Annotated in this window: 197 protein-coding genes, 7 tRNA genes, 3 rRNA genes, 1 pseudogene and 1 riboswitch (2 of these 209 running past the window's edge); of the genes and pseudogenes, 100 read left to right on the top strand and 108 right to left on the bottom strand. The window is 60.8% G+C overall.

Annotated elements, in window-relative coordinates; genetic code table 11:
- The 25 genes from tuf to tyrS form a co-directional block, all read right to left on the bottom strand.
- Positions 1-909, bottom strand: partial view of an elongation factor Tu gene (gene tuf / locus C5F70_RS27765; protein WP_017848801.1) — the 5' portion only. Its footprint begins 285 nt before the window's first position; only the first 909 of its 1,194 coding nucleotides appear in the window; it begins with the start codon at positions 907-909; its stop codon lies beyond the left edge, outside the window.
- A gap of 30 nt (positions 910-939) precedes the next feature.
- The gene (fusA, locus tag C5F70_RS27760; RefSeq protein ID WP_017848800.1) at positions 940-3,045 is read right to left on the bottom strand and encodes an elongation factor G; all 2,106 of its coding nucleotides are present in this window, start codon (positions 3,043-3,045) and stop codon (positions 940-942) included.
- A 30-nt stretch (positions 3,046-3,075) separates the two neighbouring features.
- Positions 3,076-3,546 carry a 30S ribosomal protein S7 gene (rpsG, locus tag C5F70_RS27755; protein ID WP_002555493.1) on the bottom strand — a complete coding sequence of 157 codons (471 nt, stop codon included), beginning with the start codon at positions 3,544-3,546 and terminating at the stop codon, positions 3,076-3,078.
- Positions 3,547-3,664: 118 nt separating this feature from the next.
- A complete protein-coding gene (gene rpsL / locus C5F70_RS27750; protein ID WP_002555494.1) occupies positions 3,665-4,036 on the bottom strand; it encodes a 30S ribosomal protein S12 in 372 nt (123 codons plus the stop codon).
- 217 nt (positions 4,037-4,253) lie between these two features.
- Positions 4,254-8,453, bottom strand: coding sequence for a DNA-directed RNA polymerase subunit beta' (gene rpoC, locus C5F70_RS27745; RefSeq protein WP_017848799.1), 4,200 nt, complete (start codon positions 8,451-8,453; stop codon positions 4,254-4,256).
- Positions 8,454-8,517: 64 nt separating this feature from the next.
- Entirely contained in the window at positions 8,518-12,591 is a 4,074-nt protein-coding gene (rpoB, locus tag C5F70_RS27740) for a DNA-directed RNA polymerase subunit beta (RefSeq protein ID WP_017848798.1), read from the bottom strand.
- 219 nt (positions 12,592-12,810) lie between these two features.
- Complete coding sequence (gene rplL / locus C5F70_RS27735) at positions 12,811-13,176, bottom strand: 50S ribosomal protein L7/L12 (protein ID WP_046486495.1); 366 nt, start codon at positions 13,174-13,176, stop codon at positions 12,811-12,813.
- A 78-nt stretch (positions 13,177-13,254) separates the two neighbouring features.
- Entirely contained in the window at positions 13,255-13,755 is a 501-nt protein-coding gene (gene rplJ, locus C5F70_RS27730; RefSeq protein WP_016969477.1) for a 50S ribosomal protein L10, read from the bottom strand.
- 199 nt (positions 13,756-13,954) lie between these two features.
- Positions 13,955-14,650: a 50S ribosomal protein L1 gene (gene rplA / locus C5F70_RS27725; protein WP_003232403.1), complete on the bottom strand. Its 696-nt coding sequence runs from the start codon at positions 14,648-14,650 to the stop codon at positions 13,955-13,957.
- Positions 14,650-15,081, bottom strand: coding sequence for a 50S ribosomal protein L11 (rplK, locus tag C5F70_RS27720; protein WP_003176435.1), 432 nt, complete (start codon positions 15,079-15,081; stop codon positions 14,650-14,652). Before rplK ends, rplA begins: the two co-directional genes overlap by 1 nt.
- Positions 15,082-15,197: 116 nt before the next feature.
- The gene (gene nusG / locus C5F70_RS27715; RefSeq protein ID WP_003176436.1) at positions 15,198-15,731 is read right to left on the bottom strand and encodes a transcription termination/antitermination protein NusG; all 534 of its coding nucleotides are present in this window, start codon (positions 15,729-15,731) and stop codon (positions 15,198-15,200) included.
- Between the two features lie 9 nt (positions 15,732-15,740).
- A complete protein-coding gene (gene secE, locus C5F70_RS27710) occupies positions 15,741-16,109 on the bottom strand; it encodes a preprotein translocase subunit SecE (protein ID WP_046486494.1) in 369 nt (122 codons plus the stop codon).
- 45 nt (positions 16,110-16,154) lie between these two features.
- A tRNA-Trp gene (locus C5F70_RS27705) sits at positions 16,155-16,230 on the bottom strand.
- A gap of 161 nt (positions 16,231-16,391) precedes the next feature.
- Positions 16,392-16,467: transfer RNA gene (locus C5F70_RS27700), tRNA-Thr, on the bottom strand.
- 26 nt (positions 16,468-16,493) lie between these two features.
- Positions 16,494-16,567 (bottom strand) — tRNA-Gly (locus C5F70_RS27695).
- 24 nt (positions 16,568-16,591) lie between these two features.
- Positions 16,592-16,676: transfer RNA gene (locus C5F70_RS27690), tRNA-Tyr, on the bottom strand.
- Between the two features lie 142 nt (positions 16,677-16,818).
- Positions 16,819-17,265, bottom strand: coding sequence for a hypothetical protein (locus C5F70_RS27685; protein ID WP_104904364.1), 447 nt, complete (start codon positions 17,263-17,265; stop codon positions 16,819-16,821).
- Positions 17,266-17,272: 7 nt separating this feature from the next.
- The gene (locus C5F70_RS27680) at positions 17,273-18,022 is read right to left on the bottom strand and encodes a pantothenate kinase (RefSeq protein WP_057005468.1); all 750 of its coding nucleotides are present in this window, start codon (positions 18,020-18,022) and stop codon (positions 17,273-17,275) included.
- The gene (gene birA / locus C5F70_RS27675; RefSeq protein WP_104904363.1) at positions 18,012-18,971 is read right to left on the bottom strand and encodes a bifunctional biotin--[acetyl-CoA-carboxylase] ligase/biotin operon repressor BirA; all 960 of its coding nucleotides are present in this window, start codon (positions 18,969-18,971) and stop codon (positions 18,012-18,014) included. The genes C5F70_RS27680 and birA overlap by 11 nt, the downstream gene beginning before the upstream one ends.
- 168 nt (positions 18,972-19,139) lie before the next feature.
- A 5S ribosomal RNA gene (gene rrf, locus C5F70_RS27670) occupies positions 19,140-19,255 on the bottom strand.
- Between the two features lie 156 nt (positions 19,256-19,411).
- Positions 19,412-22,303: ribosomal RNA gene (locus tag C5F70_RS27665) — 23S ribosomal RNA — on the bottom strand.
- A gap of 247 nt (positions 22,304-22,550) precedes the next feature.
- Positions 22,551-22,626: transfer RNA gene (locus C5F70_RS27660), tRNA-Ala, on the bottom strand.
- 27 nt (positions 22,627-22,653) lie between these two features.
- A tRNA-Ile gene (locus C5F70_RS27655) sits at positions 22,654-22,730 on the bottom strand.
- 83 nt (positions 22,731-22,813) lie between these two features.
- A 16S ribosomal RNA gene (locus C5F70_RS27650) occupies positions 22,814-24,350 on the bottom strand.
- The 16S, 23S and 5S rRNA genes sit together here with 2 tRNA genes alongside, the layout of an rRNA operon.
- A gap of 552 nt (positions 24,351-24,902) precedes the next feature.
- Positions 24,903-26,102: a tyrosine--tRNA ligase gene (tyrS, locus tag C5F70_RS27640; protein ID WP_017847777.1), complete on the bottom strand. Its 1,200-nt coding sequence runs from the start codon at positions 26,100-26,102 to the stop codon at positions 24,903-24,905.
- Between the two features lie 209 nt (positions 26,103-26,311).
- Between tyrS and C5F70_RS27635 the strand changes: the two genes are divergently transcribed.
- Positions 26,312-27,730 (top strand): peptidoglycan DD-metalloendopeptidase family protein, encoded by a 1,419-nt coding sequence (locus C5F70_RS27635; RefSeq protein WP_104904362.1) that lies wholly within the window; start codon positions 26,312-26,314, stop codon positions 27,728-27,730.
- Positions 27,731-27,733: 3 nt separating this feature from the next.
- Complete coding sequence (locus tag C5F70_RS27630) at positions 27,734-28,825, top strand: anhydro-N-acetylmuramic acid kinase (RefSeq protein ID WP_104904361.1); 1,092 nt, start codon at positions 27,734-27,736, stop codon at positions 28,823-28,825.
- Between the two features lie 78 nt (positions 28,826-28,903).
- Here the strand turns inward: C5F70_RS27630 and erpA are convergent, their stop codons facing one another.
- Positions 28,904-29,254, bottom strand: coding sequence for an iron-sulfur cluster insertion protein ErpA (erpA, locus tag C5F70_RS27625; protein WP_007906865.1), 351 nt, complete (start codon positions 29,252-29,254; stop codon positions 28,904-28,906).
- Between the two features lie 165 nt (positions 29,255-29,419).
- Positions 29,420-30,454: an N-acetyl-gamma-glutamyl-phosphate reductase gene (gene argC, locus C5F70_RS27620; RefSeq protein ID WP_017847781.1), complete on the bottom strand. Its 1,035-nt coding sequence runs from the start codon at positions 30,452-30,454 to the stop codon at positions 29,420-29,422.
- Positions 30,455-30,590: 136 nt separating this feature from the next.
- On the opposite strand from argC, the gene hemJ reads away from it, so the two are divergent.
- From hemJ to coq7, 6 genes are all read left to right on the top strand, one after another.
- Complete coding sequence (gene hemJ / locus C5F70_RS27615; RefSeq protein WP_017847782.1) at positions 30,591-31,019, top strand: protoporphyrinogen oxidase HemJ; 429 nt, start codon at positions 30,591-30,593, stop codon at positions 31,017-31,019.
- Between the two features lie 24 nt (positions 31,020-31,043).
- On the top strand, positions 31,044-32,006 hold the full coding sequence (locus C5F70_RS27610) for a nitronate monooxygenase family protein (protein ID WP_017847783.1): 963 nt from the start codon (positions 31,044-31,046) through the stop codon (positions 32,004-32,006).
- A gap of 68 nt (positions 32,007-32,074) precedes the next feature.
- Positions 32,075-33,025: a DUF805 domain-containing protein gene (locus C5F70_RS27605; protein WP_017847784.1), complete on the top strand. Its 951-nt coding sequence runs from the start codon at positions 32,075-32,077 to the stop codon at positions 33,023-33,025.
- 63 nt (positions 33,026-33,088) lie between these two features.
- On the top strand, positions 33,089-33,877 hold the full coding sequence (locus C5F70_RS27600; protein WP_017847785.1) for an SDR family oxidoreductase: 789 nt from the start codon (positions 33,089-33,091) through the stop codon (positions 33,875-33,877).
- 46 nt (positions 33,878-33,923) lie between these two features.
- Complete coding sequence (locus tag C5F70_RS27595) at positions 33,924-34,262, top strand: histidine triad nucleotide-binding protein (protein ID WP_017847786.1); 339 nt, start codon at positions 33,924-33,926, stop codon at positions 34,260-34,262.
- A 118-nt stretch (positions 34,263-34,380) separates the two neighbouring features.
- The gene (coq7, locus tag C5F70_RS27590; protein ID WP_017847787.1) at positions 34,381-35,028 is read left to right on the top strand and encodes a 2-polyprenyl-3-methyl-6-methoxy-1,4-benzoquinone monooxygenase; all 648 of its coding nucleotides are present in this window, start codon (positions 34,381-34,383) and stop codon (positions 35,026-35,028) included.
- A 57-nt stretch (positions 35,029-35,085) separates the two neighbouring features.
- On the opposite strand, the gene C5F70_RS27585 is transcribed toward coq7, so the two are convergent.
- Positions 35,086-35,508 (bottom strand): OsmC family protein, encoded by a 423-nt coding sequence (locus C5F70_RS27585; RefSeq protein ID WP_005792019.1) that lies wholly within the window; start codon positions 35,506-35,508, stop codon positions 35,086-35,088.
- A gap of 248 nt (positions 35,509-35,756) precedes the next feature.
- On the opposite strand from C5F70_RS27585, the gene crp reads away from it, so the two are divergent.
- Positions 35,757-36,401: a cAMP-activated global transcriptional regulator CRP gene (gene crp / locus C5F70_RS27580; RefSeq protein WP_017847788.1), complete on the top strand. Its 645-nt coding sequence runs from the start codon at positions 35,757-35,759 to the stop codon at positions 36,399-36,401.
- Here the strand turns inward: crp and C5F70_RS27575 are convergent.
- The 14 genes from C5F70_RS27575 to C5F70_RS27510 form a co-directional block, all read right to left on the bottom strand.
- Positions 36,398-37,093: a lipoate--protein ligase family protein gene (locus C5F70_RS27575; protein WP_046489173.1), complete on the bottom strand. Its 696-nt coding sequence runs from the start codon at positions 37,091-37,093 to the stop codon at positions 36,398-36,400. The genes crp and C5F70_RS27575 overlap by 4 nt on opposite strands.
- Before the next feature lie 162 nt (positions 37,094-37,255).
- Positions 37,256-38,092: an indole-3-glycerol phosphate synthase TrpC gene (trpC, locus tag C5F70_RS27570; protein ID WP_104904360.1), complete on the bottom strand. Its 837-nt coding sequence runs from the start codon at positions 38,090-38,092 to the stop codon at positions 37,256-37,258.
- Positions 38,089-39,138, bottom strand: coding sequence for an anthranilate phosphoribosyltransferase (gene trpD, locus C5F70_RS27565; RefSeq protein ID WP_017847791.1), 1,050 nt, complete (start codon positions 39,136-39,138; stop codon positions 38,089-38,091). Before trpD ends, trpC begins: the two co-directional genes overlap by 4 nt.
- Before the next feature lie 9 nt (positions 39,139-39,147).
- Positions 39,148-39,741 (bottom strand): aminodeoxychorismate/anthranilate synthase component II, encoded by a 594-nt coding sequence (locus tag C5F70_RS27560; RefSeq protein ID WP_017847792.1) that lies wholly within the window; start codon positions 39,739-39,741, stop codon positions 39,148-39,150.
- 20 nt (positions 39,742-39,761) lie between these two features.
- Positions 39,762-41,243 (bottom strand): anthranilate synthase component I, encoded by a 1,482-nt coding sequence (gene trpE / locus C5F70_RS27555; protein WP_046381870.1) that lies wholly within the window; start codon positions 41,241-41,243, stop codon positions 39,762-39,764.
- A gap of 69 nt (positions 41,244-41,312) precedes the next feature.
- A complete protein-coding gene (locus C5F70_RS27550; protein WP_017847794.1) occupies positions 41,313-42,131 on the bottom strand; it encodes a phosphoglycolate phosphatase in 819 nt (272 codons plus the stop codon).
- The gene (gene rpe, locus C5F70_RS27545; protein WP_017847795.1) at positions 42,128-42,802 is read right to left on the bottom strand and encodes a ribulose-phosphate 3-epimerase; all 675 of its coding nucleotides are present in this window, start codon (positions 42,800-42,802) and stop codon (positions 42,128-42,130) included. The genes C5F70_RS27550 and rpe overlap by 4 nt, the downstream gene beginning before the upstream one ends.
- An 84-nt stretch (positions 42,803-42,886) precedes the next feature.
- Positions 42,887-44,035, bottom strand: coding sequence for an iron-containing alcohol dehydrogenase (locus C5F70_RS27540; RefSeq protein WP_104904359.1), 1,149 nt, complete (start codon positions 44,033-44,035; stop codon positions 42,887-42,889).
- Between the two features lie 123 nt (positions 44,036-44,158).
- The gene (locus tag C5F70_RS27535) at positions 44,159-44,983 is read right to left on the bottom strand and encodes an ABC transporter permease (protein WP_017847797.1); all 825 of its coding nucleotides are present in this window, start codon (positions 44,981-44,983) and stop codon (positions 44,159-44,161) included.
- Positions 44,984-44,995: 12 nt separating this feature from the next.
- On the bottom strand, positions 44,996-46,243 hold the full coding sequence (locus C5F70_RS27530) for an ABC transporter permease (protein ID WP_017847798.1): 1,248 nt from the start codon (positions 46,241-46,243) through the stop codon (positions 44,996-44,998).
- Positions 46,244-46,392: 149 nt separating this feature from the next.
- The gene (locus C5F70_RS27525) at positions 46,393-47,433 is read right to left on the bottom strand and encodes an ABC transporter substrate-binding protein (protein ID WP_017847799.1); all 1,041 of its coding nucleotides are present in this window, start codon (positions 47,431-47,433) and stop codon (positions 46,393-46,395) included.
- 44 nt (positions 47,434-47,477) lie between these two features.
- Entirely contained in the window at positions 47,478-48,590 is a 1,113-nt protein-coding gene (locus C5F70_RS27520; RefSeq protein ID WP_017847800.1) for an ABC transporter ATP-binding protein, read from the bottom strand.
- Positions 48,591-48,815: 225 nt separating this feature from the next.
- Positions 48,816-49,445 (bottom strand): response regulator transcription factor, encoded by a 630-nt coding sequence (locus tag C5F70_RS27515; protein ID WP_017847801.1) that lies wholly within the window; start codon positions 49,443-49,445, stop codon positions 48,816-48,818.
- A gap of 18 nt (positions 49,446-49,463) precedes the next feature.
- Positions 49,464-51,458: a histidine kinase gene (locus C5F70_RS27510; protein ID WP_104904358.1), complete on the bottom strand. Its 1,995-nt coding sequence runs from the start codon at positions 51,456-51,458 to the stop codon at positions 49,464-49,466.
- Between the two features lie 77 nt (positions 51,459-51,535).
- Here C5F70_RS27510 and C5F70_RS27505 point away from each other — a divergent pair, with 77 nt between their 5' ends.
- The gene (locus tag C5F70_RS27505) at positions 51,536-52,510 is read left to right on the top strand and encodes an alpha/beta hydrolase family protein (RefSeq protein WP_104904357.1); all 975 of its coding nucleotides are present in this window, start codon (positions 51,536-51,538) and stop codon (positions 52,508-52,510) included.
- 23 nt (positions 52,511-52,533) lie between these two features.
- Here the strand turns inward: C5F70_RS27505 and C5F70_RS27500 are convergent, their stop codons facing one another.
- Genes C5F70_RS27500 through C5F70_RS27490 form a run of 3 tightly spaced genes read right to left on the bottom strand, consistent with a single transcriptional unit; the run spans position 52,534 to position 54,999 of the window.
- The gene (locus C5F70_RS27500; RefSeq protein WP_017847804.1) at positions 52,534-53,301 is read right to left on the bottom strand and encodes a TerB family tellurite resistance protein; all 768 of its coding nucleotides are present in this window, start codon (positions 53,299-53,301) and stop codon (positions 52,534-52,536) included.
- 1 nt (position 53,302) lies between these two features.
- Entirely contained in the window at positions 53,303-53,977 is a 675-nt protein-coding gene (murU, locus tag C5F70_RS27495) for an N-acetylmuramate alpha-1-phosphate uridylyltransferase MurU (RefSeq protein WP_046489161.1), read from the bottom strand.
- Complete coding sequence (locus C5F70_RS27490; RefSeq protein ID WP_104904356.1) at positions 53,974-54,999, bottom strand: aminoglycoside phosphotransferase family protein; 1,026 nt, start codon at positions 54,997-54,999, stop codon at positions 53,974-53,976. Before C5F70_RS27490 ends, murU begins: the two co-directional genes overlap by 4 nt.
- 130 nt (positions 55,000-55,129) lie before the next feature.
- Between C5F70_RS27490 and C5F70_RS27485 the strand changes: the two genes are divergently transcribed.
- The 11 genes from C5F70_RS27485 (at position 55,130) to C5F70_RS27435 (ending at position 69,188) form a co-directional block, all read left to right on the top strand.
- A complete protein-coding gene (locus tag C5F70_RS27485) occupies positions 55,130-57,931 on the top strand; it encodes an LPS-assembly protein LptD (RefSeq protein ID WP_104904355.1) in 2,802 nt (933 codons plus the stop codon).
- The gene (locus tag C5F70_RS27480) at positions 57,906-59,246 is read left to right on the top strand and encodes a peptidylprolyl isomerase (protein ID WP_026140134.1); all 1,341 of its coding nucleotides are present in this window, start codon (positions 57,906-57,908) and stop codon (positions 59,244-59,246) included. Before C5F70_RS27485 ends, C5F70_RS27480 begins: the two co-directional genes overlap by 26 nt.
- The gene (gene pdxA, locus C5F70_RS27475; RefSeq protein ID WP_104904354.1) at positions 59,243-60,232 is read left to right on the top strand and encodes a 4-hydroxythreonine-4-phosphate dehydrogenase PdxA; all 990 of its coding nucleotides are present in this window, start codon (positions 59,243-59,245) and stop codon (positions 60,230-60,232) included. The genes C5F70_RS27480 and pdxA overlap by 4 nt, the downstream gene beginning before the upstream one ends.
- Positions 60,229-61,041, top strand: coding sequence for a 16S rRNA (adenine(1518)-N(6)/adenine(1519)-N(6))-dimethyltransferase RsmA (rsmA, locus tag C5F70_RS27470; RefSeq protein WP_017847810.1), 813 nt, complete (start codon positions 60,229-60,231; stop codon positions 61,039-61,041). Before pdxA ends, rsmA begins: the two co-directional genes overlap by 4 nt.
- Before the next feature lie 107 nt (positions 61,042-61,148).
- Positions 61,149-61,529, top strand: coding sequence for a Co2+/Mg2+ efflux protein ApaG (apaG, locus tag C5F70_RS27465; RefSeq protein WP_017847811.1), 381 nt, complete (start codon positions 61,149-61,151; stop codon positions 61,527-61,529).
- Positions 61,529-62,380, top strand: coding sequence for a symmetrical bis(5'-nucleosyl)-tetraphosphatase (locus C5F70_RS27460; RefSeq protein WP_102618124.1), 852 nt, complete (start codon positions 61,529-61,531; stop codon positions 62,378-62,380). Before apaG ends, C5F70_RS27460 begins: the two co-directional genes overlap by 1 nt.
- A 33-nt stretch (positions 62,381-62,413) precedes the next feature.
- Positions 62,414-62,743, top strand: a complete 330-nt coding sequence (gene glpE / locus C5F70_RS27455) for a thiosulfate sulfurtransferase GlpE (RefSeq protein WP_046489149.1) — start codon at positions 62,414-62,416, stop codon at positions 62,741-62,743.
- A gap of 285 nt (positions 62,744-63,028) precedes the next feature.
- Positions 63,029-64,951, top strand: coding sequence for a PrkA family serine protein kinase (locus tag C5F70_RS27450; protein WP_017847814.1), 1,923 nt, complete (start codon positions 63,029-63,031; stop codon positions 64,949-64,951).
- 113 nt (positions 64,952-65,064) lie between these two features.
- Positions 65,065-66,336, top strand: coding sequence for a YeaH/YhbH family protein (locus C5F70_RS27445; protein WP_017847815.1), 1,272 nt, complete (start codon positions 65,065-65,067; stop codon positions 66,334-66,336).
- A complete protein-coding gene (locus C5F70_RS27440; RefSeq protein ID WP_017847816.1) occupies positions 66,333-67,895 on the top strand; it encodes a SpoVR family protein in 1,563 nt (520 codons plus the stop codon). The genes C5F70_RS27445 and C5F70_RS27440 overlap by 4 nt, the downstream gene beginning before the upstream one ends.
- A 63-nt stretch (positions 67,896-67,958) precedes the next feature.
- Entirely contained in the window at positions 67,959-69,188 is a 1,230-nt protein-coding gene (locus tag C5F70_RS27435) for a multifunctional CCA addition/repair protein (RefSeq protein WP_017847817.1), read from the top strand.
- On the opposite strand, the gene folK is transcribed toward C5F70_RS27435, so the two are convergent.
- Positions 69,183-69,701 (bottom strand): 2-amino-4-hydroxy-6-hydroxymethyldihydropteridine diphosphokinase, encoded by a 519-nt coding sequence (folK, locus tag C5F70_RS27430; RefSeq protein WP_046381854.1) that lies wholly within the window; start codon positions 69,699-69,701, stop codon positions 69,183-69,185. The genes C5F70_RS27435 and folK overlap by 6 nt on opposite strands.
- Positions 69,692-70,045 (bottom strand): dihydroneopterin aldolase, encoded by a 354-nt coding sequence (folB, locus tag C5F70_RS27425; RefSeq protein WP_104904353.1) that lies wholly within the window; start codon positions 70,043-70,045, stop codon positions 69,692-69,694. Before folB ends, folK begins: the two co-directional genes overlap by 10 nt.
- Positions 70,046-70,117: 72 nt before the next feature.
- On the opposite strand from folB, the gene plsY reads away from it, so the two are divergent.
- Positions 70,118-70,687 carry a glycerol-3-phosphate 1-O-acyltransferase PlsY gene (gene plsY / locus C5F70_RS27420; RefSeq protein ID WP_104904352.1) on the top strand — a complete coding sequence of 190 codons (570 nt, stop codon included), beginning with the start codon at positions 70,118-70,120 and terminating at the stop codon, positions 70,685-70,687.
- A 33-nt stretch (positions 70,688-70,720) separates the two neighbouring features.
- On the opposite strand, the gene tsaD is transcribed toward plsY, so the two are convergent.
- A complete protein-coding gene (gene tsaD / locus C5F70_RS27415) occupies positions 70,721-71,746 on the bottom strand; it encodes a tRNA (adenosine(37)-N6)-threonylcarbamoyltransferase complex transferase subunit TsaD (protein ID WP_017847821.1) in 1,026 nt (341 codons plus the stop codon).
- A 203-nt stretch (positions 71,747-71,949) separates the two neighbouring features.
- On the opposite strand from tsaD, the gene rpsU reads away from it, so the two are divergent.
- From rpsU to C5F70_RS31285, 6 genes and pseudogenes are all read left to right on the top strand, one after another.
- Positions 71,950-72,165 carry a 30S ribosomal protein S21 gene (rpsU, locus tag C5F70_RS27410; RefSeq protein ID WP_002551877.1) on the top strand — a complete coding sequence of 72 codons (216 nt, stop codon included), beginning with the start codon at positions 71,950-71,952 and terminating at the stop codon, positions 72,163-72,165.
- Between the two features lie 448 nt (positions 72,166-72,613).
- A complete protein-coding gene (gene dnaG / locus C5F70_RS27405) occupies positions 72,614-74,584 on the top strand; it encodes a DNA primase (RefSeq protein ID WP_104904351.1) in 1,971 nt (656 codons plus the stop codon).
- A 67-nt stretch (positions 74,585-74,651) separates the two neighbouring features.
- Positions 74,652-76,502: an RNA polymerase sigma factor RpoD gene (gene rpoD / locus C5F70_RS27400; RefSeq protein WP_017847823.1), complete on the top strand. Its 1,851-nt coding sequence runs from the start codon at positions 74,652-74,654 to the stop codon at positions 76,500-76,502.
- 133 nt (positions 76,503-76,635) lie between these two features.
- Positions 76,636-80,379 (top strand): EAL domain-containing protein, encoded by a 3,744-nt coding sequence (locus C5F70_RS27395; protein ID WP_017847824.1) that lies wholly within the window; start codon positions 76,636-76,638, stop codon positions 80,377-80,379.
- A gap of 15 nt (positions 80,380-80,394) precedes the next feature.
- A tRNA-Ile gene (locus C5F70_RS27390) sits at positions 80,395-80,471 on the top strand.
- A gap of 124 nt (positions 80,472-80,595) precedes the next feature.
- A pseudogene (locus C5F70_RS31285) lies at positions 80,596-80,796 on the top strand (site-specific integrase); the annotation flags it as partial.
- Positions 80,797-81,065: 269 nt separating this feature from the next.
- Here C5F70_RS31285 and C5F70_RS27380 read toward each other — a convergent pair.
- Positions 81,066-82,259 carry a site-specific DNA-methyltransferase gene (locus tag C5F70_RS27380; protein ID WP_104904350.1) on the bottom strand — a complete coding sequence of 398 codons (1,194 nt, stop codon included), beginning with the start codon at positions 82,257-82,259 and terminating at the stop codon, positions 81,066-81,068.
- A gap of 155 nt (positions 82,260-82,414) precedes the next feature.
- Here C5F70_RS27380 and C5F70_RS27375 point away from each other — a divergent pair, with 155 nt between their 5' ends.
- The 4 genes from C5F70_RS27375 (at position 82,415) to C5F70_RS27360 (ending at position 85,532) form a co-directional block, all read left to right on the top strand.
- Positions 82,415-82,666: a helix-turn-helix domain-containing protein gene (locus C5F70_RS27375; RefSeq protein WP_158683893.1), complete on the top strand. Its 252-nt coding sequence runs from the start codon at positions 82,415-82,417 to the stop codon at positions 82,664-82,666.
- Entirely contained in the window at positions 82,656-83,573 is a 918-nt protein-coding gene (locus C5F70_RS27370) for a hypothetical protein (RefSeq protein ID WP_104904348.1), read from the top strand. Before C5F70_RS27375 ends, C5F70_RS27370 begins: the two co-directional genes overlap by 11 nt.
- Before the next feature lie 91 nt (positions 83,574-83,664).
- Entirely contained in the window at positions 83,665-84,690 is a 1,026-nt protein-coding gene (locus tag C5F70_RS27365; RefSeq protein WP_158683892.1) for a ParA family protein, read from the top strand.
- On the top strand, positions 84,687-85,532 hold the full coding sequence (locus C5F70_RS27360) for an SIR2 family protein (protein WP_104904346.1): 846 nt from the start codon (positions 84,687-84,689) through the stop codon (positions 85,530-85,532). The genes C5F70_RS27365 and C5F70_RS27360 overlap by 4 nt, the downstream gene beginning before the upstream one ends.
- A 392-nt stretch (positions 85,533-85,924) precedes the next feature.
- Here C5F70_RS27360 and C5F70_RS27355 read toward each other — a convergent pair whose 3' ends face one another.
- Positions 85,925-86,350 (bottom strand): VOC family protein, encoded by a 426-nt coding sequence (locus tag C5F70_RS27355; protein ID WP_102618128.1) that lies wholly within the window; start codon positions 86,348-86,350, stop codon positions 85,925-85,927.
- 113 nt (positions 86,351-86,463) lie between these two features.
- Between C5F70_RS27355 and C5F70_RS27350 the strand changes: the two genes are divergently transcribed.
- The 10 genes from C5F70_RS27350 to pqqE all read left to right on the top strand — a co-directional run bounded on the left by C5F70_RS27350 (position 86,464) and on the right by pqqE (position 96,378).
- Positions 86,464-87,333, top strand: a complete 870-nt coding sequence (locus C5F70_RS27350; RefSeq protein ID WP_017847826.1) for a LysR family transcriptional regulator — start codon at positions 86,464-86,466, stop codon at positions 87,331-87,333.
- A 35-nt stretch (positions 87,334-87,368) separates the two neighbouring features.
- Positions 87,369-87,815: an Lrp/AsnC family transcriptional regulator gene (locus C5F70_RS27345; RefSeq protein WP_017847827.1), complete on the top strand. Its 447-nt coding sequence runs from the start codon at positions 87,369-87,371 to the stop codon at positions 87,813-87,815.
- 165 nt (positions 87,816-87,980) lie between these two features.
- Positions 87,981-89,663 carry an NAD(P)/FAD-dependent oxidoreductase gene (locus tag C5F70_RS27340; protein WP_046385157.1) on the top strand — a complete coding sequence of 561 codons (1,683 nt, stop codon included), beginning with the start codon at positions 87,981-87,983 and terminating at the stop codon, positions 89,661-89,663.
- Positions 89,664-89,674: 11 nt separating this feature from the next.
- Entirely contained in the window at positions 89,675-90,469 is a 795-nt protein-coding gene (locus C5F70_RS27335; RefSeq protein WP_104904345.1) for a carbon-nitrogen hydrolase family protein, read from the top strand.
- A 48-nt stretch (positions 90,470-90,517) separates the two neighbouring features.
- Positions 90,518-92,908 carry a pyrroloquinoline quinone biosynthesis protein PqqF gene (pqqF, locus tag C5F70_RS27330; protein WP_104904344.1) on the top strand — a complete coding sequence of 797 codons (2,391 nt, stop codon included), beginning with the start codon at positions 90,518-90,520 and terminating at the stop codon, positions 92,906-92,908.
- Positions 92,909-93,067: 159 nt separating this feature from the next.
- A complete protein-coding gene (gene pqqA, locus C5F70_RS27325; RefSeq protein ID WP_003194766.1) occupies positions 93,068-93,142 on the top strand; it encodes a pyrroloquinoline quinone precursor peptide PqqA in 75 nt (24 codons plus the stop codon).
- Positions 93,143-93,213: 71 nt separating this feature from the next.
- Positions 93,214-94,125: a pyrroloquinoline quinone biosynthesis protein PqqB gene (pqqB, locus tag C5F70_RS27320; RefSeq protein ID WP_104904343.1), complete on the top strand. Its 912-nt coding sequence runs from the start codon at positions 93,214-93,216 to the stop codon at positions 94,123-94,125.
- A gap of 105 nt (positions 94,126-94,230) precedes the next feature.
- A complete protein-coding gene (pqqC, locus tag C5F70_RS27315) occupies positions 94,231-94,983 on the top strand; it encodes a pyrroloquinoline-quinone synthase PqqC (protein WP_017847832.1) in 753 nt (250 codons plus the stop codon).
- Positions 94,980-95,255 (top strand): pyrroloquinoline quinone biosynthesis peptide chaperone PqqD, encoded by a 276-nt coding sequence (pqqD, locus tag C5F70_RS27310; RefSeq protein ID WP_046381845.1) that lies wholly within the window; start codon positions 94,980-94,982, stop codon positions 95,253-95,255. The genes pqqC and pqqD overlap by 4 nt, the downstream gene beginning before the upstream one ends.
- The gene (gene pqqE, locus C5F70_RS27305) at positions 95,248-96,378 is read left to right on the top strand and encodes a pyrroloquinoline quinone biosynthesis protein PqqE (RefSeq protein ID WP_017847834.1); all 1,131 of its coding nucleotides are present in this window, start codon (positions 95,248-95,250) and stop codon (positions 96,376-96,378) included. Before pqqD ends, pqqE begins: the two co-directional genes overlap by 8 nt.
- A gap of 5 nt (positions 96,379-96,383) precedes the next feature.
- Here pqqE and C5F70_RS27300 read toward each other — a convergent pair whose 3' ends face one another.
- Complete coding sequence (locus C5F70_RS27300; RefSeq protein WP_010207008.1) at positions 96,384-96,542, bottom strand: YqaE/Pmp3 family membrane protein; 159 nt, start codon at positions 96,540-96,542, stop codon at positions 96,384-96,386.
- 182 nt (positions 96,543-96,724) lie between these two features.
- On the bottom strand, positions 96,725-97,993 hold the full coding sequence (locus tag C5F70_RS27295) for an aspartate aminotransferase family protein (RefSeq protein WP_017847835.1): 1,269 nt from the start codon (positions 97,991-97,993) through the stop codon (positions 96,725-96,727).
- 209 nt (positions 97,994-98,202) lie between these two features.
- Between C5F70_RS27295 and C5F70_RS27290 the strand changes: the two genes are divergently transcribed.
- Complete coding sequence (locus C5F70_RS27290; protein WP_017847836.1) at positions 98,203-99,102, top strand: LysR family transcriptional regulator; 900 nt, start codon at positions 98,203-98,205, stop codon at positions 99,100-99,102.
- Between the two features lie 226 nt (positions 99,103-99,328).
- Here the strand turns inward: C5F70_RS27290 and C5F70_RS27285 are convergent, their stop codons facing one another.
- The 10 genes from C5F70_RS27285 to bioB form a co-directional block, all read right to left on the bottom strand.
- Positions 99,329-101,107 carry an acyl-CoA dehydrogenase C-terminal domain-containing protein gene (locus C5F70_RS27285; RefSeq protein ID WP_017847837.1) on the bottom strand — a complete coding sequence of 593 codons (1,779 nt, stop codon included), beginning with the start codon at positions 101,105-101,107 and terminating at the stop codon, positions 99,329-99,331.
- A 122-nt stretch (positions 101,108-101,229) separates the two neighbouring features.
- Entirely contained in the window at positions 101,230-102,999 is a 1,770-nt protein-coding gene (locus C5F70_RS27280; RefSeq protein WP_104904342.1) for an acyl-CoA dehydrogenase C-terminal domain-containing protein, read from the bottom strand.
- 90 nt (positions 103,000-103,089) lie between these two features.
- A complete protein-coding gene (locus C5F70_RS27275) occupies positions 103,090-104,379 on the bottom strand; it encodes a diguanylate cyclase (RefSeq protein WP_046489103.1) in 1,290 nt (429 codons plus the stop codon).
- A gap of 204 nt (positions 104,380-104,583) precedes the next feature.
- Entirely contained in the window at positions 104,584-106,389 is a 1,806-nt protein-coding gene (locus C5F70_RS27270) for a phenylacyl-CoA dehydrogenase (RefSeq protein ID WP_046381839.1), read from the bottom strand.
- A gap of 248 nt (positions 106,390-106,637) precedes the next feature.
- Positions 106,638-106,919 carry a pyrroloquinoline quinone biosynthesis protein PqqE gene (locus C5F70_RS27265; RefSeq protein WP_104904341.1) on the bottom strand — a complete coding sequence of 94 codons (282 nt, stop codon included), beginning with the start codon at positions 106,917-106,919 and terminating at the stop codon, positions 106,638-106,640.
- A 104-nt stretch (positions 106,920-107,023) separates the two neighbouring features.
- Complete coding sequence (gene bioD / locus C5F70_RS27260; protein ID WP_104904340.1) at positions 107,024-107,704, bottom strand: dethiobiotin synthase; 681 nt, start codon at positions 107,702-107,704, stop codon at positions 107,024-107,026.
- Positions 107,701-108,513: a malonyl-ACP O-methyltransferase BioC gene (bioC, locus tag C5F70_RS27255; RefSeq protein ID WP_104904339.1), complete on the bottom strand. Its 813-nt coding sequence runs from the start codon at positions 108,511-108,513 to the stop codon at positions 107,701-107,703. The genes bioD and bioC overlap by 4 nt, the downstream gene beginning before the upstream one ends.
- The gene (locus C5F70_RS27250) at positions 108,506-109,237 is read right to left on the bottom strand and encodes an alpha/beta fold hydrolase (protein WP_104904338.1); all 732 of its coding nucleotides are present in this window, start codon (positions 109,235-109,237) and stop codon (positions 108,506-108,508) included. The genes bioC and C5F70_RS27250 overlap by 8 nt, the downstream gene beginning before the upstream one ends.
- The gene (gene bioF / locus C5F70_RS27245; protein WP_104904337.1) at positions 109,230-110,411 is read right to left on the bottom strand and encodes an 8-amino-7-oxononanoate synthase; all 1,182 of its coding nucleotides are present in this window, start codon (positions 110,409-110,411) and stop codon (positions 109,230-109,232) included. The genes C5F70_RS27250 and bioF overlap by 8 nt, the downstream gene beginning before the upstream one ends.
- A 154-nt stretch (positions 110,412-110,565) precedes the next feature.
- Positions 110,566-111,621 carry a biotin synthase BioB gene (gene bioB, locus C5F70_RS27240; protein WP_017847846.1) on the bottom strand — a complete coding sequence of 352 codons (1,056 nt, stop codon included), beginning with the start codon at positions 111,619-111,621 and terminating at the stop codon, positions 110,566-110,568.
- A gap of 92 nt (positions 111,622-111,713) precedes the next feature.
- On the opposite strand from bioB, the gene C5F70_RS27235 reads away from it, so the two are divergent.
- From C5F70_RS27235 to rarD, 5 genes are all read left to right on the top strand, one after another.
- Positions 111,714-112,451: a ComF family protein gene (locus C5F70_RS27235; RefSeq protein ID WP_104904336.1), complete on the top strand. Its 738-nt coding sequence runs from the start codon at positions 111,714-111,716 to the stop codon at positions 112,449-112,451.
- 58 nt (positions 112,452-112,509) lie between these two features.
- A complete protein-coding gene (locus tag C5F70_RS27230; protein WP_057005408.1) occupies positions 112,510-113,274 on the top strand; it encodes a TOBE domain-containing protein in 765 nt (254 codons plus the stop codon).
- Positions 113,275-113,364: 90 nt separating this feature from the next.
- A complete protein-coding gene (locus tag C5F70_RS27225; RefSeq protein ID WP_046489087.1) occupies positions 113,365-115,263 on the top strand; it encodes a PhoX family phosphatase in 1,899 nt (632 codons plus the stop codon).
- Between the two features lie 934 nt (positions 115,264-116,197).
- Entirely contained in the window at positions 116,198-117,172 is a 975-nt protein-coding gene (locus C5F70_RS27220) for a serine/threonine protein kinase (protein WP_017847850.1), read from the top strand.
- Positions 117,173-117,291: 119 nt separating this feature from the next.
- Positions 117,292-118,176, top strand: a complete 885-nt coding sequence (gene rarD, locus C5F70_RS27215; RefSeq protein ID WP_017847851.1) for an EamA family transporter RarD — start codon at positions 117,292-117,294, stop codon at positions 118,174-118,176.
- A 222-nt stretch (positions 118,177-118,398) separates the two neighbouring features.
- Here rarD and C5F70_RS27210 read toward each other — a convergent pair whose 3' ends face one another.
- Positions 118,399-118,917 carry a glycine cleavage system protein R gene (locus tag C5F70_RS27210; RefSeq protein WP_017847852.1) on the bottom strand — a complete coding sequence of 173 codons (519 nt, stop codon included), beginning with the start codon at positions 118,915-118,917 and terminating at the stop codon, positions 118,399-118,401.
- A gap of 388 nt (positions 118,918-119,305) precedes the next feature.
- On the opposite strand from C5F70_RS27210, the gene C5F70_RS27205 reads away from it, so the two are divergent.
- A complete protein-coding gene (locus C5F70_RS27205; protein ID WP_102618945.1) occupies positions 119,306-121,483 on the top strand; it encodes a malate synthase G in 2,178 nt (725 codons plus the stop codon).
- 156 nt (positions 121,484-121,639) lie between these two features.
- On the opposite strand, the gene C5F70_RS27200 is transcribed toward C5F70_RS27205, so the two are convergent.
- Positions 121,640-122,086: a response regulator gene (locus C5F70_RS27200; RefSeq protein WP_017847854.1), complete on the bottom strand. Its 447-nt coding sequence runs from the start codon at positions 122,084-122,086 to the stop codon at positions 121,640-121,642.
- A gap of 247 nt (positions 122,087-122,333) precedes the next feature.
- On the opposite strand from C5F70_RS27200, the gene C5F70_RS27195 reads away from it, so the two are divergent.
- From C5F70_RS27195 to C5F70_RS27150, 8 genes are all read left to right on the top strand, one after another.
- Positions 122,334-124,256: a DUF294 nucleotidyltransferase-like domain-containing protein gene (locus tag C5F70_RS27195; RefSeq protein WP_032804651.1), complete on the top strand. Its 1,923-nt coding sequence runs from the start codon at positions 122,334-122,336 to the stop codon at positions 124,254-124,256.
- Entirely contained in the window at positions 124,253-124,960 is a 708-nt protein-coding gene (locus C5F70_RS27190; protein WP_102618944.1) for a PolC-type DNA polymerase III, read from the top strand. The genes C5F70_RS27195 and C5F70_RS27190 overlap by 4 nt, the downstream gene beginning before the upstream one ends.
- Before the next feature lie 97 nt (positions 124,961-125,057).
- Positions 125,058-125,576: an RNA polymerase sigma factor gene (locus C5F70_RS27185; protein WP_026140138.1), complete on the top strand. Its 519-nt coding sequence runs from the start codon at positions 125,058-125,060 to the stop codon at positions 125,574-125,576.
- On the top strand, positions 125,573-126,541 hold the full coding sequence (locus C5F70_RS27180) for a FecR domain-containing protein (RefSeq protein ID WP_046381829.1): 969 nt from the start codon (positions 125,573-125,575) through the stop codon (positions 126,539-126,541). The genes C5F70_RS27185 and C5F70_RS27180 overlap by 4 nt, the downstream gene beginning before the upstream one ends.
- Positions 126,542-126,769: 228 nt before the next feature.
- Entirely contained in the window at positions 126,770-129,199 is a 2,430-nt protein-coding gene (locus C5F70_RS27175) for a TonB-dependent siderophore receptor (protein ID WP_104904335.1), read from the top strand.
- 62 nt (positions 129,200-129,261) lie between these two features.
- The gene (locus C5F70_RS27170) at positions 129,262-130,365 is read left to right on the top strand and encodes a PepSY domain-containing protein (RefSeq protein ID WP_104904334.1); all 1,104 of its coding nucleotides are present in this window, start codon (positions 129,262-129,264) and stop codon (positions 130,363-130,365) included.
- Positions 130,362-130,544: a hypothetical protein gene (locus C5F70_RS27165; protein ID WP_017847861.1), complete on the top strand. Its 183-nt coding sequence runs from the start codon at positions 130,362-130,364 to the stop codon at positions 130,542-130,544. The genes C5F70_RS27170 and C5F70_RS27165 overlap by 4 nt, the downstream gene beginning before the upstream one ends.
- 1,361 nt (positions 130,545-131,905) lie before the next feature.
- Complete coding sequence (locus C5F70_RS27150) at positions 131,906-132,535, top strand: glutathione S-transferase (protein WP_017847862.1); 630 nt, start codon at positions 131,906-131,908, stop codon at positions 132,533-132,535.
- Between the two features lie 84 nt (positions 132,536-132,619).
- Here the strand turns inward: C5F70_RS27150 and creD are convergent, their stop codons facing one another.
- The 4 genes from creD to C5F70_RS27130 are packed head-to-tail and all read right to left on the bottom strand — an operon-like array spanning position 132,620 to position 136,662.
- On the bottom strand, positions 132,620-133,993 hold the full coding sequence (gene creD / locus C5F70_RS27145; RefSeq protein ID WP_079444833.1) for a cell envelope integrity protein CreD: 1,374 nt from the start codon (positions 133,991-133,993) through the stop codon (positions 132,620-132,622).
- A 51-nt stretch (positions 133,994-134,044) separates the two neighbouring features.
- Positions 134,045-135,484 (bottom strand): two-component system sensor histidine kinase CreC, encoded by a 1,440-nt coding sequence (gene creC, locus C5F70_RS27140; protein ID WP_046381824.1) that lies wholly within the window; start codon positions 135,482-135,484, stop codon positions 134,045-134,047.
- On the bottom strand, positions 135,484-136,152 hold the full coding sequence (creB, locus tag C5F70_RS27135; protein ID WP_017847865.1) for a two-component system response regulator CreB: 669 nt from the start codon (positions 136,150-136,152) through the stop codon (positions 135,484-135,486). The genes creC and creB overlap by 1 nt, the downstream gene beginning before the upstream one ends.
- Before the next feature lie 9 nt (positions 136,153-136,161).
- Positions 136,162-136,662: an ATP-dependent zinc protease gene (locus C5F70_RS27130; protein ID WP_017847866.1), complete on the bottom strand. Its 501-nt coding sequence runs from the start codon at positions 136,660-136,662 to the stop codon at positions 136,162-136,164.
- Between the two features lie 172 nt (positions 136,663-136,834).
- Here C5F70_RS27130 and C5F70_RS27125 point away from each other — a divergent pair, with 172 nt between their 5' ends.
- Positions 136,835-137,740 carry an acyltransferase gene (locus C5F70_RS27125; protein WP_017847867.1) on the top strand — a complete coding sequence of 302 codons (906 nt, stop codon included), beginning with the start codon at positions 136,835-136,837 and terminating at the stop codon, positions 137,738-137,740.
- Between the two features lie 3 nt (positions 137,741-137,743).
- Here the strand turns inward: C5F70_RS27125 and C5F70_RS27120 are convergent, their stop codons facing one another.
- Positions 137,744-137,947, bottom strand: a complete 204-nt coding sequence (locus C5F70_RS27120) for a hypothetical protein (protein WP_017847868.1) — start codon at positions 137,945-137,947, stop codon at positions 137,744-137,746.
- Between the two features lie 303 nt (positions 137,948-138,250).
- Between C5F70_RS27120 and C5F70_RS27115 the strand changes: the two genes are divergently transcribed.
- Positions 138,251-138,727, top strand: coding sequence for a hypothetical protein (locus tag C5F70_RS27115; RefSeq protein ID WP_017847869.1), 477 nt, complete (start codon positions 138,251-138,253; stop codon positions 138,725-138,727).
- A gap of 66 nt (positions 138,728-138,793) precedes the next feature.
- Here the strand turns inward: C5F70_RS27115 and C5F70_RS27110 are convergent, their stop codons facing one another.
- Positions 138,794-139,366, bottom strand: coding sequence for a DUF2780 domain-containing protein (locus C5F70_RS27110; RefSeq protein WP_046381820.1), 573 nt, complete (start codon positions 139,364-139,366; stop codon positions 138,794-138,796).
- A gap of 136 nt (positions 139,367-139,502) precedes the next feature.
- On the opposite strand from C5F70_RS27110, the gene C5F70_RS27105 reads away from it, so the two are divergent.
- The 4 genes from C5F70_RS27105 (at position 139,503) to C5F70_RS27090 (ending at position 141,614) form a co-directional block, all read left to right on the top strand.
- On the top strand, positions 139,503-139,961 hold the full coding sequence (locus C5F70_RS27105; RefSeq protein WP_017847871.1) for an anti-sigma factor domain-containing protein: 459 nt from the start codon (positions 139,503-139,505) through the stop codon (positions 139,959-139,961).
- Positions 139,962-140,045: 84 nt separating this feature from the next.
- Positions 140,046-140,354, top strand: a complete 309-nt coding sequence (locus C5F70_RS27100; RefSeq protein WP_104904332.1) for a hypothetical protein — start codon at positions 140,046-140,048, stop codon at positions 140,352-140,354.
- 148 nt (positions 140,355-140,502) lie between these two features.
- Positions 140,503-140,985 (top strand): DUF3757 domain-containing protein, encoded by a 483-nt coding sequence (locus C5F70_RS27095; protein ID WP_158683891.1) that lies wholly within the window; start codon positions 140,503-140,505, stop codon positions 140,983-140,985.
- A 227-nt stretch (positions 140,986-141,212) separates the two neighbouring features.
- Positions 141,213-141,614: a DUF3757 domain-containing protein gene (locus C5F70_RS27090; RefSeq protein ID WP_052743384.1), complete on the top strand. Its 402-nt coding sequence runs from the start codon at positions 141,213-141,215 to the stop codon at positions 141,612-141,614.
- A 28-nt stretch (positions 141,615-141,642) separates the two neighbouring features.
- Here C5F70_RS27090 and fdhA read toward each other — a convergent pair whose 3' ends face one another.
- The 8 genes from fdhA to C5F70_RS27050 all read right to left on the bottom strand — a co-directional run bounded on the left by fdhA (position 141,643) and on the right by C5F70_RS27050 (position 151,616).
- Positions 141,643-142,842: a formaldehyde dehydrogenase, glutathione-independent gene (gene fdhA / locus C5F70_RS27085; protein ID WP_017847873.1), complete on the bottom strand. Its 1,200-nt coding sequence runs from the start codon at positions 142,840-142,842 to the stop codon at positions 141,643-141,645.
- Positions 142,843-143,021: 179 nt separating this feature from the next.
- Entirely contained in the window at positions 143,022-143,879 is an 858-nt protein-coding gene (purU, locus tag C5F70_RS27080) for a formyltetrahydrofolate deformylase (protein ID WP_104904331.1), read from the bottom strand.
- A gap of 171 nt (positions 143,880-144,050) precedes the next feature.
- Positions 144,051-144,683, bottom strand: coding sequence for a sarcosine oxidase subunit gamma (locus C5F70_RS27075; protein WP_104904330.1), 633 nt, complete (start codon positions 144,681-144,683; stop codon positions 144,051-144,053).
- Positions 144,684-144,792: 109 nt separating this feature from the next.
- Positions 144,793-147,810 (bottom strand): sarcosine oxidase subunit alpha, encoded by a 3,018-nt coding sequence (locus tag C5F70_RS27070; protein WP_104904329.1) that lies wholly within the window; start codon positions 147,808-147,810, stop codon positions 144,793-144,795.
- Positions 147,807-148,109, bottom strand: coding sequence for a sarcosine oxidase subunit delta (locus C5F70_RS27065; protein WP_017847877.1), 303 nt, complete (start codon positions 148,107-148,109; stop codon positions 147,807-147,809). The genes C5F70_RS27070 and C5F70_RS27065 overlap by 4 nt, the downstream gene beginning before the upstream one ends.
- 15 nt (positions 148,110-148,124) lie before the next feature.
- Positions 148,125-149,375, bottom strand: coding sequence for a sarcosine oxidase subunit beta (locus C5F70_RS27060; protein ID WP_003209185.1), 1,251 nt, complete (start codon positions 149,373-149,375; stop codon positions 148,125-148,127).
- 22 nt (positions 149,376-149,397) lie between these two features.
- Positions 149,398-150,651, bottom strand: a complete 1,254-nt coding sequence (glyA, locus tag C5F70_RS27055; RefSeq protein ID WP_104904328.1) for a serine hydroxymethyltransferase — start codon at positions 150,649-150,651, stop codon at positions 149,398-149,400.
- 236 nt (positions 150,652-150,887) lie between these two features.
- A complete protein-coding gene (locus C5F70_RS27050) occupies positions 150,888-151,616 on the bottom strand; it encodes a TraX family protein (RefSeq protein WP_104904327.1) in 729 nt (242 codons plus the stop codon).
- Between the two features lie 90 nt (positions 151,617-151,706).
- Here C5F70_RS27050 and C5F70_RS27045 point away from each other — a divergent pair, with 90 nt between their 5' ends.
- Entirely contained in the window at positions 151,707-152,747 is a 1,041-nt protein-coding gene (locus C5F70_RS27045) for a low specificity L-threonine aldolase (RefSeq protein ID WP_017847880.1), read from the top strand.
- 61 nt (positions 152,748-152,808) lie between these two features.
- On the opposite strand, the gene gbcB is transcribed toward C5F70_RS27045, so the two are convergent.
- A complete protein-coding gene (gene gbcB, locus C5F70_RS27040; protein WP_017847881.1) occupies positions 152,809-153,909 on the bottom strand; it encodes a glycine-betaine demethylase subunit GbcB in 1,101 nt (366 codons plus the stop codon).
- Positions 153,910-154,191: 282 nt separating this feature from the next.
- On the opposite strand from gbcB, the gene gbcA reads away from it, so the two are divergent.
- Positions 154,192-155,484, top strand: a complete 1,293-nt coding sequence (gene gbcA / locus C5F70_RS27030; protein WP_017847882.1) for a glycine-betaine demethylase subunit GbcA — start codon at positions 154,192-154,194, stop codon at positions 155,482-155,484.
- A gap of 685 nt (positions 155,485-156,169) precedes the next feature.
- Here gbcA and C5F70_RS27025 read toward each other — a convergent pair.
- The 6 genes from C5F70_RS27025 to C5F70_RS27000 form a co-directional block, all read right to left on the bottom strand.
- Positions 156,170-156,940 carry an electron transfer flavoprotein subunit beta gene (locus C5F70_RS27025; protein ID WP_046487910.1) on the bottom strand — a complete coding sequence of 257 codons (771 nt, stop codon included), beginning with the start codon at positions 156,938-156,940 and terminating at the stop codon, positions 156,170-156,172.
- A 15-nt stretch (positions 156,941-156,955) separates the two neighbouring features.
- Positions 156,956-158,176, bottom strand: coding sequence for an electron transfer flavoprotein subunit alpha/FixB family protein (locus C5F70_RS27020; protein ID WP_102618937.1), 1,221 nt, complete (start codon positions 158,174-158,176; stop codon positions 156,956-156,958).
- Positions 158,176-160,119, bottom strand: coding sequence for a dimethylglycine demethylation protein DgcB (gene dgcB / locus C5F70_RS27015; protein ID WP_104904326.1), 1,944 nt, complete (start codon positions 160,117-160,119; stop codon positions 158,176-158,178). The genes C5F70_RS27020 and dgcB overlap by 1 nt, the downstream gene beginning before the upstream one ends.
- Positions 160,120-160,293: 174 nt before the next feature.
- Positions 160,294-162,354: a dimethylglycine demethylation protein DgcA gene (gene dgcA / locus C5F70_RS27010; protein WP_017849541.1), complete on the bottom strand. Its 2,061-nt coding sequence runs from the start codon at positions 162,352-162,354 to the stop codon at positions 160,294-160,296.
- Between the two features lie 16 nt (positions 162,355-162,370).
- Positions 162,371-162,901 (bottom strand): DUF5943 domain-containing protein, encoded by a 531-nt coding sequence (locus C5F70_RS27005; protein ID WP_017849540.1) that lies wholly within the window; start codon positions 162,899-162,901, stop codon positions 162,371-162,373.
- A 51-nt stretch (positions 162,902-162,952) separates the two neighbouring features.
- On the bottom strand, positions 162,953-163,930 hold the full coding sequence (locus C5F70_RS27000) for a dipeptidase (RefSeq protein WP_017849539.1): 978 nt from the start codon (positions 163,928-163,930) through the stop codon (positions 162,953-162,955).
- Positions 163,931-164,149: 219 nt separating this feature from the next.
- Between C5F70_RS27000 and C5F70_RS26995 the strand changes: the two genes are divergently transcribed.
- Positions 164,150-164,551, top strand: coding sequence for a lysozyme inhibitor LprI family protein (locus tag C5F70_RS26995; protein WP_104904599.1), 402 nt, complete (start codon positions 164,150-164,152; stop codon positions 164,549-164,551).
- 40 nt (positions 164,552-164,591) lie between these two features.
- Here C5F70_RS26995 and C5F70_RS26990 read toward each other — a convergent pair whose 3' ends face one another.
- On the bottom strand, positions 164,592-165,554 hold the full coding sequence (locus C5F70_RS26990) for a tyrosinase family protein (protein ID WP_104904325.1): 963 nt from the start codon (positions 165,552-165,554) through the stop codon (positions 164,592-164,594).
- 202 nt (positions 165,555-165,756) lie between these two features.
- Here C5F70_RS26990 and C5F70_RS26985 point away from each other — a divergent pair, with 202 nt between their 5' ends.
- A complete protein-coding gene (locus C5F70_RS26985) occupies positions 165,757-166,173 on the top strand; it encodes a DUF3010 family protein (protein WP_017849536.1) in 417 nt (138 codons plus the stop codon).
- A gap of 1,072 nt (positions 166,174-167,245) precedes the next feature.
- On the opposite strand, the gene C5F70_RS26980 is transcribed toward C5F70_RS26985, so the two are convergent.
- Both C5F70_RS26980 and C5F70_RS26975 read right to left on the bottom strand, forming a co-directional pair.
- The gene (locus C5F70_RS26980) at positions 167,246-168,424 is read right to left on the bottom strand and encodes an AAA family ATPase (protein WP_104904324.1); all 1,179 of its coding nucleotides are present in this window, start codon (positions 168,422-168,424) and stop codon (positions 167,246-167,248) included.
- Positions 168,425-168,492: 68 nt separating this feature from the next.
- Positions 168,493-169,437: a GlxA family transcriptional regulator gene (locus C5F70_RS26975; RefSeq protein WP_017844925.1), complete on the bottom strand. Its 945-nt coding sequence runs from the start codon at positions 169,435-169,437 to the stop codon at positions 168,493-168,495.
- A 193-nt stretch (positions 169,438-169,630) separates the two neighbouring features.
- On the opposite strand from C5F70_RS26975, the gene C5F70_RS26970 reads away from it, so the two are divergent.
- The 5 genes from C5F70_RS26970 (at position 169,631) to C5F70_RS26950 (ending at position 173,474) form a co-directional block, all read left to right on the top strand.
- Positions 169,631-170,575, top strand: a complete 945-nt coding sequence (locus tag C5F70_RS26970; RefSeq protein WP_017844926.1) for a choline ABC transporter substrate-binding protein — start codon at positions 169,631-169,633, stop codon at positions 170,573-170,575.
- Positions 170,576-170,662: 87 nt separating this feature from the next.
- A complete protein-coding gene (locus C5F70_RS26965) occupies positions 170,663-171,550 on the top strand; it encodes a 3-keto-5-aminohexanoate cleavage protein (RefSeq protein WP_104904323.1) in 888 nt (295 codons plus the stop codon).
- Positions 171,551-171,636: 86 nt separating this feature from the next.
- The gene (locus C5F70_RS26960) at positions 171,637-172,602 is read left to right on the top strand and encodes an L-carnitine dehydrogenase (protein ID WP_104904322.1); all 966 of its coding nucleotides are present in this window, start codon (positions 171,637-171,639) and stop codon (positions 172,600-172,602) included.
- 13 nt (positions 172,603-172,615) lie between these two features.
- Positions 172,616-173,113: a thioesterase family protein gene (locus tag C5F70_RS26955; RefSeq protein ID WP_046487925.1), complete on the top strand. Its 498-nt coding sequence runs from the start codon at positions 172,616-172,618 to the stop codon at positions 173,111-173,113.
- Between the two features lie 97 nt (positions 173,114-173,210).
- Entirely contained in the window at positions 173,211-173,474 is a 264-nt protein-coding gene (locus C5F70_RS26950; protein ID WP_017844930.1) for a hypothetical protein, read from the top strand.
- 94 nt (positions 173,475-173,568) lie between these two features.
- On the opposite strand, the gene C5F70_RS26945 is transcribed toward C5F70_RS26950, so the two are convergent.
- The gene (locus C5F70_RS26945) at positions 173,569-174,672 is read right to left on the bottom strand and encodes a GlxA family transcriptional regulator (RefSeq protein WP_017844931.1); all 1,104 of its coding nucleotides are present in this window, start codon (positions 174,670-174,672) and stop codon (positions 173,569-173,571) included.
- A gap of 523 nt (positions 174,673-175,195) precedes the next feature.
- A complete protein-coding gene (locus tag C5F70_RS26940) occupies positions 175,196-176,572 on the bottom strand; it encodes an L-serine ammonia-lyase (protein WP_017844932.1) in 1,377 nt (458 codons plus the stop codon).
- A 415-nt stretch (positions 176,573-176,987) separates the two neighbouring features.
- On the opposite strand from C5F70_RS26940, the gene C5F70_RS26935 reads away from it, so the two are divergent.
- From C5F70_RS26935 to choV, 3 genes are all read left to right on the top strand, one after another.
- Complete coding sequence (locus tag C5F70_RS26935) at positions 176,988-177,935, top strand: choline ABC transporter substrate-binding protein (protein WP_017844933.1); 948 nt, start codon at positions 176,988-176,990, stop codon at positions 177,933-177,935.
- 69 nt (positions 177,936-178,004) lie between these two features.
- Positions 178,005-178,850, top strand: a complete 846-nt coding sequence (choW, locus tag C5F70_RS26930; protein ID WP_017844934.1) for a choline ABC transporter permease subunit — start codon at positions 178,005-178,007, stop codon at positions 178,848-178,850.
- A complete protein-coding gene (choV, locus tag C5F70_RS26925) occupies positions 178,847-180,025 on the top strand; it encodes a choline ABC transporter ATP-binding protein (RefSeq protein WP_104904321.1) in 1,179 nt (392 codons plus the stop codon). Before choW ends, choV begins: the two co-directional genes overlap by 4 nt.
- A 174-nt stretch (positions 180,026-180,199) precedes the next feature.
- Here choV and C5F70_RS26920 read toward each other — a convergent pair whose 3' ends face one another.
- Positions 180,200-182,134, bottom strand: coding sequence for a BCCT family transporter (locus C5F70_RS26920; protein WP_227778914.1), 1,935 nt, complete (start codon positions 182,132-182,134; stop codon positions 180,200-180,202).
- A 390-nt stretch (positions 182,135-182,524) separates the two neighbouring features.
- On the opposite strand from C5F70_RS26920, the gene betI reads away from it, so the two are divergent.
- The 10 genes from betI to yccS all read left to right on the top strand — a co-directional run bounded on the left by betI (position 182,525) and on the right by yccS (position 197,250).
- Positions 182,525-183,118, top strand: coding sequence for a transcriptional regulator BetI (gene betI, locus C5F70_RS26915; RefSeq protein ID WP_017844937.1), 594 nt, complete (start codon positions 182,525-182,527; stop codon positions 183,116-183,118).
- A 110-nt stretch (positions 183,119-183,228) separates the two neighbouring features.
- Complete coding sequence (betB, locus tag C5F70_RS26910; RefSeq protein WP_017844938.1) at positions 183,229-184,701, top strand: betaine-aldehyde dehydrogenase; 1,473 nt, start codon at positions 183,229-183,231, stop codon at positions 184,699-184,701.
- A 142-nt stretch (positions 184,702-184,843) separates the two neighbouring features.
- Positions 184,844-186,547, top strand: a complete 1,704-nt coding sequence (gene betA, locus C5F70_RS26905; RefSeq protein ID WP_046381793.1) for a choline dehydrogenase — start codon at positions 184,844-184,846, stop codon at positions 186,545-186,547.
- 205 nt (positions 186,548-186,752) lie between these two features.
- Positions 186,753-188,195 (top strand): TldD/PmbA family protein, encoded by a 1,443-nt coding sequence (locus C5F70_RS26900; RefSeq protein WP_104904320.1) that lies wholly within the window; start codon positions 186,753-186,755, stop codon positions 188,193-188,195.
- A complete protein-coding gene (locus C5F70_RS26895; protein ID WP_104904319.1) occupies positions 188,195-189,511 on the top strand; it encodes a TldD/PmbA family protein in 1,317 nt (438 codons plus the stop codon). The genes C5F70_RS26900 and C5F70_RS26895 overlap by 1 nt, the downstream gene beginning before the upstream one ends.
- 235 nt (positions 189,512-189,746) lie before the next feature.
- Complete coding sequence (locus tag C5F70_RS26890) at positions 189,747-190,637, top strand: alpha/beta fold hydrolase (protein ID WP_017844942.1); 891 nt, start codon at positions 189,747-189,749, stop codon at positions 190,635-190,637.
- A 35-nt stretch (positions 190,638-190,672) separates the two neighbouring features.
- Complete coding sequence (gene mdtD, locus C5F70_RS26885; RefSeq protein ID WP_102617718.1) at positions 190,673-192,100, top strand: multidrug transporter subunit MdtD; 1,428 nt, start codon at positions 190,673-190,675, stop codon at positions 192,098-192,100.
- Between the two features lie 131 nt (positions 192,101-192,231).
- Complete coding sequence (gene dbpA, locus C5F70_RS26880) at positions 192,232-193,569, top strand: ATP-dependent RNA helicase DbpA (protein WP_231590016.1); 1,338 nt, start codon at positions 192,232-192,234, stop codon at positions 193,567-193,569.
- A 159-nt stretch (positions 193,570-193,728) separates the two neighbouring features.
- The gene (locus C5F70_RS26875; RefSeq protein WP_104904598.1) at positions 193,729-194,907 is read left to right on the top strand and encodes an NAD(P)/FAD-dependent oxidoreductase; all 1,179 of its coding nucleotides are present in this window, start codon (positions 193,729-193,731) and stop codon (positions 194,905-194,907) included.
- Positions 194,908-195,066: 159 nt separating this feature from the next.
- Entirely contained in the window at positions 195,067-197,250 is a 2,184-nt protein-coding gene (yccS, locus tag C5F70_RS26870; RefSeq protein ID WP_104904318.1) for a YccS family putative transporter, read from the top strand.
- 4 nt (positions 197,251-197,254) lie between these two features.
- On the opposite strand, the gene C5F70_RS26865 is transcribed toward yccS, so the two are convergent.
- Positions 197,255-197,992, bottom strand: coding sequence for an ABC transporter substrate-binding protein (locus C5F70_RS26865; protein ID WP_046487940.1), 738 nt, complete (start codon positions 197,990-197,992; stop codon positions 197,255-197,257).
- Positions 197,993-198,194: 202 nt separating this feature from the next.
- On the opposite strand from C5F70_RS26865, the gene C5F70_RS26860 reads away from it, so the two are divergent.
- On the top strand, positions 198,195-198,647 hold the full coding sequence (locus C5F70_RS26860) for a GNAT family N-acetyltransferase (RefSeq protein ID WP_104904317.1): 453 nt from the start codon (positions 198,195-198,197) through the stop codon (positions 198,645-198,647).
- Positions 198,648-198,705: 58 nt separating this feature from the next.
- On the opposite strand, the gene C5F70_RS26855 is transcribed toward C5F70_RS26860, so the two are convergent.
- The 3 genes from C5F70_RS26855 to C5F70_RS26845 are packed head-to-tail and all read right to left on the bottom strand — an operon-like array spanning position 198,706 to position 201,671.
- On the bottom strand, positions 198,706-199,002 hold the full coding sequence (locus C5F70_RS26855) for a helix-turn-helix domain-containing protein (protein ID WP_017844949.1): 297 nt from the start codon (positions 199,000-199,002) through the stop codon (positions 198,706-198,708).
- Positions 199,003-199,021: 19 nt separating this feature from the next.
- Complete coding sequence (locus C5F70_RS26850; protein ID WP_010207148.1) at positions 199,022-199,522, bottom strand: M48 family metallopeptidase; 501 nt, start codon at positions 199,520-199,522, stop codon at positions 199,022-199,024.
- A gap of 43 nt (positions 199,523-199,565) precedes the next feature.
- On the bottom strand, positions 199,566-201,671 hold the full coding sequence (locus C5F70_RS26845) for a bifunctional diguanylate cyclase/phosphodiesterase (RefSeq protein ID WP_017844950.1): 2,106 nt from the start codon (positions 201,669-201,671) through the stop codon (positions 199,566-199,568).
- 312 nt (positions 201,672-201,983) lie between these two features.
- Between C5F70_RS26845 and C5F70_RS26840 the strand changes: the two genes are divergently transcribed.
- Complete coding sequence (locus C5F70_RS26840; RefSeq protein ID WP_102617721.1) at positions 201,984-202,649, top strand: polysaccharide lyase family 7 protein; 666 nt, start codon at positions 201,984-201,986, stop codon at positions 202,647-202,649.
- A 181-nt stretch (positions 202,650-202,830) separates the two neighbouring features.
- On the opposite strand, the gene fba is transcribed toward C5F70_RS26840, so the two are convergent.
- From fba to tkt, 6 genes are all read right to left on the bottom strand, one after another.
- Positions 202,831-203,895, bottom strand: coding sequence for a class II fructose-bisphosphate aldolase (gene fba / locus C5F70_RS26835; protein WP_003177554.1), 1,065 nt, complete (start codon positions 203,893-203,895; stop codon positions 202,831-202,833).
- Between the two features lie 282 nt (positions 203,896-204,177).
- Positions 204,178-204,510, bottom strand: coding sequence for an MliC family protein (locus C5F70_RS26830; RefSeq protein WP_017844952.1), 333 nt, complete (start codon positions 204,508-204,510; stop codon positions 204,178-204,180).
- A 60-nt stretch (positions 204,511-204,570) separates the two neighbouring features.
- Entirely contained in the window at positions 204,571-204,798 is a 228-nt protein-coding gene (locus tag C5F70_RS26825) for a hypothetical protein (RefSeq protein ID WP_017844953.1), read from the bottom strand.
- Positions 204,799-204,824: 26 nt separating this feature from the next.
- Complete coding sequence (locus C5F70_RS26820) at positions 204,825-205,988, bottom strand: phosphoglycerate kinase (RefSeq protein WP_017844954.1); 1,164 nt, start codon at positions 205,986-205,988, stop codon at positions 204,825-204,827.
- 18 nt (positions 205,989-206,006) lie between these two features.
- Positions 206,007-207,056 carry an erythrose-4-phosphate dehydrogenase gene (gene epd / locus C5F70_RS26815; RefSeq protein WP_017844955.1) on the bottom strand — a complete coding sequence of 350 codons (1,050 nt, stop codon included), beginning with the start codon at positions 207,054-207,056 and terminating at the stop codon, positions 206,007-206,009.
- 209 nt (positions 207,057-207,265) lie between these two features.
- A complete protein-coding gene (gene tkt, locus C5F70_RS26810; protein ID WP_017844956.1) occupies positions 207,266-209,263 on the bottom strand; it encodes a transketolase in 1,998 nt (665 codons plus the stop codon).
- 259 nt (positions 209,264-209,522) lie between these two features.
- Between tkt and C5F70_RS26805 the strand changes: the two genes are divergently transcribed.
- The 5 genes from C5F70_RS26805 (at position 209,523) to C5F70_RS26785 (ending at position 214,482) form a co-directional block, all read left to right on the top strand.
- Positions 209,523-210,518 (top strand): metalloregulator ArsR/SmtB family transcription factor, encoded by a 996-nt coding sequence (locus C5F70_RS26805; protein ID WP_026139787.1) that lies wholly within the window; start codon positions 209,523-209,525, stop codon positions 210,516-210,518.
- Positions 210,519-210,537: 19 nt separating this feature from the next.
- The gene (metK, locus tag C5F70_RS26800) at positions 210,538-211,728 is read left to right on the top strand and encodes a methionine adenosyltransferase (protein ID WP_017844958.1); all 1,191 of its coding nucleotides are present in this window, start codon (positions 210,538-210,540) and stop codon (positions 211,726-211,728) included.
- Positions 211,729-211,947: 219 nt separating this feature from the next.
- Positions 211,948-212,298, top strand: a complete 351-nt coding sequence (locus C5F70_RS26795) for a DUF1090 family protein (protein ID WP_104904316.1) — start codon at positions 211,948-211,950, stop codon at positions 212,296-212,298.
- A gap of 99 nt (positions 212,299-212,397) precedes the next feature.
- Positions 212,398-214,059: an NAD-dependent DNA ligase LigB gene (gene ligB, locus C5F70_RS26790; RefSeq protein WP_104904315.1), complete on the top strand. Its 1,662-nt coding sequence runs from the start codon at positions 212,398-212,400 to the stop codon at positions 214,057-214,059.
- A 39-nt stretch (positions 214,060-214,098) separates the two neighbouring features.
- Complete coding sequence (locus tag C5F70_RS26785) at positions 214,099-214,482, top strand: DUF1090 domain-containing protein (RefSeq protein WP_104904314.1); 384 nt, start codon at positions 214,099-214,101, stop codon at positions 214,480-214,482.
- A gap of 5 nt (positions 214,483-214,487) precedes the next feature.
- Here the strand turns inward: C5F70_RS26785 and C5F70_RS26780 are convergent, their stop codons facing one another.
- Complete coding sequence (locus C5F70_RS26780; protein ID WP_017844962.1) at positions 214,488-214,937, bottom strand: cytochrome c; 450 nt, start codon at positions 214,935-214,937, stop codon at positions 214,488-214,490.
- A gap of 129 nt (positions 214,938-215,066) precedes the next feature.
- On the opposite strand from C5F70_RS26780, the gene C5F70_RS26775 reads away from it, so the two are divergent.
- Positions 215,067-216,251: a murein transglycosylase A gene (locus tag C5F70_RS26775; RefSeq protein ID WP_046381782.1), complete on the top strand. Its 1,185-nt coding sequence runs from the start codon at positions 215,067-215,069 to the stop codon at positions 216,249-216,251.
- Positions 216,252-216,303: 52 nt separating this feature from the next.
- Here C5F70_RS26775 and C5F70_RS26770 read toward each other — a convergent pair whose 3' ends face one another.
- The 4 genes from C5F70_RS26770 to C5F70_RS26755 all read right to left on the bottom strand — a co-directional run bounded on the left by C5F70_RS26770 (position 216,304) and on the right by C5F70_RS26755 (position 220,262).
- On the bottom strand, positions 216,304-216,690 hold the full coding sequence (locus C5F70_RS26770; protein ID WP_046381781.1) for an MAPEG family protein: 387 nt from the start codon (positions 216,688-216,690) through the stop codon (positions 216,304-216,306).
- 178 nt (positions 216,691-216,868) lie between these two features.
- The gene (locus C5F70_RS26765; protein WP_017844965.1) at positions 216,869-217,756 is read right to left on the bottom strand and encodes a formate/nitrite transporter family protein; all 888 of its coding nucleotides are present in this window, start codon (positions 217,754-217,756) and stop codon (positions 216,869-216,871) included.
- Positions 217,757-217,827: 71 nt separating this feature from the next.
- Complete coding sequence (locus C5F70_RS26760) at positions 217,828-219,759, bottom strand: patatin-like phospholipase family protein (RefSeq protein WP_104904313.1); 1,932 nt, start codon at positions 219,757-219,759, stop codon at positions 217,828-217,830.
- A 98-nt stretch (positions 219,760-219,857) separates the two neighbouring features.
- Positions 219,858-220,262 carry an acyl-CoA thioesterase gene (locus tag C5F70_RS26755; RefSeq protein WP_017844967.1) on the bottom strand — a complete coding sequence of 135 codons (405 nt, stop codon included), beginning with the start codon at positions 220,260-220,262 and terminating at the stop codon, positions 219,858-219,860.
- 198 nt (positions 220,263-220,460) lie between these two features.
- A riboswitch (S-adenosyl-L-homocysteine riboswitch) is annotated at positions 220,461-220,567 on the top strand.
- A gap of 21 nt (positions 220,568-220,588) precedes the next feature.
- Between C5F70_RS26755 and ahcY the strand changes: the two genes are divergently transcribed.
- The 5 genes from ahcY (at position 220,589) to C5F70_RS26730 (ending at position 227,177) form a co-directional block, all read left to right on the top strand.
- Complete coding sequence (ahcY, locus tag C5F70_RS26750; RefSeq protein ID WP_017844968.1) at positions 220,589-221,998, top strand: adenosylhomocysteinase; 1,410 nt, start codon at positions 220,589-220,591, stop codon at positions 221,996-221,998.
- 172 nt (positions 221,999-222,170) lie between these two features.
- Positions 222,171-223,016, top strand: coding sequence for a methylenetetrahydrofolate reductase [NAD(P)H] (gene metF, locus C5F70_RS26745; RefSeq protein ID WP_017844969.1), 846 nt, complete (start codon positions 222,171-222,173; stop codon positions 223,014-223,016).
- A 78-nt stretch (positions 223,017-223,094) separates the two neighbouring features.
- Positions 223,095-224,177, top strand: coding sequence for a hypothetical protein (locus tag C5F70_RS26740; RefSeq protein WP_104904312.1), 1,083 nt, complete (start codon positions 223,095-223,097; stop codon positions 224,175-224,177).
- A 63-nt stretch (positions 224,178-224,240) separates the two neighbouring features.
- Positions 224,241-225,044, top strand: coding sequence for an ABC transporter substrate-binding protein (locus tag C5F70_RS26735; RefSeq protein ID WP_017844970.1), 804 nt, complete (start codon positions 224,241-224,243; stop codon positions 225,042-225,044).
- Positions 225,045-225,266: 222 nt separating this feature from the next.
- A complete protein-coding gene (locus C5F70_RS26730) occupies positions 225,267-227,177 on the top strand; it encodes a DEAD/DEAH box helicase (RefSeq protein ID WP_079444860.1) in 1,911 nt (636 codons plus the stop codon).
- Positions 227,178-227,323: 146 nt separating this feature from the next.
- On the opposite strand, the gene C5F70_RS26725 is transcribed toward C5F70_RS26730, so the two are convergent.
- Positions 227,324-227,920, bottom strand: a complete 597-nt coding sequence (locus C5F70_RS26725; RefSeq protein WP_104904311.1) for a YceI family protein — start codon at positions 227,918-227,920, stop codon at positions 227,324-227,326.
- A gap of 32 nt (positions 227,921-227,952) precedes the next feature.
- Positions 227,953-228,504, bottom strand: coding sequence for a cytochrome b (locus C5F70_RS26720; protein WP_017844973.1), 552 nt, complete (start codon positions 228,502-228,504; stop codon positions 227,953-227,955).
- 272 nt (positions 228,505-228,776) lie between these two features.
- Here C5F70_RS26720 and C5F70_RS26715 point away from each other — a divergent pair, with 272 nt between their 5' ends.
- Positions 228,777-230,183 carry an adenosylmethionine--8-amino-7-oxononanoate transaminase gene (locus C5F70_RS26715; protein WP_057003944.1) on the top strand — a complete coding sequence of 469 codons (1,407 nt, stop codon included), beginning with the start codon at positions 228,777-228,779 and terminating at the stop codon, positions 230,181-230,183.
- Between the two features lie 39 nt (positions 230,184-230,222).
- On the top strand, positions 230,223-230,686 hold the 5' portion of the coding sequence (locus C5F70_RS26710) for a 16S rRNA (uracil(1498)-N(3))-methyltransferase (protein ID WP_017844975.1). Its footprint extends 256 nt past the window's final position; 464 of the gene's 720 nt are visible here — the first part of the coding sequence; it begins with the start codon at positions 230,223-230,225; its stop codon lies off the right edge, out of view.

The following is a 230,686-nucleotide window of genomic DNA, read 5'->3' as shown; positions in this document are numbered from 1 at the left end:
CTTAACGGTACCTGGCTTAACCAGAACCTGACCACGTTCAACGTCATCACGCTTGGTGCCGCGCAGCAGTACGCCACAGTTCTCGCCAGCACGACCTTCGTCGAGCAGCTTGCGGAACATTTCAACACCGGTGCAAGTGGTAACGGTGGTGTCACGCAGACCAACGATTTCCAGTGGGTCTTGAACGCGAACGATACCACGCTCGATACGACCAGTCACAACAGTACCACGACCCGAGATCGAGAATACGTCTTCGATTGGCATCAGGAATGGCTTGTCGGTCAGACGAACTGGTTCTGGGATGTAGCTGTCCAGAGTTTCAACCAGTTTACGAACGGCAGTGGTGCCCATTTCGTTGTCGTCTTTGCCTTCCAGCGCCATACGAGCAGAACCGATGATGATCGGAGTGTCGTCGCCTGGGAAGTCGTAAGTGCTCAGCAGATCGCGCACTTCCATCTCAACCAGTTCCAGCAGCTCAGCGTCGTCTACCAGGTCAGCCTTGTTCAGGAAAACCACGATGTACGGAACGCCTACCTGACGGGACAGCAGGATGTGCTCACGGGTTTGTGGCATCGGACCATCAGCGGCCGAGCAAACCAGGATCGCGCCGTCCATCTGGGCAGCACCAGTGATCATGTTCTTCACATAGTCAGCGTGACCTGGGCAGTCAACGTGAGCGTAGTGACGAATCTTCGAGTTGTACTCGACGTGCGCAGTGTTGATGGTGATACCACGAGCTTTTTCTTCTGGTGCGCTGTCGATTTTATCGAAATCAACGATTGCGGAACCGAATACTTCGGAGCAAACGCGAGTCAGAGCAGCAGTCAGAGTGGTTTTACCGTGGTCAACGTGACCGATGGTGCCAACGTTGACGTGCGGTAGGGAACGATCAAATTTTTCTTTAGCCACGACAATTAACTCCTTGCCTAAAGGACTGAATCAGCCTTGTTTTTTGGATACAGTTTCAGCGATGTGCGCCGGAGCTGTGTTGTATTTTTTGAATTCCATAGAGTAGCTTGCGCGACCCTGGGACATGGAGCGAACGTCGGTCGCATAACCGAACATCTCACCCAACGGAACCTCGGCGCGAATCACTTTGCCGGAAACCGTGTCTTCCATACCCAAGATCATGCCGCGACGACGGTTAAGGTCGCCCATGACATCACCCATATAGTCTTCAGGTGTAACAACTTCTACCGCCATGATTGGCTCAAGCAACTCACCACCGCCCTTCTGGGCCAGTTGCTTGGTTGCCATGGAAGCAGCCACCTTGAACGCCATCTCGTTGGAGTCGACGTCGTGGTAAGAACCGTCAAAAACGGTTGCTTTCAGGCCGATCAGCGGATAGCCGGCGACAACACCGTTCTTCATCTGCTCTTCGATACCCTTCTGGATAGCAGGGATGTATTCCTTAGGAACAACACCACCTACTACTTCGTTCACGAATTGCAGACCTTCCTGACCTTCGTCAGCAGGAGCAAAACGGATCCAGCAGTGACCGAACTGACCACGACCGCCGGACTGACGAACGAACTTGCCTTCGATTTCACAGTTCTTCGTGATGCGCTCACGATAGGAAACCTGAGGCTTACCGATGTTGGCTTCGACGTTGAACTCACGGCGCATCCGGTCAACCAGGATGTCCAGGTGCAACTCGCCCATGCCGGAGATGATCGTTTGACCAGTCTCTTCATCAGTCTTGACGCGGAAAGATGGATCTTCCTGAGCAAGTTTGCCCAGAGCGATACCCATTTTTTCCTGGTCATCCTTGGTCTTAGGCTCTACGGCAACCGAAATAACCGGCTCCGGGAAGTCCATGCGAACCAGGATGATTGGCTTAGCAGCGTCGCACAAAGTTTCACCAGTGGTGACGTCCTTCATGCCGATCAGGGCCGCGATGTCACCAGCGCGCACTTCCTTGATCTCTTCACGGGCGTTTGCGTGCATTTGCACCATACGACCCACGCGCTCTTTCTTACCTTTAACCGAGTTGATCACGCCGTCGCCGGAGGCCAACACGCCCGAGTAAACGCGGACGAAAGTCAAGGTACCCACGAATGGGTCGGTTGCGATCTTGAACGCCAGAGCCGAGAACGGCTCGCTGTCATCGGCGTGACGCTCCATCTCTTCTTCCTCGTTATCAGGGTTGGTACCCTTGATAGCAGGAATGTCGGTTGGAGCAGGCAGGTAGTCGATAACGGCGTCGAGAACCAGGGGAACACCCTTGTTCTTGAAGGAAGAACCACAAACAGCCAAGACGATCTCACCAGCGATAGTACGCTGACGCAGAGCGGCCTTGATTTCCGCGTTGGTGAGTTCTTCACCTTCGAGGTACTTGTTCATCAGTTCTTCGCTGGCTTCGGCAGCAGCCTCAACCATGTTGTTACGCCACTCGTCAGCCAGTTCCTGCAGTTCAGCAGGGATAGGCTTACGAACAGGAACCATACCTTTGTCGGCGTCATTCCAGTAGACGGCTTCCATGGCGATCAGATCGATCTGGCCCTGGAAGTTATCTTCGGAACCGATTGCCAATTGAATTGGCACCGGAGTGTGACCCAGACGCTGCTTGATCTGACCGATCACGCGCAGGAAGTTGGCACCAGCACGGTCCATCTTGTTTACGTAAACAAGACGTGGAACGCCGTATTTGTTGGCTTGACGCCATACGGTTTCCGACTGAGGCTCAACACCCGAGGTACCGCAGAACACAACGACAGCGCCGTCGAGTACACGCAGGGAACGTTCAACTTCAATGGTGAAGTCTACGTGGCCTGGGGTATCGATAACGTTGAAGCGGTGCTCGTCTTTGTACTGCTTCTCGGAACCTTTCCAGAAGGCGGTAATAGCAGCAGAAGTAATGGTAATACCACGCTCCTGCTCCTGAACCATCCAGTCTGTGGTCGCGGCGCCGTCATGCACCTCGCCCATCTTGTGACTTTTGCCGGTGTAAAAAAGGACGCGCTCGGTGGTCGTGGTTTTACCAGCATCCACGTGAGCAACGATACCAATGTTACGGTAGCGATTAATCGGTGTAGTACGAGCCATAAAGCCCTCGCAAATTGAGTGACGCTGGATTTAGAAGCGGTAGTGCGAGAAAGCCTTGTTAGCTTCAGCCATACGGTGCACGTCTTCACGCTTCTTAACAGCAGCGCCTTTACCTTCAGCAGCGTCCAACAGTTCGCCAGCCAAACGCAGAGCCATAGACTTCTCGCCACGCTTACGGGCGAAGTCTACCAACCAGCGCATTGCCAGGGCGTTACGACGGGACGGACGAACTTCAACCGGAACCTGGTAAGTAGCACCGCCTACACGGCGCGACTTCACTTCGACCAGCGGAGCGATGGCGTCGAGAGCTTTCTCGAAGATTTCCAGGGGGTCGCTGTTCTTGCGTTCTTTAACCTTTTCCAGCGCGCCATAAACGATACGCTCGGCAACGGCTTTCTTGCCGCTTTCCATCACGTGGTTCATGAACTTGGCCAGGATTTGGCTTCCGTATTTTGGATCGTCAAGCACTTCGCGCTTGGCTGCTACGCGTCTTCTTGGCATGGATAAGCCCTCAAACGGTCTTCAGGTTCGCTCGGAATCGGTGCCCTTTCGGGACGCCTCCGACCTTACTCTTATCGACTCAGAAAATAAGATGATTCAGTTTTACAAAAAGCCGCTACTACTTAGGCTTCTTGGTACCGTACTTCGAACGACCCTGGTTACGACCTTTAACGCCGGAAGTATCCAAGGAGCCGCGTACGGTGTGGTAACGAACACCTGGCAAGTCTTTTACACGACCGCCGCGGATCAGTACCACGCTGTGCTCTTGCAGGTTGTGGCCTTCACCGCCGATGTACGAGGAAACCTCGAAACCGTTGGTCAGACGCACACGGCATACTTTACGCAGTGCCGAGTTAGGTTTTTTCGGCGTAGTGGTATACACGCGAGTGCATACGCCACGACGTTGCGGGCAGTTCTGCAGCGCAGGTACGTCGGATTTCTCGACGATACGCTTACGCGGCTGACGTACCAGCTGGTTGATAGTTGCCATCTACTAGCTCCACTGTTGTCTTGCGACGCTATTGTCTTGCAAGAAAAGCAAAATGGCAGGAACGAATTCCCGCCAAATTTAGGGGTACAAGAGTCTAAAGAGGATCTTGCCCCCAGTCAAGGCAAGGCCCCGACCTCCCCTCTCAACGAACCGGGGCAAAACTGCCTCGATCCGACGAATGGGGGCTGCCAGGGCCCAGACTTATTTATCGCAGAACTCAGTTACCGCTTGAGTTCAGCGCTTCGGTCAGTGCAGCTTCCACTTCACTGGCGCTTACGCGCAACGGCTTGTCAGCATCACGGCGGCGCTTGCGCTCGCTGTGGTAAGCCAAACCGGTACCGGCTGGGATCAGACGACCCACAACCACGTTTTCTTTCAGGCCGCGCAGGTAATCGCGCTTGCCGGTTACCGCTGCTTCGGTCAGTACGCGAGTGGTCTCCTGGAAGGAGGCCGCCGAGATGAACGACTCAGTGGACAACGACGCCTTGGTGATACCCAGCAGTACACGAGTAAATTTGGAAACAAATTTCTCGTCGGCTGCCAGACGTTCGTTTTCTACCAGTACGTGAGTCAGTTCCATCTGGTCGCCCTTGATGAAACTGGAATCGCCGGATTCAGCGATTTCAACTTTACGCAGCATCTGACGCAGGATGGTCTCGATGTGCTTATCGTTGATCTTCACGCCTTGCAGACGGTAAACGTCCTGGATCTCGTTAACGATGTACTTGGCCAGCGCACTCACACCCAGCAGACGCAGGATGTCGTGTGGATCGCTCGGACCGTCGGAGATAACTTCGCCGCGGTTTACCTGTTCGCCTTCGAACACGTTCAGGTGACGCCACTTCGGAATCAGCTCTTCATACGGATCACTACCGTCGTTCGGGGTAATGACCAGACGGCGCTTGCCCTTGGTCTCTTTACCGAACGCGATGGTGCCGCTGACTTCAGCCAGAATCGACGCTTCTTTCGGACGACGAGCTTCGAACAAGTCGGCAACACGCGGCAGACCACCGGTGATGTCACGGGTCTTCGAAGTCTCTTGCGGGATACGCGCGATAACGTCACCGATCGCGATCTTCGCACCATCCGCTACACCGACCAGGGCGTTGGCTGGCAGGAAGTACTGAGCGATTACGTCAGTGCCTGGCAGCAACAGATCCTTGCCGTTGTCATCGACCATCTTCACGGCAGGACGGATGTCTTTACCGGCAGCTGGACGATCTTTCGCGTCGAGGACTTCAATGTTGGTCATACCGGTCAATTCGTCAGTCTGACGCTTGATCGTGATGCCTTCTTCCATGCCCACGTAGGTCACGGTACCTTTCATTTCGGTAACGATTGGGTGAGTGTGCGGATCCCACTTGGCCACGATTGCGCCAGCGTCGACCTTGTCACCTTCTTTAACCGAAATCACAGCACCATACGGCAGCTTGTAGCGCTCACGCTCACGACCGTAGTCATCAGCGATTGCCAGCTCACCGGAACGGGACACCGCAACCAGGCAACCATCCACTCGCTCAACGTGCTTGAGGTTGTGCAGGCGGACGGTACCGCCATTCTTCACCTGAACGCTGTCGGCTGCGGAGGTCCGGCTTGCCGCACCACCGATGTGGAATGTACGCATGGTCAGCTGGGTACCCGGCTCACCGATGGACTGGGCAGCGATAACGCCGACCGCTTCACCGATGTTCACCTGGTGACCACGAGCCAAGTCACGGCCATAGCACTTGGCGCAAATGCCGAAGCGGGTTTCGCAGCTGATCGGCGAACGAACGATCACTTCGTCGATGCTGTTGAGTTCGATGAACTCGACCCACTTCTCGTCAACCAGGGTGCCGGCAGGAACGATAATTTCCTCGGTACCCGGCTTGAATACGTCACGGGCAATAACACGGCCCAATACGCGCTCACCCAGCGGCTCTACAACGTCACCGCCTTCAATGTGCGGTGTCATCAGCAGGCCGTGCTCGGTGCCGCAATCGATCTCGGTTACAACCAGATCTTGTGCAACGTCTACCAGACGACGAGTCAGGTAACCGGAGTTAGCGGTTTTCAACGCGGTATCCGCCAGACCTTTACGAGCACCGTGAGTAGAGATGAAGTACTGAAGTACGCTCAAACCTTCACGGAAGTTCGCAGTAATCGGCGTTTCGATGATGGAACCGTCCGGCTTGGCCATCAGGCCACGCATACCAGCGAGCTGACGGATCTGCGCAGCAGAACCCCGTGCGCCCGAGTCGGCCATCATGTACATCGAGTTGAAAGACTCTTGATCGACTTCTACGCCATGACGGTCGATAACCTTCTCTTTCGAGAGGTTAGCCATCATCGCCTTCGACACTTCGTCGTTGGCCTTGGACCAAAGGTCGATCACTTTGTTGTACTTCTCGCCCTGGGTTACCAGGCCGGAGGCGTACTGACTTTCGATCTCTTTCACTTCATCGGTGGCAGCACTGATGATGCGGGCTTTTTCATCCGGGATAACGAAGTCGTTAACACCGATGGAAACGCCGGAAATGGTCGAATAGGCAAAACCGGTGTACATCAACTGGTCAGCGAAGATCACGGTCTCTTTCAGACCAACCACGCGGTAGCACTGGTTGATCAGCTTGGAGATCGCCTTTTTCTTCATCGGCAGGTTGACGACGTCGTAAGACAAACCTTTTGGCACAACCTGGTACAACAGCGCACGGCCGACAGTGGTGTCGACGATACGGACATTGCTCACGCTGCCGCCGTCACGGTCGTTCACGGTTTCGTGAATCCGCACTTTGACCTTGGCGTGCAGTGCGGCTTCGCCGGCACGGAACACACGGTCAACTTCCTGCAGGTCAGCGAACACACGACCTTCGCCCTTGGCGTTGATCGCTTCACGGGTCATGTAGTACAGACCCAATACAACGTCCTGCGACGGAACGATGATTGGCTCACCGTTGGCTGGCGACAGGATGTTGTTGGTCGACATCATCAACGCACGCGCTTCCAACTGGGCTTCCAGTGTCAGCGGTACGTGCACGGCCATTTGGTCGCCGTCGAAGTCGGCGTTGTACGCAGCACAGACCAGAGGGTGCAGCTGGATAGCCTTACCTTCGATCAGTACCGGTTCAAACGCCTGGATACCCAGACGGTGAAGGGTCGGTGCACGGTTGAGGAGAACCGGGTGTTCGCGGATCACTTCAGCGAGAACGTCCCAAACCTCTGGCAGTTCGCGCTCGACCATTTTCTTGGCCGCTTTGATCGTGGTCGCGAGACCGCGCATTTCCAGCTTGCCGAAGATGAACGGCTTGAACAGCTCAAGGGCCATCTTCTTAGGCAGACCGCACTGGTGCAGACGCAGGGTCGGGCCTACGGTAATTACCGAACGACCGGAGTAGTCAACACGCTTACCGAGCAAGTTCTGACGGAAACGACCTTGCTTACCCTTGATCATGTCAGCCAGGGATTTCAGAGGACGCTTGTTCGAACCGGTGATAGCGCGGCCACGACGACCGTTGTCGAGCAGGGCATCGACGGCTTCTTGCAACATACGCTTTTCGTTGCGCACGATGATGTCCGGAGCGGACAGATCGAGCAGGCGCTTCAAGCGGTTGTTACGGTTGATCACGCGGCGGTACAGGTCGTTGAGGTCGGACGTCGCGAAACGACCACCGTCCAACGGTACCAGCGGACGCAGGTCTGGCGGCAGAACCGGCAGAACGGTCAGCACCATCCACTCTGGCAAGTTGCCGGAACCCTGGAAGGCTTCCATCAACTTCAGACGCTTGGACAGCTTCTTGATTTTGGTTTCGGAGTTGGTTTGCGGAATTTCTTCACGCAGACGGCCAATCTCGTGTTCCAGGTCGATAGCGTGCAGCAGTTCGCGGACAGCTTCGGCACCCATGCGGGCATCGAAATCGTCGCCAAACTCTTCCAGCGCTTCGAAGTACTGCTCGTCGTTCAGCAGCTGACCTTTTTCAAGGGTGGTCATGCCTGGATCGATAACGACATAGCTCTCGAAGTAGAGAACGCGTTCGATATCACGCAGGGTCATGTCCATCAGCAAGCCGATACGGGACGGCAGCGATTTCAGGAACCAGATGTGGGCAACCGGCGAAGCCAGTTCGATGTGCGCCATGCGCTCACGACGAACCTTGGCCAGTGCAACTTCAACGCCGCACTTCTCGCAGATCACACCACGGTGCTTCAAGCGCTTGTACTTACCGCACAGGCACTCGTAATCCTTTACCGGGCCAAAGATCTTGGCGCAGAACAGGCCGTCACGCTCGGGTTTGAACGTACGGTAGTTGATGGTTTCCGGCTTTTTAACTTCACCGAACGACCACGAACGGATCATCTCAGGCGATGCCAGTCCAATACGGATGGCGTCGAACTCTTCGACTTGACCCTGGTTTTTCAGCAAATTCAGTAGGTCTTTCAAGGCCTTTCCTCCTGGCGGAGCAGAGAGCGGGCCAAATAGCCCCGCTCTCGATTCGCGTCACGTGTTATTCGGTTTCCAGATCGATATCGATGCCGAGGGAACGAATTTCTTTGATCAACACGTTGAAGGACTCGGGCATGCCCGGCTCCATACGGTGATCGCCGTCCACGATGTTTTTGTACATCTTGGTCCGACCGTTCACATCGTCCGACTTCACTGTGAGCATTTCTTGCAGAGTGTAAGCAGCACCGTATGCTTCCAGTGCCCAGACCTCCATCTCCCCGAAACGCTGACCACCGAACTGAGCCTTACCACCCAGCGGCTGCTGGGTAACCAGGCTGTACGAACCGGTAGAACGAGCGTGCATCTTGTCGTCTACCAAGTGGTTCAGCTTCAGCATGTACATGTAGCCAACAGTAACCGGGCGCTCGAACTTGTTGCCGGTGCGGCCGTCGAACAGCTGCATCTGGCCGCTTTCGGGCAGGTCTGCCAGTTTCAGCATGGCCTTGATTTCGCTTTCCTTGGCACCGTCGAACACCGGGGTAGCCATTGGAACGCCGCCGCGCAGGTTCTTCGCCAGATCCAGGATTTCCTGGTCGGAGAAGGTATCCAGCTCTTCTTTGCGGCCGCCGATCTCGTTGTAGATCTCGTGCAGGAACTTGCGCAGGTCAGCAACCTTGCGCTGCTCTTCGATCATACGGTTGATCTTCTCGCCCAGACCTTTGGCCGCGAGGCCCAGGTGGGTTTCGAGGATCTGACCAACGTTCATACGCGAAGGTACGCCCAACGGGTTGAGGACGACGTCGACCGGGGTGCCATTGGCATCGTGCGGCATGTCTTCAACCGGCATGATCACGGAGACCACACCCTTGTTACCGTGACGACCGGCCATCTTGTCCCCCGGTTGGATGCGGCGACGGATTGCCAGGTAGACCTTGACGATTTTCAGCACGCCTGGAGCCAGGTCATCGCCCTGCTGCAGTTTGCGCTTCTTGTCTTCGAACTTGTCGTCCAGCAGACGGCGGCGATCGACGATGTAGGCCTGGGCCTTCTCGAGCTGCTCGTTCAGAGCGTCTTCAGCCATGCGCAGTTTGAACCACTGGCCGTGCTCAAGACCGTCGAGGACTTCGTCGGTGATGTCCTGACCTTTCTTCAGGCCCGCGCCGCCTTCGGCCTTGTGGCCTACCAGAGCGGAACGCAGACGTTCGAAGGTCGCGCCTTCAACGATACGGAACTCTTCGTTCAGGTCCTTGCGGATCTCGTCGAGCTGGGTCTTCTCGATGGACAGTGCACGAGCATCACGCTCAACGCCGTCACGGGTGAAGACCTGTACGTCGATGACAGTACCTTTGGTACCGGTCGGTACGCGCAGGGAGGTGTCTTTAACGTCGCTGGCTTTTTCACCGAAGATGGCACGCAACAGCTTCTCTTCCGGAGTCAGTTGGGTCTCGCCTTTCGGAGTGACCTTACCGACCAGGATGTCGCCTGCGCCAACTTCAGCACCTACGTAAACGATACCGGCTTCGTCCAGCTTGTTCAGTGCAGCTTCACCCACGTTCGGGATGTCTGCAGTGATTTCCTCTGGCCCAAGCTTGGTATCACGCGCCACACAGGTCAGTTCCTGGATGTGGATCGTGGTGAAGCGGTCTTCTTGAACCACACGCTCGGACAGGCAGATGGAGTCTTCGAAGTTGAAGCCGTTCCACGCCATGAACGCGATACGCATGTTCTGGCCCAGCGCCAGTTCACCCATGTCGGTGGACGGGCCGTCAGCCATGATGTCGCTGCGCTGAACGCGATCACCCTTACGCACCAGCGGACGCTGGTTGATGCAGGTGTTCTGGTTCGAGCGGGTGTATTTGGTCAGGTTGTAGATGTCGACACCGGCTTCGCCAGTTTCAACTTCGTCATCGGCAACACGCACCACGATACGGCTGGCATCAACGGAGTCGATCACGCCGCCACGACGAGCCACGACGCAAACGCCGGAGTCACGGGCTACGTTACGCTCCATGCCGGTACCTACCAGCGGCTTGTCAGCACGCAGGGTCGGTACAGCTTGACGCTGCATGTTGGAACCCATCAACGCACGGTTGGCGTCATCGTGCTCCAGGAACGGGATCAGCGACGCGGCGACCGAAACTACCTGCTTGGGCGATACGTCCATCAAGGTGACGTCTTCCGGCGCCTTGACGGTGAACTCGTTCAAGTGACGAACAGCTACCAGTTCGTCGACCAGGACTTTCTTCTCGTTCATCGTGGCCGAAGCCTGAGCGATCACGTGATCGGCTTCTTCGATGGCGGACAGGAATACGATCTCGTCGGTGACCAGAGCGTCTTTCACCACACGGTACGGGCTCTCAAGGAAGCCGTACTGGTTGGTGCGCGCATAGGCGGCCAGGGAGTTGATCAGACCGATGTTCGGACCTTCCGGCGTTTCGATCGGGCAAACACGACCGTAGTGCGTCGGGTGTACGTCACGAACTTCGAAGCCAGCACGCTCACGGGTCAGACCGCCCGGGCCCAGTGCAGATACACGGCGCTTGTGGGTGATCTCGGAGAGCGGGTTGTTCTGGTCCATGAACTGCGAGAGCTGGCTGGAACCGAAGAACTCTTTCACCGCCGCAGCCACTGGCTTGGCGTTGATCAGGTCTTGCGGCATCAGGCCTTCGCTTTCAGCCATCGACAGACGCTCTTTGACCGCACGCTCAACACGTACCAGGCCAACGCGGAACTGGTTCTCGGCCATTTCGCCTACGCAGCGAACACGACGGTTACCCAGGTGGTCGATGTCATCGACGATGCCTTTGCCGTTACGGATGTCGACCAGAGTCTTCAGGACCGCAACGATGTCTTCCTTGCACAGCACGCCCGAACCTTCGATCTCGGTACGACCGATACGACGGTTGAACTTCATCCGGCCGACCGCAGACAGGTCATAGCGCTCAGGGCTGAAGAACAGGTTGTTGAACAGGGTTTCGGCAGCGTCTTTGGTCGGTGGCTCGCCAGGACGCATCATGCGATAGATCTCGACCAGCGCTTCCAATTGGTTGCTGGTGGAGTCGATCTTCAAGGTGTCGGAGACGAACGGACCGCAGTCGATATCGTTGGTGTACAAGGTCTCGATGCGAACAACCTGGGCCTTGGCGATTTTTGCCAGGATCTCGGTGTTCAGCTCGGTGTTGCACTCAGCCAGGATTTCGCCTGTGGCCGGGTGAACGATGACCTTGGCGGTCGTGCGCCCCAGGACGTAGTCCAGAGGCACTTCCAGCGACTTGATACCGGCTTTTTCGATCTGGTTGATGTGGCGCGCAGTGATACGGCGGCCGGCTTCAACGATGACCTTGCCATTTTCGTCCTGGATATCCAGGACAGCAATTTCACCACGCAGACGCGAAGCGATCAGTTCCAGGCTGAGGGTTTCGTCCTTCAGGCTGAACACGTTGGTGGTGTAGAAAGCATCAAGCACTTGCTCAGTGGTATAGCCGAGCGCGCGCAGCAGTACCGAGGCCGGCAGCTTGCGACGACGGTCGATACGCACGAACACGCAGTCTTTCGGGTCGAACTCGAAGTCCAACCACGAACCACGGTACGGAATGATCCGCGCGGAGTACAGGAGCTTGCCGGAGCTGTGCGTCTTGCCGCGGTCGTGGTCGAAGAACACGCCCGGGGAACGGTGCAGCTGGGAAACGATAACACGCTCGGTACCGTTGATAACGAAGGTACCGTTTTCAGTCATCAGTGGGATTTCGCCCATGTAGACTTCTTGCTCTTTGATGTCCTTGATCGCTTTGTTCGACGATTCTTTGTCGAAAATGATCAGACGGACTTTTACCCGCAAAGGTACGGCGTACGTAACACCGCGCAACACGCATTCTTTGACATCAAATGCCGGTTCGCCCAGGCGATAACCGACGTACTCCAGCGCAGCATTGCCGGAGTAGCTGATGATCGGGAAAACGGATTTGAAGGCCGCATGCAGGCCCACGTCGCGGAACTGATCTTTGGTCGCTCCCGCCTGCAAGAATTCACGATACGAATCCAGCTGGATAGCCAGAAGGTACGGGACATCCATGACGTCCGGCAACTTGCTAAAGTCCTTGCGGATACGTTTTTTCTCAGTATATGAGTAAGCCATCAGCGTTCCCCAGCTTGGTCACCTGCTTGTTTGGCCCTCCCGACGGGAGCAGCCAGAAAATCTTGCAAACCCCTTGGTTTGCACCACCGCACCGGGTGGCTACAGCACGTTAATGGCGGCGACCGAGTCGACAGCCAAGAACGGAAAAAGGCCGGTGGCAAGAGCCACCAGCCATCAGCCTTCAGCTTAACGCTTGGGCTGGAGACGCAAGGTCGATGCTTACTTCAGCTCGACTTTAGCGCCTGCTTCTTCCAGAGCGGCCTTGGCTTTGTCAGCTGCGTCTTTGGCAACAGCTTCCAGAACCATGGCAGGAGCGCCGTCAACTACAGCCTTGGCTTCTTTCAGGCCCAGACCGGTCAGTTCACGAACTGCCTTGATCACGTTTACTTTCTTCTCGCCAGCTTCCAGCAGCATGACGTTGAATTCGGTTTGCTCTTCAGCAACAGCAGCAACAGCGGCTGGGCCAGCGGAAGCAGCGGCAGCAGAAACGCCGAATTTTTCTTCGAAAGCTTTGATCAGCTCAACAACCTGCAGAACCGACATTTCAGCTACGGCGTTGAGGATATCTTCTTGGGAGATAGACATTACTGTATTTCCTGAATTGGGGGACGGCCTACGCGGCCATCGAAATAAACAAAAATACGCGAGAGAAAATGCTCAGCCTTAGGCTGCGGCAGCTTCTTTTTGCTCGCGAACTGCAGCCAGAGTACGAGCCAGCTTGCTGGTAGCGCCTTGAATCACGCTCATCAGTTGCGAAATAGCTTCGTCACGGGTCGGCAGTGTTGCCAGTACGTCGATTTGGTTAGCTGCGAGGAACTTGCCCTCGAACGCAGCTGCCTTGATCTCGAACTTGTCCTGACTCTTGGCGAACTCTTTGAACAAACGGGCAGCAGCGCCTGGATGTTCTTTGGAGAACGCGATCAGAGTCGGGCCGGTGAACACGTCGTTGAGGACACTGTATTCAGTGTCAGCAACAGCGCGCTTGAGCAGGGTGTTACGTACAACACGTACGTATACGCCAGCTTCACGAGCCTCTTTACGGAGTCCGGTCATAGCGCCTACTGTCACACCACGGGCATCAGCCACGACAGCGGACAGAGCAGCTTTGGCAGCCTCGTTGACTTCAGCGACGATGGCCTTCTTGTCTTCGAGATTAATTGCCACGGGTTTAACTCCTGCTTGTTACCGTTTCATCTGGCCGAAGCCGGATGTCGTTTTGGTGTCTGATTCGGTAAGGAACCGGGAGCACCATCTGCGTAGGCTTGAGGTTTAAGACTTGCGTCGCCTACGGTCTTGGATAGCCCCCGCCAGGCAGGGACCCCAATTTTTTCAATTGGCGCGATCGCTCACGCCAACTTGTGTCTTATACGTCCAGCGAGCCTTGGTCGATGACCAGACCTGGGCCCATAGTGGTGCTCAGGGTAACGCGCTTGACGTAGATGCCTTTCGAGGAAGCTGGTTTGATACGCTTCAGATCAGCGATCAGGGCTTCAACGTTTTCCTTCAGCTTGACGGCATCGAAACCGACTTTGCCAACGGAAGTGTGAATGATGCCGTTTTTGTCGGTGCGATAACGAACCTGACCAGCCTTGGCGTTTTTAACCGCGGTAGCGACGTCTGGGGTTACGGTGCCGACTTTTGGGTTAGGCATCAGGCCACGTGGACCAAGGATCTGACCCAACTGACCTACAACGCGCATTGCATCCGGGGAAGCAATAACGACGTCATAGTTCAGGTCGCCGCCTTTCATTTCGGCAGCCAGGTCGTCCATGCCAACGCGATCGGCGCCGGCGGCCAGAGCAGCTTCAGCTGCTGGACCTTGGGTGAAGACAGCAACACGTACAGTCTTGCCAGTACCGTGTGGCAGCACAGTAGCGCTACGAACGACCTGGTCGGATTTACGTGGGTCAACACCCAGGTTCACAGCAACGTCAACCGACTCGCTGAACTTGACAGTCGACAGCTCGGTCAGCAGGGCAGCAGCGTCTACAAAGTTGTAGGCCTTGCCTGCTTCGATTTTGCCGGCGATAGCCTTTTGGCGCTTGGTCAGCTTAGCCATTACACACCCTCCACGTTAAGGCCCATGCTACGAGCAGAACCGGCGATGGTACGCACGGCTGCATCCATATCAGCTGCAGTCAGATCCGCGTTTTTGGTTTTCGCGATTTCTTCCAGCTGAGCACGAGTCACGGTGCCAACCTTAACGGTGTTAGGACGAGCGGAACCGCTAGTCAGACCAGCAGCTTTCTTCAACAGAACCGAAGCCGGGGTCGACTTGGTTTCGAAGGTGAAGCTACGGTCGCTGTATACAGTGATGATCACTGGAGTCGGCAGACCTGGCTCAAGACCCTGAGTACGGGCGTTGAAGGCCTTGCAGAATTCCATGATGTTCACGCCGTGCTGACCCAGAGCTGGACCGACGGGTGGGCTAGGGTTGGCCTGAGCGGCCTTCACTTGCAGCTTGATGTAAGCGGTAATCTTCTTGGCCATGAGGCACTCCAATTACGGGTTCGAACGCCTCGAAAGGCTCCCCGGTTACTTGCGCGTTTATCCCAGTGACGACAAAACCCCACAGCCTAGGCTGCGGGGTTGGGATGCTTGCTCAGTTAGACCTTTTCGACCTGACTGAACTCCAACTCTACCGGAGTAGAGCGTCCGAAAATGAGCACTGCCACTTGGATCCGGCTCTTTTCGTAGTTAACTTCTTCGACGGTGCCGTTGAAATCAGCAAACGGACCATCGGTAACACGAACAACCTCACCTGGCTCGAACAACGTCTTCGGCTTAGGCTTGTCGCTACCGTCAGCAACACGACGCAGAATCGCTTCTGCTTCTTTGTCGGTGATCGGAGCAGGCTTATCGGCAGTACCGCCAATGAAGCCCATGACACGAGGGGTATCCTTGACCAAGTGCCAAGTACCTTCATTCATGTCCATCTGAACCAGCACGTAGCCAGGGAAGAACTTGCGTTCACTCTTGCGCTTCTGCCCATTCCGCATTTCAACCACTTCTTCAGTGGGAACCAGAATTTCGCCGAAGCCATCTTCCATGCCTGCCAGCTTTACGCGCTCCAGCAAAGAGCGCATAACATGCTTCTCGTAACCCGAGTAAGCATGCACAACGTACCAACGCTTAGCCACGGGACACCCTTAGCCAACAATCAAGGAAACAAGCCAGCCGAGCAGGGAATCAAGCCCCCACAACAGCAACGCCATAACCAGAACAACAGCCACAACAATCAACGTGGTCTGCGTGGTTTCTTGGCGAGTCGGCCAAACGACTTTACGAATTTCGGTGCGAGCTTCCTTTACCAGGACCGCGAAAGACTTGCCTTTGGCAGTCTGCAGGCCTACAAAGGCAGCTACAGCAGCGAGGGCGAGCAAAGCGAGTACGCGGTACAGGATCGGCGAAGCAGAATAGTACTGATTGCCAACAACGCCTACGACCACCAATGCGACTACAGCGAGCCACTTGATCAGATCGAAACGAGAGCTTTGAGCTTCAGCCTTAGGAGTCATCTATGAAGATCCTGTGAAAAGAAAGCCAGATACACCACGTGAATCTGGCAGGTCAGGAGGGAATCGAACCCCCAACCTACGGTTTTGGAGACCGTCGCTCTGCCAATTGAGCTACTGACCTAAAACAAAATCAGGCCGACCATTATGCAGGCCTGAAAAAGACTTTACAACAGCCAACCCCTAGAGACTTGAAACCAACCGGCGAAAACGCCCATTACAACAGAATCAAGCCGAGATAGCCGTTAAAACAAAGGCAGATATTTTCATATCTGCCTTGTTATATGGAGCTCTTGAGCGGATTTGAACCGCTGACCTCACCCTTACCAAGGGTGTGCTCTACCAACTGAGCTACAAGAGCAAAACACGCTGCACAACCTGCAAACTTGGAGCGGGTAGCGGGAATCGAACCCGCATCATCAGCTTGGAAGGCTGAGGTTCTACCACTAAACTATACCCGCGGAGCTTGCAGCTCACGCTAAAAATGGTGGAGGGGGAAGGATTCGAACCTTCGAAGTCGTAGACGTCAGATTTACAGTCTGATCCCTTTGGCCGCTCGGGAACCCCTCCTAAGCGAGCCGGCATTCTACATCATGCCAGCCTTCTGTCAAGCATTTTCTCATTAAAAATATGAGGTTAGCTGCGTTGACCTTCGCTTCACACTGTAGGCCTTAAAGGTCTTCACTGCGAAGCGGGCGCCATTCTATGCAAACTATTCGAGAGTTGCAATGCCTTCGCACAGCATTATTTTATGTTTTAACTCATTGAATTCCTTAGCAAGGTTTTCAAACGGCAGATCCTCAGCCAGACGCCGGCTTTCAGGGGCCACACGAAGCCAGTAACCGGACGCCTCAGGTGTGCTCAACAGTTGAACCTTGACCTTTATATCCAGGCTTGTGAGGCGCTGCTCAAGCGACTGCGCCTGGTGCTGGTCGGCAAAGCCGCCGATGTATAAGCAGGTATTCTGCGCCTCGGGCGCTTTTGCTCGATCACGCCGGGACACCGAGTCCGAGGACTCGCTTAGCAGCCGAATATCCTGCTGAGGGCCACGATACAGACTCAGGGGCGTGACATCCTTGGCGCGCAACGGCGCCTCTTGCTGATGCCAAACGTAATAGAAGGCATTAAGAACGAGTAAAAGTAAAAACAGCCAACGCATAAACACCTCAGGACAATGGACACGCCATGGCCAGACCAACGAAAACCAGGTCCGGGACCAACCGCGCCTGCGGCACGGCGTCCGAGACCAGATCAGCATCCCCACCCGTCAGGAATACGGTGAAATCATCACCCCAGTAGCTGCGGGCCAACTCGAGCTGGGTCAACACGAAGCCCCTGAGCATCAGCGTACAACCACGCTCGACAGCCTCCGCGGTCGTGCGCCCGGGGGAGAGCCGCTCCAGGGCACGCTCAGCCGCCGCGTCGTCGTAGCGTATCTTGCGGGTGTGCGTGCGCAACTGGTTGCGCATCAACGGCATGCCGGGGCAAATGAAGCCGCCCAGGTGCTGGCCGTCTGCCGCGATGAAATCGGCGGTGGCTGCGGTACCAAAATCGAGTACCAGGCACGCGCCCGAAGCCAACTTGAAGCCACCCAGCATCGCCAGCCAGCGATCAAGACCAAGGCGTTCGAAGTCTTGGTAGCCATTGCGCACGCCAGCCATCTCACGCGCAGGGACAGCACAGGAGACGACAACACCGAAAGCCCCCTGCAAAGCCTCGACCAGCTTATTGGTCTCTTCTGAAGCCCGAACACTCACCAATCGGCAACGCGCCAACGACAGGCCTGGTAGCGCTGCCAGGCTTTCAATCAATGCGAGGTCCGACCCCACAACACCTTCGGCGCAAGCTTTCGCCTGATCCGATTCAAGTACGCGCCATTTGATAAAGCTATTCCCACAGTCGAGCTCAAGAATCATCACGCAACCTCAGGCTTAGCTCACCACCGCTGTATATTTTTTCAACACCATCGACGCTCAAACGCAACGCACCCTGGCGGTCGACCCCCAGAACCACCCCGTCAACCTGATTGACTCCAGCAATGAGGGACACCGCCCTGCCCTGCCATAAGTGATTCTGCTCCCACTCCTGCTGAAGCGCCGCAAAGCCGGAGGCCGCGTGTCGCTCCAAGTAACGTTGCAACTGCAGCCCCAGCCGCGCCACCAGTAGATTGCGATCTACGGGAGAGCCCGTTTCAAGCTGCACCGACGTCCACTGCTGATCGATTGCCGCGACTTTCTGCATATTTACGTTGATGCCGATCCCGAGCACAACGTGACAGATATCAGCAGGATCGCCGACCAACTCCAGCAGGATACCGGCAATTTTCTTCTGCCCCACCAAGACATCGTTTGGCCATTTCAAGGCAGCTCCTTGCACGCCCGACTCGCGCAAGGCCTGCATGACCGCAAGCCCCACAACCAGGCTCAGCCCCTCTAGCTGCCGCAGACCGCCCTCGATGCGCAGCACGAGGCTGTAATACACATTCTGAGCGAACGGGCTGACCCACTTGCGCCCCCGTCGACCTCGCCCGGCGCTCTGCTGCTCGGCGAGCACCAGGAATGGTGCCGCGCACCCCGCATCGACAAGGCGCAAGGCTTCAGCATTGGTGGAGTCAATGGAATCGAATATGTGGACGGGCCACGCCAGGGAAGGCGCCTTCAGCGCGATGTCTTCGGCATTCAAGAACACCAGCGGCGATACCAACTGGTACCCCCTGCCACGCACTTTGTGGATGGGCAGGTTTAACTCAGCCTCAAGATGCTGAAGCTGCTTCCATACAGCACTGCGACTGACGCCCAGGGCGGCGCCCAGCGCTTCCCCGGAGTGGAATCGACCATCTTTCAGAAGTTTTAACAACGTCAGCATGCAAGTATCGCCTCACAATGAGGCACGCATGATAGCCATGCGCAGGGTCATTGCATAGAAAGGCCGGGCCTTAGCACTGACGTCCGTCGCAATGAGCCCCTTGAGCCTTTCCGACCGCCCAAAACAAAACCCCTGTCTGCGTAAGCAAACAGGGGTTCTGGAATTTAATCTTGACGATGACCTACTCTCACATGGGGAAACCCCACACTACCATCGGCGATGCATCGTTTCACTGCTGAGTTCGGGATGGGATCAGGTGGTTCCAATGCTCTATGGTCGTCAAGAAATTCGGGTACTGAGTCGTGGCCTGATGGCCTCGCTTCAGCAAATTGGGTATGTGATAGTTTTCGGTGTTTTGTAAGAGTCGAACTTTCGGTTCGTTTCGTCTTCACACACCGCAATCTGGTCTCTTTCGAGTTCGCAAATTGCTTGGGTGTTATATGGTCAAGCCTCACGGGCAATTAGTATTGGTTAGCTCAACGCCTCACAGCGCTTACACACCCAACCTATCAACGTCGTAGTCTTCGACGGCCCTTCAGGGGACTCAAGGTCCCAGTGAGATCTCATCTTGAGGCTAGTTTCCCGCTTAGATGCTTTCAGCGGTTATCTATTCCGAACATAGCTACCCGGCAATGCCACTGGCGTGACAACCGGAACACCAGAGGTTCGTCCACTCCGGTCCTCTCGTACTAGGAGCAGCCCCTCTCAAATCTCAAACGTCCACGGCAGATAGGGACCGAACTGTCTCACGACGTTCTAAACCCAGCTCGCGTACCACTTTAAATGGCGAACAGCCATACCCTTGGGACCGGCTTCAGCCCCAGGATGTGATGAGCCGACATCGAGGTGCCAAACACCGCCGTCGATATGAACTCTTGGGCGGTATCAGCCTGTTATCCCCGGAGTACCTTTTATCCGTTGAGCGATGGCCCTTCCATACAGAACCACCGGATCACTAAGACCTACTTTCGTACCTGCTCGACGTGTCTGTCTCGCAGTCAAGCGCGCTTTTGCCTTTATACTCTACGACCGATTTCCGACCGGTCTGAGCGCACCTTCGTACTCCTCCGTTACTCTTTAGGAGGAGACCGCCCCAGTCAAACTACCCACCATACACTGTCCTCGATCCGGATAACGGACCTGAGTTAGAACCTCAAAGTTGCCAGGGTGGTATTTCAAGGTTGGCTCCACGCGAACTGGCGTCCACGCTTCAAAGCCTCCCACCTATCCTACACAAGCAAATTCAAAGTCCAGTGCAAAGCTATAGTAAAGGTTCACGGGGTCTTTCCGTCTAGCCGCGGATACACTGCATCTTCACAGCGATTTCAATTTCACTGAGTCTCGGGTGGAGACAGCGCCGCCATCGTTACGCCATTCGTGCAGGTCGGAACTTACCCGACAAGGAATTTCGCTACCTTAGGACCGTTATAGTTACGGCCGCCGTTTACCGGGGCTTCGATCAAGAGCTTCGCGTTAGCTAACCCCATCAATTAACCTTCCGGCACCGGGCAGGCGTCACACCCTATACGTCCACTTTCGTGTTTGCAGAGTGCTGTGTTTTTAATAAACAGTCGCAGCGGCCTGGTATCTTCGACCGGCATGAGCTTACGGAGCAAGTCCTTCACCCTCACCGGCGCACCTTCTCCCGAAGTTACGGTGCCATTTTGCCTAGTTCCTTCACCCGAGTTCTCTCAAGCGCCTTGGTATTCTCTACCCAACCACCTGTGTCGGTTTGGGGTACGGTTCCTGGTTACCTGAAGCTTAGAAGCTTTTCTTGGAAGCATGGCATCAACCACTTCGTCATCTAAAAGATAACTCGTCATCAGCTCTCGGCCTTAGAATCCCGGATTTACCTAAGATTCCAGCCTACCACCTTAAACTTGGACAACCAACGCCAAGCTGGCCTAGCCTTCTCCGTCCCTCCATCGCAATAACCAGAAGTACAGGAATATTAACCTGTTTTCCATCGACTACGCTTTTCAGCCTCGCCTTAGGGACCGACTAACCCTGCGTCGATTAACGTTGCGCAGGAAACCTTGGTCTTTCGGCGTGGGTGTTTTTCACACCCATTATCGTTACTCATGTCAGCATTCGCACTTCTGATACCTCCAGCAAGCTTCTCAACTCACCTTCACAGGCTTACAGAACGCTCCTCTACCGCATCACTTACGTGATACCCGTAGCTTCGGTGTATGGTTTGAGCCCCGTTACATCTTCCGCGCAGGCCGACTCGACTAGTGAGCTATTACGCTTTCTTTAAAGGGTGGCTGCTTCTAAGCCAACCTCCTAGCTGTCTAAGCCTTCCCACATCGTTTCCCACTTAACCATAACTTTGGGACCTTAGCTGACGGTCTGGGTTGTTTCCCTTTTCACGACGGACGTTAGCACCCGCCGTGTGTCTCCCATGCTCGGCACTTGTAGGTATTCGGAGTTTGCATCGGTTTGGTAAGTCGGGATGACCCCCTAGCCGAAACAGTGCTCTACCCCCTACAGTGATACATGAGGCGCTACCTAAATAGCTTTCGAGGAGAACCAGCTATCTCCGAGCTTGATTAGCCTTTCACTCCGATCCACAGGTCATCCGCTAACTTTTCAACGGTAGTCGGTTCGGTCCTCCAGTTAGTGTTACCCAACCTTCAACCTGCCCATGGATAGATCGCCCGGTTTCGGGTCTATTCCCAGCGACTAGACGCCCTATTAAGACTCGCTTTCGCTACGCCTCCCCTATTCGGTTAAGCTCGCCACTGAAAATAAGTCGCTGACCCATTATACAAAAGGTACGCAGTCACCTAACAAAGTAGGCTCCCACTGCTTGTACGCATACGGTTTCAGGATCTATTTCACTCCCCTCTCCGGGGTTCTTTTCGCCTTTCCCTCACGGTACTAGTTCACTATCGGTCAGTCAGTAGTATTTAGCCTTGGAGGATGGTCCCCCCATATTCAGACAAAGTTTCTCGTGCTCCGTCCTACTCGATTTCATGACTAAGAGATTTTCGCGTACAGGGCTATCACCCACTATGGCCGCACTTTCCAGAGCGTTCCGCTAATCTCAAAGCCACTTAAGGGCTAGTCCCCGTTCGCTCGCCACTACTAAGGGAATCTCGGTTGATTTCTTTTCCTCAGGGTACTTAGATGTTTCAGTTCCCCTGGTTCGCCCCTTACACCTATGTATTCAGTGTAAGGTAACCATCTTATGATGGCTGGGTTCCCCCATTCAGACATCTCCGGATCAAAGTCTGTTTGCCGACTCCCCGAAGCTTTTCGCAGGCTACCACGTCTTTCATCGCCTCTGACTGCCAAGGCATCCACCGTATGCGCTTCTTCACTTGACCATATAACCCCAAGCAATCTGGTTATACTGTGAAGACGACATTCGCCGAAAATTCGAATTTCTCAATTAAGAGAACTCACAAATTTTACCTTAGCCTGATCCGTTACCAGTGAAAGTAACGTTCAGTCTATCTTTCTATCACATACCCAAATTTTTAAAGAACGATCTAATCAAAGACTAGAAATCAACATTCACCATCATCACGATGGAATGCTCATTTCTAAGCTTTCAAACTTCAGAAGCAGTAGTGGTGGAGCCAAACGGGATCGAACCGTTGACCTCCTGCGTGCAAGGCAGGCGCTCTCCCAGCTGAGCTATGGCCCCGTATTTCTACAGGTTCCCACACAAAATTGGTGGGTCTGGGCAGATTCGAACTGCCGACCTCACCCTTATCAGGGGTGCGCTCTAACCAACTGAGCTACAGACCCAATTTCGGGCTGCTTCTTTATCGTCTTCTTCAATGAATCAAGCAATTCGTGTGGGAACTTATGGAGCAGCTGATGTCGTCGATTAAGGAGGTGATCCAGCCGCAGGTTCCCCTACGGCTACCTTGTTACGACTTCACCCCAGTCATGAATCACACCGTGGTAACCGTCCCCCCGAAGGTTAGACTAGCTACTTCTGGTGCAACCCACTCCCATGGTGTGACGGGCGGTGTGTACAAGGCCCGGGAACGTATTCACCGCGACATTCTGATTCGCGATTACTAGCGATTCCGACTTCACGCAGTCGAGTTGCAGACTGCGATCCGGACTACGATCGGTTTTCTGGGATTAGCTCCACCTCGCGGCTTGGCAACCCTCTGTACCGACCATTGTAGCACGTGTGTAGCCCAGGCCGTAAGGGCCATGATGACTTGACGTCATCCCCACCTTCCTCCGGTTTGTCACCGGCAGTCTCCTTAGAGTGCCCACCATTACGTGCTGGTAACTAAGGACAAGGGTTGCGCTCGTTACGGGACTTAACCCAACATCTCACGACACGAGCTGACGACAGCCATGCAGCACCTGTCTCAATGTTCCCGAAGGCACCAATCTATCTCTAGAAAGTTCATTGGATGTCAAGGCCTGGTAAGGTTCTTCGCGTTGCTTCGAATTAAACCACATGCTCCACCGCTTGTGCGGGCCCCCGTCAATTCATTTGAGTTTTAACCTTGCGGCCGTACTCCCCAGGCGGTCAACTTAATGCGTTAGCTGCGCCACTAAGAGCTCAAGGCTCCCAACGGCTAGTTGACATCGTTTACGGCGTGGACTACCAGGGTATCTAATCCTGTTTGCTCCCCACGCTTTCGCACCTCAGTGTCAGTATCAGTCCAGGTGGTCGCCTTCGCCACTGGTGTTCCTTCCTATATCTACGCATTTCACCGCTACACAGGAAATTCCACCACCCTCTACCATACTCTAGTCAGTCAGTTTTGAATGCAGTTCCCAGGTTGAGCCCGGGGATTTCACATCCAACTTAACTAACCACCTACGCGCGCTTTACGCCCAGTAATTCCGATTAACGCTTGCACCCTCTGTATTACCGCGGCTGCTGGCACAGAGTTAGCCGGTGCTTATTCTGTCGGTAACGTCAAAACAATCACGTATTAGGTAACTGCCCTTCCTCCCAACTTAAAGTGCTTTACAATCCGAAGACCTTCTTCACACACGCGGCATGGCTGGATCAGGCTTTCGCCCATTGTCCAATATTCCCCACTGCTGCCTCCCGTAGGAGTCTGGACCGTGTCTCAGTTCCAGTGTGACTGATCATCCTCTCAGACCAGTTACGGATCGTCGCCTTGGTGAGCCATTACCTCACCAACTAGCTAATCCGACCTAGGCTCATCTGATAGCGCAAGGCCCGAAGGTCCCCTGCTTTCTCCCGTAGGACGTATGCGGTATTAGCGTCCGTTTCCGAACGTTATCCCCCACTACCAGGCAGATTCCTAGGCATTACTCACCCGTCCGCCGCTCTCAAGAGAAGCAAGCTTCTCTCTACCGCTCGACTTGCATGTGTTAGGCCTGCCGCCAGCGTTCAATCTGAGCCATGATCAAACTCTTCAGTTCAAACATCTTTGGGTTTTTAAGAAACCCTAAACTTGGCTCAGCAATCGTTGGTTACATCTTTGATTTCTCGCGGAGTAACTTGCGATGCTGATAATCTTGTTGACTATCAGTCTGACTCCACAAGCACCCACACGAATTGCTTGATTCAGTTGTTAAAGAGCGGTTGGTTAAGATCTTTCGTCTCAACCGAGGCGCGCATTCTACAGCAGCCTCATTTGCTGTCAAGTGATTATTTTCAGAAGTTTTCAAAGTTTCCTTTGTAACTTCAACCACTTGCGCTTCCGATCTCTCGTTAGCGGGAGGCGAATTATACAGCGTTACACGCTGCTGTCAACACCTCTTTTTCTCCGCTTTCGACCGAGAAGATCGAAACGTTAATAGAGCCAAACAACTCTGCTCTACCAACTCCTTCCAGGCTTCGATGAACTGAAGCAGGTCGCTGTCGAATCTTGCGTAACTCCTTGTTTACCAAGGAGTTTTCCGTTTCGACTGCGCCGGAAGTGGGGCGAATTATAGACAGATATAAATCGCCGTCAACAGTTAATTTCAGACTTATTCGGATTTGAGCGTAATACGCGCAAATGCCTTCTTCCCAGCCTGGCAAACATGGGTCGCACCCAGCGCGTATATAAAGGTGCGATCAACCACTTCACCATCGATACGCACACCACCGGAACCCAAGAGGTCACGCGCGACCGCCGAGTTCTTCACCAGGCCTGCCTTATTAAGGACGGCCGCGATCGGCATTGCCTCGGCAGCAGTCAGCTCGATCTCCGGCAGATCATCCGGCAGCTCACCATCCTTCATCCGGTTGCCCGCCGCACGGTGAGCACTGGCCGCAGCCTCCTCGCCATGGAAACGCGCAACAATCTCTTCAGCCAGCTTGATCTTCACGTCGCGAGGATTGGCACCCGCCTCGACATCCGCACGCAGCGCATTGATCTCATCCATCGAGCGGAAGCTCAACAGCTCGAAGTAACGCCACATCAGCGCATCCGGAATCGAAACCAGCTTGCCGTACATCACGCCCGGCGCTTCCTGGATACCGACATAGTTGCCCAGGGACTTGGACATCTTCTTGACGCCGTCCAACCCTTCCAGCAACGGCATGGTCAGAATGCACTGAGCCTCTTGCCCATACGCACGCTGCAGCTCACGCCCCATCAGAAGGTTGAACTTCTGATCGGTGCCACCCAACTCAACGTCAGCGCGCAACGCCACCGAGTCATAGCCCTGGACCAGCGGGTACAGGAACTCATGAATCGCGATCGGCTGGTTGGTCGAATAGCGCTTGTCGAAGTCATCGCGCTCAAGCATGCGCGCCACGGTGTACTGGGATGTCAGACGAATGAAGTCCGCCGGCCCCATCTTGTCCATCCAGGTGGAGTTGAACGCCACCTCGGTCTTGGCCGGATCGAGAATCTTGAACACCTGGGTCTTGTAGGTCTCGGCATTCTCGAGAACCTGTTCACGGGTCAGCGGCGGACGCGTGGCGCTCTTGCCGCTTGGATCACCGATCATCCCGGTGAAATCCCCTATAAGGAAGATCACCTGATGCCCCAGGTCCTGGAACTGGCGCAGCTTATTGATAAGCACGGTATGGCCCAGGTGCAGATCCGGCGCAGTCGGATCAAAGCCGGCCTTGATACGCAGGGGCTGGCCACGCTTGAGCTTTTCGATCAGCTCCGCCTCGACCAACAGTTCTTCCGCACCACGTTTTATCAGCGCTAGCTGCTCTTCAACCGACTTCATAACAGACCCGCAAGGCTCAGATTCAAAAGGGAACCAACCATACAAGATCAGGGACTAATTACAAGTTTTGCCCTGCGCACGGACACCGTTCGACAAGCCCGGCGTTCGCGAGCTTGCGTCACAGATGATTTGGTTATATTTTATACAGTTATTTCATCTTCATCATGTCAGTCATCTTTTCCATTTCATCTTCAAAGTCAAAATTACCTATGACCACAGAACCGTCTAAAGCGCCGCCGCTTTACCCAAAGACCCACCTGCTCGCTGCAAGTGGTATCGCCGCCCTTCTGAGCCTGGCACTCCTGGTATTCCCTTCCAGTGACGTAGAAGCCAAACGAACATCCCTGAGCCTTGACCTGGAAAGTCCCGCAGAACAACTGACACAAGATCAAGACGCTTCCGACGCGCAACAAGCCACAAATGCCCCCATCGATTCGCCGTTTGCCCAGATCGAAAGCGCCCCGGACGAAACCGACAAAACCGCCCAGCAGCAGGCTGCACCTGCCGTAGCGCAGGCCAAGAACCCCCAGCATCGCGAGGTGCTCGTCGGCAAGGGCGACACGCTTTCCACCCTGTTCGAGAAGGTCGGCCTACCTGCCACTACGGTTAATGAGGTCTTGGCCAGCGATAAACAAGCCAAGCAATTCACCCAGCTCAAACGCGGTCAAAAACTCGAATTCGAACTGACCCCAGATGGCCAGCTGAACACCCTGCACAGCAACCTCAGCGACCTGGAAAGCATCACCCTGACCAAGGGTGCCAAGGGTTTCGCGTTCAATCGCATCACCACCAAGCCAGTGATGCGCTCCGCCTACGTACATGGCGTCATCAACAGCTCGCTGTCGCAATCGGCCGCCCGTGCCGGCTTGTCCCACAGCATGACCATGGACATGGCCAGCGTGTTTGGCTACGACATCGACTTCGCCCAGGACATCCGCCAGGGTGACGAATTCGACGTGATCTACGAGCAAAAGGTCGCCAACGGCAAAGTGGTCGGCACCGGCAATATCCTCTCCGCGCGCTTTACCAACCGCGGCAAGACCTACACCGCCGTGCGCTACACCAACAAACAAGGCAACAGCAGTTACTACACCGCTGATGGCAACAGCATGCGCAAGGCCTTTATCCGCACACCTGTGGATTTCGCCCGCATCAGCTCGCGCTTCTCCATGGGACGCAAGCACCCCATCCTGAACAAAATCCGCGCCCACAAAGGCGTCGACTATGCAGCGCCGCGCGGCACGCCCATCAAAGCCGCAGGTGACGGCAAGGTACTGTTGGCCGGACGTCGCGGCGGTTACGGCAACACCGTGATCATCCAGCACGGCAACACCTACCGCACGCTGTATGGCCACATGCAAGGCTTCGCCAAGGGCGTACAGACCGGCGGCAACGTGAAGCAGGGCCAGGTGATCGGCTATATCGGCACGACCGGCCTGTCCACCGGCCCACACTTGCACTATGAATTCCAGGTCAATGGCGTACACGTCGACCCGTTGGGCCAGAAACTGCCGATGGCCGACCCGATCGCCAAGGCCGAACGCGCGCGTTTCATGCAACAAAGCCAACCGCTGATGGCACGCATGGATCAGGAGCGCTCCACCCTGCTGGCTTCGGCGAAGCGCTAAGGTATGCCGCTCTATATAGGCGTGATGTCAGGGACCAGCCTCGATGGCCTGGATATCGCCCTGATCGAACAAGAGGCGGCGATCAAGCTGATCGCCACTCACTACATCCCTATGCCAGACAGCTTGCGCGCGGAGCTGCTTGGCCTGTGCGCCAGCGGCCCGGATGAGATCGCCCGCTCGGCAATGGCCCAGCAACGCTGGGTGACACTCGCCGCCCAGGGCATCCATGCCCTGCTCGACCAGCACAACCTCAAGCCCCAGGACATTCGCGCGATCGGCAGCCATGGGCAGACTATCCGCCATGAACCGGCACGCGGTTTCACCGTACAGATCGGCAACCCTGCCTTGCTCACCGAATTGACCGGCATCACCGTGGTCAGCGACTTCCGCAGCCGCGACGTTGCTGCAGGTGGCCAGGGTGCGCCGTTGGTACCGGCCTTTCATGAAGCACTGTTTGACGAACGCAGCGGGAATCGTGCGGTTTTGAATGTCGGAGGTTTCAGCAACCTCAGCCTGATCGAGACCGGCAAACCCGTAGCCGGCTTCGACTGCGGCCCGGGCAATGTCTTGCTGGATGCCTGGATTCATCAACAGCGCGGTGAACACTTTGATCGCGAGGGTCAATGGGCCGCCAGCGGCAAAGTCGAACCTCAGTTGCTCAACGCGCTGCTCAGTGACCCCTTTTTCTTGACCAAAGGCCCGAAAAGCACCGGGCGCGAAGTGTTCAACCTGGGATGGCTGCAACAACACCTGGCGCGCCTACCCGCCTTCGCCCCCCAGGACATCCAGGCCACGCTGCTGGAACTGACGGTCCTGACCATCGTCGAGTCCCTGCAAACCGCCCAACCCCAGACAAACACCCTGCTTGTCTGCGGCGGCGGCGCGCATAACCGCACGCTGATGAAACGCCTGGCCACGCTATTGCCATCGACCCAGGTCAGCAGCACCGCCACCTGCGGCGTAGACCCCGATTGGGTCGAAGCCATGGCCTTCGCCTGGCTGGCCCATTGCTGCCTCGAAGGCATCGCCGCCAACCGCCCCAGCGTCACTGGCGCACGCGGGTTACGGGTGCTGGGCGCGATCTACCCCGCCTGACTGCCCGCCAGAATCCGCAGACAGCAAAACGCCGCTTGGCCGATCAAAGCCAAGCGGCGTTTTTGTATCCGCTACCGATCAGATCGAGAACGAAGACCCGCAACCACACGTAGTCGTGGCATTAGGGTTCTTGATCACGAAACGCGAACCCTCCAGACCTTCCTGGTAATCCACCTCGGCGCCTGCCAGGTATTGGAAACTCATGGGGTCCACAACCAGGCTCACGCCCTCGCGCTCGACGATGGTGTCGTCATCGGCCACTTCTTCATCGAAGGTAAAACCGTACTGAAACCCTGAACAACCGCCGCCCGTAACAAATACGCGCAGCTTCAAGCGATCATTACCCTCTTCATCGACCAGGCTCTTCACCTTGTGCGCAGCACCGTGGGTGAATTGCAAAGCCGTGGGGGTGAAGGACTCAACGCTCATGCTGATAATCTCCCGGCGTACCGCCGCCATATGCGTAATGGTCGGTATTATCCGCTTCTCCTAGAAAAGCGGTCAACTATTGTTACGGTATATCAATCTGCGCAGCCGCCATTAAAAACACAAAAGGCCCGATCGACGGGCCTTCTGCTTGGCGACCTGACAGCCTTACGGCAGCATGCCTGCGTGGGACAAGCCCAGCTTCTCATCCAGGCCGAACAGGATGTTCATGTTCTGCACCGCCTGGCCCGAAGCGCCCTTGACCAGATTGTCGATCACCGACAGCACCACCACCAGATCACCGTCCTGCGGCCGATGCACGGCAATCCGGCACACGTTGGCGCCGCGCACACTGCGGGTTTCCGGATGGCTGCCGGCCGGCATCACATCGACGAACGGCTCGTTGGCGTAACGTTTTTCAAACAGCGCCTGCAAATCCACCGAGCGATCCACCACCGTCGCATACAGTGTCGAGTGAATGCCACGGATCATCGGAGTCAGGTGCGGCACGAAGGTCAGCCCCACATCCTTACCGGCGGCGCGACGCAGCCCCTGGCGGATTTCCGGCAGATGACGATGCCCTTTTACCGCGTAGGCCTTCATGCTTTCCGACGTCTCGGAGTACAGCGACCCCACCGCCGCCCCACGCCCGGCGCCGCTGACGCCCGACTTGCAGTCGGCAATCAAGCGCGAAACGTCGGCCAGCCCGGCTTCGAGCAATGGCAGGAAGCCCAACTGCGTCGCGGTCGGATAGCAACCCGGCACGGCGATCAGGCGCGCTTGCTTGATCTGCTCACGATTGACTTCCGGCAGGCCGTACACCGCCTCTTCCAACAGCTGCGGCGCGCCGTGTGGCTGGCCGTACCATTTGGCCCACTCGTCGGCATCCTGCAGGCGGAAGTCCGCCGACAGATCGATGACCTTGGTGCCCGCGGCCAGCAACTCGCCGGCCAGCGCATGGGCTACGCCGTGGGGGGTGGCAAAGAACACCACGTCACAGGCGCCGAGGGTCTTGATGTCCGGCACGCTGAACGCCAGGCCGTCGTAATGGCCTCGCAGGTTCGGGTACATATCGGCCACAGCCAGGCCGGCCTCGGATCGGGAAGTGATGACCACCACCTCAGCTTGCGGATGCTGCGCCAACAGACGCAGCAATTCGACACCGGTGTAACCCGTGCCGCCGACGATACCGACCTTGACCATAAACCTGCCCTCAAAGAACCCACTGGAAAGCCGTCGATAATAGGGGCCGCATTGTCCTGCGACAACCGCCAAGGTGACGTAAGGACGCATGAGCCACTACTATCTTCAGTTACCGTGAACCTGGGAATAACTAAAAATGCTTTATCTATGGGTCAAAGCCTTCCATATCGTCAGCATCGTGTGCTGGTTTGCCGGGCTGTTCTACCTGCCGCGCCTGTTCGTCTACCACGCCCAAAGCGAAGACACCGTCAGCAAGGAACGCTTCAGCGTCATGGAGCGCAAGCTGTATCGCGGCATCATGGGCCCGTCGATGCTTGCCACGCTGGTCTTCGGCATCTGGATGATCGCCCTCAACCCCGGCCTCTTCCATATGGGCGCCTGGCTCCACGTCAAGCTGACCCTGGTCGTTCTGCTGATCGGTTACCACCACATGTGCGGCGCGCAGGTAAAACGCTTCGCCCGTGGCGAAAACACCCGCAGCCATGTCTTTTATCGCTGGTTCAATGAGTTCCCGGTTCTGATATTGCTGGCTATCGTAATTCTGGTCGTGGTCAAACCGTTCTAACGTCAATGCCTCGGGGTACCTCCAATGTCGCTGCCCGCTTTGCTTGAACAACGTTTGCGCCTGCCCGTCGTGGCCGCGCCGATGTTCCTGATTTCCAATCCGCAACTGGTCCTGGCGTGCTGCCGCAATGGCGTGGTCGGAAGTTTCCCGGCACTGAACCAGCGCGAAAGCAGTGGCTTCAAGGCCTGGCTGGAGGAAATCGAAGCGGGCCTGGCGCAGTTGAGCAACCCTGCGCCCTACGCCGTCAACCTCATCGTCCACCACAGCAACCCACGGTTGGAGGCAGACCTGGCGATCTGCGTCGAGCACAAGGTGCCGATCGTCATCACCAGCCTCGGCGCGGTGAAGGCGTTGGTCGATGCGGTACACAGCTACGGCGGCCTGGTCTTCCATGACGTCACCACTCGACGTCACGCCGAGAAAGCCGCCGAAGCCGGGGTGGACGGCCTGATCGCAGTGGCCGCCGGCGCCGGTGGCCATGCCGGCACCTGGAGCCCGTTCGCGTTGATCGCCGAGATTCGCCAGTTCTTCGATAAAACCCTGCTGCTGGCCGGCTGCCTCAACCACGGGCACGAAATCCTGGCCGCCCAGTTGCTGGGCGCGGACCTGGCGTATCTGGGCACGCGGTTTATCGCCACCGCCGAAAGCCACGCGCCGGATGCGTATAAAGAGATGCTGCTCACATCAGGCGCCGTCGACATCGTGCACACTGCCGCAGTCTCCGGCGTGCCCGCCAGCTTCATGCGCCAGAGCCTGGCAAACGCCGGTTTCGACCTGGCCGCCCTGCAAGGCAAAGGCGAAGTCAATTTCGGCGCCAAGCTCAAGCCGTTGAACGACGAGGCCAAGGCCTGGAAGACCGTATGGTCCGCCGGCCAGGGCGTCGGTGAGATTGATGATTTGCCCGGCGTCGATGAACTCGTTGCGCGCCTGGATGCCGAATACCGCGAAGCCCGCGAGAAGGCGGCACAGTTGCGCTGGCCGCGCTGATACACTTGCCGGGCCCGCCCATTGAAGCGGGCCTGCCCCCTCCCCTGTAACATGACAAGGATGCCCGCATGAGCGACAACCGTTTCAAGATTGTGTTTGATGGAGCCCTGCTCCCGGGTGTCGAAAGCACCACCGCTAAACTGAATCTCGCCGAATTGTTCAAAAGCAACGTTGAGGCCATCGAGAAGCTCTTTACCGGTCGCCCCGTCGCCCTCAAGCGCGACCTCGCGCGCCCCGATGCCGAAACCTACCTCACCGCGCTGAAGAACGCCGGAATAGACGCGCGTATCGAAGCCGAACAGCCCGTGGCCTTCAGCCTTGACGAAACCCACGAGACCGAGCCCTCTGCCCGCCCTGCCGCCTCCCCGTATGCACCACCGCGTGCCGCAGTGGGTGACGATTTGCCGGAGTACGCCGAGCTCAAGATCTTCACGATCCATGGCCGCATCGGTCGCCTGCGCTACCTGGCCTGGACGCTGGTACTCACCGTCGCGATGCTCGTCGCCTCGGGCATCCTCGCCACTGCCGGCTTCGCCGTGGCGACCGCTTCGCCGACGGCGGGCATCATCCTGGGCTCGCTGCTGGGTTTCGCGCTGTTCGTGGCGATTGTCTGGGTCAGCGTGCAAATCGGCGTGCAGCGTCTGCACGACCTGGGCTGGTCCGGCTGGCTGTACCTGCTGAACCTGGTGCCGCTGGTGAACAGCATTTTCCCGCTGCTGCTGCTGGTGTTGCCAGGTAACACCGGCGCCAACCAGTACGGTGCGCCGCCACCGCGCAACTCCACGGCAGTGAAAGTCCTGGCCTCCCTGTGGCTGGCGTTTATTCCGTTGATGCTCATTATCTTGATGGCCTTGGGGATGAACGGCTACCTGGATCAACTCGAAAGCAACGTGGACAGCAGCTACGAAAGCAGCTCCATCACCTCCGATGAAGACGCCGATCAAAGCGTGATCGTCAATGAAGAAGACGTGCAAAGTGCTGACGACGCGGCCGAACCTGTAGACTCTCCAGAACAGTGAAAAAACGCCCGCCGCCTGTGATGCCTCTGTCACAGGTCCGGCGGCGTTGCGATGGAGAAAGGCATGACCCGTTACGCTCTGATCACCGGTGCCTCCAGCGGCATCGGCCTGGCCTTGGCCGAAGCACTGGCCCGGCGCGGCCGCAGCTTGATTCTGGTGGCCCGCCAGCGTGATCAGTTGGAAAGCATTGCAATCGAATTGACGCAACGCTTCGGCGTCGAGGTGCTGTTCCGCGCCTGCGACCTGGGTGAACCGCTGCGTTTGTCCGGGTTCCTGTTGGAACTTGAGGAAGGCGAACGGCAGATCGACTTGCTGGTCAACTGCGCTGGCATGGGCACCAGCGGGCCGTTCCTGGCCCAGGACTGGATGACCGAGCAGGACCTGATCGAAGTCAACATCCTCGCCCTGACCCGTATGTGTCACGCCCTCGGCAATGCCATGGCCCTGCATGGCGGCGGGCAGATCCTCAACGTCGCCTCGATCGCCGCATTCCAGCCCGGCCCGTGGATGAGCAGTTACTACGCCAGCAAAGCCTATGTATTGCACTTCTCCGAAGGTCTGCGCGAAGAATTGAAAACCTGCGGCATCAAGGTCTCGGTGCTGTGCCCCGGCCCGACGCGCACAGCCTTCTTCGGCACGGCACAAATGGACACCGCCAAGCTCGAGCGCAGCGCGCACTTGATGAGCCCGGAAGAAGTGGCGCTCTACACCGTGCGCGCCCTGGAAAAAAACCAAGCCATCATCATCCCCGGCCGCCGCAATCGCTGGCTCGCCTTCAGTCCGCGCTTGAGCCCACGCTGGCTGACCCGCAAGCTCGCCGGCGCGATCAACAAGGCCTATTGCCCGCGCTGAAGGCCTGAGTACACTCACCCTGCACATTCACCATGGAGAAACAGCTTTGGATACTCTGTTCACCAAGATCATCAACAGAGAAATACCCGCGAAGATTATCTATGAAGATGATCAGGTCCTCGCCTTCCACGATATCGCCCCACAAGCGCCGGTACATTTTCTGGTTATCCCGAAAAAACCGATCCGCACCCTGAACGATCTGACCGAAAGCGACAAAACCCTGGCTGGGCACATCCTGTTCACCGCTCAGCGCCTGGCCCTGGAACAGGGCTGCGAGAAGGGCTTTCGTGTGGTGATGAACTGCAATGAAGACGGTGGACAGACCGTTTACCATATCCACATGCATGTGCTGGGTCAGCGCCAGATGAACTGGCCGCCGGGCTGATACGCCTGACACACGGGTCGCCGGCCTCCCGCATGCGACCCCATGCCCTTGACTCAACGCAAACGCTTCGCCCTCTCTTGCGGTAAACTGGCCGCCGAGATTCTTCCCGGAGGTCAGCATGACTACCCAACGTCACTACTCGCCGATTGACCGTCTGTTGTTGCAAGCCGACACGGCCATACGCACGCTGCTGCCATTCAGCGGCCAGCCGTATCGCCCGTCGCCCGCCATCGTGCAGCCCGATGCACAGATGAACGAGACCGACACCCGCCACGTCGCCGGCCTGATGCGTATCAACCATACCGGCGAAGTCTGTGCCCAGGCGCTGTACCAGGGCCAGGCGCTGACCGCCAAGCTGCCGCAAGTGCGCGCAGCCATGGAGCATGCCGCTGAGGAAGAAATCGACCACCTGGCCTGGTGCGAGCAACGCATTCGCCAATTGGGCAGCCATCCCAGCGTGCTGAACCCGCTGTTCTATGGCCTGTCGTTTGGGATTGGCGCCGCAGCCGGCTTGATCAGCGACAAAGTCAGCCTGGGGTTTGTCGCAGCCACGGAACAGCAAGTATGCAAGCACCTGGATGAGCACCTGGAACAGTTACCGACCGAAGACGAAAAGTCCCGGGCGATTCTTGAACAGATGCGTATCGATGAAGAACACCACGCAGAAAGCGCACTGGACGCCGGTGGTTTCCGCTTCCCGGCGCCGGTGAGGTTTGGCATGAGCCTGATGGCCAAGGTCATGACCAAAAGCACCTACCGCATCTAACCTGCAAAAAAGGGCGCTATCAAAGCGCCCTGTCTTTATTGCCGACGAATCCCTGGATCAGCCCAACTCAATGATTTCGTAATCATGGGTAATGGCGACACCGGCCGCGCCCAGCATGATCGACGCCGAGCAATACTTCTCAGCCGACAGCTCGATGGCACGCTTGACCTGGGCTTCTTTCAGCGCCCGGCCCTTGACCACGAAATGCATGTGGATCTTGGTGAACACCTTGGGATCTTCAGTCGCACGCTCGGCTTCGAGGAAGGCTTCGCAGCTTTCCACGGCCTGGCGGGACTTTTTCAGAATGCTGACCACGTCGAAATTGCTGCAACCGCCTACACCAAGCAGGAGCATTTCCATCGGGCGTACGCCCAGGTTGCGGCCACCGGCTTCCGGCGGACCGTCCATGACCACGACATGGCCACTGCCCGACTCACCGAGGAACATGGCTTCGCCCGCCCATTGGATGCGTGCCTTCATCGCCCAGACTCCACTGCTAAAAAAGGGTCGCCAGCTTAGCACACGGCCCGCGGCCGGCAGCTTTTGCGCGTAAAACCATCAATCGCCACAGTTACCCGGTAAATTGGCTAATCGAGTCACAATGTGTCTGGTAAGCTGGCGCCAAATGAATGGCGCATTGCCATCCTTTGTACAACGTGTATCAATGCAGATACAGCTGGATAAAAACAAATCCAACCACCCTGTGCAGTCTTTTTCGGGATACAACCATGGTTGCTTTTACTCCCATACCCAAGATCAAGAATCTCGACAGACTGCTGACGCATTGCCAGAGTCGTCGCTACCCGGCCAAGCACAACATCATCTGCGCAGGCGAACGCTCCGAAACACTGTTCTTCATTATCAAGGGCTCGGTCACCATCCTGATCGAGGATGAAGACGGCCGCGAGATGATCATTGCCTACCTCAATACCGGCGATTTCTTCGGCGAGCTGGGGTTATTTGAGCAAGCTGGCAAAGAACAGGAGCGCAGTGCCTGGGTGCGGACCAAAATCGAGAGCGAAGTGGCCGAGATCAGTTACACGAAGTTTCGTGAACTGACCCAGCACGATCCCGACATCCTCTATGCACTGAGCGGCCAGATTGCCCAGCGCCTGCGGGACACCACGCGCAAAGTCGGCGACCTGGCATTCTTTGATGTCACCGGCCGTGTGGCCCGCTGCCTGTTGGAGCTGTGCAAGCAGCCCGACGCGATGACTCACCCCGATGGCATGCAGATCAAAGTCACGCGCCAGGAAATCGGGCGCATTGTCGGTTGTTCGCGGGAGATGGTCGGTCGCGTGCTCAAGGATCTGGAAGAACGCAACCTGGTAGACGTCAAAGGCAAGACGATGGTGGTGTTTGGCACCCGTTAAACCGGCAGGAAGCTGGCCAGCATCTGCCGGTACAGCCCATCCAGCCGGCTGAGCGCGTCCGGTGCGGGGAAAGCTTCGTGCAGGGCGATATGGCTGTCGGCGCGAACGCGCTGTTCCAGGCCGCAGGCTTGATTGAAGCGATTGACCGCCGCGATCAGTTCTTCGCGATCGTTGTCCAGCAACAAGGCTCCGTGTACCAGCCCCACCGGACGGCCACCACTTTGGCGCCAGCGCTGGGCGGTGCCGACCATTTTGCGGCCATTGAGGTTGACGTTGTAGCGGCCGTCGCAGAACGCGCCGTCGATTTCGCCGACGGAAGCATCGCCGCCCAGTTCGATCAGCAAGTCACAGATCGGCTGGCACAAACGCAGGTAGCCGGTTTCGATGCGCCCCTGGTCGCCTTCGCTGCGCGGCGGTGCGTAGACCAGGGCGATATTGACCGTGGCGTTTGATTGCGGCACCGGCTCGCCGCCGGTTTCGCGCAACAGCACCGGCCAACCGGCCTGCGCCGACACCTGGCTAGCCAGCTCGAACGCCGGCAAGCGGCTCAAACGACGCGGCATCACCAATGCCTGGTCGCTGGGTTGCCAGAACAGCAATCCAAACGCCCGCTCACCCGCGCACACTTCAGCCAGTAAGGCCTGCTCGGCAGCAAGCCCGGCTTCGACGGTCATCGATACTGGCTGGATCATCGAACACCTACCTCGCTGAATAAACACAAAACCCAATGTGGGAGGGGGCTTGCCCCCGATGGCGGTGTATCAGTTGATAAATGTATCTGACTGACACTCCGCTATCGGGGGCAAGCCCCCTCCCACATGTTGACCGCACTTCAAAAACTGACCGCGGTTTGATCAATCCAGGGTCGAACCGCTGACTGCCACACCACGCTCCGGGAAGAACAGGCGTTGCAGTTCGGCGCCCGGGTTCTCGGCGCGCATGAAGGTCTCGCCCACCAGGAACGAATACACGTCGCTGATTTCCATCAGTTCCACGTCGGCGCGGTTAACAATGCCGCTTTCGGTAATCACCAGGCGGTCGCGCGGGATACGCGGCAGCAGGTCGAGGGTGTTTTCCAGGCTGACTTCGAAGGTGTGCAGGTTGCGGTTGTTGACCCCCACCAGCGGTGTGTCGAGGGTTTTCAGCGCACGGTCCAGCTCATCGCCGTCGTGGACTTCCACCAGCACATCGAGGCCGACGCTTTTGGCCACGGCCGCCAGCTCGGCCATCTTCACGTCATCCAGCGCGGAGACGATCAGCAGCACACAGTCGGCGCCCAGGGCACGGGCTTCAACGATCTGGTATGGATCGATCATGAAGTCCTTGCGGATCACCGGCAACTTGCACGCGGCGCGGGCCTGTTGCAGGAACAGGTCGGAACCCTGGAAGAAATCGACATCAGTCAGCACGGAGAGGCACGTCGCCCCGCCTCTCTCATAGCTGGCGGCGATGTCGGCCGGTACGAAGTTTTCGCGGATCACGCCTTTGCTTGGCGAGGCCTTCTTGATTTCAGCGATGACAGCCGGCTGCTTGAGTTTGGCCTGGGCGATCAAGGCCTTGGCGAAGCCACGCGGCGCATCGGCGATTTTTGCCTGGCTTTCCAGCTCGGCCAGGCTCACGCGGGCACGGCGTTCCGCGACTTCTTCGGCTTTGCGGGCCAGGATCTTTTCCAGAACGGTCGGCACACTCATCCTTCATTCTCCATCTTGAACACCGCAGTAAAGGCCCCCAGTTCTTCGAGCTTCTCGCGGGCAAGGCCGGTGTGCAATGCATCATGCGCGAGGGCCACGCCTTCGTTAAGACTATAGGCGTGATCGGCGGCATAAAGCGCGGCACCGGCATTGAGCACAATCATTTCGGCGGCTTTCTGGCCGTTTTCGGTCTTGCGACGCCCCAAGGCGTCCTGAATCAGCGCCAGGGAATCGGCCGGGCTTTCCACTGCCAGGCCATGCAGGCTCTGGCTCTTCATGCCGAGGTCTTCGGGCTCGACCCAATATTCGGTGATCTGATCATTCTTCAGCTCCGCCACAAAGGTCGGCGCCGCCAGGCTGAATTCGTCCAGGCCGTCTTTGGAATGCACCACCAGCACATGCTTGCTGCCCAGGCGCTGCAACACTTCGGCCAACGGCCGGCACAATGCCTGGCTGAACACGCCGACTACCTGATGCTTCACACCGGCCGGATTCGTAAGCGGGCCGAGCATGTTGAACAGGGTACGCAGGCCGAGATCCTTGCGCGGGCCGGCGGCGTGTTTCATCGCGCCGTGGTGGGACTGCGCAAACATGAAGCCGATGCCCACGTTGTCGATGCAGCGCGCCACTTGTACGGGGGTCAGGTTCAGGTAGATCCCGGCCGCTTCGAGCAGATCCGCGCTGCCGCTTTTGCCGGACACCGCTCGGTTGCCGTGCTTGGCCACGGTGCAACCCGCTGCCGCGACCACGAAGGAAGCCGCCGTGGACACGTTGAAAATATTCGCACCGTCGCCGCCGGTGCCGACCACATCGACCACGCCGTCGAGGGTCTTGAGCTCGACCTTGTCTGCCAGCTCGCGCATCACCGACACGGCGCCGACGATTTCGTCGATGCTCTCGCTCTTCATACGCATCGCCATCATGAACGCGCCGATCTGCGCGTCGGTGCATTGACCGGTCATGATCTCACGCATCACATCGCTCATTTCCGCGGTGCTCAGGTCCAGATGGCCGACGATACGGCTCAGGGCAGTCTTGATATCCATGAAAAGTCCTTAGCGCGTGCCGCCGCTCTGCTTGAGAAAGTTGGCGAACAGCTCGTAGCCCTGCTCGGTCAGGATCGACTCGGGGTGAAACTGCACCCCTTCGATGTTCAGTGTCTTGTGGCGCAAGCCCATGATCTCGTCGACCGAGCCGTCTTCCAGCTGGGTCCAGGCGGTCAATTCCAGGCAGTCGGGCAGGGTTTCGCGCTTGACCACCAGCGAATGGTAGCGCGTCACGGTGACCGGCAGGTTGAGGCCTTCGAACACACCGAGGTTGTTATGGAAGACCGGGCTGGTCTTGCCGTGCATCACTTGGCGCGCCCGCACCACCTCACCGCCAAACGCCTGGCCAATGGACTGGTGGCCCAGGCACACGCCGAGGATCGGCAGCTTGCCGGCGAAGTATTTGATGGCCTCCAGGGAGATGCCCGCCTCGGTCGGCGTGCAGGGCCCCGGCGAAACCACAATGCGCTCCGGGTTCAGGGCGGCGATTTCGGCGACGGTCAGTTCGTCGTTGCGCACCACCTTGACCTCGGCACCGAGTTCGCCCAGGTACTGCACAACGTTGTAGGTAAAGGAGTCGTAGTTATCAATCATCAGCAACATGGGGGAAACCTCAAGAATTCTTAGCCCTGGGGGGTCTGTTCAGCCAACGCCACTGCACGGAACATGGCGCGGCGCTTGTTCAGGGTTTCTTCCCATTCGAGGGCCGGCACCGAGTCGGCGACGATCCCGCCACCGGCCTGCACATGCAGTTCCCCGTCCTTGATCACCGCCGTGCGAATCGCAATGGCGGTGTCCATGTTGCCGTTCCAGGCGAAATACCCCACGGCGCCGCCGTAGACACCGCGCTTGACCGGCTCGAGCTCGTCGATGATCTCCATCGCGCGAATCTTCGGCGCGCCCGACAAGGTGCCCGCCGGCAGAATCGCCCGCAGCGCGTCCATCGCGGTCAGGCCGGCCTTCAATTCGCCAGTGACGTTGGAGACGATGTGCATCACGTTGGAGTAGCGCTCGATGACCATCTTCTCCGTCAACTTCACCGAGCCGATTTCCGAGACGCGCCCGGTGTCATTGCGGCCCAGGTCGATCAGCATGAGGTGCTCGGCGATTTCCTTGTCGTCGCTGAGCAGCTCTTCTTCGAGCGCCAGGTCCGCTTCCTCGGTCGCGCCACGCGGGCGGGTACCGGCGATCGGGCGCACGGTGATCAGGTTGTCTTCGACGCGCACCAGCACTTCCGGCGAACTGCCGACGACGTGGAAGTCGCCGAAGTTGAAGAAGTACATGTACGGCGTCGGGTTGAAGCAACGCAGCGCGCGGTACAGGTCGATCGGCGCGGCCTTGAAGTCGATGGACATGCGTTGCGACGGCACCACCTGCATGCAGTCGCCGGCGAGGATGTATTCCTTGATGGTATCGACCGCCCGCTCGTAGTCATCCTGGGTAAAGCTGGAGCGGAACACCGGGTCGGCCGCCGGCGGACGGCGCAAATCCAGGCCGCGACGCGGGGTGATCGGCTGGCGCAGTTTTTCCAGCAGGGCTTCGAGGCTGGCCAGGCCTTGCTCGAACGCATCGCTCTGTGCGGGGTCGGCCAGCACGATTGCATGCATCTTGCCGGCGAGGTTGTCGAACACCACCACGGCGTCGGAGACCATCAGCAGAATGTCCGGAACGCCCAATGGATCGGGGTTCGGGCATTTACCCAGGCGTTTTTCCACATAACGCACGCAGTCGTAGCCGAAATACCCGACCAGGCCGCCGTTGAAACGCGGCAGCCCAGGGATGGTCGGCACGTTGTAGCGCGCCTTGAAGGTTTCGACGAAGGCCAGCGGGTCTTCGACGTCATGGCTTTCGATCTCGACGCCGTCATGGGTGATGCTGACGTGATGGTCGTACACGCGCATGACGGTGCGGCACGGCAGGCCGATGATCGAGTAACGGCCCCACTTCTCGCCGCCCTGTACCGATTCGAGCAGGTAGGAGTTGGGCGCGTCGGCCAGCTTCAGGTAGATCGACAGCGGCGTGTCGAAGTCGGCCAGGGTTTCGCAGGCCAGGGGGATACGGTTGTAGCCGGCAGCGGCCAAGCGCAGGAATTCTTCGCGGATCATGAGGTGCCTCGTGGCATGAGGGTCTAACGGTCAGGTGTGCAAACGTGCCGCAGCGCGGCCAGGATTCAGTCAGGCGCGCCAACGCCAGCGGGCCAGGGCCTTGATGACTTTCATCCAGAGTTTGCGAGTGACTACCACGATGGTATTTCCAGAAGGGGACGGATCGGTGTCGGCCAACGTTATCTCAGCGCCCGCTCCCAAGCAACCGGGGATTAGTCGGCGCAGGTCATCAATTACCAGCGCGGGCGACTCTTCGGCGATCGGCCGACCGTGGTTATAGCCGTAACTCAAGGCCACGCACTGCACGCCCGCCGCCTTGGCCGCCAGCACATCGCTGCGCGAATCACCGACAAACAACGACTGGGACGCCGGGATATTGGCCATTTTCATCACGAAAAACAGCGCCGCCGGGTCGGGTTTCTTCTGCGGCAAGGTATCGCCACCGATGATCCAGCGGAAATAACGGCCGATTTTCATCTGGTCCAGCAACGGAGCGACGAAGCGCTCCGGCTTGTTGGTGATCAGGGCCATTTCCACGCCCTGCTTGCTCAGCCATTTGAGGGTGTCGCGCACGCCGGGGTACACCACTGTCAGTTCGTGGTGGTCTTCATAGGCGAGGTTGAACAATTCCAGGGCGTGTTCGGCCTCGACATCATCGACCCCCTCGGCCTCGATGCGGTTAGCCAGCGCCCGGCGCACCAGCACCTGCGCGCCGTTGCCGACCCATTTGCGCACCGACTCGATACCGACCGGCTTGCGCCCCAGCTTGAGCAGCATCTCGTCCACCGCCGCCGCCAGGTCCGGCACCGAGTCGATCAACGTACCGTCCAGATCGAACATCACCAGCCGTGGCAGTTTGCCGGGGAACAGCCGCTCGAAGCCGCTCATGGGCGCGCCAGCGCCAGTTCCGCACGCATCTTGGCGATGACGTCCTGGTAGTCCGGCGCATTGAAGATCGCCGAGCCGGCGACAAAGGTGTCGGCGCCGGCGGCAGCGATTTCGCGGATGTTGTTGACGTTGACCCCACCGTCGATTTCCAGGCGGATCTCACGCCCCGAGGCATCGATCAGCGCACGGGCTTCGCGCAGCTTGTCGAGGGTGCCGGGGATGAACTTCTGCCCGCCGAAACCTGGGTTGACGCTCATCAGCAGCACCATGTCGACTTTGTCCATCACGTACTTGAGCACGTCCAGCGGGGTGGCCGGGTTGAACACCAGGCCCGCCTTGCAGCCGCCTTCGCGGATCAGTTGCAGGGTGCGGTCGACGTGCAGCGAGGCTTCCGGGTGGAAGGTGATGTAAGTCGCGCCCGCTTCAATGAAGTCCCCGACGATGCGGTCTACCGGGCTGACCATCAGGTGCGCGTCGATCGGCGCGGTGACACCGTACTTGCGCAACGCCGCGCAAACCATCGGGCCGATGGTCAGGTTGGGGACGTAGTGGTTGTCCATGACATCGAAGTGGACGAAGTCGGCACCGGCGGCCAACACGTTGTCCACTTCCTCACCCAGACGGGCGAAGTCGGCGGAGAGAATCGATGGAGCGATAACGAAGGGCTGCATGACGCACCTTTTTTGAGCTAAATCACAATGGCGCGCATTGTATACCTCATGCTTTGCCCAGCGCACCGTGACCTAACTCAACGGCTAGTACGCCGCCCGATAGATTTTCTCGATATCGGCGGCGCTGAGTTGGCGCGGATTGTTGCACATCAGGCGCTCGATACCCGCCGCTTCCACGGCCATGGCCGCGAGGGCGTCTTCGGGGATACCGAAGCTGCGCAGGCCCGACGGGATCTCCACCGCGGCGCACAGTCGCGTCATCGCCTCGACCGCCTGGTCGGCGGCTTCATTGACGCTCAGGCCGGTGACATTCACGCCCATGGCCTGGGCAATGTCCTGCATGCGTTCGACACACGCCAGCTTGTTCCAGTGCATGACATACGGCAGCAACAGCGCATTGCTCACGCCATGGGCGATATTGAAGCGCCCGCCCAGCGGATACGCCAACGCATGCACCGCGCCGACCCCGGCGTTACCGAACGCCATCCCGGCCATCAGGCTGGCGGTGGCCATGTCGTCGCGGGCCTGCAGGTTGGCCGGGTTGGCGTAAGCCTTGGGCAACGCCTTGGCAATCAGCTTGATCGCGCCGATGGCCAAGGCATCGGTAATCGGCGAGGCGTTCAGCGACAGGTAGGACTCAATGGCATGCACCAGCGCATCCACGCCACTGGCGGCGGTGACGCTGCGCGGGCAGGTCAGGGTCATCTGCGGGCTGATGAGTGCGACGTCCGGCAGCAGGAAGTCACTGACGATGCCCTTTTTCAGTTGCGCGGCCTTGTCGGAGAGGATCGCGACGTTGGTCACTTCCGAGCCGGTGCCGGCCGTCGTGGGAATGGCAATCAGCGGCGGACCCTTGCGCGGCACCTGATCGACACCGAACAGGTCCGCCAGCGCGCCGTGGTATCCGGCATAGGCCGCCACGCTCTTGGCGATATCGATCGCACTGCCGCCGCCCAGGCCGATCAGGCCGTCATGCCCGCCTTCGCGGTAGGCGCGCATGCAATCTTCGACAATGGCGATTTCCGGGTCGGGCAGCACCCGGTCGAAGATCTCGTAGGAGCGCTCGCCCAAATGCGCCAGCGCCAGCGCCACGGTGCCGGACCTAACCAGCGCGGCATCGGTGACGATCAGCGGGTTGTCGACATCCAGCCGCGTCAACTCTGCGGCCAATTGCTCGATGGCGCCGGCGCCAGTCAACAGTTTGTGGGCGATCTTGAATGAGGAAGTACTCATGTGCGCGGCCTCTTGTCGATTGTGGGCTGGCACAAGAGTAGCTGACGGAGATCGGTTGTCTTCCATTCAACAGCTGAATGGTCACAGAACCGATTGTGGGAGGGGGCTTGCCCCCTCCCACATTTAGACCTGGGCGGTGCGCAACTTCTCGCTTCGGCCGCGCAGCCATTCCAGGGTCAGCAGCAGCAACACCGAGAAGGCAATCAGCAAGGTCGCCGCGGCGGCAATCGTCGGGCTGAGGTTTTCGCGGATACCGCTGAACATCTGGCGCGGCAGGGTCGCTTGCTCGGGGCCGGCGAGGAACAGCGTCACCACCACTTCGTCGAACGAGGTGGCAAACGCGAACAGCGCCCCGGAAATCACCCCCGGCGCGATCAGCGGCAAGGTCACCCGGCGAAACGCGGTCAACGGCGATGCCCCCAGGCTGGCCGCTGCCCGCACCAGGTTATGGTTGAAACCCTGCAAGGTCGCGGACACCGTGATGATCACAAACGGCACGCCCAACACGGCGTGGACCACGATCAGCGAAAAGAAACTGTTACCCAGCCCCAGCGGCGCGAAGAACAGGTAACTGGCCACGCCGATGATCACCACCGGCACCACCATCGGAGAAATCACCAGGGCCATCACCAGCGCCTTGCCGGGGAAATGCCCACGGGTCAGGCCGATCGCCGCCAACGTGCCGAACACCATGGCCAGCACGGTGGCCGCCGGGGCGACGATGACGCTGTTCTTCAGCGCCCGCATCCATTCGGCCGAGGCGAAAAAGTCCTGATACCAGTGCAGCGAGAAGCCTTGCAGCGGGTACACCAGGAAGCTGCCGCTGTTGAACGACAGCGGGATGATCACCAGCACAGGCAGAATCAGGAACAGCAGGATCAAGCCGCAGAGGATCCGCAAGCTGTAGAACCACACCCGCTCCACGGGCGACATATAAGGGCTCAGCATCGCAAGGTCTCCTTAGCTCAGGCGCAGGCGGCTGGCGCCCACCAGCCGGTTGTAGATCAGGTACAGCAGCACGGTGGCCAGCAGCAGCAAGCCGCCCAACGCGGTCGCCATGCCCCAGTTGATGCTGGTGTTGGTGTAGAAGGCCACGAAGTAGCTGACCATCTGGTCGTTCGGGCTGCCCAGCAAGGCCGGGGTGATGTAGTAACCAATCGCCAGGATGAACACCAGCAGGCAGCCTGCGCCCACACCGGCGTAGGTTTGCGGGAAGTACACGCGCCAGAAGCTGGCGAATGGGTGACAGCCCAGGGAAATCGCGGCGCGCATGTAGGTCGGCGAGATGCCTTTCATCACGCTGTAGATCGGCAGAATCATGAACGGCAGCAGGATATGCACCATGGAGATGTAGACCCCGGTGCGGTTGAACACCAGCTCCAGCGGCTTATCGATCAGGCCCATGCCCATCAGCGCGCTGTTGATCAGGCCACCGGACTGCAGCAGCACGATCCACGCCGCCACGCGCACCAGGATCGAGGTCCAGAACGGCAGCAGCACCAGAATCATCAGCAGGTTGCTTTGCCGTGCCGGCAGGTTGGCCAGCAGGTAGGCCAGCGGATAGGCCAGCAGCAGGCAGAGAAAGGTGATCACCAGGCCCATCCAGAAGGTGCGGGCGAAGATGTCCAGGTAGATCGCCTGGTCCGGCGTGGCCGGGGCCACTTCGCCGAGGTCGTCGATGCGGTGATCGACGGCCGCCAGCAGGTAGTACGGCGTCAGGCTGCTGGTATTGCGCCGGATCGCCTGCCAGTACGCCGGGTCGCCCCAGCGTTCGTCGAGGGTTTCCAACGCTTCTTTATAAGAGGCTGGCGCTTCGGTAAACGGCAGCGCCCGCGCGGTTTTGGTCAGCAGGCTGCGATAGCCGGCCAGTTCCATGTTCAAGCGTTTCGACAGATCGCCGAGGGTCTGGTTCTTGCGCGCTTCGCCAAGGTCTTCGCTGAGCGCCTGGTACACCGGCTCGCCAGGCAAGCCGCGACCGTCCCAGGTCTTCACCGCCACCACCGTGCGCGGCAGGCCGCCCACGACTTCCGGGTTGCCGACACTTTTGTACAACAGCGCAACGATCGGCACCAGGAACACCAGCAGCAAAAACAGCACCAGCGGCGCAATCAAGGCCTGGGCCTTCCAGCGATTAAGCCGCTCAGCACGCGCCAGGCGCTGCTTGAGGGTGGGGCTGTTGACCTCGGTCGAGGGAACGGCGATGGCCATGGCTAACTCCGAAACTTGAAAATGAATGCACTCTGCCAAACGCAGCAGATCCCCTGTGGGAGGGGGTTTGCTCCCGATGGCGGTGTATCAGTTGATAGATGTTCTGACTGACACTTCGCTATCGGGGGCAAGCCCCCTCCCACATGGAGTTACTTGGCAGCCCAGGAATTGAAGCGCTGCTCGAGTTGCTCACCGTTATCCGCCCAGAAGCTCACATCGATCTGCACCTGGTTGGCGATGTTCTCAGGCGTGGTCGGCATGTCTTTGAGCACGTCCTTGGCCAGCAACGGTACGGCTTGGGTGTTGGCCGGGCCGTAAGCGATGTTTTCCGAGTAGATCTTCTGCTGCTGCGGCTGCACCGAGAAGGCGATGAACTTCTTCGCCGCTTCTGCGCGATCCTTGGCCAGGCCTTTTGGAATAGCCCACGCGTCGAAGTCGTAGATGCCACCGTTCCAGACCACTTTCAGGTTGCTCTCTTTCTGTACGGCAGCGATGCGACCGTTGTAGGCCGAGCTCATCACTACGTCACCCGAGGCGAGGTACTGCGGCGGTTGCGCGCCGGCTTCCCACCACTGGATCGACGGCTTGAGTTCGTCGAGCTTTTTGAACGCACGGTCCTGGCCGTCTTTGCCAGCCAGCACTTTGTACACATCCTTCGGCGCCACGCCGTCAGCCATCAACGCGAATTCGAGGGTGTATTTGGCACCCTTGCGCAGGCCGCGCTTGCCAGGGAATTTCTTGGTGTCCCAGAAATCCGCCCAACTGGTCGGCGCGCTGCTCAGCTTGTCAGCGTTGTAGGCGAGTACGGTCGACCACACGAAGAAGCCCACGCCGCACGGCTGGATCGCGCCTTTGACGTAGTCAGCGGTGTTGCCGAACAGTTTCGGGTCCAGCGGCTCGAACATGTCTTCGTCGCAACCACGGGACAGTTCCGGCGATTCCACTTCTACCAGGTCCCAGGACACGCTCTTGGTGTCGACCATGGCCTTGATCTTGGCCATCTCACCGTTGTACTCGCCGGCGATGATTTTGCCGTTGCCTGCACTTTCCCACGGTGCATAGAAAGCCTTGACCTGTGCGGCCTTGTTCGCGCCACCAAAGGACACGACCGTCAGATCCGGGCCAGCCATGGCCTGGGTCGCGCCGATCAAGCCGATCGCCAGTGCGGAATACTTAAGGGATCTCAACATTGTTGTTCTCTCCACGTGCAGGGTTGGTGAAGCCATGGGGGCGATTATTTCGCCTCTAGAAGTGGGTCGAGTGCGCGAACGTGCTCGACTTGCCAGCCAATCGGTACCACGTCGCCGACCGCCAGTGCCGGGTCCAGCTCGGCGATCGGTTGTTTCACAAAAAAATCGGTCATGCCGCAGACTTCCAGGCGCACGCGCACGTGGTCGCCCAGGTAGACAAATTCCGCTACTCGCCCAGAGAAGCGGTTCACGCAACGTTCGCTGGAGCCATTGAGGCTGACGCGCTCAGGCCGCACCGACAAGGTCACCGGGCCGCCGACCTGGCCGACGTTCACCGCCAGCGCCTCGACTTTCTCGCCCCGCGCCAGTTCCACCACGCAGCGGTCGCCGGTGTGGCTGTGCAGGCGACCGTTGAGGCGGTTGTTTTCGCCGATGAAGTTGGCGACGAAGGTATTTTTCGGCTCTTCGTACAGGGTACGCGGCGCCGCGATCTGCTGGATCTCGCCCTGGTGGAACACGGCCACCCGGTCGGACATGGTCAAGGCTTCGCCCTGGTCGTGGGTCACATACACCACGGTCACGCCGAGGCGTTGGTGCAGGTGCTTGATCTCCATCTGCATGTGTTCGCGCAATTGCTTGTCGAGGGCGCCGAGGGGTTCGTCCATCAGCACCAGCTGCGGTTCGAACACCAGCGCCCGGGCCAACGCCACACGCTGTTGCTGGCCGCCGGAGAGTTGCGCCGGGTAGCGTTGGGCGAAGGCGTCGAGCTGGACCATGCTCAGCACGCGCTTGACCCGCTCGCTGATATCGGTCTTGCTCAACCCTCGCACCGACAGGGGAAACGCCAGGTTCTCGGCCACGGTCATGTGCGGGAACAACGCGTAGTTCTGGAACACCATGCCGATATCGCGCTTGTGCGGCGGCACGTTGTTGATGGCGCGTCCGGCCAGCTGGATTTCGCCGGCAGTCGGCGTTTCGAAGCCGGCCAGCATCATCAGGCTGGTGGTCTTACCCGAACCCGACGGCCCTAGCAGGGTGAGGAACTCGCCCTTGCGAATCTCCAGGTTGAGGTCTTTGACGATCAGGTTCTCGCCGTCGTAGCTCTTCTGCACGCCACGAAAGCTGACCAGCACATCATTTGAATCCGCCTCGCTCATACCCGCACCTTTGTATTTTGGACTGCTGTGGCACAAGCGTAGTCCAGGGGCGGGGCCCCGGAAATCGGGGGCCAGGAGAGAATCACATCAGCCGGATGGAAGGTTGGGGGTAGGGAACGCCCTACAGCGATGGCGGGGATAGAACAGCGCCGCTATGAGCGCCAGCCTGCAAGCGCCGAGAACGGGCAAATGGCGCTCTGAAGGAGGTCGCAAACAGGCATGTCGTCAGAGCAGCTTGTGCTCCATGGCGTACTTCACCAGTTCGGCCAGGGAGGTGATATTGAGCTTTTGCATCAGGCGTGCCTTATGGGTGCTGATGGTCTTGCTGCTCAACGCCAGTTGCTGAGCGATGTCGTTGACGTTGGCGCCCTGGGCCAGGCGTTCGAACACCGAGAACTCGCGTTCCGACAGCAGCGAATGCAAAGGCCGCGAATCGGTCAGGCCGACCTCGAAGACCATGCGATCGGCCAGGTCCGGGTCGATATAGCGCCCGCCGGCCGCGACCTTGCGAATCGCCATCAAGAGCAGGGCCGGGTCGCTGTCCTTGGTGGCATAACCGGCCGCGCCTACCTTCAAGGCCCGCGCGGCCATCTGCGCTTCATCGTGCATCGACAGCACCAGGATCGCCGGCGGATTGCTCAGCGCACGAATCCGCGCGATGGCTTCCAGGCCGTTGACGCCAGGCATCGAGATATCCAGCAACACCACCTCGCAAGGCACATGGCGCAAGGTCTCCAGCAACTGCTCGCCATTGCCCGCCTCGCCCACCACCAGCAAGTCTTTGGCCAGGCCGATCAATTGCTTGATGCCTTCACGCACGATGGTGTGGTCTTCGGCTACCAGTACACGGATCACAGGGGTTTCCTCTTATTGTTATGCATCCAATGGCACCGTCACACTCAGGGTGGTGCCCTCCCCCGGCTGGCTGTCCAGGCTCAACTGCCCGCCCATGATCAGCACGCGCTCACGCATGCCGACCAGGCCGAACGACACCGGGCGACCCTTGGCCTCGATGAAACCGACGCCGTCGTCGCTGATGGTCAGCCGCAGTTGCTTGCCCTCCACCGCCAAGGTCAGCTCGACAGTATGCGCCTGGGCATGGCGCATCACATTGGTCAGCGCCTCCTGCAGGATACGGAACAGGCCGATGGCCTTGGCATCGCTCAAGGCCGGCAGGTTATCCGGGACTTGCACCAGGCAGGGAATTTGCGTGCGCGCTTCGAAGCGCCGCGCCTGCCACTCGATGGCCGAGGCGATCCCGGCGTCGAGAATTGGCGGGCGCAACGCCGTAGCCACGTCGCGCACCAATTGAAACAGTTGGGCGATCAGGCGTTTCATGCTGTTCAAGCGCTCGTTCAGGCCAGGGTCCAGTTGCGCATAGGCCAGCTCGCACATGGAGGTTTCCAGCTTGAGTACGGTGAGCATTTGCCCGAGTTCGTCGTGTACTTCGCGGGCGATGCGCGCCTTTTCTTCTTCACGCACGGTTTCCAGGTGCGCCGACAGTTCGCGCAACTGCGCTTCGCTTTGCAGCAACGCAGCCACATAACGGCGACGCTCGGTGACGTCATTGAGGTAGACCACCAAGTATTCGCCTTCGGCAAACCGCAAAAAGCTCAACGACACTTCGGCCGGCAGGATGCTGCCGTCTGCGCGCAGGCAGTCGGCGGCGAAATGCTGCGGGCCCTCTTCGCTGGCACGCGCGCGTTTCCACAGGTTCAGCCAACGGTCCATGCTCAGGCTCGGGTCGAAATCAGCCAGCGGACGCTCGATCAGCGCGCCAGGGCCATAACCGAGCATGGTTTCCGCTGCCAGGTTGGCGTAGCGCACATGGCTGTCCCAATTGACCCAGAGGATGCCGACGGTACTTTGATCGATGGAAAACTGCGTCAGGCGCAGCGCTTCGGCACCGGCGGCGCGTGCGGCGCTTTCTTCGCGAGCGGCGAGCAGTTTGTGTTCCAGCACTCGTTGCTGGCGACGCTGCCAGAACACCACCGCCAGGCTGGCGAGCAGCAGCAACCCCAACAGCAGGCTGAGGTTTTGCCACAGGCCGGGAGACTCGGACAGACGCGGGTATTTGGGTTGCAGCCAGCGGTTGTGCAACTGGTCCAGATCGCGGGCGGGGATGGCGCGCAACGCGCTTTCCATGATGCCGGACAGTTCCGGCCAGTCGCGGCGGGTCGCCACCCGCAGCAATTGCGGCAGGCCGATATCGCCGACCACCGCCAGCCCGGAGAACTCAGGCTCGCCCGACAAACGGCTCAGTTGCGCCTCATCCACCACGGCGTAACGCGCCTGCTGACTGACCAGCAACTGCAAGGCCTGGCGCTCCATGGGCACGCCTTGCAGGTTGAGACCGGGATAAGTGCTGCGCAGGTAATCGGCCACGGCGCTGGGCATACGCACGGCGACGCGGGAATGTTCGTCGAGTTTTTCCAAATCCACCGCACCGCCGCCCTCACGCACACCGACGATACGCTGGGGCACGCGCATGTACGGGTCGGTGAACAACCACAGGCGCAAACCGGCCGGGGTTTGCTGCAGGCCGGGGGCGATGTCCACCTCGCCGTCACGCAGGGCGGCTTCCAGTTGCTCCTGAGTGGGGAAATTGCGCCACGTCAGCTCGATGTTCAGGGCCTTGGCCAGCCATTGCATCAACTCGACATTGGCCCCCGACAAACGCTGCAGGCGCCGGTCGTATTGCGCATACGGCGCCTGCAAGACCAGCCCCACCCGCAACTCCGGGTGCTGCGCCAGCCATTCGCGTTGCGGCACAGAGAGCTGCGCTTGCGCAGCGACAGGCACGGGCGCGGCCCCCGCCATCAAGGCAAAGCACATACAGCCGATAACCAGCAGACAGCGAAAACCCATGATCCACGTCTCACATCACTGACAAATACTGACCAACCCATTAGGCTGCTGGAATCACTTCTGGCCGGGAATTAACGATGCCCTATCGAAACCGTTCGGCACTGCCAGCATTGTGCCTGTCACTCCTCTTTACCGCCGTCTTTTCTGCCCAGGCCGCCGACGCGCCTGCGCCGGTTGCGGAAAAACCGCTCGAACGCCAGCCCCTGCCGGAGCGGAGCCGGGAAGAAGCCAGCGCCCTCGAACGCCAGATCCCACGCGAAGAACAGCAACAGTTGCAGGCCGGCAGCGATTCATTCCTGGCCCTGTGGAAACCGGCCAACAGCGCCGAAGCCGAAGGCGTGGTGATTATCGTACCTGGCGCGGGTGAAAATGCTGACTGGCCGCAAGCAATTGCACCATTGCGGCGTAAATTGCCGGATGCCGGCTGGGGCACCCTCAGTCTGTCACTGCCGGATGTGAACCTGGACACCTTGCCACCACGGGTGATCGAAGCGCCCAACGCGGCCGTCGACACCAGCAGCAAAGACGGCAGCACCGCCGCCAAACCGATCGAGCAAGCCGCCAGCGCGGAAGCCGAAGGCACCGACCCGGCCGTGGTGCCGGGTGCGGACGAACAGGACAAGACCGATGCCAAGCGTATCTTCGAGCGCATCGATGCCGCCGTCGCTTTCGCCCAGACCCAAGGCGCCCGCAGCGTGGTGCTGCTTGGCCATGGCAGCGGCGCCTGGTGGGCCGCGCGGTACTTGAGCGAGAAACAACCGAGCCAGGTGCAGAAGCTGGTGATGGTGGCGGGCAAGGCCCCCGTGGGTCGCCAACCGGACCTGCAACAACTCGCCCCGGGCTTGAAAGTCCCCACGGCAGATGTCTTCTACCAGGACGTCGCCCAGGACCGGAACACCGCACGGGAACGCGCCCAAGCCGCCAAACGCTTGAAGAATGGCGGCTACAAGCAGGTGTCGCTCAAGACCTTGCCCGGCAACAGTTCGGCCGAGCAGGAGCAGTTGTATCGGCGGGTGCGCGGGTGGTTGAGCCCAGAGCCAAAAGACAGCTGAGCGCCAGCACCCAAATGGGATGACTAGCGGAAATCCCGCCGCTCGCGAATCAACGTATAGGCGTTATGCAGTTCTCGGGTTCGCTCGGTGGCCTCACGCACTTGCGCGGGGCTGGCGCCGCTACCGGCGATCTTGTCTGGATGGTGGCGGCTGAGCAGGCGGCGGTAGGCGCGCTTGATCGCCGAGGGCTCGGTGGTGCTGGTCACCCCCAGAATCCGCAACGCCTCCTGATACGCGGCGCCACGGCTGGCCACCGGCTTGCGCTCCGGCGCGTAATCGGCGGCCAGCGCCTGAAGCTGTTGCGGCGTCCAGCCCAACCACTTGCCCCACAAGTTGATCAGGTCACGCTCGGCATCATCCGCGCGGCCATCCGCCCAGGCCATGCGCCAACAGGCGCGCAACACGCCTTCTGACGCATGGGGCTGGGACTTGAGGACGCGCAGGTAGGCGCGCACCCGGTCAGAGCCGGATTTACCGCGGTTGAACGCCGCAATCGCCCGACGCTGGGCCGGTTCGGTCATGTCCAGCGCGCGCATTTCCTGGCGTGCCTGCTGGATATGCCCGTCCGCCACGCGGCCATTGCTTTTGGCCAGGCGGCCCAGCAGCACAAACAACAGTTCGTCATTGCGCAACGCCGGGCGCCCGCCCAGGCGCTCACGCAACTGTGCCCAGCTGTGCAGTTGCAGGCGGCGATCCAGCGCCTGCCCGAGCAAGGCTCCCAACAAGGCCCCCGGAATACTGGCAATGGCAAAGCCAGCCCCGGCGCCGATCAGCGTCCCAGGCCACAACATCTTAGCGCCCCGCTGTCAGCAGGGTTTCGACTTGCGCCAGGCGCTCCAGCGTGCCGACATCGATCCAGCGTCCCGTCATGTGTTCTCCCGTTACTTGACCTTGCGCCATGGCCGCGCGCAACAGCGGCGCCAGCTTGAAGGCACCGGTGCTGCAACCCGCGAACAACTTGGGGTCGAGCACTGATATGCCACTGAAGGTCAGGTTATCGGCACCGGGCGCCGCATCATGAAGCACACCATGATCCAGGTGGAAATCCCCGCCCGAGGGGTGATGCGCCGGGTTATCGACCATCACCAAATGGGCCAGGCCCTGGAGCGGGCGCTGGAGTTGGGCGAAGTCGTAATCGGTCCAGATATCGCCATTGACCACCAGAAAGGGTTCATCCCCCAGCAACGGCAGCGCCTGGAAAATCCCGCCGCCGGTTTCCAACGGTTCGCCCTCGGGGGAGTAGCGGATGCGCAGGCCAAACTGCGCACCGTCGCCCAGGTAGTTTTCAATCTGCTGGCCGAGCCACGCATGGTTGATCACGACATCGGTGAACCCGGCCCTGGCCAGCGCCTCCAGGTGATACTCGATCAGGCGTTTGCTGCCCGCTTGCACCAGCGGCTTGGGCGTGTGCAAGGTGAGCGGGCGCATCCGCTCGCCTTTGCCGGCCGCCAGGATCATCGCCTTCATACGCTCGCCTCGGCGGGTTGGCGCAGGCTGGCCAGCAGCTCCGCCAGTTCGCCCAACTCCGGACGGTCCGCCAGTACCGCTTCTATATAGGCAAAGAAGCGCGGCACGTCGGCCAGGTAGCGTGGTTTGCCGTCGCGGTGGCAGATACGCGCGAAGATACCGATCACTTTGAGGTGACGCTGCACGCCCATCAGGTCGCTGGCACGCTGGAAGTCGTCGAAATCCGCCTGCACCGGGATGCCCAGGGTTACGGCGCGCTGCCAATAACCGCGCTGCCATTCGCGCACGCGGGCCTGGGGCCAACTGAGGAACGCGTCCTTGAACAGGCAGGTGATGTCGTAGGTCACCGGGCCGTAGACCGCGTCCTGGAAATCCAGCACACCGGGGTTCGGCGCGCTGATCATCAGGTTGCGCGGCATATAGTCGCGGTGTACCAGCACTTTCGGCTGGGCCAGGGCGCTGTCGATCAGGCGCTCGCTGACACGCTGCCAGAGCGCCTGCTGGTGCGCGTCGAATTCGATCCCCAGGTGGCGGCGCACATACCATTCGGGGAAGAGTTCCAGCTCGCGGCGCAGTAAAGCGACGTCATAGCTGGGCAGCGGCGCGTCCATCGGCAACTGCTGGAAAGCCAGCAAGGCGTCGATGGCATCGGCGAACAATTGATCGGCATTTTGCTCGTCAATCACGTCCAGGTAGGTTTTTCTGCCCAGGTCGTTGAGCAAAAGAAAGCCGCGCGGCAAATCTTCTGCATAAATTTTTGGCACATTGATTGCCGATTTCGCCAGTAAATCGGCGATATCGACGAAAGGTTTGCAGTTTTCCTGGGGGGGTGGAGCGTCCATCACCACGAAAGTATGCGCCCCGCCTTCCCAGCGGAAGTAGCGCCTGAAACTCGCGTCGCTACTGGCCGCGGTCAATGTGGCCGGGGGTACGGCGCCCCAATCCTGAGCGTTGAAGAGGATCGGCAACTGCTCATCCAGCCAGACTTTCAGCTGTTGTAAACGTAGATCTTGCTCGGGCATTACAAGGGTCTCCGACGGCGCTAGCCGTCAAGCGGGTCATGCTTTATTATCACGCATCTTTTTCAGACCATCGAGAGGCGTGCGGCCCACACCGCGGGCAGATGGCACGCAGGAAGCCCGGACTAATAAGATGGCATTGAAATCCCCCGCGTTTCGTAGAAAATTTCCGTTGCTGGTAACCGGCAGTCTGCTGGCCATGCAACCTTTCGCCACCTCATTCGTGGTCGCCGCGGAACAGTATGACTGCTCAGTCTCTGCTTCGGGTGCCTGGGATTGCGCGCCGAAAACCGCCGCCGCCCCATTGCCACCGCGCCCGGTGCATGACGGTGCAGCCGTCAGCTCGGCCAACGGCACGGCGCAAGCCAACGCTGAAGGCAGCACCGAGGCCGAGCCGAAGACCATGCTGGTCACCGAATCCAAGGGCCGTGGCCTGCGTTCGCGCAGCGCCGACTACAGCCACTTGGACTGGGTGCCTCGCGAGAAGCTGACCGCCGCCCAACTGGCGGAAACCGGTCCTTATTGCTCCGGCGCGTACATCGAGCCGATTCGTCCTGGCATGAACGACAAGACGAACAAGAGCGATGCGCCGACCTTCATCGGCGCCAAGGCCTCGCGTTACGAGCAGGAACAGCAGGTCGCGACCCTGGCCGGTGACGTCGTCATGCGCCAAGGCAGCATGCAGCTGGAGTCTGAAGAAGCCAGCCTGTACCAGGCCGAGAACCGTGGCGAGCTGAACGGCAACGTCCGCCTGCGCGACAACGGCGCGCTGATCGTCGGCGACCACGCCCAGGTCCAGCTCGATACCGGCGCGGCACAGATCGACAACGCCGAATACGTGATGCACAAGTCACGCATCCGCGGTAACGCGCTGTACGCCAAGCGCGCCGAAAACGCGATCATCCGTCTCAAGGACGGTACGTACACCACCTGCGAGCCAGACAGCAACGCCTGGCAGCTCAAGGGCAACAACATCACGTTGAACCCGGCCACCGGTTTCGGTACGGCCACCAACGCGACGTTGCGGATCAAGAACATCCCGATCCTGTATACCCCTTACATCTATTTCCCGATCGACAACCGTCGTCAATCCGGCTTCCTGCCGCCGAGCTTCAGCACCGGCAGCGAGACTGGCTTTACGCTGGTGACACCGTACTACTTCAACCTGGCACCGAACTACGACGCCACGTTGTACCCGCAATACATGACCAAGCGCGGCTTGTTGATGGAAGGCGAATTCCGCTACCTCACCAAATCCAGCGAAGGCCAGTTCGGCGGCGCGTACCTGAACGACGACAGCGACGAACGCAGCAAGCAGACCGATTACGAAAAAACCCGTTATATGCTCAATTGGCAGCATAAGGGCGGGCTGGATTCGCGCCTGACGACTCAGGTGGATTACACCAAGATCAGTGATCCGTTCTACTTTCAGGATCTGAAGTCATATGAAGAAGGCGTAGAGAGCCGAGACTTCCTCAACCAACAAGGCTCTTTGACCTATCGTGGCGACTCTTACCAGGCGCGCCTGAACGTCCAAGCGTATCAATTGGCGACGATCTCCCAAATCACGCCTTATGACCGACTGCCTCAGATCACTTTTAATGGCGCTCTGCCGTATCACCCCGGCGGCCTGAACTTCTCTTATGAGACTGAAGCTGTACGGTTTGATCGAGACCTCAGAAGCGGCAATGTCACCAATGAAGATGGTGGCCCGTTCAATGCGGATGGTACGGTAGGTGAGCGTCGTCTGGACACTTACGTCACAGGCCTGACCCGTGCAAACGGTACTCGCTTGAACGCGGCCCCCGCCGTCGACTACCCGATGAACTGGACCTACGGCTTTATTACGCCGAAGTTGAAGTACGTCTATACCAAGTACGATCTCGACCTTGACGGTACGGGCAAGACGCAAATGGCTGCAGCCGGCCAGACGTTCAAGAGCTCGCAAGATCGCGCCGTGCCAATCGCCAGCGTCGACAGCGGCCTGTACTTCGACCGCAACACCAACTGGTTCGGCAAAGACTATCGCCAAACCCTCGAGCCGCGCGCGTTCTACCTTTATGTTCCGAATAAAGACCAGAGCGACATCCCGGTTTTCGACACCAGCGAATACTCGTTCAGCTATGCCTCGCTGTTCCGTGACAACCGCTTCAGCGGCACCGACCGGATCGGCGATGAGAACAAGCTGTCCCTGGGCCTCACCAGCCGCTGGATCGAAGAAAACGGCTTCGAACGCCAACGCGTCAGCGTCGGCCAGGCCCTGTACTTCAAGGACCGCGAAGTTCAACTGCCCGGCATCCTGGCAGCCGACCGCGCCGACGCCCAGAGCGACGTTTCGCCGATCGCGCTGGACTACGAGTTCCGCTTCAACCGCGACTGGCGCGCCACTGCCGATTACAACTGGGACACGGAAAGCCACGCCCCACGTTCCGGCAGCGCGATGTTCCACTACCAGCCGGAAGACAACCCGAACAAGGTCGTCAACCTCGGTTATCGCTATCGCAACGACCAAGTGGTCTACAACCAACTGACCGGTAAATGGCAGTTTGGCGGCGACTACGGCACGGAAGGCCAACCAAACTTCGTGAAGGATTACTACAAAATCCAACAACACGACTTCTCGATGATGTGGCCGATCATTCCCCAGTGGAACATGATTACCCGCTGGCAGTACGACTACGCCCGCAACCGTACCTTGGAAGCCTTCGGTGGTTTCGAGTACGACAACTGCTGCTGGAAACTGCGCGTCATCAACCGTTACTGGGTTTCCAACGACGAATACAGCCAGATCGCCCCGCTTAACGAAAAGGGTGACCACGGGCTCTTCTTCCAGATCGTCCTCAAAGGACTCGGCGGCCTGACCGGCGCCAAGGTAGAGAGCTTCCTCGACAAAGGCATTCAAGGTTATCGTGAACGTGAAGATCAAGCTTTCTGATTGTCTGCGCCCGCTCGTGCTGGGCGCGCTGTTCCTGGGTACCGCATCGGCGCATGCCGCGGTTCAACAGCTGGATAAGGTCGTGGCCATCGTCGATAACGACGTGATCATGCAGAGCCAACTGGACCAACGGGTCAAGGAAGTTCAGCAAACCATCGCCAAGCGTGGCGGTGGTGTGCCGCCTACCAGCGTCCTGGACCAACAGGTGCTGGAGCGCCTGATCGTCGAAAACCTGCAATTGCAGATCGGCGATCGTTCCGGCATCCGTATTTCGGACGAAGAACTGAACCAGGCTGTCGGCACGATCGCGCAACGCAACAACATGAGCATCGATCAGTTCCGCGCCGCCCTGGCCCACGACGGCCTGTCCTATGAGGACGCGCGTGACCAGATCCGCCGCGAAATGATCATCAGCCGTGTGCGTCAGCGTCGTGTGGCCGAGCGGGTTCAGGTGTCCGAGCAGGAAGTGAAGAACTTCCTCGCATCGGACCTGGGCAAGATGCAGCTCTCCGAAGAACTGCACCTGGCCAACATCCTGATCCCGACCCCGGACAGCGCCAACTCTGAGCAGCTCAATGCAGCCGCCGCCAAAACCCAGGCTATCTATGATCGCCTGAAGGCCGGTGCCGACTTCGCCCAGATGGCAATCGCCCAATCCGGCAGCGACAACGCCCTGGAAGGCGGCGATATGGGCTGGCGTAAAGCCGCTCAATTGCCACCGCCGTTCGACCGTGAGCTGAGTGCCATGGAAGTGGGAGGCATTACCCAGCCAGCCCGCACCCCAGGCGGCTTCATCATCCTCAAGTTGCTGGAACGTCGTGGCGGCGAGACCTCGCTGAAAGACGAAGTCCACGTTCGTCACATCCTGGTTAAACCAAGCGAAATCCGCACCGAAGCGCAAACCAAGGAACTGGCCCAGAAGATCTATGACCGCATCGAAAGCGGCGAAGACTTTGCCACCCTGGCCAAAAGCTTCTCGGAAGACCCGGGTTCCGCCCTCAACGGTGGCGACCTCAACTGGATCGACCCGAAAGCATTGGTGCCGGAGTTCCAGGAAGTGATGGCCAAGACCCCGCAAGGCGTACTGTCCAAACCGTTCAAGACGCAATATGGCTGGCATGTACTGGAAGTCCTTGGCCGCCGCGCCACCGACAACACCAGCCAGGCCCGCGAACAGCAAGCCCTGACCGTCCTGCGCAACCGCAAGTACGATGAAGAGCTGCAAACCTGGCTGCGTCAGATCCGTGACGAAGCCTACGTAGAAAACAAACTGCCAGGCGCCGAGCAAACAGGCACCAACCAGGCAAATCAGTGAAACCCCAGCGTTTCGCGGTGACACCCGGCGAGCCGGCCGGCATTGGTCCAGACCTGTGCCTGCTGCTCGCCTCGCAGCCCCAGCCACACCCCCTGATCGCCATTACCAGCCGCGACCTGCTCCTTGAGCGGGCCGCGCAACTGGGCGTGGCCGTCAAGCTGCTGGACGTTGCGCCGGGTAACTGGCCCGACCTGCCGGCTCCCGCGGGCAGCCTGTATGTGTGGGATACCCCGCTGCAGGCCAAGGTGGTCGCCGGGCAACTGGACAAGACCAATGCGGCCTTTGTGCTGCAAACCCTGACCCGTGCCGGGCAAGGGTGTATCGACGGCGACTTCGCCGGCATGATCACCGCCCCCGTACACAAGGGTGTGATCAACGAATCCGGCATCGCCTTTTCCGGCCATACCGAATTCCTCGCCGAACTGACCCACACCCCCCAAGTCGTGATGATGCTGGCCACACATGGCCTGCGCGTCGCCCTGGTGACCACGCATTTGCCGTTGCGCGACGTGGCCGATGCCATCACCGTCGAACGCCTGGAGCGCGTCACGCGCATCCTGCATGCCGACCTGCAACAGAAATTCGGCATCGCCCAACCGCGCATCCTGGTCTGCGGGCTCAACCCCCACGCCGGTGAGGGCGGCCACCTGGGCCATGAAGAAATCGACATCATCGAACCCACCCTGGAGCGTCTGCGCCAAGACGGCATGGACCTGCGCGGCCCATTGCCCGCGGACACTCTGTTTACCCCCAAATATCTGGAGCACTGCGACGCAGTGCTGGCGATGTACCATGACCAGGGGCTGCCCGTGCTGAAATACAAAGGCTTCGGCGCCGCAGTCAACGTGACGCTGGGCCTGCCGATCATCCGCACTTCCGTCGACCATGGCACCGCCCTGGACCTGGCGGGCAGCGGCAAGATCGATACCGGCAGCCTGCGCGTGGCCCTGGAAACCGCCTATCAGATGGCCGAGACCCGTATATGACCGAGCATTACCAACACCGGGCGCGCAAGCGCTTCGGGCAAAACTTCCTGCACGACGCTGGCGTGATCGACCGCATCCTGCGCTCCATCCATGCCAAGCCCGAAGACCGTCTGCTGGAAATCGGCCCGGGCCAGGGCGCACTGACCCAAGGCCTGCTGGCCAGCGGCGCGCAACTGGATGTGGTTGAGCTCGATAAAGACCTGATCCCGATCCTCAATCAGCAGTTTGGCGGCAAGTCCAACTTCATCCTGCACCAGGGCGATGCGCTGAAGTTCGACTTCACCAGCCTCAATGCCGCGCCCAACAGCCTGCGGGTGGTGGGTAACCTGCCGTACAACATCTCCACGCCGCTGATCTTCCACCTGCTGAACAACGCAGGGATCATCCGCGACATGCACTTCATGCTGCAGAAGGAAGTGGTTGAGCGCTTGGCCGCCGGCCCTGGCGGCGGCGATTGGGGCCGCCTGTCGATCATGGTTCAGTACCACTGCCGCGTCGAACACCTGTTCAATGTTGGCCCGGGCGCGTTCAACCCGCCGCCGAAGGTCGATTCAGCCATCGTGCGCCTGGTGCCTCACGCCGTGCTGCCGCACCCGGCCAAGGATCATAAACTGTTGGAGCGCGTCGTGCGCGAAGCCTTCAACCAGCGCCGCAAGACCCTGCGCAATACACTCAAAGCGCTGTTGAGCAACGCCGAGATCGAAGCCGCTGGCGTCGACGGCAGCCTGCGCCCGGAACAACTGGACCTGGCCGCATTCGTGCGCCTGGCCGACCAGCTTGCGATCCAGCCGCCGCCCGTCGCGGACTGAAGCCCGCCCTGCACCAGGCCCGACAGCATGTCTGGCCTAGTGCCCGTCTCTTGGCCTAGACTGATCCGCATCTGCTGTCCTCCGCTTTTGCTTTTAAGGCCTCTTGCATGTCCGATCCTCGCTACCAGATCGACGTCAGCGTCGTTACCCGCTTCCTGGCGGACCAATCGCAACCTGAACACAACCGTTTCGCCTTTGCCTACACCATCACGGTGAAAAACAACGGGCTGGTGCCGGCCAAGCTGCTGTCACGCCACTGGGTGATCACCGACGGTGACGGTCAAGTGGAGGAGGTGCGGGGTGCCGGCGTGGTCGGCCAGCAACCGCTGATCGATATCGGCGCCAGCCATACCTACAGCAGCGGCACGGTGATGACGTCCAAGGTCGGCACCATGCAAGGCTCGTATCAGATGAAAGCCACTGACGGCAAACTGTTCGACGCGATCATCAAGCCATTTCGCCTGGCCGTGCCCGGAGCCTTGCACTGATGGCAACCTATGCGGTCGGCGACCTGCAAGGCTGCCTGCAGCCCCTCAAGTGCCTGCTCGAGCGCGTGGCCTTCGACCCGGCGAACGATCGCCTGTGGCTGGTAGGCGACCTGGTCAATCGTGGCCCCGAGTCCCTGGAGACCCTGCGCTACTTATATGGCCTGCGCGATTCCCTGGTGTGCGTACTGGGCAACCACGACCTGCACCTGCTCGCGGCCGGCAGTAACATCGAGCGCCTGAAAAAAGCCGATACCCTGCGGGAAATCCTCGAGGCCCCGGATCGCGCCGACTTGCTGGACTGGCTGCGCCGGCAAAAGATCCTGCACTACGACGAGCAGCGCGACATGGTGCTGGTCCATGCCGGCATTCCACCGCAGTGGACGCTGAAAAAAGCCCTCAAGTGCGCCGCCGAAGTCGAAAGCGCCCTGGCCGATGACAACCTGTACATCGCCTATCTCGACGGCATGTACGGCAATGAACCGGTGAAATGGGACAACGACCTGACGGGCGTCGCCCGCCTGCGCGTGATCACCAACTATTTCACACGCATGCGCTTCTGCACCGCCGACGGCAAACTGGACCTCAAGAGCAAGGAAGGCGCCGACACCGCGCTGCCCGGCTACAAACCGTGGTTCGCCCACAAGGAACGCAAGACCCGCGACACGAAGATCATCTTCGGTCACTGGGCGGCCCTCGAAGGCAAATGCGATGAACCCGGCGTGTTCGCCCTCGACACCGGCTGCGTGTGGGGCGGCGCCATGACCCTGATGAACATCGACACCGGCGAGCGCCTGAGCTGCCAGTGCCCTTCCCCTCTTCCCGTGACCCCGTCGGTTGCCGCGAAGCGCTAGACGCCGCTTGCAGCCAAACCCAAGGAGCCCGCCATGAGCGAATTCAAACGTATCCCACCCGAACAAGCCCAGGCCCTGCGCGAACAAGGCGCGGTGGTGGTGGATATTCGTGATCCGCAGGCCTACGCCCTGAAGCACATCAAAGGCGCCCGGCACCTGGACAACCACAACATCGCCGATTTCATCCGCGCCGCCGACCTCGACGCGCCGGTGATCGTGGCCTGCTATCACGGCAATTCCAGCCAGAGCGCGGCCGCCTATCTGATCAGCCAGGGCTTCTCCGACGTCTACAGTCTGGACGGTGGCTTTGAGCTGTGGCATACGACCTATCCTGCAGAAATTGCCTCCGGCGATTCGCAATAATTTTTTTCACACCCCGCCACCCCGCGTGACGCTTGGGCTTGCGCCGTTTCTGACGAACGGCGCACCCAAACTAATTGCGTATCCCTCCTTTACCTCGCGGATTCCGAACTATCCTTAAGCGCAGGCCATCCGAATCAGGGGAGAGCCGGTACACCGGCGTGCGGGTCATCGGTAGCGTTTCAGGGTGTTCTGGGGGGAAAACGGCCATTGGCGTTCGTCAATGACTGCCAGCATCGACTGATTGATCCGGCGTCGGCTCCACGTATCGAGCGAGGTGACGACGTCATGAGTATTTTTAGCCACTTCCAACAACGTTTCGAGTCCACGCAGCAGGAAGAACTCACACTGCAAGAGTATCTCGACCTGTGCAAGCGTGACCGCAGCACCTACGCGTCTGCCGCCGAGCGTTTGTTACTGGCGATTGGCGAGCCGCAGTTGGTGGACACCTCCAACAACTCGCGTCTGTCGCGAATCTTCTCGAACAAGGTGATTCGCCGCTATCCGGCCTTTGAAGACTTCCACGGCATGGAAGAATGCATCGACCAGATCGTCTCCTACTTCCGGCACGCCGCCCAAGGCCTGGAAGAGAAGAAACAAATCCTCTACCTGCTCGGCCCGGTTGGCGGCGGTAAATCGTCCCTGGCCGAAAAGCTCAAACAACTGATCGAGAAAGTGCCCTTCTACGCCATCAAGGGTTCGCCGGTCTTCGAGTCGCCCCTGGGCCTGTTCAACGCCACGGAAGATGGCGCGATCCTCGAAGAAGACTTCGGCATCCCACGGCGCTACCTCAACACCATCATGTCGCCCTGGGCCACCAAGCGCCTGGCCGAGTTCGGCGGTGACATCAGCCAGTTCCGCGTGGTGAAACTCTACCCGTCGATCCTCAACCAGATCGGCGTGGCCAAGACCGAGCCGGGCGATGAGAACAACCAGGACATCTCGGCGCTGGTGGGCAAAGTCGATATCCGCAAACTGGAAGAATTCCCACAAAACGACGCCGACGCCTACAGCTACTCGGGCGCACTGTGCCGGGCCAACCAGGGCCTGATGGAATTCGTGGAGATGTTCAAGGCTCCGATCAAGGTCCTGCACCCACTGCTCACCGCCACCCAGGAAGGCAACTACAACAGTACCGAAGGCCTCGGCGCGATTCCGTTCACCGGGATTCTGCTGGCCCACTCCAACGAATCGGAATGGCACACCTTCCGCAACAACAAGAACAACGAAGCCTTCATCGACCGGATCTACATCGTCAAGGTGCCGTACTGCCTGCGGGTCAGCGATGAAATCAAGATCTACGACAAGCTGCTGTTCAACAGCTCCCTGGCCAAGGCCCATTGCGCGCCCGACACCTTGAAGATGCTCGCGCAATTCACCGTGCTGTCGCGCCTCAAGGAGCCGGAGAACTCGAATATCTATTCGAAAATGCGCGTGTACGACGGCGAAAACCTCAAGGACACCGATCCGAAGGCCAAGTCGATCCAGGAATACCGCGACACCGCCGGCGTGGATGAGGGCATGAATGGCCTGTCGACGCGCTTCGCGTTCAAGATCCTGTCCAAGGTGTTTAACTTCGACCCTCACGAGATCGCCGCCAACCCGGTCCACTTGCTCTATGTGCTGGAGCAGCAGATCGAACAGGAACAATTCCAGGCCGAAACCCGCGAACGCTACCTGCGCTTCCTCAAGGAATACCTGGCGCCGCGCTATATCGAGTTCATCGGCAAGGAAATCCAGACCGCCTACCTGGAATCCTACAGCGAATACGGCCAGAACATCTTCGACCGCTACGTGCTGTATGCCGACTTCTGGATTCAGGACCAGGAATACCGCGACCCGGAAACCGGCGAAATCCTCAACCGCGTAGCCCTCAACGAGGAACTGGAAAAGATCGAAAAACCCGCCGGCATCAGCAATCCGAAGGATTTCCGCAACGAAATCGTCAACTTCGTGCTGCGTGCCCGCGCCAACAACAACGGCAAGAACCCCACTTGGCTCAGCTACGAGAAGCTGCGGGTGGTCATCGAGAAGAAAATGTTCTCCAACACCGAGGATCTGCTGCCGGTCATCAGCTTCAACGCCAAGGCCAGCAAGGAGGATCAGCAAAAACACAACGACTTCGTTACACGGATGGTCGAGCGTGGCTACACCGACAAACAGGTACGGCTGCTCTCCGAGTGGTATCTGCGGGTGCGCAAATCGCAGTAAGGCAGCGACGGGCGTGTACTGCCAGGCCCATGGCCTGGCGGTCGACCGCTTGTCTCTAAGCTTCCAGCTCGCGGCTTGAAGCTTGTAACGTGAAGCTGCCCGGAGGGCTCCCCATGAGCTATGTGATCGACCGACGCCTCAATGGCAAGAACAAGAGCACGGTAAACCGCCAACGTTTCCTGCGGCGTTACCGTGACCACATCAAAAAGGCCGTTGAAGAGGCCGTCAGCCGCCGTTCCATCACCGACATGGAGCATGGCGAACAGATCAGCATTCCCGGACGGGACATCGACGAACCGGTGCTGCACCACGGCCGGGGTGGCAAGCAGACTGTCGTGCATCCGGGCAACAAGGAGTTCACCACCGGCGAACACATCCAGCGCCCCCAAGGCGGTGGCGGCGGCAAGGGCCCCGGCAAGGCGGGTAACTCCGGCGAAGGCATGGATGAGTTCGTCTTCCAGATCACCCAGGAAGAATTCCTCGAGTTCATGTTCGAAGACCTCGAACTGCCCAACCTGGTCAAGCGCAACCTGACCGGCACCGACACGTTCAAGACCGTGCGCGCCGGGATCAGCAACGAAGGCAACCCTTCACGGATCAACATCATCCGCACCCTGCGTTCGGCACACGCCCGGCGCATCGCCCTGTCCGGCAGCAGCCGCGCCAAATTGAAGGAGGCCAAGGAAGAGTTGGCGCGCTTGAAACGCGAAGAACCGGACAACTTCGGCGATATCCAGGAAATCGAGACAGAAATCGAGAAACTCAGCGCGCGCATTCACCGCGTGCCGTTCCTCGACACCTTCGACTTGAAATACAACCTGTTGGTCAAACAACCCAACCCAAGCTCCAAGGCGGTGATGTTCTGCCTGATGGACGTGTCCGGCTCCATGACCCAGGCCACCAAAGACATCGCCAAGCGCTTTTTCATCCTGCTGTACCTGTTCCTCAAGCGCAATTACGACAAGATCGATGTGGTATTCATCCGCCACCACACCAGCGCCCGGGAAGTCGATGAGGAGGAATTCTTCTATTCACGGGAAACCGGCGGCACCATCGTCTCCAGCGCGTTGAAACTGATGCAGGAAATCATGGCCGAGCGCTACCCGGCCAACGACTGGAACATCTACGCGGCGCAGGCCTCCGACGGCGACAACTGGAATGACGACTCGCCGATCTGCCGCGACATCTTGATCAACCAGATCATGCCATTCGTGCAGTACTACACTTATGTCGAGATCACCCCCCGTGAGCACCAGGCGCTGTGGTTCGAATACGAGCGCATCGGCGAAGCCTTCGCCGACACGTTCGCCCAGCAGCAATTGGTCTCGGCCGGCGATATCTATCCGGTCTTCCGTGAACTCTTCCAGCGCAGGTTAGTGACATGACCGCCAAAGAGCATAAACGCCAACCCATTTCCACGGGGTCTGAGTGGACCTTTGAACTGATCCAGGCCTACGACCGGGAAATCAGCCGCATCGCGGCCGGTTATGCCCTGGACACCTACCCCAACCAGATAGAAGTGATCACCGCCGAACAGATGATGGATGCCTACGCCTCGGTAGGCATGCCCCTGGGTTACCACCATTGGTCCTACGGCAAACACTTCCTCAGCACCGAAAAGTCCTACAGCCGCGGCCAGATGGGTCTGGCCTACGAGATCGTGATCAACTCCGACCCTTGCATCGCCTACCTGATGGAAGAAAACACCATCTGCATGCAGGCGCTGGTGGTGGCTCATGCCTGCTACGGGCATAACAGTTTCTTCAAGGGCAACTACCTGTTTCGCACCTGGACCGACGCCAGCTCGATCATCGACTATCTGGTGTTCGCCAAGCAGTACATCATGCAGTGCGAGGAGCGCCACGGCATCGATGCGGTGGAAGACTTGCTCGACTCCTGCCATGCCCTGATGAACTACGGCGTCGATCGCTACAAACGCCCGTATCCGATTTCCGCCGAAGAAGAACGCCTGCGCCAGAAGGAGCGCGAGGAACACCTGCAGAAGCAGATCAACGACCTGTGGCGCACCATTCCCAAACGCGCCGACAAAAACAGCGACAAGGACAATGCGCGCTTCCCCGCCGAACCTCAGGAAAACATCCTGTATTTCCTGGAAAAGCACGCGCCCCTGCTGGAGCCGTGGCAACGGGAAATCGTGCGTATCGTGCGCAAGATCGCCCAGTACTTTTACCCACAGCGCCAGACCCAGGTGATGAACGAAGGCTGGGCGACATTCTGGCACTACACCCTGATAAACGACCTGTACGACGAAGGCCTGGTCACTGACGGCTTCATGATGGAGTTCCTCACTTCCCACACCAGCGTGGTGTTCCAACCCGGCTTCGACAGCCCGTACTACAGCGGCATCAACCCGTATGCGCTGGGCTTTGCCATGTATCGCGACATCCGGCGCATGTGCGAAAACCCCACTGAGGAAGACCGCCACTGGTTCCCGGAAATCGCCGGCACCGACTGGCTTTCCACCATCAAGTTCGCCATGAGCAGCTTCAAGGACGAGAGCTTCATCCTGCAGTACCTGTCGCCCAAGGTGATTCGCGACCTCAAGCTGTTCAGCATCCTCGATGACGACCTCAAGGACGACCTGGTGGTACCGGCCATCCACGACGAGCCCGGCTACCGCACCATTCGCGAAACCCTGGCGGCGCAGTACAACCTGGGCAATCGCGAGCCCAACGTGCAGATCTACAGCATCGACGTGCGCGGCGACCGCTCGCTGACCCTGCGTCACCAGCAGCACGACCGCAAACCCCTGGGCGACTCCACCGAGGAAGTACTCAAGCACCTGCATCGGCTGTGGGGGTTCGACATCCACCTGGAAACCCTGCAGGGCGATCAGGTGATGAAAACCCACCACGTCCCCCCACGCAGCGATCACAACGATAACGACTACGGCCGCCTGGACCTGGCCGTCGTTCATCTCTGAAACGGCAAAGCCTCCATTGGCCGGGCACAGGCGTTATCCTGTGCGGCTAATGGAGGCTTTTTCATGAAAATCTACAAAGTCGGCGGCGCGGTGCGTGACCGCCTTCTGGGCATCAAGGTCACCGATATCGACCGTGTCGTCGTCGGCGCAACGGCCGAGGAAATGCTCGCCAAGGGCTATAAACCGGTGGGCGCGGACTTCCCGGTATTCCTCGACCCGAAAAACGGCGACGAGTACGCCCTCGCCCGTACCGAGCGCAAGAGTGGCCGGGGCTATGGCGGCTTTGTATTTCACGCCAGCCCCGACGTCACGCTGGAAGAAGACCTGATCCGCCGCGACCTGACCATCAACGCCATGGCAGAGGACGACGATGGCAGGCTGACCGACCCCTATCACGGCCAGCGCGACCTTGAAGCCCGTATTTTACGCCACGTTTCCCCGGCGTTCGCCGAAGATCCCCTGCGCGTATTGCGGGTTGCGCGCTTTGCTGCGCGCTACGCCCACCTGGGTTTTACAGTGGCGCCGCAAACCCTGGACCTGATGCGTCAACTCAGCGAATCCGGTGAACTCGAAGCCCTGACGCCGGAGCGCAGCTGGAAGGAAATTTCCCGTGCCCTGATGGAAGATCAGCCCCAGGTATTCATCCAGGTGCTGCGCGATTGCGCCGCACTGAAAACCTTGATGCCGGAAGTCGACGCCCTGTTCGGCGTGCCGCAGCCGGCAGCCCATCACCCCGAGATCGACAGCGGCGTTCACACCTTGAGCGTGCTCGAACAGGCCGCCTTGCATCACCAGCCGCTGACAGTGCGCTGGGCCTGCCTGCTGCATGACGTCGGCAAAGGCCTGACGCCTGTGGATAAGTTGCCACAGCATATTGCCCATGAGCAGCGCGGCCTGAAGCTGATCAAGGCGGTCAATGAACGCTTCAAGGCGCCGAGGGACTGCCAGGAGCTGGCGCTGCTGGTGGGCCAATACCACACCCATGGGCATCGCGCGCTGGAGTTGAAAGCCTCGACATTGCTGGAGTTGCTGCAGAGTTTTGACGTTTACCGGCGGCCGCAGCGCTTTGAAGAGTTTGTGGTCGCCTGTGAAATGGACGCCCGCGGCCGCAAGGGCTTGGAACAACGCAGTTATCCACAGGCGGATTATTTACGCGGCGCCGCAAAGGCCGCGCGCGAGGTCGCGGTGGCGCCGTTGCTGGAGAAGGGTTTCAAGGGCCCCGAACTGGGCGAGGCCCTGAAGCGCGAACGGCTCAAGACCTTGAAAGCCTACAAGGAACAGCACGCCCTATAGCAGCGCGCTCGGCGTCAGTTGCTGGCCCCGCCATTCGAATCCGACGGGCGCCAGCACCTGATCGATCTGTGCATCCCGCCACAGCTCAGCCAGCGTCTTGCCCACTTCAGGGTGTACACGATCTGGCGCCATCATCGACAACGGCCACAGCACGAAGGCGTTTTTCAGGATTTCTGCACGCGGCAGGATCAGGCCATCGAAGTTGCCCACCAGATCGCCGTACAGCAGCACGTCGATATCCAGCGGCAGGCCCTTGCGATCCGGCGCGTAACGGCCATTGTCGGCCTCGATGGACTTCAGCCGGCGATCCAGCTCCATCAACGACAGGTCGGTATAGGCCGACACCACCAGATTGAAGAACAGCCCGCTCTTGATGCCCACCGGCTGGCTCTCGAACACCGCCGAGCAGCGCATGTCGATCAAGAAGCCCGCGAGTGCATCCAGGCCCGCGCACAGATGGGGCTCGCGCTCGATATTGCTGCCAAGACCAAGGTAAACCTGAGTTAGCGACATCCGCGCTCGATCTCCACGCCCACGCCCTTGGCGGCCGGCACGGCCCCCGGCTTGGTCAACTTGAGGTGCAGCCAGGGAATCTGGAACTCGCTCATCAGCACTTCGGCCAGACGCCCGGCAAAGGTTTCCACCAACTGGTACTGCGACTGCTCGGCAAAGGCCTGGATACGCGCGGACACACTGGCGTAATCCAGTGCCAGGGTGAGGTCGTCACCCGCAGCGGCCGGGCGGTTGTCCCAGGCGAAACTCAGGTCCAGGCGCAAGCATTGCTTGATGCCGCGCTCCCAGTCGTAGGCCCCGATCACGGTGTCGACTTCCAGGCCTTCGATAAACACTCTGTCCAAGCTCTTCTCCGCAGCACGACAAGGGCGCGATGCCCCGTTAGAATCAGGGCGTCCTCGCCCGGAATAGTTAGCATGTCTTGGTCACTGGCGATTTTCGCCTACCTGCTCGGCTCGCTGTCCTTCGCCATCTTGCTCAGCCGCCTGACGGGAAATCCCGACCCGCGAATGAGTGGCTCAGGCAATGCCGGCGCCACCAACATGCTGCGCCTGGCCGGCAAGAAGCTCGCCGTGCTGACGCTGCTGGGCGACGTGTGCAAGGGCCTGTTGCCCGTACTGATCGCCAGCCTTGCCGGCCTTACCCTGCAACAGCAAGCCTGGGTTGGCGTGTGCGCCGTCCTCGGCCATCTGTTTCCGTTGTACTTTCGTTTTCGCGGCGGCAAGGGTGTCGCCACGGCGGCCGGCATGCTGCTGGGGATCTACCCTCCGGCGGCGCTGCTGGCCATGCTCGCCTGGCTGCTGACCTTCTACCTGACCCGCACCAGCTCGCTGGCCGCGCTGATCGCCACGCCGCTCACCCTGCCGTTGCTGGCCTGGCAGGAACCGGCGGCGCTGTTGCCGATGAGTGCGCTGACCCTGCTGATCGTCTGGCGCCATCGCGGCAATTTACGCGACCTGTTTGCCGGGCGCGAACGGCATTTTTAAATCCGGCCGATGAATTCCGCTCACCTTGAGCGCCTACAACGGTGACAACTGCTCCATCGGCCAGCGTGCCTGCACGCTGATCGCCAGGCTTTCGTGCTGCCCGGCCTGCAGGCGCTGGCAACCGGCATAAGCGATCATCGCGCCGTTGTCGGTGCAGAATTCAGGGCGCGCATAGAACACATCGCCCTTCATGTCGCCGAGCATTTTTTCCAGGGATGCGCGCAAGGCCTTGTTGGCGCTGACGCCGCCTGCGATCACCAGGCGCTGCATGCCCGCCTGTTTCAGGGCGCGCTTGCACTTGATGGTCAAAGTCTCCACCACAGCCTGCTGGAACGCCAGCGCGATGTCGCAACGGGCTTGCTCACTGTCGTCCCCGGCGCTGACGCTGTGCTGCCAGGTATTCAAGGCAGAGGTCTTCAAACCGCTGAAGCTGAACATCAGCCCCGGGCGATCACACATCGGACGCGGGAAGGTATAGCGACCGGCGACGCCTTTTTCGGCCAGGCGCGCGATTTCCGGACCGCCGGGATAATTGAGGCCCATCATCTTCGCGGTCTTGTCGAACGCCTCACCGGCGGCATCGTCCAGCGACTCGCCCAATAGCGTGTATTGACCGATCCCATCGACCTGAACCAGCTGCGTATGGCCACCCGAAACCAACAAAGCGACGAACGGGAACTGCGGCGGTGTTTTTTCCAGCATCGGCGCCAGTAAATGGCCTTCCATATGGTGTACGCCGAGGGCCGGAATGTCCCAGGCAAATGCCAGCGCCTGGGCGCAAGAAGCCCCAACCAGCAGGGCTCCGACCAATCCGGGGCCGGCGGTGTAGGCGATCGCATCGATCTCGGTCGGCACGCAGCCGGCCTCGTCCAGCACCTGCCGAATCAACGGCAGCATGCGTTTGACGTGATCACGGCTGGCAAGCTCCGGCACCACGCCGCCATAGGCGCGATGCAAGTCGATCTGACTGAACAGCGCATCGGCCAAAAGCCCGCGTTCACTGTCGTAAAGTGCGACACCGGTTTCGTCGCAGGAGGTTTCAAGTCCCAGTACTAGCATGGGTTTGCGCCTTGTAGAGGCTGAATTCGAAGGCGCGCATAATAGTCGCCACTCCCCCTCCCGACTAGCGGTTTTCGATCAGAGGCTTTGCATTCCTGGCAATGAGGGGTTAACATCCGCAACCCTTAAAAACCGACGACCTCAGCCGCGAATTTTTTGCGACGAGAACGTTGATTCCCGGTAATGAAAGAAGGTAGCTCTGGATGCCAGCCGTCAAAGTAAAAGAGAACGAACCCTTCGACGTAGCTCTGCGTCGTTTCAAGCGCTCCTGCGAAAAAGCCGGTGTTCTGGCTGAAGTTCGTAGCCGCGAATTTTACGAGAAGCCAACTTCTGAGCGTAAGCGTAAAGCAGCAGCCGCTGTTAAGCGTCACGCCAAGAAAGTTCAGCGCGAGCAGCGCCGCGCCGTTCGTCTGTACTAATACACAGACGTTCGTAGCAAGCTTCTGCCAAGCCCGGCCCTAAGCCGGGCTGTTGGCATTTGCGGATATCGCTTGATGCTTCACCGTCGACGCCGCCCACGCGACCGAGACACTGCTTCACACGTCAGGACTGGCTCTTCTGCCAGCGGTGCGCGTCTCTTCTGACGAGTCTAACAAGGCTACTGACGAGCACACTTATTTCTTCAAGCAGACGATCGACTGTGTCGGCTGTGCCCATCGATGCGCTTCCGAGGCCCGCCATTGGCCAAGACCGGACGCCGGGGCAACATTTCTTCGCCGAACAGACTGAGTAGAAATTAACGTCAGTGGATGTTCGGCAGATACACTTCCTGACAGCCCAAGCAGACGATTGATGGTCGAGCCATACGATACGTGCGCTTGAGCACTTCACGGGCCCTCATTTCCACGCAGTGATGACGAGAACGCCATGGCCGGGCTGATTCCCCAGAGCTTTATTGACGACCTTCTGAACCGCACCGACATCGTCGATGTGGTCAGCTCGCGCCTGCAAATGAAGAAGGCGGGCAAGAACTACACCGCCTGCTGCCCGTTCCACAAGGAAAAGACCCCGTCGTTCAGCGTCAGCCCCGACAAGCAGTTCTACTACTGCTTCGGCTGCGGCGCGGGCGGCAACGCCCTCGGCTTTATCATGGACCACGACAACCTGGACTTCCCCCAGGCCGTCGAGGAACTGGCCAAAGCCGCCGGCATGGAAATCCCCCGCGAAGAAAGCGGCCGCCCGCACAAACCGCGGCAACCCACCGATTCGCCGCTGTACCCGCTGCTGACCGCCGCCGCCGACTTTTATCGCCAGGCGCTCAAGAGCCATCCGCAGCGCAAAGCCGCCGTCGACTACCTCAAGGGGCGCGGCCTCACCGGCGAAATCGCCCGCGACTTCGGCCTGGGCTTCGCCCCGCCGGGCTGGGACAACCTGTACAAACACCTGAGCAGCGACACCCTCCAGCAAAAAGCCATGATCGACGCCGGCCTGCTGGTGGAAAACGCCGAGACCGGCAAGCGCTACGACCGCTTCCGCGACCGCGTGATGTTCCCGATCCGCGACAGCCGTGGCCGGATCATCGCCTTCGGCGGCCGGGTACTCGGGGACGACAAGCCCAAGTACCTCAACTCGCCGGAAACCGCAGTGTTTCACAAGGGCCAGGAACTCTACGGCCTGTTCGAAGCGCGCAAGAACAACCGCAACCTCGACGAAATCATCGTGGTTGAAGGCTATATGGACGTGATCGCCCTCGCCCAGCAAGGCCTGCGCAATGCCGTGGCGACCCTGGGCACCGCCACCAGCGAAGAACACTTGAAGCGCCTGTTCCGCGTAGTGCCCAGCGTGCTGTTCTGCTTCGACGGCGACCAGGCCGGCCGCAACGCTGCCTGGCGCGCCCTCGAAGCCACGCTGCCGTGCCTGCAGGACGGGCGCCGCGCACGCTTCTTGTTCCTGCCCGAAGGCGAAGACCCGGACACCCTGGTCCGCTCCGAAGGCACCGACGCCTTCCGCGCGCGCATCAACCAGCATGCGCAGCCGCTGGCGGACTATTTCTTCCAGCAACTGACCGAAGAAGCCGACCCGCGCTCCCTCGAAGGCAAGGCGCACATGGCCACCCTCGCGGCGCCGCTAATCGACAAAGTGCCGGGCGCGAACCTGCGCACCCTGATGCGTCAACGCCTGCTGGAAATCACCGGACTGAGCGGCGAAGCGGTCAGCCAGCTGGTCCACAGCGCACCGCAAGATGCGCCGCCGGCCTACGACCCAGGCATGGATTACGACGCCATGCCGGACTATTCCGACTTCCACCAACCGCAGGAGGCCTACACGCCCCAGCAGGGGTGGACACCGAAAAAGCCCGGCGCCGGCGGCAAGAAATGGGACAAGAAGCCCTGGAACAAAAACGGCAAGCGCGGTGACCGCGACGAGGCCTACGCCCCGCGCACCCCGGTGGCCGTAGAGGCGCCGACGCTGATTGCCCTGCGCACACTCATCCACCATCCGCAATTGGCGGGCAAGGTCGAGAGTGCCGAGCACTTTGCCAACGAGAGCAATACCTATGCCCAGGTACTGATCGCGCTGATCGAGGCGGTGCAGAAAAATCCTAAGCTAAACTCCATTCAGCTGATGGCTCGCTGGCATGGCACCGAACAAGGGCGGTTGTTGAAAGCACTCGCGGAAAAGGAGTGGCTAATTGACGGCGATAACCTTGAACAACAGTTTTTAGACACCATTACTAGGTTATCCGCGGGTCAGCACACGCAGACCCTCGATGAACTCATCAAGAGAGCGAGGCAGCCGGGATTATCGGCTGAAGAGCAAATTCAGATAGCAAAACAGATGCGTGACCTCTTAAAACAGAATGTTTCCGCATCAAACCCGACCTCAGCTGGCGCGTGAGGTCATAGCTCGGGTATAATCCTCGGCTTGTTTTTTGCCCGCCAAGACCTTCAGTGGATAGGGTGTTATGTCCGGAAAAGCGCAACAGCAGTCTCGTATCAAAGAGTTGATCACCCTGGGTCGTGAGCAGAAGTATCTGACTTACGCAGAGGTCAACGATCACCTGCCTGAGGATATTTCAGATCCAGAGCAGGTGGAAGACATCATCCGCATGATCAACGACATGGGGATCCCCGTACACGAGAGTGCTCCGGATGCGGACGCCCTTATGTTGGCCGACGCCGATACCGACGAGGCAGCCGCTGAAGAAGCCGCTGCCGCGTTGGCCGCGGTGGAGACCGACATCGGTCGCACGACTGACCCTGTACGCATGTATATGCGTGAAATGGGTACCGTCGAGTTGCTGACACGCGAAGGCGAAATCGAAATCGCCAAGCGTATTGAAGAGGGTATCCGTGAAGTGATGGGCGCAATTGCGCACTTCCCTGGCACGGTTGACCACATTCTCTCCGAGTACACTCGCGTCACCACCGAAGGTGGCCGCCTGTCCGACGTCCTGAGCGGTTATATCGACCCGGACGACGGCATTGCGCCACCTGCTGCCGAAGTGCCGCCGCCTGTCGACCCGAAAGCCGTGAAAGCGGACGACGATGCCGAAGACGACGATGCCGAAGCCAGCACCGACGACGAAGATGAAGTCGAAAGCGGTCCAGACCCGATCATCGCTGCCCAGCGTTTCGGTGCGGTTTCCGATCAAATGGAAATCACCCGCAAGGCCCTGAAAAAGCACGGTCGCTCCAACAAGCTGGCAATTGCCGAGCTGGTGGCGCTGGCTGAGCTGTTCATGCCGATCAAGCTGGTGCCGAAGCAATTCGAAGGCCTGGTCGAGCGTGTTCGCAGCGCCCTTGAGCGTCTGCGCGCACAAGAGCGGGCGATCATGCAGCTCTGTGTGCGTGATGCGCGCATGCCGCGTACCGACTTCCTGCGCCAGTTCCCGGGCAACGAAGTTGACGAAAGCTGGACCGACGCTCTGGCCAAGGGCAAGGCGAAATACGCCGAAGCCATTGGTCGCCTGCAGCCCGATATCATTCGTTGCCAGCAGAAGCTGACCGCACTTCAGACCGAAACCGGCCTGACGATTGCCGAGATCAAGGACATCAACCGTCGCATGTCGATCGGTGAGGCCAAGGCCCGCCGCGCGAAGAAAGAGATGGTTGAAGCGAACTTGCGTCTGGTGATCTCCATTGCCAAGAAGTACACCAACCGTGGCCTGCAATTCCTCGATCTGATCCAGGAAGGCAACATCGGCTTGATGAAGGCGGTGGACAAGTTCGAATACCGTCGCGGCTACAAGTTCTCGACTTATGCCACCTGGTGGATCCGTCAGGCGATCACTCGCTCGATCGCCGACCAGGCCCGCACCATCCGTATTCCGGTGCACATGATCGAGACGATCAACAAGCTCAACCGTATTTCCCGGCAGATGTTGCAGGAAATGGGTCGCGAACCGACCCCGGAAGAGCTGGGCGAACGCATGGAAATGCCTGAGGATAAAATCCGCAAGGTATTGAAGATCGCTAAAGAGCCGATCTCCATGGAAACCCCGATCGGTGATGACGAAGACTCCCATCTGGGCGACTTCATCGAAGACTCGACCATGCAGTCGCCAATCGATGTAGCCACCGTTGAGAGCCTTAAAGAAGCGACCCGCGACGTACTGTCCGGCCTCACTGCCCGTGAAGCCAAGGTACTGCGCATGCGTTTCGGCATCGACATGAATACCGACCACACCCTTGAGGAAGTCGGTAAACAGTTTGACGTGACCCGCGAGCGGATTCGTCAGATCGAAGCCAAGGCGCTGCGCAAGTTGCGTCACCCGACGCGAAGCGAGCATCTGCGCTCCTTCCTCGACGAGTGATCCCAGAACCCCCGGCCCAGGCCGGGGGTTTTGCTTTCTACCGATTACTTTTTATAGATTCACCGCTGCGCCCTCCCTCCCCCGCAATGCCCGTCTACACTCGAAACATTCCCCGTGCCATAACGAGACCGTTATGCCCAGATTGCCGACCGTGCTTTTGCTGTCGCTGCTGACCTGGACCGCAACGGCTGGCGCCTTGACTCTCACGGAGGATGAGCGTGGCTGGTTGGCGGACCATCAGGAGCTGCGCCTGGGGGTAGATGCCTCCTGGCCGCCCTTCGAATACCGCGACGAGAACGGACGCTACCAAGGCTTGGCGGCGGATTACGTGCGCCTGATCCAAGACCGCCTGGGCGTCAGGATCAAGCTGATCGAGCCGGTGAACTGGAGCGCCGTCCTCGAACAGGCCCGCAACAACCAGCTCGACCTGCTGCCGGGCATCATGTCCACCCCCGAGCGCCAGGCCTACATGGCGTTCACGCGGCCTTACCTGGACTTCCCCATCGTCATCCTCGCCCATGAAGGCGGTGCGCAACCGCACAACCTGAAGGACCTCTATGGGTTGAAGATTGCCGTGGTGGAAAACTACGCGCCCCATGAATTGCTGCGCACCCACCACCCCGACCTCAACCTGGTGGCCTTGCCGAATGTCAGCTCGACCCTGCAGGCGCTGGCCACCGATGAAGTGGACGCAGTAGTCGGCGACCTGGCTTCGAGCGTATGGAGCCTGCGCCAACTCAAGCTCGACGGCTTGTACGTCAGCGGTGAAACGCCCTACCGCTACCAACTGGCGATGGGCGTGCCTCGTGAAAACAAAATGCTGGTAGGGATTCTGGACAAGGTCCTCGCTGACCTCAGCCCGGACGAAACGCAAGCGATCCAGCGACACTGGGTCGGCAGCCTCACCGATCACCGCACGTTCTGGACGGATCTGCTGACGTATGGCCTGCCCACGATACTGCTGCTGAGCAGCGTATTGGTCGTCGTGATTCGGATCAATCGTCGGCTCAGTTCGGAAATTTCCCGCCGCGTCGCCCTCGAGCAGGAATTGCGCAGCAGCGAATATCACTATCGCGGCCTGGTGGAGAGCTTGTCCGCCATTGCCTGGGAAGCCAGCATTAGCGATTTCACCTACAGTTACGTGTCGCCGCATGCCGAAGAACTGCTCGGTTACCCCCGCGCCCATTGGCTGATTCCAGGCTTCTGGCGCAGCATCATTCACCCCGCCGACCTGACGCGCACTGAAGCCTATTGCTACCGCGAAACCCGCGCCAGCCGTGATCACAGCGTCGATTACCGGGTGATCACCGCCGACGGCCGTTGCCTGTGGGTACGCGACATTGTCAGCCTGATCGAACACGGCCATGAACCGGTGCTCCGTGGCTTGATGATCGACATCAGTGACGCCAAGCGCACGGAAGAGGCGCTGCAATTGTCCGAGCAAAAATTTGCCTCGGTGTTCCAACAGTGCCCAGACATTCTGGTGATCGCACGAATGTCCGACGGCTGCCTGTTGGAGGTCAACAAAGCGTTTGAGGACCAGGTGGGCCTGAAGGCCGAGGACGTGATCGGTAAAACCGCTACTTCGCTGAATATCTGGGGTATCCCGGGCATCGGCCCGGACCTGCTGCAACGGCTGCAGACCACCAGCATCCGCAACCTGGAAATGCGCTTTCTGCGCAGCAACGGCCAAGCCTTTACCGGGCTGATTTCCGCCGAACCGTTCCAACTCGACACGACCGAAGCCCTGGTAATTGTGGTGCGAGACATCACCCAGCTCAAGGAAACCCAGCAACAGCTGCAAACCTCCGAAGAGAAATTCGCCAAGGCCTTCCATGCCTCGCCCGACGGTTTGCTTTTGAGCCGTCAGAGCGATGGCCAACTGATCGAGGTCAACGAAGGGTTTAGCCGCATTACCGGCATCGCCAGCGTGAGTACCCTCGACCAGTCGACCCTGGACCTGGGCATCTGGGTCGACCTCAACGAACGCAAACACATGCTGGAGCTGCTGCAACGCGACGGGTTTGTCCGCGATTTCATCTGCCATATCCGCCGCAGCGACGGGCAGATCCGGCTGTGCGAGTTGTCCAGCCGTCCGCTGCCCATCGGCGATGACGACTGCATGCTGACCATCGCCCGGGACATTACCGAGCGCCAACAGATGCAGGAAAAACTGCAACAGGCCGCTACCGTCTTCGAAAGCACCGCCGAAGGCGTGTTGATCACCGACACCCGGCAAAACATCAGCGCCGTGAACCGCGCCTTCAGCGAGATCACCGGCTACAGCGAAGCAGAAGCCCTCGGCCACACCCCGCGCCTGCTCGCCTCCGGCCTGCATGACAGCGCATTCTATGCCGCGATGTGGCACCAGTTGACCACTCACGGGCATTGGCAGGGCGAGATCTCCAACCGTCGCAAGAGCGGCGAGGTCTACCCCAGTTGGCTGACCATCAGCGCCGTGCGCAACCGCGACCAGGCGATCACGCACTTCGTCGCGGTGTTTGCCGACATCTCCAGCCTCAAACACGCCCAGGCCCGCCTCGACTACCAAGCCCATCACGACCCGCTGACCGGCCTGCCCAACCGCACCCTGTTTGAAAACCGGCTACAGGCCGCGCTCAACAATCAACAGGAAAGCGGCCACCAGGGCGCCGTGCTGTTCCTCGACCTGGATCGCTTCAAACACATCAACGACAGCCTCGGCCACCCGATCGGCGACCTGCTGCTCCAGAACATCGCCGTGCGCCTCAAGGAGCAACTGCGCGACATCGACACCGTCGCCCGCCTGGGCGGCGACGAATTCATCATCCTCCTGCCCGGCCTGCAGCAAGCCAGCGACGCCCAGCACCTGGCCAATAAACTGCTGGCCTGCTTCACCCCGCCGTTCCAGGCGGGTGAGCACGAGTTTTTTATCAGCGCCAGCATCGGCACCAGCCTGTACCCCCAGGACGGCATGGACGTCGCCACCCTGGTCAAAAACGCCGACGCCGCGATGTACCGCTCCAAGGCCAAGGGCCGCAACCGCGTCGAAGGCTACACCCGCGACCTGACCGCCCAGGCCAAAGAACGCGTGGCGCTGGAACATGAACTGCGCCGGGCCATCGAACGCAATGAGCTGAGCCTGTATTACCAACCCAAACGGAGCCTGGAGACCCAGGAACTGATCGGCGCCGAAGCGCTGATCCGCTGGCACCACCCGACCTTCGGCGACGTACCGCCCGAACACTTCATCGCCCTGGCCGAAGAGAACGGCATGATCCTGCAGATCGGCGATTGGGTCCTGGAACAGGCCTGCCAACAAATGCACGCCTGGCAAACCGTGTTCGATCACTTCGGCCCGCTGTCAGTCAACCTCGCCGGCGCACAACTGCGCCAGCCCAACCTGCTGTCACGCATCGAACAGCTACTGCGCGATTACCGCCTCGAACCCGGCTGCCTGCAACTGGAGATCACCGAAAACTTCATCATGAGCCAGGCCGAAGAAGCGCTGGACGTGCTGCACCAACTCAAACGCCTGGGCGTACAACTGGCGATCGATGATTTCGGCACCGGCTATTCATCCCTCAGCTACCTCAAGCGCCTGCCCCTGGACTTCCTGAAAATCGACCAATCCTTCATCCGCGGCCTGCCCGACGACCCCCACGACGTGGCGATCGTGCGCGCCATCATTGCCCTGGGCCACAGCATGCAATTCACCATCATCGCCGAAGGCGTAGAGACCCCCGCCCAACAAACCTTCCTCGCCGCCGAGGGCTGCGAACAGATGCAAGGCTACATCGTCAGCCTGCCCCTGCCCCCGGAGCTTTTTGCCGCGACGTTTCTTCGTATGAGGGTTCAGGATTTTTCGGATAGCACAGCGGAGAAACCATCGCTATAATCCGCGACCTGTTAAGGGCCTATAGCTCAGTTGGTCAGAGCAGAGGACTCATAATCCTTTGGTCCACGGTTCAAGTCCGTGTGGGCCCACCAACTCCAAAGCCGCGCATTGCGCGGCTTTTGTGTGTCTGGCGGAACCTGCTCAGATACAGTCTTATGGTCCAAGGGTACAATTTAGGTACAGTACTGGTTCGCCAGCCGCCTAGGAGCCCCCCTCATGGCTACTCTCGTCAAAACCCCTTCCGGCACATGGAAGGCGCTCATTCGTAAAAATGGCTGACCCACTGTCGCCAAAACCTTCCGCACAAAGCGTGATGCTGAGGACTGGTCGAGGCGTACCGAAGAAGAAATGGTGCGTGGCGTGTACATCCGGCGTAGCGGTTCTGAGCGTATGACGCTGGAAGCGGCCTTGAGCCGAGGCTATAGGGTGCGGATATTCTGGACGCACCCTACGCTGCGTGAAATAGATCTGTCCCCCTTCACACGTAAGGCCATTCACTGTTCGCGGAACACGCTTAGCGTTAGCTGCCCGGAAACTTACGGCGTGAATGGTAAAAGTCAACCATTGTGCCGCTTTGCGCAGCCAAGGCGCGAGGACTTCTCTCAACCAGCCTACTAGACGGCCATCACCCCCCCCCTGCCAAATCGACGGCCTGATTACTGAGCCAGATCTAGATGCCGACTAGCTCATTCACGTTTCTTGCTAACAGATTGGGCGGTCCACAAGCCCCGTCGTTCTCGTTCCAGTGCAATTGCTGGAACAAAGAGATGATTCAGCCTCGCGCGGATACGTTCCAGGTGCTCCCTATCTTCACTTATATTATCAAATCGCTGAATTATATCTTCACAAGGACCTATTTCACAGCCTATCCAACGTCTGCCTTTTAATTCGGACACAACAAATGTTGTTCCCGACCCACCGAATGGGTCAAATACCAAATCACCCTCATTGGTTGACATTTCAATAATCCTATCAAGCAACTTAATGGAGAGCTCATTTGATCCAACCCTCTTCTTGTATTTCGCATGGCGTACAGGCGGAATATCAGTCCACATATCAGTTAGACTAATACCTAGCGGATTCATTTTATGCTTATACCCACCATAATCTTTAATATCCCCAAAGCAACTAGGGCATGTAGGAGTAGGAAGGCGGTCCGCCACCAGCTTATTAGCTTTTTCACCTTTCACAAAGTACAAAAGAGAGTAATGTGAAGGATACAATCTACCTTGGATGGGTAAACTGTACTTTATATCCACGCCAACCCAATGCTTGAACGTTAAAGACCCATGTAGGAAGGCAGCAATATTACTATTCCACACTGGAAGATTCCAAGTAAACAAAGCCCCGCCATGCTTTAGCACCCTAACACATTCCTTAAGCCACTGTTCCATCCACTTAAGATATTCCTCCTCCCTTATATTGTCATCCATATTGGAAGGATAGAGCTTGTCAAGATTAAAAGGCGGATCAGCAAAAACCAGATCGACAGAATCGCTCTCTATAGATCGTAGAACCTGTAGACAGTCTGCCTCATAAAGCCTTCCTAGTCCGGTTGCGAATACCTCCTTGACGTTTGATGTTGGTTTTTCTTCAGTAGCAGATGTACTGATCGCTCGAAGAACCTGATCAGAACTGTTCTGGATCAGCTCAATTAAAGCACGATCTAGCCGCCCCATATTCAAACGAAGTTGGACTTCAGAAACACCAAAGATTTGCGTGATTTTCGTCAAGTCAAAACCAGACGGAACCACATTTTTATGATTGTAAAAATTTAGCCTTGATAGTGGAATTCCGGTCTTTACGGCTATAGCTTTAATCTCAGACTTCACGCGATGGTCAACACCCAACGCCTTAAAGAATTGATTGGAGTACGTCATTGAAACTCCATTAATAATTATGAAAGCTCTTGACCATTTTACCATGTCTGAATCGAATTTTTCTATGGTCAAGCATTATGGGACCCAGGGGTCCCTCGAGGTTTAACCCGTGAATGATAGCTTCCCATCCATTGTTTCGCTACCAGGGGCTACCGATGGATACGAAGAAAGCAAAGAAAGTGTATGACATTCTCGGAGCGCTTCTACGGCAGGCTAGAAATAGCGCTGGGTTAACCCAAGATGATGTTGCCGCATCACTCAATGTTGATCGTCGGCATTACGGCAGAATCGAAAGCGGTCAAAGCAAAATTTCAGTGCTGCGACTTATCGAGGTCTGCCAAGTCTTTGGCATAGATCCTGGGCAAGTGGTTACGCGACTCTCTGAGGCGTATAACTATGAAAATTAAGTTGGAGCACGACGGTGAGTTCATCCCACCGGTAGTATTGCAAAAGTCCATGGATATCATCTCAAGCTGCCTTCAGGAGATAGTAACATGCGACAGTGGCTTCGTCGTAAATGACACCATACATTTTAGAAGACAAAGAAATAACAAGGTCACGCCCTGCGTAATGAACTCGGCAAATTTTATTTCTAGGCGTTTTCAGTCAAACCTAGAGAAAATTGAAGGTTGCCGCGGGGAGACCAAAATAATTGAGCAAGACATCGATGGAGTTATAACATGCCGGCACTCAGGGGTAGGTTATAAAATCCGCGACAAAAACAAACTCCTAGAAGTTTTACACAACTACATAAAATCCAGAAATCTACCACCCGACTCAGTTTTTACTCTATTCCCCATGTTTTACGGCATGTACGTACAAAGTGACATTTATGACATCGCCCATCTCTCGGAGGAAGATCAAAAACTATTTGATAAAATTGCGGTAGATAAAACTTTCAGGATCGGCGTCGAATTCGAAACCGGGAACGTTGCTAGCTCTTTCCGCGCCATAAACAAGCTTTTTATTCTGTTTCAAGCCGGCCACATCGACGCTGGAATATTTGTCACCAGCACCGACAAGACCAGCTCAGCCACGCGTATTTGGCCAGTTTCAAACCGAAATGGATCATTTCAGGAACTACGACAGAGAAACTTCATGAAGCAAATATCCTTGCCCCTCATTTGCATAGGATTTGCTCCTGACGGTTTTGATAGCAACGCACCATTTTTGGGTAGAACTGGTTCGTTATATAACATACAGAACACTGGAAGACAGTCTCCCCCTTTTGATATTTATATTGGTGAGGACGGTGAAGAAATATTGCGACCTACAGGGGTTACGCTCCCCAATAGTGCTTCATTAACGCCCTAAAAAATTAAATCGATATTAAAATCCGACGGGCGACGGTCAAAAACTCATAAGCTTACCTCTAAGGCACAATTCATCACAGAAGGGATATCAAGTGAAATCAATAGCATTTTTTAACAACAAAGGCGGTGTGGGGAAAACCACTCTTGCCTGCAACCTAGTTTCCTACATTAATATCCATAAAGGAAAGCGTGTATTGCTTGTGGATGCAGATCCACAATGTAACGCAACTCAGGCTCTACTTTCAGACGAGCAGTGTGAAGAGATCTATCTCACAGGTAGTTCCCCCACGAAAACTCTTTACTCTTATCTTTCACCCTTTGAAATGGGTGAACCACAGATTGAATTGCCTGCGGAACCTATACTGGGCACTAAAAACAGGTATGGCACCGATTTAATCCCTGGTCATCCAAGCATGTCCATAATTGAAGACAAGCTAAGTGACGCATGGTCATCTGTAAGGGGACGTGAGGTTGGCGGGTATCGTATCACAAACTGGTGCCATCAGCTTTTGGAAAGTTTAAGTGACAAATACGACATTATCGTCTTTGACGTCGGCCCTTCCCTAGGCGCATTAAACAGATCAATTATCCTGTCATGTGATTACATAGTAACACCGTTTGGATGCGATATATTCAGCCTTCTCGGAATCAAAAACATTTCAGACTGGATAAAGAAATGGGATGCTCAATACATGAGTTCGGTCAGGGATGGAATGTTAGAAAATCCCGGTGTATTCGATCAATACACGTTAATTAAAGATACCTCAAAAAAACACCGTTTCTTAGGGTATTCGGTTCAACAATACGTAAGTCGACAGTTTAAGACGGGGCCACGCCCAGTAAAGTCTTATGATGAAATAATGCGCAAAATTCCTGATACCGTTAAAGAAGCTATGGCAGACCTCACTGCACAGGGGCTAAAAGGGGAAGACATGGAGTTAGGTCATATCCCTTACCTATACAGTCTAGTGCCCATGGCCCAGGCGGCTAAGGCGCCTATGCATGCGCTAGAGTATGGAGACGGTGTAGTAGGCAGCCAGTATGGCCAGGTCAAGGATTTCAACTTACTCATGTCTGACATCAGCGATAAACTGATTAGAAATTTGGAGCAAGCATGATAACTTGGCCCAATATGCTGGTGACTGAAGTAGCCCGGAGACGTTGCATTTTGTTTCTGGGCGCTGGAGTAGCTTCGTCAGCCAAAACGGAAGAAGGTGCAAGTCCTCTTGCTTGGAAAGCATTCTTAACAGAAGCTGCCAACCTTGCGCCAATAGCACATAGACCGGAAATCGAATCTCTTATAAAGAACAATAAGCTATTACTGGCACTTCAGGCAATACGTGATCAGGCAGACGCTGGGGATTACCGAGCACTCTTAGATAAATGTTTCAACGATGCCGCATTTATCCCAAGCGATCTCCACAAAACCATATTTAGCCTTGACTCCAGGCTAGTCATAACCACAAACTTCGATAAGATTTATGAAAAGCACTGCCTAACGGCGTCTACAGAAGGGTTCAAGGTAATTCCTTACTACAGCTCCTCACTGGGAGATGAGATAAGGTCTGACACGCGCTTGATCATAAAAGCGCATGGCAGCATTGACGATATTTCAAAAATGATATTCACGAAAGCAGAATATCACGCTGCCAAGGAGCATTATTCGTCTTTTTATTCAATATTAAAAGCTCTATTGTTGACCAACACTTGCGTTTTTATTGGATGTGGAATGGACGACCCTGACGTGCTTCTTCTATTAGAAGAGGTTCGAATCACAGCAAATCCACAGCGCCCCCACTACGCACTATTAAGAGAGGGCTCGCACTCAGGCTTTGTAAAAAGCGACCTTAAATCTGCTTACAATATAAAAGTCTTAGAGTACGGCCCCGACCATAGCGATCTGATCAGTGATCTTGAAGCGCTACTCGAGCTAGTTGAGGGTAAGCGCGCGATCAGTTGATCCACAGAGCTTCGGTTCAGCAATGGCGGTTCTGTTAATTCGAGAGTCTACCCTGGTGTATTTTCAGGCCTCTGGATCCTTGTGACTGCACCAGCCAAAAGGAGGCAAGTAATACAAACTGGTTTAGGCTTCGCGGTGATGACAAGGTACAATACTTAGCTTTACCAAACTACTGAAAATTGCGCTCAACATCATACGCTACGAGGCCTCCAGCTATGCCAACCTACGTTCACCTACGAACGATTTCTCTAGGCATAGCACGTCGCCCAGCAACTCATAATCCTTTGGTCCACGGTTCAAGTCCGTGTGGGCCCACCAACTCCAAAGCCGCGCATTGCGCGGCTTTTGTGTGTCTGTCGCTGCCGTTTTAGCCAGCGCCCTCGCCCTCAGGCTCACGTCGCAAACAACTGCCCAATATCCCGGAACGCCTTGAACTCCAACGCGTTACCGCAGGGGTCAAACAAAAACAGTGTCGCCTGCTCCCCCACCTGGCCTTTGAAGCGAATGTGCGGCTCCAGCACGAACGCGGTCTGCCGTGCCTGCAAGCGCGCCGCCAGGGCATGCCAGTCGTCCCAGCTCAATACCACGCCGAAATGCGGCACGGGGACGTCGTGGCCGTCGACTGCGTTGGTGTGCGCCGCAGCCTGGGAGGCTGTTTTGGGGTGTTCATGAATCACCAGTTGATGGCCGAAGAAGTTGAAGTCGACCCAGTGCTCGCTGGAACGCCCCTCTTGCAGGCCGAACACGTCAGCGTAGAAATGCCGGGCAGCGGCCAGGTCGAATACCGGAATGGCCAAGTGAAAAGGTGCCAGTGTCATCAGGTCAAACCTCTGCGGATCGTGGAGAGGCTTGAGTTTAGCCTTGCTGCTGGCGATGAAAAGACGATAGTTTTTGCGCCGAGCTCAAATAATTTCGATGAGTTGAGGCGCCCATGCTGCGTGAATTGAAGACCTTTATCGCGGTAACGCGCCACGGTACGTTCGCCGCGACGGGCATGCATATCGGGCTGACGCAATCGGCGGTCAGTGCGCAGATTCGTCAACTGGAGCAGGCGCTCGGGGTGGCGTTGTTCGACCGCACCGGGCGCCAGGCTACGCTGAATGCCGCAGGCGTTCGCGCCTTGCCGCTGGCCAAGGAGATTCTGGAGACGTTCAACCGCATGGCAGTGCCGGTGGATGCCAATGAATACCGGGGCGAGCTGAAAGTCGGGGCGATCGGCACTGCGCAGACCGGGTTGTTGCCCCAGGCCCTGGTCCGGTTACGTCAGGCCGCGCCGACCGTGGAATGCAAGTTGGTGCCCGGCGTGTCCCTGGAATTGCTGAGCCAGGTGGACGCCGGCGAGCTGGACTCGGCGATTATCATTCGACCGCCTTTTGACTTGCCTAAGGAGCTGCACGTACAGGTGCTGCGCAAGGAGCCTTTTGCGCTGATCGTGCCGCATGCACTGGCAGGCGATGACCCCTTGCAGTTGCTCGGCAGCCAGCCCCATGTGCGCTACGACCGGGCGTCGTTTGGCGGTCGATTGGTCAGCCGGTTTCTGCGCGAGCAGAAACTCGAAGTGCAGGTGGCGCTAGAGTTGGATGAGCTGGAAGCCATCGTCAAGATGGTCGAGTGTGGCCTGGGGGTGTCGCTGATTCCTCAGGCGGGGCTGTGGCTCGAACGCTCGCCCCAGGTACGAATTATCCCGCTAGGCCATCTGACCTTTTACCGGGAGATCATCCTGCTCAGTCGCTACAACCACCGCAACCTGCCCGTGCCGCAACTGTTTGCCCGCTGTCTGTTGGCTGACGCAAGCCTGTAACATATGCCCCCTATCCGTCCGCACCGGAGCTGCCCTTGCCTGTCCTCGATGAAATCGACCGCCAACTGATCGCCGCGTTGCAGATCAATGCCCGTGAAAGCGTCGCCATGCTGGCACGGCAACTCGGCATTGCGCGCACTACGGTGACGTCGCGCCTGGCTCGTCTGGAGAAAACCCAGGTGATTACCGGTTATGGCGTGCGCCTCGGCCAGCGTGTGGTGGATGGCGGGCTGCAGGCGTATGTCGGCATCACCGTGCAGGCGCGCTCGGGCAAGGACGTGCTGCGCAAGCTCAGCGCCATGGCCCAGGTTCAGCAACTGTGCGCGGTGAGCGGCGAGTTCGATTACGTGGCATGGCTGCGCACCGATTCGCCAGAACAGCTCGATCAATTGCTGGACCAGATCGGCAGCGTCGACGGCGTGGAAAAAACCACCACGTCAATCATCCTCAGCAACAAACTCGATCGCAGACAACCAATCTGACCGCCAACCTCGTCACTTTGACTGAAAACAATTCAATTCGACGACACTTTGCGTCTTATTAACGAACGCTACGCTCCCTAAACTGGCTGCCATCTTTTCCTATACTCAGCGGGTACGTCCCGCGAGCCGCTAGTAAGGTCAGCCATGAGCATTCCGTCCAGCAGCATCAGCAAGACCAATCGCCACCCCGCCGACGGTAAAAAACCGATCACCATCTTCGGCCCGGATTTCCCCTTTGCGTTTGATGACTGGATCGAACACCCCGCCGGCCTGGGCAGTATTCCGGCCGCCAACCACGGCGCCGAAGTGGCGATCGTCGGCGCCGGGATCGCCGGCCTGGTGGCCGCCTACGAACTGATGAAGCTGGGCCTCAAGCCCGTGGTGTACGAGGCCTCGAAGATGGGCGGCCGTTTGCGCTCCCAGGCGTTTGAAGGCGCCGAAGGGATCATCGCCGAGTTGGGCGGCATGCGTTTCCCGGTGTCGTCCACCGCGTTCTACCACTATGTCGACAAGCTCGGCCTGGACACCAAACCCTTCCCCAACCCGCTGACGCCGGCGTCCGGCAGCACGGTCATCGACCTGGAAGGCCAGACCCACTACGCACAAAAACTGTCCGACTTGCCTGCGCTGTTCCAGGAAGTGGCTGACGCGTGGGCCGACGCCCTGGAAGCCGGCTCGCAGTTCGGCGATATCCAGCAAGCCATCCGCGACCGCGATGTGCCGCGCCTCAAGGCGCTGTGGAACAAACTCGTGCCGCTGTGGGACGACCGCACCTTCTACGACTTCGTCGCCACCTCCAAGGCCTTTGCCAAGCTGTCCTTCCATCACCGCGAGGTGTTTGGCCAGGTCGGCTTCGGCACCGGTGGCTGGGATTCGGACTTCCCCAACTCCATGCTGGAAATCTTCCGCGTGGTGATGACCAACTGCGACGACCATCAACACTTGGTGGTCGGCGGCGTGGCGCAGGTGCCCATGGGTATCTGGCGCCATGTGCCGGAGCGCTGCGCCCACTGGCCGGCGGGCACCAGCCTGAGTTCGCTGCACAGCGGCGCGCCACGGGCCGGGGTCAAGCGCATTGCCCACGCGCCCGGCGGCCGTTTCGCCGTGACCGACAACTACGGCGATACCCGCGAATACGCCGCCGTGCTGACCACCTGCCAAAGCTGGCTGCTGACTACCCAGATCGAATGCGACGAAACCCTGTTCTCGCAAAAGATGTGGATGGCCCTGGACCGCACCCGCTACATGCAATCGTCGAAGACCTTCGTGATGGTCGACCGCCCGTTCTGGAAAGACAAAGACCCGCAAACCGGCCGCGACCTGATGAGCATGACCCTCACCGATCGCCTGACCCGTGGCACTTACCTGTTCGACAACGGCGACGACAAGCCGGGCGTGATCTGCCTGTCGTACTCGTGGATGAGCGATGCGCTGAAAATGCTCCCGCAGCCCATCGATAAACGCGTGAAGCTGGCCCTCGACGCACTGAACAAGATCTACCCGAAAGTCGACATCAAGGCGCGCATCATCGGCGACCCGATCACCGTGTCCTGGGAAGCCGACCCGCATTTCCTCGGGGCCTTCAAAGGTGCGTTGCCTGGTCACTATCGCTACAACCAGCGGATGTACGCGCACTTCATGCAGAAGGACATGCCCGCCGAGCAACGTGGGATTTTTATCGCCGGTGATGACGTATCCTGGACACCGGCCTGGGTCGAAGGCGCGGTGCAAACCTCATTGAACGCGGTGTGGGGCATCATGACCCACTTCGGCGGCCACACTCACCCAGAAAACCCGGGGCCGGGTGATGTGTTCGATGAAATCGGGCCAATTGCCCTGGCCGATTAAGGAGCCAAGCCATGCGTGTCGCCCTGTACCAATGCCCGCCGCTGCCGCTGGACGTGGCCGGCAACCTCAAGCGCCTGCACCGACTCGCGCATGAGGCATCCGGCGCCGACCTACTGGTGCTGCCGGAGATGTTCCTCACCGGCTACAACATCGGTGCCGAAGCTGTCGGCGCATTGGCCGAGGCGCAGGATGGCGAGTCGGCGCGAACGATTGCCGAACTGGCGCGAAGTGCCGGGCTGGCAATCCTGTACGGCTACCCGGAGCGCGCCGCGAACGGGCAGATCTATAACGCCGTGCAGTTGATCGATGCCCACGGCCAGCGCCTGTGCAACTACCGCAAGACGCACCTGTTCGGCGACCTTGATCATTCGATGTTCAGTGCCGGCGGCGATGATTTTCCGCTGGTGGAACTCAACGGCTGGAAACTGGGCGTGCTGATCTGTTACGACCTGGAGTTCCCGGAAAACACACGGCGCCTGGCCCTGGCCGGCGCCAACCTGATCGTGGTGCCCACCGCGAATATGGTGCCGTTCGACTTTGTCGCCGACGTCACCGTGCGGGCGCGGGCTTTCGAGAACCGGTGCTACGTGGCCTACGCCAATTACTGCGGGCACGAAGGCGAGATTCAGTATTGCGGGCAAAGCAGCATCGCCGCGCCGGATGGGCAGCGAATCGCCCAGGCCGGCCTGGATGAAGCCTTGATCGTCGGCACGCTGGAACACCAATCGATTCTCGATGCCCGCGCCGCCAATGACTACCTGCAAGACCGCCGCCCCGAACTGTACGGCACGCTGCACAAGCCCTGATCTGGAGGGTTTGCTAGCATAGGCACTTCCCTCGTATCGGAAGTGCCCATGCCTGCGCCGGCCCAGCCCCATCACCTTCACCTGACCCTGGCCAACGGCCTGCGGGTTTCCCTGCGCCATGCCCCGCGTTTAAAGCGTTGCGCCGCTGTTTTGCGGGTGGCGGCCGGCAGCCATGACGTGCCGTTGGCGTGGCCCGGCCTGGCGCACTTTCTGGAACATCTGTTGTTTCTTGGCACTGAGCGTTTTCCGAGCGATGAAGGGCTGATGACCTACGTGCAGCGCCACGGTGGCCAGGTCAATGCCAGCACCCGCGAGCGCACCACGGATTTCTTCGTTGAACTGCCGTTGTCGACCTTTGCCGATGGGCTCGAACGCCTGGCCGATCTGCTGACCCATCCGCGCCTGGCGCTGGACGATCAACTGCGCGAGCGCGAAGTGCTGCACGCGGAATTCATCGCCTGGTCCCAGGACGCCAACGCACAACAACAGGTCGCGCTGCTGGAGGGCCTGGCGGCCGATCATCCGCTGCGCGGCTTCCATGCGGGCAATCGCGACAGCCTGCCGGTGGAACGTCAGACGTTTCAGCAAGCATTGCGGGATTTCCACCAGCACTTCTATCAGTCGGGGCAAATGACCTTGAGTCTGGCCGGCCCACAACCGCTGGCAGAACTGGAACGCCTGGCGCAGCGCTTCAGTGAGCAACTGCGCGCCGGCCCGCGATACCCGCAGGCGGCCCCGCCAGCACTGATGCCCGCTCATACGCAGCATTTCCAACACAGCGCCGACGGCCATCTGCATCACGTCATCAGCGTCGACGCCCCCAGGGAAGCCCTGGATTTCCTCTGTTTCTGGCTCAACGCCTCGGCGCCCGGCGGGTTGCGCGCGGAACTGCAAGCGCGGCAATTGGCGAGCACTGTGCAGGCCTCCGTGCTCTACCATTTCGCCGGGCAAGCGCTGCTGGATCTCGATTTTACCCTCGGAACTCAAAGCGACGCGGCGACACAGATCGAAGCGTTGTTGTACGACTGGCTGAGCTTTTTCGCACACAGCGACTGGACATCTCTGCGCGAGGAATTCGCCCTGCTCAACGCGCGCCAACAGCAGGTCCAAGGCGCCCTCGCGTTGGCGCGGCATGACAGTGAAGAACTCGAAGCACCGGTGTCGGAGCAGCACGTTGCCGCCCTCAAGACCCTGCTCGACGCCCTGCCGCTGCAAGCCTGCCGACATGCGTGGCAACTGCCGCCCAACAACCCGTTCCTGCGCCCACCCGTGAAGGACGAACGCGCCGGCCTGATTCGCGGCCAGACCAGCGCCCACCGGGGCCTGCGCACCTTTGCCCAGGACCGTTCCCGAGGGCGGCGAGAGCTGTCGGCGTTGTCGTTCAGCCCGGCGTTGGCCGATGCCCATGAGGAAGGCGCGCTCTACCTGCGCTGGCGGCTGGATTGCGCGCTCCCATCGACGCTGGAAAACACCCTGGCAGCGTTGCGCGAAAATGCCCGCCAGGCCGGCGTCGACTTATCCTTCGACGCGATCGGCAATGACTGGCTGGTGAAGATGGTCGGTCTTCACCAACCCATGCCGGCGATACTCGATGAACTCGCGCGCAGCCTGAACCTGCTTGAGGAGGATCGGCAACACGCCACTGCCGGCACACCGCCGATTGCCATCCGGCAATTGCTCAAGGCGCTGCCGGCGTGCTGTGCCGGCGTTCGACCAAACCCGCCTGCGCCCTCGCTGTCGTGGGCCCACGCACGCTGGGAAGGCCTGGGCATTGGGCTGCCCGCCCACTGCGAAGCGGCGCTCAGATCCGCCGCCACCCGCTTGCCCGGGCAACCGGCCCTTCTTGAACCCGAATGCCCCAGCCTCAACGGCCAGCGTCTATGGCATGAGGTCCACACCGATGCCCTTGATGCGGCCTTGCTGCTGTTCTGCCCGACGCCGACGCGCTCCTTGGCAGATGAAGCCGCATGGCGCCTGCTGGCGCACCTGCTCCAAGGGCCGTTCTACCAACGCCTGCGGGTAGAGCTGCAAATCGGCTACGCGGTGTTCAGCGGTATCCGACAGATCAATGGGCAAACCGGCCTGCTGTTTGGCGTGCAGTCGCCCAGCGTTTCCCTTGAGGGCATCATGCAGCACCTGCACACCTTCCTCGCGCAATTACCGGCATTGATCGACGCCAGCGACGACCTCGGCCACCCAGCGCTGGCGCAACAATTCACGGCGCAGGCGCTGCCCCTCGCCCAGGCCGCCGAACTGTTGTGGCAGGCGCGCCTGGCCGGCCATCCAGCGGATTATCTGACGCTGCTTCAACACCAGATCCAAGCCCTGACGCACGCGGATCTGCAGCGCGCCGCCCAACAGGTGCAGGACGCCGCGGGCGGCTGGCGCTGCATCGCCAACGGCCCGCGCAGCGGCGGTGACTGGCAATCGGCAGACTGATCGTTGCTGCTGCCGCAATAGGCTTTTTCCACCAAGACAGCGCTAACTTGGAAAAAAATGCGTAATATTCATAGGCACACATCTGAACATCTCCGACTGGAGGTGGACTATATGTATTACTTGGTAGTAAACGTCCCATCCCTTCGTAGGAGTAAGAATATGACTTGGTCCAAACCTGCTTACACTGATCTGCGCATCGGTTTCGAAGTGACTATGTACTTCGCCAGCCGCTGATTGGCTGGGTAAGACAACGCCTCGGCTCGTCCGGGGCGTTTTTGTTTTCAGCTTTGTTTGATGGAGCGGCCATGTTTGTCCAGATTCTAGGTTCCGCCGCCGGCGGCGGCTTCCCGCAGTGGAACTGCAACTGCGCGAACTGCGCAGGCTTTCGTGATGGCAGCCTGCGAGCGCAGGCGCGTACCCAGTCATCCATCGCGATTTCCGACGATGGCGTGAACTGGGTACTGTGCAATGCCTCGCCGGATATCCGCGCACAACTGCAGGGCTTCGCGCCGATGCAACCCGGCCGTGCCCTGCGCGACACCGGCATCAGCGCGATCATCCTGATGGACAGCCAGATCGACCACACCACTGGCCTGCTGAGCCTGCGCGAAGGCTGCCCGCACCAGGTGTGGTGTACCGACATGGTCCATGAAGACCTCAGCAGCGGTTTCCCGCTGTTCACCATGCTCACCCATTGGAATGGCGGCCTGGCCTGGAACCGCATCGAGCTGGACGCCAGCTTCACCATCCCGGCCTGCCCCAACCTGCGTTTCACCCCGCTGCCGCTGCGCAGTGCCGCACCACCGTATTCGCCGCACCGCTTCGACCCGCATCCCGGCGACAATATCGGCCTGATCGTCGAAGACCTGCGCACCGGCGGCAAACTGTTCTACGCCCCAGGGCTGGGCAAGGTGGACGCGCCATTGCTGGAAATCATGGCCGGCAGCGACTGCCTGCTGGTGGACGGCACGATGTGGGACGATGATGAAATGCAGCGCCGTGGCGTCGGCACCCGCACTGGCCGCGAGATGGGCCACCTGGCGCAGAACGGCCCCGGCGGCATGCTCGAAGTGCTGGAACACCTGCCGAAGCAGCGCAAGGTACTTATCCACATCAACAACACCAACCCGATCCTCGATGAAGATTCTCCCCAGCGGGCCGAGCTGGTGCGGCGCAATGTCGAAGTGGCTTACGACGGCATGAGCATTGAACTGTAGGAGCGAGCTTGCTCGCGAAAAACGCAAAAACACCGCAGATATTCAGGGTGCACGCGTCACCGTTAACGACCTTCGCGAGCAAGCTCGCTCCCACAGGAGACCCATATGACTGATATACCGATGAGCACCGATGCATTTGAAAAAGCCCTGCGGGCCAAGGGCGCCTTCTACCATATCCATCACCCGTACCACGTGGCGATGTATGAAGGCCGCGCCACCCGCGAGCAGATCCAGGGCTGGGTCGCCAACCGCTTCTACTATCAAGTGAACATCCCGCTGAAGGACGCCGCGATCCTGGCCAACTGCCCGGACCGTGAAATCCGCCGCGAGTGGATTCAGCGCCTGCTCGACCACGACGGCGCCCCCGGCGAAGACGGCGGCATCGAAGCCTGGCTGCGCCTGGGCCAGGCCGTCGGCCTCGACCCGGACCAACTGCGCTCCCAGGAGCTGGTGTTGCCCGGCGTGCGCTTTGCGGTGGACGCCTACGTCAACTTCGCCCGCCGCGCCTGCTGGCAGGAAGCCGCCAGCAGCTCGCTGACCGAACTGTTCGCGCCGCAGATCCACCAATCGCGCCTCGACAGCTGGCCGCAGCATTACCCGTGGATCGACCCCACCGGCTATGAGTATTTCCGCACCCGCCTGGGCCAGGCCCGCCGCGACGTGGAACACGGCCTAGCGATCACCCTGCAGCACTACACCACCCGCGAAGGCCAGGAGCGTATGCTGGAAATTCTGCAGTTCAAACTGGACATCCTGTGGAGCATGCTCGATGCCATGAGCATGGCCTACGAATTGAAACGCCCGCCCTATCACAGCGTGACCACGCAGCGCGTCTGGCATAAAGGGATCGCCCTATGAGCTTTGATCGCAGCAAGAAACCGACCTGGCGCCAGGGTTATCGCTACCAGTACGAGCCCGCGCAAAAAGGCCATGTACTGCTCTACCCCGAGGGCATGATCAAGCTCAATGAAAGTGCCGCCTTGATCGGTGGACTGATCGACGGCGAGCGCGACGTCGCCACGATCATCGGTGAGCTGGATAAACAATTTCCCGGTGTGCCTGAGCTGGGCAATGACGTAGAGCAATTCATGGAGGTCGCCCGTGCCGAGCACTGGATCACCCTTGCCTGAAAAACCAGCCATCGGCCTGCCCTTGTGGCTGCTCGCTGAGCTGACCTATCGCTGCCCGCTGCAGTGCCCGTATTGCTCCAACCCGCTGGATTTCGCCGAGCAGGGCAAGGAGCTGAGCACCGAGCAGTGGTTCAAGGTGTTTCGCGAAGCCCGTGAGATGGGCGCCGCGCAGTTGGGCTTTTCCGGCGGCGAACCGCTGGTGCGCCAGGATCTCGCCGAACTGATCGCCGAAGCGCGCAAGCTGGGCTTCTACACCAACCTGATCACCTCCGGCATCGGCCTGACCGAGCAGAAGATCAGCGACTTCAAGAAGGCTGGCCTGGACCACATCCAGATCAGCTTCCAGGCCAGCGACGAACAGGTGAACAACCTGCTGGCCGGCTCGAAAAAGGCCTTCGCGCAAAAGCTGGAAATGGCCCGCGCAGTGAAGGCCCACGGCTATCCGATGGTGCTGAACTTCGTCACCCATCGGCACAATATCGACAAGATCGACCGCATCATCGAGCTGTGCATTGCGCTGGAAGCGGATTTTGTCGAACTCGCCACCTGCCAGTTCTATGGCTGGGCGCAGCTCAATCGCGTGGGGTTGTTGCCGACACAGGAACAGTTGGTGCGCGCCGAACGCATCACCAACGAATACCGCGCCAAGCTCGAAGCCGAAGGGCACCCGTGCAAGCTGATTTTCGTCACCCCGGATTACTACGAAGAACGCCCGAAAGCCTGCATGAACGGCTGGGGCAGCATCTTTCTGACCGTAACCCCGGACGGTACCGCCCTGCCCTGCCACGGCGCCCGACAGATGCCGGTGCAGTTTCCCAACGTGCGCGACCACAGCATGCAGCACATCTGGTACGACTCTTTCGGCTTCAACCGCTTTCGCGGCTACGACTGGATGCCCGAGCCGTGCCGTTCATGCGATGAAAAGGAAAAGGACTTCGGCGGCTGCCGCTGCCAGGCGTTCATGCTGACCGGGGATGCGAGCAATGCCGACCCGGTGTGCAGCAAGTCCGAGCACCACGGCATCATCCTTCAAGCACGGGAAGAGGCCGAACACGCCACCCAGACCATCGAGCAACTGGCCTTTCGCAACGAGCGCAACTCACGACTCATCGCAAAAAGCTGAGAGCCTCAGCGTTTGGCGATGATGTACACCGCGTGAATGATGCCTGGGAAGTAACCGCACAAGGTCAGCAGAATATTCAGCCAGAACGCGCCGGCGAAACCCACTTGCAGGAACACTCCCAGTGGCGGCAACAGAATGGCGATGATGATACGAATGATGTCCATGGGTTCAGCTCCTGAAAATCGGCTCGTGTGAGCCGTGTAGCTAATCGACCTTGGACGTTCGTGAGGGTTCAGTAGGATCTGGCACCGCGACCGTCGTTCGCTGCACAAAAAAAAACGCCCCCAGCCAAAAAAAACAAGCTGGGGGCGCCGCGTATACCGCGAGACGGTTCAGGAATAAGGGGTCAGACGGCGATGCCCTTGCGGCATTGCATTTGTGCGGTGCGTACCCGGGAAAAGGCGTGCCCCAGGCGCAGGAGCATTTCGTCGATGTTGCTTTTGCTCACCGTCAGGGCCGGGGTGAAGCGCAGGCAGTTGGGTTGCGGGGCGTTGAGGATCAGTCCTTCGTCCAGAGCCGCTTTTACTACGGCATCCGCAGAATCATCCGATAACGTCAGTCCCCACATCAGGCCGTGGCCGCGCAGTTGACCATGGCCATAGCGATAAGCCAGGCGAGCCAGACCTTCGCCGAGGTAACAACCAGACTCACGCACATGCTCGAAGAAGCCATGCCCAAGCACAGCATCGAGCACCGCCCCCCCGGCGCAGGCCATCAGCGCATTGCCATGATGGGTGCCTTCCAGCTCACCGACTTCAAAGCAACAAGCCTTGCCACGCGCCAGCAGTGCCGCCAGCGGTACACCACCGCCCAGGCCTTTGCCGAGCGCAATGATGTCGGCGCGTACACCGTACTGCTCTTCGGCGAGCAAGGTGCCGCAACGGCCGATGCCGGTTTGCACTTCGTCGAGGATCAGCAGAATGCCCAGCTCGCGGCACAGCCGCTCGACACCCTTGAGGTAATGTTCGGTCGCCGGGATGACGCCGGCTTCGCTCTGGATCGGCTCGAGCATGATGGCAACGGTTTGCGCGTCAACGGCCGCGTGCAGCGCCGCCAGGTCGTTGAGCGGGACGTGGCTGAAGCCCGGCAGTTGCGGTTCAAAGCGGTTTTCACGGCTGCTCGCCGAGGCCGACATCGCCGCGAAGCTGCGCCCATGGCAACCATTGCTGGCGCTGATGATGCGATAAGCACCGCCGCGATACAGCTGGCCCCACTTGCGCGCCAGTTTGATCGCCGCTTCGCAGGCTTCCGCGCCGCTGTTGAGCAAATACGCCTGGTCGCTGCCGGTGCGGTGGCACAGGCGGTCGACGAGGTTGAGTTGGGGACGGTTATGCAAACCGTTACCGGGATTGATCAGCGCCTGGGCCTGATCGGCCAGGGCCCGGATCAATACCTGCGGGCTGTGGCCGAGGCTGTTGGCCGCGCAGCCCTGGCTGAAGTCCAGATAGGCGCGATCATCGCTGTCCCACAACCAGGAACCCTGGCCGCGCACAAAGACCTGCGGGGGGCGCGCTACGGTAGGCATCAGGCATCCACTGGGAAAATCTTCGCCACAAGCATCCAGGATCAGGTCATCCAGACTGGCCGCCGAGCGGCGCAAATTGAACAGGTTCACACTTTTCCTCCCATGGCAACCATGCCGTGGTCGGTGTACCCCGCAAAACCTGCCTGGAGGTTTTTTGACTTGCCTATGCAAACACCATCAACATAAACGCTAATCATCGCCCGATCTGGCCCTGTAAGCCTTGTGGATAGGCGCTAGACTAGGCGTCTTGGGGGCCAACGGCCATTTCGATTTTCCAGCTTTTCCGATAAGAATTACTTATGGATTTTAAGCAACTGCGTTATTTCGTCGCGGTGTATGAGGAAGGCCACGTAGGCCGTGCCGCTGAGCGCCTGTCGATCTCCCAACCGGCTCTGTCACAGCAGATCCGCCAGCTCGAACAAAACCTCGATGTGAGCCTGTTCGAACGCAGCAGCAAGCGCCTGCTGCCGACCCTCGCGGCCCATACGTTATACAACCACGCCTTGCCGTTGATCGATGGCATGCAACAAGCCGTGGAGGCGTTGCGCAACTTCAAGGGCCAGGCATTGCGCACCTTGGCCATCGGTGTGTTGCAAACCGTACACACCAGCCTGGTGCCGCAGATGCTGGAGCGTGTGCGCAAGGCCCAGCCGCACCTGGTGGTGCAAATCTACGAACTGACCGGGCTGGAGATTGAACGGCGCCTGCTCAATGGCTCGCTGGACATCGGCATCAGTTACCTGCCGCCCCGCCAGCCGGGGCTGCACGGCGTGCTGCTGTATGAAGATGAGCTGAAGGTGGTCATCCCGGAGGATCACCCCCTGCGTGAATTCAAGAAAGTCTCCCTGACACAAGCGGCCGAGTTGCCGATGTTGCTGCTCGGGGAGGAGTTTCAGATCCGGCAGATCTGGCAGGGCCAGCTATCCAACCTCGGGCGGCGCCCGCAGGTGCAGGCGGAGTTGAATACCATGGTGGGGATTCTCGACAGCCTGCCGCATACCAAACTGGCCACGGTGCTGCCGGGACGTTCCCAGGACCAACACAACAGCCAGTCGCTGCTGTGGAAACCCTTGAGTGAACCGAGGGTGCCGCTGAAAGTCGGGTTGGTGTGCCGCGATGTGCAGCGCCAGCAAGCGACGTTGGCGCTGCTGCGCACCTTGCTGGAGGACGTGATGAACGCCCCGCAGGTGCCGGGCTGAGTTTTTCGCGGGCAAAAGAAAACCCCGCCGAAGCGGGGCTTTGCAGACTGTTTCCCTGACATCCATTTCACTCCGCCATCCTGGCAGAATCCTACGTGTCCGTGTTGTTGCTTTGCGCTTCCTGCGCGACGTCCATGTGAAGTAGATTATCCGTGGATCCAATTTGGCGATAGAGGACGATTAGCAGCACGTCATGTAAGAGAATGCTTACAAAGCCTCTACACCCTTAGAACAGGGCCTCATCCAGCAAGAACAGCGATTCGCTACCGGCTTTTACCGACGCGCTCAACGACTGAATACGCGGCAGCAGACGGGCAAAGTAGAAACGTGCGGTGCCCAGCTTGCTGGCGTAGAAACCTTCCTCGGCTTCTTTGCCCAGCGCCGCCTTGGCCATCCTTGCCCACATGTAGGCGTAGGCCATGTAACCGAATGCATGCAAATACTCCACCGAGGCCGCACCGATTTCATTCGGGTTGCTCTTGGCACGGTCCAGCACCCAGGCCGTCAACTCATCCAGGCTATCCACCGCGGCATTGAGCGGCGCGGTGAACTCAGCCAGCTCCGCGCCCGCGGTGGCGGTGAACTGGCGGATCTCGTCGGCGAACAGGGTGTAGAACGCGCCGCCGCTGCCGACAATCTTGCGTCCCATCAGGTCCAGGGCCTGAATGCCGTTGGTGCCTTCGTAGATCTGGGTAATGCGTACATCACGCACCAATTGCTCCTGGCCCCACTCGCGGATGTAACCGTGGCCGCCAAAGATTTGTTGGCCGAGTACCGTGGTTTCGAGGCCCAGATCGCTGAGGAATGCCTTGGCCACCGGGGTCAGCAAGGCCACCAGGTTATCCGCGCGCTCGCGGGCGGCGGCGTCTTCGCTGAACTTGGCGATATCCAGTTGCATCGCCACATATGTGGAGAATGCACGGCCGCCTTCGTTCGACGCCTTCATGGTCAACAGCATGCGACGCACGTCGGGGTGGACGATGATCGGGTCGGCGACTTTGTCCTTGGCCTGGGCACCGGTCGGCGCACGGCTCTGCAGGCGGTCGCGCGCATATTCAATCGCGTTCTGGTAGGACCGCTCACCGGACGCCAGGCCCTGGATGCCTACGCCCAGACGCTCGTAGTTCATCATGGTGAACATTGCCGCCAGGCCCCGGTTAGGCTCGCCCACCAGGTAACCCACGGCTTGGTCGAAGTTCATCACACAGGTCGCCGACGCTTGAATCCCCATCTTGTGTTCGATGGAACCGCAGCTCACCGGGTTACGCGCGCCCAGGCTGCCGTCGGCATTGACCATGAACTTCGGCACCAGGAACAGCGAAATGCCCTTCGGCCCCGCAGGCGCATCCGGCAGTTTGGCCAGGACCAGGTGGATGATGTTCTCGGTGAGGTCGTGTTCGCCGCCGGTGATGAAGATCTTGGTGCCGCTGATGGTGTAGGAACCGTCCGCCTGAGGCTCGGCCTTGGTGCGGATAATGCCCAGATCGGTGCCGGCATGCGCCTCGGTCAGGCACATGGAACCGGCCCACTTGCCGGAGTACATATTCGGCAGGTAGGTGGCCTTGAGTGCTTCACTGGCGTGGGTGTTGATCGACACGCAGGCGCCGGAAGTCAGCATCGGGTACAGGCCAAACGCCAGGCTCGACGAGTTGATCATCTCTTCGACTTGCGCCGACACCGCCTTGGGCATGCCCATGCCGCCAAACGCCGGATCGCCGCCTACGCCCACCCAGCCGCCTTCGGCGTAGGTGGTGTAGGCCTGTGGAAAGCCATCCGGGGTGCTGACAACCGTGTCGGCCCAGCGGCAGCCCTGTTCATCGCCGCTGCGGCTGAGCGGGGCGATGGATTTGGCGGTGACTTTACCGGCTTCTTCGAGGATTGCCTCAACGGTTTCGGCGTCGACAGTGTCTGCCAATGCCGGCAATTGGGCCCAAAGTGTGGCGACCTCAAAAACTTCGTTGAGGACGAAGCGCATATCACGCAGCGGCGCTTTGTAATCAGCCATGGCAAACCTCGTGAGAACGTGAAAAGTAATTCGATAGGGTCGGTTTTACAGGCGCCGAGTGTACCCGAACAACTTTTCAGACACATAGGGTCCACTTTTGACTGATTGGTATTTTTAAGTCATCAGCCGCCGAATGCCTCCGCAGGCAGACTCATCAGGCACTCGCTGCCCGCTTGCACGGCAGCCCGATGGGTGGCGGTGCGCGGCAGCAGGCGCTTGAAGTAAAAGTCGCAGGTGGCCAGCTTGGCCTTGGCGAAGTCGGCATCGTCGTGGGTCTGCGCCGCGATCGCCATGCGCAGCCACAAATAGGCGAGGACGATGTAACCGCTGTACATCAAGTAGTCCACCGCGGCGGCGCCCACTTCGTCTGGGTTTTTCATCGCGGCCATGCCGACCTCGGTCGTCAGCTCGCCCCATTGCCGGTTCAGTTGATCGAGCTGCGCCACATACGCTTTGAGCTGCGCATGCTCGGCATTCGCCTCACAGAACTTATGCACAATCCGGGTAAAACCGCGCAGCAGCTTGCCCTGGCTGCCCAACACCTTGCGCCCCAGCAAGTCGAGCGCCTGGATGCCGTTGGTGCCTTCGTAGATCGACGCAATGCGGCAATCGCGCACCAACTGCTCCATGCCCCACTCGCGAATAAAACCATGGCCGCCGAACACCTGCATGCCGTGGTTGGTCACTTCCAGCCCGGTGTCGGTCATGAAGGCTTTGCAGATCGGCGTGAGGAATGCCAACAGGTCTTCGGCCTCCTGGCGCTGGCCGGCGTCGGCGCTCAAGTGCGCGGTGTCGAGCAGTTGCGCGGTGAAATAGGTGAGCGCCCGGTTGCCTTCGTTGAACGCCTTCATGGTCAGCAGCATGCGCCGCACGTCGGGATGGACGATGATCGGGTCGGCGGCTTTTTCCGGAGCTTTGGCGCCGGTCAGCGCGCGCATTTGCAGGCGGTCGTTGGCGTACCTGATCGCGCCCTGGAAGCTCGCTTCGCCGTTGCACAGCCCTTGCATCCCGGTGCCGAGGCGCGCGTGGTTCATCATGGTGAACATGCAGTTGAGGCCTTTGTTCGCCTCGCCGATCAAAAAGCCCCTGGCCCCGTCGAAGTTCAGCACGCAGGTGGCCGAGGCCTTGATCCCCATCTTGTGCTCGATGGAGCCGCAATGCACCGCGTTGCGCTCGCCCGAATCGGCATGGAACTTGGGCACGATAAACAGCGAGATGCCTTTGGTGCCGGCCGGGGCGTCCGGCAGCTTGGCCAGCACCAGGTGGATGATGTTAGCGCTCAGGTCGTGCTCGCCGGCGGAGATGAAGATCTTGCTGCCGCTGACCGCATAGCTGCCATCCGCCTGGGGCACGGCGCGGGTCTTGATCAGGCCCAGGTCGGTGCCGCAGTGGGCTTCGGTCAGGCACATGGTGCCGGTCCATTCGCCAGCGGTGAGTTTGCTCAGGTAGGTGGCTTTCTGTTCGGCGCTGCCGTGGGCGTGGATCGCCGACATCGCGCCGTGGGTCAGCCCCGGGTACATGCCCCAGGAGGTGTTGCTGGAGCCGATCATTTCGCTGAGCACCAGCCCCAGGGATTGCGGCAGGCCTTGACCGCCGTAGGCCGGGTCGGCTGCCACGCCGTGCCAGCCGCCTTGTACATACTGGGCGAAGGCTTCCTTGAAGCCCTTGGGCGTGGTCACCACGCCTTTGTCGAAATGGCAGCCTTCTTCATCGCCGCTGCGGTTGAGCGGCGCGAGCACGTTCTCGCAGAATTTCGCACCTTCTTCGAGGATCGCGCTGACCATGTCCGGGCTGGCGTCCGTCGCGCCGAGGGCGGCGTAGTGAGCGTGGAAATCAAACACGTTGTCGATCAGAAAGCGCATGTCGCGCAGGGGAGCTTTGTACTCAGGCATGGCAATGTCTCCGGCAGCAGATGGTTTCAACCTACCGCCGGCCGCCACCCCGGACAATCACTGTAGCGCCGCTGAATACAGCACCATCACTCAACCGGCAGCACTCTGCGTGCGTACCGCGCCACGGCGGTTTTGCCCGGCCGCAATCACGCAGTTACGCCCCGCGCCCTTGGCGGCATACAGCGCCTGGTCGGCGGATTTGAGCACCTCTTCGGAGGTGCGGTGCTCGGCCTGGCGCTCGGCCACGCCGATGCTGATGGTCACCGAGACACTCGACGCACCGCTGCCCGCGCGCCGCTGGCGACCTTGCAGGTCATCCTGCGGACGGTCCGGGTTGCGCAGCTTGATGTCGTAGTTGGCGATGATCTCGCGGATTTCTTCCAGGTGCGGCATGCATTCATCCAGGGTCTTGCCGGCAAACACCACGGCGAACTCTTCACCGCCATAACGGTAGGCGCGTCCGCCGCCATTGACCTTCGACAGCTTGCTGGCGACCAGGCGCAGCACTTGGTCGCCGACATCGTGGCCATGGGTGTCGTTGAAGCGCTTGAAGTGATCGACGTCGCTCATCGCCAGCACATAGTTGCGCCCCAGTCGCTGCATGCGCTCATTGAGTGCGCGGCGCCCCGGCAGGCCGGTCAACTCGTCACGGAACGCCATCTGATACGCCTCGTGGGCCACCGCGGCCGCAATCATCAGCATCACCTGGCTGCACATGATGTTCAGGGTGAACGGCAGGATAAACGTCTGCGGCAACATCCAGAACAATCCCACCAGCCCCACCATCTGCGCCGCGTGCAGCGGGCGCGGCTGGTACCAGTACTGCGCCGCCAGGGTCAGGAAACCGATCAGGAACATCGGGTACGACAGCTGGATCAGGCTCATCCAGGCGCCATGCAGCGCCGGCCAGCGAATTTCCGCCAGCCAGTTCAGCAGCGCCTGGGGATAACTTTGCTCCAGCGCCAACGCGACGCTGCCGACCGCCAGCAGCACCGCACAGCGCGCGACAAAATCACGGAACAAGTGGGTTTTTTCCTGCCACAACCCATAGAGGCCGAACAGCAGCGGCAGCAACAGGCAGCACAAGTGGAACACCACCGCGGCGTCTTCGCGCACGCGGCCGTTGTCGCGGTAGTAGTCGGTCTGGGTGTCGAGCAGGAAGTAGGCGATGTACACCGTGATCATCAGGAACAGTTCACGCTGGCGACGATAGACCGCGCAATACGAACCGCCGAGCAACAGCACCAGGGTCGGCAACACGTTGAACAGCGAGGTGAAGAAGACGTTGAGGTCCTTGACATACGCAGCCGAGAGCCCGGCCAGTAACAGCAGCAATGAAGGGAGGAAATGACTGAAACGTAAAGCGGACGCGCGTGACAAGGGTAAAACTCCGACCCGCCAGGAATGATGGCACTGTGCCTTACTCCAGACAGTTAAACATACCCTGCCCGGCCTGTATCACATTGCCATCACTGTAACGGCAGCCAATCGCAATCCCTGAGCGCCCCGCTGCGTTTTTTATCGGCAAAAAAAAACCGTCGCCCCCAACAGGAGCGACGGTTTTTCAAGTGGGCTCGGTGAGGCTTAGTAAGCCAGGCCGAAGTCCTCTTCTTTCATGTCCATCAGGTTGTTGGCGCCCGACAGCATGGTGGCCACGTGAGTACGGGTACGCGGCAGGATGCGCTGGAAGTAGAAGCGCGCGGTCTGCAGCTTGGCGGTATAGAACGCCGCTTCGCTGGTGCCGGCGGCCAGTTTCTCGGCCGCCAGGCGTGCCATGTCGGCCCAGAAGTAAGCCAGGCAGGCGTAACCGGAGTACATCAGGTAGTCCACCGACGCGGCACCGACTTCTTCACGGTCTTTCATCGCCGCCATGCCGACCTTCATGGTCAACTCGCCCCACTCTTTGTTCAGCGCGGCCAGCGGTGTCACGAACTCTTTGACCGCTTCGTTGCCTTCGTTGGCCTGGCAGAACTTGTGGACGATCTTGGTGAAGCCCTTCAACGCTTCGCCTTGGGTCATCAGCACTTTACGGCCGAGCAGGTCCAGCGCCTGGATGCCGGTGGTGCCTTCGTACAGCATCGAAATGCGGCTGTCGCGCACGTTCTGCTCCATGCCCCACTCGGCGATGAAGCCGTGACCGCCGTAGATCTGCACGCCGTGGTTGGCGGACTCGAAGCCGACTTCGGTCATGAACGCCTTGGCGATCGGGGTCATGAAGGCCAGCAGGCCATCGGCCTGTTTCTTGGCTTCGTCGTCGGTGCCGTACTTGACGATGTCCACTTGCTTGGCGGTGAAGTACACCATCGCACGGTTACCTTCGGCGAAGGCTTTCATGGTCAGCAGCATACGGCGCACGTCGGGGTGGACGATGATCGGATCGGCCGCTTTGTCCGGCGCTTTCGGGCCGGTCAGGGAACGCATTTGCAGGCGATCGCGAGCGTATTTCAGGCCGCCCTGGAAGCCGATCTCGGCGTGGGCCAGGCCTTGCAGCGCGGTGCCCAGGCGAGCGGTGTTCATAAAGGTGAACATGCAGTTCAGGCCTTTGTTCGCCGGGCCGATCAGGAAACCGGTGGCTGCGTCGAAGTTCATCACGCAGGTGGCGTTACCGTGGATGCCCATCTTGTGTTCCAGGGAACCGCAGGTCACCGCGTTGCGCGCACCGATCGAGCCATCGGCGTTCGGCAGGAATTTGGGCACGATGAACAGCGAGATGCCTTTGGTACCGGCCGGTGCGTCCGGCAGGCGGGCCAGGACGATATGGACGATGTTGTCGGCCATGTCGTGTTCGCCGGCCGAGATGAAGATCTTGGTGCCGGAGACTTTGTAGGTGCCGTCGGCCTGAGGCTCGGCCTTGGTGCGCAGCATGCCCAGGTCGGTGCCGCAGTGAGGCTCGGTCAGGCACATGGTGCCGGTCCATTCGCCCGACACCAGCTTGGTCAGGTAGGCGTCTTGTTGCTCGGGGGTGCCGTGCTCGGAGATGGTGTTCATCGCGCCATGGGACAGGCCTGGGTACATGCCCCACGACCAGTTGGCTTCGCCGACCATTTCGCTGACCGCCAGGCCCAGGGATTCCGGCAGGCCTTGGCCACCGTGCTCCACGTCGTGGGCCAGGCTCGGCCAGCCGCCTTCGACGAACTGTTTGTAGGCTTCTTTGAAACCAGTAGGGGTCTTAACGCCTGACTCGCTCCAGGTACACCCTTCGATGTCACCCACGCGGTTCAACGGTGCCAGTACTTGCTCACAAAACTTGGCGCCTTCTTCGAGAATGGCGTCAACCATGTCCGGAGTAGCGTCCTGGCAAGCCGGCAGGCTCTGATAATGCGCTTCATAGCCGAGCAGTTCGTCACGAACGAAGCGAATATCACGCAAGGGGGCCTTGTAGTCAGGCATAGCGATAAACCTCTGCTGATGTGTCTGGGATGAACAACCGCGTGGGATTTGTTATGGCGGTCAAACAGGTGTTTGAAACATACGTTTACGACCTGGGGATGTCAAGCGTCGTCCCGCTGCCGTTTGTCATGACACCGCTCAAGAGCGCGCACGACGATGCCTGCGGCGAGGCGCCACAAGGGTTATCGGGAAAAAGGCGAGGTGCAGGCGCGAGCGGTGTGCCTGGCACACCGCGTTGCTTCAGGGGGTCAGGCGAAGGTGTCGATCAACGTGCCGAGCATTTCATCGGAAGCCTTGGCGACTTTCGCGCCCAGCTCCACCTGAAACTTGCCTTGGGCCATTTCGACCATATTGCTCGCCGAGTTGGTCGGCTGGGCGCGGTCATTGGCCCGCAGCAGGTCGCTTTGGGCGTCCGACGGCTGGGTAGTGGCGGCGCTGGCAATCCTGCCGGCGGCCTGGTCGACGCGGCTCTGCCCGGCTTGAATGGTACTCAGGCCTGAATAAAACGCACTGCTGCCAGAGATTTCCATGGCGTGGACCTGCTGAGAGAATCGTGAAGTTGAATTGAAACAGACATCCGGGCAAAAGGCCCGTCAAAAACGCTAATGGCATAATGCCTTATCGATAGCCAAAATCAGTCAAGCAAGTCCAAGTGCAGGTACTCGGCCACCGCGGCGCTGCTGGCGTGCTTGAGCTTGGGCACCCGGCCCAGGCACGGCGCGGGCAAGCGTTCGGCCAGAGTGGCGAGGTTTTCTTCCAGACGAGAGGTCTTCGGCTCGATGATATTCGCCACCCAACCGGCCAGCGACAGGCCATCGCGCGCGATCGCTTCGGCGGTGAGCAGGGCATGGCTGATGCACCCCAGGCGCACGCCCACCACCAGGATCACCGGCAATTGCAGCGCCATGGCCAGGTCGGACAGGTTGTCCTGGTCGGCCAACGGCACGCGCCAGCCGCCCGCGCCTTCGATCAGGGTGAAATCCGCTTTTCGCGCCAGAATCTGTTGCATGGGTTTGAGCAGCGATTGCACCGTCAGCGCAACGCCCGCCTCGCGCGCGGCCAGGTGCGGCGCGATGGCCGGCTCGAACGCCACCGGGTTGACCTCGGCGTAGCTCAACGGCAACGAACACTCGGCCAGCAGTGCCAGCGCATCGGCGTTGCGCAAGCCTTTGGCGGTGACCTGGCAACCGGAAGCCACCGGCTTGCCGGCGGCGGTGCTTTTGCCGGCCAGGCGCGCGGCATGCAGCAGGCCGGCGGCGATGGTGGTCTTGCCGACATCGGTATCGGTGCCGGTGATGAAATAAGCGGCGTTCATAGAGGCTTCTCCAGTACGGCGTACACCACTTGGTAGGTGGCCGGCAGGCCCTGGGGCTGGCGGAACTGCTCGTAGGCGTCGATCAGTGCAACAATCCGCGCGCGGCCCGTCAACCCTCCCGGCCGCCCCGGGTTGAGATTGTGCGCGCCAAGCGCTTTCAATTCGTGGGTCAGGCTGCGCACATCCGGGTAATGCAACACATGAGCACGCCGCTCCAGGCTCCGCACCTTGAAGCCACTGGCCGCGCACAGCTGTTGATAGGCTTCGAAGCTGCGGAAGCGGTTGACGTGGACCCGCCCGTCCACCGCCCGCCAGCTTTCGCGCAACTCGTCCAATGTGCCCACGCACAAGCTGGCGAACGCCAGCACGCCGCCCGGCTGCAACACGCGATAGGCTTCACTGAGCACCGCCGCGAAATCCGCGCACCATTGCACTGCCAGGCTGGAGAAGATCAACCCGCAGCTGGCCGCCTGCAACGGCAGGCGCTCGGCGTCACCGGCGATGAAATGCTGCGCGCCGCCCAACGGCCGCGCATGGTCGAGCATGCCTTGGGCAATATCCAGCGCCACGCCTTGGCCGGCCGGCAGCCGTTCGCCCAGCACGCGGCTGAAATAGCCGGTGCCGCAGCCCATGTCCAACCAGCGCTGCGCGCTGCAGGCCGGCGGCAGACGGGTCAGCAATTCATGCCCCACCGCGCGCTGCAACTCGGCCACGCTGTCGTAACTGGCGGCGGCACGGGAAAAGGAGGCCGCCACCTGGCGCTTGTCCGGCAACGCGCCTGGCAGGCAGGCATGGGCTAAATCAGTCATCAACGCACTCGTGCAAAAAAGCCTGGATGGCCCCCGCTACACCGTGGGGGTCCTCCAGGAGAAAAGCGTGGCCGGCCTGTTCAATCAGGCCGATTTCGACATCGGGCAGCAGGCTCAGCAGGTCGCTGGCGGCTTCGGCGGGCACCAATTCATCCAGGCCCGCGAACAGGTGCAACTGCGGGCCGCGGAAGGCCACCAAGGCGTCGCGGGTATCCAGTTGGGCAAGCAGCTCGAGGCCGTTCATCAACACGTCCGACGGCGTCTGTGGCGCCGCGCTGGCCAGCAGACGCGCCAACCCGCGCGCGTCCGCGGCGCCTTGGGCGCACAACAGGCCGAAGCGCTTGAGGGTGACCGGGGCGTCGGCGTGGCAACCGGCGAGGAACGCCTCGAAAGTTGCGCCGGGCATCGCGTTCGGCCAGCCATCACGGGCGACGAAACACGGGTTGCTCGCCAGGGTCAGCAACCCACAACAACGCTCGCCGCGCCGCGCGGCCAGCTCGGAAGCGAGCATGCCGCCCAACGACCAGCCACCGAGCCAGGCGTTGTCCGGCAGGCTCGCGTCGAGTTCGTCGAGCCATTCATCCAGGTCGCTGGAGGCCAACGCCGGCAACGGCTCGACTTGTACGCGCAGGTGTTCGTTCAGGCCGTGCAGGGCGGCGGCCAACGGCTCCAGCGGCGACACGCCGAGGCCCCAGCCGGGCAGCAGGATCAAGCGATCACGCATGGTCGGGCTCCGTCGTACCGGACAAGCGGAAACACGCTTCCAATGCGTTTAACAATAGCTGCACCTGCGCCGCGCTGTGGGCCGCGGTCAGCGTCACGCGCAAACGGGCGCTGCCGGCGGGCACGGTGGGTGGGCGGATCGCGGTGACCATCAGGCCGCGCTCGCGCAACATCCGCGACAACGCCATGGCCTTGGCACTGTCGCCGATCAGGATCGGCTGAATCGGCGTGAAGCTGTCCATCAGCGTCAGGCCGATCTGCTCGGCGCCGTGGCGGAACTGGCGGATCAGGCCGTTGAGGTGCTCGCGCCGCCAATGCTCGGTGCGCAGCAGCTCCAGGCTTTTCAAGGTGGCGCAGGCCAGGGCCGGGGGTTGGCTGGTGGTGTAGATGTAGGGCCGGGCGAACTGGATCAGGCTTTCGATCAAATCGTCACTGCCTGCGACAAAGGCGCCCGCAGTGCCGAACGCTTTGCCGAGGGTGCCGACCAGCACCGGCACATCCGCCTGGCTCAGGCCGAAATGCTCGACGATACCGCCGCCGTTCGCGCCCAACGGGCCGAAACCATGGGCGTCGTCCACCATCAACCAGGCGCCTTTGGCCCGCGCTTCACGGGCCAGCGCCGGCAAGTCGGCGAGGTTGCCGTCCATGCTGAACACGCCATCGGTGACCACCAGGGTATTGCCGGTGGCTTTCTCCAGGCGCCTGGCCAGGCTGGCGGCGTCGTTGTGCAGGTAGCGATTGAAGCGCGCCCCGGACAGCAGGCCGGCATCCAGCAATGAAGCATGGTTGAGGCGGTCTTCCAGCACCGTATCGCCCTGCCCCACCAGCGCCGTGACCGCGCCGAGGTTGGCCATGTAACCGGTGGTAAACAACAACGCACGCGGGCGTCCGGTGAAGTCGGCCAGGGCTTCTTCCAGCGCATGGTGCGGCATGGCATGCCCGACCACTAGGTGCGAAGCGCCACCGCCCACGCCCCAACGGGACGCACCGGCACGCCAGGCCTCGATCACCTGCGGGTGATTGGCCAGGCCCAGGTAATCGTTACTGCAGAACGCCAGTAACGGTTGACCGTCCACCACCACTTCCGGGCCTTGCGGGCTGTCCAGCAGAGGGCGTTGGCGGTAAAGGTGTTCGGCACGACGGGCAGCGAGACGCGCGGCGAGATCGAAAGACATGCAGGCCTCGGCAGATCAGAGAAATGTAAGACAGGGCGCGATCCCCTGTGGGAGCTGGCTTACCTGCGATAGCGGCAGGACTGTCACCATCGAAGTGTCAGAAAGACCGCTATCGCAGACAAGCCAGCTCCCACATTTGGATCGCCGTGGTGCTTTAAACCGCGGCGTTGTAGAACTGCTCGCTGCTTTTCTGTTCCACCAGCGCTTGCTCGATCGCCGCCTGGTGGACTTCGTCGGCGTGCTCTTCCCGCGCTTCCGGCAAGATGCCCAGGCGCGAGAACAGTTGCATGTCCTTGTCGGCCTGCGGGTTGGCGGTGGTCAGCAGTTTGTCGCCGTAGAAGATCGAGTTGGCGCCAGCAAAGAACGCCAGGGCCTGCATCTGCTCGTTCATCGCCTCACGGCCGGCCGACAGGCGCACATGGGACTGCGGCATCAGGATGCGCGCCACCGCCAGCATGCGGATAAAGTCGAACGGGTCGATCTCCTCGGCGTTTTCCAGCGGCGTGCCGGCCACCTTCACCAGCATATTGATCGGCACCGATTCCGGATGCTCCGGCAGGTTGGCCAGCTGGATCAGCAGGTTGGCGCGGTCGTCGAGGGACTCGCCCATGCCGAGAATGCCGCCGGAACAGATCTTCATCCCCGAATCGCGCACATAGGCCAGGGTTTGCAGGCGCTCGGCGTAGGTGCGGGTGGTGATGATCGAGCCGTAGAACTCCGGCGACGTGTCGAGGTTGTGGTTGTAGTAGTCGAGGCCGGCCTGGGCCAGGGCTTCGGTCTGGTCCTGGTCGAGACGGCCGAGGGTCATGCAGGTTTCCAGGCCCATGGCCTTCACGCCTTTGACCATCTGCAGCACGTAGGGCATGTCTTTGGCCGACGGATGTTTCCACGCCGCGCCCATGCAGAAGCGGGTCGAACCGATGGCCTTGGCGCGGGCCGCCTCTTCGAGGACCTTCTGCACTTCCATCAGCTTTTCTTTTTCCAGGCCGGTGTTGTAGTGGCCCGACTGCGGACAATATTTGCAATCTTCCGGGCAGGCGCCGGTCTTGATCGACAGCAGGGTCGACACCTGCACACGGTTCGCATCGAAATGCGCGCGGTGTACGGTCTGCGCCTGGAACAACAGGTCATTGAACGGTTGCACGAACAGTGCTTTGACTTCGGCCAAGGACCAATCGTGACGCAGGGTGGCAGTGGTGCTGGCGCTCATGGGCGATTCCTTGATTATGCTTTGGCAAACGCTGCGGGAAGGGCAATACCCACAGGCACGACACGGATGCTCGGCATATTTAAGGAAGATTCATGCACTGTCAACCTGGATACAAACACCAAGTTTACATATGGTCAAAAAACATACAGAACTGTTTAATCTGCGATGAAGCCACTGAGTCGGCCGATTGTGTGTGCAACGCCTGCGAAACCGAGCTGCCCTGGCTGATGGAGCAGTGCGAGGTCTGCGCCCTGCCCCTGCCGCTGGACGGTCTGATCTGCGGCCAATGCCAGAAACACCCGCCAGCCTTTAAACAGGTCATCGCCGCCTGGCGCTACAGCTTCCCCGTCGATAGCCTGATCAGCCGCTTCAAGCATCAGGCGCGCTGGCCCCTCGGGCATCTGCTGGGGCGCTTGCTGGGACGCCATCTGCAACACCGCTTCGACAACGCCGAACTGCCGCGCCCCGACTGCCTGCTGCCGGTGCCCATGGCGCGCAAACGCCTGCGCGAGCGCGGTTATAACCAGGCGTTGATGCTGGCACGCTGGCTCAGCGCCGAACTGCACATTGCCTACAATGAACACCTGTTGTTACGCCCCAGTGAAACCGTCGCGCAACAGGCGCTCGACGCCAAGAGCCGCCAACGCAACCTGCGCGGCGCCTTCGCCCTGGCGCGCGACATACCGGTACACGACCGCCACTTTGCGCTGGTCGACGACGTGCTCACCACCGGTGCGACCGCCCATAGCCTGGCACGTCTGTTGATGGAGGCCGGAGCGCGGCAGGTCGACGTGTACTGCCTGGCGCGCACGCCCAAACCGGGTGCCTGACTTGACTCCGGCCGGCCTTGCCCGCAACGTTCCGCTCATCTCATCGAAGCGTAACCCCATGTCTCTGCCGACCTCCCTCAGCCAACACATCATCCGTCGCCCGCAGCGCATCGCTTTGCTCGCGCATATCGCCGAGCAGGGCTCGATCACCCGCGCGGCGAAAAGCGCCGGCTTGAGCTACAAAGCGGCCTGGGACGCCATCGACGAACTGAACAACCTCGCGCAAAACCCGTTGGTGGAACGCAGCGTCGGCGGCAAGGGCGGCGGCGGCGCCAGGCTGACGGCCGAAGGCGAGCGCGTGCTGCGTCTCTATCAGCGCCTGCAAGTGTTACAGGCCGAAGTGCTCGGCTCGGACGAAGCTGCCAGCGACTTCAACCTGCTGGGCCGCCTGATGCTGCGCACCAGTGCGCGCAACCAACTGCATGGCCAGGTCGTCGCCATCGAGCGTCACGGCCGCAATGATCTGATCCGCCTGCAACTGGCCGGCGGCCTGAGCCTGAGCGCGCAGATCACCCACGACAGCACGCAACGGCTGGAGCTGGAAGCCGGTGTCGAAGTGGTCGCCCTGATCAAGGCCGGCTGGCTGGAGGTGTGTGCCAGCCAGCACCCAGAAACACCTGGACACAATTGCCTGATCGGCAGCGTCGACGCCATTCTCGACGCCGAGGACGGCCCCAGCGAAGTGCGAATCGCCCTGCCCAACGGCCAGGTACTTTGCGCCCTGGCCCAGCCCCACGCGCTCAAGGCCCTGGGTGCCGCCGAAGGCCAGCCGATCCAGGTGCAATTCGCGCCGAGCAATGTATTGCTCGGCACGCCCGTCTAAGCGCCGGGCCTGCTGCGCCCGCCGTCAAACTGCAACAATTTCGTCATGCCCGCTCCTTATGGTGTCTGCAAAAACCGCAGGGAGCCTGACATGAGCCTATTAGAAGAAAACCAAGCCACCGACCTCGAACAGATGGTCGGCCTCACCCGCCGCCGCTTCATCGGCGCCGGTGCCCTGTGCGGAGCCGCGATGTTCCTCGGCGGCAACCTGCTGACCCGCAGCGCGCTGGCCGTGAATGCCGCCAACGCCAGCCCGCTGCTGGGGTTCGCCAGCATCGCCGCCGCCACCAGCGACAGCATCACCCTGCCGCCCGGCTACAGCGCCTCGGTGCTGATCAGTTGGGGCCAGCCGCTGCACAAGAATGCCCCGGCGTTCGACCCGTCCGGCAACGGCACGGCCAAGGCCCAGGAGCAGCAGTTCGGTGACAACAACGATGGCATGAGCCTGTTCGCCTTCCCCGGCGACGACAACCGCGCGCTGATGGCGATCAATAACGAATACACCAACTACCGCTACCTCTTCGCCCACGGCGGCGCGCCGCAATCGGCCGAAGACGTGCGCAAGGCCCAGGCCAGCGAAGGTGTGTCGGTGATCGAAGTGCGCCGCCAGGGCGACACCTGGCAGTTCGTCCAGGACTCGCGCTACAACCGGCGCATCCACGGCAACTCGCCGATCCGCCTGAGCGGCCCGGCGGCCGGCCATGACTGGCTGAAAACCAGCGCCGACAAATCCGGCAAAAAAGCCCTCGGCACCTTCCAGAACTGCGCCAACGGCAAGACGCCGTGGGGCACTTATCTGACGTGCGAAGAGAACTTCACCGACTGCTTCGGCAGCAGCAACCCACAACAAACCTTCGACGCCGGGCAAAAGCGCTACGGCGTGGTGGCGGCGAGCAAAGAGATCAACTGGCACCTGCACGACCCGCGTTTCGATATGGCCAAGAATCCCAACGAACTCAATCGCCATGGCTGGGTGGTGGAAATCGACCCGTTCGACCCGCACTCCACCCCCGTCAAACGCACCGCCCTCGGCCGCTTCAAGCATGAAAACGCAGCCCTCGCGGAAACCCGCGACGGCCGCGCCGTGGTGTACATGGGCGACGACGAGCGCGGCGAATTCATCTACAAGTTCGTCAGCCGCGACCCGATCGACCACCAGAACCCCAAGGCCAACAAAGACCTGCTCGACCATGGCACGTTGTTTGTGGCGATCTTCGACGCTGGCGACGGCAACGCCGACCACCCCAAGGGCAACGGCCAGTGGGTCGAGTTGACCCATGGCAAGAACGGCATCGACGCCAGCACCGGTTTCGCCAGCCAGGCCGAAGTGCTGATCCATGCACGCCTGGCTGCCAGTGTGGTGAAAGCCACGCGCATGGACCGCCCGGAATGGATCGTGGTCAGCCCCACCGACGGCCAGGTCTATTGCACCCTGACCAACAACGCCAAGCGCGGCGAAGACGGCCAGCCGGTCGGTGGGCCCAACCCACGCGAGAAAAACGTCTACGGCCAGATCCTGCGCTGGAAGCCCAACGCCGATAACCACGGCGCCGCCGATTTCACCTGGGATCTGTTTGTGGTCGCGGGCAACCCCGGCGTGCATGCCGGTACGCCGAAGGGCGGCTCGTCGAACATCAACCCACAGAACATGTTCAACAGCCCCGATGGCCTGGGTTTCGACAAAGCCGGGCGCCTGTGGATTCTGACCGACGGTGACTACAGCAACGGCGGCGACTTCGCCGGCATGGGCAATAACCAGATGCTCTGCGCCGACCCCAACACCGGGGAAATCCGCCGTTTCATGGTCGGGCCGGTGGCGTGCGAGGTGACGGGGATCAGCTTCTCGCCGGATCAGAAGACCTTGTTCGTGGGGATTCAGCATCCCGGCGAAACCGGCGGTTCGACCTGGCCGGAGCATCTGCCCAATGGCAAGCCGCGTTCGTCGGTGATGGCGATTCGGCGGGATGATGGTGGGATCGTGGGCGCCTGACAGACCGCTATCGGGGGCAAGCCCCCTCCCACATGTTGAGTTGTGAATACCTTCAACTGTGAGAGGGGGCTTACCCCTGCCACATGTTGATTTGTAAATACCTTCAACTGTGGGAGGGGGCTTGCCCCTGCCACATGTTGATTTGTGAATACCTTCAACTGTGAGAGGGGGCTTGCCCCTGCCACATTTTGATTTGTGAATACCTTCAACTGTGGGAGGGGGCTTACCCCTGCCACATGTTGATTTGTGAATACCTTCAACTGTGAGAGGGGGCTTGCCCCTGCCACATGTTGAGTTGTGAATACCTTCAACTGTGAGAGGGGGCTTACCCCTGCCACATGTTGAGTTGTGAATACCTTCAACTGTGAGAGGGGGCTTGCCCCTGCCACATGTTGATTTGTGAATACCTTCAACTGTGAGAGGGGGCTTGCCCCCTCCCACATGTTGATTTGTGAATACCTTCAACTGTGGGAGGGGGCTTGCCCCTGCCACATGTTGATTTGTGAATACCTTCAACTGTGGGAGGGGGCTTGCCCCTGCCACATTTTGATTTGTGAATACCTTCAACTGTGAGAGGGGGCTTGCCCCTGCCACATTTTGATTTGTGAATACCTTCAACTGTGAGAGGGGGCTTGCCCCTGCCACATGTTGATTTGTGAATACCTTCAACTGTGGGAGGGGGCTTGCCCCTGCCACATTTTGATTTGTGAATACCTTCAACTGTGAGAGGGGGCTTGCCCCTGCCACATGTTGATTTGTGAATACCTTCAACTGTGAGAGGGGGCTTGCCCCTGCCACATGTTGATTTGTGAATACCTTCAACTGTGGGAGGGGGCTTGCCCCCGATAGCAATGGCACAGCCGCCCCCTATCTCAAGCCCGGTGCGTTACCATACCCGGCCGGACGCGGCGCCCTGCTGCGCGCAGGAGTTCGCATGGCCCATCCGTTTGAAACACTCACCCCCGACCTGGTGCTCGATGCTGTCGAAAGTATCGGCTTCCTCAGCGATGCACGCGTATTGGCGCTCAACAGCTACGAAAACCGTGTGTATCAAGTGGGCATCGAAGACGCCGAGCCGCTGATCGCCAAGTTCTACCGACCGCAGCGCTGGAGCAACGAAGCGATCCTGGAAGAACACAGCTTCACCTTCGAGCTGGCCGAGTGCGATGTGCCGGTGGTCGCGCCGATGATCCATAACGGCTCAAGCCTGTTCGAACACGCCGGGTTCCGCTTCGCTCTGTTCCCGCGCCGTGGCGGCCGGGCGCCGGAGCCGGGCAATCTGGACCAGCTCTATCGCCTTGGCCAGTTGCTCGGGCGCTTGCACGCGGTCGGCGCGACCCGCCCGTTCGAACACCGCGAAGCCCTGGGCGTGAAGAACTTCGGCCACGACTCCCTCACCACCCTGCTCGAAGGCAACTTCATTCCCAAAAGCCTGCTGCCGGCCTACGAGTCCGTGGCCCGCGACCTGCTCAAGCGTGTGGAAGAGGTGTACAAGGCCACGCCGCACAAGAACATCCGCATGCACGGCGATTGCCACCCCGGCAACATGATGTGCCGCGACGAGATGTTCCACATCGTCGACCTCGATGACTGCCGCATGGGCCCGGCCGTACAGGACCTGTGGATGATGCTCGCCGGCGACCGTCAGGAATGTCTGGGCCAGCTGTCGGAGTTGATGGACGGCTACCAGGAGTTCCACGATTTCGACCCACGCGAACTGGCGCTGATCGAACCGCTGCGGGCCTTGCGCCTGATGCACTACAGCGCCTGGCTGGCGCGGCGCTGGGATGACCCGGCGTTCCCCCACAGCTTTCCGTGGTTCGGCAGCGAACGGTATTGGGGTGATCAGGTGTTGGCGTTGCGCGAACAGTTGTCGGCGCTCAACGAAGAACCGCTGAAACTGTTCTGACGGCGTTGCTTCCTGTGGGAGGGAGCAAGCCCCCTCCCACATAAAGCACTGCAGGCCCCACGAGCGGACAAATATCCTTACAATCGCGCTTTGTTAGCTGCCTAAGCAAGGATTCTGCAATGCACGCCGCCAACCCCCGCAAGGGCTACATCCTGGGCCTGAGCGCCTATGTCATCTGGGGTCTGTTCCCGCTCTATTTCAAAGCCATCGCCAGTGTCCCCGCCGCCGAAATCATCGTACACCGTGTGCTCTGGTCGGCGCTGTTCGGCACGCTGTTGCTGATGGTCTGGAAACACCCCGGCTGGTTCCGCGAACTGCGCGATAACCCGCGGCGCCTGGCGATCCTGGCGCTCAGCGGGGCGTTGATTGCGGCTAACTGGCTGACCTATGTGTGGTCGGTGAACAGCGGACGCATGCTCGAAGCCAGCCTGGGTTACTACATCAACCCGCTGGTGAACGTGTTGCTCGGCATGCTGCTCCTCGGCGAACGCCTGCGCCGCCTGCAATGGCTCGCCGTCGGTCTCGCCGCCGCGGGGGTGGCGCAACAGGTGTGGCAGGTGGGCAGTTTGCCGTGGGTGTCGCTGGCGCTGGCGCTGACCTTCGGTTTCTATGGCCTGATCCGCAAGCAGGCGCCGGTCAAGGCACTGCCGGGGCTGGTGGTGGAAACCTGGATGTTGGTGCCGATCGCCGTCGCCTGGTTGCTGTTCAACCCGTCGGCGCACAGCGCGCAGCTGGCATTCTGGAGTACGTCCGAAGCCTGGTGGCTGGTGGCCGCCGGCCCGGTGACGCTGATCCCACTGGTGTGCTTCAACGCCGCCGCACGGCATTTGCCCTACACCGCCCTGGGCTTTTTGCAGTACGTGGCGCCGACCCTGGTGCTGCTCGAAGCGGTGCTGCTGTTTGGTGAACAACTGGCAACCAGCACGCTGATCGCCTTCGCGTTTATCTGGGCCGGCCTGGTGGTCTACAGCCTGGACGCCTGGCTGACAGTGCGCAAACGCTGATCAAATAACGTACAAACCTCTGCAAGCCACGGCCCGCATGGCTTGCAGAGATCCACCCCAAGGTTATCCACAACCTGATCCCCGCCATTTGTGTACAAGCCCTTGAAACTGCTCGTTTTTTGCTCAGCTGACGGAGAAGCACGGCCGGCGTGGCCTGGCGCCGGGTCTCTACAGGTTATCCACAGGCCCATGCAAGATTTCCATGCATAACCTTGTGGGTGGTTATTCCTCGCGGCGCAGTTCCAACTCCACCATCAAGTCGTCGGCCAGGGTTTCCAGCGCCGCTTGCAGGGTGTCCAGCGCCAAGCCAGACGGCACCGCCAGTGATGCATCGGCGTGGAACAGCGGATCGCCGCTCATCGGCGCCGGGCGCACGTCGGTGCTCAAGCGTTCGAGGTTCACCCCCTGCTTGCTCAACAGCGCGGTGATCTCACGCACGATCCCCGGCCGGTCGTTGCCCACCAGCGTCATGGTGATCGGTTTGGACGCCGCCGCCTGCCCGGCGCCGCTCTCGCCCACCAGCACGCGAATGCCGTGTGTGGATAAGTCCTCCAGCGCATTCACCAGGGCCTGACGGTTCTCGGCGGGGACGCTGACCCTCAGAATCCCGGCAAACTGCCCGGCCATGTGCGCCATGCGGCTCTCCAACCAGTTGCCGCCGTGGGCCGCGATGTTCTGCGCAATGCGTTCAACCAGGCCGGGTTTGTCGGCGGCAATGATAGTGAGTACAAGATGGTCCATGGCGAAGCCCTCTGGAATTCAATCTACAAGGTGGACGCAGATGCCCCCGAAAACAAATCGTGTACCATTTTTATATTTATCTGGAACAATCCATCTGTTTCTTGAGAACATCCCAGACCCCACTGTGACCATACGACCAAAGTGGGTCGCTAAACGACGTATTTAGTCTAATTTTCACAAGCGCAAGTCATCATGTAGTATGCGCAATCGCGCACTACATAACGTTGGGTCGATGTCTGCCACGGCAACCATGCTCCGCGACACAGCCTGCCCAGCCGCCTTCACAGGCATGTACCGGCGCAGCGTGCCCGCGGTTTAAATGGCCAGAGGCTTCATTGGTAAATTGAAAAGCTGAAAAGCGCATAAGCTCCGCAGAGTGAGGCAAGCAATGACTGAACACGTTCAAGTCGGTGGCCTGCAGGTCGCCAAAGTCCTGTTCGACTTCGTGAACAACGAAGCCATTCCCGGTACCGGCATCACTGCCGACCAGTTCTGGGCCGGTGCCGACAAGGTCATCCACGACCTGGCACCGAAGAACAAAGCCCTACTCGCCAAACGCGACGATTTCCAAGCGCGGATCGACACCTGGCACCAGACTCACGCCGGCCAGGCGCATGACCCGGTGGCCTACAAAGCCTTCCTGCAAGATATCGGATACCTGCTGCCAGAAGCCGCAGACTTCCAGGCCTCGACCCAAAACGTCGATGACGAAATCGCCCGCATGGCCGGCCCCCAGCTGGTTGTGCCGGTGATGAACGCCCGTTTCGCCCTCAACGCCTCCAATGCGCGCTGGGGCTCGCTGTATGACGCGCTGTATGGCACCGACGCCATCAGCGAAGCCGACGGCGCCGAAAAGGGCCAGGGCTACAACAAGGTGCGCGGCGACAAGGTCATCGCCTTCGCCCGCGCCTTCCTCGACGAAGCCGCGCCGCTCAGCGCCGGCAGCCACGTCGATTCCACTGGCTACAAGATCGTTGACGGCAAACTCGTGGTCAGCCTCAAAGGCGGCAGCAACAGCGGCCTGCGCGACGATGCCCAGTTGATCGGTTTCCAGGGCGACAGCGCCGAGCCGATTGCGATCCTGCTCAAACACAACGGCCTGCATTTCGAAATCCAGATCGATGCCAGCACCCCGGTCGGCCAGACCGATGCGGCCGGCGTCAAAGACGTGCTGATGGAAGCCGCGCTGACCACCATCATGGACTGCGAAGACTCCGTCGCCGCCGTCGATGCCGACGACAAAGTGGTGATCTACCGCAACTGGCTCGGCCTGATGAAAGGCGACCTGGCCGAAGAAGTGGCCAAAGGCGGCAAGACCTTCACCCGCACCATGAACGCCGACCGCGTCTACACCGGCGTGAATGGCCAGGACGTGACACTGCACGGTCGCTCGCTGCTGTTCGTGCGCAACGTTGGCCACTTGATGACCATCGACGCGATCCTCGACAAAAACGGCAACGAAGTACCGGAAGGCATTCTCGACGGCCTGCTCACCAGCCTGGCGGCGATCCACAGCCTCAATGGCAACAGCAGCCGCAAGAACAGCCGCACCGGTTCCGTGTACATCGTGAAACCGAAAATGCACGGCCCGGAAGAAGCGGCGTTCACCAACGAGCTGTTCGGCCGCATCGAAGACGTGCTGAACCTGCCGCGCAACACCCTCAAGGTCGGGATCATGGACGAGGAGCGCCGTACCACGGTCAACCTCAAGGCCTGCATCAAGGCCGCCAGCGAGCGCGTGGTGTTTATCAACACCGGCTTCCTCGACCGCACTGGCGATGAAATCCACACCTCCATGGAAGCCGGCGCGATGGTGCGCAAGGCCGCGATGAAGACGGAAAAATGGATCGGCGCCTACGAAAACTGGAACGTCGATATCGGCCTCGCTACCGGCCTGCAAGGCCGTGCGCAGATCGGTAAAGGCATGTGGGCCATGCCCGACCTGATGGCGGCGATGCTCGAACAGAAAATCGCCCACCCGCTGGCCGGCGCCAACACCGCCTGGGTGCCGTCGCCGACGGCGGCTGCGTTGCACGCGTTGCACTACCACAAGGTCGACGTGTTCGCGCGCCAGGCCGAACTGGCCAAGCGCGAGCGCGCGTCGCTGGACGATATCCTGACCATCCCGCTGGCGAACAACCCTAACTGGTCGGACGAAGAAATCCGCAACGAGCTGGACAACAACGCCCAGGGCATTCTCGGTTATGTGGTGCGCTGGATCGACCAGGGCGTCGGCTGCTCGAAAGTGCCGGACATCAACGACATCGGCCTGATGGAAGACCGCGCCACCCTGCGCATTTCCAGCCAGCACATCGCCAACTGGCTGCGCCACGGCGTGGTCACTCAGGATCAGGTGATGGAAAGCCTCAAGCGCATGGCGCCGGTGGTAGACCGTCAGAATGCCGGGGATGCGTTGTACCGCCCGCTGGCGCCGGACTTCGATAGCAATATCGCGTTCCAGGCGGCGGTGGAGTTGGTGATTGAAGGCACCAAACAGCCTAATGGTTATACCGAGCCGGTGTTGCATCGCAGGCGTCGGGAGTTCAAGGCTAAAAACGGCCTGTAAATGAAAAAGCCCTGGTCTTGCGATCAGGGCTTTTTCTTTGAGGCTTGTGGTGACCGGAATGGCCTCATCGGGGGCAAGCCCCCTCCCACAGGATGTACGCGGTCAACTGTGGGAGGGGGCTTGCCCCCGATGAGGCCATTACATACACCGCAAAAATCAGGACCTCATCCCCAACTCGCGCTTGACCATCTTCGCCAACTTCACGCTATCAATCGGCTTGAGCAGAAAGTCCACCACGCTCAAATGCATCGCATCGATCACATCCAGCGCTCCGGCGTTCCCGGACACAACGATGATCGGCAACGCCGCGCGCTCGGATTCGCGCACTTCGCGAATCAACTGGAGGCCGTTGCTCGGCGCCATGCGCAGGTCGGTGATCAGCAACCCAATGGAGCGGCTCGACTTCAAGAGTTTCAAGGCTGCCTCACTACTCTCGGCGGTCATGCAGCGAATCCCGTCCAGGCCCAGGATTTCCGCCAGCAGTTCGCGCGCATCCTTGTCGTCGTCGACGATCAACACGCGTTGCGGCGGTAAATCAGGCTTCAGCATCACAGCGCTCAGCGCTTCGCGCTCGGCATCACTCAAAATATCGTGGTCGGACATACGGTTCTCAGCTAGCTCTCATCAATCTCCCAGCACACTCGTCAGACATCTGCGGAAGGGCGAACAATGTGCACTTCGTCGGAAAGTTTGCCTAGTGGGCGTTCTACGGGGTTTGGACGATCGTCATGTAAGGTTTTTCCCTAGTTATGCGCCGTTTTCATCGACCTAGACTTACGTCCAATGGGCACCCGCCGTGCAGGAGTCGACCATGCAGGACGATAACGACAAAAACATCGCGGTCATTGTTATGAGTAAAGCTGATGCATTCGCCCAGGCGGGAAAAACTGCGGTGTTGCAGAACATCCACGGCACCTTGCAGTTCCTGCAACGCTTCCCGCCGTTCAACCAAATGGAAAACGCGCACCTCGCGTTCCTGGTAGAGCAGTGCCAATTGCGCTTTTATGGCCCCGGCGAAAGCATCCTCAAGCCGTCGGCCGGGCCGGTGGAGCACTTTTACATCGTCAAGCAGGGCCGGGTCATCGGCGAACGGCCGGATTCGGCCGAACCCACCTTTGAGATTGCCACCGGCGAGTGCTTCCCCCTTGCGGCACTGCTGGGCGAACGTGCGACGCGCACCGAGCACAAGGCCGCCGAAGACACCTTCTGCCTGCAACTGAACAAGCCGGCGTTTATCAAGCTGTTCGCGCTGTCCAGCGAGTTCCGCGATTTCGCCTTGCGCGGCGTCAGCAGCCTGCTTGATCAGGTCAACCAGCAAGTGCAGCAAAAAGCCGTGGAAACCCTCGGCACCCAATATTCCTTGAACACCCGCCTCGGCGAGTTGGCCATGCGCCACCCGGTGACGTGCAGCCCGGCTACACCGTTGCGCGAAGCGGTGACGCTGATGCACGAGCAACAGGTCGGCAGCATTGTGATCGTGGATGAGCACAAGGCGCCCCTGGGGATCTTCACCCTGCGCGATCTGCGCCAGGTGGTGGCCGACGGCACCAGCGATTTCACCCTGCCGATCGACGCGCACATGACCCATGCGCCGTTCTTCCTCACCCCGGACCACAGCGCCTTCGACGCCGCCATCGCAATGACCGAGCGGCATATCGCCCACGTGTGCCTGGTCAAAGACCAGCGTCTGTGCGGCGTGGTGTCCGAGCGCGACCTGTTTTCCCTGCAACGCGTGGACCTGGTCCACCTGGCCCGTACCATCCGCAACGCGCCCAAGGTGGAAAACCTGGTGGCGATACGCGGCGAGATCGGCCAGTTGGTGGAGCGCATGCTGGCCCATGGCGCGTCGTCGACCCAGATCACCCACATTATTACCCTGCTCAACGATCACACCGTGTGCCGGGTCATCGAGCTGACCCTCGCCGACAAAGGCGACCCCGGCGTGCCGTTCACCTGGTTGTGTTTCGGCAGCGAAGGCCGGCGCGAGCAGACGCTCTACACCGACCAGGACAACGGCATCCTGTTCGACGCCAAGGACGCCGCCGAAGCGGCTGAGATCCGTGCGCGCCTGCTGCCCCTCGCGCAGCAGATCAACCAGAGCCTGGCGCAGTGCGGCTTCACCTTGTGCAAAGGCAACATCATGGCCGGCAACCCCGAGCTGTGCCTGTCGCGGGCCGAATGGGCGCGACGGTTTGCGGCGTTCATCCGCGAAGCCACGCCGGAGAACCTGCTGGGGTCGACCATCTATTTCGACCTGCGGGTGGTGTGGGGCGATGAACAGGGCTGTGAACAACTGCGCCAGGGCATTCTCGACCAGGTCGCGGATAACCGCCTGTTCCAGCGCATGCTGGCGGAGAACGCCTTGCGCCAGCGCCCGCCGGTGGGGCGCTTCCGCGATTTCGTGCTGACGCGCAAAGGCGGCGAAAAAGCCACCCTCGACCTCAAGGTGCAAGGCCTGACGCCCTTTGTCGACGGCGCGCGCCTGCTGGCCCTGGCCAACGACGTCCACGCCATCAACACCCTGGAGCGCCTGCGCCAGTTGGTGGTCAAGGAAGTGATCGAGCCGCTGGATGGCGCCGCCTATGAAGAGGCGTACCACTTTATCCAGCAAACCCGCATGCAGCAGCACCAATTGCAGATGCGGGAAAACCAGCCGTATTCCAACCGCGTCGACCCCGACAGCCTTAACCATCTGGACCGGCGCATCCTGCGCGAATCCCTGCGCCAGGCCCAGCGCCTGCAAAGCAGCCTGACCGTGCGGTATCAGCTGTGAACTTATTTGGTTGGTTGCGCACGGCCAAACCCCATCTCGACGCAACACAACAGCAGCGCCTGGCGCAGTTACCCCAGCCGGTCGCGCTGGGCGACCTGGCATTGCGCAGCCAGCGCTGGGTGGTGCTGGACCTGGAAACCAGCGGCCTGAACCTCAACCGCGATCAGGTGTTATCCATCGGTGCAGTGGTGATCGAGGACGGCGCGGTGGATTTTTCCCAGATGTTCGAACGCACCCTGCAACGCGCCGAAACAAAACTCAGCCCCAGCGTGTTGATCCACGGTCTCGGCCCCAGCGCGATCGCCGCCGGCAGTGACCCGGTGGACGCGTTGCTGGATTTCATGGAGTTCGTCGGCGACAGCCCGTTGCTGGCCTTCCATGCGCGGTTCGATCAACACATGCTGGCCCGGGCGCTCAAGGACAGCCTGGGTTATCGCCTGGCCCATACCTTCCTCGACGTGGCCGACATCGCCCCGCTGCTGTACCCCGAGGCGCTGCTGCGCGAAGCCGGGCTGGACGATTGGATCGACCACTTCCACCTGCAGGTGGGCGAACGCCATCACGCCAGCGCCGACGCCCTGGCCACTGCGGAGCTGATGCTGATCCTGCTCAGCCGCGCGCGCCAGCAGCACATCGACACACCGCGCGCCCTGCAAGCACGTTTGAGCCAATGGAAACGGCGCAAGCAAGCGCCATCGTTTTAATAGCACCGCCGGACAGACGCCAATTGCGCCCGCTGCACGCCTCTGACACAATCGCGAATAATTCTCGTTAGTTTAAACTTGTTTATTCGGTGATGCCTTGTCGTCGGTCCAGACCCCACACAGTGAGCTTGTCGGTGCGTTGTATCGCGACCATCGCGGCTGGCTGCTGGCCTGGCTGCGGCGCAATGTGGCCTGCCCGAGCCGCGCCGAAGACCTGAGTCAGGACACCTTCATGCGCCTGCTCGGCCGCGACGGGTTGCGCGAACCCCGCGAGCCCCGCGCCTTCCTGGTGGCGATCGCCAAAGGCTTACTGTTCGACTACTTCCGCCGCGCCGCCCTGGAACAGGCCTACCTCAGCGAATTGATGCTGATCCCGCAGAGCGAACAGCCGTCGCCGGAAGACCAGCAACTGATCCTCGAAGACCTCAAGGCCATCGACCGCCTGCTCGGCACGCTGTCGAGCAAGGCCCGCGCCGCGTTTCTCTACAACCGCATCGACGGCCTGGGCCACGCCGACATCGCCCGGCGCCTCGGCGTGTCGGTGCCGCGCGTGCGCCAGTACCTGGCCCAGGGCATCCGTCAGTGCTACATCGCATTGTATGGCGAGCCGCTGTGAGTGCGATCAGTTGTAAACCGGTGTCGGCCCGGGTGCTGGATGCGGCGATTGCCTGGCAACTGTCCCTCGACTCAGGGGACGGCAGCGCCGTGGAACAGGAGGAGTTCGCCAAATGGCTGGCCAGCGATGCAGAACATGCCCGCGCCTGGCGCCAACTGGGCCTGCTCGACCAGCGCTTCAGCGTGGCCTCGGGCCCGGCGCGGGCGGCGTTGTTGCAGTCACGCGAGGGCATTCGCCAGCGCGTGCGCAAACTCGGCAGCGGCCTGGCGAGTATCGCACTGGTCTGCGGCCTGGCCTTGTTTGCCGGGGAGCGTTATGTACCGCTCCACTATTGGCTGGCCGATCAACGCACCGCCACCGGCGAACAACGCACGCTGACACTGGCGGACGGCACGCAGATCAACCTCAACACCCACAGCGCCATCGATGTGCGCTTCGATGAAAAACGCCGGCTGATCGTGTTGCAGGAAGGCGAAATCCTCGTCGAAACCGGCCACAACGATGCGCGCCCGTTCTATGTGCAGACCCGCGACGGCAGCCTGCGCGCGCTGGGCACGCGGTTTATCGTCAAGCGCGAGGACGCCGCCACGCGCCTGAGCGTGCTGCAATCGGCGGTGGCCGCGCAACCCGAGGCGCTGCATCAGGAACAGATCTTCAAGGCCGGCCAGCAAGTGCTGATGCGCAGCGACAGCCTCGGCCCGCTGCTCGCCGTCACCCCCGCCACCGACGCCTGGACCCGCGGCATGCTGGTGGTGGACAACGCCCGCCTGGGCGATGTGGTCGAGGAACTGAGCCGTTATCGCCGCGGCTACCTGGGTGTGGATAACGCCGTGGCCGACCTGCGCATCACCGGCAGCTTCCCGCTGCACGACACCACCCTGGCGCTCAACGCACTGCTGCCGACGCTGCCGGTGCGGATCGAACAGCGCACGCCGTGGTGGGTGACGGTGAAGGGTAGGCCCTAGGTCCGGCGGTGTCGGGGATATTGCTCGCGCGAGCAATCCCGCTCCCACCTTCGACCGCGTTGTATCAGGCTGAACGCGGTCGAAGGTGGGAGCGAGCTTGCTCGCGATGACGCCCTCCAGAACACCAAATATCCCCAGACCACAATTATTTTCACCTCGCCCTATCACTTTTCGAATCTCGCTCGGCACAGGGGTAATTGCGAATTACTTCCATTCAGGAGCCGCCCCATGTCCCGCACGCTAGACACCTTGTTGCGCCCCAGCCTGTTAGCCGTGGCCATTGCCCTCAGCACCCCGCTGACCAGCAGCGTGCTGATCGCCGCCGAGCAAGCGTCCAGCGTGCGCGCCTACAACCTGCCCGCCGCGCCATTGGCCGCCACCCTGAACCAGATCGCCAGCCAGGCCGGCCTCGCGCTGACCCTCAGCCCGGCACTGGCCGCAGGCAAAACCTCGGCGCCGGTCCAGGGCCAGTTCGACGCCCCGGGCGCACTGCGCGAGGCACTGCGCGGCAGCGGCTTGCAGGTGGAGCAGAGCAGCGCGGGGACTTACACGCTGGTGGCGATTGCGGACGGGGTCGTGGCGTTGCCGCAAACCAGCATCGTTGCCCAGGGCAACACTGAAAGCGCCTGGGGCCCAGTGCAAGGCTACCTGGCGACGCGCACCGCCGCCGGCACCAAGACCGATACCGCGCTGGTCGAAGCACCGCGCTCGATCTCCGTCGCCACCCGCGAGCAGATGCAGGACCGCAACGTGCAGAACCTGGATGACGCCGTCAAATACATGCCCGGCATTGTGTCCGCCAGCTACGGCAGCGACACCCGCTACGACTGGATGCGCGTTCGCGGCTTCGAACCGACCCAATTCCTCGACGGCCTGCCGTTGCCACGCGGCGTGTACGCCAACCCCAAGGCCGAAACCTGGAACCTGGATCGCCTCGCCCTGCTGCGTGGCCCAGCCTCCTCGGTCTATGGCCAGACCCCGCCGGGCGGCCTGCTGGACATGGTCAGCCGGCGCCCCAGCGCGGAGTCGAGCCATGCCATTCAAGTGCAATACGGCAGTGACAACTATCGCCAGATCAATTTCGCCAGCACCGGCAAAATCGATGATGAAGGCCAGTTCCTTTACGGCGTCAGCGGCGTGGTCCGGGATGCTGGCACCCAGGTCGACCACATCGACAACAAGCGCTACAACATCGCCCCCAGCCTGGTCTGGAACATCGACCCCGATACCCAACTGACCTTGCTCTCGCAGTTCACCCGCGACGATACCGGCACCACCAGCCAGTTCCTGCCGATCCAGGGCACCAAGATCAAATCGCCGCTGGGCGAGGTCTCCCACCACAAGAACCTCGGCGATCCGGACTACGAGTTCTACGACCGCACCTACTACGCGCTGGGCTATGCGTTCGAGCATCGCTTCAACGATACATGGCAGTTCCGCCAGAACCTGCGCTACACCAAGTCGGAGCTGGCGTTCCAGCAACTGACCGTGGGCTCACTGATCTACGGCCCTGCCGACGCTGCGGGCAACATCGGTCGTTCGTCGACCAACGTTGACGAAAACATCGGCCAATTCGCGGTCGACAACCATTTCCAGGCTGACTTCAACACGGCTGACATCACGCACACGCTGTTGCTGGGGCTCGATCATCAACGCACCGACACTTCGTATCTGTCGATTTTCAGCAGCGCCGGTACGACCAATATCTTCAACCCGACCTACGGCCAGACGATCGTCCGCCCGCCGCGCTCCGATGCGTACTACGACTACAACCAGAAAACCATACAGACCGGCCTCTACGTGCAAGACCAGATGGCTCTCGACAAATGGCGCCTGACCCTCGGCGGGCGTGAAGACTGGGTGCATCAGGGCACCACGTACTTCAACAAGGACGACGCGACCAACACCGACCGCAGCCGGAACTTCAGTGGCAACGCGGCGCTGAGCTATGTCTTCGATTCGGGCTTCGTGCCGTACCTGTCCTACGCCGAGTCCTTCCAGCCGGCGAGCAATGCCAGCGTCGACCCAGTCAAATCGTACAAGCCCACGCAGGGCAAGCAATGGGAACTGGGGGTCAAGTATCAGCCTCCCGGCTCCAACACATTGCTCAGCGCAGCGGTTTACGACCTGACCCAGAAAAACGTGCTGGTCACCAGCTTCGGTGCCGGGGGCGAATCGGTGACCGACCAGACCGGCGAAGTGAAGGTCAAGGGCCTGGAACTCGAAGCCGTGTCTGACGTGAGTGAAAACCTCAAGCTGATAGCCGCCTACACCCTGGCCAAGTCTGAAGTGCAAAAAGGCCAATACAAGGGCAACCGCCTGCAGCTGATGCCGAACCAGCAAGCCTCCCTGTGGACGGACTACACCTGGCACAGCGGCATGCTCGATGGTTTCGGCATTGGCGCCGGGGCCCGCTACACCGGCAATACCTATGGCGACCAGGGCAATACCTGGACGGGCAAGGCCAACGCCTACACGGTGTTCGACGCCGCCGTGCATTACGACCTCGGCCGCCTGGACAACAGCCTCAAAGGCGCCTCGCTGAAACTGAACGCGACCAACCTGTTCGACAAGGACTACCTCTCCACCTGTGACGGTTCCTACTGCTACTTCGGCGACCAGCGCAGTGTGGTCGCCAGCGCCACCTACCAGTGGTAAACGACTGAGTTGACCTCCCGGCCGTCCGCAGGGGCGGCTTGGGTGTGTCTGAAGGCCAACAAATGAAAAGCCGAACCATCCGCCGCTGGTCCTTTATCCACACCTGGACCAGCCTGATCTGCACCTTGTTCCTGCTGCTGCTCGCCCTTACCGGCCTGCCGTTGATTTTCCACCACGAGCTCGATCACTTGCTGGGCAACGAACCCGAGTTGCAGCAGATGCCCGCCAACACACCACAGCTGAACCTCGAGCAACTGGTGGCCAAAGCCCAGGCGCATCGCCCTGGCGAAGTCATGCAATACCTGGCGTGGGACGAAGACGACCCGCACGGCGTGATCGCGATCATGGCCGCCACCGCTGGCACCGAACCCAATGCGTCGCACACGTTCATGCTCGACGCGCGCACCGGCGCAACCGTGGAGATGCCGTCGGCCAACGGCGGCTTGACGCTGTTCCTACTGCGCCTGCATGTGGATATGTTCGCCGGCCTGCCGGGCAAGTGGCTGCTGGCGTTCATGGGCCTGCTGTTTGTGCTGGCGATTGTCTCGGGCACGCTGCTTTACCTGCCGTTCATGCGCCGCTTGACGTTCGCCACCGTGCGCCAGGACAAATCCACCCGCCTGCGTTGGCTCGACCTGCACAACTTGATCGGCGTGGTCACCCTGACCTGGGCGCTGGTGGTCGGCGTGACCGGCGTGATCAGCGCCTGTGCCGATCTGATCATCGCCGCCTGGCGCAACGACAGCCTCAGCGCAATGATCGAACCGTACCAGCACGCCCCGCCGCTGACCCTGCGCGCACCGGCCAACGATCTGCTCAAGATCGCCGCCGCGGCCGCGCCCGGCATGCAGCCGGACTTCATCGCCTTCCCCGGCACGCGTTTTTCCAGTGAGCACCATTACGCGGTGTTCATGAAGGGCAGCACCCACCTGACTTCGCACCTGCTCACGCCGGTGCTGATCGACGCCAGCAGCCTGGCCGTCACCGCGATCGCCGAGCGGCCGTGGTACATGGACGCCATGGGCATGTCGCAGCCGCTGCACTTCGGCGACTACGGCGGCATGCCGATGAAAATCCTCTGGGCGCTACTGGATGGGCTGACCATCGTCGTGCTCGGCAGCGGTGTGTACCTGTGGTGGGTGCGGCGCAAGGCGGGCAAGGCATGAGGCCGCGTCAATCGAGTTTCTGGAAGGTGTTCGGCATTCCGCTGGGGATCGGCCTGCTCAGCGCCGTCGGTTTGTTTGCCGCGTTGCTGGGGGATGGGCTGTGGGATGCGCTGAGTTGGGTCGGGTTGAGTATTCCTGCAGTCATTGGGACTTGGGCGTTGTTCAGGCGGCGTGGCTGAGGACGCTATCGGGGGCAAGCCCCCTCCCACATTTGGAATGCATTCCCCTGTGGGAGGGGGCTTGCCCCCGATGAGGCCCTCAAGAACCACAGCCCCCCCTCGCCAGCCACCGCGCAACCCACTAGGCTAGCGACTGCCCATCCCATCCAGAGGGATGGGCTGTGGGATGCGCTGAGTTGGGTCGGGTTGAGTATTCCTGCGGTCATTGGGACTTGGGCGTTGTTCAGGCGGCGTGGTTGAGGACGCTATCGGGGGCAAGCCCCCTCCCACATTGGAATGCATTCCCCTGTGGGAGGGGGCTTGCCCCCGATGAGACCCTCAAGAACCACAGCCCTCCCCTCGCCAGCCACGGCGCAACCCACTAGGCTAGCGACTGCCCATCCCATCCAGAGGGATGGGCTGTGGGATGCGCTGAGTTGGGTCGGGTTGGGTATTCCTGCGGTCATTGGGACTTGGGCGTTGTTCAGGCGGCGTGGCTGAGGACGCTATCGGGGGCAAGCCCCCTCCCACATTGGAATGCATTCCCCTGTGGGAGGGGGCTTGCCCCCGATGAGGCCCTCAAGAACCACAGCCCCCCCTCGCCAGCCACCGCGCAACCCACTAGGCTAGCGACTGCCCATCCCATCCAGAGGGATGGGCTGTGGGATGCGCTGAGTTGGGTCGGGTTGGGTATTCCTGCGGTCATTGGGACTTGGGCGTTGTTCAGGCGGCGTGGCTGAGGACGCTATCGGGGGCAAGCCCCCTCCCACATTTGGAATGCATTCCCCTGTGGGAGGGGGCTTGCCCCCGATGAGGCCCTCAAGAACCACAGCCCCCCTCGCCAGCCACGGCGCAACCCACTAGGCTAGCGACTGCCCATCCCATCCAGAGGGATGGGCTGTGGGATGCGCTGAGTTGGGTCGGGTTGGGTATTCCTGCGGTCATTGGGACTTGGGCGTTGTTCAGGCGGCGTGGTTGAGGACGCTATCGGGGGCAAGCCCCCTCCCACATTTGGAATGCATTCCCCTGTGGGAGGGGGCTTGCCCCCGATGAGGCCCTCAAGAACCACAGGAATCCCCCTCGCCAGCCACCGCGCAACCCACTAGGCTAGCGACTGCCCATCCCATCCAGAGGGATGGGCTGTGGGATGCGCTGAGTTGGGTCGGGTTGGGTATTCCTGCGGTCATTGGGACTTGGGCGTTGTTCAGGCGGCGTGGTTGAGGACGCTATCGGGGGCAAGCCCCCTCCCACATTGGAATGCATTCCCCTGTGGGAGGGGGCTTGCCCCCGATGAGGCCCTCAAGAACCACAGGAATCCCCCTCGCCAGCCACGGCGCAACCCACTAGGCTAGCGACTGCCCATCCCATCCAGAGGAATGCCCATGTCCGCTCCCAGCATGACCTTGTTCCACAACCCCGCTTCGCCGTTCGTGCGCAAAGTCCGCGTGCTGCTGGCCGAAACCGGCCAGCAGAACCGTGTGGCCCTGCAGCTCTGCATGCCGACACCGGTCAACCCGGACGTGCAACTGGTCAACGAAAACCCGGTGGGCAAGATCCCGGCCCTGCGCCTGGCCGATGGCACGGTGCTGCACGACAGCCGGGTGATCCTCGATTACCTCGACCACCAGCACGTCGGCAACCCGCTGATCCCGCGTGACGGCTCGGCCCGCTGGCGTCGCCTGACCCTGGCCTCGATGGCCGACGCCATCATGGATGCCGCCGTGCTGGTGCGTTACGAGAGCGCCCTGCGCCCGCCGGAAAAACACTGGGCGCCGTGGCTCGACGAACAGCGCAACAAGATCCGGCGCACCCTGGCGGAGCTGGAAGCGGATGCGATTGCCGAACTGGCCAGCCACTTCGATATCGCCGCGATCAGCGTGGCCTGCGCCTTGGGTTACCTGGATTTCCGCCACCCGGACCTGCACTGGCGCGACGCCAACCCCCAGCTTGCCGCCTGGTACGCCGAAGTCAGCCAGCGCCCTTCGATGCTTGAGACACAGCCGCCGGTTTGACCCTGCGCATAGGTGGCGCAGGAAACAACGCCACAATCCTCGCCACCAACTGCGCTCGCTCCCGCTGGTCCTCACGCAACCCGATCATTGCACGGCCTCCAGATCGAATGCCAAGGGCTCGGCCGCCTTGCGTTTGCCCACGCCGTACCAATCCAGTTTGCGTGTCAGCACCATCACCGTCCCCAGCAGGCCGAACAGCAACAGCGAGCCCATCAGCAGCGCGTAGTCCTCGGCACTCAACAGCCCGTACAACAAGCCATACAACGCCGCCAGCCCGGCCGAAAACCCCAGGCCGTGGGCGACGCTGCGCAGCACATGGCACACGTAGAAACCAATCAACAACACACAGGCACTGGCCGAGATCAGGTACGCCAAGGCAAAGCCCAGGTGCTCGGACAACGACAGCAATAACAGGTAGAAAAACGCCAGGGCGAACCCCACCAGGGCGTACTGGATCGGATGCACCGCCAAGCCCTTGAGCACTTCGAACAGGAAGAAACCGGCAAAGGTCAGGGCGATGAACAGCAGCGCATATTTGATCGCGCGGTCGCTCTTGAGGTACTGGTCCACCGGGTCGATGAAGTTCACCCCGAAGCTGCGGTTGTTAAAGTCGTCACAGCCGCGTTCGTCCAGGCAGCCGCGCAGGGCTTCTTCGAGGTTGGTGGAGAAGAATGAGGTCTGCCAGTTGGCGCTGAAGCCCTTGTCGGTGACTTCCCGTTGCGCCGGCAGGAAGTTGCCGATGAAGCTCGGGTGCGGCCAGTTGGAGGCCAGTGTGACCTGGCTGGTCTTGCCCACCGGTACCACTTGCAATTGCTCGGTGCCTTGCAGGCGCAGGTCGAAGGCGAAGTCCAGCGCGGCCGGGGTTTTGCTGTCCAGCTCCGGCAGCGCCACATGCACCCCCTCGCCCAGCCACTCCACGTGGGTGCCTGGCGCAAACTCCAGGCGCTGGCTGCCCAGCTCCAGCTTCAGTGCGTTTTCGATACCGCGAATATCGCTGATACCCACCGCCAGAAACGCCGGCTCAAAGCGGTAATCGGCGAAATTTTCCTTGATGCCCCATTGCTCCGGCAAGACGAAGCGTCCGCTGATGCGGTTGTCGGCGTGGAACAGCCGGGCCTGGTAGATGCCACGCGCACGCAGTTCGGTCTGCACCCGCCCGTCGAGCTCAAAACGCTCCGGCAGGAAATACAGACGACCGCGCACTTCACGGGTTTCCTCGTAGCGCCTGTTGAGTTTTTCATTGAGCTTCCACTCGCGGACAGTCTTGCGGTACGGCACCACCATCACCGGGCCGGTGAGGCGCTGGCTGTAGCTGGAGCTACGGGCGATATCCATCAGGACACTGTCGCGAGTGTATTGGCGGTCGGCGATGAGGCCGTTGATCATCAGCAATGGAATCAGCAATAGCAGGATCAATAGCGCAATCGCGCCAAGTTTGAAAAGCAGGCTGCGGTTCATGGGGCTCTCCCTGTTTTGATGGGGAAAGCGTGAGCCGCGCATGTGGGAAATTTATGTGGGCAGTGTGGAGACTGTGTGGAGATGCAGCACCACTTGCACGCCACCGTGTACGTTGCCGATCTGCAACGTGCCGCCATGCAGCTTCATCACTTCCTCGACAAAGTTGAGGCCCAGGCCGGTGCTTTTGCGCCCGCTGGCCGGACGCGGCAGCGAGTAGAAACGCTCGCTCAGGCGCGGCAAGGCGTAGTCGGGAATCGGCGCGGCCTGGTTGAACAGGCTGACCTGCACAGCGTTGTGCCGGGTCTGCGCGCTGAACCGCAACACCCCGCCCGCCGGCGTGAAGTCCAGGGCGTTGTCGAGCAGGTTGCCCAGGGCCTGGCGCAGCAGGAACGGTTCGCCGAAGACCTTCACCTCAGCGCCGATCGTTTGTTCGATGCGCAAGCCGGCACCTTCGATGCGCGCGCATTGGGCCTTGAGCACATCGTCCACCAGCGCGGCCAGCGGCAGGCTGGCTTGCGCCTCCAGGCCCTGGCGTTGCTCGACCTGGGCCAGGTTCAGCAAGCGCTCGATCAACTGCTGCAGGCGGGTACTTTCGCTGTCGATATTGCCGACAAAGCGCTGTTGCTGCTCGCGGCTCATGTCGCCCTGCAACAGCTCGGCCGCGCCGCGAATCGCCGCCAGCGGGCTCTTCAATTCGTGGGTCAGGGTGTGGACGTAATGCTCCACATAAGCCTTGCCCTCCAGCTGTGTCCGCATGTGCTCCACAGCGGTGGACAACTGCTTCAGCTCGCCGCCACGGTAATGCGGCAATTCGGCGCGCCGCCCCTCGCTGACCGCCTCGGCATACGCGGTAAGCCGGCGCAGTGCCACGCTCAACCACCACGACAACAGCGCGCCGAGCAGCAGGCCGAGGATCACCAAGCCGGCGCCGTACCACAGCAACCGGTGCTCGGTGCGATCGACATAAGGCTGCAGCGAACTGTTCGGCTTGGCCACCGTGACCACGCCGATGATCTGCCCGTTGTCGCGAATCGGCGCGCCCACGTGCATCACCGACGAGGCCGGATCATCCGGCGCGCTGCGGGTGGAACGCGCGCCGTACTCGCCGCGCAGGGTCAGGTACACGTCGTTCCATTTGGAGTAGTCCTGGCCCACGGCTTCGCCGCTGGAGTCGAGCAACACCATGCCGTTGGCGTCGGTCACGTAGATGCGGTGGTTGACCTGGTTTTTCGGCAGGCCCCAGATGGTCGCGCCCGGCTGACGGGTGCCGTAGGCCTTGAGCAGCTCCGGCCAGTGGCTTTGGGCGAGGGTGCCGTTCTTGACGTCGTTGCGCAGGATTTCGGCCAGCAGGTTGGCGGTGTCCACCAGGGTTTCTTCGGTGGACTGGCGCACGCCGGGGCGGATTTCCTTCATCACGGTGTTCAGCACGAAGTAACCGGTGAAGCCGATAAACAGCGCGTAGACCAGGAAAAACCGCAGCCCCAGGCGCATCAGCTGTGGCTCGGGCTGTAGCTGTAGCCGAGGCCGCGATGGGTCTGGATCGGTTCGGCCTGCGCCGCCACGCTGCGTAATTTGCTGCGCAGGCTTTTGATATGGCTGTCGATATTGCGCTCATAGCCGGCATCGGCCGGCACGCCGACCGCGTCCAGCAGTTGTTCGCGGCTGAACACACGCTCGGGTTGTTCCAGCAGGCTTTGCAGCAAGCGGAACTCGTGGCGGGTCAGGCTCAGTGCCAGGCCACGGTAGGTGATCTGCATGCGCTCCAGGTCGACCTGGAACAACGCCGGAACGACGCCAGGGCCGACGCGCTTGAGGATCGCCCTGACCCGCGCTGCCACTTCCCGTGGGCTGAACGGCTTGACCACATAATCGTCGGCGCCGATCTCCAGCCCGACCACGCGGTCGATCTCGCTATCGCGGGCACTGAGAAACATCACCGGCACTTCGCTGAAGCGCCGCAGTTGCTTGCAGGTTTCAAAGCCGCTGATGTCGGGCAGGCCGATGTCGAGGATGATCAGGTCGGCCGGGGTCTGGCGCTGGTGGGCCAGCGCTTCCTGGCCGAGGCTCAGCCAGGTGGTGGTAAAGCCCTCGCCTTGCAGGGCGAAAACCAGTGTGTCGGCTATCGCCGCTTCGTCTTCGACAATCAGGATGTGCGGCATGGCGGTCCGTCAGCAGTCCGGCTTGTCGGCGGTGTAGCGACGCGCCGGGTTCACCGCGGCGCCGAACTCACGCAGCGCCTTGGCGCCGATCAGCAGCGGGTAGTTGAAGCTGCTGCGGTCGGTGAGGTTGACCTCGACGGTGCGCTTGACGTTGCCCAGGCACATTTCCAGGTCGATCACCGGGCGCGTGGCCACGGTGGCTTCTTCCTTGTCCTCGTCTTCGTCGGCGCGGCTCTTGATCTTGCTGATGCGCGCCACCTTGTGTTCGTAGACTTTGTTGCCGGCGTCCTTGCCGCCGACGCGGAAGCGCACCCAATCGTCGCCGTCACGGGTGAAGGTCTCGATGTCACGGGCCGACAGCGAGGCGGTCAGCGCGCCGGTGTCCATCTTGGCCTTGAAGGTTTCGCCGATCTCCGGCAGTTGGATGTATTCGTAGCGACCGTAAACGGTCGGTTCGGCGGCCATGACGGGCAAGACCGCCAGGGCGAGCGAGGCAAGGAGCAGTTTCACGAAGTGATTTCCTCGGAAAGAAGTAGGCGAATTCTAGACCGCAAAGGCAGCACTTAGTTAGTTCGGCAACCATACCCGGCATATTGTGAAACATTCGTCGGGCGATTTGCGATTTGGCCTCTAGACGCCGCTCTCTTATTATGTCCCGCCCACAGGATTCCAAGAGTTACTTATGCGCCGCCTGCTCACCGGCTGTTTCGTCTCGCTGCTGCTCCTGCTCAACACCCTGGTCCTGATCGGGCCGCTGACGGTGTTTGCCCTGCTCAAGCTGGTGGCCCCCGGTCGCTATCGCGATTACGCGTCATGGGCCGTGATGTGGATCGCCGAGACCTGGGCCGAAATCGACAAACTGATCTTCGCGCTGTGCATCCCGACCCAATGGGACATCCGCGGCGCAGACGACCTGCGCGGCGACACCTCGTACCTGGTGATCAGTAACCACCAATCCTGGGTCGATATCCCCGCGCTGATCCAGGCCCTCAACCGCCGCACGCCGTTCTTCAAGTTCTTCCTGAAGAAAGAACTGGTCTGGGTGCCCTTCCTCGGCCTGGCCTGGTGGGCGCTGGATTATCCGTTCATGAAGCGCTACACCAAGGCGTTCCTGGCCAAGCACCCGGAACTGGCGGGCCAGGACTTGAAGATCACCCGCCAGGCCTGCGAGCTGTTCAAGCGCCAGCCGGTGACGGTGGTCAACTACCTGGAAGGCACCCGGTTCAGCGAGGCCAAGCGTGCCCAGCAAGGCTCACCGTTTGCCCGCCTGCTCAAGCCCAAGGCCGGCGGCGTGGCGTTTGTGTTGGCGGCGCTGGGCGAACAACTGGATGCCGTGCTCGACGTGACCGTGGTCTATCCGCAAGCGAAGACGCCGGGGTTCTGGGATCTGATCAGCGGGGCGGTACCGAAGGTGATCATCGATATCCGCACCCGTGAGCTGGACCCGGCGCTGTGGCAGGGCGACTACGAAAACGACCCGGCGTTTCGCCAGGTCGTACAGAACTGGGTGAACCGGCTCTGGACGGAGAAAGATCAGCGGATTCAGGAACTGCGAGGCGAAACCGCTGGGGCCTTATGGGCAAAGTAACCGTTACGGGCGCTTAGGCCACGTGGCCGAATCGTCACCGGTACGCCACCCGTGCGCTATCTCGATGGTGTCGTGACTGCTCACGGTATCAGCCTGCTCCTGGCTGGCGTCGTGGGGTGCTTTTCCTTGCTCTGCGGCAGCGGGCTTGTGGGTCGCGGCGTGATACGAAGCGCTAGCGAGAGCGTTGTAGGTGTTGACGATGTTCATGGAAGACTCCTACCTGACCGGATTGAAGAATCCACCCCAGGAGGGTTGGTTTTCCTGGGGCAGTCCCCGTAGGTGGTGAAACATCCCACACAGTTCCTCGGGAGTTGTTGCGCAGCATTGCCAAACGAGGGGCTGACTCAATCCTCGGCTACCCGCGCCCCACGCCTGGACCCGCTTGCCCTGCAGCGAACCCGCGATAGGGCATCGTCTGAAAACGCATAAAAAACTGTCAGAGTTAACAGTTCCGCCCGCCTTGGGCGGCTGATTAGGCTAAGGACTCCATCTCAGTCGAGTGCCCTGATCATGACCATCAAAGTCCTCTTCGCCGGCATAGCGTTACTGACAGCAGCGAACATTGCCCATGCAGAAATGGCCACGTGCCCCGCAGTCAGTTCAATAAAAGCTACGCCGTATACCGACCCGGACCTTCCTCCGGACTTCAACCAAGGCTTCAAATACGAAGCCCCCGGGCCCGGTGGCCAGATGTGGGAGGGCCAGTCCACGGCCACAAGCGAGACCTACCTCGAACCTAAATACAACCTGATGTTAGTCAGTGCCGAAATGATCCACGGGAAAATACTCTGCAGTTATGGCGGTACAACGCAAAGAGAAAACGCAGAGCCGGTAAACAACGTTTCCAAACCCTATGTTCAACTGGGCCTGCCGTTTAACAACCCGAAGGCCGCGACCGGTACAGCATGGAAAGGAACCAGCTGCGGGAATCAAGGCGGCGCTGTATCGATCGACGCCTCCCAATGTACTTTTGAGTACCAACCGTAACGCTGTTCCCCGCAACCTGCCGGCCACTTCAAAGCGGGGTCGAACCCGCTTTGAAGGACCACGGCCTTAGCTGCCGGTGCCCCAAGCCTGGCCCAGTTTGCCCAGCAGCGAACTGTTGGCACCCTGGCCGCCCAGGTATTGCAGGATCACCGGGGCGAATTGGCCGATCATGCCGCTGTCCATGCCCAGCGCGCTGAACGCGGTGTTCAGGTCGTTGGTGTTCTTCACGTTACCCAGCAGGCCGTCGAGGCCGCTGGTCTTGCTGCCGCCGCTCTGGCCGAGCATCCCGCTCAAGGCGCCGAGGCTGCCCAGCGCATTGCTGCCCGACAGTTGATCGAGACCCGGCACGCTTTTCCCCAGTTGCGAATAGTCGCTGCTGCTCAGTTGGTTCCTGGCCAGGCCCAGCATGGCGCCGGTGCCGCCGACGGCTTGCTCGGGGGTGACATTCAATTGTGAGGTCAGGGCACTCAGCAAACCGGCCGTTTCGGACGACGGCGCAACGGCAGCGGCTTTGTTGTTGCCGCCCTGCATACCGGAAATCGCATTGGCCGCATCGCCAAGGCTGAACCCGGCGGCGAATACCGGGCCGGCTGCCAGGGTCATCAGGCAGGAAAGGGCGAAACCGCGTGAAATCTTCATCGAAACAACCTCTGGATGTAGGGGTGAAAGCAGGCGTTTGACTGGCCTTTTCGTCACTTGTTCCAAACCCGCTCCGGAACCCAACTGCGATAAGCCGGTCCATGAACTGACTACAAAATTTGTCAGGAAGAGACTTATGACGACGATCCACCCCCAAGTGATTGATCACAAGCCTTCATTCTGGAGCCGCCCGCGCCTGTTCATCGGCGCCTGCGCTGTAGTGGCCGCCGGTATCGGCGGCGCGCTCTACACCCAGGACAGCGTCAAATCCGCCGCCACCCTGGTGACCACCACCCAGCAGCCGGCAGCGCAGATCATGGCCCACAAGGACTACCTGGAAGTGCAGCCGATTGCCTCCACGGCCCCTGCCCCTGATCAGAGCCTGGAACTGTGGGCCATCCCCGAGGACGGCACGCCGGTATCCCTCGGCCTGTTGCCGGAAAATGGCAAAGGCATCATCGGCTTGAATCCACGCCAGCAGGAATCCATCAGCAAACCGGTGGGCTTGATGGTGAGCTCGGAAACCAAGGGTGGATCGGTGAGCAAGCAGCCGACCGGGCCGACGGTGTATCAAGGCGCGCTGGCGATTCGCTAAGCCACGGGGTAAACATCAACGAGTCACCGGATCAATCGCCAAAAGCAAGCTCAACCGGCAGTCCGCCAGTCGTGAGCGAGAGCCGTGGTTGCTGACAAGCAATCTGAAGCAAAGCGAGTGGAATTCAGCAAAATCGTGGCAATTTATAAGCGGCGTATGCAGATCGAAGAAGGCTTCCGAGATGTGAAAAGTGAGCACTTGGGGCTGGGTTTTAATCTGCATCTAAACATGAGCCCAAAGCGAATAGAGGTGCTGCTGTTGATTGCTGCGCTCACCAACTATCTCCTCTTTTTAACCGGGCTTCAGGCGCGAGAACGTGATCAATCACAAACTTTCCAGCGCAGGGGCCTCATAAAAGCCGGAGTCACCACAACCGCAATGAAGAACCATTAACGCCAGAAAGACAAACAGATCCTACTTATATCAATAAACAATTAACAATATCTCAAATCAATATAAAAACTGTCAATTTCAACAGTAGAGCAATAAGCCTTGGCTCCGGATGATGGCCCTCCACACAATGAAAATGGAGCACAAGACCATGCACGCCAAAGTATCAATTGTCACTCTTCTCCTTCTAACAGCAGCAGCCAGCAACACCTACGCGGGAAACTGCGCGTACGCGTTTAATATAGCCAAAGTAGGCGATTCCTACGTTGCAGATGGCGTTGAAGGCGCACGTTCACAGTGGACTTCCAGCGCCACAGCTCCAGATATCAGCCTTTCTAACCTTAGGTTCGTGAACGCCCGCATCCAAAAAGCGAATAATGAAACAGATCCAAGCAGAAAAAAAGATTGGAGAGTTTTTTGCCGCTACCAAGACCAGAACAATCAATTTATAACAATGTCTTTTAATCCAGGCCAACCCATCAAAGCTGTAGGCGAAAATTGGAAAAGTGTGGCCACAGATAGCTTTGACAGAGAAGTCAAAGCTAAAACCAAATCACCCAGCGACATGACGGAGGCTGATATTATTGCAAGGGACTGCGTTAAGTCATCGCCTGAAGAGTGTCCGTATCAATAAGTTTTATAAAAATAAAGAGTGTGGCCAGAACGCCACTCTCTTTTAATACTCGGGCGGCGCATCATCCAGTCTGATCACCTGCACGCGTGTCGATTTTTTGCATCTCTGGCAATAAAAAACCACTCTTTAATCTCAACTTCTTCTAAAGCACTGTCACTTCTAACAGTAGCTGCCGCCGGAACATCACCTGCAGCATAGAGCCTTCCACGCCCCACAGGAGTTGGGCTATGAAAACTGCACTGCTTGCAGGTGTGTTAGCCACTGTGGCACTGATGAACAACACCCACGCAGCGACTTCCACCTGCCCGCCGATCCAAAACATCAAACAAACGGCGATGGCCAGTGGAGGCTACCGCTATGAAACATCACAGTCCGATGGACGCATCTGGGCAGGTGAAAACCAGCAGGCGACAGCGTCGTACCTTACTGATTCGACGTTTCACGATGCCCGGTACGATGCCGACCACAAAGCCGTCATCTGCACCTACGAAGGGCCAATGAATAACGACGCGAGCTTTTCGGTCACGCTCAAACCTATCTCTGATTGGAACCTTATCCCTATAGGTGACTGGAAAGGCACGCATTGCGAAGCCCAGGACATTTCCAAATGCTCATTTACGCATGAATGAAAAGGGCGACTCGAAGTCGCCCTTTTCGTTACGCCGCGCTGAACAACTTATGCGGATCAATCACAAACTTCTTCGGCACGCCCGCATCAAACTCGCCATACCCACGCGGCGCGTCATCCAGGCTGATCACCTCAACCCCGACGATGTCGGCAATGTGAATACGGTCCCACATGATCGCCTGCATCAACTGGCGGTTGTACTTCATCACCGGCGTTTGCCCGGTGTGGAAGCTGTGGGATTTGGCCCAGCCCAGACCAAAACGGATGCTCAGGCTGCCCATCTTCGCGGCAGCGTCGACGGCGCCAGGGTCTTCGGTGACGTACAGGCCGGGGATACCGATCTTGCCTGCCACGCGCACCACGCCCATCAGTGAGTTGAGCACCGTGGCCGGGGCTTCGTGCTTGACGCCGTCATGCCCGTGGCCGCGTGCTTCGAAGCCCACGCAGTCGACGGCGCAGTCCACTTCCGGCTCACCGAGCAAGGCAGCGATCTGTTCGTGCAGCGGCGTGTCGGTGGACAGGTCGACCACTTCAAACCCTTGCGCCTTGGCATGGGCCAGGCGGATGGAGTTGACGTCGCCGATGATCACCACCGCCGCGCCCAGCAGGCGTGCGGAAGCGGCAGCGGCCAGGCCGACCGGGCCGGCACCGGCGATGTAGACGGTGCTGCCAGGGCCAACGCCGGCGGTGACGGCGCCGTGGTAGCCGGTGGGCAGGATGTCGGAGAGGCAGGTCAGGTCGCGGATTTTCTCCATGGCCTTGTCGCGGTCCGGCAGTTTCAGCAGGTTGAAGTCAGCGTAGGGCACCAGCACGTATTCGGCTTGGCCGCCGGTCCAGTCGCCCATGTCGACATAGCCGTAGGCGCCACCGGCACGGGCCGGGTTGACGGTGAGGCACACGCCGGTGTGTTGCTCTTTGCAGGAGCGGCAGCGGCCGCAGGCAACGTTGAAGGGCACGGACACCAGGTCGCCGATTTTCAGGTTCTCGACGTCGCTGCCCTTCTCGATCACTTCACCGGTGATCTCGTGACCGAGCACCAGGCCGGTCTGGGCAGTGGTGCGGCCGCGCACCATGTGTTGGTCGGAGCCGCAGATGTTGGTGGAGACCACGCGCAGGATGACGCCGTGCTCAATCTTCCTGCCACGGGGGTCCTGCATTTTGGGATAGTCGATTTTCTGTACTTCGACCTTGCCGTTGCCGAGATACACGACACCACGATTACCAGACATGCTTTCACCTCGCTGTTGTTTTTATGAAAGCGCGTTGCCCGTGGGTGGGCAGCGCGTTGAGTGCTCGGGTACAGATGCTGTTTCTTGTGTTGTTTGTTAGGGCCTCATCGGGGGCAAGCCCCCTCCCACATTTGGAATGCATTCCCCTGTGGGAGGGGGCTTGCCCCCGATGGCGTCAGTCAGAGCACCACCGTCCGATTGGCATTCAAAAACACCCGCCGTTCAATGTGATACCCCACCGCCCGGGCCAGGGTCAGCCCTTCGATATCGCGCCCCTTGGCAATCAGATCCTCGGGGTAATGGCTGTGATCCACCACCTCCACACCCTGGGCGATGATCGGGCCTTCATCCAGGTCGTTGTTGATGTAGTGCGCCGTCGCGCCGACCAGCTTCACACCCTTGTTGTACGCCTGGTGATACGGCTTGGCGCCCTTGAACCCCGGCAACAACGAGTGGTGGATATTGATGGCCTTGCCATCGAGCTTGCGGCACAGCTCCGGCGACAGCACTTGCATATAGCGCGCAAGGATCACCAGTTCCGCGCCGGTGTCTTCAATCACTTGCCACACCTGACGCTCCTGGGACGGTTTGTCGTTGGGGTCGAGGGCGAAGTGGTGGTAGGGAATCTGGTGCCAGTCGGCCAACGGTTTCAGATCGGGGTGGTTGGACACCACCGCGACCACGTCCATCGACAGTTGGCCGATACGCTGGCGGTACAGCAAGTCGTTCAGGCAGTGATCGGCCTTGGACACCATGATCACCACTTTGGGCCGATAGTTCGGCGCCGTCAGTTCGAAGACCATGCCAAAGGCTTCCCCGCGCGCGGCCAGGCCATCGCGGAACGCTTGCTCATCGAAACCCTCCGGCTGACGAAACTCCACGCGGATAAAAAAGCGCCCTGACAGCCGGTCATCGAACGAGTGGTGCTCGGTGACGTAGCAACCCTGCTCGAACAGGTAGCGGGTGACCGCGTCCACCGTGCCGAGCACGCTGGGGCAGTCGGCGGTCAAAATCCATGTGTCGGGTGCGCGGCTCATGACAGGTCACTCCTCAAGCAAAGCCCGGCCTCACCCACCCCTGTAGGAGCGAGCTTGCTCGCGAAAATCGTCAACGATAACGCGGGCATCCTGGATGACCGCGGTGCCCTTGAGGTTTTCGCGAGCAAGCTCGCTCCTACAGGGTGGCGGATGAGGGGGGTGGGGGTCATATCAGGCTTGAACGCTCAGGCCGAATTCGGCCGAGGCATCCTGCAACCACAACCACCAGTAATCCGAGAAGCTGCGACGAATCACCAGTTCCCAGGTGTCTTCGGCGGTATGGCGGATCACCAGTTGCGACTTGGCGAACACCGTGCCCACCGCCTTGCCCACCGGGAAGTTGTTGGGGTGTACGTCGTAGCTGGTGGACTTCATCAGCACGTCGCGCACGTTCGGGCCGCGCAGTTCGAGGATCTGTTGGCCACCGCTGACATTGACGATCTGGATATGCAGATCGCCCAGGGCGGCGCGCAGGTTTTGTTCGGCGGCGAATTCTTCACCGCTCGGCACCACCAGCAGCCACTCGTCCGGGCCGAGCCATTGCAGGCTGGTGTCGCCGTTGACAATCACTGTCAGCGCGCCGGGCAGTTCGATGCCCAGGGCCTTGTGGACGCCAGCGGCGAAGGCGGCGTCATGGCCGTCGCCGCGAAGGGTCAGGTGGCCGAGCAGTTTCTTTTCACGCACGGTCACGCCGGCATTCGTGCGGCCCTTGCCGACCAGGCTGGCGAGGTCGGCATGGTGCAGCGACGACTCGGCCTTGGCCCCGGTGGTGGGGCGTTGTTGGTATACGTTGGCTGCTGTCATAGAGCACCTTTGCTGAATTCTGTTGTGTGGCTACTGGCGTCATCGGGGGCAAGCCCCCTCCCACATTTGGAATGCATTCCCCTGTCTCCCGATGGCGCGCCTCGGTCTATCAGATGTTCTGGCGGTCGCCTTTCGGATCAAAGAACACCGAGGACACAATCTCCGCCTCGATCACGCTGCCATCCGCTTGCGGCGAAAACACCCGCTCGCCGATGCGCTTCAAGCCGCCCTTGACCACCGCCAGCGCAAACGAATAACCGAGGGAGTTATGCGCGTAGCTGGAGGTGACGTGGCCGACCATCTTCATCGGGATCGTCTGCTTGGCGTCGAACACCAGTTGCGCGCCTTCCGGCAGCCACACCGCTGGATCGATCGGCTTGAGGCCGACCAATTGCTTGCGATCTTCGCGCACGCAGTCTTCGCGGTTCATGCCGCGCCAGCCGATCCACGAGAACGGCTTGGTACGGCCGACGCACCAGCCCATGTTCAGGTCGTCCGGGGTCATCGAGCCGTCGGTGTCCTGGCCGACGATGATGAAGCCCTTCTCGGCCCGCAGGACGTGCATGGTTTCGGTGCCATACGGGGTCAGGTTGTACTTTTTGCCGGCCTCGACGATTTGCTCCAGCACGCCCATGGCGTAGTCGGCCTGCACGTTGACTTCATACGACAGCTCGCCGGTGAACGAGATGCGGAACACCCGCGCCGGTACGCCGCCGACCAGGCCTTCTTTCCAGGTCATGAACGGGAAGCCGTCCTTGTCCAGGTCGATGTCGGTGACTTCGGCCAGCAGCTCGCGGCTGTTGGGGCCCGACAGGGTCATGGTCGCCCAGTGGTCGGTGACCGAGGTGAAGTAGACCTTGAGGTCCGGCCATTCGGTCTGTTGGTAGATTTCCAGCCATTGCAGCACCCGGGCCGCGCCGCCGGTGGTGGTGGTCATCAGGAAGTGGTTGTCGGCCAGGCAAGCGGTCACGCCGTCGTCGAAGACCATGCCGTCTTCTTTGCACATCAGGCCGTAGCGCGCCTTGCCCACGTCGAGCTTGGTCCAGGCGTTGCTGTAGATGCGGTTGAGGAACTCGCGGGCATCCGGGCCCTGGATGTCGATCTTGCCGAGGGTCGACGCATCCAGCAGGCCGACGCTGTCGCGCACCGCCAGACATTCGCGCTTGACCGCCGCGTGCAGGTCTTCACCGTTGCGCGGGAAGTACCACGGGCGTTTCCACTGGCCGACGTCTTCGAACTCGGCGCCGTTCTTCACATGCCAGGCGTGCAGCGCGGTGTAGCGAACGGGCTCGAAGATGTGCCCACAGTGCCGCCCCGCAACCGCGCCGAAGGTCACCGGCGTGTAGTTGGGGCGGAACATAGTGGTGCCCATCTGCGGGATGGTCACGTTCAGCGAACGCGCCGCAATGGCCAGGCCGTTGACGTTACCCAGCTTGCCCTGGTCGGTGCCGAAGCCCAGCGCGGTATAGCGCTTGACGTGTTCCACCGACTCGAAACCTTCGCGGGTCGCCAGTTCGATGGCGGCCGCAGTGACGTCGTTCTGCAGGTCGACGAATTGCTTGGGCGCCCGTGCAGTGGCTTTCTCGTGAGGCACCTGGAACAGCGCCAGCGTCGGCTCTTCCAAGCGGTTCAAGGCTTTGGGCAGCGTACCTTCCACCGGGCTAAACCCGGCTTCGCTGGCGGCGCGCACGCCCCCTTCAAAACCGTCCGCCAGGGAATCGCCCAGGCCGTAGACGCCGTTGATACCGCCAACGCACACGCGCTTTTGCGGTGCTTCACCCGGTACAAAACCGAGGATGTCTTCGCGCCAGGTCGGCTTGCCGCCCAGGTGCGAGGCCAGGTGGACCACCGGGCTGTAGCCGCCGGAGCTGGCCACCAGGTCGCAGTCCAGCCACTCGCCGGGGCTGGTGACGGTATGCGCTTTGACATCGATGGCGGCAACACGGGCGCCGCTCACATGCTTGCTGCCACGGGCTTCGATCACGGCGCTGCCGGTGAGGATACGAATGCCTTTGGCGCGGGCTTCTTCCACCAGCGCGCCGCGTGGGTTATGGCGGGCATCGGCCACGGCCACCACTTTCAGGCCGGCTTCCAACCAGTCCAGGGCGACGCGGTAGGCGTGGTCGTTGTTGGTCGACAGCACCAGTTTCTTGCCCGGCGCCACGCCGTAACGGCGCACGTAAGTCGAGACTGCACCGGCGAGCATATTGCCCGGCACGTCGTTGTTGCCGTACACCAGCGGACGCTCGCACGCACCGGTCGCCAGCACCACGCGCTTGGCACGCACACGGTGGATACGCTGGCGCACCTGGCCGATCGGCGCACGGTCGCCGAGGTGATCGGTGAGACGCTCGTGAATGGTCAGGAAGTTATGGTCGTGGTAACCGTTGACGGTGGCGCGGGGCAGCAGCACCACATCCGGCAGAGCTTTGAGTTCGGCGATGACGCTGGCGACCCACTCGGTGGCCGGCTTGCCGTCGAGGCTTTCGCGCGAATCGAGCAACGAGCCGCCGAACTCTTCCTGCTCATCGGCGATGATCACGCGGGCGCCGCTGCGCGCAGCGGCCAGTGCAGCGGCCAGACCGGCCGGGCCGGCACCGACCACCAGCACGTCGCAATGCCGGTTGAAGTTGTCGTAGGTGTCCGGGTCGTTCTCGGTCGGCGAGCGGCCTAAACCTGCAGCCTTGCGGATGTACTTCTCGTAGGTCATCCAGAACGACTGCGGGTACATGAAGGTTTTGTAGTAGAAACCCGGTGGCATCAGCTTGCCGCCGACTTTGCCGAGAATGCCCATCACGTCGTTGTTCACGCTCGGCCAGCCGTTGGTGCTGGTGGCGACGAGGCCCTGGTACAACGCCTGTTGCGTGGCGCGCACGTTGGGAATCTGGGTGGCTTCGGTGGCGCCGATCTGCAGCACCGCGTTCGGCTCTTCGGCACCGGCAGCAAAGATGCCGCGTGGGCGCGAGTACTTGAAGCTGCGGCCGATGATGTCGACACCGTTGGCCAGCAGCGCGGCGGCCAGGGTGTCGCCTTCGAAGCCTTTGTAGGCCTGGCCGTTGAAGCTGAAGGTCAGGACTTTGTTACGGTCGATCCGGCCACCGTTGGACAGGCGATTGATCTGGCTCATACCTTCGCTCCAGCAGCCTTGGCGGTGAATTGCGGCTTGGTGCCGATTTTGTAGGTTTCAAGAATTTCGTAGGTCAGCGTGTCGCGGGTCGCGTTGAAGTACTGACGGCAACCGGCGGCGTGAATCCACAGCTCGTGGTGCAGGCCGCGGGGGTTGTCGCGGAAGAACATGTAGTCGCCCCACTCTTCATCGGTGCAGGCGTTGGGGTCCAGCGGGCGTGGGATGTGCGCTTGGCCGGAGGCATGGAATTCCTCTTCGGAGCGCAGTTCGCCACAGTGAGGACAGAAGATATGCAACATAGGGAATTTCTCCTGTTAGTGGGCGACGGCCGCAGCGCCGTGTTCGTCGATCAACGCACCGTTGTGGAAACGGTCGATGGAGAAAGGTGCGGCCAGCGGGTGCATTTCACCCTTGGCCAGGCTCGCGGCAAACACGTTGCCTGAACCGGGAGTGGCCTTGAAACCGCCCGTGCCCCAACCGCAGTTGAAGAACATGTTCGGCACCGGGGTCTTGGAGATGATCGGGCAGGCGTCCGGCGTGGTGTCAACGATGCCGCCCCACTGGCGGTTCATACGCACGCGCGAGAGCACCGGGAACATCTCAACGATGGCCTGGATGGTGTGTTCGATCACCGGGTACGAACCGCGCTGGCCGTAGCCGTTGTAGCCGTCGATACCGGCGCCGATCACCAGGTCGCCCTTGTCGGACTGGCTGATGTAACCGTGTACGGCGTTGGACATGATCACGCTGTCGATAATCGGCTTGATCGGCTCCGACACCAGTGCTTGCAGCGGGTGCGATTCGATCGGCAGGCGGAAACCGGCGAGCGAAGCCATGTGCCCGGAGTTACCGGCGGTGACCACACCGACGCGCTTGGCGCCGATAAAACCCTTGTTGGTCTCCACACCGATGCACACGCCGTTTTCCTTGCGAAAGCCGATCACTTCGGTCTGCTGGATCAAATCCACTCCGAGGGCGTCGGCGGCGCGGGCAAAGCCCCAGGCCACGGCATCGTGACGGGCCACGCCGCCGCGCCGTTGCACGGTGGCGCCCATCACCGGGTAGCGGGTGTTCTTCGAGCAATCCAGGTACGGAATCTCGTCCGCAACCTGTTTGGCATTGAGCAGTTCGCCGTCCACGCCGTTGAGGCGGTTGGCGCTGACGCGCCGTTCGGAATCGCGGATGTCCTGCAGGGTGTGGCACAGGTTGTAGACGCCGCGCTGGGAGAACATCACGTTGTAGTTCAGGTCCTGGGACAGGCCTTCCCACAGTTTCATCGCGTGTTCGTACAAGTGCGCCGACTCGTCCCACAGGTAGTTGGAACGCACGATGGTGGTGTTGCGCGCGGTGTTACCGCCGCCCAGCCAGCCCTTTTCGACCACGGCGACATTGGTGATGCCGTGCTCCTTGGCCAGGTAATAGGCGGTCGCCAGACCATGCCCGCCACCGCCGACGATGACCACGTCGTACACCTTTTTAGGGGTCGGCGTGCGCCACATCTTCTGCCAGTTTTCGTGGTGGCTGAGTGAGTGCTTGAAGAGGCCGAAGCCCGAGTAGCGTTGCATAGTCATTACTCCAAAACCGCGCTCAGCGATAAACCGGGAAATCAGCGCACAGGGCCGACACGCGCTTGGCCACGTCGGCCTCGACATCGGCGTCGCCGAGGTTGTCGAGGATGTCGCAGATCCAGCCGGCCAGCTCGATGCATTGCGGCACCTTGAAACCGCGCGTGGTCACCGCCGGCGTGCCGATACGCAGGCCCGACGTCACGAACGGCGACTGTGGGTCATTCGGCACGGCGTTCTTGTTGACGGTGATGTGGGCGCGACCGAGAGCGGCGTCCGCGTCTTTACCGGTGAGGCCCTGGCGAATCAGGCTGACCAGGAACAGGTGGTTATCGGTGCCGCCGGACACTACATCGTAGCCGCGTTTGATAAACACGCCGGCCATGGCCTGGGCGTTGTCGATCACTTGCTGCTGATAGGCTTTGAAGCCAGGCTCCTGGGCTTCCTTGAAGCACACCGCCTTGCCGGCGATGACGTGCATCAGCGGGCCGCCCTGGGCGCCAGGGAATACAGCGGCGTTGAGTTTCTTTTCGATCGTTTCGTTGGCACGCGCCAGAATCAGGCCGCCACGCGGACCGCGCAGGGTCTTGTGGGTGGTGGTGGTGACCACGTCGGCGTAAGGCAGCGGGTTCGGGTACAGACCGGCGGCCACCAGGCCGGCGACGTGGGCCATGTCGACGAACAGCAGCGCACCGACCTTGTCGGCGATCTGACGGAAGCGTGGGAAATCCAGGGTCTTGGAGTAGGCGGAAAAACCGGCCACCACCATCTTCGGCTGATGCTCCACGGCCAGGCGTTCGACTTCGTCGTAGTCGATCAGCCCGGTGTCGGTGTTGATGCCGTATTGCACCGCGTTGTACAGCTTGCCCGAGGACGACACTTTGGCGCCGTGGGTCAGGTGGCCGCCGTGGGCCAGGCTCATGCCGAGGATGGTGTCACCGGCGTTCAACAGCGCCAGGTACACCGCGCTGTTGGCGGATGAGCCGGAATGCGGCTGCACGTTGGCGTAGTCGGCGCCGAACAACTGCTTGGCGCGCTCGACGGCCAGGGCTTCGACCTTGTCCACATGCTCGCAGCCACCGTAGTAGCGCTTGCCCGGGTAGCCTTCGGCGTACTTGTTGGTCAGGCCGCTGCCTTGGGCTTGCATCACGCGCTTGCTGGTGTAGTTCTCCGACGCGATCAGCTCGATATGATCTTCCTGCCGCTGCTCCTCGGCATTCATCGCCGCGAGCAGTGCATCGTCATAACCCTGGATCTGGTCTTGTTTGCTGAACATCGCGTCTCTCCCAGCCTTTCGTATTGTTAAGGCCCGTGCAGGGCCCTTTGATGCGATGGTAGGGCTGGCGCAGGCAGGTCAAATGCCTACGGACGCCACGCAAAGGTGCGTTTACGACATAGCGACAACAACGCCGAACAAATGTGGGAGGGAGCTTGCTCCCGATAGCGGTGGATCAGCTTGCACATGCCGTGGCTGACACACCGCTATCGGGGGCAAGCCCCCTCGCACACTGGTTAGGCGATAATTTGACGGACGAGTAGCAACAGCAGGAAATGCACAGGATAGAGGGCATAGGCCCAGCGGCGCATTGCCGGCGGCGTGGCGTTTTTGACATGTCGCAACAGGACCAGGCCGGCCAATGGCGCGATCAGGCATGCCGCCAACCCCATCCGCGCCACCGGCGTGCCGCTATCGAGCAGAATCTGCCATTGATTGGCTGCCACACACAGCAGCCCCGGAAATACGCTGAAATACCATGGCCGACGAAACACCAACACCATTGCCCACGGCAGCAATACACCGAAGAAACCGAACATCAGCTGCGTGGAAAACACAGCGCCTATCGCCAGGGAAATCAGCGCCAATCCTCGATCAACCAGCGCCTTCTGCTGCCATCCTCGGGCAACCAGCAGGCCCAACGCCAAGGTGGGCAACACATTCAACGTATCGGCATCTTCGATGAACAGCCGGTACGGCACTTCGCTGATCAGGCTGAACAGCAGCAACCAGCCCAGGTAACGCCAGCGGCCGCTCACCGGCGCGGCGCGCACCCGATGCACATTCGCCGCAATCGCCAGGCAAAACCACGGGAACGCCAGGCGCCCCGGCACATACAGGCCATCCAGGCTCAACCCGACATAACGCAAGTGGTCCAGCACCATGCTCAGCAGCGCCAGCCACTTGAGCAAATCCAAGGCGCCATCGCGGACACGTCCGACAGGAATCGTTTCAGTAGCGTGCATAATTCCCCAGTGACTTTGCATTTACAGTGCGTGTGCACCCCAGACAATCTTGGTTAAAGTGTGCACCAACATCGACCACAGGAATGGGCCATGACCGACAAGAGCCAACAATTCGCCAGCGATAACTATTCCGGCATCTGCCCGGAAGCCTGGGCCGCCATGGAACAAGCCAACCACGGCCATCAGCGCGCCTATGGCGATGACGAATGGACCCACCGCGCCGCCGACGGTTTCCGCAACCTGTTCGAGACCGACTGCGAAGTGTTCTTCGCCTTCAACGGCACCGCCGCCAACTCCCTGGCGCTGTCGTCGCTGTGCCAGAGCTACCATAGCGTGATCTGCTCGGAAACCGCCCACGTCGAGACCGACGAATGCGGCGCACCGGAGTTTTTCTCCAACGGTTCCAAGCTGCTCACCGCGCGCACCGAAAACGGCAAGCTGACCCCGGAATCGATCCGCGAGATCGCCCTCAAGCGCCAGGACATCCATTACCCCAAACCCCGCGTGGTGACGCTGACCCAGGCCACTGAAGTCGGCAGCGTGTACACCCCGGACGAAATCCGCGCCATCAGCGCCACCTGCAAAGAGCTCGGCCTGAACCTGCACATGGACGGCGCGCGCTTCGCCAACGCCTGCGCGTTCCTCGGCTGTTCGCCGGCCGACCTGACCTGGAAAGCCGGGGTGGATGTGTTGTGCTTCGGCGGCACGAAAAACGGCATGGCCGTGGGCGAAGCGATTCTGTTCTTCAACCGCGCACTGGCCGAAGACTTCGACTACCGCTGCAAACAGGCCGGCCAGCTCGCGTCGAAGATGCGCTTCCTCTCCGCGCCGTGGGTGGGCCTGCTGGAAAACGACGCCTGGCTCAAACACGCACGCCACGCCAACCACTGCGCGCAGTTGCTGAGCAGCCTGGTGGCGGATATCCCCGGCGTGGAATTGATGTTCCCGGTGCAGGCCAACGGTGTGTTCCTGCAACTCTCGGAACCGGCGATCGCCGCGCTGACGGCCAAGGGCTGGCGCTTCTACACCTTCATCGGCAAAGGCGGCGCGCGCTTCATGTGTGCGTGGGACACCGAGGAAGAACGCGTGCGCGAACTGGCGGCGGATATTCGCGAAGTGATGGGGGCCTGATTACGAAGGTGGCAGGGGCTTGCTCCCTGCCACAGTGGATCGTGCCCACTTAAGGTGTGGGTCAGAACTCAATCCGCACGTCGCCCTTCGGCACGCTGCAGCACGACAGGATGTAGCCCTCGGCTTCGTCTTCCTCGGTAATCCCGCCGTTGTGGTCCATCTCGACCTCGCCGCCCAGCTTGAGCACCTTGCATGTGCCGCAAATCCCCATGCCGCAGGCCTTGGGAATCAGCAGGCCGAGCTTGGCCGCAGCGGCGTGGACGGTTTCGCCCGGCGCCACGCGGATGCTCTTGCCCGAGGTGATGAACTCGACCTGATGCAGGTCCGCCAGGTCGATTTCCGGCGCATCGGCGGCTTGTTCGGCCTGTTCCACCGCATCGGCGCGGGCTTCCGCTGGCGTCGCGCCGAAGGACTCTTCGTGATAACGCGTCATGTCGAAACCCGCGGCTTCCAGCAGGCGCTTCACTGCGGTCATGTACGGCGTGGGGCCGCAGCAGAACACTTCGCGCTCCAGGAAGTCCGGCACCATCAATTCGAGCATCTTGTGGTTCAGGTAGCCGCGATACCCGGCCCAGGGCTCGCCCAGGCCGTGCTTCTCGCAGATCAGGTGCAGGCTGAAGTTGTCGATCCGCGAGGCCATGTGCTCCAGCTCGCGGTGGTAGATGATGTCTTTGGGCGAGCGCGCGCTGTGGATAAACGTCATGTCGACGTTGGCGTTGGTGTCGTAGAACCAGCGCGCCATGGACATCACCGGGGTAATGCCGACGCCGCCGCTGAGGTACAGCACCTTGGGGCTTGGGAAGTCGATGGCATTGAACAGCCCGACCGGCCCGTGGACCGCCAGCTCCTGGCCCTCGTGCAGGGTGTCGTGCAGCCAGTTGGAGACCTTGCCGCCCGGCACGCGCTTGATCGTCACCGAGAAGCTGTAAGGCACCGACGGCGAGCTGGAGATGGTGTAGGAACGCATGATCGGCTGGCCGTCGATTTCCAGCTCCAGGGTGACGAACTGCCCCGGCTTGAAAAAGAACAGGATCGGCTGGTCGGCCATGAAGCAGAAGGTGCGAACGTCCCAGGTTTCCTGGATGACTTTGACGCAACGGACAATGTGCCGACCATTGGCCCAGGTCTGGGTGGTTACCGGATTCAGGAAGTTGCTGGACATGCTGTTCTCCACCGCCGAGGCTCGGCCTTATGGTGGCGATTCTGCGTAACGCGAGAACCACCCATTTACCTATCTGCGACATTCACATACTTATCGCGACCAGCCCCCAACGACAGGGGGTTGCGCGTCGGGAACAGATTGGGCCATGTCGCCCATGGATAAGGTTCACCGCAACGGCGGCCGCACACTCGCTGCCAACAACGACACTTTCTTTACGCCTTGCACTGCACTAACCGTAGCCACTTTCGCCGGCCACACAGAATGGCCATGAGGACACACACGATGGACGTCACCGCAACCTTAAGCTTGGGCGATCCGCTGGAACCCGCACGCAAGGCCACCGCGCAGATGTTGCAAGAGCGCGAACGCACGTTCTCGCTGCCACAGCCGTTCTACTCTGATGAGCGGTTGTTTGATATCGATATGCAGGAGATCTTCCAGAAAGAATGGTTGATCGCCGGCATGACCTGCGAGATCCCCACCAAGGGCAACTTCCTGACCCTGCAAGTGGGCAAGAACCCGATCATCGTGATCCGTGGCGCCGATGGCGTGGTGCATGCGTTCCACAACGTCTGCCGCCACCGCGGTTCGCGCTTGTGTACCAGCGACAAAGGCAAGGTCGCCAAGCTGGTCTGCCCGTACCACCAGTGGACCTACGAACTGGACGGCCGCCTGCTGTTCGCCGGCACCGAGATGGGCGCCGACTTCGACATGAAGCAGTACGGCCTCAAGCCGATCAACGTGAAGACCGCCGGCGGCTACATCTTCATCAGCCTGGCGCAGAACCCGCCGGCCATCGATGACTTCCTGTCGACCCTGAACCACTACATGGAACCCTACGACATGGAGAACACCAAGGTGGCGGTGCAAACCACCTTGATGGAAAAGGCCAACTGGAAACTGGTGCTGGAAAACAACCGCGAGTGCTACCACTGCAACGCCTCGCACCCCGAACTGTTGAAAACCCTGCTCGAGTGGGACGACGTCACCGACCCGCGCGCCGACCAGGCCTTCAAGGACCACGTGGCCGCCAGCGCCGCGGCCTGGGAAGCCGAAAAAATCCCTTACGCCCACGCCAGCTTCGGCCTGCGCAACCGCATCGTGCGTATGCCGCTGCTCAAGGGCACCGTGTCGATGACCCTGGACGGCAAACAGGGCTGCAAGAAGTTGATGGGCCGCATCAAGAACCCGGACCTGGGCTCGATGCGTATCCTGCACCTGCCGCACTCGTGGAACCACTGCATGGGCGACCACGTAATCGTGTTCACCGTGTGGCCGATCAGCGCCCAGGAAACCATGGTCACCACCAAGTGGCTGGTCCACAAGGACGCGGTCGAAGGCGTGGACTACGACGTGGAGCGCATGCGCCAGGTATGGGACGCCACCAACGACCAGGACCGTCGCCTGGCCGAAGAAAACCAGCGCGGGATCAACTCCACCGCCTACCAGCCGGGCCCCTACTCCAAGACCTATGAGTTCGGCGTGGTGAACTTCATCGACTGGTACAGCGAGCGCATGCTGAGCAACCTCGGCGCGGCGCCGGCACCCTACCTCAAAGGCGTGGCCGCCCAGTAACCATCCCTGTGGGAGCGGGCTTGCTCGCTCCCACATTGGGTTGCGCGCTGATCAAAATTTGTTCAAGCACACTGAACCCCTCTCGCCGCCTGCCCTCCAGCCTTTGCCCAACAACTTATCCACAGAGCCACCCACAGCAATTGTGCGCAAGTGCGCCTGCCCGTCGAAATTAAATCAAGAAAATCCGTGACTTATTCGACTTGGCCGTTTTAAGGCGCCACTGATCAATTTTCGAACAACTCCGTGTAAGCCATATGAACCGTGCCCTGTAGCGGTACGCGAACACCTTATCCACAGAAGCACCAACAGACTTTGGGGGCAACTTTGACGCGGCTGTGGAAAACCCCTTCAAACCTTCATAAACCGGGCTATCCACGCGTTTCAGCGGGCAAATGCGCGCAATTGATCAAATTTTGATCAACCTAGCGTAAGCCTTGATTTATAAGGGCTGCAGCGGTAAGCGAACATCTTATCCACAGAAGCGCCAACAGACTTTGGGGGAAACTCTGCACGGGGTAATCGCTGTGATCACACAGAAACCCAAGGAAAAACCGAGGGTTAGCCTGGTCGTTTTTTGTACGGAGGGCTGCAGGGCTTGATTTACAGGGGGTGTGGACAACCGCGAACAGGTTATCCACAGACGGGTCAACAGGGATTGTGGGTAAGCCACTCTCCCCGTTGCGGCTCAGCGAACCACGCCTTCCTCAAGCAACAACTTGAGAATCGCTTCAGCACCCGCTTCAGGGCTGAGGCCCTTGAGTACCTGCCCGCCGCCGCCACTGGCCTTGGCCGTGGCCGCCTTCATCCGGTCCGCGCCGCTCTTGGCCTTGATCACCTTGAGCCGCTTGGGGCGTGGCTTGGCCGGTTGCAGCACGGCGCCTGTGAATAACTCGTCCGCTTCAACCTCGACCTCGTGGGCCGCCAGTTCGCCGCGTTGCGCCGGGCCATAGGCGCTCTGTCGAGGCTTGGGCGCGGCGTTATCCACCGTGGCCAGAAACGGCAGGCGCACCTTCAAGCGCCGCCGCTGCCCACGGGGCAAGGCTTGCAGCACCAGGGCCACGCCGCTCTCGATGGACTCCACCTGCGCCAGCCCGACAATCAGCGGCCAGCCCAGGTGTTCGGCGAGCAGGAACGGCAACATCCCCGAACCTTCGCCGGTTTCGGCCTGGCTACCGGTGAGCACCACCTGGGCGCCGGCGTCGCGCAGATACTCACTGAGCACCGGCAAAGCATCGGCGCCAGGCGGTTGTTCGAGCACATGCAACTGCGCCAGCCCCATGCCCAGGTAGCTGCGCAGCGTGGGTTCGGCGATGTCGCCGGCATGTAGCACCTGCAACTTATCCCCAGCCATTTGCAGGCCCAACTCGACCGCGCGCGCATCCTGCTCGGCGCGGCGCGGGCGCCCGGAGGTGGGGTGGGCGCCGATGGAGACCAGACTGATTACCTGCGTGTTCATGCCCTTATCCTTTGCTTAAGCCGCATCGCGCTTGGCGCCGTGGCGGTAGGCCTCGACCGCGGCGATCAAGGCTTGCAGAATCGCGGCGCTGTCGCCGATCACCGACAGGTCGGCACGCTTGATCATGTCGCAGCCGGGGTCGAGGTTAATCGCCACCACCTTGTCGCAGGCGCCGATGCCTTGCAGGTGCTGGATCGCCCCGGAGATACCGACGGCCACATACACCCGCGCCGTGACCCAGGTGCCGCTGGCGCCGACCTGGCGATCGCGGGCCATGAAGCCATCGTCCACCGCGACGCGCGAGGCGCCTTCGGTAGCGCCCAGGGCGGCGGCGGTCTGGTGGAACAGCGCCCAGTCCTTCACGCCGTTGCCGCCGGAGAAAATAAACTCGGCTTCAGCCATCGGAATCGCCGCCGGGTCCACCGCCACCGCGCCGAGGTCTTCGATACGCGGCAGGCTGCGCGCCAGGGCTGTGGATAACTCCACGGGCAGCACTTCATGCCGAGTGTCGCTGACCGGATCGGCGCATTCGGCGGCGGCCAGGATCAGGCGCGGCAGCGGCCGGGCCACGTCTTGCTGACCAGCACCGGCACGGCCGATGCACTGCTCGCCCTGGATCTGCCAGACCCGCGTGGCCGGGCGCTCGTTGAGGCTGGCGGCAAAACGCCGACCGAGTTCACCGCCACCGCTGCGGCTGTCCGGCAGCAACCAATGACGCGGGCTGAACTGGTTATCCACAGCCCGCAGGCCCTGCACGCGTTGCTCCGGTGAATAACCGTCGAAAGCATGACCTTCGAGCACCAGCAGGCGGTCGACGCCGGCCGTGGCAAATGCGTTTTCCTTGTGTTCGCCAAACACCACGGCCAGCACCGCACCGTCGCTGCCGGCGAGTTGCCGGGCCAGGCCGAGCAGGTCACGGTCGTGGCTGCTCAGGCGGCCGCCGACCATGTCCGGCACCACGTTGATGTAGAACGCGGGCGCCGCCACCTGATGCAGCGGCAACTGCACTTCCACCGCCGCCGTGCGCTTGGCCGCCCCGCCCTGCTGGGCACCGCTGCGGTCGATGCGCTTGATGCCGTTGGGGCCGATAAAACCGACACCATGGACGTTCTTGCGGATGACGCCGTTGGGCCCCATCCAACTGTGTTGCACCGGCTGCATCGCCGCATGCAGCGGGTGCAGGCGGTTACGGGCGATCCATTCGGCGCGTGGGTCGCGGCGGATAATGTCGCTCATCAGTGTACCTCCGCGGGTTCACGCGTGATCGGGGCTTTGGCCGGCGCCGGCTCGTCGAGCAAGGCATCGGCCACCAACTCGGCGATGTCCTTGATCAGTGGGCGCGGTTCGACCACGCCTTCGAGCATCGCGGTGCATTGCGGGCAGCCCACGGCCACCAGTTCGGCGCCGGTTGTGCGGATGTCGTCCATCCGCATATCGGGGATGCGTTGCTTGCCCGGAATGTCGGTGATCGGTGCGCCGCCACCGCCACCGCAGCAGCGTGAACGGTAGCCCGAGCGTTGCATCTCCTTGACCTCGATCCCCAACGCGCGCAGCACCTGGCGCGGCGCCTCGTATTCGCCGTTGTAGCGGCCCAGGTAGCACGGGTCGTGATAGGTCACGCTGCTGCCTTTGTGCTGGCTCAGGTTCAGCGCGCCGTCGCCGATCAGCTCGGCCATGAAAGTGCTGTGGTGCTGTACGACATAGTCACCGTTGAAGGCGCCGTATTCGTTTTTCAGCACATGGAAACTGTGCGGGTCGCAGGTGACGATGCGCGTGAAGTTGTACTTGGCCAGGGTCTGGATATTACGCGTGGCCAACAGTTGGAAGGTCGCTTCATCGCCCAAGCGGCGGGCGACGTCGCCGCTGTCGCGCTCTTCCAGGCCGAGCACGGCAAAGTCGACCCTGGCCGCTTTCAGCACTTTGACGAAGGCGCGCAGGGTGCGCTGGTTGCGCATGTCGAAGGCAGCGTCGCCGACCCAGAACAGCACCTCGCAGCGACCTTTCTCGCTGAGCAACGGCAGGTTCAGATCCGCCGCCCAGTTCAGCCGGCCGCCCGGTGCGAAGCCGCCGGGGTTGTCGGTGGCGATCAGGTTTTCGAGGACTTCGGCGCCCTTGTTCGGCGTGGCGCCTTTTTCCAGGGTGAGGTGGCGGCGCATGTCGACGATGGCGTCCACGTGCTCGATCATCATCGGGCACTCTTCCACACAGGCGCGGCAGGTGGTGCAGGACCACAACGTGTCGGCGTCCACCAGGCCGTTGACGATCGGTTGGTGCGGGTTGCCGCGGTGTTCACCGATCGGTTTTCCAGGATAAGCGCTGCCGGCGAACTTGGCATCGGTGCCGCCGGCCAGGCCGACCACCATGTCCTGAATCAGCTTTTTCGGGTTCAGCGGCTGGCCGGCGGCGAACGCCGGGCACGCCGCTTCGCACTTGCCGCACTGCACGCAGGCGTCGAAGCCGAGCAGTTGGTTCCAGGTGAAGTCCTTGGGTTTTTCCACGCCCAGGGGCGCGCTTTTATCGTTCAGGTCCAACGGTTTCAAACCGGTGGAACGGCCCCCGCCGAAGCGCTCGGCGCGGCGGTGCCAGGCCAGGTGCAAGGCACCGGCGAAGGCGTGCTTCATCGGCCCGCCCCAGGTCATGCCGAAGAACATTTCCGACACGCCCCACAGCACACCCACGCTCAACAACGCGGCCAGCAACCAGCCGCCGAAGTCAGCGGGCAGCACCCCGGCCACCGGCAGCGTCACCAGGAAGAAGCTCACAGAAAACGCCATCAGGCTTTTCGGCAGGCGCATCCACGGGCCTTTCGACAGACGCGACGGCGGATTGCGCCGGCGCAGATAGACAAACGTGGCGCCGACAAACATCAGTAGCGACGCCAGCAGCAAGGCAACGCCAAGGATGCGGTTATGCAGGCCGAAACCATGCACCAGGACCGCCAGCAGCGCCGACAGCACAAAACCCAGCGCCGTAGCGACGTGGGTGTTGGCGATGTATTTGTCGCGGGCGACCACGTGGTGCAGGTCGACCATGTAGCGCTTGGGCATGGCCAGCAGGCCTTTGATCAGGTCGACCTTCGACGCCCGCCCACGGCGCCACATGGCTGCCCGCCGCAGCGCGCCCAGAACAGCAAGGCCCAGCGCCGCGAACAGCAGAATCGGAAGAAGAGTATTCAACATGGTGAAGCTCCCACAGACCACACGGATCTACTGTGAAACCGGGCCCTAAATGTGGGAGGGGGCTTGCCCCCGATGGCGGACTGTCAGTTGATACAGCTGCAGCTGACCCACCGCTATCGGGGGCAAGCCCCCTCCCACATTTTCAGACCGAGTACACATTGGTTCGGTGTCGGGTCAGAAATCCTTGCACAAGCGCAGGGCGTCATAGATCGCGGCGTGGGTATTGCGCTGCGCCACACAGTCACCGATGCGGAACAGCAAGTAGCCCTCGCCCGCTTCGCTCAGGCACGGTTGCGGCTTGATCGCGAACAGCGCTTCGATGTCCATCTGCCCCTTGTTGCGCGAGCCGGGTTTGAGGGCGTAGTAGATCTCCTCATCGGGACGCACGCCGTTTTCCACCACCACCTGATCGACCACCCGCTCCTCTTTGGCGCCGGTGTATTCGTTCTCCAGCACCGCCACCAGCTTGTCGCCTTCGCGGTAGACCTTTTCCAGCATCATGTCGCCGGTCATGATCACTTCCTTGGGGTACATGCTGCGGTAGTAGGTCGGGAACGACGTACCGCCGATGGCCACGCCGGGCTTGATGTCGTCGGTGACGATCTCGACCTGGCTGCCCTTGTCCGCGAGGAAATCGGCCACCGACATGCCGGTGAATTCGCAGATGGTGTCGTAGACCAGCACGTTCTTGCCCGGCGCGACTTTGCCGTCGAGCACGTCCCAACTGCTGACCACCAGGCCTTCGGCCGCGCCCCAGTGTTCGTTCTGCTCCAGGAACGGATGCCCGCCCACCGCCAGCACCACCACATCCGGGCGCAGGTCGAGGATGGCCGCCGCGTCCGCCGCCACGCCCAGGCGCAGGTCGACGTTCAACCGCGCCAGTTCCAGTTGGAACCAGCGGGTGATCCCGGCGATCTGGTCGCGCTGCGGGGCTTTGGAGGCGGTAGTGATTTGCCCGCCGATAAAGGCTTTTTTCTCGAACAGGGTCACGTCGTGGCCACGCTCGGCGGCGACGCGCGCAGCCTCCATCCCCGCTGGCCCGGCGCCGACCACCACCACCTTGCGCTTGGGCCCGGTGGATTTTTCGATGATGTGCGGCACGCCCATGTATTCACGGGAGGTCGCGGCGTTCTGGATGCACAGCACATCCAGGCCCTGGTACTGGCGGTCGATGCAATAGTTGGCGCCGACGCACTGTTTGATCTGGTCGATCTGGCCCATCTTGATCTTGGCGATCAGGTGCGGGTCGGCGATGTGGGCACGGGTCATGCCGACCATGTCCACATAGCCGCCTTCGAGGATGCGCGTGGCCTGGTTCGGGTCCTTGATGTTCTGCGCGTGCAGCACCGGGGCCTTGACCACTTCCTTGATCCCGGCCGCCAGATGCAGGAACGGCTCCGGTGGATAACTCATGTTCGGGATGACGTTGGCCAGGGTGTTGTGGGTATCGCAACCCGAGCCGACCACACCGATAAAATCGAGCATGCCGGTGTCGTCGTAATACTTGGCGATCTGCTTCATGTCCTCGTGGGACAAGCCGTCCGGGTGGAACTCATCGCCGCACAGGCGGATGCCGACGCAGAAATCCGGGCCGACTTCAGCCCGCACCGCCTTGAGCACTTCCAGGCCGAAACGCATGCGGTTTTCAAAGCTGCCGCCCCATTCGTCGGTGCGCTTGTTGACCCGCGGGCTCCAGAACTGGTCGATCATGTGCTGATGCACCGCCGACAGTTCCACGCCGTCCAGGCCACCGGCTTTCGCCCGGGCTGCCGCGCTGGCGTAGTTGCCGATCACGCGCCAGATCTCTTCCGGCTCGATGGTCTTGCAGGTCGCACGGTGTACCGGCTCGCGGATGCCCGAGGGCGACAGCAGGGTCGGCCAATGCTCGCCGTCCCAGCGCGAGCGGCGGCCCATGTGGGTAATCTGGATCATGATCTTGGCGCCATGCTTGTGCATGGCATCGGCCAGGTTCTGGAAGTGCGGGATGATCCGGTCGTCGGCCAGGTTCACCGATTTCCACCAGCCTTGCGGGCTGTCGATCGCCACGCTGGAAGACCCGCCGCAGATGGCCAGGCCGATCCCGCCCTTGGCTTTCTCTTCGTAGTACTTCACATAGCGGTCGGTGGTCATGCCGCCGTCGGTGGCATACACCTCGGCGTGGGCGGTACTGAGCACGCGGTTGCGGATGGTCAGTTTGCCGATCTGGATCGGCGCGAACATTGCTTCGAAAGCCATGGCAGGGTTCCTCGACTTACAACGGCTTGACGGTGAACAGGCCGTCGTCGTGGCCCTCTTCGGAGCCGCCGTAGACTTGTTCGGCCACGGTGCGAATAGTGCTGCCGCGCGCTTGCAGGATCTGGTCCATGGCCCCGGCAAACCAGCCGGTGAACATGTAGTCGACCTTGCGCCCGACCTTGCCGTACACGTAGACGAACGCCGAGTGTTCGAGCTTGACGCTGGCGGTGCCTTTGTCCAGGTCGATGTCCTGGATCTTGAACAGGCCCCAGCCGCGTTGCGACAGGCGCTTCATGTAGTGCTCGAACACCGCCACGCCTTCAAGGCCATGGCATTCGGCTTCTTTTTCACACCAGTGCCAGGCGGATTTGTAGCCGGCCTTGTAGAGGATCGCGGCGTAGGCCTCGGCACCGAGCACCTCTTCGATACCCATGTGGTTGTTGACGAAGAAATGACGCGGTACGTACAGCATCGGCAGGGCGTCGGAGGTCCAGACACCGGTTTCGCTGTCGACTTCGATAGGCAATTGCGGGGCGATCTTGGCCATGGAAACTTAACTCCAGAAAATTCGTAGTGGTGTTGCCCGTGGGTGTTTGGCTTATTCGCCCCACACGTCCTTCAAGACGTTGACCCAGTTCTCGCCCATGATCTTGCGCACCACGCGTTCGCTGTGGCCGCGCTTGAGCAGGGTCTCGGTGAGGTTGGGGAACTCGCCCACGGTGCGGATGCCCAGCGGGTTGATGATCTTGCCGAAGCTGGTCAGGCGGCGGGCGTAGCCCTTGTCATGGGTCAGCATTTCGAAGAAATCCTGGCCATGGCCCTGGGTGAAGTCGGTGCCGATGCCGATGGCGTCTTCGCCGACGATGTTCATGGTGTACTCGATGGCTTCGGCGTAGTCGTCGATGGTCGAATCGATACCCTTGGCCAGGAACGGCGCGAACATGGTCACGCCGACAAAGCCGCCGTGGTCGGCGATGAACTTCAGCTCTTCATCGGACTTGTTGCGCGGGTGTTCCTTGAGCCCGGAGGGCAGGCAGTGGGAGTAGCACACCGGTTTTTTCGATTCGAGGATGACTTCTTCGCTGGTCTTGGAGCCGACGTGGGACAGGTCGCACATGATGCCGACGCGGTTCATCTCGCCGACGATCTCGCGACCGAAGCCCGACAGCCCGCCGTCGCGTTCGTAGCAACCGGTGCCGACCAGGTTCTGGGTGTTGTAGCACATCTGCACCACACCGACGCCGAGCTGCTTGAAGATCTCGACGTAGCCGAGCTGGTCTTCAAACGCGTGGGCGTTCTGGAAGCCGAAGATGATGCCGGTCTTGCCCTGTTCCTTGGCCTTGCGGATGTCGGCGGTGGTTTTCACCGGGATCACCAGGTCGCTGTTCTCGCGGATCAGGGTCTGACTGGCGACGATGTTATTGATCGTCGCCTGGAACCCTTCCCACACCGACACGGTGCAGTTGGCGGCGGTCAGGCCGCCTTTGCGCATGTCCTCGAACAGCTCGCGGTTCCACTTGGCAATGATCAGCCCGTCGATAACGATGCTGTCGGCGTGTAATTGCGCTGGGCTCATCAGGCGTCCCCTTATTGGCGATTCGTGCGCCGAATCGTCTGCCGGCGCTTTGGGGCCAGCATATGCCGAGGGGCCGAGCGGACCGGGTGCAAAAACGACAGGGGAATTGCCGAAAGCGTCAATCCGCGACGAAGGTCGCTAAGACAGGTCTGTCTGGCGGCTGTTCTTTGTCTTACGCTTGGGCCAGAATTCCCGCATCAACCGATACGAGACGGCGCAATGAAATCGATTTTCCTGGCTTTGGCACTCATCGCAACCGGCGTCCACGCGGCCGAAGACACCGACAGCACGCCGTGCGACGGCATCGAAAACGACAAGCAAACCCTGGAATGCGCCACCTACAACAAAACCATCGCCGAGCAATTGCTCAAGGATAACTATCAAGGGTTGCTGGAGCGCATGGGTTCGACCTATGGCAGCAACAAGTCACAGCTGGCAGACATTACCGCTCGTCTGAAGGATGCCCAGCAGAAGTGGGAAAAATTACGCGACGCCGATTGCGCGGTGGACACCTTCCCGGCGGCGACCGGTACCAAGCCCTATGCGATCGCGCTGAACGATTGCCTGGCGCGGATGAGTGATGAGCGGTCGGAGTTTTTGGAGTCGATCGGCCAGGAGTGAAGCATTCCCACGCATTGAACGCAGGAACGCTTCACAGGCATCAGGCCATGAAGGGCGACTTGAACGGGCTTTTCGTCAATGGGCGGCTGGGCGCATAGCTGTAGCCCAGCGCGGCGATATCCATCACCTCACTGATCCGGCGGGTCCAGGGATTAATCACATCATCATAGTTGTGGCCCGGCGGACCGTCCTGCATGGGGCAATAGTGGGGGGCCAGGTCCGGCTCATCCAGGCGTTTCTGCGCCTGCCAGTCCGCCCAGATCTTGTCGATGAAACAGTGATGCAGGAAGAACACCGGGTCATCCGGTGAGGTCATGGGCAACATATTGCCGCCAATCCACAAATGCACACGGTTATGCAGCTGCGAACCGGAGGTTTTGACAGCAGGATCGCCACGCTGGGTGATCCAGCCTTCCAGGCGGTTTCTGAAACCGCGGACGAAAGGGCTCGAGTTGTAATTGGGTTCGTCATACAGGCTTTCGTTCATCGCCACTCGCAGGTCGTCCTCGGTTGGCAGTGAGCTGATCACTTGCCCGAACTGGCGTTTGAGGCCTGGCCCGGGCAAGCCCTCCTCGTCATAGGGCGGCACGGGCCAGTTCCCGTATTTGTGGGCAAAGACCCCATCCTGCACGCGAAACTGATCGGCTGGGTCGCCGTCCCCACCCAGGAAACCCTGGCGCCACACCGGCGATTGTTCAGGGGCGGCCGCATCCTGCGTCCAGTCCCAATAAGGCAGCGTCACGCCGACGTTGATCGCTTGTAGATCCGCCTCGAACTGCATCAACATTTCACGGTGCCACGGCAGAAATGCCGGCCCCCGGTGAGCACCGTTACGGTAGTTGGGATCTTGGGGTTCGTTCGGGTAGACCGTGGCCTTCATGACGGCGTGATGCCAATGAACATACTTGTCGTAGACACCGGAACGCTTCATCGCCAATAACGTGTTGATAAACTCCAGTTGTTCCGTTGCGGTCAGTGCGCGAATTTCCTTGCGAATATTCATTGCATAACTCCCTTGTCGGAATAGCCATGGAACAGGCCGGAACCCTCGGCAGGCTCCTTCAGGGAATCTATGAGACCGGGCACGCGGCGGTCTACTGTCAAAAATAACAGGTCGAGCACGTTCCCGACGGGTGGACGGCGGCCGTCTCAGCCCTCGACCCTGATACTATTGCGGCCTCTCTTTTTTGCTCCAAGGCGACCCAATGACTCTCTGCGGCATCGAAATCAAAGGCAGCGAAGCCATCATCGCCGTTGCCTCCCTGAACAATCAGACGCTGACCCACGTCGCCCTGGCCACCAAGAAAATCGCCCTCGAAGACGACGATGAAGCGGCCAACGTCAAAGCCTTCGCCGCCCAGGTGAAGGCGTTCGTGCAGGACAACGCCATCGAACGCATCGCCATCAAGAAGCGCAGCAAAAAAGGCGAATTCGCCGGCGGCCCGACCACGTTCAAGATTGAAGGGGTGTTTCAACTGCTGGAGGGGGTTGAAGTGACGCTGCTGTCGCCGCAGACCATCAATGCGCAGAACAAGAAGCACAATTTCGATCTGCCGGCGACGCTGAACAAGTACCAGCATGAAGCCTTCAAGGCGGCGTGTTCGGCCCTGATAAAGCAATAGGCACACCGACAATTCACTGTGGGAGGGGGCTTGCCCCCTCCCACATTTGATCTTTGTCGCTTACAGGAGAAGGGGTGTACCAGCATGAAGCCTTCAAGGCAGCGTGTTCGGCCCTGATAAAGCAACAGGCACACCGGCAATTCACTGTGGGAGGGGGCTTGCCCCCGATGGCGGTGTGTCAGCCACTCAGGGGCCGCTGATCCACCGTCATCGGGGGCAAGCCCCCTCCCACATTTGATCTTTGTCGCTTACAGGAGAAGGGGTGTACCAGCATGAAGCCTTCAAGGCAGCGTGTTCGGCCCTGATAAAGCAATAGGCACACCGACAATTTACTGTGGGAGGGGGCTTGCCCCCGATGGCGGTGTGTCAGCCACTCAGGTGCCGCTGACCCACCGTCATCGGGGGCAAGCCCCCTCCCACATTTGATCTTTGTCGCTTACAGGAGAAGGGGTGTAGTACCAGCATGAAGCCTTCAAGGCGGCGTGTTCGGCCCTGATAAAGCAATAGGCACACCGGCAATTTACTGTGGGAGGGGGCTTGCCCCCGATGGCGATGTGTCAGCCACTCAGGGGCCGCTGATCCACCGTCATCGGGGCAAGCCCCCTCCCACATTTGATCTTTGTCGCTTACAGGAGAAGGGGTGTACCAGCATGAAGCCTTCAAGGCAGCGTGTTCGGCCCTGATAAAGCAATAAGCACACCGACAATTTACTGTGGGAGGGGGCTTGCCCCCGATGGCGATGTGTCAGCCACTCAGGGGCCGCTGATCCACCGTCATCGGGGGCAAGCCCCCTCCCACATTTGATCTTGGTCGCTTACAGGAGAAGGGGTGTACCAGCATGAAGCCTTCAAGACGGCTTGTTCGGCCCTGATAAAGCAATAAGCACACCGACAATTCACTGTGGGAGGGGGCAAGCCCCCTCCCACATTTGATCTTGGTCGCTTACAGGAGAAGGGGTGTACCAGCATGAAGCCTTCAAGGCGGCGTGTTCGGCCCTGATAAAGCAATAGGCACACCGACAATTTACTGTGGGAGGGGGCTTGCCCCCTCCCACATTGGCTTTGTGGTGTGTTTAGCCGGGTGTACGGTGCTTGTGCAGCAGCCAGTCGCCGAAGGACTTGTCTTCCAGGGCATAACCGCCGCGGCTGGACTTCCATACCAGTTCCTTGTCACGCAGGGCATCGATACACGCCTGGATGGTCTGAGTGCCGGGCACCACGTCGCTGCCCATCTCCTCCAGCGCCTTGCTGACCGCAGTGAGGGTGCTGTCGGTGAACGGGGCGAAGGGTTGATTGTGTTGCGAACGCTCCACCATCACTTGCAGCACGGCACGTTGCGCAAGGGTGAGGGCGTTCCAGGCGCTTTCGAATTCGTTCCAGACGCCGGCGCGCAGCACTTCCGCGCGGCTGTGCAGCAACTGGCCCAGGTTGCTCGCCTCGCCCAACTCCAGGGCCACTTCACCGATGATGGTGCGCAGCATCTCGGGGCGCCGGCCTACCAACTCAAACGCTTCGTCGATATCCGCCGCGTTGAATTGGTTGGTCTCGGCCAGATGCGCGTTGAGATGCGCGGTGTAAGCCTGAGTGAACGCCTTACCCAGCAACGGAAACGGCGTGATGCTGGAGCCGAAGAACGGCTGGCTTTTGCCCAGCACCAAATGAGCGAGCTTGTCGCGGTTGGAGCCGGTGAACACCAGGTGTAAGCCACTGCCCTCGCCTTCGCGGCCCTGGTTGAGCTGGTCGCGTGCGGCCTTGAGGGCGAACATGGCATTGATGCCCGCTTCGGTGGTGAGCGCGTGCTGGGCTTCATCAATCACCAGCACCACGGTTTTCTCGGCGGCGCGGTGAAGTAATTCCAGTGCTTGCGTAAGGGTCGCGCCCACGGGCAGTTGAGGCTTGGTGAAGTCCCAGGACAAGGTGCGCAGGAAGCTGAGTTTTTCGATGCCGATGTTCTTCGCCAGTTTTCGGATGCCCTTTTCGAAAGGCACCAACGCACCGGCAATGGCGCTGGAAATCAGCTCGGCGGGATCTTTCTCCTTGTCGGCCCACAGGTCCACATACACCGTCAGCCAACCCCGAGCCTGGCACTCGGGGAGAAGGTCTTCGCGCAGAAAAGTACTTTTGCCGGTACGACGCGGCGCCGCGAGAAACAGGCCAGAGGTGAAATCCTGGATACCCACGCCCACCAGGCCATCGGCAATACTGCTTGCCAGGGTGGGGCGGCGGAACACAAAACCGCTGGGCTTGGACATGCTTTTATACTCAATTATTGAACAAACTATAAATTATAGTCGCGAGTATAATTGACTATAATCGCCGATCAAACCACCTCCCGTCGCCGATCCTCCCGCGGACACTTGGCAAACCGCGCCCGATAACTGCGGGTGAAATACGACGGCGACTCAAAGCCGCAGGCAAGGCTCACTTCCAGCACGCTCATGTCGCTCTGGCGCAACAACTGCCGCGCTTTTTCCAGGCGCAGGCCGAGGTAGAAGTTGCTCGGCGTGTCGTTCAGATGCAGGCGAAACAGCCGCTCCAACTGGCGCCGCGTGACCTTGATCGCCTCGGCCAGGGCCAGGGTGCTCAACGGCGGTTCGGTGTGTTGTTCCATCTCGCCGATCACCTGCACCAACTTCTTGTTGTTGATGCCGTAGCGCGTGGCGATCTGCATGCGCTGGTGGTCTTTGCGCGGGCGGATGCGCCCGAGCACGAATTGCTCGGAGACCTGGATTGCCAGGTCGGGGCCGTGGGCCTGGGCGATCAGGTCGAGCATCAGGTCGATGGAAGCGGTGCCGCCGGCGCAGGTGATGCGGCGGCGGTCGATCTCGAACAGTTCCTGGGTCACGCTCAGGTGCGGATAGGCTTCTTTGAAGGCGTCGATGGCTTCCCAGTGCAGGGTCAGGCGGTGGCCGTCGAGCAGCCCGGCCTCGGCCAGGATGCAGGCGCCGGTGTCGATGGCGCCGAGGGTCACACCGTCATGGTCGAGGCGGCGCAGCCAATGTTCGAGGGCCGGAGTGGCGAATTCAAGCGGTTCGAAACCGGCGACCACCATCAGCGTCGCGCCTTTTTTCAGCGGCTCCAGCGCCGCGTCGGCGTTGACCGACATGCCATTGCTCGCCAGCACCGCGCCGCCGTCCGCGCTCAACACATGCCAGCGGTACAACTCGCCACGAAAGCGGTTGGCCACGCGCAGCGGTTCGAGCGCGGAGATAAAGCCGATGGCCGAGAACCCCGGCATCAGCAGAAAGTAGAAATCCTGGGACATGGTGCGCTCTCGTAGGACCGGCAGCGTGGTCACTGTGATACGCCAGTTCAACGGCCCATTCAAGAGCACAGGTCGCTGCAGTGCAAGAGCGGGTCGCCGCCGTGCGTTTTGTCGCCCTTCAAGCTGCGTAACGTGACCCCACGGCGCACAAAGACGCCGGCCCCCACAATAACGACCTGCCGAGGGAACCACCATGAACCGACTGATCAGCCGCTGCGTGCTCGCATTCAGCGCCAGCGCCATCTTGAGTACCAGCGTCTTCGCGGCCGACGCGCCATCCTGCCAGAACGTGCGTATGGGCGTGGTGAACTGGACCGACGTGATCGCCACCAGCGCCATGACCCAAGTGTTGCTCGATGGCCTCGGCTACAAGACCAAACAGACCAGCGCGTCCCAGCAAATCATCTTCGCCGGCATCCGCGACCAGCGCCTGGACTTGTTCCTCGGCTACTGGAACCCGCTGATGACCCAGACCATCGCCCCGTTCGTCGACGCCAAGCAGGTCAAGGTCCTCGATAAACCGAGCCTGGAAGACGCGCGCGCGACCCTGGCGGTGCCGACTTATCTGGCCGACAAAGGCCTGAAAACCTTCGCCGACATCGCCAGGTTCGAGAAAGAACTGGGCGGCAAGCTCTACGGCATCGAGCCGGGCTCGGGTGCCAACACCCAGATCAAGGCGATGATCGCCAAGAACCAGTTCGGCCTGGGCAAATTCCAGCTGGTGGAGTCCAGCGAAGCGGGCATGCTCGCCGCCGTCGACCGCGCGGTGCGTCGCAAGGAAGCCGTGGTGTTCTTCGGCTGGGCGCCGCACCCGATGAACGTCAACATCGCGATGACCTACCTCACCGGCAGCGAAGACGCCCTGGGCCCGAACGAAGGTATGGCCACCGTGTGGAGCGTCACCTCGCCGACCTATGCCGAGCAGTGCCCCAACGTCCACAAGCTGCTGACCAACCTGACCTTCACCGCCGCCGACGAGAGCCGAATGATGCAGCCGTTGCTGGAACACAAGGACGCCTTCGAGTCCGCCAAGCAGTGGCTCAAGGATCACCCGCAAGACCAGGCGCGCTGGCTCGAAGGCGTGACCACCTTCGACGGCAAACCGGCGGCCGCCAACCTGCAACTGACCAGCAAATAACGGTATTCGACGCACCGTTTCGCGGTCGTGCCTGACCGCGAACGGCCTCGCTACGCCTTGAAATCACGCCTGTAAGGAACCTGCCCCATGAACCACGACGTCATCATCACCTGCGCACTCACCGGTGCTGGCGACACGAGCGCCAGAAGCCCCCATGTACCGGTCACCCCCAAACAAATCGCCGCCGCCGCCGTGGAAGCCGCCAAGGCTGGCGCCACTGTCGTTCACTGCCATGTGCGCAACCCCGAGACCGGCAAGTTCAGCCGCGACGTCGCCTTGTACCGCGAAGTGATGGAGCGTATCCGTGAGGCCGACATCGACATCATCGTCAACCTCACCGCCGGCATGGGCGGCGACCTGGAGATCGGCGGCGGTGAGACGCCCATGGCATTCGGCCCCAACACCGACCTGGTCGGCCCGCTGACGCGCCTGGCCCATGTCGAAGCGCTGCTGCCGGAAATCTGCACGCTCGACTGCGGCACGCTGAACTTCGGCGATGGCGACACCATTTACGTGTCCACCCCGGCGCAACTGCGGGCCGGCGCCAAACGCATTCAGGAACTGGGCGTAAAAGCCGAGCTGGAAATCTTCGACACCGGCCACCTGTGGTTCGCCAAGCAGATGATCAAGGAAGGCCTGCTCGACGACCCGCTGTTCCAACTGTGCCTGGGCATCCCGTGGGGCGCGCCGGCCGACACCACCACCATGAAAGCCATGGTCGACAACCTGCCCGCCGACGCGGTGTGGGCCGGCTTCGGCATCGGCCGCATGCAAATGCCGATGGCGGCGCAGGCGGTGCTGCTCGGCGGCAACGTGCGCGTCGGGCTGGAAGACAACCTGTGGCTGGACAAGGGCGTGCTGGCCACCAACGGTCAACTGGTGGAACGCGCCAGTGAAATCCTCAGCCGCCTGGGCGCGCGGGTCATGACCCCGGCCGAAGGGCGCCTGAAAATGGGCCTCAAAAAACGCAGCTAACCCCCCAACCCAAACCGGATCAAAACCTGTGGGAGGGGGCAAGCCCCCTCCCACAGGGGAACATCACCTTATTCAGGAATGTCGCCATGCGTTTTATTACAGATATCAAAACCTTCGCCGCCCTCGGCAGCGGTGTGATCGGCAGCGGTTGGGTGTCCCGCGCCCTGGCCAATGGCCTCGACGTGGTGGCCTGGGACCCGGCGCCCGGTGCCGAAGCCGCGCTGCGCCAACGCGTCGCCAATGCCTGGGGCGCCCTGGAGAAACAAGGCCTGGCCCCCGGCGCATCGCAGGACCGCCTGCGTTTTGTCGCGACGATCGAGGCGTGCGTGAAAGACGCCGACTTCATCCAGGAAAGCGCCCCGGAACGCCTGGAGCTGAAACTGGAGCTGCACAGCAAGATCAGCGCGGCCGCCAAGCCGAATGCGTTGATCGGCTCCAGTACCTCGGGCCTGTTGCCCAGCGAATTCTATGAAGGCTCGACCCTCCCTGAACGCTGCGTCGTCGGTCACCCGTTCAACCCGGTGTACCTGCTGCCGCTGGTGGAAGTGGTGGGCGGCAAACACACCGCGCCCGAGGCGATCCAGGCGGCGATCCAGGTGTATGAATCCCTCGGCATGCGCCCGTTGCATGTGCGCAAGGAGGTCCCCGGCTTTATCGCCGATCGCCTGCTCGAAGCCCTGTGGCGCGAGGCGCTGCACCTGGTCAACGATGGCGTTGCCACTACCGGCGAGATCGACGACGCAATCCGTTTTGGCGCCGGCTTGCGCTGGTCGTTCATGGGCACGTTCCTGACCTACACCCTGGCCGGCGGCGATGCCGGGATGCGGCACTTCATGGCGCAGTTCGGCCCGGCGTTGCAGTTGCCGTGGACCCACCTGCCGGCGCCGGAGCTGACCGACAAGTTGATCGACGATGTGGTCGACGGCACCCGCGAGCAGTTGGGTAACCACAGCATTTCGGCGCTGGAGCGCTATCGTGATGATTGTCTGTTGGCGGTGCTGGAAGCGGTGAAGACCACTAAAGCCAAGCACGGCATGACCTTCGCCGAATAAGGAACCCCCCAGCATGCCGGCACTGACCACCTACACCACCCAGGTCCACCCCGACTGGGTGGATTACAACGGCCACCTGCGCGACGCGTTCTACCTGCTGATCTTCAGCTACGCCACCGACGCGTTGATGGACACCCTCGGCCTGGACAGCGAAAACCGCGCCGCCAGCGGCCATTCGCTGTTCACCCTGGAGCTGCACCTGAACTACCTGCACGAAGTGAAACTCGGCGCCGACGTGGAGGTGCGGACCCAACTGATCGCCCACGATGCCAAGCGCCTGCACCTCTATCACAGCCTGCACCGGGTGAGCGACGACAAGGAACTGGCGGGCAACGAACAGATGCTGCTGCACGTCGACCTCGCCGGGCCGCGCTCGGCGCCGTTCACCGAGGCGACACTGGAACGCCTCGCGGCCATCCGCGCCACGCAAGTCGACCTGCCCACTCCCGCCCTCCTCGGCCGCGTCATTGGCCTGCCCGCGCCAAATGGCCCGAAAACGACCTGTTCATAGCCATCCGAGCCATTCGTGCATTCTGCCCTTGCCGACCGCCTGGTCGGCTACCAGAATCCAAATCGATCCCCCCGCTCCCTTCACCAGGATAAACGTCATGATGCACGCGGATTTGATTGACCAGGATGACCTGCTGAGCAAACTGCGCTCGCTCGGTTTCGAGGTGTCCAGCGGCGCCAGCGCCGAGCAGGCCTGTGAATGTGCGGTACGCGGTTTGAGCGAAGCGCGGGCCAAGGCGCTCAAGGGCATGGTCGAGCAGATGTACAGCGGCAGTGCGACGATTCTGCCGGCGGTGCGGCAGGCGATCGACAGGCAGTTATTGCCGGCGCTGATGCAGTTCAAACAGAACTCCGGCGTCTGACAGACCGCTATCGGGGGCAAGCCCCCTCCCACACTCGAATTGTGAATACAGTCAAATGTGGGAGGGGGCTTGCCCCCGATGCAGGCGACTCGGTCTAGAGCCTCACACTGGCAAACGTCGACTCATTGCGCGCCTGGCTCAACGCCGACATCGGCCCCGACAACGGGGACAACACCAAGGCCGGCGGAATCGGCATCATCGCCACCTGCTGGGTGGTGTTGGAACCGACGCGCTCATCCCGTGGCGGAATACCGAAGTATTCGCGGTAGCACTTGGAGAAGTGCGGCGTGGACACGAACCCGCACACCGACGCCACTTCGATGATCGACATCGGCGTTTGCTTGAGCAACTGCCGTGCGCGAATCAGGCGCAGCTTGAGGTAGTAGCGCGACGGCGAGCAGTGCAGGTATTTCTGGAACAGCCGCTCCAGCTGGCGCCGCGACACGGCGACGTACACCGCCAGCTCATCCAGGTCGATCGGTTCTTCGAGGTTGGCTTCCATCAGCGCGACGATTTCCTGCAACTTCGGCTGGTTGGTGCCGAGCATGTGCTTGAGCGGCACACGCTGGTGATCCTGTTCATTGCGGATGCGCTCGTACACGAACATCTCGGAGATCGCCGCCGACAGTTCACGGCCGTGGTCGCGGCTGATCAGGTGCAGCATCATGTCCAGCGGCGCGGTGCCGCCGGAGCTGGTGAAGCGGTTGCGGTCGAGGGTGAACAGGCGGGTGCTCATCGACACGCGCGGGAAGGCTTCCTGCATCGACGCCAGGCATTCCCAGTGCACGCTGCAATCGAAGCCATCGAGCAACCCGGCGCAGGCCAGGGCCCAACTGCCGGTACACACCGCGCCGAGGCGACGGGACTGGCGCGCCTGGCTTTGCAGCCACGACACATGTTCACGGGTGACGGTGCGCTGGATACCCACGCCGCCGCACACGATGACGGTGTCCAGGGCCGGGGCTTTGTGCATGGCGGCATCGGGGGTGATTTGCAAACCGTCGCTGGCCCACACCTGGTTGCCGTCGACACTCAGGGTTGTCCAGCGATACAACTCGCGCCCGGACAACTGGTTGGCCATGCGCAGCGGTTCCACTGCCGAAGCCAGGGAAATCAGCGTGAAATTGTCCAGCAGCAGAAAGCCGATGGATTGAGGCGCACGGTTCTGGGGTTGGGCCCCGGAGTTGAACGACGTCATCGCGGTATCTCCTCACACAAAGCGGGTGATGGCCTCAGGCGAGGCTCTTGTTATTGCGCTCGTCTCTGATGCAGAGAGAGGCGTTGAGTTGATAGAGCAATTGCCATGCCTAAATTTGAATGGCCATTCAATAACTCCTGAAAACGACCTCTTGATGTGTCTAGACAAGCCCCTGTACGAAGTGCGGAATATGCCCCGAATCGGCGGCGCAAACGGCCCCGTTCAAGGGCTGTGAGCAGATCGGTAGCACTTGTGGGTAGGCGCTTTGAGGGCGAAGCAAGCGTCTGTCACCGCAGGCACGGGTGACGGGTGGTCGGAGGGGAAATCGTTTGGGGGCTACTTATCTGTTTGCGACGCGCTAAAAGGTGGCGCTTTTGGTTTTGGTGTTCACTTTATGAGCAGGGTTGTTTGGACTGGCGCTATCGGGGGCAAGTCGAATCGTCGCACCGCCCCTCCCACACTCGACCGAGTTCACAATTCAAAATGTGGGAGGGGGCTTGCCCCCGATAGCGGCGACGCGGTCTCAACACTCAACCGCACTGACCGCCAACCCACCCCGCGACGTCTCTTTGTACTTGTCATGCATGTCCGCCCCCGTATCGCGCATGGTGCGGATCACCCGGTCGAGGGAGATAAAGTGCTGGCCGTCGCCGCGCAGGGCCATCTGCGCGGCGTTGATCGCCTTCACCGCGGCAATCGCGTTGCGCTCGATACACGGCACTTGTACCAGGCCGCCCACCGGGTCGCAGGTCAGGCCGAGGTTGTGTTCCAGGCCGATTTCGGCGGCGTTGCACAGTTGCTCCGGGGTGGCGCCGAGGATCTCCGCCAACCCCGCCGCCGCCATGGCGCAGGCTGAGCCGACCTCGCCCTGGCAGCCGACTTCGGCGCCGGAGATCGAGGCGTTCTTCTTGCACAGAATGCCCACCGCCGCCGCGCTGAGCAGGTAGTCGACCACGTTGGCTTCGGTGACGTCGTCGCTGAACTTCATAAAGTAGTGCAGCACCGCCGGGATGATCCCCGCCGCGCCATTGGTCGGCGCGGTGACCATGCGCCCGCCGGCGGCGTTTTCTTCGTTGACCGCGAGGGCGAACAGGTTGACCCACTCCATCGCGCTCAAGGTCGAGCCGATCACGTTGGGTTTGCTCAACTCCAGCAAACTGCGGTGCAACTTGGCGGCGCGACGGCGCACATTCAGGCCGCCGGGCAGGATGCCTTCGTGCTTGAGGCCCTGCTCGACGCACGCCTGCATGGCGCGCCAGAGCGTCATCAGGCCGCTGCGGATTTCATCCTCGGAGCGCCAGACTTTTTCGTTGGCCAGCATCAGCTCGGCGACGCGCAGGTTATGGCTCTTGCACAGTTGCAGCAGCTCCACCGCGCTGGAGAATTCATAGGGCAATGCGCTGCGGTCCATATCCGCCACGCCGCTTTGCGCCTGGGCTTCATCCACCACAAAGCCGCCGCCGACGGAGTAGTAGGTGTCGCGGTGCAACTCGCCGTCAGCACCGAACACCACCAGGGTCATGGCATTGGGGTGGAACGGTAGGTTTTCGTCGAGCAGGCGCATGTCCCGCGCCCACACGAAAGGCACCGGTAAACGCCCGTCCAGCAGCAGCGTGTCGGTCTCGCGCAGGGTATGGATACGCAGGCCGATCTGCGCCGGATCGATTGCGTCCGGCCACTCGCCCATCAGGCCCATGATGGTTGCGGTGTCGCTGCCGTGGCCGATGCCGGTGGCCGACAATGAGCCGTAGAGCTGAACTTCGACGCGCCGCACCTGTTCCAACCATTCACGTTCACGCAACCGTTGAACGAACAACGCTGCGGCGCGCATGGGGCCGACGGTGTGAGAACTCGAAGGCCCGATGCCGATCTTGAACAGGTCGAAAACACTGATAGCCATTGCCGTGGAACTCCTCGATAAGCACAGGCCAGGCTTGAACGAGGTGCTACGCTCAGATCGCCCAGATGGCGGCATCATCAGGCTTTTATCCGCCATCACGGCGTCTCACACCGACGCAACCATGCTCATCAGCGTCGCTCACGAACAAGGGCCTGTTTTGGGCGTTTTTAGCGGTGCAGATGGGTAAAAACAGCGGTTTTACCTTAGGAAAAATCTGTAAACGACGTCACCGACACTGGATGCGACCCTGCCTGTACTGGATACGACGCCCCCTGTAGGCGTCAGATTTTCACTGGTACATGATCAGTCTCGACTCGTTGGCAAGGCACCGTGCCGCCGCCTCAAAGCACGTTCCAACCGCAACACTTATAAAGCGCGGCGAATGCCGCCAGAAAGTACACAGGAGTCTAGCCCCATGAAAGGTTCACCCTCGTTGTTGTTGGCCGCCATGCTGAGTCTGCCAGTCCTGGCGCACGCTGCAGAACCGGCACAATGTCAGACCGTCAACTTCTCCGATGTCGGCTGGACCGACATCACCGTCACGACCGCGACCACCAGCGAAATCCTCAAGGGCCTCGGCTACAAGCCGCGCACCACGATGATTTCGGTGCCGGTGACCTACAAGTCCCTGGCCGACGGCAAGAACATGGACATCTTCCTCGGCAACTGGATGCCGACCATGGAAAACGACATCAAGGCATACCGTGATGCCGGCACCGTGGAAACCGTGCGCGCCAACCTGGAAAACGCCAAGTACACCCTGGCCGTTCCCGAGGCGCTGTATGACAAAGGCCTGAAAGACTTCGCCGATATCGCCAAATTCAAGGATGAGCTGGAAGGCAAAATCTACGGCATCGAACCTGGCAACGACGGCAACCGCACCATTCAAACCCTGATCGACAAGGACGCGTTCGGCTTGAAGTCGGCCGGTTTCAAAGTCGTCGAGTCCAGCGAAGCCGGGATGCTGTCGCAGGTCGAACGCGCCACCAAGCGCGGCAAGGCCATCGTGTTCCTCGGCTGGGAACCGCACCCGATGAACACCCGCTTCAAGATGAAGTACCTGACCGGGGGTGACGACTCGTTCGGTCCCAACTACGGCCAGGCCACCATCTACACCAACGTGCGCAAGGGCTACACCCAGGAATGCAGCAACGTCGGCCAGTTGCTGAAAAACCTGTCGTTCACCCTGAACATGGAAAGCACCCTGATGGGTAACGTCCTGGACGACAAGATGAAACCCGACGCCGCGGCCAAGGCCTGGCTGAAGAAGAACCCGCAAGTGCTCGATACCTGGCTTGCCGGTGTCACCACCGTCGATGGCAAACCAGGTCTGGAGGCCGTCAAAGCTTACCTCGCCAAGTAATCCCTGCTGACCCCGGGCTGGTGCGCTGGCCCGGGATGTTTTCCCCTTCGCATGTGGACATTCACTACCATGCTGACTGAACAGAAAATCCCACTAGGCCAGTACATCGCTGCCTTCGTCGAATGGTTGACCCAACACGGTGCCAACTACTTCGACGCAATCGCATCGACCCTGGAAACGATGATCCACGGCGTGACGTTCGCGCTGACCTGGTTCAATCCGCTGGCATTGATCGGTCTGATTGCGCTGCTGGCTCACTTCATTCAACGTAAATGGGGCCTGACTGTTTTTGTCATCGCCTCCTTCCTGCTGATCCTCAACCTGGGGTACTGGCAGGAAACCATGGAGACCCTCGCGCAGGTGCTGTTCGCCACCCTGGTCTGCGTGGTCATCGGCGTGCCGCTGGGCATTGTTGCCGCGCACAAACCGATGTTCTACACCCTGATGCGGCCGGTGCTCGATCTGATGCAGACCGTACCGACCTTCGTCTACCTCATCCCTACCCTGACCCTCTTCGGGCTGGGTGTGGTGCCTGGGTTGATTTCCACGGTGGTGTTCGCGATTGCCGCGCCGATCCGCCTGACCTACCTGGGTATCCGTGATGTACCGCAAGAGTTGATGGACGCCGGCAAAGCCTTCGGCTGCTCGCGCCGTCAATTGCTCTCGCGCATTGAACTGCCCCACGCCATGCCGAGCATTGCTGCCGGCATTACCCAATGCATCATGCTGTCGCTGTCGATGGTGGTGATCGCCGCCCTGGTGGGTGCCGACGGCCTCGGCAAGCCGGTGGTCAACGCACTGAACACCGCCGACATCGCCCTGGGCTTTGAAGCCGGCCTGGCGATCGTGCTGCTGGCCATCATGCTCGACCGCATCTGCAAACAACCCGACGCCAGAGTAGGGGGTGATGCATGAGCATTATCCGATTCGACAATGTCGACGTGATCTTCTCCAAAGACCCACGCGAAGCGCTCAAGCTGCTGGACCAGGGCATGAGCCGTAACGAGATCCTGAAAAAGACCGGCCAGATCGTCGGCGTTGAAAAAGCCAGCCTGGATGTGGAAAAAGGCGAGATCTGTGTGCTGATGGGCCTGTCGGGCTCCGGCAAGTCGAGCCTGCTGCGCTGCATCAACGGCCTCAACACCGTCAGCCGTGGCCAGTTGTTCGTCGAGCATGAAGGGCGCCAGATCGACATCGCCTCCTGCACCCCGGCCGAGCTGAAAATGATGCGTACCAAACGCATCGCCATGGTATTCCAGAAGTTCGCCCTGATGCCCTGGCTGACCGTGCGCGAGAACATCAGCTTCGGCCTCGAAATGCAGGGCCGCCCGGAGAAAGACCGGCGCAAGCTGGTGGACGAAAAGCTCGAACTGGTGGGCCTGAGCCAATGGCGTAACAAGAAGCCGGACGAACTCTCCGGCGGCATGCAGCAGCGCGTCGGCCTGGCGCGGGCGTTGGCGATGGACGCCGACATCCTGCTGATGGACGAACCCTTCTCCGCCCTCGACCCGCTGATCCGCCAAGGCCTGCAGGACGAGTTGCTGGAGCTGCAAAACAAGCTGAGCAAGACCATTGTGTTCGTCAGCCACGACCTCGACGAAGCCCTCAAGCTCGGCAGCCGCATCGCGATCATGAAAGACGGCAAGATCATCCAGTACAGCGTGCCGGAAGAGATCGTGCTGAACCCGGCGGACGATTATGTGCGTACCTTCGTCGCACATACCAACCCGCTGAACGTGCTGTGCGGGCGCAGCCTGATGCGGACGCTGGACAACTGCAAACGCATCAACGGCTCGGTATGCCTCGATCCGGGCGGCGACTCGTGGCTCGACCTGGCCGAAGGCAACACCATCCGGGGCGCACGCCAGAATGGCGCGGTGATGAACCTGCAGAACTGGGCACCGGGGCAACCCGTGGAAGGCCTGGGCCGCCTGCCGACACTGGTGGACTCGAATATCGGCATGCGCGATGCGCTGCAGATCCGCTACCAGACGGGCAACAAGTTGGTGTTGCACGACAACAACCAGGTGGTGGGGATTCTTGGCGACAGCGAGCTCTACCATGCCCTGCTGGGCAAGAACCTGGGCTAACAAACACCGCATAACCCATTGGAGAAACAGGGTCAAAATGTGGGAGGGGGCTTGCCCCCGATAGCGGTGTATCAGTAACAGACGAGCTGACTGACACACTGCAATCGGGGGCAAGCCCCCTCCCACATTTTTTGCCCCAGTGGTGTCAGTGGGGACACCACCAGGCTTCAACCATCAGCTATAGACACGGCCAAGGAGCTGCCGATGGCTTTCAAACTGATCGAGCACGTCCCGGGTGATCTGCTCCTGGGCGAAGCCCATCAGGTCGTACTCCTGAGGCCCGTTGTGCAGGTACACCTCGGCCCGGTAGTAACGGGCGCGCTCCGCCTCGGGCAGTTCGTCCGACGCCACCGCGTAGCCGTCCAGGCTCACTTCGTAGACAAACGGGTTGCCCTCTTCCATCTCGATACGCACGCCGATGCAACGCTTGGATTTGCCCAACAGGGTCTGCACATCCAGCCCCTGGTCGCGCAACGCCTTCGTCGCGTCTTCCAGCGCCGGCGTGACGTGCTTGTCCATAAAGCGCTGCACCGTGGCCTGGCTCGGTTGCAGGTCCAGGGCGGTCAATCGCTCGCTGAAACCACGACGGCCACGCTCGGCCAATTGCGCCTGCTCCAGTTCCGTCGCCATGTCCTGGCGCATCGCCTTGTGCAAACCGAACATAAAGACAATCAGCACCACCGAGAACGGCAGCCCCGCCAGCACCACCATGGTTTGCATGGCTTCGAAGTTACCCGCAAACAGCAGGCCGATGGTCACCAGGGTGATCACCGCCGACCAGAAGATCCGCAGCCAGTGCGGCGCGTCTTCGTCCACGTTGCCGCCTTTGCAGGAAAGGTTGGCCATCATCACCGCGCCGGAGTCCGCCGGGGTCAGGAACAGCACGAAGCCGACAAAGATCGACACGCCGATGACGATTTTCGACGCCGGGTAATGCTCCAGCAATTGGTAGATGGCCATCGACGGTTGTTCCAGCGCCGTCTTGCCCAACGCCACCGCGCCCTGGTTCAACACCAGGTCCAGCGCCGAGTTACCGAAGATCGACAACCACGCCAGGGTGAAGCCCAGCGGGATCAGCAGCACGCCGGCCACCAGTTCACGCACCGTGCGGCCCCGGGAAATCCGTGCGATGAACATGCCCACGAACGGCGCCCAGGAAATCCACCAGGCCCAGTAGAACAGGGTCCACAGGCCCATCCAGCGTTCGGTCTTGTCGGCGTCGCCTTCGTACACATACAGGTCGAAGGTTTTCAGGAGGATGCCGTTGAGGTAGTCACCGGTGTTCTGCACCAGGCCGTTGAGCAGGTGCAGGGTCGGGCCGAACAACAGCACGAAGATCAGCAAGCCGCTGAACAACACGATGTTGAGGTTGGACAGGCGACGAATGCCGTTCTCCACCCCCGACACGGCGGCAATGGTCGCCACAGTGCTCATCACGATGATCACGATCAGCAGGTTGGTGTTGCTGTGCTGCATGCCGAACAGGTTTTCCAGGCCGGACGACACCTGCATCGCGCCGATACCGAGGTTGGTCACCAGGCCCAGCAGGGTCACGAACATGCCGAACCCGTCCACCGCGTGGCCGGCCGCGCCTTTGACCCAACGCTCGCCCACCAGCGGGTACAACGCCGAACGCAGGGCCAGTGGCTGGTTATGGCGGTACGCGAAGTACGCCACGGCCAGGCCGACCAGCGCATAGATCGCCCAGCCGTGCAGGCCCCAGTGCAGGAAGGTCAATTGCAGCGCCTGGCGCGCCGCGCCGTTGCTGGCGGCCGCGCCTTCGGGCGGGTTGAAGTAATGGTCCAACGGCTCCGACGCGCCGAAATACAGCAACGAGATGCCGATACCCGACGAAAACAGCATGCCGGCCCAGGCGCCGTAGCTGAAGTCCGGGGTGTCGTCCTTGCTGCCCAGTTTCAACTTGCCGTAGGACGAAAACGCCAGGCCGACCACAAACACCAGGTAGGCGGCGATCACCAGCATGTAGTACCAGCCGAAGCTTTTCGATAACCACGCCTGCGCCACGCCGAGCATCCGGCCGGCCTCTTGCGGGGCGATGATCAAAATGGCGGTCAGCAACAGAATCAGTGCGGTGGAGGTGTAGAACACCCAACCGTTGACCCGCACCTTTTCCGGTGGGGTTTTTATTAGAGAGGCAGAACTCATGGCGCAGATGCTCCAGGCAGTGCGAGAGAGAAACACAAGGCAGCGGTGATCCCGTGCTCATCGATTTTTCGGCAGTCGACGGACGGGTGTTATAAAGACACCCCGAAAATTCTTGAGCCCGCCGAGGCGGTGTTCAGGCTCTGAAATGGCCTGTTTCAAGGGTTTTCACAGGTGTCAGATGTCGCCACCTACCGGTAGGAAATACCGGCAGGCAGCGACCATTTGTCGCAGAGCTTATTCTTTGTTGATTGAACGTTCAATCAAAACAAAATAGACTGGCCATCGAGTCGACGGACGTCATCGCCCGCCGGCAGGCCTGAGGAGAGGTACTCCATGCCCAAGGTCGGTATGCAACCCATACGCCGCCAACAACTGATCGAAGCCACGCTGACGGCCATCGATCAAGTCGGAATGGGAGATGCCAGCATTGCGCTGATCGCCCGCTTGGCCGGCGTTTCGAACGGCATCATCAGTCACTACTTCAAGGACAAGAACGGCCTGATCGCGGCCACGATGCGGTACTTGATGAATGTGCTGATCGAGAACGTCCACGAACGGCGACAAGCGTTGACGGAGGACACGCCACGGGCGCACCTCCAAGTGATCATCGGCGGCAACTTCGACGCCAGCCAGGTCAACGGCCCGGCAATGAAAACCTGGTTGGCCTTCTGGGCGACCAGCATGCACCACCCGTCTTTGCACAGGTTGCAGCGGATCAACGATCACCGCCTGTATTCCAACCTGTGCTGCCAGTTCCGCCGCGTGTTGCCGCTGCCGGATGCACGCAGCGCAGCCCGAGGCCTGGCGGCCTTGATCGACGGTTTGTGGTTGCGCGGCGCCCTGTCGGGAGATGAATTCGACACGGCGCAGGCGCAACGGATCGCTTACGAATACATGGATTTCCAATTGGCCAAGCAGGTGAGTTAGAGCACACATAACCGCTCAACCCCTGAACCTCCACTGATCGGTGTTGCCAGACTCTTATTGGCCACCCCTCAGTGGTTAACGCCAACCACTTATGCACTTGCGAGGACTTTATGGCCCGTTTCGACCTGCAAAAACTCTACATTGACGGCGGCTACAGCGACGCTGGCAGCGATGCCACCTTCGAAGCCATCAACCCGGCTAACGGTGAAGTTCTCGCCCAAGTGCAACGCGCAACGTTCGATGACGTTGAACGTGCCGTGGTCAGCGCTGAAAAAGGCCAGAAAATCTGGGCCGCCATGACCGCCATGGAGCGTTCGCGCATCCTGCGTCGTGCCGTCGACATCCTGCGCGAGCGCAATGACGAACTGGCCGCCCTGGAAACCCTGGACACCGGTAAATCCTTCTCCGAAACCAAGTACGTCGACATCGTCACCGGCGCCGACGTGCTGGAATATTACGCGGGCCTGGTGCCAGCCATCGAAGGCGAGCAGATCCCGCTGCGCGACACCTCGTTCGTCTACACCCGCCGCGAGCCGCTGGGCGTGGTCGCCGGTATCGGCGCGTGGAACTACCCGATCCAGATCGCCCTGTGGAAATCCGCACCGGCCCTGGCCGCCGGTAACGCGATGATCTTCAAACCCAGCGAAGTCACCTCGCTGACCACCCTGAAACTGGCGGAGATCTACACCGAGGCCGGTGTTCCGGCCGGTGTGTTCAACGTATTGACCGGCAGCGGTCGTGAGGTCGGCACCTGGCTGACCGAGCACCCGCGCATCGAGAAAGTCTCGTTCACCGGCGGCACCGACACCGGCAAGAAAGTCATGGCCAGCGCCTCCAGCTCTTCGCTCAAGGAAGTGACCATGGAACTGGGCGGCAAGTCGCCGCTGATCGTGTTCGAGGACGCCGACCTGGACCGCGCCGCCGACATCGCGATGATGGCCAACTTCTACAGCTCCGGTCAGGTCTGCACCAACGGTACTCGCGTGTTCGTGCCCAAGCACCTGCAAGCCGCGTTCGAAGCCAAGATCGCCGAACGTGTTGCGCGCATCCGCATCGGCGACCCGCAGGACGACAACACCAACTTCGGCCCGCTGGTCAGCTTCGCCCACATGGAAAGCGTGCTCGGCTACATCGCCAAGGGCAAGGCCGAAGGCGCTCGCGTGCTGTGCGGCGGCGACCGCCTGACCGACGGCGACTTCGCCAAAGGCGCCTTTGTTGCCCCGACCGTGTTCACCGACTGCACCGACGAAATGACCATCGTCCGTGAAGAAATCTTCGGCCCGGTGATGAGCATCCTCACCTACGAGACTGAAGAAGAAGTGATCCGCCGCGCCAACGACACCGACTTCGGCCTCGCCGCCGGCCTGGTGACCAAGGACCTGAACCGCGCCCACCGCGTGATTCATCAACTGGAAGCGGGCATCTGCTGGATCAATGCCTGGGGCGAGTCCGACGCGAAAATGCCGGTCGGTGGCTACAAACAGTCGGGCGTGGGCCGTGAGAACGGGATCAGCTCGCTGAACAACTTCACCCGCATCAAATCGGTACAGGTCGAGTTGGGCGATTACGCCTCGGTGTTCTAAAGCCTGAGCCTTGCGTTGCCTGTGAGGCCGCTATCGGGGGCAAGCCCCCTCCCACATTTGAATTGTGAATACCTTCAAAGGTGGGAGGGGGCTTGCCCCCGATGAGGCCCGACCTGACCACACTTCAAAGAGGGTGCATTCAATGTCCCAAGAATACGATTACATCATTGTGGGTGCCGGCTCCGCCGGTAACACCCTGGCGACCCGTCTGACCGAAGACGAAGGCGTCACCGTCCTGCTGCTGGAAGCCGGCGGCCCGGATTACCGTCTCGACTTCCGCACCCAGATGCCCGCCGCCCTGGCGTTCCCGCTGCAGGGCCGTCGCTACAACTGGGCCTACGAGACCGATCCAGAACCGCACATGGACGGCCGTCGCATGGAATGCGGGCGCGGCAAGGGCCTGGGCGGTTCCTCGCTGATCAACGGCATGTGCTACATCCGTGGCAACGCCATGGACTACGACAACTGGTCGAAACTGCCCGGCCTGGAAGACTGGACCTACCTCGACTGCCTGCCGTATTTCCGTAAAGCCGAAACCCGCGACATCGGCCCCAACGACTACCACGGCGGCGACGGCCCGGTCAGCGTGACCACGCCCAAGGCCGGCAACAACCCGCTGTTCCACGCCATGGTCGAAGCCGGCGTACAGGCCGGTTACCCGCGTACCGAAGACTTGAACGGCTACCAACAGGAAGGCTTCGGCCCGATGGACCGTACCGTCACGCCAAACGGCCGGCGCGCCAGCACCGCACGCGGTTATCTGGACACGGCTAAAAAGCGTTCCACCCTGACCATCGTCACCCATGCCCTGACCGACAAAGTACTGTTCGAAGGCAAGCGTGCGGTCGGCGTGCGTTACCTGATCGGCGCCGCCGAAGAACGCGTCGAAGCCCGTGCGCGTAAAGAAGTGCTGGTGTGCAGCGGCGCCATCGCCTCGCCGCAACTGCTGCAACGCTCCGGCGTCGGCCCGGCCAAACTGCTCGAAAGCCTCGACATCCCGGTGGTCCACGACCTGCCCGGCGTCGGCGAAAACCTGCAGGACCACCTTGAGCTGTACCTGCAATATGCCTGCACCCAACCGGTGTCGCTGTACCCGTCGCTGCTCTGGTACAACCAACCGGCCATCGGTGCCGAGTGGCTGTTCAACGGCACCGGCATCGGCGCCAGCAACCAGTTCGAAGCGGGCGGTTTTATCCGTACCCGGGAAGACTTCGATTGGCCGAACATCCAGTATCACTTCCTGCCGGTGGCGATTAACTACAACGGCAGCAACGGCGTGAAAGAGCATGGTTTCCAGGCGCACATGGGCTCCATGCGTTCGCCGAGCCGTGGCCGCGTGCAATTGAAGTCGAAGAACCCACGGGACTACCCGAGCATTCTCTTCAACTACATGGCCACCGAGCAGGACTGGCAGGAATTTCGCGATGGCATCCGCCTGACCCGCGAAATCATGCAGCAGCCGGCGCTCGACCCGTTCCGTGGCCGCGAAATCAGCCCGGGCATCGAGGTGCAAACCGACGAGCAACTCGACCAGTTCATCCGCGAACACGCCGAGACCGCGTTCCACCCGTCCTGCTCGTGCAAGATGGGCAGCGACGAGATGGCCGTGGTGGATGGCGAAGGCCGCGTGCATGGCATGCAGGGCCTGCGGGTGGTCGATGCGTCGATCATGCCGATCATCACCACCGGCAACCTGAACGCGCCGACGATCATGATCGCCGAGAAAATCGCCGACAAGATCCGTGGCCGCAAGCCACTGCCGCGCAGCACCGCGGACTACTACGTGGCAGGCGATGCGCCGGTGCGGGGCAAGCCGATGCGTGAAGTGGGGCCTACTGCGCAGTAACTGGAAGACCGTGTCGCCCTATCGGGGGCAAGCCCCCTCCCACACTTTGAATGTATTCACACATCGAAATGTGGGAGGGGGCTTGCCCCCGATAGGGCCCGACCCAACACCGCAAACCTTACGCCTACACTCTCCTTGATCCGCTCCCCAGCCCAGGCCTACTCTGTTCGTCTGCCCGCGCTGAGCCGCCCACAAGGAAGGCCCCATGTTCGAACACCACGCCACACTCAAAAAGCATTTCAGTGCCCTGCGCACCACCGCCGAGTTTTTCTCCCTGCGTTACGTGCGCGAATCCGGCCACTACCTGTCGGTGCGCAAGAACGTCGCCGCACCGCCGCACCTGAACCACGACGAAGGCGCCATGCTCACCGTGCGCGTCAACGGTGTCGAAACCTACGCCGCGACCCACGATATTTCCCTGCCCGGCCTGCAAGCCGCGCTCGAGCGTGCCGAACAGCAAGCACGCTTGATAAAACCCCACGCCCTGCTCGACCTGCGCGAGCAACACGTGTCCAGCGACGTCGCCGATTACCTGTCGCCCCACCTTGAGCAAGCCTTCCCCTCCTTGAGCGACTGCTACCAATTGCTCGGCGCTGAATCCGCGGCCGTGCCCCGGGACGAGCGCCTGGTGAACTGGGAAGTCAGCCTCGGCCTGAGCCACGTCGAACAGATCTACCTCAACAGCGCCGGCGCGGAACTGCGCCAGGCCCAGCGTTTGGTGTTCCCTGGCGTCAACGTCACGGCCTACGACGGCAACGACAGCCAGTCGCGCACCCTCGGCGGCAGTAACTTCGGCCAGCAAGGCGGGTTTGATGTGATCGAGCGCTTCGGCCTGGTCGGCGCCGCACCGCGCATCGCCGACGAAGCCCTGCAACTGCTGCTGGCGCCGAACACGCCGCAGGGCCCGCGCGACCTGCTGTTGATGCCCGACCAGATGATCCTGCAGATCCACGAATCGATCGGCCATCCGCTGGAACTCGACCGCATCCTCGGTGACGAGCGCAATTACGCCGGAACCAGTTTTGTGAAGGCCAGCGACTTCGGCCACCTGCAATACGGCTCCAAGCTGCTCAACGTGACCTTCGACCCGGACATCCCCGAACAACTGGCCAGCTACGGCCACGACGACGACGGCACCCCGGCCAGCAAACAATTCCTGATCCGCGAGGGGCTGCTGCTCAAGCCGCTGGGCGGGGCGTTGTCGCAATTTCGCGCGGGCATGAGCGGCGTCGCCAACAGCCGCGCCAGCAGCTGGAACCGCCCGCCGATCGACCGCATGGCCAACCTGAACATCGAGGCCGGCGACCAGAGCCTGGCGCAACTGATCGGCGGCATCGAACACGGCATCCTGATGTCGACCAACCGTTCGTGGTCCATTGACGACGCGCGCAATAAATTCCAGTTCGGTTGCGAATGGGGCCAGTTGATTGAAAACGGCGAGCTCAAAGGCGTGGTGAAAAACCCCAACTACCGCGCCATCTCCGCGCAGTTCTGGCGCAACCTCAGCGCCGTGGGCGACGCCAGCACCTTCCAGGTGTTGGGCACGCCGAACTGCGGCAAAGGCGAGCCCAACCAGGTGATCCGCGTCGGCCATGCCTCGCCCGCCTGTGTATTCAGCCATGTCGACGTATTTGGGGGAGACGCCTGATGAACAACTTCAAGGCATTGGTGGAGTGGCTCAAGCAGGCCCTCACCGACAAAGAACAATTTCACCTGGGCTACGCCGCGGAATCGTCCGAATTCGTGCGTTTCAACCACGCCAAGGTGCGTCAGGCCGGGCAGGTGCAACAGGCCAGCCTGACCCTCAAACTGATCAACGATGGCCGTCATGCCGACCTCGGCATCACCCTCGGCGGCGAGCCGGCGCTGGACCGCCAGCGCCTCGCCGCGGGCCTGCAACAGTTGCGCGAAACCTTGCCGTTGCTGCCGCACGATCCGTACCTGTTGCTGAACCACAACGCCTGGCAGAGCCAAAACGAACAGGCCCGGCCGCTGCCCGAGCTGGGCCAGGTGCTGGAAGACATCAGCCAGGCGGCACACGGCGTCGATCTGGTCGGCTTCTACGCCGCTGGCCCGATCAGCCGTGGCTTCGCCAGTTCGGACGGCGCGTTCGGCTGGCATCAGGCCAATAGTTTCAACTTCGACTTCAGCCTGTTCCACGCCAACGGCGAAGCGGTCAAAGCCAGTTACGCCGGCAATGAATGGAACAGCGCCGAGTTCGCCCGCCGCTTCCAGCAGGCTCGCGAACAGCTGGAATTCCTCGGACGGCCACTGCACAAGCTGGCGCCCGGCGAGTACCGCGCCTACCTGGCGCCGGCAGCCCTGGAAGAAATCATCAGCATCATCACCTGGGGCGGTTTTTCCGCCCAGGCCATCGCCAGTAAAAGCAGCTCGCTACAGCGGCTGTATGCCGGCGAGCAGGCGTTGAGCACTCTGGTGACGGTGGATGAGCACATCAGCGGCTCGCTGAGCCCGGCGTTCTCCAGCGAAGGCTACCCGTGCAGTGACGTCACGCTGATCAACGCCGGCCAGGGCGCCGGCCAACTGGTCAATTCGCGCAGCGCCGCCGAATACGGCCTCAGCGCCAACGGCGCCAGCAGCGACGAGTCCCCCAGCGCGTTGCAGATGGCGGCGGGCAGCCTGGCCCAGGCCGATATCCTCAAGCAATTGGGCACCGGGCTGTACATCAGCAACCTGTGGTACCTGAACTATTCCGACCTGCCGGCAGCGCGCCTGACCGGCATGACGCGGTTCGCCACGTTCTGGGTGGAAGACGGCGAGATCAAGGCGCCGGTCAGCACCATGCGCTTCGATGACAGCGTCTACAGCCTGCTCGGCTCACAACTCGAAGCGCTGACCGCAGAGCGCGAACTGTTGCTGTCGGCCAGTACCTACAGCCAGCGCAACACCGCGTCCAATCTGTTGCCGGGGGCATTGGTCAAGCGCCTGACCCTGACCCTCTGACCGACAGTAGTCTGCTTGTGGGAGGGGGCCCCTCCCACATTGTTTTGTGTTGATTTCAGACGCATTGCTTCGACATGTCCTACAGCTAAATCAGACCTCTCTCACCGCCCGCCCAAGGCCGGTTGTCGCCTGTAAAAAACCCCGTTATAACGGTTAGTGGCACCCCGCCACCTAACCCACGTGCCCGCACGTGATGCATGACCTCGCCCGGGAAAAGGCAAGCTGGAGCATTGACATGAACCATGGAAGTTTTGTCATAGAAAAGCTGTTCAAGCACTACAACGTTCATGTTGAGCAACTAGGTCACCATCCGCAAAAGAAAACCGTGCTGATGGTCAATGGCGCGCTATCCACCACGCGCTCCTTCGCCCGCACCAGTAAATGCCTGGCCGAGCATTTCAATGTGCTGCTGTTCGATTTACCGTTCTCAGGCTATTCACGCGAGCACAACACCGACCTGGACCTGGTGACCAAGGACGACGAAGTGCAAATCCTGCGGGCGCTGGTGGAGCGCTTCCAGGTCAACCACCTGGTATCGGCGTCGTGGGGCGGCATCTCCACGCTGCTGACCCTGGCACACAACCCGCCCTCCATCGAAAGCTCGGTGGTGATGGCGCTGGCGCCGAACCTCAACCAGGCGATGCTCGACTATGTGGAGCGGGTGCGCGTGCTGATCGAAGCCGACGACAAATCCGCCGTCGGCCACTTGCTCAACGACACCGTGGGCAAATACCTGTCGCCGCGACTCAAGCGCAACAACCATCGGCACCTGTCGAACATGGCCACCACCGAATACCGCCAGGCGCGCTTTCATATCCACCAGGTGCTGGCGCTGGGCGATGGCAACTACCTGCCACAGCTCAGCCGGATCGAAACGCCGGTGCATTTCCTCAACGGCACGCTGGACGAATACACCCCGGCCGCCGAGGCCCGACTGTTCCAGCACTACGTAGGCCGCAGCAGCTTTGCCGTCGCCGAACATACCGGGCATCTGCTCGACCTGGAGTCCCGCGAAGCGGCGCGGGCGGTACATCGCGCGCTGCTGGATTTCCTGGTGGGCGAGCATGCGATGTTGTCGGATGTAGACGAACCTTCAGTGGGAAAAGGAGCGACGAATGGCGCATAATCGCCGACACATAGCCTCCTAACAAAAGGGATCCCATGCCGAATCGCGCCCCTCTCGATGCCAAGACCGCCCGCTGGCTCCCCTGGGTGGTCGCGATTGCCTTCTTCATGCAATCGCTGGATGGGACGATTCTCAACACGGCACTGCCGGCGATGGCCCGGGACCTCGCGGAAAACCCGCTGCGCATGCAAGGGGTGGTGATCGCCTACATGCTCACCGTCGCCTTGCTGATCCCGGCGTCGGGCTGGATCGCCGACCGCTTCGGCACCAAGAAAATCTTCTTTGGCGCGATCATGCTGTTCAGCATCGGCTCGCTGCTGTGCGCGCTGTCCAGCAGCCTGACCATGCTCGTCGGCGCGCGGGTGGTCCAGGGCCTGGGCGGGGCGCTGATGCTGCCGGTCGGCCGGCTGGTGGTGCTGCGCGCTTATCCGCGCTCCGAGCTGGTGCGGATCATGGGCTTCATCACCATCCCTGGCCTGCTCGGTCCGTTGCTCGGCCCGACCATGGGCGGCTGGATGGTGCAATACCTGACCTGGCACTGGATTTTCCTGATCAACCTGCCGGTGGGCATGATCGGCTGCTACGCCGTGTGGAAACTGATCCCCGACCTGCGCGGCAGCGAGCGCACGCGGTTCGACGGCATCGGCTTCCTGCTGTTCGGCGCGGCGATGGTGTTGATCACCATCGCCATGGAAGGCCTGGGCGAATTGCACCTGCCGCACCTGCGGGTGATGTTGCTGCTGTTCGGCGGGCTGGCCTGCCTGGCGGCCTATTGGCTGCGCGCCGGGCATATCGATAACCCGCTGTTTGCGCCGGGGCTGTTCAAGACCCGTACCTTTGCGGTGGGCATCCTGGGCAACCTGTTCGCACGCCTGGGTAGCGGCGCCTTGCCGTTTCTGGTGCCGTTGCTGTTGCAGGTAGCCTTGGGCTATTCACCGTCCCAGGCCGGGATGAGCATGCTGCCCCTGGCGGCGGCGGCGATGCTGGCCAAGTCGGTTGCACGGCCGTTGATCGAACGCCTGGGCTACCGCGTGGTGCTGACCGGTAACACCCTGGCCTTGGGCCTGATGCTGGCGAGCATGGGCCTGGTCAGCGAACAGACGCCCTACCCGCTGCTGCTGGGCATGCTGGCGATACTCGGGGCGATCAACTCCTTGCAGTTCACCGCGATGAACACCGTTACCCTGATCGACCTCGACGATGCCCAGGCCAGCAGCGGCAACAGCTTGCTGTCGGTGGTGGCACAACTGTCCCTGAGCCTCGGCGTGGCCTGCGCCGGTGCGCTGCTCGGCGGGTTCACCGCCGAATCGGGCAATGACGGCGTGAGCACGGTACTCGGCGCCTTCCAGCTGACCTTCCTCACCGTGGGCATCATGGCAATGCTGGCGGCGGCGATCTTCCTGCAACTGTCGCCAAAAGACGGCAAACGCATCGGCAGCCGCGAACACGACATCGAACACTAGCAGGCGTCTCGTCGAGAACTTGCAGGGAAAATCCCACGGGACTGCTACACTGCGCGACATTTTGTTTTTGCAGAGCCAGTCCCGTGACCACCATCGCCACCGCTTTTAATACGTTGCCGCTCTCCGCCGCCATGCTGGCTAACCTCGACTCGCTGGGTTATGCCGAGATGACGCAGATCCAGGCGCAGAGCTTGCCGGTGATCCTCAAGGGGCTGGACCTGATTGCCCAGGCCAAGACCGGCAGCGGCAAGACGGCTGCGTTCGGCATCGGCCTGCTGAACCCGATCAACCCGCGCTACTTCGGCTGCCAGGCCCTCGTGATGTGCCCGACCCGCGAGCTGGCCGACCAGGTGGCCAAGGAAATCCGTCGCCTGGCCCGCGCCGAAGACAACATCAAGGTGCTGACCCTGTGCGGCGGCGTGTCCCTCGGCCCGCAGATCGCCTCCCTGGAACATGGCGCCCACGTCATCGTCGGCACCCCGGGCCGCATCCAGCAACACCTGCGCAAGGGTTCGCTGGTGCTCGACGGCTTGAACACGCTGATTCTCGACGAAGCCGACCGCATGCTCGACATGGGTTTCTACGACGCCATCGAAGACATCATCAGCAAGACCCCGGCCCGCCGCCAGACCCTGCTGTTCTCGGCCACCTACCCGGTGAGCATCAAGCAGTTGGCCTCGAAATTCATGCGCGCGCCGCAGCAAGTGAAGGCCGAAGCGTTCCACTCCGACGACCAGATCGAGCAGCGTTTCTACGAGATCTCGCCGGAAGAACGCATGGAGGCCGTCACCAAAGTCCTCGCGCATTTCCGTCCGGCCTCGTGCGTGGCGTTCTGCTTCACCAAGCAGCAAGTGCAGGAAACCGTCGACCACCTGACCTCCAAAGGCATCTCCGCCGTCGGCCTGCATGGCGACCTGGAACAGCGTGACCGCGACCAGGTGCTGGCGATGTTCGCCAACCGCAGCACCTCGGTACTGGTCGCCACCGACGTCGCCGCCCGCGGCCTGGACATCGATTCGCTGGACATGGTGATCAACGTCGAACTGGCCCGCGACTCGGAAATCCACATCCACCGCGTCGGCCGCACCGGCCGTGCCGGTGAGACCGGGATCGCCATCAGCCTGGTGGCGCCGTCCGAAGCGCACCGCGCCCAGGCCATCGAGCAGTTGCAGAAGTCGCCGCTGAACTGGGACCAACTGGACAACCTCAAGCCACAGAGCGGTGGCCCGCTGCTGCCGCAGATGAGCACCCTGTGCATCGCCGCCGGCCGTAAAGACAAGGTCCGTCCGGGCGATATCCTCGGCGCACTGACCGGTGAAGCCGGCATTCCGGGGGCCCAGGTCGGCAAGATCGCGATCTTCGATTTCCAGGCGTTTGTGGCCGTGGAACGCAGCGTCGCCAAGCAGGCGTTGCAGCGCCTGAACGACGGCAAGATCAAAGGCCGCTCGCTGCGCGTGCGGATCCTGTAAACGATCTTTCGAACAATAGAGATCCCCTGTAGGAGGGGGCTTGCCCCCGATGGCGGCGGACCAGTCAACTCATCAGGTGACTGACATACCGCCATCGGGGGCAAGCCCCCTCCCACATTTGACTGTATTTCAAATCAGAACATGTATGAGGACACCGTTTTGCGCTCGACCGAAGTTGTGATCATTGGCGCCGGCGCCGCAGGCTTGATGTGTGCTCTGACCGCCGCAGGGCGTGGGCGCAAGGTGATGCTGATCGACCACGCGAACAAGGCCGGCAAGAAGATCCTGATGTCCGGCGGCGGTCGCTGCAACTTCACCAATATGTACACCGAACCGGCGAACTTCCTCTCGCACAACGCGCACTTCTGCAAGTCCGCCCTGGCCCGCTACACCCAATGGGACTTCATCGGCCTGGTGGCCAAGCACGGCGTGCCGTACCACGAGAAGAAGCTCGGCCAGTTGTTCTGCGATAACAAATCCAGCGACATCCTCGGCATGCTGCTCGACGAGTGCATCCAGACCGGCGTGAGCCTGCACCTGGACACCTCGATCGAAACCATCACCAAGCTCGACAGCGGCTACCAGTTGCAGACCACCCTGGGCGAGCTGCGCTGCGAATCCCTGGTGATCGCCACCGGCGGCCTGTCGATCCCGACCCTCGGCGCGACCGGCTTCGGTTACCAGGTGGCCAGGCAATTCGGCCACGAACTGCTGCCGACCCGCGCCGGGCTGGTGCCGTTCACCATCACCGACCAGCTCAAGGAGCTGTGCGGCGAGTTATCCGGCACGTCGGTCGATTGCCTGGTCAGCTGCAACGGCCAGAGCTTTCGCGAGAACCTCCTGTTTACCCATCGCGGCCTGAGCGGGCCGGCGATTCTGCAGATTTCCTCCTATTGGGAGTCCGGCGACACGGTCGAGATCAACCTGCTGCCCGACCACGACGCCCACGCCTGGCTGCAACAGCAACAAGCCGAGCGCCCCAACAGCGAGCTGAAAACCCTGCTGGGTGAAATCTTCACCAAGAAGATGGCCAACCTGCTGGCAGAAACCTGGTTCGTGTCCAAGCCGATGAAGCAGTACACCCACGCCGAACTGGCCGACATCGCGCAAAAACTGGCGAGCTGGCAATTGGTACCGGCAGGCACCGAAGGTTATCGCACCGCCGAAGTGACGCTGGGCGGCGTGGATACGCGGGAAGTGTCGTCCAAGACCATGGAATCGCTGAAAAGCCCGGGCTTGTACTTCATCGGTGAAGTGCTGGATGTGACCGGCCACCTCGGCGGCTTCAACTTCCAGTGGGCCTGGGCTTCCGGCTACGCCGCCGCGCAATATGCCTGACACAACGCGGTAAAAATGTGGGAGGGGGCTTGCCCCCTCCCACATTTTGATTTTCAGTGTGCCCGGGAGAAATTTTGTGCAGTGATGTGATCACCACCCTTGCCGCAGCGTCCTTGATAGCTCAATTTAGCGGCATCGTCCCGGAAGACTCCAGCCTTCATGTCATCGACCTCGTTCAAGCAGTCCATGCGGCGCCTATGGGCACTGGATAAATTCAGTTACAGCGTTCGGGTATTCATCGCCCTCACCGGCAGCATGACGCTGTGCTGGTATCAGGATGAAATGACACTGCTGATCCCGCTGTTCCTGGGGATTATCGCCAGTGCCCTGGCCGAGACCGACGACAGTTGGCAAGGCCGCCTCAACGCCCTGGCGGTGACGCTGGTGTGTTTCAGCATTGCCGCGCTGTCGGTGGAGCTGTTGTTCCCCTACCCCTGGGCCTTCGCGGTCGCCCTGGCCCTGGCGAGTTTCGGCCTGACCATGCTCGGCGCCCTCGGTGAGCGTTATGGCGCGATCGCGTCGGCCACCTTGATCCTGTCGGTCTACACCATGATCGGCGTGGACCAGCGCGGCGGTGCCGTCACGGATTTCTGGCACGAACCGCTGCTGCTGGTGGCCGGCGCCGCCTGGTACGGTGTGCTGTCGGTGCTGTGGCAGGTGCTGTTTTCCAACCAGCCGGTGCAGCAGAGCCTGGCGCGGTTGTTTCGCGAGTTGGGGCGTTACCTCAAGCTCAAATCGTCGCTGTTCGAGCCGATCCGCCAGTTGAACGTGGAGGCGCGCCGCCTGGAGCTGGCCCAGCAAAACGGCCGGGTGGTGGCCGCGCTGAATGCGGCGAAGGAAATCATCCTGCACCGCGTCGGCAATGGCCGGCCGGGCTCCAAGGTCAGTCGTTACCTCAAGCTGTATTTCCTGGCCCAGGACATCCACGAACGCGCCAGCTCGTCGCACTATCCCTACAACGCCCTGGCCGAGGCCTTCTTCCACAGCGATGTGCTGTTCCGCTGCCAGCGCCTGCTGCGCCAGCAAGGCAAGGCCTGCGAGGCCCTGGCCGAATCGATCCAACTGCGCCAGCCGTTCATCTATGACGCCAGCTTCGCCGAAGCCTTGGGCGACCTGAACGCCTCCATGGAACACCTGCGCATCCAGAGCAACCCGGCCTGGCGCGGCCTGCTGCGTTCCTTGCGTGCGCTGGCGGCCAACCTGTCGACCCTCGACCGCCTGCTGGGCGACGCGAGCAACCCGGACGCCCTGGCCGACGCCAGCGACAGCAACCTGCTTGACCGTGCCCCACGCAACCTCAAGGAAATGTGGACGCGCCTGCGCACCCAGCTCACGCCGACTTCGCTGCTGTTCCGCCACGCCTTGCGCCTGGCCCTGGCGTTGACCATCGGCTACGGCACCCTGCATGCGATCCACGCTTCCCAGGGCTACTGGATCATCCTCACCACCCTGTTCGTCTGCCAGCCCAACTACGGCGCCACCCGGCGCAAGCTCGGCCAGCGGATCATCGGCACAGCCATCGGGCTCACCGTGGCCTGGGCGCTGTTCGACCTGTTCCCCAGCGCCCTGGTGCAGTCGATGTTCGCCATCGCGGCGGGCCTGGTGTTCTTTATCAACCGCACCACCCGCTACACCCTGGCCACCGCGGCGATCACCCTGATGGTGCTGTTCTGCTTCAACCAGGTGGGCGATGGCTACGGGCTGTTCCTGCCACGCCTGTTCGACACCTTGATCGGCAGCGTGATTGCCGGCCTGACCGTGTTCCTGTTCCTGCCGGACTGGCAAGGCCGGCGCCTGAACAAAGTGCTGGCCAATACCCTGACCTGCAACAGCATCTACCTGCGCCAAATCATGCAGCAATACGCCGCCGGCAAAAGCGACGACCTGGCTTACCGCCTGGCCCGACGCAACGCGCACAACGCCGACGCGGCGCTGTCCACCACCCTGGCGAATATGCTGATGGAGCCGGGGCAGTTCCGTAAGGAGGCCGACGTGGGCTTCCGCTTCCTGGTGCTGTCCCACACCTTGCTCAGCTACCTGTCGGGGCTCGGCGCGCACCGCGAAACCCAACTGCCGGCCGACGTGCGCGAGCACTTGATCGACGGCGCGGGAAAAACCCTGGCGGCGAGCATCGACGAAATCGCCACGGGGCTGGCCAATAAACAGCCGATCTCGATTCAGAGCGATGCCGAGGAAGCCTTGGCTGCGGAGCTGGAACAGATGCCGGAAGAGATCGATGAGGGGCAACGTCTGGTGCAGACGCAACTGGCGTTGATTTGCCGGCAGTTGGGGCCGTTGCGCACCCTGGCGGCCCACCTGATCAAAGACACCAGCGCGGCGTAGGCCACTACATGCCGTGCTGCTTCATCAACCGCGCATAACTGCCGTCGGCCTTCATCTTGGCAATCTCGCGGTCAAAACCGGCAACGATCTGCTCATGCTCGGGGTTCTTCAGACTGACCAGAATATGCAGGCTGTTTTCACTCAACGGCTGCGGCAAAAACTCCACCGCATTGCGCACCCGCGCCGACTCCTGCGCCAGGTAATAACGGGCAACGAATTCGTCCTCCACCGTCAGGCGTACCCGGCGCGCAACGAGCATCCGCACCGCCATGGCGAAGTTGTGTACCGGGACTTTCTGTAACTGCGTGTCCTGGTCGAACGCCGCGGAATACGCATACCCCCGCACCACGGCGATGGGATAGTTGTGCAGTTGCTCAAGGTTCTGGAACTCGATGGGATCGTCGCGACGCTTGATAAAAACCAGGCGGTTGATCAGGTATTCAGCGGAAAACTGCCCCAGGCGCGTGCGGGCCTCGTCATACCAGGCGTTGACCACCACGTCATAGCGCCCATCGCCGACCCCCATCAACGCGCGAGCCCAGGGCACCTGCTCGAAATCACTGGCATAACCGGCGCGGGCCAAGGCTGTGCTGACAATATCGGTAGCCAGCCCACCATTGATCAAGGTGGCATCGGTAAAGGGTGGCCAGGCATCTGCCACCAGGCGCAGACGCTGTGCGAACGCCGGCTGGGCCAGCAACAACATTCCAATCAAAGCAACGGCACGAGAGAATCGCGGCATGCTTAAAGTCCTTGGCAGGCAGGCGGTGGCCCTGGCTCAGGCGGTGCCTGAGGATGTAACAGTAGCTCAGATTACACAAAGAACCCGCCGCTGAATGCACACAATGATGGCGGATTGATGTCACTGATCCAAACAGTCGATTTAGACAGAAGTGCCCGCCGCGCTTACTATCCGGGACAGACACTTCCAAGAGAACCACACCATGACAGTCGAATGGGTCTGCAAACATCACAACGACCTGGGCAAGGAACAGCTGTACGCCATTCTGCGCCTGCGCAGCGAGGTCTTCGTTGTCGAGCAAAAGTGCGTCTACCAGGACATCGACGGGCAGGACCTGCAAGGCGATACCCACCATCTGATGGCCTGGAAAGGCGACGACCTGGTGGCCTACCTGCGCCTGCTGGACCCGGAGACCCAGGCCGGGGATGTGGTGATCGGCCGGGTGATCGTGGCACCGATGGCACGCGGCACCGGGCTGGGGCATCTGCTGATGGAGGAAACCCTCAAGCAGATTGACGATATCTGGCCAGAGACGCCGATCTTTCTCTCAGCCCAGGCGCATTTGCGGGGGTATTACGCGCGGTATGGTTTTTTGGTGGCGGGTGAGGAATACCTTGAGGACGACATTCCGCACATCGGCATGCGGCGCGCCTGATGGCCCCATCGCGAGCGGGCTTGCTCGCGATAGCGTCAGCCCAGCTGACCGCCAAGCCTCAGGGATAACCCAAGACCTGTTTGATCGACGCCAGATTCGCCTCGATCCACCGCCGATCGATCGCGCCCCAGTCGCGAATCCGATAGCACCCCGCATGATTGCGCGCGCCGTCTTCCTGCTCGAACTCGCAGACGATATCCAGATCCGCCAATGCCGCAATCGTGTCCTGCGCGGTGCGCCGGGGCATGCCCGTCACCTCGGTCAGCGCCGGCACGCTGCTGGCCTGCTGGCTGTCGATCAGATACGCCACGTACAGGCGGCGGTAGAAGCTGCTCTTGGTCTTGCTCACATCCATGGTCAACCGCCTTGGAAAGTCAGGGTTTGCCCTGCAGGTCGCGATACGTGAGGTACACGCGCAGGTCGAATTCCACCTGATGGTAGCCCGGCATCATGTACTCACAGAGTTTGTAGAACGCTTTGTTGTGGTCCGATTCCTTGAAGTGCGCCAGTTCGTGTACCACGATCATGCGCAGAAATTCCGGGGCGGCCTCCTTGAACAGCGCGGCGATCCGGATTTCTTTCTTGGACTTCAGATTGCCGCCCTGCACCCGCGAAATCGTGGTGTGCAGGCCGAGGGCACGGTGGGTCAGGTCGAGGCGGTTATCGAACAGCACTTTGTCGATAGCCGGCGCGTTGCGCAGGTGCTCCTGTTTCAAGGCCAGCGCGTAGGCATACAGGGCCTTGTCGCTCTGCACGGCGTGACGTTCGGGGTAACGCTGCTCCAGGTAGGCGCCCAACTGGTCCTTGGCGATCAGTTGGCGCACTTGCTCCTGAAGGGCAGCGGGATAGGCCTGGAGGTATTTCAGCGCGGTCATTGAGGTCTGCAACAGGGTTCGAATGGGCGCCAGTGTAGCGAATTCAGCAGGAACGGGCGCGCAACCAGTCGACCACCGCCCCGGCCATCAACGGTGGGGCCGCCCATGGCCCCTGGACAAACGGGCAACCATTGGCCTTGAGCCACTGGGCTTGCTCCAGCGTCTCTACGCCCTCGGCGACTACCAGCACACCGAAATGCCCGCACAACTCGATAATGCTACGGGCCATCGCCGCATCCCGCGCCGAGCCCGGCAGGCCCGCGACCAATTGGCGGTCCAGCTTGAGCGTGTCGAATGGCAGGTCGCGCAGATGGGCCAGGGAACAGTGGCCGGAACCAAAATCATCCAGGGCGATGCGTACCCCGACCGCGCGCAGTAACTTGAACTGCTTGGCGGACGCTTCGAGGTTATGCATCAGGCTGTCCTCGCCGATTTCCACCTCCAACTGGCGCCCCTGCAACCCATGTCGGTCGAGTACTTGCTGCAGTTGGCTCGCCAGGTTGGGCATGTTGAACTGGCTGCTGCTCAGGCTCACGCTCAACACCAGTTCATCCTCGAACATGGCTTGCCACACCTGACGCTGAGCGGCGACCTGGTGGTAGATCCAGGCACTCAACTGGCTGATCAGCCGCGCCTCTTCCAGCAGCGGCAAAAACAGCCCCGGCGGTACATCGCCGACACTCGGGTGCTGCCAGCGCAACAACGCCTCGACGCCGCGCAGATGGCCGTCCTCCAGAGACACCTGGGGCTGGTACACCAGGGTGAAATCCTTGTTCTGAATGGCGTTGCGCACGCTGTCCTCGAGCATCAGCCGCGAGCGGGCACGACCGTTCATTTCCTGATCGTAATAGCGATATTGCTGACGCCCCGCACGCTTGGCCTCATACATGGCGATGTCAGCCGCACGCAACAGGCCGCCCAAGTCCGAGCCGCAATCCGGAAAAGTCGCGATGCCGATGCTGACCCCGAGCATCACCTCCAAGCCATCCACCTGTTGGCAAACAGACACCCGCTCGATCAGTTTTTCCGCAATCTTCGCCGCCTGTTCGGGGAACTCCAGCTCCAACAACGCCGTGAATTCATCCCCACCCATGCGTCCGAGAATGTCGTAGGAACGCAGGCAGCTCTGCAACTGTTCCGAAACCCAGCGCAGCACCCGATCACCCGCGTCATGCCCCAGCGAGTCGTTGACCCGTTTGAAGCCGTCGAGGTCCAGGTACAACAAGACCAGCGACTGCTCGGTGCGATCGCTGCGCAGCAGGGAGTTTTCCACGGCCTGGTAAAAGCCACGACGGTTCAACAACCCGGTCAGCGGGTCGGTCACCGCCTGGAACTCCAGTTGCTGATGCAGGTGGCAGACCTCGGACATGTCCAACACGGTCACCACCATGGCCTTCTGCTCGGCGGGCAACGGCGCACAAGAGAGCGCCACCGGCACCTGCTGACCGCGGCCGGTACGCAAGATCGCATCATGCAAACGCCAGGTTTGGCCTTGACGGAAACCGGCGTACATCTGCGATTCCAGCCAGGCAGGCACATGGGGTTTTTGCAGGAAACTCAAAAAATCCTTGCCCTTGAGCTCATCGTGCGTGGCATTGAGCAGGCGCGAAATCGCCGGGTTGGCGTACTCGATCACGCCCGCATCACTCACCACGAGGATGCCTTCGGCGGCGTTGTCCAGCACCGAGGCATTGAAGGCGCGGGCGGACTCCAGGTCATGGCTCAGGCGCTGCAACGCCCGACGGGTGCGCTGCTGCTCCAGCAACGCCTGGACCTTGGGCTTGAGGATATGCGGGTCGAAGGGTTTAAACAGGTAATCGATGGCGCCGCTGGCATAACCTTCCAGCACGGCGGCCGGCGATTGCGCATTCGCGCTGAGAAAGATGATCGGCGTCATGCGCGTGCGCTGGCTGCCGCGCATCAGGCGGGCGACTTCAAAACCGTCCATGCCGGGCATCATCACGTCGAGCAGCACCAGGTCTACCTCGTGCTGGAGCAACAGTTCCAGAGCCTCCAGGCCGGAACCGGCGGTCACCACCTGCCAGTCATCACCTTGCAAAAGGGCGCGCATGCTAATCAGATTTTCCGGGTAGTCATCGACCACCAGAAGAACCGAACCGCCATCGCCTTGGTGTGGAGCGCATTCCATGCTACGTCTCTTCCTTAAGGTACCGCACCGGTCAGTTCTGAGAGAAAACCCGGGCAAGCACTGAGGTCTCACTCTAGCCTTGGTTCCCAAAAATCAGAAGTGAAGCGGGGGCCATCATCGCACCAAAGACTGCTAAGCCGACTAACGGTCAACCCCTGCAGCCCACGGTTCATGGGGAACATGGCTTTTTGACATTCCCTTGGCGTCAATAATTTGCCAGGCATTCATTAACAAGCGGCGGACTACCGCCTATAAAGATGCTGTCTGGCCCAAGGGCCAAAGCCTATATCTATCTGTAAAAAGGCCTACGCCATGATTGATCTTTCCACCTGGAACCTGAGCATTCCGGTCGGCTCGCCCCCCGCGACCATCAACACCCCGAAGCTGATGAGTGGCTTCAATGACCAATATTTCCAGGCCGAAGGCAGCAACGTGCAATTCTGGACACCCGTCACCGGCACACGTACCGAGAACGCCATTTACCCCCGCAGCGAACTGCGCGAAACCTACGCCGACGGGCGTCTGCGCAACTGGACCTACCCCGAAGCCGACAATTATCTGCGCGCCACGCTGGCCGTCAACCAGGTGCCCTCCTCCGGGAAAATCGTCATCGGCCAGATCCACGCCTACGACAGCCAGAAACCCTTGATCAAGGTGGAATACCAGTTCAAGGAAAAAACCCAGACCGGCAACATTGTCGCCAAGGTCCGCATGCGCCCGGACGACGATGAAAGCCGGGTGATCATCGTCGCCTCCAATGTGCCGCTGGAGAAGAGTTTTACCTACGTGATCAACCTCAACAAAGCCGGGTTGCTCAGTGTCGTAGCAGCCGACGGGCAGTGGAATGAGCGCATTGGCGCGGCCTGGGGCAGCAAGCCGCTGTATTTCAAGGCGGGGGCGTATGTGCAGGACAACAGCGGGGATAGCAAGGAAGGGGCGAAGGTGACGTTTGCGAAGTTGGATATTGATCACGAGTGAACGGATTGGCCTCATTACGAGCAGGCATTGTCTGATCAGCACAATGAGCACGCCCTGGTAAACGCCGTTCCCCTGTGTAGCCTTAGGACTCGGTGCTGGTCCTACACGCCTGCAAGCTGATCAAATTCCAGCCGCAAAAAAAGCCCGCATCGCTGCGGGCTTCTTTTTAAACGCTTGAGGCTCAGTTCACCTTAGCGTTCAACTCACCTTTCAGGTAACGCTGGTACATCGCTTCCAGGGAGATCGGCTTGATCTTCGAAGCATTGCCCGCAGTACCAAACGCTTCATAACGTGCGATACACACATCGCGCATCGCGGTCACGGTGGCACCGAAGAATTTACGTGGGTCGAATTCGCTCGGGTTGGTGGCCATCAGGCGACGCATCGCGCCGGTGGATGCCAGGCGCAGGTCGGTGTCGATGTTGACCTTGCGCACGCCGTACTTGATGCCTTCGACGATTTCTTCAACCGGTACGCCGTAGGTTTCTTTGATGTCGCCGCCGTACTGGTTGATGATCGCCAGCCACTCTTGCGGCACCGAGGAAGAACCGTGCATCACCAGGTGGGTGTTGGGGATGCGCTTGTGGATTTCCTTGATGCGGTCGATGGCCAGCACGTCGCCGGTAGGCGGCTTGGTGAACTTGTAGGCGCCGTGGCTGGTGCCGATGGCGATGGCCAGGGCGTCGACCTGGGTCTTCTTGACGAAGTCGGCGGCTTCTTCCGGGTCGGTCAACATCTGGCTGTGATCCAGCACGCCTTCGGCGCCGATGCCGTCTTCTTCGCCAGCCATGCCGGTTTCCAGGGAACCCAGGCAGCCCAGCTCGCCTTCAACCGAGACGCCGCAGGCGTGAGCCATGGCCACGGTTTGTTGGGTGACGCGCACGTTGTACTCGTAGTCGGTCGGGGTCTTGCCGTCTTCGCCGAGGGAGCCGTCCATCATCACCGAGCTGAAGCCCAGTTGGATGGAACGCTGGCACACGTCCGGGCTGGTGCCGTGATCCTGGTGCATGCACACCGGGATGTGCGGGAATTCTTCGATCGCGGCGAGGATCAGGTGACGCAGGAACGGGGCGCCGGCGTATTTACGCGCACCGGCCGAAGCCTGGACGATCACTGGGGAGTCGGTCTTGTCAGCGGCTTCCATGATGGCGCGCATCTGCTCAAGGTTGTTGACGTTAAAGGCTGGGACGCCGTAGCCGAACTCGGCTGCGTGGTCCAGCATTTGACGCATGCTGATAAGTGCCATTGTGTTGTCTCTCCCGGTCGAGGGTCGTTAATCGTGCAAGCCTGCCGTAGCGGCGGCTGCTATTCAAGTTATTGCCGGTCAGGCTTTGCATACCTGGCCTGCTGAATCGTTTTTTCACTATCCGGTTCACTGCCTGTATCACTTTGGAACCGGATCAATGTGGGAGGGGGCTTGCCCGCGATGGCGATTTACCTGTCGACATCGCGGGTGGCTGACCCAACGCTATCGGGGGCAAGCCCCCTCCCACATTTTGGTCTCATTAATGTTGAGACCGTGTTCTGTTTACTGGGCCTTGCAGCCACGCCCGATCAGATCGTCGGTGGCCACCCAGTAAACCAGGCCTTCCTCACCTTTTGTGTGAAACGCCAACTGATCGTTGCTGTAGAGCACACCCGATGCCGCCACGTCCTGCTTGAGGCGGTAAACCTGGGTCGAGCCGCCGAGGCGGACATCCACTTCGGTGCGGGCCGGGTTGGCAAAGCGCCAGTTGACCTCGGCCTTGCTGTCGCAGGTCCAGGTCGTCCATTTGTCGGCAGGCTCTGCCTTGTTGAACATGTTCATGCTGCTGCAACCGGCCAGTAAGGCCAGTGCTGCCAGGGCGAAAACGCCTTTCATTGCCAATCCTCGCACGCAGGCCTTGGGCCTGCGTTGCAGTCGGTTAGTTGATCAGACCCTTCAAGGGCAACCCTGTTCCTGACCGTTGGGCGCAGAGTCGTATTTCTCCAGCCGTTCGTTGCCCATGCGCTTGTTGATCACCGGCATGGTCTCGGCTTGCCAATCAGCTTGGTAGCAGCTTTTTTTCTGCGCCGGCAGCGCCTTTCCAGGCGCCGGCGCCGCGCTCGGCGTGCTGCCGCAGCCGGCCAACAGGCCCGCTGCGATCACCAGTGCCAACGACTTGATCATGGGAAGGCTCCTTTTCCTGATCTGCCTCAGCCTTTGGCTCGGCTTTCCAGGACTTCAACCGCCGGCAGGACCTTGCCTTCGACGAACTCGAGGAACGCGCCGCCACCGGTGGAAATGTAGGAGATCTGGTCGGCAACGCCATATTTATCGATGGCCGCCAGAGTGTCGCCGCCGCCAGCGATGGAGAATGCCGAGCTTTCGGCAATGGCCTTGGCCAGCACTTTGGTGCCGTTGCCGAACTGGTCGAACTCGAACACACCGACCGGGCCGTTCCACAGGATGGTCCGGGAGGCTTTCAGCAATTGCGCGAAGTTGGCTGCGGTTTGCGGGCCGATGTCCAGGATCATGTCGTCAGCGGCCACGTCATCGATGAGTTTGACGGTGGCTTCAGCGCTTTCGGCAAATTCCTTGGCCACGACCACGTCCACCGGCAGCGGCACGCTGACCTTGGCCGCGATGGCGCGAGCGGTGTCCAGCAGGTCCGGCTCGTACAGCGACTTGCCCACCGGGTGACCGGCTGCGGCCAGGAAGGTGTTGGCAATGCCGCCGCCGACGATCAACTGGTTGCAGACCTGGCTCAGGCTGTTGAGCACGTCCAGCTTGGTAGAGACTTTGGAACCGGCCACGATGGCCGCCATTGGTTGGGCCGGCGCCTTCAGGGCCTTGCCCAGCGCGTCCAGCTCGGCAGCCAGCAACGGGCCGGCGGCAGCGACCTTGGCGAACTTGGCCACGCCGTGGGTCGAACCTTCGGCGCGGTGGGCGGTGCCGAAGGCGTCCATCACGAACACGTCGCACAGGGCGGCGTATTGCTGGGCCAGTTCGTCACTGTTCTTTTTCTCGCCCTTGTTGAAGCGCACGTTTTCGAACAGCACGACGTCGCCGGCTTTCACGTCGACGCCGCCGAGGTAGTCAGCCACCAGCGGCACGTCGCGGCCCAGGGCCTTGCTCAGGTAATCGGCCACAGGCTTGAGGCTGTTTTCGGCCGAGAACTCACCTTCGGTCGGACGACCCAGGTGGGAGCAGACCATCACGGCCGCACCTTTTTCCAGGGCCAGCTTGATGGTCGGCAGCGAGGCCAGGATTCGCGCATCGCTGGTGACAACACCGTCCTTGACTGGGACGTTGAGGTCTTCGCGAATCAGTACGCGTTTACCTTGCAGATCGAGGTCGGTCATCTTCAACACGGTCATGGGTGGCAATTCCTGAGGCTAAAGTTTTGGAGAGGCTGTTTGCAGATAGTGTTCTGCGACGTCCAGCATTCGGTTGGCAAACCCCCATTCGTTGTCGAACCAGGCCAGGATATTCACCAGCCTCGGGCCGGAAACGCGGGTCTGGCTGGCATCGACAATCGCCGAATGCGGGTCATGGTTGAAATCACAACTGGCGTGGGGCAACTCAGTGTAGGCCAGCAAACCTTTGAGCGGGCCGCTGGTGGCGGCGTCGCGCAGAATCCGGTTGACCTCCACCGCATCGGTGTCGCTGACGGTTTGCATGGTGATGTCCAGGCATGAAACGTTCACCGTCGGCACCCGCACGGCTTTGGCCTGAATTCGCCCGGCAAGTTCCGGCAACAGCCGTTCGATGCCACGCGCCAGACCGGTGGACACCGGAATCACCGACTGAAACGCCGAACGCGTGCGGCGCAGGTCTTCATGGTGATACGCGTCGATCACCGGCTGGTCGTTCATCGCCGAGTGGATGGTGGTGATCGACACGTAGTCCACGCCGATCGCCTGGTCCAGCAGGCGCAACAACGGCACGCTGCAGTTGGTGGTGCAGGAAGCGTTGGACACCAGCCGCTCAGCGCCGGTCAGGCAATCCTGGTTGATGCCGTAGACGATGGTGGCGTCGACATCCGCCTCGCTGGCCATCGGCTGGGAAAACAGCACACGCGGCGCGCCGGCATCGAGAAAACGCTGGCCGTCGGCACGGGTGTTATAGGCACCGGAGCATTCCAACACCAGGTCGACGCCCAGCGCCGCCCAGTCGATGCCCTCGGGGGTGGCACTGCGCAGCACTTTCACGCAGTCGCCCTTGATATGCAGACAATCGCCTTCCACCCGCACTTCGCCGGGGAACCGGCCGTGGGTGGAGTCAAAGCGTGTCAGGTATTCGATGCTGGCCATGTCGGCCAAATCGTTGATCGCGACAATCTCAAACCCGGCCGCCGCCCCTCGCTCGAACAGAGCGCGCAAGACGCAACGACCAATACGGCCGTAGCCGTTGAGTGCAACTTTGTAGGGACGCGGTTGGGGCATGGGGTTCTCGCAGTGTGGGCGACACAAACCATCTAACCAATGTAGGAGCGAGCTTGCTCGCGAAGAACGAGAGAGCGCCGCGTCAAACCAGAGACGCTGCGTTATCGTTGACGATCTTCGCGAGCAAGCTCGCTCCTACAGTGGGTGCGATGGGCAGTCGCCACCGCACATCTGTGTGCAGCAGCCAGTTGGCCACCGCGTTCGCGCTTTTAGTCTTCCAGCAGCTCTTCAGCCTGACCCAGGATGTTTTCCAGGGTGAAACCGAACTCTTCGAACAAGGCTGGCGCCGGCGCCGACTCACCGTAGGTGGTCATGCCGATCACGCGGCCTTCCAGGCCCACGTACTTGTACCAGTAGTCGGCGTGAGCCGCTTCGATGGCGATACGCGCGCTGACCTGCAGCGGCAACACCGATTGCTTGTAGTCGGCGTCCTGGGCTTCGAACACGCTGGTGCAAGGCATGGACACCACGCGCACGTTGCGGCCCTGGGCAGTCAGCTTGTCGTAGGCCTGAACGGTCAGGCCGACTTCGGAACCGGTGGAGATCAGGATCAGCTCCGGCTCGCCGATGCAGTCCTTGAGCACGTAGCCACCACGGCTGATGTCAGCGATCTGCGCGTCAGTGCGAACCTGATGTTGCAGGTTCTGACGGGAGAAGATCAGCGCCGAAGGGCCGTCCTTGCGCTCGATCGCGTGTTTCCAGGCCACGGCGGATTCGACCGCGTCGGCTGGGCGCCAGCAATCCAGGTTCGGCGTGGTGCGCAGGCTGGTCAATTGCTCGACCGGCTGGTGGGTCGGGCCGTCTTCGCCCAGGCCGATGGAGTCGTGGGTGTACACGTGGATCACGCGTTTCTTCATCAGCGCGGCCATACGCACTGCGTTGCGCGCGTATTCCATGAACATCAGGAAGGTCGCGCCGTAAGGCACCAGACCGCCGTGCAGGGACACGCCGTTCATGATCGCGCTCATGCCAAATTCGCGCACGCCGTAGTACATGTAGTTACCGCTGGCGTCTTCGGCGGAGACACCTTTGCAACCTTTCCACAGGGTCAGGTTGGAACCGGCCAGGTCGGCCGAACCGCCGAGGAACTCAGGCAGCAGCGGGCCAAAGGCGTTCAAGGTGTTTTGGCTGGCTTTACGGCTGGCGATGGTCTCGCCCTTGGCCGCGACTTCGGCGATGTAGGCCGAGGCTTTTTCCGCGAAGTCGGCAGGCAGGTCACCGGCGAGGCGGCGTACCAGCTCATTGGCAAGCTCCGGGAATTCGGCGGAGTAGGCGGCGAAACGCTGGTCCCACTCGGCTTCGGTGGCCAGGCCTTGTTCCTTGGCATCCCATTCGGCGTAGATGTCGGCCGGGATTTCGAACGGGCCGTAGTTCCACTTCAGCGCTTCACGGGTCAGGGCGATTTCCGCGTCACCCAGCGGGGCGCCGTGGCAGTCTTCTTTGCCTTGCTTGTTCGGCGAGCCGAAACCGATGGTGGTCTTGCAGCAGATCAGGGTCGGCTGCTCGCTCTTGCGGGCGGTGTCGATGGCGGTCTTGATTTCTTCCGGGTCGTGGCCGTCGACGTTGCGGATCACCTGCCAGTTATAGGCTTCGAAACGCTTAGGGGTGTCGTCGGTGAACCAGCCTTCGACTTCGCCGTCGATGGAGATGCCGTTGTCGTCGTAGAAGGCAATCAGCTTGCCCAGGCCCAAGGTACCGGCCAGGGAAGCGACTTCATGGGAAATGCCTTCCATCATGCAGCCATCACCCAGGAATACGTAGGTGTGGTGGTCGACGATGTGGTGGCCGGGGCGGTTGAACTGCGCGCCCAGGACTTTTTCAGCCAGGGCGAAACCGACGGCGTTGGCCAGGCCTTGGCCCAGGGGACCGGTGGTGGTCTCGACGCCTGGGGTGTAGCCGAATTCCGGGTGACCCGGGGTACGGCTGTGCAACTGGCGGAAGTTTTTCAGATCGTCGATGGTCAGATCGTAGCCGGTCAGGTGCAGCAGCGAGTAGATCAGCATCGAGCCGTGGCCGTTGGACAGCACGAAGCGGTCACGGTCGGCGAAAGACGGGTTGGTCGGGTTGTGTTTCAGGTAGTCACGCCAGAGTACCTCGGCGATATCCGCCATGCCCATCGGGGCACCGGGATGGCCGCTGTTGGCTTTTTGCACGGCATCCATGCTGAGGGCACGAATGGCGTTGGCACGCTCACGACGGCTGGGCATCGCTGTTCTCCTGAGGGTTGAATAAAAGAAACGGAAAAAAGGACCGGCATTTTCCCTCAGCCACCGCCTGCGGGCAATGACAGATAGTCACTTGAGGGCGTTTTTCCTGTGGTTTGCGCGGCAATCGCCTGCAGAACCCTGCCGCCGCTTCGTCTAACGGGAATAGCGCTCGCTTATAACCGCCACTTATCGACCAATATCAAAACTTTTTGATATTGGCCTTGCGATGATTTCCACCCGTCACTAGACTGCTGGCCTTATGAACTTACCCGTGCCCTCCCTGCGTCCCGACGATGGCGATGAACTGGCAGCCTTATGCAAGGCCGCTGGCGATCCGTTGCGCCTGAACGTCTTGCGGGTGCTGGCCAACGATTCCTTCGGCGTGCTGGAACTGGCGCAGATTTTCGCCATCGGCCAATCGGGCATGAGCCATCACTTGAAGGTCCTGGCCCAGGCCGACCTGGTGGCCACCCGCCGCGAAGGCAATGCGATTTTTTACCGCCGTGCCCTGCCCCACACCGAGTTGCTCGGCGGCAAGCTGCACAGCGCGCTGCTGGAAGAAGTGGACAACTTGAGCCTGCCCGGCGACGTGCAATCACGCATCGGCCAGGTTCACGGGCAGCGTGCGGCGGCCAGCCAGGACTTTTTCTCACGGGTCGCCGAGAAGTTTCGCGCCCAGCAAGACCTGATCGCCGGCTTGCCGCAATATCGCGAAAGTGTACTGGCGTTGTTGGACAAGCTGAGCTTCAGTCATAAAGCGACGGCCCTGGAAGTCGGGCCTGGCGATGGCGGCTTTTTGCCGGAACTGGCGCGCCGCTTTCAACAGGTCACGGCGCTGGACAACAGCCCGGCGATGCTCGAACTGGCACGCCAGCTGTGCGAGCGCGAAGCCTTGGGCAACGTCAGCCTGCAGTTGGCCGATGCCCTGAATGACACCAGCCTGCGGGCCGATTGCGTGGTGCTGAACATGGTCCTGCACCATTTTGCCGCCCCCGCCGACGCCCTCAAGCAGATGGCGAATTTGCTGCAACCCGGCGGTAGCCTGCTGGTTACAGATTTATGCAGCCACAACCAGAATTGGGCCAGGGAGGCCTGCGGTGATCTCTGGTTGGGTTTTGAACAGGACGATCTGGCCCGTTGGGCCACCGCTGCGGGACTCGTTCCCGGGGAAAGCCTCTATGTAGGTTTACGTAATGGTTTCCAGATCCAGGTCCGCCATTTTCAGCGACCGGCTGGCGACACTCACCATCGGTAAATATCAGGAAAACATCGAGATGAGCGAATACTCCCTTTTCACCTCCGAGTCCGTGTCTGAAGGGCATCCGGACAAAATCGCCGACCAGATTTCTGATGCGGTGCTGGACGCCATCATTGCTGAAGACAAGTTCGCCCGTGTGGCGTGCGAGACTCTGGTGAAAACGGGCGTGGCGATCATCGCCGGCGAAGTCACCACCACGGCCTGGGTCGACCTGGAGCATATCGTCCGCGAGGTGATCACCAACATCGGCTATAACAGCTCCAACGTCGGCTTCGACGGCGCGACCTGCGGCGTGATGAACATCATCGGCAAGCAGTCCCCGGACATCAACCAGGGTGTCGACCGCGCCAAGCCAGAAGACCAGGGCGCCGGCGACCAGGGCCTGATGTTCGGCTACGCCAGCAACGAAACCGACGTGCTGATGCCAGCGCCGATCACCTTCTCGCACCAACTGGTGCAGCGCCAGGCCGAAGCCCGCAAATCCGGCCTGCTGCCGTGGCTGCGTCCGGACGCCAAGTCCCAGGTGACGTGCCGTTATGAAGGCGGCAAAGTGGTCGGTATCGATGCTGTCGTGCTGTCGACCCAGCACAACCCGGACGTTTCCTACGCCGACTTGCGCGAAGGCGTGATGGAGCTGATCGTCAAGCACGTGCTGCCGGCTGAACTGCTGAACAAGGACACCCAGTTCCACATCAACCCGACCGGCAAGTTCATCATCGGTGGCCCGGTGGGCGACTGCGGCCTGACCGGGCGCAAGATCATCGTCGACAGCTATGGCGGCATGGCCCGTCACGGCGGTGGCGCGTTCTCCGGCAAAGACCCATCCAAGGTTGACCGTTCGGCGGCCTACGCCGGCCGCTACGTGGCCAAGAACATCGTCGCCGCTGGCCTGGCCGAGCGTTGCGAGATTCAGGTGTCCTACGCCATCGGCGTGGCCCAGCCTACGTCGATCTCGCTGAACACCTTCGGCACCGGCAAGATCAGCGATGACAAGATCGTCAAACTGGTGCGCGAGATCTTCGACCTGCGCCCTTACGCGATCACCACCATGCTCGACCTGCTGCACCCGATGTACCAGGAAACCGCGGCCTACGGCCACTTCGGCCGTACCCCGGCGCAGAAGACGGTCGGCGACGACACCTTCACCACCTTCACCTGGGAAAAAACCGACCGCGCCAACGACCTGCGTATCGCTGCCGGCTTGTAATCGCTTGCGCTACCCAAAGCCCTGCCGGGTTCGCCCGGCGGGGCTTTTTATTGTCGGGAGTTTCGCCTCGGTGTTCACATTTTTTGGATCCAAACCTTGCAGGCTAAATAGTGGCCCACTAGAATCCGCGCCCTCTCGGGCCCTCCACCTTATTCTGGATATTGCACTGCGCCGGCCCGGGACTCATCAGCGCGCAGGCAATCGGACATTGAGGTTTTCATGCATATTTCCACGCTCGCCCCTGCCGCCCTGCTGCTCAGCCTGTTTGCCCTGCCGGTGAACGCCGCCGACCTGAGCGCACTGAGTGGCGCACTGAGCTCCCAGCTCGGTGGCGGCAACTCCGGCGACTGCCAGCAGCATGCCAAAGACCTGCAAACCAAGATCGACGCGGCCAATGCCAAGAACGACGCGTTGAAAGTGAAGGCCTTCGAAGCTGCGCTGGAGCAGGTCAACAAAGGCTGTAACAAACTCGCCGAGTCCCAGGCCAACGTCGATGCCAAGCAGCAAAAGCAGCAGGCCAAGGCAGAAAACAACGATGCCGTGAAAGCCCTGGGTGGTCTGTTCAAGTAAGCAGAAACACCCGGTAAAAAGCCCCGCTCTGTCGGGGCTTTTTTGTGGGCGCGAAGATCCCTTAGGCTGAACGCCCCTTACCGAGCAAGGATGCTCCCGATGCGCTTGCTGATCGTTCTTTTACTCAGTGTTCTAACCGGGTTGGCCAGGGCTGAAGAGTGCCCCGATGACGCACGGGCACAAATCGGCCCGCTGGCTCGGCAAATCAGCCTCTGGGACGACAGTTACCACCGGCTCGGCCATTCGCCCATCAGCGACGAACTCTACGACCAGGCCCGCCAGCGCCTGGCTCACTGGCAACGGTGTTTCCCGCAACCGGCGGCGGTGGCCGACAAGCCTCTGGCCAGCTCACGGGGCACCTCGCCGCACCCGGTGGCCCATACGGGCCTGGACAAATTGCTCGACGAACACGCCGTCGGCGAATGGCTCCAGGTTCGCCAAGATGTGTGGGTCCAGCCTAAGGTCGATGGTGTCGCCGTGACCCTGGTGTACCGCCAGGGGCGCCTGCACCAAGTGATCAGCCGGGGCGACGGCCTGCTCGGCCAGGACTGGTCGGCCTGCGCGAAAAAAATCCCCGGTATCGTCCAGCAACTGCCGGAGCCCATCGACCTGGTGCTGCAAGGTGAGCTCTATTGGCGTCTCGACGACCATGTGCAATCAAGCCTGGGCGGGCTCAATGCGCGCAGCAAGGTGGCCGGTTTGATGAACCGTCGACAGTTGAGCGACGCCGAGGCCGCCGGGATCGGTCTGTTTGTCTGGGCCTGGCCCGATGGCCCGGCGGACTTCACCGAGCGCCTGGCCACCCTGGCAGGCTGGGGCTTCATCGACAGCCAACGCTACAGCCGGCCCATCCAGGACATCGCCGGCGCCGCCCGCTGGCGCACCTACTGGTACAACCATCCACTGCCTTTTGCCAGTGATGGCGTCGTGCTGCACCAGGCCACGCGCGCACCCGCCAAGCGCTGGCAGGTCAGTGCGCCTTACTGGGCAGTCGCCTGGAAATACCCCGCCGCCAAAGCCCTCGCGCTGGTACGCAAGGTGCAGTTCAACATCGGCCGCACCGGGCGCATCACCCCTATCCTGGAACTCGAACCGGTGCGCCTGGACGACCGGCAGATCAGCCGCGTCAGCACCGGCTCCCTGCAACGCTGGAAAACCCTGGATATCCGCCCCGGCGACCAGGTCGCCATCAGCCTCGCCGGCCAGGTCATCCCGCGACTGGACGAGGTGGTCCTGCGCAATGAGACCAGAGTGGACATCCAATTCCCCAACGCCCGGGACTTTCACGCCCTGAGTTGCTGGCAACTGGACCCTGGCTGCGAAGAACAGTTGCTGTCGCGCCTGACCTGGTTGAGCGGCAACCAGGGCCTGGGCCTGCCGCATATGGGCCGGGAGACGTGGAACGTATTGATCCAGGCCGGTCTAATCGCAGGCTTCCTCGATTGGTTGACCCTCGATGCGGCAGAGCTTGCTAACATTGAGGGCTTCGGCGATCGCAGCCGTGCGCGGGTGCTCGACAGTATCCAAAGCGCGCGGCAACGGCCTTTCGCTCAATGGCTCAAAGCCCTGGGTGTACCGCCTGCGGCACGCAATAACCTGGAAGGCGACTGGCAGGCGCTGGTTGCCAAGGACACCCAAGCCTGGCTGGCCCTGGATGGCATCGGCCCGGGCCGCGCGGCGCAACTCAGCGCTTTTTTTCGCGACCCGCAGATACAGGCTTTGGCTGAGACACTACGCGTGGCCGGAATAGACGGGTTTTGAACCCGACCCGGCCATCAGATTGCGACTTTGGAGCTCCATATGAAATTTTTAGCCCCTTTTGCCCTGCTGACCGTCGCATGCTTCATGGCGACGCCGCTGCTGGCAGCCGAAGAAGCAACCCCGCTGACCGGCTGCGCCGCCAAGCGCCAGGCCATCAGCACCCAGATCGAACAGGCCGACAGCGCGCAACAGGCCGGCCTGGAGAAAGCCCTGAGTGAAGTCACGGCCAACTGCAACGACGCGGCGTTGAAAAAGGAACGCGAAAACAAGGTGCTCGACGCCAAGCATGACGTCAGCCGCCGTCAGGCCGACCTCGACAAGGCGATGAAAAAAGGCGACGCGGACAAGATCAACAAACGCAAGGACAAACTGGCCGAGTCGCGCAAAGCACTGCAGGATGCGGTGGAAGAACTCGACCAGTAAACCGGTCAGTGGTCCCGGAACTGCTTATGACAGGCGCTGCAGGCATCTTCGACTTTCTGCACAGCAGGCGAAAGGTTACTGGCCTTGTAAGGCTGCACCTGGCTTGCGATCACCAATTCACCGGTGGCCGCTTCGAGGTCGCGGGCCATTTGCTGGAATTGCGCCTGTTTTTGCCAGACGTCGTCCTTGGCGCTGGTGTGGTCTTCCTCACGCACGCTCGGAAAATGCTTCCATGGCTCATGGGACAACGCATCGAGCTTGACCGCGCCTTCGGCGAACTTCGCGCCGTCGAACGGGATGCGCCCACGCAACATGCCACCCAGGTCTTCGCCGGTCTTGAGCATTTGCTTGAAGATCGCTTTGCGCTGGCCCAGGGGCGAATTCGGATCAACGCCGCCACAGGCGGACAGCGCCAGGCAGGCCAGCAGTACAACAGTCAGTTTTTTAAAAGTCATGGTGGCTTCGAGGTCACGGGAAACGGCGGCCAGTATCCTCGCCCCACCCGCAAAGACCAATAGCCCTATTAACGATAAGGGTTGCCCAAACGCGTCGACGCACGGGCAATCGCTTCAGGAATTGCTTGTATGAATATCGCTTTGAAACCCTGGAGCCGCCGTCTGGCGTGGGCTCTACCGATGATCGCGGTGCTGGCCGGCTGCGATGCGGGCAAGGACACGCACAAAGATGAAACAATCAAACCCCATGCGGTGGCCACCTATGTGAACGCACCGTGGGAAGCCCTGCCGGCGGTGTCCGACAGCGAACTGCTGGCCGGGTTTGAGTCCTGGCGCAGCGCCTGCCAACGCCTCAAGGCTGACCCGGTGTGGGGCGCGACCTGCGCGGCGGCAACGGCGGTGCCAGGCGATGCCGCGGCGGTTCGCGGTTTTCTCAAGGAACGCCTGGACGTATTCGGCCTGCGCTCGGCCGACAACACACCGAACGGCCTGATCACCGGCTACTACGAACCCGTCTACCCCGGCAGCCTGACCGAAACCCCCACCGCCCATGTGCCGGTGTACGGCGTGCCGGACGACCTGATCATCGTCAACCTCGAAAGCATCTACCCGGAACTCAAGGGCAAGCGCCTGCGCGGCCGCCTGGAAGGTCGTGTACTCAAGCCGTATGACGACGCCAGCACGATCAACGGCCAAGGCTCCACCGCCAAGCCGATCGCCTGGCTGACCGACCCGATGGACCTGCAGTTCCTGCAGATCCAGGGTTCGGGGCGGATTCAACTGGCAGGCGGGCGCCAATTGCGCATCGGCTATGGCGACCAGAACGGCTACCCCTACCGTCCTATCGGCCGCTGGCTGGTGGAGCAAGGCGAACTGAAGAAAGAAGACGTGACCATGGGTGCCATCGGCGCCTGGGCCAAGGCGCATCCGCAGCGCATTCCGGAACTGCTGGCGAGCAACCCCAGCTACGTGTTCTTCAGCGCCCGCCCCGACAGCAACGAAGGCCCTCGCGGCTCGCTGAACGTGCCGCTGACCGCCGGCTACAGCGTGGCGGTGGATCGCAAGGTGATTCCGCTGGGCAGCTTGTTGTGGCTGTCGACCACACGCCCGGACGGTGCGCCGATCGTGCGCCCCGTCGCCGCGCAGGATACTGGCGGCGCAATCACCGGCGAAGTGCGCGCAGACTTGTTCTGGGGCACAGGGGCGGCCGCAGGCGAACTGGCAGGGAATATGAAGCAGCAGGGGCAGATCTGGATGTTGTGGCCAAAGGGCGCCGCATTACCCCAGGTACCGGATGCCCCGGCCGGCACCTGACAGACGCTGATCGACAGTGTGGGGCAAGCCAGCCCCCACACTGCGGCAAGCGTTAGATCGAGACGAAGAAGAAACTCGCAATCAGCGCCATGCCCACCGCCCACACCAACGAGCGCAGGATGGCCCAGTCCGCCAGGTAGCAGATGATGTACAGCAGGCGGCTGGTGATAAACAGCACCGCGAGGACATTGATCGTGACCAGTTCGGCGGTGCCGGCCAGGTGCGCGATGATCACTGCGGCAGCAAACGCCGGGGTCACTTCAAAGCTGTTGAGCTGCGCGTTATGGGCGCGTTTGGCGAAGCCTTCCAGGGTATCGAGGAAGGCACGCGGGTCATGGTTCTGCCGTGGCCCGAACTTGCCGCCACTGAATTTGGCCACACCGGTACACAGGTACGGCAGAAAGATTGCAATCAATACACACCAGAAAGCGACAGTCATCACTCATTCCTTTTTTGGTTTTATCAAGGCGATCAACGCTTTATCACAAACATGCAGATCCGCATCCAGCCACAGGCTCTGCGCCCAACCGCATGGCCCAAAGCACTCAAGCGTAGCTCATCAAAACGCACACCCCCAACCGCCATGGGTTGTGTCGGCAGCGCGTTGATTCTGCCGCTCACTGATCCTTATTGATCCGCTGCGGATGCCTCGGGTCCGCTGCAACCTTACCCGGCAAGCTGCTTTCGCTGCGGATCTGCGCATGACTGATCAGCGCAAAGATACAGCTGCCGCCAATGATATTGCCGGCCAGGGTCGGCCCGGCGAATATCAGCCAGAAATCCTTCCACGGCAGTTCACCGGCAAATACCAGGTAAGACACTTCCGCCGAGCCGACCACGATGTGGGTGAAATCCCCCAGCGCCATCAAGTAGGTGATCAGGATGATGATCCAGAGCTTGGCGCTTTCCATCGACGGAATCATCCACACCATGGTGGCGATCATCCAGCCGGAAACGATGCCCTTGGCGAACATCTGGCCGGGGGCGTTTTCCATGACTTTGCGTCCGATCTCAAGGAAGGCCTGATCGGTCTTGGTATCGAAGATCGGCAGGTGCAGCATCACATAAGCCACCAGCAAGGTGCCGCACAGGTTGCCCACCAGCACCACCGTCCACAGCCGCAGCAAGCGCCCGGCATTGGCCAGGGTCGGTTTGCTCATCACCGGCAGCACTGCGGTCAGGGTGTTTTCGGTGAACAACTGCTGACGCGCGAGAATCACCGCCAAAAAGCCCGCGCAGTAACCGAAACTGGCGATGACTTTGAACCCTTCACCGTCCGGCAGGCGCGAATTGAGCAGGCCCATGCCCATCAATGACAGGCCCATGGTCAGGCCGGCCGCCAGCGCCGACCACCACAATGCCGCCACCGTGCGCTCCAGTTCCTGGTCGCCCTGGGTGCGGATGATTTCATGCAGCACCGCCGCGCGGGGTGGCTGGTTCTTGTCGACGTCGTGCTGCTCTTCCTTCGACAGGTTGGGGGTCTTGCCGTCGTCGTGCGTGGCCATGATGCTCCAGAGTCCAAGGGGTGCCTGTAGCTACGACAGGCTGGAACGATGGCTGTTCAGTGGCCTGGCAACTAAACCGGTATGCGCCAGGCCTTGGCCATCTCCACCGTGGTCGAGCTGAACGGTTTTGACCAGGGCTTGTTGCGCGCGCCGTAGTGCCGAATGATCTCGTCGAGCACCCGGTTGAACGCCGCGGGGGTGGTCGCCTTGGCCAAATCCGCCGCAGCGCGTTGCAGCAGGTCGACATTGGCGTCGGTCTGGCCCGGCCGGTACAGCGATGGGTAGATGACCTCGCGGGTGAAGTTTTCGGCCTTTACCGCGATGTCGCGCCGTTTCATTTCGGCGACCGCACTGGCCATGACGCTGGACATCGGCGAGGCGCCCGAAGCCTGCTTGGCCGCCACCTGCAACAACTGCTGAAAATTGCGCTGCCCCACGGCATTCAATCGACGCCCCAGCCACTCGACGTGCTCAGGCCGGCTGGCGAGCGCATCCAGGTTACGCAGCGCGGCAGACAGCTCAGGGGTGAAGATCAGGGTGTCGTGGGCCTGGTTCACCTTGGCAATGGCACTGTCCAGGGTTTGCAGCGCTTGTTGTGCGTTCTGTCTGAACATCAACACCGCGGCGGCGGCCGGGTCTTTCTGCAAGGTTGCCTGCGCACTGGCCAGCATCGCATCGTCCATTGCCAGCACCGCGTCATCCAACGAGGCGAACGTGTGATGCTCGCGCACCGTGTCGCGTTGTTCCAAGTGCGCCGCCACGGTTTTGCGCGCCTGTGCCTGTAGATGCTGCTTGTCTTGCGCGCTCATGGTGAAATTCACGGTGCCGTTGAGCGTGCCGCGAAAGTCCCCCTTATCCGTCTTCAGCGGCAGGACCACGGTCTGCTCGGCAAACGCCTTGAGCCGCTCATTTTGATAGGCCTCGGCGGACGCATGGGGCGTTCCGGTCAGCTTGTCGACGAGGCTGCTGAAAAAACCGCCGCCTTTTTTCGGCGTCGCTGCGTCTTCGGCTTCAAACTTGACGATCAGAGACTCGTGCTGGCTCAACGGGCTTTCTGCAAACGAGGGCTCGATCACCCCGGGGGCCGGCGTGTTGAGCAGCAGGCCGCCGTCCTGGAATGCAGTGGCTTCGGCGGTTTCCTGGAAGGCATGCCCCTGCTCGCCAGGGCGCTTGAAAAGCACCGGCAACGACGCCGAGATGTGCGCGGCGCGGGCGATGTCCATGTCCGGGGTCAGGCTGGCGTTGAACGTCACCAGTTGCGGGCGGCCGTCGAACATCCCTGTGCCGGTGATATTGAGCGGTTTGATCGCCGGGATATGTCGGTTCAACACCTCAAGATCGCGAAACGTCAGAGCCTCGCCGGCGCTGATCCGGTCGGCGATTTTCATGACTTCACCAGGCCGGGTGGCCCTTGGCGTAGCGGCGATATGGGCAAGGACCGATTGGCGCGACTCATCGCGCAGCAATTGCTCCAAGGGACGCGCCTCGGTTTGCAGGCGCGGCATCATGGTCAGCAACAATTGAGAGATATTGCCCGCCGGGCCTGGCAAGCGCCTGGTGAGTTTGCCCAGGCGAGCACTGGCCTCTTGCAGCCAGGCTGTCAACGGGTCGTCGCTGTTCAACAGGCTCGGCAGGTCGATGCGGTTCGATAGCTTGCCGAAGACCTCGGCGTTCATGCCGCTGGCGAGCAACGAGGCAGAAATCGCGCCGGCGGATGAGCCGGAAATAACCTGGATACCTTGCAGCTTCCCACTGTCCTCCAGCGCCTGCACCATTCCCGGATAGGCAATGCCTTTGGCACCTCCGCCGCTGAGCACCAGATGGCTGGGCGGTGGCGGCGACAACACCACCTCCACCTGGCCGTCAATATTGCGGGAAAGACTCAGTTTGCGCGGTCCCGCGGCCTCAACCAACGTGGTTTTCACGTCTTGGCTGAGGGGGGCTTGCGATGACTGGAGCGAAAGCGGCTGCATCTGCTCAGCCGGATTGGACGACACTCTCATACATAGGCTCTCGATACAGAACGTAGTCCTGAGTCGTGAGAAAGCCTGGGAAAGATCCACGCGGAATGATTTGGTAAAGCAATCAAACCGCTGTGCGGTTACGCAGGAGGGCTGTCTTCCTTGAACTGGTCTTTCACGTATTTGATCTCGGTCCGGCCGTGAGGCGCGGGCAAACCGTCTTCGCCGAGGTTGACGAAGACCATTTTTTCCACGGTGAGGATGCTTTTGCGGGTGATCTTGTTGCGCACTTCACAGGTCAGCGTGATGGAGGTGCGGCCGAAATCGGTGGCGGTGATACCCAGCTCGATGATGTCGCCCTGGCGCGAGGCGCTGACGAAGTTGATTTCGGAAATGTACTTGGTCACCACGCGCTGGTTGCCCAATTGGACAATCGCGTAGATGGCTGCTTCCTCGTCGATCCAACGCAGCAGGCTGCCGCCGAACAGGGTGCCGTTGGGGTTGAGGTCTTCAGGTTTTACCCATTTGCGGGTGTGGAAGTTCATGGTCACTCCAAAGCGTCTTGCCGAATGATGGGCAATATCATGGCAGAGCCTGGGCGCAAGCTCTATGCGCCATTGCCTATCGCCCCCATGCGGGATCTTCATATCGCCGACAGAAAGGCTTGGGAAGTGCCGCGTACACAGCTATAATCGCACCCGCTTCAAAACGGTCATCTTCAGTTGATACCGTTCTCCCGCCACCTGTCCGAGGGGCGCTGCAGCAGGTTAGACCTGTCAGGCTCGGATGGGGCGTTGTCCGGCCTGGTTGTCCTGGCCTGATACTAAACGCACAACGGCGCCCATTCGCACACTACGAATGGAGGCTCTTCATGAGCGCTGTAATTACGCCTGCAGATTTCAACGACTACAAAGTCGCCGACATGTCCCTCGCTGCCTGGGGCCGTCGCGAAACCTTTATCGCCGAATCCGAAATGCCTGCGCTGATGGGCCTGCGTCGCAAGTACGCCGCTGAGCAACCGCTCAAGGGCGCGAAGATTCTCGGCTGCATCCACATGACCATCCAGACTGCCGTGCTGATCGAAACCCTGGTTGCCCTGGGTGCCGAAGTGCGTTGGTCGTCCTGCAACATCTTCTCGACACAAGACCAGGCCGCCGCCGCCATCGCTGCTGCCGGTATCCCGGTATTCGCCTGGAAAGGCGAGACCGAAGCAGAGTACGAATGGTGCCTGGAGCAAACCATCCTGAAAGATGGCGCGCCTTGGGATGCCAACATGGTCCTCGACGACGGCGGCGACCTGACCGAGCTGCTGCACAAGAAGTACCCGCAGATCCTCGACCGCGTCCACGGCGTGACCGAAGAAACCACCACCGGCGTACACCGCCTGCTGGACATGCTGGCCAAGGGCGAGCTGAAAATCCCGGCCATCAACGTCAACGACTCGGTGACCAAGAGCAAGAACGACAACAAGTACGGCTGCCGTCACAGCCTGAACGATGCGATCAAGCGCGGCACCGACCACCTGCTGTCGGGCAAGCAAGCCCTGGTGATCGGCTACGGTGACGTGGGCAAGGGTTCGTCCCAGTCCCTGCGCCAGGAAGGCATGATCGTCAAGGTCTCCGAAGTCGACCCGATCTGCGCCATGCAAGCCTGCATGGACGGTTTCGAAGTGGTTTCGCCGTTCATCGATGGCATCAACGATGGCAGCGAAGCGAGCATCGACAAGGCCCTGCTGGGCAAGATCGACCTGATCGTCACCACCACCGGTAACGTGAATGTCTGCGATGCCAACATGCTCAAGGCCCTGAAGAAGCGCGCCGTGGTGTGCAACATCGGTCACTTCGACAATGAAATCGACACCGCTTTCATGCGCAAGAACTGGGCATGGGAAGAAGTGAAGCCACAGGTACACAAGGTTCACCGTACCGGCTCGGGCGATTTCGACCCGCAGAACGACGACTACCTGATCCTGCTGGCCGAAGGCCGCCTGGTAAACCTGGGTAACGCCACTGGCCACCCAAGCCGCATCATGGACGGCTCGTTCGCCAACCAGGTACTGGCGCAGATCTTCCTGTTCGGCCAGAAGTACGCCGACCTGTCGCCGGCCCAGAAAGCCGAGCGTCTGACCGTGGAAGTGCTGCCGAAGAAACTCGACGAAGAAGTGGCCCTGGAAATGGTCCGCGGCTTCGGCGGCGTGGTGACTCAACTGACCAAGACCCAGGCCGACTACATCGGCGTGACCGTCGAAGGTCCGTTCAAGCCGCACGCTTACCGCTACTAAGTAACCAGCTCCACCTGCTCTAACCTGTAGGAGCGAGCTTGCTCGCGAAAAACCCAAGGGCACCGCGTACAGCCTGTTTGACGCGTTATCGTTGACGTTCTTCGCGAGCAAGCTCGCTCCTGCAGTGCAGGTGGGTTGCACAGTCGGCTTCTGAGTTTCCAAGGGTATTACCATGTCCCAAGACCGTCGCTACAGCTTCGAGTTCTTTCCGACCAAGACCGATGCTGGGCATGAAAAACTGATGGCGACTGCCAAGCAGTTGGCCAGCTACCACCCCGACTTCTTCTCCTGCACCTACGGCGCTGGCGGCTCGACCCGTGACCGCACGATCAACACCGTGTTGCAGCTGGAAAGCGAAGTCAAAATTCCCGCCGCGCCGCACTTGTCGTGCGTGGGCGACAGCAAGGCCGACCTGCGCGCCCTGCTGACCCAATACAAAGGCGCCGGCATCAAGCGCATCGTCGCCCTGCGCGGTGACCTGCCATCCGGCATGGGCATGGCCAGCGGTGAGCTGCGCTACGCCAACGACCTGGTGAGCTTCATCCGCGAAGAAAGCGGCGATCACTTCCACATCGAAGTGGCGGCTTACCCGGAGATGCACCCACAGGCGCGCAACTTCGAAGACGATCTGCAGAATTTCGTGCGCAAGGCCAACGCCGGCGCCGACAGTGCGATCACCCAGTACTTCTTCAACGCCGACAGCTACTTCTACTTCGTCGAGCGTGTACGGGCCATGGGTGTGAACATCCCGATCGTGCCGGGCATCATGCCGATCACCAACTACAGCAAGCTGGCGCGCTTCTCCGACGCCTGCGGTGCTGAGATCCCACGCTGGGTACGTAAACAACTGGAAGCCTATGGCGACGACGTCAAAAGCATCCAGGCATTCGGCGAACAGGTAATCAGTGAGATGTGTGAACAATTGTTGCAAGGTGGTGCGCCAGGGCTGCATTTCTATACCCTGAACCAGGCTGAACCTAGCCTTGCCATCTGGAACAACCTCAAGCTGCCACGCTGAAGTTTGCCCGGCTGTGCCAAGGCCCTCGTTTCTACGAGGGCCTTTGTCGTTTTACATGCCCACGGAACCCAGCAGTCCATGAATACAGTGCCCTCGACTTCCCGCCCGCAACTGGTGTATCTGGTTTTCGGTGCCCAGACCTACCATCAGGAAGCCGTCTTCAGTATCGCCAGCGCCTTGGCTTTTCTGCAGGACACCCCGGACGCCGTCGTGGACATCCAGGTATTCAGCGACAACCCCGAACCCTATCGCCTGCTGCCGGTACGCGTGCGCCCGCTGGACGACGCCACCCGCAAACGCTGGAGCGAGCCCCACGGCTATCACTTCCGCACCAAACACGTGGTGCTGCGCCAGGTGCTGGAAGAGTCGTCGACAGCCCTGCTGATCGACACCGACACCTTCTTCCACCATTCGCCCACAGCCCTGTTCGAGCGCGTGCAACCCGGCACTCTGCTGTGCAACGCCTTCTACACCAAGTACGGCGACAATCACGAAAGCATCCTCTATAGCGCCCTGCACCAGCGCCTGCTGGACATGGGCGTGGCCGACGATGACATGATGACCCTCAACTCCGGCGTCATCGGCCTGACGCAACAGGACGCGCACATCCTCGATCACTCCATCGAGTTGATGGATGAACTGTTCCCCCACGCCCAGGGCGCCTACACCCTGGAAGAGTTCTGCCTGTCGATCGCCGCCTACCGCACCGTGAATGTGCGCGAGTGCCCGGACCTGATCCACCATTACTGGAGCCGCAAGCAGCTGTTCCGCGCCAAGGTCAAGGCGTGGATCGCCAAGCATGCGGCCGCCCCCACCAGCGCGCAGGCCCTGGCCGACACGCGTCAGGTTTCCTCGCACCTACCGCGCCCGCCGCGCTTGCAGCGCCTGATGTACAAACTGATCACCCTGCTCTTGCCCAAGCACCAGCAGCAGTTCATCCGCGAAGTTCTCTACGGTTGCTACGAGCACGAGAACGAGTTCGACCAGGCGTGTGGCCCGGTGTGGTGGGACAAGGCGCGGCAGAATCAGGAAGAGCGCCAGCAACGTCCGCTCGACGCCCACCAACTGGAGCACTGGTTCGCCAACCCGGTGGTCAGGCTGATTCTGGGCGAGCGGCGCAGCGCGATCTACGAACATTTGATAACCTCGCCCGCCAAATAACGATCCTTGCAGATGCGCGTGCCAGAGCTTCTCTTTCATTCAGGAGCATCGTAACCTCAGGCCATGTCCGCCCTTCTGAAGCTGTTGACTGCGACTCTTTTTACTTGCCTGAGCCTGGCCGCTCACGGCGAGAAATTGCGCATCGTCACCGAACCGTGGGCGCCTTACGTGTATGACGACAACGGCACGATGCGCGGGCTGGACTATGAAACCACGGTGATCGTGTTCCAGCGCCTGGGCGTCGATGTGCAGTGGCAATTCCTGCCGTGGAAACGCTGCCTGGCGATGCTCGAACAAGGCCACGCCGACGGCGCGCTGGACATTTTCCACAGCCATGAGCGCGATGCCCTGCTGCTGTACCCCAGCGAACCGCTGTCGGAAGTGGAGTTCGTGCTGTTCTACGCCAATGAGCGGCCCCACCCGGTCCAGACCCTCGACGAGTTGCGCGGGCTGACCGTGGGCACCTCGCCGGGTTACCTGTACGGCGCCGAATTCAGTGAGTCCAGCGTGTTCCAACGCGAGCCGGCGCCGAGTCATGAAGCGAACTTCGGCAAATTGCTGCTTGGCCGCATCGATCTGCTGGTGACTGACCGCAGGGTCGGCCAGCATGTGATCGCGGCCTTGGGCCTGGAAGGCCAGGTCAGCCAGGCGCCCGCCGTGATCCGCCGCCAGCAGCAGTTCCTTGCCGTGCGCCGTGGCGCGGGCATGGACCTGCTGGTGCAGCGCTTTGCCGCCGAACTCAAGCGTTTCAAGCAAGAGCCGGCCTACGCCGCCTTGAGCGCCAAATATGGTGGTATTCAAAGCGCAGCGGCGCCGATTACACTGCACGAACACACCGTTGAGCAGCAGGAAAGCAGCGCGCGGTGATTGCTCTGTTATACTCGGACCTTCCCGCCAGGCTTACGCCCGGCCGCTGAGGTCTTGAAAAAGACACCCAACCCAGCTACTGCGCAGCTTTGCGGCCCGCGCGAGCCATTGGAGTGTCCGCCAGACGCAGCAGGACCGGACGGGGTTGCGCTCCCCTAAGCGCCATTCACGCCCGGCAAGATTATCCCTTTGGGCCAAGCCCTAACTAAAACAGGATTACTCATGTCCTTTGCTTCCCTCGGTCTCTCCGAGGCTTTAGTCCGCGCCATCGAGGCAGCGGGCTATACCGAGCCTACTCCGGTGCAACAGCGGGCTATTCCCGCCGTGTTGCAAGGTCGCGACCTGATGGTTGCGGCTCAGACAGGTACTGGTAAAACCGGCGGCTTCGCCCTCCCGATTCTGGAGCGGTTGTTCCCCAATGGTCACCCGGACAAGTCCCAGCGTCATGGCCCGCGCCAACCGCGCGTACTGGTCCTGACCCCTACCCGCGAACTCGCCGCCCAAGTGCACGACAGCTTCAAGCTGTATGCCCGCGACCTGAAGTTCGTCAGCGCCTGCATCTTCGGCGGCGTCGGCATGAACCCACAGGTTCAGGCCATGTCCCGTGGCGTTGACGTCCTCGTCGCCTGCCCGGGTCGCCTGCTCGACCTGTGCGGCCAAGGCAGCGTCGATTTGTCCCACGTGGAAATCCTCGTGCTCGACGAAGCCGACCGCATGCTCGACATGGGCTTTGTCCATGACGTGAAAAAGGTCCTCGCCCGCCTGCCGGCCAAACGTCAGAACCTGCTGTTCTCGGCAACGTTCTCCAACGACATCACCGCCCTGGCCGGCAAGTTGCTGCACAACCCGGAGCGCATCGAGGTCACGCCGCCGAACACCACGGTCGAGCGTATCGAACAACGCGTGTTCCGCCTGGCCGCCAGCCACAAGCGTTCGTTGCTGGCGCACCTGATCACCCACGGCGCGTGGGAACAAGTGCTGGTGTTCACCCGCACCAAGCACGGCGCCAACCGCCTGGCCGAGTACCTGGACAAGCACGGCCTCACCGCCGTCGCCATCCACGGCAACAAGAGCCAGAACGCGCGCACCAAAGCGCTGGCCGACTTCAAGGCCGGTGAAGTACGCATCCTGGTGGCCACCGATATCGCCGCACGCGGCCTGGATATCGACCAACTGCCGCACGTGGTCAACTTCGAGCTGCCTAACGTCGACGAAGACTACGTACACCGTATCGGCCGTACCGGCCGTGCCGGTCGTTCGGGCGAAGCCATCTCCCTGGTTGCGCCGGACGAAGAAAAACTGCTGAAAAGCATCGAGCGCATGACCAAGCAGAAAATCGCCGACGGCGACCTGATGGGCTTCGATGCCAGCACCGTTGAGGCCGAGAAGCCTGAGGTGCGCGAGCGTCCGGACGTGCGTAACCCACGCAACCCACGCGGTCCGAAGGGCGATGGCCCGAACGGCGGCGGTGGTGGTGGCGGTCGTCGCGACAAGGGCAAGGACAAGGGCGGCAAGGAAAAAGCGCCGACCAACGGCCGTGGCGAACGCCCGGCCCGCGAGCAGAAGCCCCGCGAAGGCACCCCGGCCCGCGAACAGCGTCAGCCGAGCCAGCCAAGCCAGCCAAGCCAGCCGCCACGCGCCAGCGCCGACCGCGCGCCGGACGAGTTCCTCGACGACGATGTGGATAACTTCGGTAACCGCGTCGACTACGTGCCCCAGGCCAAACCGGCCCAGGGCCGTGGCCGTCGTCCAGGCGCTCCGGCTCCGGGCGCTGGCACTGGCGCACCGCGTGGCGGCCAGCCACAGGGCGCGCGTCAGAACGGCCCGCGCAACAGCAGCGGCGGCACCACCGGTACGCCACCGGCCAAGCGCAGCGGCCCGCGTAACGGCGCACCGCGTGATGGCCAGGCGCGTCGCGAAGACTCGCGCAGCAACAACCGCCGCCCGGCCCGTGACGACCAGCCACGCTTGTCCGAGCCAGCGGTGCAGAACCCGCGCGGCGGCCCTGCGCCGAAGATCATCCACAAGGAGTCGAAAGCCGACCGCTTCCCGACACCGGAGCAACTGGATCAGTTGCCAGGCCGTCCTCGTGGTGAAAAACCAGCGCTGCTGACCCGCAACCGCGAAGCATAAAAAAAAACCCGTATCGCGAGATACGGGTTTTTTTGCCTGTAGGAGCGAGCTTGCTCGCGAAGGTCGTCAACGATAACGCTGGCAGCCTGAAAAAACGCGGTGTCTCTACGTTTTTCGCGAGCAAGCTCGCTCCAACAAGTGAAGCGTTACTTCGCTTTCACACCTTCAAACGTCACGTACAGCTCAACATTGTTGGACGCTGGGCCCAGGTCCATCTGCTTGCCGAAGTCTTGGCGATTGAAGCTGGTGATGCCTTCAAAACCGGCACGGTAGCCGCCCCATGGATCCTTGCCTTCACCCAGGAAGGTGGCCTTGACGACGATCGGCTTGGTCACGCCGTGCAGGGTCAGGTCACCGGTCACGTCGGCAGTGACTTGGCCCGCAGCATTCTTACCGGTGGTTTTAACACTGGTGGAGACGAACTTGGCATCGGCAAACTTGCCAACGTCCAGGAAGTCTTTGCTGGAGATGTGCTTGTCACGTTCAGCGTGGTTGGTGAACACGCTGGCGGTGCGGACGTTGAACTCAATCTTGCTGTCTTCAGGCTTGGCGGCATCGAAGCTGAACTTGCCGTCCAGGTCCTTGAACGTACCGGTGATGAAGCTGTAGCCCAAGTGGCTGATCTTGAAGTCGACGAAGGCGTGCTGGCCTTCTTTGTCGACAACATAGTCAGCGGCCATCACCTGGCCTGCGGACAGCAGAGCAGAACCGATTGCCAGAGCAGCGAGTGTCTTTTTCAACATGCTTTCTATTCCTTGTGAGTCGAGGTTGAACATCAGGCTTTGCGCCCCAGCATTCGCGTGAGGGTCGCATCACGATCGATAAAGTGGTGTTTCAACGCGGCCACGCCGTGCAGGCCGGCGAAAACCACCAGCACCCAGGCGAGGTACAGATGCACCACGCCTGCGGTGTCTGCCTGGTCCGGCAAGCCGGAAACCAAGGCAGGAATCTCAAACAGGCCAAACACCGGGATACCCACACCGTCCGCGGTGGAAATCAGGTAACCGGCGATCATCACGGCAAACAAGCCGACATAAAGGAACCCATGGCCAAATGCAGCACCGATCCGCGTCAGCCGGCTGTAGCTGGCCAGCGCCGGTGGCGGCGGGCTGATCAGGCGCCAGACGATACGCACCAGCATGATGGCGAACAGCGTGATGCCTATGCTTTTGTGCAGATCCGGCGCGTCTTTGCGCCATGCGCTGTAGTAGTCGAGACCGACCATCCACAAGCCCAGGGCGAACAGACCAAACACCACCAGGGCCACGCCCCAGTGCAATACCATGCTGACCCAGCCGTAGCGGGCTGGTGAGTTACGTAGCTGCATGTACTTAATCCCGTAAGAACTGTGCTCAAGACTAACGATTTACCTATCGAATTAAAGCGCAATTTTTTGCTTTGAAATATCGAGAAATATGATCATAAGCCTAGGCAAAATACGTTAACGAGGGATTAAGACTATTCCTAAGAAACGTGACAGACCGTCCTGTGTTTACTGCGAATTGCCCCACAATGGCTTGTGACACGGGCCTCCATTGCATAGGCTTGCGCGATTGTTTCACCTGCGCCGGGCGCAGGACCGCTTCGAGGAGATAGACGATGGGCTTGAACAACCAGTGGATGCAACGCGACCTTGCGGTGCTGTGGCATCCCTGCACCCAGATGAAAGACCACCAGCAACTGCCGCTGATCCCGATCAAGCGCGGTGAAGGCGTGTGGCTGGAAGACTTCGAAGGCAAGCGCTACCTCGACGCCGTCAGCTCCTGGTGGGTCAACGTGTTCGGCCACGCCAACCCGCGCATCAACCAACGCATCAAAGACCAGGTCGACCAGCTGGAACACGTGATCCTCGCCGGTTTCAGCCACCAGCCGGTGATCGAACTGTCCGAGCGCCTGGTGGCGATGACGCCCGCAGGCCTGACCCGGTGCTTCTACGCCGATAACGGTTCGTCGTGCATCGAAGTCGCGTTGAAGATGAGCTTTCACTATTGGCTCAACCGCGGCCTGCCGAACAAAAAACGCTTCGTCACCCTGACCAACAGCTACCACGGCGAAACCATCGCCGCGATGTCGGTGGGCGACGTGCCGCTGTTCACCGAAACCTACAAAGCGCTGCTGCTCGACACCATCAAGGTGCCAAGCCCGGACTGCTACCTGCGCCCCGAGGGCATGAGCTGGGAAGAACACTCGCGCAACATGTTCCTGGCCATGGAACAGACCCTGGCGGACAACCACGACACAGTCGCCGCCGTAATCGTCGAACCGCTGATCCAGGGCGCCGGCGGCATGCGTATGTACCACCCGGTATACCTCAAGCTGCTGCGCGAAGCCTGCGACCGCTACGGCGTACACCTGATCCACGACGAAATCGCCGTGGGCTTCGGCCGCACCGGCAGCATGTTCGCCTGCGAACAGGCCGGCATCCGCCCGGACTTCCTGTGCCTGTCCAAGGCCCTCACCGGCGGCTACCTGCCGCTGGCGGCGGTGGTCACCACCGAAGATGTCTACAGCGCCTTCTACGACGACTACCCGACCCTGCGCGCCTTCCTGCATTCCCACAGCTACACCGGCAACCCGCTGGCGTGCGCAGCGGCCCTGGCGACCCTGGATATTTTCGAAGAAGACAACGTCATCGAAAACAACAAGGCCCTGGCCCAGCGCATGGCCACGGCCACCGCGCACCTGGCGGACCACCCCCATGTGTCGGAAGTGCGCCAGACCGGCATGGTGCTGGCCATCGAGATGGTCCAGGACAAAGCCACCAAGACCGCCTACCCCTGGCAGGAACGCCGTGGCCTGAAGGTGTTCGAGCACGCCCTGGCGCGCGGCGCGCTGCTGCGGCCGTTGGGCAGCGTGGTGTACTTCCTGCCGCCGTATGTGATTACGCCGGAGCAGATCGACTTTTTGGCGGAAGTGGCCAGCGAAGGGATCGATATCGCCACCAACAGCAAGGTGAGCGTTGCCGTGCCCAAAGACTTCCACCCAGGCTTTCGCGATCCAGGTTGATTTGCCCTTCAAGCTTTGTATTTTTTCCAGAGAACAGACATGAGACTGTCCCGCTTTTTCACCGACACCCCGCTGAGCCTCGGCGATCACGAATTGCCTGAAGCCCAGGCGCACTACATCAGCCGCGTGCTGCGCATGGGCGAAGGCGATGCCGTGCAACTGTTCGACGGTTCCGGCCAGGAGTTTCGCGGCACGTTGCTGGAGGTCGGTAAAAAACACGTCAGCGTGCAACTGACCGAGCAATTCGCCGGGCAGGCCGAATCGCCGCTGCACATTCACCTCGGCCAGGGCCTGTCCCGCGGCGAGCGGATGGATTGGGCGATTCAGAAAGCCACCGAACTGGGCGTCAACGCCATCACGCCGATTTTCAGCGAACGCTGCGAAGTGCGCCTCAAGGACGAACGCGCCGACAAACGCCTGCTGCACTGGCGCCAGGTGGCAATCAGCGCCTGCGAGCAATGCGGGCGCTCGACGGTGCCGGTGATTCATCCACCGCTGCTACT

The sequence above is a fragment of the Pseudomonas sp. LH1G9 genome, assembly GCF_002949975.1.
GTDB classification, from domain to species: Bacteria; Pseudomonadota; Gammaproteobacteria; order Pseudomonadales; family Pseudomonadaceae; genus Aquipseudomonas; species Aquipseudomonas veronii.
This window is presented reverse-complemented; position numbering and strand designations above follow the sequence as displayed.

Bases quoted from the DNA above. Each gene is read 5' to 3' on its own strand.
- C5F70_RS27090 (WP_052743384.1), top strand. From the start codon at position 141,213: ATGAAAACTGCACTGCTTGCAGGTGTGTTAGCCACTGTGGCACTGATG.
- C5F70_RS27375 (WP_158683893.1), top strand. From the start codon at position 82,415: ATGGATACGAAGAAAGCAAAGAAAGTGTATGACATTCTCGGAGCGCTT.
- C5F70_RS26840 (WP_102617721.1), top strand. From the start codon at position 201,984: ATGATTGATCTTTCCACCTGGAACCTGAGCATTCCGGTCGGCTCGCCC.
- C5F70_RS27505 (WP_104904357.1), top strand. From the start codon at position 51,536: ATGCCCTATCGAAACCGTTCGGCACTGCCAGCATTGTGCCTGTCACTC.
- C5F70_RS27290 (WP_017847836.1), top strand. From the start codon at position 98,203: ATGGATTTTAAGCAACTGCGTTATTTCGTCGCGGTGTATGAGGAAGGC.
- C5F70_RS27685 (WP_104904364.1), bottom strand. From the start codon at position 17,265: ATGCGTTGGCTGTTTTTACTTTTACTCGTTCTTAATGCCTTCTATTAC.
- C5F70_RS27490 (WP_104904356.1), bottom strand. From the start codon at position 54,999: ATGCCCGAGCAAGATCTACGTTTACAACAGCTGAAAGTCTGGCTGGAT.
- betB (WP_017844938.1), top strand. From the start codon at position 183,229: ATGGCCCGTTTCGACCTGCAAAAACTCTACATTGACGGCGGCTACAGC.
- C5F70_RS26725 (WP_104904311.1), bottom strand. From the start codon at position 227,920: ATGTTGAAAAAGACACTCGCTGCTCTGGCAATCGGTTCTGCTCTGCTG.
- ahcY (WP_017844968.1), top strand. From the start codon at position 220,589: ATGAGCGCTGTAATTACGCCTGCAGATTTCAACGACTACAAAGTCGCC.
- rpoD (WP_017847823.1), top strand. From the start codon at position 74,652: ATGTCCGGAAAAGCGCAACAGCAGTCTCGTATCAAAGAGTTGATCACC.
- C5F70_RS27440 (WP_017847816.1), top strand. From the start codon at position 66,333: ATGACCGCCAAAGAGCATAAACGCCAACCCATTTCCACGGGGTCTGAG.
- C5F70_RS27175 (WP_104904335.1), top strand. From the start codon at position 126,770: ATGTCCCGCACGCTAGACACCTTGTTGCGCCCCAGCCTGTTAGCCGTG.
- C5F70_RS27445 (WP_017847815.1), top strand. From the start codon at position 65,065: ATGAGCTATGTGATCGACCGACGCCTCAATGGCAAGAACAAGAGCACG.
- C5F70_RS27680 (WP_057005468.1), bottom strand. From the start codon at position 18,022: ATGATTCTTGAGCTCGACTGTGGGAATAGCTTTATCAAATGGCGCGTA.
- apaG (WP_017847811.1), top strand. From the start codon at position 61,149: ATGTCCGATCCTCGCTACCAGATCGACGTCAGCGTCGTTACCCGCTTC.
- C5F70_RS26855 (WP_017844949.1), bottom strand. From the start codon at position 199,002: ATGGATGTGAGCAAGACCAAGAGCAGCTTCTACCGCCGCCTGTACGTG.
- bioB (WP_017847846.1), bottom strand. From the start codon at position 111,621: ATGAGCGCCAGCACCACTGCCACCCTGCGTCACGATTGGTCCTTGGCC.
- C5F70_RS26890 (WP_017844942.1), top strand. From the start codon at position 189,747: ATGAACCATGGAAGTTTTGTCATAGAAAAGCTGTTCAAGCACTACAAC.
- C5F70_RS27300 (WP_010207008.1), bottom strand. From the start codon at position 96,542: ATGGACATCATTCGTATCATCATCGCCATTCTGTTGCCGCCACTGGGA.
- C5F70_RS27095 (WP_158683891.1), top strand. From the start codon at position 140,503: ATGCACGCCAAAGTATCAATTGTCACTCTTCTCCTTCTAACAGCAGCA.
- C5F70_RS26735 (WP_017844970.1), top strand. From the start codon at position 224,241: ATGTCCGCCCTTCTGAAGCTGTTGACTGCGACTCTTTTTACTTGCCTG.
- C5F70_RS26795 (WP_104904316.1), top strand. From the start codon at position 211,948: ATGCATATTTCCACGCTCGCCCCTGCCGCCCTGCTGCTCAGCCTGTTT.
- C5F70_RS27005 (WP_017849540.1), bottom strand. From the start codon at position 162,901: ATGGCCAAGATCGCCCCGCAATTGCCTATCGAAGTCGACAGCGAAACC.
- fdhA (WP_017847873.1), bottom strand. From the start codon at position 142,842: ATGTCTGGTAATCGTGGTGTCGTGTATCTCGGCAACGGCAAGGTCGAA.
- glyA (WP_104904328.1), bottom strand. From the start codon at position 150,651: ATGTTCAGCAAACAAGACCAGATCCAGGGTTATGACGATGCACTGCTC.
- erpA (WP_007906865.1), bottom strand. From the start codon at position 29,254: ATGAGCGTTGAGTCCTTCACCCCCACGGCTTTGCAATTCACCCACGGT.
- secE (WP_046486494.1), bottom strand. From the start codon at position 16,109: ATGACTCCTAAGGCTGAAGCTCAAAGCTCTCGTTTCGATCTGATCAAG.
- epd (WP_017844955.1), bottom strand. From the start codon at position 207,056: ATGCCCCAACCGCGTCCCTACAAAGTTGCACTCAACGGCTACGGCCGT.
- C5F70_RS27220 (WP_017847850.1), top strand. From the start codon at position 116,198: ATGGCCCATCCGTTTGAAACACTCACCCCCGACCTGGTGCTCGATGCT.
- pqqC (WP_017847832.1), top strand. From the start codon at position 94,231: ATGACTGATATACCGATGAGCACCGATGCATTTGAAAAAGCCCTGCGG.
- birA (WP_104904363.1), bottom strand. From the start codon at position 18,971: ATGCTGACGTTGTTAAAACTTCTGAAAGATGGTCGATTCCACTCCGGG.
- C5F70_RS27605 (WP_017847784.1), top strand. From the start codon at position 32,075: ATGAGCGACAACCGTTTCAAGATTGTGTTTGATGGAGCCCTGCTCCCG.
- C5F70_RS27025 (WP_046487910.1), bottom strand. From the start codon at position 156,940: ATGAACACGCAGGTAATCAGTCTGGTCTCCATCGGCGCCCACCCCACC.
- C5F70_RS27350 (WP_017847826.1), top strand. From the start codon at position 86,464: ATGCTGCGTGAATTGAAGACCTTTATCGCGGTAACGCGCCACGGTACG.
- C5F70_RS27165 (WP_017847861.1), top strand. From the start codon at position 130,362: ATGAGGCCGCGTCAATCGAGTTTCTGGAAGGTGTTCGGCATTCCGCTG.
- C5F70_RS26765 (WP_017844965.1), bottom strand. From the start codon at position 217,756: ATGGCCACGCACGACGACGGCAAGACCCCCAACCTGTCGAAGGAAGAG.
- C5F70_RS27285 (WP_017847837.1), bottom strand. From the start codon at position 101,107: ATGGCTGATTACAAAGCGCCGCTGCGTGATATGCGCTTCGTCCTCAAC.
- pqqD (WP_046381845.1), top strand. From the start codon at position 94,980: ATGAGCTTTGATCGCAGCAAGAAACCGACCTGGCGCCAGGGTTATCGC.
- C5F70_RS27045 (WP_017847880.1), top strand. From the start codon at position 151,707: ATGACCGACAAGAGCCAACAATTCGCCAGCGATAACTATTCCGGCATC.
- C5F70_RS26780 (WP_017844962.1), bottom strand. From the start codon at position 214,937: ATGACTTTTAAAAAACTGACTGTTGTACTGCTGGCCTGCCTGGCGCTG.
- yccS (WP_104904318.1), top strand. From the start codon at position 195,067: ATGTCATCGACCTCGTTCAAGCAGTCCATGCGGCGCCTATGGGCACTG.
- C5F70_RS26990 (WP_104904325.1), bottom strand. From the start codon at position 165,554: ATGAATATTCGCAAGGAAATTCGCGCACTGACCGCAACGGAACAACTG.
- C5F70_RS26945 (WP_017844931.1), bottom strand. From the start codon at position 174,672: ATGACGTCGTTCAACTCCGGGGCCCAACCCCAGAACCGTGCGCCTCAA.
- C5F70_RS27530 (WP_017847798.1), bottom strand. From the start codon at position 46,243: ATGGCCATCGCCGTTCCCTCGACCGAGGTCAACAGCCCCACCCTCAAG.
- C5F70_RS26955 (WP_046487925.1), top strand. From the start codon at position 172,616: ATGCCGGCACTGACCACCTACACCACCCAGGTCCACCCCGACTGGGTG.
- C5F70_RS27460 (WP_102618124.1), top strand. From the start codon at position 61,529: ATGGCAACCTATGCGGTCGGCGACCTGCAAGGCTGCCTGCAGCCCCTC.
- pqqB (WP_104904343.1), top strand. From the start codon at position 93,214: ATGTTTGTCCAGATTCTAGGTTCCGCCGCCGGCGGCGGCTTCCCGCAG.
- C5F70_RS26775 (WP_046381782.1), top strand. From the start codon at position 215,067: ATGAATATCGCTTTGAAACCCTGGAGCCGCCGTCTGGCGTGGGCTCTA.
- C5F70_RS27120 (WP_017847868.1), bottom strand. From the start codon at position 137,947: ATGAACATCGTCAACACCTACAACGCTCTCGCTAGCGCTTCGTATCAC.
- C5F70_RS27115 (WP_017847869.1), top strand. From the start codon at position 138,251: ATGACCATCAAAGTCCTCTTCGCCGGCATAGCGTTACTGACAGCAGCG.
- C5F70_RS27170 (WP_104904334.1), top strand. From the start codon at position 129,262: ATGAAAAGCCGAACCATCCGCCGCTGGTCCTTTATCCACACCTGGACC.
- rpoB (WP_017848798.1), bottom strand. From the start codon at position 12,591: ATGGCTTACTCATATACTGAGAAAAAACGTATCCGCAAGGACTTTAGC.
- C5F70_RS26845 (WP_017844950.1), bottom strand. From the start codon at position 201,671: ATGGAATGCGCTCCACACCAAGGCGATGGCGGTTCGGTTCTTCTGGTG.
- C5F70_RS27355 (WP_102618128.1), bottom strand. From the start codon at position 86,350: ATGACACTGGCACCTTTTCACTTGGCCATTCCGGTATTCGACCTGGCC.
- folK (WP_046381854.1), bottom strand. From the start codon at position 69,701: ATGTCGCTAACTCAGGTTTACCTTGGTCTTGGCAGCAATATCGAGCGC.
- C5F70_RS27560 (WP_017847792.1), bottom strand. From the start codon at position 39,741: ATGTTGCTGATGATTGATAACTACGACTCCTTTACCTACAACGTTGTG.
- C5F70_RS27150 (WP_017847862.1), top strand. From the start codon at position 131,906: ATGTCCGCTCCCAGCATGACCTTGTTCCACAACCCCGCTTCGCCGTTC.
- purU (WP_104904331.1), bottom strand. From the start codon at position 143,879: ATGAGCCGCGCACCCGACACATGGATTTTGACCGCCGACTGCCCCAGC.
- C5F70_RS27610 (WP_017847783.1), top strand. From the start codon at position 31,044: ATGTCGCTGCCCGCTTTGCTTGAACAACGTTTGCGCCTGCCCGTCGTG.
- choV (WP_104904321.1), top strand. From the start codon at position 178,847: ATGAGCATTATCCGATTCGACAATGTCGACGTGATCTTCTCCAAAGAC.
- tsaD (WP_017847821.1), bottom strand. From the start codon at position 71,746: ATGCTAGTACTGGGACTTGAAACCTCCTGCGACGAAACCGGTGTCGCA.
- C5F70_RS26980 (WP_104904324.1), bottom strand. From the start codon at position 168,424: ATGTCCAAGCCCAGCGGTTTTGTGTTCCGCCGCCCCACCCTGGCAAGC.
- C5F70_RS27525 (WP_017847799.1), bottom strand. From the start codon at position 47,433: ATGTTGAGATCCCTTAAGTATTCCGCACTGGCGATCGGCTTGATCGGC.
- C5F70_RS27000 (WP_017849539.1), bottom strand. From the start codon at position 163,930: ATGAGCCCAGCGCAATTACACGCCGACAGCATCGTTATCGACGGGCTG.
- C5F70_RS27060 (WP_003209185.1), bottom strand. From the start codon at position 149,375: ATGCAACGCTACTCGGGCTTCGGCCTCTTCAAGCACTCACTCAGCCAC.
- C5F70_RS27380 (WP_104904350.1), bottom strand. From the start codon at position 82,259: ATGACGTACTCCAATCAATTCTTTAAGGCGTTGGGTGTTGACCATCGC.
- C5F70_RS27520 (WP_017847800.1), bottom strand. From the start codon at position 48,590: ATGAGCGAGGCGGATTCAAATGATGTGCTGGTCAGCTTTCGTGGCGTG.
- C5F70_RS27630 (WP_104904361.1), top strand. From the start codon at position 27,734: ATGCCGCTCTATATAGGCGTGATGTCAGGGACCAGCCTCGATGGCCTG.
- rplA (WP_003232403.1), bottom strand. From the start codon at position 14,650: ATGGCTAAGCTGACCAAGCGCCAAAAGGCTATCGCCGGCAAAATCGAA.
- C5F70_RS26805 (WP_026139787.1), top strand. From the start codon at position 209,523: ATGAACTTACCCGTGCCCTCCCTGCGTCCCGACGATGGCGATGAACTG.
- C5F70_RS27105 (WP_017847871.1), top strand. From the start codon at position 139,503: ATGACGACGATCCACCCCCAAGTGATTGATCACAAGCCTTCATTCTGG.
- C5F70_RS26865 (WP_046487940.1), bottom strand. From the start codon at position 197,992: ATGCCGCGATTCTCTCGTGCCGTTGCTTTGATTGGAATGTTGTTGCTG.
- creC (WP_046381824.1), bottom strand. From the start codon at position 135,484: ATGCGCCTGGGGCTGCGGTTTTTCCTGGTCTACGCGCTGTTTATCGGC.
- C5F70_RS27500 (WP_017847804.1), bottom strand. From the start codon at position 53,301: ATGTTGTGGCCTGGGACGCTGATCGGCGCCGGGGCTGGCTTTGCCATT.
- rarD (WP_017847851.1), top strand. From the start codon at position 117,292: ATGCACGCCGCCAACCCCCGCAAGGGCTACATCCTGGGCCTGAGCGCC.
- dgcA (WP_017849541.1), bottom strand. From the start codon at position 162,354: ATGGCTTTCGAAGCAATGTTCGCGCCGATCCAGATCGGCAAACTGACC.
- rplK (WP_003176435.1), bottom strand. From the start codon at position 15,081: ATGGCCAAGAAGATTACCGCTTACATCAAGCTGCAAGTGAAGGCCGCT.
- C5F70_RS27250 (WP_104904338.1), bottom strand. From the start codon at position 109,237: ATGCGTGATCGCTTGATCCTGCTGCCCGGCTGGGGCCTCGGCGTGTCG.
- metF (WP_017844969.1), top strand. From the start codon at position 222,171: ATGTCCCAAGACCGTCGCTACAGCTTCGAGTTCTTTCCGACCAAGACC.
- C5F70_RS26940 (WP_017844932.1), bottom strand. From the start codon at position 176,572: ATGGCTATCAGTGTTTTCGACCTGTTCAAGATCGGCATCGGGCCTTCG.
- fusA (WP_017848800.1), bottom strand. From the start codon at position 3,045: ATGGCTCGTACTACACCGATTAATCGCTACCGTAACATTGGTATCGTT.
- C5F70_RS26975 (WP_017844925.1), bottom strand. From the start codon at position 169,437: ATGTCCCAGGATTTCTACTTTCTGCTGATGCCGGGGTTCTCGGCCATC.
- C5F70_RS26785 (WP_104904314.1), top strand. From the start codon at position 214,099: ATGAAATTTTTAGCCCCTTTTGCCCTGCTGACCGTCGCATGCTTCATG.
- C5F70_RS26900 (WP_104904320.1), top strand. From the start codon at position 186,753: ATGTTCGAACACCACGCCACACTCAAAAAGCATTTCAGTGCCCTGCGC.
- C5F70_RS26760 (WP_104904313.1), bottom strand. From the start codon at position 219,759: ATGAGAGTGTCGTCCAATCCGGCTGAGCAGATGCAGCCGCTTTCGCTC.
- C5F70_RS26970 (WP_017844926.1), top strand. From the start codon at position 169,631: ATGAACCGACTGATCAGCCGCTGCGTGCTCGCATTCAGCGCCAGCGCC.
- C5F70_RS27020 (WP_102618937.1), bottom strand. From the start codon at position 158,176: ATGAGCGACATTATCCGCCGCGACCCACGCGCCGAATGGATCGCCCGT.
- C5F70_RS27270 (WP_046381839.1), bottom strand. From the start codon at position 106,389: ATGCCTGACTACAAGGCCCCCTTGCGTGATATTCGCTTCGTTCGTGAC.
- C5F70_RS26895 (WP_104904319.1), top strand. From the start codon at position 188,195: ATGAACAACTTCAAGGCATTGGTGGAGTGGCTCAAGCAGGCCCTCACC.
- coq7 (WP_017847787.1), top strand. From the start codon at position 34,381: ATGACTACCCAACGTCACTACTCGCCGATTGACCGTCTGTTGTTGCAA.
- rsmA (WP_017847810.1), top strand. From the start codon at position 60,229: ATGACCGAGCATTACCAACACCGGGCGCGCAAGCGCTTCGGGCAAAAC.
- fba (WP_003177554.1), bottom strand. From the start codon at position 203,895: ATGGCACTTATCAGCATGCGTCAAATGCTGGACCACGCAGCCGAGTTC.
- C5F70_RS27575 (WP_046489173.1), bottom strand. From the start codon at position 37,093: ATGATCCAGCCAGTATCGATGACCGTCGAAGCCGGGCTTGCTGCCGAG.
- rpe (WP_017847795.1), bottom strand. From the start codon at position 42,802: ATGCAGCCCTTCGTTATCGCTCCATCGATTCTCTCCGCCGACTTCGCC.
- C5F70_RS27540 (WP_104904359.1), bottom strand. From the start codon at position 44,035: ATGAGTACTTCCTCATTCAAGATCGCCCACAAACTGTTGACTGGCGCC.
- C5F70_RS27110 (WP_046381820.1), bottom strand. From the start codon at position 139,366: ATGAAGATTTCACGCGGTTTCGCCCTTTCCTGCCTGATGACCCTGGCA.
- betA (WP_046381793.1), top strand. From the start codon at position 184,844: ATGTCCCAAGAATACGATTACATCATTGTGGGTGCCGGCTCCGCCGGT.
- C5F70_RS27265 (WP_104904341.1), bottom strand. From the start codon at position 106,919: ATGGAAATCTCTGGCAGCAGTGCGTTTTATTCAGGCCTGAGTACCATT.
- creB (WP_017847865.1), bottom strand. From the start codon at position 136,152: ATGCCGCACATCCTGATTGTCGAAGACGAAGCGGCGATAGCCGACACA.
- C5F70_RS27070 (WP_104904329.1), bottom strand. From the start codon at position 147,810: ATGAGCCAGATCAATCGCCTGTCCAACGGTGGCCGGATCGACCGTAAC.
- bioD (WP_104904340.1), bottom strand. From the start codon at position 107,704: ATGAACGCCGCTTATTTCATCACCGGCACCGATACCGATGTCGGCAAG.
- C5F70_RS26965 (WP_104904323.1), top strand. From the start codon at position 170,663: ATGAACCACGACGTCATCATCACCTGCGCACTCACCGGTGCTGGCGAC.
- C5F70_RS26995 (WP_104904599.1), top strand. From the start codon at position 164,150: ATGAAATCGATTTTCCTGGCTTTGGCACTCATCGCAACCGGCGTCCAC.
- C5F70_RS27395 (WP_017847824.1), top strand. From the start codon at position 76,636: ATGCCCAGATTGCCGACCGTGCTTTTGCTGTCGCTGCTGACCTGGACC.
- C5F70_RS26985 (WP_017849536.1), top strand. From the start codon at position 165,757: ATGACTCTCTGCGGCATCGAAATCAAAGGCAGCGAAGCCATCATCGCC.
- C5F70_RS27280 (WP_104904342.1), bottom strand. From the start codon at position 102,999: ATGCCTGAGTACAAAGCTCCCCTGCGCGACATGCGCTTTCTGATCGAC.
- C5F70_RS27210 (WP_017847852.1), bottom strand. From the start codon at position 118,917: ATGGACCATCTTGTACTCACTATCATTGCCGCCGACAAACCCGGCCTG.
- C5F70_RS26860 (WP_104904317.1), top strand. From the start codon at position 198,195: ATGACAGTCGAATGGGTCTGCAAACATCACAACGACCTGGGCAAGGAA.
- C5F70_RS27125 (WP_017847867.1), top strand. From the start codon at position 136,835: ATGCGCCGCCTGCTCACCGGCTGTTTCGTCTCGCTGCTGCTCCTGCTC.
- C5F70_RS27230 (WP_057005408.1), top strand. From the start codon at position 112,510: ATGTCTCTGCCGACCTCCCTCAGCCAACACATCATCCGTCGCCCGCAG.
- dgcB (WP_104904326.1), bottom strand. From the start codon at position 160,119: ATGTTGAATACTCTTCTTCCGATTCTGCTGTTCGCGGCGCTGGGCCTT.
- C5F70_RS27435 (WP_017847817.1), top strand. From the start codon at position 67,959: ATGAAAATCTACAAAGTCGGCGGCGCGGTGCGTGACCGCCTTCTGGGC.
- glpE (WP_046489149.1), top strand. From the start codon at position 62,414: ATGAGCGAATTCAAACGTATCCCACCCGAACAAGCCCAGGCCCTGCGC.
- C5F70_RS27335 (WP_104904345.1), top strand. From the start codon at position 89,675: ATGCGTGTCGCCCTGTACCAATGCCCGCCGCTGCCGCTGGACGTGGCC.
- mdtD (WP_102617718.1), top strand. From the start codon at position 190,673: ATGCCGAATCGCGCCCCTCTCGATGCCAAGACCGCCCGCTGGCTCCCC.
- C5F70_RS26820 (WP_017844954.1), bottom strand. From the start codon at position 205,988: ATGACCGTGTTGAAGATGACCGACCTCGATCTGCAAGGTAAACGCGTA.
- rplL (WP_046486495.1), bottom strand. From the start codon at position 13,176: ATGTCTATCTCCCAAGAAGATATCCTCAACGCCGTAGCTGAAATGTCG.
- dnaG (WP_104904351.1), top strand. From the start codon at position 72,614: ATGGCCGGGCTGATTCCCCAGAGCTTTATTGACGACCTTCTGAACCGC.
- trpD (WP_017847791.1), bottom strand. From the start codon at position 39,138: ATGGATATCAAGACTGCCCTGAGCCGTATCGTCGGCCATCTGGACCTG.
- rpsG (WP_002555493.1), bottom strand. From the start codon at position 3,546: ATGCCAAGAAGACGCGTAGCAGCCAAGCGCGAAGTGCTTGACGATCCA.
- crp (WP_017847788.1), top strand. From the start codon at position 35,757: ATGGTTGCTTTTACTCCCATACCCAAGATCAAGAATCTCGACAGACTG.
- gbcB (WP_017847881.1), bottom strand. From the start codon at position 153,909: ATGTCCAGCAACTTCCTGAATCCGGTAACCACCCAGACCTGGGCCAAT.
- C5F70_RS27485 (WP_104904355.1), top strand. From the start codon at position 55,130: ATGGCATTGAAATCCCCCGCGTTTCGTAGAAAATTTCCGTTGCTGGTA.
- choW (WP_017844934.1), top strand. From the start codon at position 178,005: ATGCTGACTGAACAGAAAATCCCACTAGGCCAGTACATCGCTGCCTTC.
- C5F70_RS27535 (WP_017847797.1), bottom strand. From the start codon at position 44,983: ATGCTGAGCCCTTATATGTCGCCCGTGGAGCGGGTGTGGTTCTACAGC.
- trpE (WP_046381870.1), bottom strand. From the start codon at position 41,243: ATGATCCGCGAAGAATTCCTGCGCTTGGCCGCTGCCGGCTACAACCGT.
- C5F70_RS26935 (WP_017844933.1), top strand. From the start codon at position 176,988: ATGAAAGGTTCACCCTCGTTGTTGTTGGCCGCCATGCTGAGTCTGCCA.
- trpC (WP_104904360.1), bottom strand. From the start codon at position 38,092: ATGAGTGTGCCGACCGTTCTGGAAAAGATCCTGGCCCGCAAAGCCGAA.
- C5F70_RS26825 (WP_017844953.1), bottom strand. From the start codon at position 204,798: ATGATCAAGTCGTTGGCACTGGTGATCGCAGCGGGCCTGTTGGCCGGC.
- tyrS (WP_017847777.1), bottom strand. From the start codon at position 26,102: ATGAAGTCGGTTGAAGAGCAGCTAGCGCTGATAAAACGTGGTGCGGAA.
- rpsL (WP_002555494.1), bottom strand. From the start codon at position 4,036: ATGGCAACTATCAACCAGCTGGTACGTCAGCCGCGTAAGCGTATCGTC.
- C5F70_RS27195 (WP_032804651.1), top strand. From the start codon at position 122,334: ATGAGTAAAGCTGATGCATTCGCCCAGGCGGGAAAAACTGCGGTGTTG.
- C5F70_RS27075 (WP_104904330.1), bottom strand. From the start codon at position 144,683: ATGACAGCAGCCAACGTATACCAACAACGCCCCACCACCGGGGCCAAG.
- C5F70_RS27510 (WP_104904358.1), bottom strand. From the start codon at position 51,458: ATGGGTTTTCGCTGTCTGCTGGTTATCGGCTGTATGTGCTTTGCCTTG.
- gbcA (WP_017847882.1), top strand. From the start codon at position 154,192: ATGGACGTCACCGCAACCTTAAGCTTGGGCGATCCGCTGGAACCCGCA.
- C5F70_RS26960 (WP_104904322.1), top strand. From the start codon at position 171,637: ATGCGTTTTATTACAGATATCAAAACCTTCGCCGCCCTCGGCAGCGGT.
- C5F70_RS26755 (WP_017844967.1), bottom strand. From the start codon at position 220,262: ATGAACTTCCACACCCGCAAATGGGTAAAACCTGAAGACCTCAACCCC.
- pqqF (WP_104904344.1), top strand. From the start codon at position 90,518: ATGCCTGCGCCGGCCCAGCCCCATCACCTTCACCTGACCCTGGCCAAC.
- C5F70_RS27585 (WP_005792019.1), bottom strand. From the start codon at position 35,508: ATGAAGGCACGCATCCAATGGGCGGGCGAAGCCATGTTCCTCGGTGAG.
- C5F70_RS27065 (WP_017847877.1), bottom strand. From the start codon at position 148,109: ATGTTGCATATCTTCTGTCCTCACTGTGGCGAACTGCGCTCCGAAGAG.
- C5F70_RS26830 (WP_017844952.1), bottom strand. From the start codon at position 204,510: ATGAAAGGCGTTTTCGCCCTGGCAGCACTGGCCTTACTGGCCGGTTGC.
- rpsU (WP_002551877.1), top strand. From the start codon at position 71,950: ATGCCAGCCGTCAAAGTAAAAGAGAACGAACCCTTCGACGTAGCTCTG.
- argC (WP_017847781.1), bottom strand. From the start codon at position 30,454: ATGGTCAAGGTCGGTATCGTCGGCGGCACGGGTTACACCGGTGTCGAA.
- tkt (WP_017844956.1), bottom strand. From the start codon at position 209,263: ATGCCCAGCCGTCGTGAGCGTGCCAACGCCATTCGTGCCCTCAGCATG.
- C5F70_RS26770 (WP_046381781.1), bottom strand. From the start codon at position 216,690: ATGACTGTCGCTTTCTGGTGTGTATTGATTGCAATCTTTCTGCCGTAC.
- dbpA (WP_231590016.1), top strand. From the start codon at position 192,232: ATGCTGGCTAACCTCGACTCGCTGGGTTATGCCGAGATGACGCAGATC.
- bioF (WP_104904337.1), bottom strand. From the start codon at position 110,411: ATGTCTTTCGATCTCGCCGCGCGTCTCGCTGCCCGTCGTGCCGAACAC.
- C5F70_RS26850 (WP_010207148.1), bottom strand. From the start codon at position 199,522: ATGACCGCGCTGAAATACCTCCAGGCCTATCCCGCTGCCCTTCAGGAG.
- hemJ (WP_017847782.1), top strand. From the start codon at position 30,591: ATGCTTTATCTATGGGTCAAAGCCTTCCATATCGTCAGCATCGTGTGC.
- C5F70_RS26740 (WP_104904312.1), top strand. From the start codon at position 223,095: ATGAATACAGTGCCCTCGACTTCCCGCCCGCAACTGGTGTATCTGGTT.
- C5F70_RS26730 (WP_079444860.1), top strand. From the start codon at position 225,267: ATGTCCTTTGCTTCCCTCGGTCTCTCCGAGGCTTTAGTCCGCGCCATC.
- plsY (WP_104904352.1), top strand. From the start codon at position 70,118: ATGTCTTGGTCACTGGCGATTTTCGCCTACCTGCTCGGCTCGCTGTCC.
- murU (WP_046489161.1), bottom strand. From the start codon at position 53,977: ATGAAGGCGATGATCCTGGCGGCCGGCAAAGGCGAGCGGATGCGCCCG.
- creD (WP_079444833.1), bottom strand. From the start codon at position 133,993: ATGAACCGCAGCCTGCTTTTCAAACTTGGCGCGATTGCGCTATTGATC.
- betI (WP_017844937.1), top strand. From the start codon at position 182,525: ATGCCCAAGGTCGGTATGCAACCCATACGCCGCCAACAACTGATCGAA.
- C5F70_RS26720 (WP_017844973.1), bottom strand. From the start codon at position 228,504: ATGCAGCTACGTAACTCACCAGCCCGCTACGGCTGGGTCAGCATGGTA.
- C5F70_RS27550 (WP_017847794.1), bottom strand. From the start codon at position 42,131: ATGAGCGGCTTCGAGCGGCTGTTCCCCGGCAAACTGCCACGGCTGGTG.
- C5F70_RS27360 (WP_104904346.1), top strand. From the start codon at position 84,687: ATGATAACTTGGCCCAATATGCTGGTGACTGAAGTAGCCCGGAGACGT.
- C5F70_RS27600 (WP_017847785.1), top strand. From the start codon at position 33,089: ATGACCCGTTACGCTCTGATCACCGGTGCCTCCAGCGGCATCGGCCTG.
- C5F70_RS27200 (WP_017847854.1), bottom strand. From the start codon at position 122,086: ATGTCCGACCACGATATTTTGAGTGATGCCGAGCGCGAAGCGCTGAGC.
- C5F70_RS27235 (WP_104904336.1), top strand. From the start codon at position 111,714: ATGCACTGTCAACCTGGATACAAACACCAAGTTTACATATGGTCAAAA.
- C5F70_RS27050 (WP_104904327.1), bottom strand. From the start codon at position 151,616: ATGCACGCTACTGAAACGATTCCTGTCGGACGTGTCCGCGATGGCGCC.
- C5F70_RS26715 (WP_057003944.1), top strand. From the start codon at position 228,777: ATGGGCTTGAACAACCAGTGGATGCAACGCGACCTTGCGGTGCTGTGG.
- C5F70_RS26950 (WP_017844930.1), top strand. From the start codon at position 173,211: ATGATGCACGCGGATTTGATTGACCAGGATGACCTGCTGAGCAAACTG.
- C5F70_RS27370 (WP_104904348.1), top strand. From the start codon at position 82,656: ATGAAAATTAAGTTGGAGCACGACGGTGAGTTCATCCCACCGGTAGTA.
- ligB (WP_104904315.1), top strand. From the start codon at position 212,398: ATGCGCTTGCTGATCGTTCTTTTACTCAGTGTTCTAACCGGGTTGGCC.
- C5F70_RS27635 (WP_104904362.1), top strand. From the start codon at position 26,312: ATGACCACAGAACCGTCTAAAGCGCCGCCGCTTTACCCAAAGACCCAC.
- metK (WP_017844958.1), top strand. From the start codon at position 210,538: ATGAGCGAATACTCCCTTTTCACCTCCGAGTCCGTGTCTGAAGGGCAT.
- C5F70_RS27225 (WP_046489087.1), top strand. From the start codon at position 113,365: ATGAGCCTATTAGAAGAAAACCAAGCCACCGACCTCGAACAGATGGTC.
- bioC (WP_104904339.1), bottom strand. From the start codon at position 108,513: ATGACTGATTTAGCCCATGCCTGCCTGCCAGGCGCGTTGCCGGACAAG.
- C5F70_RS27450 (WP_017847814.1), top strand. From the start codon at position 63,029: ATGAGTATTTTTAGCCACTTCCAACAACGTTTCGAGTCCACGCAGCAG.
- C5F70_RS27205 (WP_102618945.1), top strand. From the start codon at position 119,306: ATGACTGAACACGTTCAAGTCGGTGGCCTGCAGGTCGCCAAAGTCCTG.